The sequence below is a fragment of the Agrococcus sp. TSP3-2-1 genome, from assembly GCF_049897585.1.
GTDB lineage: Bacteria > Actinomycetota > Actinomycetes > Actinomycetales > Microbacteriaceae > Agrococcus.
Genome location: NZ_JAFCWN010000005.1, coordinates 110,660 through 272,743 on the forward strand (window position 1 = coordinate 110,660; position 162,084 = coordinate 272,743).

Below are 162,084 nucleotides of genomic sequence, written 5' to 3' on the forward strand. Positions count from 1 at the left end.
AGGGCGCGAAGGTCGGCACCGGTTCGCCGCGGCGCATGGCGCAGCTGCGGCTCGCGCGCCCCGACCTCGACGTCGTCGACCTGCGCGGCAACGTGCCCACGCGCCTCGCTCGCGCGCAGGGCCCGGATGCCGACCTCGACGCCGTCGTGCTCGCGCTCGCGGGCCTCAAGCGGCTCGGGCTCGAGGATCGCGCGACCGAGGTGCTCGACGTGATCGACTTCCCGACCGCGCCCGCGCAGGGCGCGCTCGCGGTCGAGATCCGCGCGGGCGACGAGGCGGCGCGGAAGGCCGTCGCGCCCACCGACCACGCGTCGACCCGCGCCGCCGCCGACGCCGAGCGGCGCGTGCTCGCCGGCCTCGAGGCCGGCTGCGCGGCTCCGCTCGCGGCGCACGCGGAGGTCGCCGACGGGATGCTCTTCCTCACCGCCTCGGCGTACGCGACCGACGGCTCGAAGAAGCTCAGCGCATCCCACGCCTACACGCTCGACTCGACGAAGCCCGCCGAGCTCGCCGAGGCGGCGCGCGACGTCGCCGAGCGCGCGGTCGTCGAGCTGCTCGAGGGTGGGGCGGCCGACCTCGTGCACGAGGCGCGCTCGGGCAGCTGAACCGGCGATGCGCGTCCTGATCCCGCGCGGCGGCAGCTGGGGCGACGAGGTCGCCCGGCTCGCCGCGGCGGCGGGCTTCGAGCCGCTCGTGCTGCCGCTCGTGCGCATCGAGCCGGCCGAGGATCAGGATGCGCTCGGCCGCGCGCTCGCGCGGCTCGCGGAGGGCGGCTTCGACTGGCTCGTCGTCACGAGCCGCTCGGCGGTGCCGGTGCTGCCGCCGCTGCCGGGCTCGGTGCGCGTCGCGGCGGTCGGTGCCGCGACGGCCGGGGCGCTGCGCGAGCGCGACGTGCCGGTCGACTTCGTGCCGACGCGGCAATCGGCTGTCGGGCTCGTCGCCGAGTGGCCGAGCCGCGAGGGGAGCGCGCTCTGGCCGCGCGCGCTCGACGCGCGGCCGACGGTCGCCGACGGGCTGCGGCAGCACGGCATGCGCGTGACGGACGTCGTCGCCTATCGCACCGTGCCGGAGATCGAGTCGCGCGAGCGGCTCCTCGACGCGGTCGGCGACGCGCCCCTCGACGCCGTGCTCGTCACCTCCGGCTCGATCGCGCGAGAGGTCGCGCGGCTCGAGCTGCCGCACGACGTGCGGGTGATCGCGATCGGCGACCAGACCGCCGAGGACTGCCGGACGCTCGGCCTGCGCGTCGCGCGCATCGCGGCGCAGCCGAGCGCCGCATCGCTCGTCGAGGCGCTCTCGGCGAGCGGCGGCCGCGCCGCGTAGCCTCGGGGCATGCCTGAGTCGAACCCCGCCCTCGACGCGCTCGCCGCCTCGGGGCTCGAGCACGAGATCACGCGGCACGGCAGGGTCGGCTCGCTCGCCGAGGCCGCGGCCGCTCGCGGGGTCGAGCCCGCGGACATCGTGAAGACGATGGTCGTGCGGCGCGGCGAGGGCGACCACTTGCTCGTGCTCGTGCCCGGAGACCGCGCGATCGCGTGGCCGAAGCTGCGCGAGCTGCTCGGCGTCAACCGGCTCTCGATGCCCGACGCCGACGTCGCGTTCGAGGTCACCGGCTTCCGCCGCGGCACCATCACGCCGTTCGGCACGACGACGCCGCTCCCGGTGATCGCCGACGAGCGGATCCTCGGCCGCCGCGTCTCGATCGGCGCGGGCGACCACGGCGTCGCAGCGACGGTCGACGGCGATGCGCTCGTCGCGCACCTGGGCGCCCAGGTCGCCGACGTGACCGATCCCGAGCCGCCGCGCTGACGGATCCGCCCTGCCCGCAGCGGCAGGTCAGCGCTCGTCGCGCTCCGGCAGCGCGCGCAGCACCGCGAGCACCTGCTCGGCCGGCATCTCGCACGGCTTGAGCCGCGTGCCGCCGCTCGTGCGCCACACGTTCGCGCTCATGCGCGCCCGGCCGCCGAGCTCCTCGCCGTCGATCGTGCTCGAGCGGCCGCCCGCGCGGTCGACACGAGTGATGCTCCAGGCGCGGCCGTCGATCTCGAAGCGGCTCTCGCCGAGCGGGACGCGGTCGACGAGGGCGTCGAGCTCCTCGTCTGGCGTCATGGCGACCACGGTAGCCCGGCGAGCCCGACCGTTGCCGATGCGCGGAGGTTCCGGTACCGTCGCCTGCGCAATCGTCGGCGGTGTCAGCGCCGGCGCACTTCGCTCGAGGAGACCAGAGCATGACCGACAGCACGGGAGCCGCGATCCCGCGCTGACCCGACGGCACACGCACCGTCGACGCATCCGTCAGCGCATCCACGCTCTCGGAGGTCTCCCCTTGGCACACACCGCCATCGCGCTCGCGCGCGTCTCCTTCGCCTGGCCCGACGGCACCGTCGCGCTCGACGCCGTGACCGGCGCGCTCGGCCACGGCCGCACGGGCCTCGTCGGCCGCAACGGCTCCGGCAAGTCCACGCTCCTGCGGCTCATCGCCGGCGAGCTCTCGCCCGCTTCGGGCGAGCTCGCCGTGCACGGCACGGTCGCGACCCTGCCGCAGCAGCTCGCGCTCGAGCCCGGCAGCGTCGCCGACGCCCTCGGCATCGCCCCCGTGCTCGAAGCGATCGCCGCGATCGAGCGCGGCGACATCGCCGAGCACCGCTTCGACGCCGTCGGCGACCGGTGGGGGATCGAGGCGGATGCGCTCGGCGAGCTCGCCGCGCTCGGGCTCGCCGGCGACGCAGACCTCCTGCGGCGGCCCGTCGCGTCGCTCTCGGGCGGCGAGGCGGTGCTCGTCGGGCTCGCGGCCATCCGGCTGCAGCGCGCCGACATCGCGCTGCTCGACGAGCCGACGAACAACCTCGACGCGCGCGCTCGCGCGCGGCTGCACGACGCGATCGGTGCCTGGCGGGGCACGCTCGTCGTCGTCAGCCACGACGTCGCGCTGCTCGAGCGCGTCGACCGCATCGTCGAGCTGCACGGTGCGGCGCCGGTCGCCGGCTCGAGCCTGCGCACCTTCGACGGCCCCTACTCGACCTACCGCGCGGCGATCGAGGCCGAGCAGGCTGCGGCTGAGCGCGATGTGCGCGACGCCGAGCAGCAGCTGCGGCGCGAGCGCCGCGAGCGCGTCGAGGCCGAGCTGCAGCTCGCCGGCCGATCGCGCGTCGCGCGGAAGGCCTATGCCGAGAAGCGCGAGCCGCGCGCCGTCATGAAGCTGAAGGCCCGGTCGGCGCAAGTCTCGGCCGCGAAGCACCGCGACCTGCATGACGACCGGCTCCGGCGAGCGGAGTCGGCGCTCGAGGATGCGCAGGCGCAGCTGCGCGCCGACCGCGCGATCCGGATCGAGCTGCCCGGCACGGTCGTGCCCGCCGGCCGCGACGTGCTCGCGCTGCGCGACGCGGGCGAGAAGCTGCTCGTGCGCGGTCCCGAGCGCATCGCCCTCACGGGTGCGAACGGGGCCGGCAAGACGACGCTGCTCGAGGCGATCGCCGCGGCGGGCGAAGCCCCGGGCGGCGCTCCCGAGCCGGCCGACGGCGCGCCCGCGCCCGTCGCCGAGGTGACGCACCGCATCCGGGAGACCGCGATGCTGCCGCAGCGCATCCGCTTCGACGACGAGGACGCGACGCTCGTCGATGCCGTGCGCGAGACGGCGCCCGGCCGCTCGCCGCAGGATGTGCGGGCGCAGCTGGCCCGGTTCCTGTTCCGCGGCGCGCGCGCCGACCAGCGCGTGCGCGAGCTCTCAGGCGGAGAGCGGTTCCGGCTCGCGTTCGCCCGGCTGCTGCTCGCCGACCCGGCGCCGCAGCTGCTGCTGCTCGACGAGCCGACGAACTCGCTCGACCTCGACTCGATCGACCGGCTCGTCGAGGCGCTCGCCGCCCACCGCGGGGCGCTCATCGTCGCGAGCCACGACGAGGCCTTCCTCGAGCGGCTCGGCCTCACGCGCCGCTGGTCGATCGCCGACGGACGGCTGCTCGACCGCCCCGTCGACGCCGCCGGCGCGGCGCGCGGGTAGCGTGGGCGCTCGACGGCAGCAGGAGGCACACGATGCACATCGATCAGGCAGCGCTCGACGAGGCGGTCGCGAAGGGCTCGTTCACGGGTGTCGCGACGATCGACGTCGGCGACGAGCGCGCGCTCGAGCTCGTCGCGGGTCACCTGCACCGCGCGCTCGGGGTGCCGATGCGTGCCGACGCCCGCATCGCGATCGCGAGCGGCGGCAAGGGCTTCACCGCGCTCGCGACCATGCGGCTCGTCGAGCAGGGCGAGCTGCGGCTCGACCAGCCCGTGCGCGGGCTGCTCGGCGACGACCTCCCGCTCATCGACGAGCGCGTGACGATCGAGCAGCTGCTCGGTCATACCTCGGGCATCGGCGACTACCTCGACGAGGACTCCGACTGGGAGCCGGCCGACTACGTGCTCGAGGTGCCGGCGCACCGGCTCACGACCGCCGAGGCGTTCCTCCCGATGCTCGACGGCCAGCCGCAGAAGTTCCCGCCTGGCGAGCGGTTCGCGTACTGCAACGGCGGCTACATGGTGCTCGCGATCGTGCTCGAGCGCGTCACGGGCGAGACCTACCACGACGCCGTGCGCCGGCTCGTGCTCGAGCCGGCGGGACTCGAGCGCACGGGCTTCCTGCCGCTCAACGCGCTGCCCGCCGACGCGGCGCCCGGCTACATCGACGAGGAGGGCGACCTCGTCAACACCCTGCACCTGCCGATCCTCGGCAACGGCGACGGCGGCATCTTCACGACCGCCGACGATCTGCACCGCTTCTGGCTCGCGCTGCTCGACGGGCGGATCGTGTCGCGCCCGATGGTCGACGAGATGATCCGCCCGCGCCACGACGTGCCGGAGGAGGAGAAGCGCTACGGGCTCGGCTTCTGGCTCCACGGCACGCACGACGCGCTCATGCTCGAGGGCTGGGACGCGGGCGCCTCGTTCCGCTCGACGCACCTCGTCGCCACCCGGACGACCGTGAGCGTGCTCGGCAACAGCTCGGAGGGCGGCTGGCGCCTCATCGGCGCGCTCGAGGAGGCGGTCGACGCCGAGCTGGGCGGAGCACTCGGCGACCGCTGACCGGCGTTCTCGACGACGGGCCGTCGCAGCGCTGCTTCCCCCGGCGCGTGCGCTGTCGGCGCAACCGCGCCCCGGTCCGCGGGGAGCGGCGAGAGTACCCTGGAGGGGATGTCCCCCACGATCCGACCCCGCCGGCTGCGGCAGAGCGCTCCCATGCGCCGCCTCATGGCCGAGACCCGCATCCACCCCGCGCAGCTCGTGCTGCCGATGTTCGTCGCCGAGGGGCTGACCGAGCCGCGGCCGATCGGCTCGATGCCCGGCCAGGTGCAGCACACGCTCGACTCGGCCGCGCAGGAGGTCGAGCGCGCGATCGAGGCGGGCGTCGGCGGCATCATGCTCTTCGGCGTGCCGCAGGAGAAGGATGCGGTGGGCTCGGGCGCGACCGACCCCGACGGCATCCTCAACCGCGCGACCGCCTTCCTCGCCGAGCGCTTCGGCGACGCGACGGTCGTGCAGACCGACCTGTGCCTCGATGAGTTCACCGACCACGGGCACTGCGGCGTGCTCGCGACCGACGGCTCCGTCGACAACGACGCGACGCTCGAGCGCTACGCGGCGATGGCCATCGCGCAAGCGGAGGCCGGCTCGCAGATCCTCGGCCTGAGCGGCATGATGGACGGCCAGGTCGAGCACGTGCGCCACGCGCTCGATGCGGCGGGCCACCTCGACACGGCGATCCTCGCCTACTCGGCCAAGTACGCGACCGCCCTCTACGGCCCGTTCCGCGAGGCCGTCGACTCGAGCCTCGGCGCTGATCCCAGGAACGGCGACCGGAAGACCTACCAGCAGGATCCCGCCAACCGCCGCGAGGGCCTCCGGGAGGCGCTGCTCGACATCGCCGAGGGCGCCGACATCGTGATGGTGAAGCCCGCGAGCCTCTACCTCGACGTGCTCGCCGACGTCGCCGCCGCATCCGACGTGCCCGTGTGGGCCTACCAGGTGTCGGGCGAGTACGCGATGGTCGAGGCCGCCGCCGCGAACGGCTGGATCGACCGCGACCGCATGATCGCCGAGAGCCTCACGAGCATCGTGCGCGCGGGCGCCGACGTCGTGCTGACCTACTGGGCGATCGAGCAGGCGCAGCTGCTCGGCACGATGGGGCTGGGCTCGATGGGAGGCCGCGCATGAGCACGAACGCCGAGCTGTTCGAGCGGGCGAAGCTCGCCATCCCCGGCGGCGTCAACAGTCCCGTGCGCGCCTTCGGCTCGGTCGGCGGCACGCCCTCGTTCCTCGTGCGCGCGCACGGCGCCTACGTGACGGATGCCGAGGGTCGCGACCTCGTCGACCTCGTCGCGAGTTGGGGACCCGCGATCCTCGGCCACGCGCACCCCGAGGTCATCGAGGCGGTGCAGGACGCCGCGAGCCACGGTCTCTCGTTCGGCGCGTCGACGCCCGCCGAGGCGCTGCTCGCCGAGGAGGTCGAGCGCCGCGTCAGCCCCGTCGAGCGCCTGCGGCTCGTCTCGACCGGCACCGAGGCGACGATGACGGCGATCCGCGTCGCGCGCGGCGCGACCGGGCGCGACCTGCTCGTGAAGTTCGACGGGCACTACCACGGCCACTCCGACGGCCTGCTCGTCGCGGCGGGCTCTGGCCTCGCGACGCTCGCGATGCCCGGCTCCGCCGGCATCCCCGAGGCGGTCGCCGCGACGACGCTCGTCGTGCCCTACAACGACCGCGACGCGATCGAGGCGGTCTTCGCCGAGCACGGCGAGCGGATCGCCGCGGTGATCGTCGAGGCCGCCGCCGCCAACATGGGCGTCGTCGAGCCAGACGGCGACTTCAACGGCTTCCTCGCCCGCACCGCGCACGCGCACGGCGCGCTGCTGATCAGCGACGAGGTGCTCACGGGCTTCCGCGTCGACGCGGCCGGCATGTGGGGCATCGAGCGCTGGAGCGGCGACGAGGCGCCCGACCTCCTCACGTTCGGCAAGGTCATCGGCGGCGGCATGCCGCTCGCCGCCGTCGGCGGCCGGCGCGACCTCATGGAGCTGCTCGCGCCGCTCGGCCCCGTCTACCAGGCGGGCACGCTCTCGGGGAACCCGGTCGCGGTCGCGGCGGGCCTCACGACCCTGCGGCTCGCGACCGACGACGTCTACCGGCGGCTCGACGCGGCGGCCGACACGATCACGGCCGCGCTCGCCGACGCCCTGCGCGCCGAGGGCGTCGCCCACTCGATCAGCCGGGTCGGCAGCCTCTTCTCGGTCGCGTTCTCCGAGACGGCGCCGCGCAGCTTCGACGAGGTGCGGCAGCAGGAGGCGTTCCGCTACCCGCCGTTCTTCCACGCGATGCGCGACGCGGGTGTGAGCCTGCCGCCGAGCGTGTTCGAGGCGTGGTTCGTCACGGCGGCGCACGGCGACGAGCCGCTCGCGCGCATCGTCGAGGCGCTCCCCGCGGCCGCTCGCGCCGCCGCCGCAGCGACGATCGCCTAGGCACCGCCGCGCTCCGGCGCAGAGTGCCGACACTCTGCGGTTCCGACCCCTGTGGAGCGCAGAGTGCCGGAACTCTGCGCTCGCGAGGGTGGTGTGGGCTCCGGTCGCGGGCTACCGTGTGCGCATGGCGAAGGCGTTGGCGTGCCCGCAGTGCGGCACCGCCATGCGCGAGATCGTCTGGGGTTACGGCACGATCGCCGACGTCGCCGACGCGGGCGACGTGGTGATCGGCGGATGCGTCGTCGACGTCGACGAGGACGGCCGCGTCGCCGCGCTCCAGTGCCCCGCGTGCGGCACGCGCACCGACGCCGCCGGCCTGCGGCTCGAGCGGTCGGAGCCCGCGGGACCGGCCGAGCACGCGCTCGCCGTCAGCTTCAGCAGTCCGCCACCGGAGCCGTGGGAGGTCACCGTGCCGCAGTCCGAGGGAGCGCAGCAGCGCGAGCAGCAGGAGCCGTTCGGCGAGGCGGGGCAGGGCTTCGCCGTGGCGTCGTCGGCCCCGTTCGTCGACGAGGACTTCGGCGGCGCCCCGCCCGGCGCCGGCTGGCGAGAGCGCGTCGAGCCCTACTCGTCGCACGACGCTCCGCTCCCGGCGGGCTCCGTGCCGGCGCCCGAGCAAGTGCGGCCCTACGCGTCGCGCGAGGACGCGCTGCCCGAGCCGGGCGGGTGGATGCCCGACCACGTGCCGCCGTACGCGTCGCGCGAGGATCCCGTGCCCACGGCATCCGCCCCCGCGCCCGATCGCGTCGACCCCTACGCGTCGCGCGAGGACGAGCCGCCGCAGAGCCAGGCGGGCTGGCGCGAGCGCATCGATCCCTACTCCGCCTAGCTCGCGGCGGCCCGACGCCGCCGGCGTCAGAACAGCCGCGCGTGCCCCGAGTCGATCCCGCGCATCTCGTCGTAGTCGAGCACGACGCAGCGGATGCCGCGGTCCTCGGCGAGCGTGCGCGCCTGCGGCTTGATCTCCTGCGCGGCGAACACCCCCGACACCGGCGCGATGCGCGGGTCGCGGTTGAGCAGCTCGAGGTAGCGCGTGAGCTGCTCGACGCCGTCGATCTCGCCGCGCCGCTTGATCTCGACGGCGACCGTCGCGCCCTCCGCGTCGCGCGCGAGGATGTCGACCGGCCCGATCGGCGTCATGTACTCGCGCCGCCACAGCTCGAAGCCGGAACCGAGCCGCTCGATCTGCTCGGCGAGCAGCACCTGCAGGTGCGCCTCGACGCCGTCCTTCACGAGCCCGGGGTCCACGCCCAGCTCGTGCGACGCATCCGAGAGCACCTCGTGCACCGAGACGATGAGCGAGTCGCCGGTCTTCTTGTGCGTCACCGTCCACACCTCGGTGATGCCCGCCGCGCGCTGGTCGTCGTCGGGCTCGGATGCGGTGAACACGGCGGGCGGGCTCATCCAGTTGAGCGGCTTGTACGAGCCGCCGTCGGAGTGCACGAGGATCGAGCCGTCGGCCTTGAGCATGAGCACGCGCGGCGCGAGCGGCAAGTGGGCCGAGAGGCGGCCGGCGTAGTCGACGGAGCAGTGGGCGACGACGATCCTCATCGGGACTCCTCGGGGGTCGGGGTGCGCTCGCGAGCGACGTGGCTCGTGAGCAGCGAGAGCAGCACGAAGACGAGCACGGCGAGCATCGCGAGGCGGAGGCCCACGATGTCGCCGAGCAGGCCGAGCAGCGGCGGCCCGGCGAGGAAGGCGATGTAGCCGATCGCCGAGACGGTGCCGACGCGCGCGGCCGCGAGGCGCGGCTCGTCGGCCGCGGCGCTCATGCCGACGGGGAAGCCGAGGCTCGCGCCGACGCCCCACAGCAGCACGCCCGCGATGACGAGCGCCGGGTGGTCGGCGAAGATGACGAGCAGCAGGCCGATCGCGGCGAGCGCGGCGGTGCCCCGCAGCACCGGCACGCGGCCGAAGCGCTCGAGCAGCATGACGCCGAGGAGGCGCCCGCCCGTCATCGCGGTGAGGAAGAGCGCGAGCATGATGGCGCCGCCCTCGTTCGAGAAGCCGTGGCCGTCGACCATCGTGAGCGCGAGCCAGTCGTTCGCCGAGCCCTCGGTGAGCGACATCCCGAGCACGAGCAGGCCCAGCATGAGCGTGCGCGGGTCCTTCCAGACCGCGAGGCGCTCGCGGAGCGTCACGGGCTCCTCGTGCTCGGCGACGGTGTCGGCGGGCAGGTAGCGGTAGATCGTGATGCCGAGCGCGGCGGTGACGACCGCGACGCCCGTCGCCTGCCAGCCGACGCCGATGCCGAGCGCTTCGCACAGCGCGCCGAGGCCCGCGCCCGCGACGGTGCCGAAGGAGAAGAAGGCGTGGAAGATCGGCATGATCGGCTTGCCGAGCGCGCGCTCGTTCGCGGCGCCCGAGATGTTCATCGCGACGTCGGTCATGCCGGTGAGGCTGCCGCCGAGGATGAAGCCGCCGACGACGAGCCAGGCCGTGCCGGCGTCGGCGGCCCAGCCGGCGGTCGAGAGGCCGACCGAGACCGCGATCATGCCGATCGAGACGACGAGCCGGGTGCCGAGGGCATGGATGACGTGGCTCGCGATGAGCAGGCCGGTCACGGAGCCGACCGAGATGCCCAGCAGCAGCATGCCCATCTCGCCGGTCGAGACGTCGAGCGTGTCGCGCACGTGCGGCACTCGCGCCATCCAGCTCGCGTAGCCGAAGCCCATCGCGAAGAAGGCGGCGAAGACGGCGTTGCGCCAAGCGGTCGCGGAATGCACTCGCCCCATTCTGCCGTGCCGGGCACCCTGGCCGAGGCTCGGTGCGAAAGGTTTGCGCAATTGCGCAATTGTGCAAGGGCTGTGAGGCTGGAGCGATGCGCCGCGCCCTCGCCCACCCCGCCTACCGACGCCTCTTCCTCGCGCAGGTCATCGCCCTCGCGGGCACCGGCCTCGCGACGGTGGCGCTCGGGCTGCTCGCGTACCAGCTCGACCCGACCGACGCGGCGGGCGTGCTCGGCACCGCCTTCGCGATCAAGATGGTCGCCTACGTGGGCGTCGCCCCGCTCGCGGCCGCGGCGCTCGCGAGGCTCCCGCGGCAGGCGGTGCTCGTCGGGGCGGATGTCGTGCGCCTCGTCGTGGCGCTCGCGCTGCCCTTCGTCGGCGAGGCGTGGCAGATCTACGTGCTCATCTTCGTGCTGCAGGCGGCGTCCGCCACCTTCACGCCCACGTTCCAGTCCGTCATCCCGGACGTGCTCGAGGACGAGGACGACTACACGTCGGCGCTGTCGCTCTCCCGGCTCGCCTACGACCTCGAGGCTGTGCTCTCGCCCGTGCTCGCCGCGATGCTGCTGCTCGTGGTGTCGGCGAGCGCGCTGTTCTTCGGCACCGCGATCGGCTTCGCCGGCTCGGCGCTGCTCGTGCTCGCGACCGCGATCCCCGCCCGGCGCGTGGAGCCGGAGGCGCCGGAGGCGCCGTTCGGCGATCGTGCTCGCCACGGCATGCGCCTGTTCGTGCGCACGCCCACGCTGCGACCCATCCTCGCGCTCAACCTCGCGGTCGCCGCCGCGGGCGCGTTCGTGCTCGTGCAGACGGTGGTGATCGCGCGCAGCTCCCTCGGGCTCGGTGACGAGGCGGTCGCGCTGCTGCTCGCGGCGAACGGCGCGGGCTCGATGCTCGCGGCGCTCGCGCTGCCCGCCGTGCTGCGACGCGTCCCCGAGCGACGCGTCATGCTCGGCGCTGCGGCGCTCCTCGCCGTCGCGACCGCGCTCGCGGCCGGCGCGGTCGCGCTGCCCGGGCTGGAGGGCGCGCTGCTCGTCGGTGTGCTGTGGTTCGCGGTCGGCATCGGCTGGAGCGCGGTCGAGACGCCGGTTGGCCGGCTCATCCGCCGCGGCGTGCCGGCCGGCGACCTCGCTCCGGCCTTCGCGGCGCAGTTCTCGCTCTCGCACGCGTGCTGGCTGCTCACGTACCCGCTCGCGGGCTGGCTCGGCTTCATCGGCCTCCCAGGCACCGCGCTCGTGCTCGCCGGAGCCGCGGCGATCGCGACGCTGGTCGCGTGGCGGCTGTGGCCGTCGACCGCCTCGGAGCGCGCGACGTCTGAGAGCATGCTCGAGTGACCGCAGCGCCGCACCGACCGAGCACCGAGGAGGTGACCGCGGCCGCCGCCGTGCTCAAGCTGCTCGCGGACCCCACGCGCCTCGCGGTGCTCGCGATGCTCGAGGGGGAAGAGCTGTCGGTGGGCGCGATCGCCGAGCGCCTCGACCGGCCGCTGCCCGCGGTCTCGCAGCACCTCGCGAAGCTGCGCGCGCACGGCCTCGTCGTCGCCCGTCGCGACGGCAGCTCGATCCGCTACCGGCAGCCCGACGCACACGTCGCGCGGCTCGTGACCAACGCGCTGCACCACGCCGAGCACCTCCTGCACGAGTCGCCTCCGCATCACGCCGCCTGAAGCCTCCGGCCGCGTGGAGGAGTAGCGTCGGCGGCGTGCCGGGGCCGGTGATCGAGACTCGGGGGCTCGAGAAGCGATTCGGGCGCGTGCGCGCGCTCGACGGGCTCGACCTCGTCGTCGAGCAGGGGCAGGTGCACGGCTTCCTCGGCCCCAACGGCGCGGGCAAGTCGACCGCGATCCGCGTGCTGCTCGGCATGCTGCGCGCGACGGGCGGCGACGCGCGTGTCTTCGGCCTCCACCCGTGGCGCGACGCCGTCGCGATCCACCGGCGCATCGCCTACGTGCCCGGCGACGTGACACTGTGGCCCGGGCTCACGGGCGGTGAGGCGATCGACACGCTCACGCGCCTCCGCGGTCACCGAGCCCCCGCATCCGATCGAGCGCGGCTCATCGAGGCCTTCGACCTCGACCCGCGCCGGCGCGCGAAGGCCTACTCGAAGGGCAACCGGCAGAAGGTCGCGCTCATCGCCGCGTTCGCGAGCGAGGCCGACCTCTACATCCTCGACGAGCCGACGAGCGGGCTCGACCCGCTCATGGAGAGCGTCTTCCAGGCCGAGATCCGCCGGGTCGCCGAGCGCGGCGCGACGGTGCTGCTCTCGAGCCACATCCTCAGCGAGGTCGAGCGGCTGTGCGACGTCGTCTCGATCATCCGCGACGGCCGGGTCGTCGAGAGCGGCTCGCTCGACGAGTTGCGGCACCTGCGGCACGCGGTCGTCGCCTACCGCGGCCCGGCACCGGTCGGCGTGCCGATCGTCGACGCCCTGATCGACGGCGACCGCGTGCGCGGCTCTGTCGCGGGCGAGGACGTGCCCGCGGTGCTGCGCTGGCTGGGCGACCAGGAGGCGCACGCCGTCACGCTCACGCCGCCGAGCCTCGAGGAGCTCTTCTTGCGCCACTACGGCGACGCCGAGCGCGTCGATCGCGCGCGCTCGGAGCGCGCGAAGGGCGAGCGGCACGGCGAGCAGCTGCTCGGAGCGGAGGCCGACGCCCGCACCGAGCCGGAGGAGCTGACCGGGCCGATCGCCTCGACCGGCGTGCTGCCGCCGACCGCGCCGGAGCCGCCCGCGCGCCGTCGTGGCCGCCACGCGGAGTGAGCCCGTGGACGGCACCCGCCTGCTGCTCGCCGCGGCCCTCCGCCGCGACCGGCTGAGCGTCGCGCTCTGGGTGCTCGGCGTCGCCGGGCTCTGGGCGGCGGTGGTCGGCGGCGTCGGCGCGGCGTTCGACGAGGAGTCGCGGCGCGGTCTCGTCGCGCTGCTCGCGGCCCAGCCGGCGCTGCTGCTGCTGCGCGGCGCACCGGCGGGCATCGGCCTCGGCGCGGTCATGTTCGTCTCGACCTTCGCCTACCTCGCCGTGATGGTCGGGCTCATGATGACCTCCTTCGCCGTGCGGCACTCGCGCGGCGACGAGGACGCCGGGCGCGCCGAGCTCGTGCGCGGCACCGCGATCGGCCGCTGGGCGCCGCTCGCCGCGACGCTGCTCGCGGTCGCGATCGAGCTCGCGCTCGTGTGCGGGCTCACCGCCGCGGTGTCGATCGCGCTCGGCCTCGATGCGACCGGCTCGACCCTCATGGCGCTCGCGCTCGCGGGCGTCGGGGCGGTCGCGCTGCTCGTGGGCCTGCTCGCCGCGGGGGCGCTCCCGACGTCGCGCGCGGCGAACGGTGCCGCCGCGATCGTCGTGGGCGCGTGGTTCTTCGTGCGCGGGATCGGGGATGCGCTCGGCGACCCGAGCGCGGACCTCACGCGCGTCGAGGCGGCCTGGCCCGTCTGGCTCTCGCCGATCGGCTGGGGCGCGCAGGCGCATCCGTTCGCCGATCCGCCGTGGTCGCCGGACGCGACACCGCTGCTGCTGCTGCCAGCTGCCGCGCTCGTGCTCGGCGCGCTCGTCGTGCTGCTCGAGTCGCGCCGCGAGCTCGGCGGATCGCTCCTGCCGGAGCGCGGCGGTCGCGCCACCGCCGGTGCGCTCCTCGGCGCGACCCCCTCGGGCGCACCGCTCGGGCTCACCGCACGGCTGCTCTCGGGCGCCGCGCTCGCGTGGGTCGTCGCGGCCGCCGCGATCGGCGCGATCGCCGGTCGACTCGCCCCCGTCGTCGCCCGCGCGCTCGCCGACAACCCTGGGCTCTCCCGCATCGTCGCGACGCTCGGTGAGGAGGGCGGCGACACCGAGGGCGTCTTCCTCACCGCGCTCGCCGCCTTCGTCGCCCTGATGGCGAGCGCCGCGGCGATGCAGTCGGCGCTGCGGCTCCGGCACGAGGAGCTCGCGCACGGCGAGCTCGTGCTCGCCGCTCCGGTGCGCCGCTCGGGCTGGCTCGCGAGCCACCTCCTCGTCGGCGTCGTCGCAGGGCTCGCGACCCTCGCGTCCTTCACCGCGGTCGCCGGGGCGTCGCTCAGCGCGGCGGGCGACGAACGCTGGGGCCAGCTCGGCGCGATCGCCGTCGCCCACCTGCCGCTCATCGCGGTCTACCTCGCGGTCGGCGCCGCGATCGTCGCGTTCGTGCCCGCGGCGGTCGCGTGGCTCGGCTGGGTGCTGCTCATCGGCCTCATGCTCGCGGGCGACTTCGCGCCGCTCCTCGGCGAGCCGTGGGAGCGGATCGAGAACCTCAGCCCCTTCCACTGGGTCGCGAACCCCCTCGACGCCGATCCCGACTGGACGGGCTCCTGGTGGCTCACCGCCATCGCCGCGGCGCTGCTGGCGGCCGCCGCCGTGCGCTTCTCGCGCCGCGACGCGGTCGTGTGACGCCGCTCCCGGCCGCCGCCCCGCATCCGCCGCTCCTCCGTGCACAACGCAAGCCGCGCCGCCGCGAGTCGCGGGGAGCGCCGCGAGCCGTGCCGATCCGCCGCCGAACGCCGCCCGCGGGCTTGCGTTGTGCACAGGGCCGGCGGGAGGCGGGCGGATGCGTCAGCGGCGGCCCGTGCGGAGCCACGCGTCCGAGCGGGCCCGGAGGCCGAGCGTCGTCGCGCGCGCGCCGAGGTAGCCGAAGGAGAAGGCGGCCCAGACGACCGCGAGGGCGTCGACGCCGGGCAGGAGCGCGAGGAGCAGCAGGGGCAGGTAGATCGCGAGGTTCAGCACGCCCGTGAGCGCGAGGTAGCGCGCGTCGCCCGCGCCGATGAGCACACCGTCGAGCACGAAGACGAAGCCAGCGATCGGCTGCGCGAGCGCGAGCAGCACGAGCGCGATCGGCAGCGCGTCGAGCACCGCGGGGTCGGAGGTGAAGACCCCGCCGAGCACCCACGCGACCGCGAGCAGCAAGGCGCCGACGACGCATCCGAACCCCACGCCCCACACCTCCAGCCGTCGCGTGAGCGCGCGCGCCTCGGCCACGTCGCCCGCGCCGAGCGCCTTGCCGAGCATCGCCTGCCCGGCGATCGCGAGCGCGTCGAGCGCGAACGCGAGCGTCGAGAAGAGCGTGAAGGCGATCTGCGTCGCGGCGAGCGTCGCGGTGCCGGCCTGCGTCGCGACGACCGTCGTCGCGAGCAGCGCCGCCCGCAGCGAGAGGGTGCGGAGGAACAGCCAGCCGCCCGTCGAGGCCGTGCGCCCGAGGTCGCCCCAGTGGATGCCGAGCGGCACGCCCTCGCGACGCGCCTCCCGCACCGCGAACCACAGGAAGAAGGCCGCCATGCCCCACTGCGCGATGACGGTGCCGAGCGCGGCGCCCGCGACGCCGAGCCCGACGCCGTAGATGAGCAGCGCGTTGAGCACCGCGTTCGCGGCGAAGCCGATCGTCGCGACGACGAGCGGCGTGCGGGTGTCCTGCAGACCGCGCATGAGCCCCGTGGCCGCGAGCACGATGAGCATCGCGGGCAGGCCGAGGATCGAGATGCCGAGGTAGACGGCAGCGTGCTCGGTGACGGCGGATGCGGCTCCGAAGAGCCCGGCGACCGGGCCGGCGAGCGGGGTGGCCGCGACGAGCACCGCCCCGGCGACGATCGCGAGCCAGATGCCGTCGACGCCCGCGCGGATCGCCGCCGGCCGGTCGCCAGCGCCGAGCAGCCGCGCGACGGCGGGCGTCGTGCCGTAGGCGAGGAAGATGAGCAGCCCCACGGCGGTCGAGAGCACGGCGGCGCCGATGCCGACGCCCGCGAGCTGCTCGGCGCCGAGGTGCCCGACGAGCGCCGTGTCGACGAGCAGGAACGCGGGCTCAGCCATGAGCGCGCCGAGCGCGGGGACCGCGAGCCGCAGGATCTCGCGATCGAGCGCATCCGTCCTCACCCGCACGCAGCCACGCTACCGGCGACCAAGAGGCGGCGACCGAGAGGCGGCGACCAAGAGGCGGCGGCCAATAGGCTGGAGCGCATGACGACCCTGCCCTCCGGCCTGCCCGTCGACGACTTCAGCGACGAGATCCGGCCCCAGGACGACCTGTTCCTGCACGTCCACTCCCGCTGGCTCGAGCGCACCGAGATCCCGAGCGACAAGGCGCGCTGGGGATCGTTCGCGGTGCTCGCCGAGGAGGCCGAGGCCGCCGTGCGCGAGATCGTGATCGAGATGCAGGAGGCCGAGCCGGGCACCGACGCCCGCAAGGTCGGCGACCTCTACGCATCCTTCCTCGACGAGCAGGCCGCCGACGCGAAGGGCATCGAGCCCATCCGCCCGCTGCTCGAGCGCGCCGAGGCCGTCTCGACCGTCGACGAGCTGCTCGCGCTGCTCGGCGAGCTCGAGTCGATCGGCGGGCCAGGCTTCACGGGCGTCTGGGTCGACACCGACCCGGGCGACCCGACCCGCTACCTCGTGCACATGAACCAGGGCGGCCTCGGCATGCCGGACGAGTCGTACTACCGCGAGGAGGCGTTCGCCGAGGTGCGCGAGGCCTACCTCGCCCACTTGACGACGATGTTCGGTCACCTCGGCGCCGCCCAGCCCGACGCCGACGCGGCCGCGGTCTTCGCGCTCGAGACCGAGCTCGCATCCCACCACTGGGACCGCGTCGCCTCGCGCGACGACGAGAAGACCTACAACCTGCAGCGCCCGCTCGAGCGGTACGAGCCGCTGCGGCCGTGGCTGCGAGCGATCCACGCGCCCGATGGCACGTTCGACGAGGCCGTCGTGCGGCAGCCGAGCTTCTTCGAGGGGCTCGGCTCGATGCTCGTCGACGAGCGCCTGCCGGAGTGGCGCACGTGGCTGCGGATCGGCATCCTGCGCTCGTTCGCGAGCTACCTGACGACCGACATCTCGAAGGACCAGTTCGACTTCTACGGCCGCGCCCTCACCGGCGCGCCCGAGCAGCGCGAGCGCTGGAAGCGCGGCGTCTCGCTCGTCGAGGGCATGCTCGGCGACGCGATCGGGAAGATCTACGTCGAGCGGCACTACCCGCCGGAGGCCAAGGCCGCGATGGACGTGCTCATCGAGCACCTCGTCGTCGCATACCGCGAGTCGATCGAGGGCCTCGAGTGGATGGGCGCCGAGACGCGCCGCCGCGCGATCGAGAAGCTCGAGAAGTTCACGCCCAAGATCGGCTACCCCGCGAAGTGGCGCGACTACTCCGCGCTCGAGATCGGCGACGACCTGGTCGCGAACGTGCAGGCGGCGACGCGCTTCGAGCACGACCGCGAGCTCGCGAAGATCGGCAAGCCGATCGACCGCGACGAGTGGTTCATGAACCCGCAGACCGTGAACGCCTACTACAACCCGGGCTTCAACGAGATCGTCTTCCCCGCCGCGATCCTGCAGCCGCCGTTCTTCGACGCGGGGCGGGATGCGGCGGCGAACTACGGCGCGATCGGCGCGGTCATCGGGCACGAGATCGGGCACGGCTTCGACGACCAGGGCTCGAAGTACGACGGCGACGGCCGACTGATCGACTGGTGGACGGATGACGACCGGAAGGCGTTCGAGCTGCGCACCGGCTCGCTCATCGCGCAGTACGACGCGCTCGAGCCTGCCGCGGCCCCCGGTCACAAGGTGAACGGCGCGCTGACGATCGGCGAGAACATCGGCGACCTCGGCGGCCTCGGCATCGCGTGGCGCGCCTACCTCCACTCGCTCGGCGGCGAGGAGCCGCCCGTCATCGACGGCCTCACGGGCGCCCAGCGCTTCTTCCTCTCGTGGGCGCACGCGTGGCAGATCAAGATCCGCCCGGAGGAGGCCGTGCGGCTCGTGTCGATCGACCCGCACTCGCCGAACGAGCACCGCACGAACCAGGTCGTGAAGAACCTGGATGCGTTCGTCGAGGCCTTCGGCGTGCAGCCCGGCGACGGCCTGTGGCTCGATCCGGAGGCGCGCGTCACCATCTGGTGATCGCGCGGCTCCGCGCGGCATCCTCCACGATGCCCGAGCGGAACCTGGGAGCGCGGACCCGGCTCTGCTGGGTATCGTGAACACGCACGACGCCAGCACGGCTGGCATCCCCAACGGCAGGAGCGAACATGCGCGGCAGGATCCTTCTCGTCATCGGCTTCGGGGCCGGCTACGTGCTCGGCGCGAAGGCCGGTCGTCAGCGCTACGAGCAGATCGCCAGCGCGGCCGACAAGGTCTGGAACAACCCGACCGTGAAGAAGCAGCGCCACGAGGTGCAGCACATGGTCGAGACGCAGGCGCCGAAGCTCGTCGAGCAGGCGAAGGGCGTCGCGGGCGACGCGATGAGCAAGGTCGGCGGCAAGGGCAAGGGCCGCCGCGGCAACGGCGGCACGACCGAGATCGCGCGCCCCGAGGACGTCTCATGACGCCGCGCAAGTCGCTCGGCGATCTCCTCGCGGAGACGCCGCAGATGATCGTCGACCTCGCCAAGGCGGAGGTGCAGCACCTCAAGGAGGAGCTCTCCGAGAAGGCGAAGGGCGTCGGCATCGGCGGGGCGCTGCTCGCGGCGGCCGCCGTCGTGGCGATCTTCCTCTTCAGCTGGCTGATCTACGCCGGCTACCAGGGCCTCAACGTGGTCTTCGAGCCGTGGCTGTCGGCGCTCATCGTCTCGGCCGTGCTGCTCGTGATCGTCGCGATCCTGGCGCTCGCGGGCATCCAGCTCATCAAGAAGAACAAGGACTTCGGCGACCTCGAGGCCGTCGACAGCATCAAGGACGACGTGAACATGGTGCGCGGCCTCGGGCACGCGGCCGACGGCACCGACCCGCTCGACGACCTGCCGGCGGCGACGGTGGCCGCGCCTCGGACGACGACGGGCGCGGGCGGTGCGACGAGGGTCGAAGGAGACGTGCGATGACCGAGCAGCGCGAGATCGATCGTCAGCGCGAGCAGCTGCGCCAGCACCTGAACGAGATCGAGGATCGGGTCAACCCGAAGAAGGTCGCCGATCGCGTCGTCGGGCGCGCGCAGGACTCCTACAACGACGACCCGACGCCGTGGATCGCCGCGGCGGCCGGTGTCGCCGTGCTCATCGTCGGCGGCATCGCCCTCGCGATCTTCGGCCGCCGCTAGCGCGCTTCGCGATCCGGACCCCGTCCCGGCATCCGGACCCGAGATCTCGGGTCCCCGCGCCGGGATCGGGTCCGCTTCGCGTGCCGCAAGCCGGCGCCGGGTGCGCGCGGTCGCCGCAGGAGCCGCGGGCGGAGTCAGGCGACGTGCGCCGCCGCGACCTCGTGCAGCTCGCGGCGCTCGACGTGCAGCGTCGAGAGGTCGATGCGCACGGCCGTCTCGGGCAGCATGCGGTTCCAGCCGTCGCCCGTGAGACCGCTCGAGGTCACGGCGATCGCGCCGTCCTCCGAGCGCCGCCACGACAGCTGGTAGTAGTGGTCGACGTGGTCGACCGGCAGGTCGTCGCCGAGGCCCGACTCCTCGAACAGCTCGAGCGGGATCGGCGCGCCCTGGTTCGCGTGCACCGCGATGAGCTCGTCGGGGCTCAGCACGAGCAGGTTGAGCGCCGAGGTCGGGAACTCCTCGCGCAGCTGCGAGACCGTCGACGTCACGGCGTCGAACAGCGGCACGCCCGCGTCGTGCTGCCGCAGGATGAGCGCGAAGACGACCGCGGTGTCGGTCTCGCCGCCCACTCGCTCGAGCTCCGCATCCGTCACCTTCGCCCGCAGCGGCGCGAAGGGCGTCACCGAGCCGTTGTGGGCGAGCGCGACGTCGCCGACCCGGAACGGGTGCGTGTTCTGCACCCGGGTGGCGAAGCCCTCGGTCGCGAGGCGCAGGTGGGTGAGCCGAGCGCGCGAGGGCGTGTCGCCGAGCGCGTCGGTGAGGTCGGGGTTGTCGAGCCCGCGGCGCGCGTCGCGGTAGCGGCGCACCTCGTGGCCGTCGAGCCACGCCGTGCCCCAGCCGTCGGTGTGCAGCCGGCCGAGCCGCTGCCACTCGCGGCAGCTCGCGTCGCCGAGCACGCTCTGCGTCGTGACAGGGGTGGGGGAGACGTGCGCGAGCAATCGGCACATGTGCATCCCCCTTCTTCCGTCCGGAACCATGATGGCGCACGCGAGCGCACGGTGTGCGGATGCGGCGTCACACTGGGTAACAGCGCGTCGCGCCGCGCTGTTCCACGGCGTGGCGCATCGACAGCGGCCCGCGCGTGCAGGCCTGGAAGCGTCGCCGGTGCGGGAGGATGGAGGGATGGACGTCGAGCTGACCCCCGAGCAGCTGGCGATCTACCGGCGCATCGAGGACGGCGACGGGCACCTGTTCATCACCGGCCGCGCGGGCACCGGCAAGTCGACCCTGCTGCGCCACCTCACGGAGCACTCGCGCAAGCAGATCATCGTCTGCGCGCCCACGGGCGTCGCGGCCCTCAACGTCGGCGGGCAGACGATCCACTCGCTGCTGAAGCTGCCGCTCGGCGTGATCGCCGACGCCCCGCTGCGGCAGCGCACCGAGCTCAAGCAGATGCTGAACTCGCTCGACCTGCTCGTGATCGATGAGATCTCGATGGTGAACGCCGACCTGATGGATGCGATCGACCGGTCGCTGCGGCAGGCTCGCGGCGTGCGGTCGGTGCCGTTCGGCGGCGTGCAGGTCGTCATGTTCGGCGATCCGTACCAGCTCGCGCCCGTGCCGGGCGATGCCGAGGAGCGCGCCTACTTCGCCGACCACTACGCGTCGATGTGGTTCTTCGACGCGCGCGTGTGGCGCGAGGAGGCCGAGCTCGAGGTCGTCGAGCTCGTGCACATCCACCGCCAGACCGACCTCGAGTTCAAGATGGCGCTCAACGCCGTGCGGCACGGCACGGTCACCGCGGAGATCGCGCAGCTGCTCAACGACGCGGGCGCCCGGAGGCCCGCGGACGACGTGCTGACCCTCGCGAGCCGCAACGACACCGTCACGCGCATCAACGGCCGCGCGCTCGCGCAGCTGCCCGGCAAGTCGAAGACGGCCGTCGCGGAGGTCTCGGGCGACTACGGCGGCCGCCAGTACCCGGCCGACGTCGAGCTGCAGCTCAAGCTCGGTGCGCGGGTGATGTTCCTGCGCAACGACGCCGAGGGGCGCTGGGTCAACGGCTCGCTCGGCAAGGTCGTCGACATCGGCGGCACCGTGTGGGTCGAGGTCGACGGCGAGCAGCACGAGGTCGAGCCGGCGGTGTGGGAGCAGTACCGCTACTCCTACTCGCCGACGACCAAGGAGATCAAGCGCGACGTCGTCGCGGAGTTCACGCAGTTCCCGCTCCGCCTCGCGTGGGCGGTCACGATCCACAAGGCGCAGGGCAAGACCTTCGACGAGGCGGTCGTCGACCTCGGCTCGCGCGCCTTCGCGCCCGGGCAGACCTACGTGGCGCTGTCGCGCCTGACGTCCCTCGAGGGCCTCTACCTCTCGCGGCCGCTGCGGCCGGGCGACATCATCGTCGATCAGCGCGTGCGCCGCTTCATCCACGAGGTGCGCGCTCGCGCTCGCGCTCAAGACGAAGGCCCTTTCGGGCCTTCGTCGCGCGATACGCGCCGAGGCCCGTCTCGGGCCTCGGGATCCGCCGACGTGGCGAGCACCATCCCGCCGGCGGCGACCGCGAGAGAGGAGGATGGCCGCGACCGCACCGTCGCGGCGTTCGCGCCCGACGGGCCGCTGCCGTTCTAGCCCGCCCGCGGCGCCTCGGCGCCCGGGTCGAGCAGCGGGACCTCCGCGAGCCGGCGGAGGAACGCGGTCACGGTGCGGCGATCGGCGCTCGACATCTCGCACGCCACCCGGAAGCGGCGCAGGTGGTAGCGCCCGACGGTCGCGTTCGCCGTCTGCTGCGTGCTCTCGGAGACGACGAGCGAGAGCGCTCGGCGGTCGCTCGGATGCGGCTCCCGCCGGATGTGGCCGCCGCGCTCGAGCCGGTCGAGCATCTTCGTGACCGATGGGCCCGTGATGCGGAGGTGCTCGGCGAGCATCGTCGACGTGACGATCCGCCGCTCGCGGGTCGTCGCCATGATGAAGCGGATCGCGCGCATGTCGTTCTCGCTCAGCTTCATGTAGCGCCGGCTCGCCTCGCTCTGCGCCTCGGAGGCGCTGTGCCAGCCGCGCAGCGCGTCGAACAGGTCGATGACCTCTTCCACCTCGCCGTCGCTCAAGCCATACTCGGAGACCAGCGACGAAGAGACGTCGTAGCGGCGCGGGTCGAGCATCTCGCGCTCGTGCGGACCCTCGTTCGGCGTCAGCGGCATGCCCTCATTCTATTGCCAAAACTCATAGTTGCAACGGCTAAGTGTTTGCTACGCTCGGTTCATGATGAACGCGGCGCTCACCGACGACGAGCTGGTCGTGCTGCTCGATGCCGACGGCACGCCCATCGGCTCGGCCCCGAAGGCGACGGTGCACTCGGACTCCACGCCGCTGCACCTCGCGTTCTCGTGCTACCTGCTCGACGACGAGGGCCGACTGCTCATCACGCGCCGCTCGCTCGAGAAGCAGGCCTGGCCGGGCGTCTGGACGAACAGCTGCTGCGGCCACCCGGCTCCCGGCGAGGCGTTCGAGGACGCCGTGCAGCGCCGGCTGCGGCAGGAGCTCGGCACGAGCGCGACCGAGCTGCGGCTCGTGCTGCCTGACTTCGAGTACCGCGCGGTCGACGCGAGCGGCATCGTCGAGCACGAGCGCTGTCCCGTCTTCGTGGGCCGCATCGCTGAGCCGCTCGAGCCGGAGCCGAGCGAGGTCGTCGAGTGGCACTGGGTCGACCCCGACGACCTCCGCACGGGCGTGCTCGCCACCCCGTGGGCGTTCAGCCCCTGGCTCGTGCTGCAGGCGGAGCAGCTCCACGCGCTCGCGGGTGCGTCGTGACCGCCGTCGACGCGCCGACGCTGCTCGCCGAGGTCGAGCAGCGCATCGCGCAGCTCGCCGCGCCCACGGGCCCGCATCCCGTGCAGGCGGCCGCGGCGCGCGCCGCCATCGGCGGCAAGCTGCTCCGCCCGCGCCTCGTGATGGCGGCGGCCGGCCGGAGCGCTGATCGCGAGGCCGTCGTCGCGGTCGCGGCCGCGATCGAGCTGCTGCACGCCGCGCTCCTCGTGCACGACGACGTCATCGACGGCGACGAGGAGCGCCGCGGCGAGCCGTCGGTCGCGCGCGAGGCGCGCGACCTCGCCGCCGAGGCGGGCCTCGCACCCGCCAGAGCCAAGCGCCTCGGCCTCGCCGCGGCGATCGTCACCGGCGACGCGCTGCTCGTGCGGGCGATCGCCTCGCTCGGCTCGCTCGACGTGTCCACCGCCGTGCGAGCGCGCGTGCTCGGCATCGTCACCCGCGCGATGGTGCGCGCGGCCGAGGGGGAGCACGATGACGTCCTGCTCGCCGGCGCGACGCCCGACCGGGCCGCGATCGACCGCATCCTCGAGGGCAAGACCGCCGACTACTCCTTCCGCGCCCCGCTCGAGCTCGGCGCCGTGCTCGGCGGCCGCGACGAGGCGGCGATCGCGGCGCTCGGCGACATCGGCCTGCGCATGGGGGTCGTCTACCAGCTGCGCGACGACGTGCTCGGGGTCTTCGGCGACGAGGCGACCACCGGCAAGAGCGTGCTGAGCGACATCCGCGCCGGCGCGCCCACGATGCTGTCGGCGCTCGCGAGCCGCGACACCGCCTGGGCGAGCGTCGCGGGTCACTACGGCGACCCGGATGCCGACGAGGGCGCCGCCGCGCGCGTGCGGCACGTCATGCGCGGCAGCGGCGCGCTCGACGAGGTCGAGCGCCGCATCGCCGGCGGCGCCGACGAGGTGCGCACGCTGCTCGCCGCGGCGCCGGTCGAGCAGCCGGTGCGCGACGACCTGCTGCAGATCCTCTCGCGCTGCGTGGAGCGGGGCCGATGACGGGCCTCGACCTCTACACGCGCACCGCCCGGCGCGCGAGCGCGACGGTCATCGAGGCGTACTCGACGTCGTTCGGGCTCGCGAGCCGGCTGCTGCCGCCCGTCATGCGCGGCGACATCGCGAGCGTCTACGCGCTCGTGCGCGTCGCCGACGAGATCGTCGACGGCCCCGGCGCCGAGTCGGGCCTCGACCGCCGATCGTGCCGCGAGGTGCTCGACGCGCTCGAGCGCGAGGTCGAGCGCGCGGTCGCGACCGGCTTCAGCGCCGACCTCGTAGTGCACGCCTTCGCCGAGACCGCTCGCCGCGTCGGCATCACGGCCGACCAGACGGCGCCGTTCTTCGCCGCCATGCGGCGCGACCTCGAGCCGGTCGCGTTCCGCGACGAGCGCGAGCTGCGGAGCTACGTCTACGGCTCGGCCGAGGTCGTCGGCCTCATGTGCGTGCGCTGCTTCCTCGGCGGGCGGCGGCTCCCCGACGCCGAGGCGCGGCGCGTCGACCGCGGCGCCCGCGCGCTCGGCTCGGCGTTCCAGGTCGTGAACTTCCTGCGTGACATCGGCGCCGACGCCGACGGTCTCGGCCGCGCCTACCTGCCCGGCGTCGACCCCGCGCACCCGACGGAGGAGGCCGTCGGCCGCGTGCTCGACCGGCTCGAGGGCGAGCTGCGCATCGCGCGCGACACCGTGCCGCTGCTGCCTCGCGATGCCCGCCCGGCCGTGCTCGCCGCGCACGGTCTCTTCGCGGCACTCGCCCGACGCATCCGCGCGACCCCGGCTGCCGAGCTCCCGCGCCGCCGCATCAGCGTGCCGAGCGCCGAGAAGGCTGCGATCGTGGCGCGCGCGGCCCTCGGCGCGAGCGTCGCCCGCGCGGCGAGCGCCCGTGAGGCGCGCCTGGAGCCGGCCCGATGAGCCGCATCGTCGTCATCGGCGGGGGCATCGCGGGCCTCGCGAGCGCTGGCCTGCTCGCGCGCGACGGGCACGAGGTCGTGCTCGTCGAGCAGGGCGGGTCGCTCGGCGGTCGCGCCGGCACCTGGCGCTCGAAGGGCTTCACGTTCGACACCGGCCCCTCGTGGATGCTCATGCGCGAGCCCTACGAGCACGCGTTCCGGATGCTCGGGTCGAGCCTCGAGGCGGAGGTCGACGTCGAGCGCCTCGACCCGGCGTACAAGGTGCTCTACGAGGGCGTCGACGAGCCGCTCGAGGTCTCCGGCGACCTCGACGCGACGATCGCCGCGTTCGAGCGCATCGAGCCGGGCGCGGGGGAGCAGCTGCGGCGCTACTTGCGCTCGGCGACCGAGACCGCCGAGCTCGCGACCTCCGGGCTGCTCTCGAACCGCTTCGACTCGCTCGGTGCCTTCGCCGGACTCGGCGGCGGCACCCGGGTGCCGACGCTCGCTCGGCTGCTCGTCGAGACGCTGCACGCGCGCGTCGCGCGCTCGTTCCGCGACCTCCGCTTGCGGCAGGCGCTCGGCTACCCCGCCGTGTTCCTCGGCACCGAGCCGAGGTCGGCGCCGTCGATGTACCACCTCATGAGCCACTTCGACCTCGTCGAGGGCGTCTGGTACCCGCAGGGCGGCTTCGGCGTGCTCGTCGAGGCGATGGCCCGGCTCGCGCGCGAGGCGGGCGCCGAGCTGCGCACCGGTGCCCGCGTGCGCCGCATCGTCGTCGAGCAGGGTGCTGCGCGCGGCGTGCTGCTCGAGAGCGGCGAGCGCATCGACGCCGACCTCGTCGTCTCGGCCGCCGACGGGCACGCGACCGATACGAAGCTGCTCGCGCACGTGCCCGGCGTGGCCGAGCGCGGCCACCGCCGCTGGGCGAAGCGCGTCGCCGGGCCCTCCGCCGTGCTCGTCATGCTCGGCGTCGAGGGCGAGCTGCCCGAGCTCGAGCACCACACGCTGCTGTTCACGCGCGACTGGGAGGACGGCTTCGGGCGCATCTTCGGCGCCCCCGCCGCCGACCCGGCCGACGGCGTGACGGACCCCGCCTCGCTCTACGTCAGCCGCACCTCCGCCACCGACCCCTCGGTCGCGCCCGCCGGCCACGAGGCGCTCTTCGTGCTCGTGCCCGTGCCGGCAGATCCGCGGCTCGGGCGCGGCGGCATCGACGGCACCGGCGACGCGGCGGTCGAGGCGATCGCCGATCGCGCGATCGCCCAGATCGCCGCGTGGGCCGGCATCGAGCGGCTCGCCGAGCGCGTCGTCACCCGCCGCACCATCGGGCCGGCCGACTTCGCGGTCGACCTCGACGCGTGGCGCGGCACGGCGCTCGGCCCGGCGCACACGCTCCGGCAGTCGGCGTTCCTGCGCGGCTCGACGAAGCACGGCGCGGTGCGCGACCTGCTGCTCGCGGGCTCGACGACGGTCCCCGGCATCGGCGTGCCGATGTGCCTCATCTCGGCCGAGCTCGTCGTCAAGCACGTGCGAGGCGACCGCTCGACCGGTCCGCTGCAGCCGCTCGAGCCGGAGCGATCGGGGCAGCGCCGGTGAGCTTCGTCTACCTCGGTGCGATCGTGCTGTCGGCGGTGTGCATCGGCGCGATGGATGCGCGCTGGCGGCTCGCGCTCTTCGCCGACCCGCTGCGCGCGCTCGGCGCGATCGCCGGCACCGCCGCGGTGCTGCTCATCACCGACCTCGCGTGCATCGCGACCGGCAACTTCCGCCTCGGCGCCTCGCCCTGGATGACGGGCTTCGAGGTCCTCCCGCACCTGCCGATCGAGGAGCTCTTCTTCATCACGTTCCTCGCCTACGTCTCGCTCGTCGCCTTCGCGGCAGGCGAGCGGCTGCTCGCGCGCCGCCGCGCCAGGGCCGAGGAGCACGCGTGAGCTACATCCTCGTGCTCGCGCCGCTGCTGACCGCCTCGATCGTCGCGGCGGTGCTCGCGCTGCGCCGGGATCGCCGCCGCTGGGGAGCGCTCGCGATCGCCGCGGCCATCGTGCTCGCGCTCACGATCGTGTTCGACTCGCTCATGATCGCGGCCGACCTCTTCCGCTACGACGACGCGAAGCTGCTCGGCCCGCACATCGGCCTCGCGCCGATCGAGGACCTCGGCTACGCGCTCATCGCCGTGCTGCTCGCCGCGGCCATCTGGACGCTGCTGCCGAGCCGTGGCGCTCGCGCGCGCGACGGTGCATCGGCGCGGCGGGCGTCGGAGGACCGGGATGCGTGAGGTCGCCGAGCCGGGCGCGGTCACCGGTCCCGGGCTCGCCCGCCGACTGCTGCTCGCCTCCCGCCCGGTGAGCTGGATCAACACGGCCTTCCCGTTCGCCGCCGCGATGGTGCTCACGACCGGCACGGTCGACGTCCGCACGATCATCGGCACCCTCTTCTTCCTCGTGCCGTACAACCTCGCGATGTACGGCATCAACGACGTCTTCGACTACGCATCCGACGCCAAGAACCCGCGGAAGGGCGGCGTCGAGGGCGCCCTGCTGCCGCCCGAGACGCACCGGGCGACGCTCGCGTGGTCGATCGGGCTCGCCGTGCCGTTCGTCGTCGCGCTCGTCGCGATGGGAGGCCCTGCGTCGTGGGCGGTGCTCGCCGTGAGCCTGTTCGCGGTCGTCGCCTACTCGGCGCGGGGCCTGCGCTTCAAGGAGGTGCCGCTGCTCGACTCGATCACCTCGAGCACCCACTTCGTGAGCCCCGCCGTCTACGGGCTCGTGCTCGCCGGCGCCGACTGGACGCCCGAGCTCGTCGCCATCCTCATCGCGTTCTTCTGCTGGGGCATTGCGAGCCACGCCTTCGGCGCCGTGCAGGACGTCGTGCCCGACCGCGAGGGCGGCATCGCCTCGATCGCGACGGTGCTCGGCGCCCCCGCGACCGTGCGGCTCGCGATCGCGCTGTGGGCCGCCGCTGGCGTGCTCATGCTGCTCGCGCCGTGGCCCGCGTCGCTCGGGGCGCTCGTCGCCGTGCCGTACATCGTGCTCGCCGCGCCGTTCTGGAGGATCACCGACGCGTCGAGCGCGGGGGCGAACCGGGGCTGGCGCCGCTTCCTCTGGGTGAACTACGGCTGCGGGTTCGTCGTCACGATGCTCTGCATCGCGTGGGCGATGCTCGGCCGATGACCGCGCACGCAAGCGTGGCGCGGCTCGCGCCCGAGCCGCCGATCGAGCGGCTGCCCGAGGCGGAGCGCCGCTCGGTGCTCGTCACCGGCGCGACGGGCTACGTCGGCCCGCGGCTCATCCCGCGGCTCGCCCTCGCCGGCCACCGGGTGCGCGCGCTCGCGCGCGATCCCGGCCGGCTCGCCGACGCTCCCTGGGCCGACGAGGTCGAGGTCGTCCGCGGCGACCTCGAGGAGCCCGAGGGCCTCGCCGCGGCGTTCGAGGGCCAGCAGGTCGTCTTCCACCTCGTGCACGCGATGAGCGCGGGCGGCGACTTCATGGCCGCCGAGCTCGCGCAGGCGCGGCACGTCGCCGCCGCGGCCAGGGCGGCGGGCGTCGAGCGCATCGTCTACCTCTCGGGGCTGCACCCGGAGGGCGAGCGGCTCTCGAAGCACCTCGCCTCGCGCGTCGCCGTCGGCGAGACGCTGCTGGCCTCCGGCGTGCCCACGATCGTGCTGCAGGCGGGCATCGTCATCGGCTCCGGATCCGCGTCCTTCGAGATGATCCGCCACCTCACCGAGGTGCTGCCCTACATGCCCGCGCCCCGCTGGGTGCGCAACTTCGTGCAGCCGATCGCGATCCGCGACGTGCTCCACTACCTCGTGCACGCGGCCACGGTGCCGCGCGAGGTGCACGGCGCCTTCGACATCGGCGGCCCGGACGTGCTGCGCTACGGTCAGGTGATGAACGGCTACGCGCTCGAGGCGGGCCTGCCCCAGCGGCCGATCGCCCCGCTCCCGGTGCTCACGCCGTGGCTCGCATCGCAGTGGGTCAACCTCGTCACGCCTGTCCCGCGGGCGATCGCCGTGCCGCTCATCGGCTCGCTGCTGCACGACTGCGTGGTCGCCGAGCGCCGCATCGACGAGATCATCCCGCCGCCCGCGGCCGGGCCCACCGGCTACCGGCAGGCCGTGCGGCTCGCGCTCGCCCGCGAGCGCTCCGGCGACATCGAGTCGAGCTGGCGCTCCGCGAGCCCCGCGGGCGCACCCTCGGACCCGCTGCCGAGCGACCCGACCTGGTCGGGGTCGACGGTGTTCGAGGACGCCCGCGAGCGGGTGACGGATGCGTCGCCCGAGTCGGTCTGGAGGGTCGTCGAGTCGATCGGGGGCGAGCGCGGCTGGTACTCGGTGCCGCTGCTGTGGAGCCTCCGGGGCCTCGCCGACCGCCTCGTCGGCGGCGTCGGGCTGCGTCGCGGTCGCCGCGACCCGGAGGCGCTCCGCGAGGGCGACGTCGTCGACTGGTGGCGCGTCGAGCGCATCGAGCGCGGCCGGCTCCTGCGGCTGCGCGCCGAGATGCGCGTGCCCGGGCGCGCGTGGCTCGAGCTCGAGGTCGCCCCGCACGGCTCGGGCGCGCACTACCGGCAGCGGGCGGTGTTCCTGCCGAGCGGGCTCGGCGGCCGGCTCTACTGGTGGTCGCTCGTGCCCGCCCACCAGGTCATCTTCGACGTGATGGCGAGCCGCATCGTGGCGGCGGCGGAGGCGGCTCGCTCGTGAGGATCTGGTCGCTCCACCCCGGGCTGCTGGATCGACCGGGGCTCACCGCGTGCTGGCGCGAGGCGCTGCTCGCGCAAGCGGTGCTCGCCGGCCGCACGCGCGGCTACACCCGGCACCCGCAGCTGCAGCGGTTCCGCGAGCAGCCCGATCCCGTCGCGGCGATCGGCGCCTACCTCGCGGGCGTCGCCGACGCGGCGGAGGCGCGCGGCTATCGCTTCGACCGCACTCGGATCGACCGGCCGGGCCCCGCACCCCGGATGGTCGTCACCGACGGCCAGCTCGAGTACGAGTGGGGCCACTTGCGGGCGAAGCTCGCCAGGCGCACGCCCGAGCGGCTCCGCTACGCGCGTCGGCCCGTCCCGCATCCGCTCTTCACGGTCGAGCCGGGCCCGGTCGCCGAGTGGGAGCGCCCCCAGCTGGCGCGATCCTCGCGCAGCGGCTCGTGAGCGAGGTGCTCGACGACGGGCAGGTCCGCGAGCAGGCTCAGGAACTTCGTCGCGGCCCGGCGCTCCTCCGGCGAGAGGGCGGCGGCGACGGCGTAGCGCCGCGCGTGATCGGCGCCGACGGACGCCGTCGCCTGCGCGCGCGTCTCGTCGGTGACGACGATCGAGAGCGAGCGGCGGTCGCGCGGGTGCCGTTCGCGACGGATGTGACCGGCGTGCTCGAGCCGGTCGAGCAGCTTCGTCACCGAGGGCCCCGTGATGCCGAGGTGCTCGGCGATCATCGTCGACGTGACGATCGCGCCGTCGCGGCCCGCAGACATGACGTAGCGGATCGCGCGCATGTCGTTCTCGCCGAGCCGCATGTAGCGGCGGCTCGCCTCGCTGTGCGCCGCGGACGTGCGATGCCAGCGGCGCAGCGCGTGGAACAGGTCGGTGATCTCGTCGACGTCCGCGTCGCTGAGCCCCTGCGCGCGCACGAGGTGGGCGGATGCGTCGAGACGGCGGGGATCGACGAGGTCGCGATCGTCGTCGCCCACCGCCTCACTCATGAGCCGATCCTAGGACTTCGGCTCATAGTTCGCCAGGCTCAGCACCGGCGGGGGAGCGCGATCAGCGCCGCTCGAACCGCCACGGCAGCGACCCGACGTGCAGCCGGTGCCTCGGGCCCTCATCGGAGTCGGCGCCGCCGTCGTACGCCTCGTCGCCCTCCCAGATCGCGAGCGCGCGGGCGGGGTCCTGCTTCGTCGCGTAGCGCTGCGGTGCCCGGCCGCCGATCGCCGTGAGCGCCGCGTCGACGGTGGGGTAGGCCAGTAGCGTGTCGAGGGTCACCCACGTGGGCGGGAAGAGCCGCAGGTCGCCCTTCCCGTGCCGCTTGAGCGCATCCGCCGGTCGGATCCACGTCGCGTCGATCGCCTCGGCGTGCTGCAGGCGCAGCTCGCCCTCGGGCGCGCGGGCGACGAAGAACCAGGTGTGGAACTTCGTCGCGAGCTGCTCGGGCGGGATCCACTGCGACAGCGGCACGAGCGCGGCCGGGTCGACGACGAGCGCGCTCTCCTCGGCGGTCTCGCGCACCGCGGCGTTGCGCGCCGTGGTCTCCTCGTCGGCCGCCTCGTCGACGGGCTCCACCCGGCCGCCGGGGAACACCCAGCCGCCCGGGAACGAGCCGCGATCGGGCCGCTGCAGGAGCAGCACCTCGATGGCGCCAGCGTGGCCGTCGCGCACCAGCACGAGGGTCGCGGCGACGGGGATCTCGGTCACGTGCTCACGCTACCGCCGAGGGCCCCGCTTCCTCGGCATCTCGGACCGCCTCGCGCACCATGTCGCGGATCGCCTCGTCGGCGTGCACGTCGGGCTTCTGCGCCGCGACCGCGAGCACCTCGAGCGGCGGGTGCCGCTCGAGCGAGGGCTCGAGGCCCTGCAGGCTCGAGAACCGCCGCGCCTGCGTCACGACGTTGCGGTCGAGGGATGCGTTGAAGGCGTTGTACGCCTCGACCGTGCGGTTGAGGCTGCTCCCGAGCTTCGTCAGGTGGGTGCCCATCGTGCCGAGCCGCTTGTGCAGCTCGCGGCCCACCTCGAGCACCTGCAGCGCCTCGCCGGCGAGCTGCTCCTGGCGCCACGTGTAGCCGACCGTGCGCAGCAGCGCGACGAGCGTCGCGGGCGTCGCGAGCACGACGTTGCGCTCGAAGGCGCGCTCGAACAGGGTCGGGTCGCGCTCGAGCGCCGCGTTGAGGAACGGCTCCGCGGGGATGAACATGACGACGAACTCGGGGCTGCCAGGCACCGCCTCCCAGTAGGCCTTCGAGCCGAGCTGGTCGATGTGCTCGCGCAGGTGGCGCGCGTGCGCGTCGAGCCGCTTGTCGCGCGTCGCGTCGTCGGTCGCCTCCATCGCCTCGAGGTAGCCGGCGAAGGCGACCTTCGCGTCGACGATCACCTGCTTGTCGCCCGGCAGGTGCACGAGCATGTCGGGCCGCAGCGCGCCGTCGTCGGTGGCGTGGTGCGCCTGCTCGGTGAAGTCGACGTGCTGCAGCATGCCGGCGGCCTCGACGACGCGCCGCAGCTGCAGCTCGCCCCAGCGACCCCGCACCTGCGGCGCCCGGAGCGCCGTGACGAGCTGCCGCGTCTCGGTCGTCAGCCGCTCGGAGCTCGAGCGCATGAGCTGCAGCTGCTCGGCGAGCGCGGCGTTCGCCTCGGCGCGCGCCTTCTCGGCGGCGGTGACCTCGGAGCGCACCGACTCGAGCGACTTCGAGAGCGGCTCGACGAGCTGCTGCACCGCCTGCTCGCGCTTCGCGAGCTCGGCGGCGCCCTCGCTCTGGGAGCGGCGCAAGCGCTCCTCGGCCTGCTCGAGGAAGACGGCGGAGTTGCGCTCGAGCGCTGCGCTCGAGAGCTTGGCGAACTCGTCGGCGCGGCGCTGCGCGTCCTGCTGCAGCTCGGCGAGCGCCGCGCGGCCGCGCTCGCGCTCCTCGGCGAGCCTCTGCGCCGCCTCGGCGCGCACTTCCTCGAGCTGCGCGGCGTGCCGCCGATCGGCGACGTCGCGCTCCCGCGCGCGCTCGCCCTCGAGCGCCTCGAGGCGGGCGCGGGCGGCCTGCAGCTCGCCGCGGCTCGCGGCGTGCTCGACGGCGGCGCGGGCACGGCCTGTGCGCGAGCCGAGCAGCGCGCCGAGCGCGCCGGCGAGCAGCATGCCGAGCAGGGCGACGACGACCAGGAGCGGTTCCATGCCGCCATGTCACCAGATGCCGCTGACACCTCGGGACTACCCTCGGTCACATGGTGGAGATCCAGCGCATCGTCGCCCCGAACCCCGGCCCGATGACCCTCGACGGCACCAACACCTACGTGCTCGGCGGCGAGGTCGTCGTCGACCCCGGTCCCGCCGACGTCGAGCACGTCGAGCGGCTCGTCGACCTCGCTCCTCGGCTCATCCTCGTCACCCACAAGCACACCGACCACACGGAGGCGGCGCGCGAGCTCGCCCGCTCGACCGGTGCGGTGCTGCGCGGCCTCGATGCTGATCAGTGCCACGGCGGCGCACCGCTCGTCGACGGCGAGTGGATCCCGGTCGGCGACGCCGAGCTGCAGATCCTCGCGACCCCGGGGCACACGCACGACTCGATCTGCATCGTCGTGCCGGGCCGCGCGGTGCTCACGGGCGACACCATCCTCGGCCGCGGCACGACCGTGATCATGCACCCGGACGGCGCGATCGCTCCCTACCTCGCGAGCCTCGACAAGCTCGAGGGGCTCGGCGACCTCGAGGTGCTGCCCGGCCACGGCGACCCGCTGCCGTCGGTCGCCGCCATCGCGCGGCAGTACCGCGCGCACCGGCTCGAGCGGCTCGAGCAGGTGCGGCAGGCGCTGCGCGATCTCGGCTCGAGCGCGGCCGACGCGACGGTCGGCGACGTCGTCGACCGCGTCTACGCCGACCTCGACGACGACGTGCGCTTCGCCGCCGAGGCGTCGACGGCGGCCCAGCTGAGCTACCTCGCCCAGGTCGGCTGAGCCAGAACGCCCGCTCGTCGCGGAGGACTCGATGAGCTGTGCAGTCCGCACACTCCGAGTCGAAGTATCGACTGATCGCACATGGTGACGCTCCATGCAGCCTCATACCGTTGCGCCATCGACCGCTTCGACCAGGAGGGCGCCGCTATGGAAGCCACTGCCCACGACGACTACTCGCTGCAGCGCGTGCCGAAGGCCGCGCGCAGGCATTGGTTCGGCATCGCTGTGCAGCGCTTCGGCCAGGTGTCGGCCCTCTCGCAGTTCCTGCTGGGTGCCACGCTCGGCTACGCGCTGGGGTTCTGGGATGCGGCGCTCGCGTTCCTGCTCGGCTCCATCATCCTCGAGGTCGTCATCATCCTCGTCGGGATCGTCGGGCAGCGCGAAGGCATGCAGACGTCGCTCCTCACTCGCTGGACGGGGTTCGGCGAGATCGGCTCGTCGCTCGTCGGCCTCGCGATCGCGATGAGCCTCATCGGCTGGTTCGGGATCCAGAGCGCCATCTCCGCCGAGTCGCTCGACTCGCTCATGCCCGACGTCATGCCGATCCCCGCCTGGTCGATCATCTTCGGCCTCGCGGTCACGGGCGTGGTCGCGTTCGGCTTCAAGGGGATGCAGCTGCTCGCGAACATCACGGTGCCGCTCTTCCTCGTGCTCGTCGGCTGGTCGATCGTGAGCGAGCTGAGCCAGCACTCGATCGTCGACCTGATGAACAGCGCTCCGGCAGGCGAGCCGATGTCGGTCTTCGCGGGCGCGGGCGTCGTCGCGGGCGGCTTCATCGTGGGCGCGATCATCACGAGCGACATGACGCGCTTCAACCGGACGCCCGGGGACGTGGTCAAGGTCACGGTCGTCGGCATCACCCTGGGCGAATTCGTGATCGGCCTGGCCGGCGTGCTCCTCGCCCATGCCGCGCAGAGCGGCAACATCGTGGCGATCGTGACGTCCGCAGTCGGCTGGGTCGGCCTGCTCATCATCGTCACGGGCACGCTCAAGATCAACGACTGGAACCTGTACGCGTCGGTGCTCGGCCTCGTGAACTTCGTCTCGACGGCCTTCAACCGCAGGCTGCCGCACCTCGCGACGACCATCGTGATCGGAGTCGTCGGCACGCTGCTCGCCGCGTTCGGCATCCTGCAGGGCTTCATCCCCTTCCTCACCGTGCTCGCCGCCGCCTTCCCGCCGATCGCGGGCATCATCCTCGCGGAGTACTTCGTCGTCCGGCGGTTCCGCCCCGCGCTCGACGCGACGCGCGGGGCCGGCACGCTGCCCGCGACGGCCCCGCGAATCGTCCCGGCGACCCTCGCGGTCTGGCTCGTCGCGAGCCTCGTCGGCTACTTCGTGACGTGGGGCATCCCGTCGATCACCGCACTCGTGCTCTCGTTCGTGCTCTACGTCGTGGCGGGGAAGCTCGGCCTCGTGCGAGGGATCGGCGAGGTCACGACCGACAACGACATCGCCATCGGCGGCGCGGCGAGCCCCGTCGTCGAGGCCACCGAGCGCTGACGCGCCGAACGAGCAAGCACACCGGACCGGAACCAGAGGAGACGCTCGCGATGCACATCGGAATCGACGTCGGCGGCACGAACACCGACGCCGTGCTCATGGAGGGATCGCACGTGCTCGCGAGCGTCAAGCGCTCGACGAGCGCCGACGTGACGAGCGGCATCGTCGCGGCGATCGAGTCGCTGCGCGCCGACCGGCCGTTCGAGGGGGTCGAGATCACGGCTGTCATGATCGGCACGACCCACTTCATCAACGCGCTCGTGCAGGCTCGCGGCCTCGCTCCGACGGCGGCCCTGCGCCTCGGCCTTCCGGCGACGCGCGCTCTTCCGCCGCTCGTCGACTGGCCGGGCGAGCTGCGCGAGGCGATCCAGGCGCGCACCTACCTCGCGCACGGCGGCTACGAGTTCGACGGCCGTCCGATCTCGCCGCTCGACCCCGACGAGCTGCGCCGCCACGCCGCCGACATGGCCGCCAACGGCATCCGCTCGGTGGCGATCTCGAGCGTGTTCAGCCCGGTCAACCACGACCTCGAGCTCGCGGCCGCCGAGGTCGTGCGCGAGGAGCTCGGCGACGACGCCGCGATCTCGCTCAGCCACGAGATCGGTCGCATCGGTCTGCTCGAGCGCGAGAACGCGACCGTCATCAACGCGGCGCTCCGCGAGCTCGCGGTCGAGATCGTCGACGGGCTCAGCGCAGCCGTGCGAGCGCAGGGCATCGCCGCGCCGATCTTCCTGAGTCAGAACGACGGCACGCTCATGGACGAGGAGTTCGTGCGCCGCTATCCCGTCGCGACGTTCGCCTCGGGTCCGACCAACTCGATGCGAGGCGCCGCGGCGACGAGCGGCCTCACCGACTGCGCGGTCATCGACGTGGGCGGCACGACCGCCGACATCGGCCTGCTCGTCAAGGGCTTCCCGCGCGAGACGTCGACCGAGGTCACCGTCGCCGGCGTGCGCACGAACTTCCGGATGCCGGACGTGCTGTCGCTCGGCATCGGCGGCGGCAGCCACGTGCACGAGGAGTCCCGCGAGGTCGGCCCCACCTCCGTCGGGTACCGCCTGACGAGTGAGGCGCTCGTGTTCGGCGGATCCACGCTCACGGCGACCGACATCGCCGTCGCCGCCGGCCGCGTCGAGATCGGGGATGTCGACCGCGTGCGCCACATCGAGCGCTCCTTCGCGCTCGCCGTCATCGACCGCATCGCGGAGCGCGTCACCGAGGCGGTCGACCGGATGCGCACGTCGTCCGAGCCGATCCCCGTGGTCGCCGTCGGCGGCGGCTCAATCCTCCTACCGGACGTGCTGCCGATCTTCGGAGCGGTGCAGCGCCCCGACAACTACGCGGTCGCGAACGCGATCGGCGCGTCGATCGCGCAGGTGGGCGGTGAGATCGACAAGGTGGTCGCCGTCGACCCCGGTCGGCGCGATGCGATCCTCGACGACGTGCGGCAGGAGGCCGTCGACAAGGCGATCGCCGCGGGCGCGACGCCGCAGAGCGTGCAGATCGTCGACTTCGACGAGGTGCCGCTGCCCTACCTCCCCGGCAACGCCACGCGCGTGCGCGCCAAGGCGGTCGGCGACCTGGACATAGGCCGATGAGCTGGCACATCACCGCCGACTCCATCCCGGGACTCGCTCTCGGTGCCGCGGTCCTCGGCACGGGCGGTGGAGGCGACCCCTACGTCGGCGCCCTGCTCGCGCGGCAGGCGATCGGCGACGGGAGCGTCGAGGTCGTGCCGCTCGCGTCGCTGCCCGACGACGCCGTCGTCGTGAACGCGGCGATGATGGGCGCCCCGACCGTCATGGTCGAGAAGCTGCCGAACGTCGACGAGGTCGTCGCGGCGATCGAGGCGCTCGCGGCGCAGCTCGACCGACGGCCGACGCACATCGCATGCGCCGAGGTCGGCGGTGTCAACTCGACGATCCCCGTCGCCGCCGCCGCGATGCTCGGCCTCCCGCTGCTCGACGGCGACGGCATGGGCCGCGCGTTCCCCGAGCTGCAGATGGTGCTGCCGACCCTCTACGGCATCACTGCCTCGCCGCTCGGGATCGCCGACGACAAGGGCAACACGGCCGTGCTCTCGACGGTCGACAACCTGTGGACCGAGCGCATCGCACGCGTCGCGGCGATCGAGATGGGCTGCTCGGTGATGATCTCGGGCTTCGCGATGAGCGGGGCCCAAGCGCGCGAGTCGCTCGTGGCCGGCTCGCTCTCGCTGTGCGTCGAGCTCGGCGACGCGATCGAGCGCGCCCGCAGCGCGAACGTCGACCCGGTCGCGGCCGTCGTCGACCGGCTCGGCGGTCGCGAGCTCTTCGCCGGCAAGGTCGTCGACGTCGCGCGCGCCACCACGACCGGCTTCGCGCGCGGCAGCGCGCGCATCACGGGCGACGCGGGCGCGCTCACGCTCTCCTTCCAGAACGAGCACCTCGTCGCCACGCTCGACGATGAGGTGCTCGTCACGACGCCGGACCTCATCGTCGTGCTCGAGCACGACTCCGGCGCGCCGATCACGACCGAGGGCCTGCGCTACGGCCAGCGCGTGCGCGTCGTGGCCGCGCCGGCCGACGAGCGCTGGCACTCCGAGGGCGGCATCGCGCTCGCGGGTCCCGCGTACTTCGGCTACGACTGCCCGCCGACCCGGTTCGACGGCTCGATCCAGGAGGTGGCCGCATGAGCTTCGAGCTCCGCGCGACCGATCTCAGCGACCTCGCCCGAGGCGCGACCCTGCTCGGCACGGGCGGCGGAGGTGACCCGTACATCGGCCGCCGGCTCGTCGAGCAGGTGCTCGGCGACCGCGCGATCACGGTGCTGGACCCCGAGGACCTCGCCGACGACTGCTTCGTCATCCCGACGGCGCAGATGGGCGCGCCGACCGTCATGGTGGAGAAGATCCCGGCCGGCACCGAGCCGACCCTCGCGCTGCGCATCCTGGAGGAGCACCTCGGCAGGACGGCGGATGCGACGATGCCGATCGAGTGCGGCGGGATCAACTCGATGATCCCGCTCGTCGTGGCCGCCGAGACCGGTCTGCCGGTCGTCGACGCCGACGGCATGGGGCGGGCCTTCCCGGAGCTGTCGATGGAGACGTTCGCCGTCTACGGTGTGCACGGGTCCCCGCTCGCCCTCGCGGGCGAGCGAGGCGAGCGGGTCATCATCGACACCGGCGACGACGATCGGCAGATGGAGTGGCTCGCGCGCGCGATCACGATCCGCCTCGGCGGGGTCGGCCACATCGCCGAATACGCGATGTCGGGGGCCGATGTGCGCCGCACCGCGATCCCGCGCACGCTCTCGATGGCACTCGCCCTCGGGCGCGCGATCCGCGAGGCGCGCGAGGAGCACCGCTCGCCGTTCGATGCGATCGCCGCGTGCCTCGCGACCACGCTCTACAGCCATGTCCGGGAGCTCTTCCACGGCAAGGTCGCCGATGTCGAACGTCGCACGACCGACGGCTTCGCGAAGGGCCGCGCCCGCATCGACCCGATCGACGGCGGTGGCGAGGCGCTCGAGGTGCAGTTCCAGAACGAGAACCTCATCGCCAAGCGCGGCGGTGAGACGGTCGCGATCGTGCCCGACCTCATCTGCGTGCTGGATGCGGACAGCGCCGAGCCCATCACCACGGAGGGACTCCGCTACGGCCAGCGCGTGCGCGTGCTCGGCATCTCGACGCCCGACATGATGCGCACGCCGGGGGCGCTCGCCGCGTTCGGTCCCGCGGCCTTCGGGCTCGACGAGCCGTTCGTGCCCGTGGAGGTGCAGCCCGCCACCCCGGGGGCGTGACTGCTGCGCCGTAGGCTGGACGCATGGGGTGGACGCTGGAGCGCGACGACCTCGCGGCGCTCGGCACCGGCGCATCGCTCCTGGGCGGCGGGGGCGGCGGCACCCCGCGGCTGATGGCGCTCAGCGCCGGCAGCGCGGTGAGCTGGCCGCTCTCGGTGCACGACGTGCACGACCTCGACCCCTCGACGCCGTGCGTCGCCGTCGGCGTCGGGGGCTCGACCATGGTCTTCGGCGAGCGGCTGCCCGGCAGCGACCTGTTCGCCGATGCGATCGAGACGATCGACCGGTGGACGGGCACCCGAGCGGCGGCGGTGTGCGTCACGGAGGCGGGCGGCATGAACGCGCTCGCGCCCCTGCACGTCGCGGGTGACCTCGCGCTCGTCGACGCCGACCTCATGGGGCGGGCGCTCCCCGACCTCGACCAGTTCTCGATCCTCGTCGACGACCTCCCCGGCATCGCGATCGCGATCTCGGCCTGGCGGCGCGGCTCGCTGCTCCTCACCGACGCGCGCCCCGCCGACGTCGAGCACGTGCTGCGCGCCGCATTCCAGGCGGCGGGCGGATGGGCCGGGATCGTCATCGGCGGATTCACCGTCGGGGACCTCGAGGAGCACGCGATCCATGGCACGCTCGCTCGCGCCCGGGCGCTCGGCGAGGCGTGGGGATCGCACGACGCGATCGCTGCGCGCGTCGCCGCGATCGGCGCTCGTGCCCTCGCTCTCGGGCGAGTCGCGCACGTCGGGCCAGACCCCGCGGACGTCCGCGTGCGCGTCATCGACATCGCGGCCGACGACGGCGCCGCGGTGCGGCTCGTCGCCCGTTCAGAGGTCGTGGCGTGCCTCGTCGACGGCGCCGTGGTCGCGCGCTCGCCAGACATCGTCGACGTCGTCGATCCGCAGTCCGGCGCGATCCTGCAGGTCGAGGAGATCGCCGCGGGCCGCAGCGTCGCGGTGCTCGGCCTCGAAGCGCCCGCCTGGTGGTCGACTCGGCCGGAACGGCTCGAGCGCGTGCTGCCCTCGCACTACGGCCTCGACGGGCTCGACGAGGTCGCGGCATGAGTGCCCTGCATCTCGACGCGCTCCTCGAGCAGCCCGGCCACGGCGGCATCGAGGTCCTCGTCCGTGCGGCCGACGCCTGGGACCGCGTCGAGGTGGAGCCGGACGAGTCGACGCTCGAGCGAGCATCCGCGGCGACCTTCGCGATCATCGTGACGGCGAGCGCGACGCGCGCGTGGCAGCTCGACGCGCTCGTGCGGCGCGTGCGCGACCTCGGCATCACCGGTCTCGCGCTGCCGGGCGGCACCGCCGTCTCGGCCGGCACCGCCAGCCTCGCCGCTCGCGTCGGGCTCACCCTCGTCCGCGCAGCGCGGCCCACCTCGCTCGCGAGGACGTGCTGGGAGCTCACGACGAGCGCCGACGCACTGGCGCTCTCGCTCGTGCGACGCGTGGCCCAGACGATCCAGTACGCGGCGCGCGACCTGCCCGACCAGCTCCGGCACCTCGCCGCGGGCATCGGCCACGGCGTCGCGCTCGTCGCTCCGCACGGCATCGTGCAGCAAGCGGGACCGGAGCTCGATCCGAGCGTCCTGGCGCACATCGACTTCGACCGCTGGGTCGATCGGCTCGAGCATCCTGCGGGCACCGTCGCTTCGGTGCGTGTCGACAGCAAGGGCTCCGACCGGCTGCGCCTGGCGTTCCACGGACGCGCGCTGAGCCTGCGGCAGCTCGCGGCGCTCGCCTCTGCCGCCGAGATCGCGATGCCTGCAGTCGCGGCCCGCATCCTCATCGACGAGGTCGAGGAGCGCGACGACGCCTCGCGCTCGTCGTCGCTCCTGAGCGAGCTCCTGGATCCGTCTGCGAGCCACGACCCCGAGCTCGACCGCCGCGTCGCCGAGCGCGGGTGGACGACCGAGGGCTGGCATGTCGGCTTCGCCGTGCAGGGACGTGGTCGTGTCGAGCCGCTCGAGGTGCTGCGCCTCCTCCGCCCGAGCCTCGCGGCGCTGCGGGTGCGCGCGCACTCGACGATCCGCGGCGCTGGAGCCGTCGGGTGGCTGAGCTTCTCGAGCGCGCCTTCGCGCGCTGAGCTCAGCGCCGCCATCGCCGCGCTGCGCGAGCGGCACGGCGCGTGGCTGCTGCAGCTGCCGGTCGCGACGGGCGTCGGCACGCTGCAGCGCGGCGTCGCCGGCTTCGCGCAGACCATCCACGAGGCGATGGACGCAGCGCGACTCGCGGCCGACCGCTCCGCCGCCGACTGGTTCCTGCACGTCGATCGGCTCGGGATCGACCAGCTGCTCCTGGCGTGGACGGGCAGCGACGCCTTCCTCCCGGCGGCGCGAGGACTGCTCGAGCCGCTGCGCGTCGACGACCGCCGCACGCTCGCCGCCTATCTCGACCACGAGTCGTCGCTCGCGGCGACCGCGAGCGCCCTCGGCATCCACCGCAACACCGTCGCGCAGCGGATCGCGCGCGTCGGGCAGGAGCTCGGGATGGATCTGGCCGACCCCGAGGTGCGCCTCGCCCTGCAGCTCGCGGTGCGCGCAGCGCCGGCACGCTGACTCGGCGCCGTCGCCGAGGCCGGTCGTGATACCCCGTGGGGGTATACTGGCGGCAGTCGAAAGGAGACGCCGTGCTGGGAGGACTCGCTCGCATCGCCGCGCCGACTGCGGCCGTCGCCGCGCTCGTGCTCGTCGGGTGCTCGGGGGCGGTGCAGGAACCGACCGGCGGGGCCGGGGCATCGTCCGGAGCCGCCGCCGCGTTCAACGACACGGACGTCGTGTTCGCCCAGGGGATGGTGCCGCACCACGAGCAGGCCGTCGAGATGGCGGAGATCGTGCTCGCGATCGAGGGCGTCGACCCGCGGGTCGTCGAGGTGGCGGAGGAGATCCGGGCGGCGCAGGCTCCTGAGATCGAGCAGCTCGACGCGATGCTCGAAGCGTGGGGTCAGGATCGCGGGCGCGTGGACGGTCACGGTGAGCACGGTGCCCACGGCGGCACGGGCGAGGGGATGATGTCGCCCGCGGACCTCGAGGCGCTCGAGCGCGCGGAGGGGGCCGAGGCCTCCCGGCTGTTCCTCGAGCAGATGATCGAGCACCACGAGGGCGCCGTGATGATGGCGCAGGTGGAGGTCGATGGTGGCGAGAGCGCCGCGGCCGTCCGCCTCGCGGAGGCCATCGTGCGCGAACAGCGGGCGGAGATCGACGCCATGCGCGCGCTGCTGGACCGGCTCTGACGTGCGCACGCGACGATCGCTCCCCGCGCTCACCGCGCTGGCCGCCGTCGGCATCGCCGTGCTCGCCGGTTGCGCAGCGGTGCCCGCTCCGCAGGGCGCGCCGGCGAGCTCGGCGACCGACGACGTCCTGGCCGACCATGGCTTGGCCGGGCTCACCGCGGTCGAGGTCATCGATGTGCTCGACCGCGTGGCGGTCTCGGAGCGCTCGACGAGCCTCATCGCTTCGGTGCGGCCGGATGCGCTCGTGCTGGAGGACGAGCGTGGTGAGACGTCGCTGCCGCTGCCCGACGACCTCGCCTACGTCTCGATCGCGCCCTACGTCGAGCAGACCCACGAGTGCCACTTCCACAGCCTCACGACGTGCCAGGGTGAGCTCTCGCGCAAGCCGGTGCGCGTGACGATCACGCACGCATCCGGCGCGGTGATCGTGGACGAGAGCACCCAGACGTTCGACAACGGCTTCGTGGGCTACTGGCTGCCCCGCGACCTCCGCGGCTCGATCGAGATCGAGCACGCGGGCATGACGGGTGTCGCGACGCTGTCGACGTCCGCAGACGCCCCGACCTGCATCACGACGCTCGCGCTGCGCTGAGGCGCGCAGCTCGGCTCGTCGGCGCTCAGCCGCTCTTGCGGCGGTGGACGCGCTTCTGCACCGCGGGGCCCGAGTGGGCGCCCTGCACCCCGCCCTGCGGCGCCATGCCCTGGCCGTGGTGGCCGAGCTTCTTCTTGTCGAGCGCCTCGCGGAACTTGCGGCGCTGCGCCTCCTCGGCGCTCTCGACGCCCTCCGGGGTGTCCTGGGGCGCGGGTGCCGCTGCCGGTTCGTTCTCGCTCATGACCCCACCTTGCCGCCTGAGGGTGACGATGTCGAGTCCGGCCGCCCGGTCGGGCCTCGGCGCAGCAGGCTCGGCACGCGCGAGGGGCGGGATGCGTCGGGGGCGAGGTCCCCGATCGTGCGCACGAGCGTCGTGAGCCACGCGAACGCGATGCCGACCGCCACGGCCTCGAGGCCGGCGGCGGAGTAGACCTCGAGCGGCCGCCACAGCGCGAGCGCGACGACGATCCCCGCCGCGGCCCCCGCGGTCGTCAGCACGAGAGCCCGCGGCCGGAGCGGCATCACGAGCATGACGGCCGCCGCGGAGGCGGCGAAGAGGCCGAGCGTGCCGAACGCCGCGATGTTGTGCGGCAGCGGTGCCGCCTGCACCGGGAAGAGGCCCACGCACGCGAGCGCGAGGCCCGTGAGCGCGAAGAGCACCACGACGCTCGCGATGCCGCGCAGCGCCCGGTCGCCGAGCCAGCGGTGCAGGTCGCGGCCGATGTACGAGCCGATCGTCGCGACGAGCAGCCCGGCGACGACGACCGTGCCGTTGAACGCCCACGATCCTGCGCCCGAGCCTGCGCCGAGGTCGGAGAAGTGGCGCTCCCACCAGCGGGGATCGGCCGCGGTGAGCATCGCGAAGACGGTGCCGATCGTGAGGAAGCCGAACAGCAGCGTCGCGAGATCGCGCGTGCGCAGCTCGATGCCCGCCCGGTAGGCGAGCCAGCCGCCCGCGGCGCTCGCGATCCCGGTCAGCAGCGCGCCGCCGATCGCCGGTGCCTCGAGCCCCTGCAGGCCGCGAGCGAGGATCTCTGCGCCCGTGAGCGTGCCGAGGTAGGCGACGGCGGCGAAGGCGACGGTGAGCGCGACCGTCGAGACGCGCGAGACGACGCGCTGCCACGGCGGCATCGGGCCCGCCTAGTCGCGCCGGTGCAGGAGCGTGCTGAGTGCGAAGGCCCCTGCGGTGATGAGCGCCACGATGCCCGCCGCGGGCAGCGCGACGGAGCCCTCTCCCGCGATCGGCCTCGGCTCACCCCACACCGCCACGAGCGCGAACAGCCCGCCGACGGCGAACGAGGCCCACGCCGCGGCGATCGCGCGCGCCTCGCGACGCAGCTCGACGCTCGTGACGGCCTCCACGCATCCGATCGAACCATGCCGCGCCCACCGCACGCCGAGCGCGCGTCGGCGCCGCGCCAGGGACGCGGAACGGCCCGCGCGGCGAGTCGCCGGCGGGCCGTTCCCAGGGGTGCGTCAGCGGCGCGTGTCGCCCTCGCGGTCGATGTCGATCTCCTCGCGCGCGACGTCGGCCTGCACGGTCTCGTTGTCGACGACCGTGCGGCGGTCGACGCCGATGCGCTCGGCGTCGACGACCCGCTTGTCGACGACCGGCCGCTCCTCGCTGAGCGTGACCTCGATCTCGTCGTCGCCGAGATCGCCGCGGGTGCCGGTGCTCGTGCCGTCGAGCGGCTCGCGAACGATCTCGACCTCCTCGCGCTCGACCGGGACGGTGACCGTCTCGTGGTCGGTCACGACGTGCTTGCGGATGCGCAGGCGGCCGGACTCGACGCGCTCGGTACCGACGTGCAGCTCCTCCTCGCGACGGACGATCGACTCGTGGTCGCTGTCGACCGCGTCGGTGCCCGTGCCCATCGAGCCGGTGCCCACCGAGCCCGTGCCCACCGAGTCGGTGCCCGTGGTGCCGGTGCCGCCCTGGTAGTCGTAGTAGCGGAAGAGCTCCGCCTCCTCGGCCTCGCTCACGTGCGCGTCTGCGTCGATGTTCGGAGCGTCCTTGATCGTGTCCTTGGTGTGCGGCACGTGGATCTCGTCGTCGCGGACGGTCGCGTCGCGGAGCGGCACGAAGCTCTCGCGCGTGCCGAACCATCCGGTGCTCACGGTCGCGAACGCCGGCTGGCCGGTCGAGTCGTCGAGGTAGACGCTCGAGACCTTGCCGACCTTGTCGCCGGTCGAGTCGTAGACCGTGCCGCCCTGGACCTGGTCGATGGAGAGATTGCCGTTGCTCATGGTCATGCCTCGTTTCCTGTCGGATCTGGTGGTCTGCGTCCAGCCTCTCGACTCCGCCTGGGCGTCCCGTCCTCGTGACCTGCACGTCCGCCGTGTACCCCACACCGATTCGCCGGTGAGCGCCACCATCCGACGACGACATCGACATTCGACCGGTATCTATTGATTCTCAATAGCAAAGCCAGCAAGATGGGTGCATGCTCCGCTCTCGCTGGACCGTCCTACCGCTCCGGGTCGCGCTCATCCTCGCCGCCGCCTGGCTGCTCATCATCATGCTGCTGTCGCTGCCGGGCGAGCTCGCCGACGAGGGGCTGTGGTTCCGTGTCGGCGCGCAGGCCGTGCTGTCGCTCGTGATCCTCGCGGTGCTCGCGGTCATCGCCTGCATCTGGCGGCTGCTGACCCTCGTGCGGCGTGACCGCATCTTCAGCCCTGAGGCGCGCCGCTGGGTCGACGCGATCGTGTGGGCGCTCGCGATCGGCTGGGCGCTCTTCGCCGCCGGCGCGCTCGTCGTCGGGGCGGTCATCTTCCTCACGCCCGAGCTGCGCGATCCGGGCATCCCGATGGCGCTCTTCGGGCCGGTCGTGCTCTCGCTGCTGCCGCTCCTGCTCATGCTCGTCATGCGCGGCCTGCTGCAGCAGGCGAGCGGCTACCGCGCCGAGCTCGACGAGGTGATCTGATGCCGATCGTCGTGCGGATCGACGTCGAGCTCGCCAAGCGCAAGCTGAGCGTGGGCGAGTTCGCCGAGCGCGTCGGGCTGAGCCCCGCGAACGTCGCGGTGCTGAAGAACGGCCGTGCGAAGGCGGTGCGGTTCTCGACGCTCGACGCGATGTGCCGCGTGCTCGGCTGCCAGCCGGGCGACCTGCTCGAGTGGGTCGACGACGACGGGGCGGATGCGTCGGCCTGAGCCGCGCGGGCCGGTCATGATCGCTCCGTCGAACCGGGCCGCTGCCGGCTCACGGCAATCCGCTCGACCACGACTCCGCCCGTGTCGTCCCGGTGGACGAGCGCGGTGGCGCCGAGGGCTCGCGCGAGCCGCCGGGCGCGCCGGGCGGTGCGGTGCAGTGCCGCTGAGCGAGCGGTGAGGCTGCGCCGCCGCAACGCGAGTGGAGCCGGCGCGAGCTCTCGCGCCATCTCGGCGAGGTGCTCGACGAGCGCCTCGCGACGCAGCGCGTGCCGGTCGGCGAGCGCCGCATCGGTCGTGAGGCCGAGGCGGCGCACCGCAGCGACCACGACGAGGCCGTCGAGCGGCTCGGCGAGGGCGCGGGCCATGAGTTCGAGCGGGCGCTCATCCGCTTCGTCGACCAGTACCGCGACGGTGTGAGCGACAGTCACCGGCGGCTCAGCTCGCGCGCGCGGCGGCGACTCAGCAGCGGCTCGAGCTCGGCGAGCTCAGCCGCTGTCGCCACGCGGAAGGAGCCCGCGGGCGCTGTCTCGACGGCGCGGCGCTCCTGCCCTCGCGTCGCCGCGAGCGACACCGCGATCGAGATGCCGATGATGAGCGCGACGACGGTGAGGGAGACGAGCGTGGGGATGTACAGCACGTCCAGCAGCGCCATCTTCGCGCCCACCCAGATCAGCACGAGCGAGAGTCCGACCTTGAGGTAGATGAAGCGGTGGATGAGATCGGCGAGCAGGAAGTACATCGCTCGCAGCCCGAGGATCGCGAACGCGTTCGCGGTGAAGACGAGGAACGGCTCCGAGGTGACCGCGAAGATCGCCGGGATCGAGTCGACCGCGAAGACGATGTCCGTCACCTCGACCAGCACGAGCACCGCGAGCAGCGGCGTCGCCACCACGACTCCCGCCTTCCGCACGAGGAAGCGCTGCCCGTGGTACGCATCCGTCATCGGCACGACGCGCCGGAAGAGCCTGAGCACTCGCGAGCGCTCGGGGTGCACGTGCTCGTTGCGAGTGCGCAGCATCTGGATGCCCGTGACGATGAGGAACGCGGCGAAGACGTAGAGGATCCAGGCGAAGCTCTCGATGAGCGCAGCCCCGACCGCGATGAAGATGCCGCGGAAGACGAGCGCGCCGAGCACACCGAGGAACAGCACTCGGTGCTGGAGCTCGCGCGGCACCGAGAACGCGGCGAAGATGATCGCCCAGACGAAGACGTTGTCGACCGCGAGCGACTTCTCGATCAGGTAGCCGGCGAAGTACTGCTGGCCGAGCTCGGCGCCCCACAGGTTCCAGACGACGATCCCGAAGCTGATGCCCGAGAGCACCCAGACGATCGACCAGGCGAGCGCCTCGCGCACGCCGATGACGTGTGCCCGCCGATGTGCGAAGAGATCGATCGCGAGCATGACGACGATCGCCGCGAGCACGGCGAGCCAGGCATAGAAAGGTACATCCATCGTGTCCTCCAGTTGACGGTGCAACTGGAGGTCTCGTCCGAGACCCGAAGGCCTCCAAGCGCCGGAGCCCGATGGCGAGCACGAAATGACGACGCGTGGCCGGGGGACTACTCCCCTCCGCAAGCATCATACATGCGCAGACGCTGCGGCCGGAACCGATCGGGGCGCTCTCCTTGCGAGGCCACAGCGAATGCCGCGGTTCGCCGCACGGATGGCCCTCAGCCGAGCATCGCTAGCCTCGAGCATGCGCAATCCCATCCCGGAGCTGCTCGACGAGATGCTGCGCGAGTGCGCCGACGACGACGGCGGGGAGCTGCACGACGAGATCCCCGAGCTCGCCGAGGCCGACCCCGACCGCTTCGCCATCGCGCTCTGCACGGCCGACGGCACCGTCTACGCGACGGGCGACGCCGAGCACCGCTTCACGATCCAGTCGATCTCGAAGCCGCTGGTCTACGCGCTCGCGCTCGCCGACCGTGGGCTCGAGAAGGTGCTCGAGCACGTCGGCGTCGAGCCCTCGGGCGACGCCTTCCATGAGATCTCGCTCGAGCCGAGCGGCCGGCCGCGCAACCCCATGATCAACGTCGGCGCCGTCACGACGCACTCCCTCGTCGGCGACCCCGCGTGGAGTCTGGCCGAGCGCGACGAGCGCGTCCGGGCGGGGCTCTCGGCCTTCGCCGGCCGCGAGCTCGAGATCGACGAGGCCGTGTTCGAGTCGGAGCGCTCGGTCGCGAGCCACACGCTCGCGCTCGCCTACCTGTCGCACTCGCAGGGCAAGCTCGACGGCGAGCCGCACGACGCCGTCGACGGCTACATCCGCCAGTGCTCGATGCTCGTCGACGTGCGCGACCTCGCGGTGATGGCGATGACGCTCGCGAACGGCGGCAGGAATCCGATCACCGGCGAGCAGGTCGTGCCCGTCTGGGCGTGCACGCAAGCGCTGAGCGTAATGGCGACGTGCGGCATGTACGACGCCGCGGGGGACTGGATGAGTCGGGTCGGCATCCCGGCGAAGAGCGGCGTCGCGGGCGGTGTGCTCGGGGCGCTCCCCGGCCAGATCGGCGCCGGCGCGTTCTCGCCGCGGCTCGACGACGTCGGCACGAGCGTGCGCGGCGCGCGAGCGTTCGCGCGCATGTCGACCGAGCTCGGCCTCCACCTCATGCACGCGCCCGAGGTCGCGACGCACGTGCTCTACGGCGTGGTCGAGCCCGACACCGACGGCGACGGCGTGCGCGAGGTGCAGCTGCAGGGCACGATGCACTTCGCCGCGGCCGAGGCGGCGCTGCGCGAGCTCGAGGGGCTCCCCGACGATCGCTCGCCCGTCGTGCTGGACCTGACGCGCGTCGTCTCGGCGAGCGCGATCGGCCGTCGCCTGCTGACCGAGGCCGTCGAGCGGATGCGCGCCGACGGCCGGGACGTGCGGGTCGCCGACCCCGACGGCGTGCTCGGCACACGCGCCTGAGGTTATTTCCTTCGCGGAGAGGAGCCCCGTGCTCGCACGAGGCTCCTCTCGGTGCGCTGATCTTGGGACCAGCGGGTCGCGCGTCCCGCGTGGTTCGGTTCGAAGGCTTAGATCATCATCGTGCGCCCGCACTTGCTACAGCGGATCCGCCCATGACGCTTCACAGCGACACCGACGAACGTGTAGTGGCAGTACGGGCAGGTGATCGTCGGGATAGACCCCATGCGATCCTTCTTCCTACTCGAGAAATGGAACTGTTTCCGCAAGCGGTGGTAGGGACCAGGCTGCGGCAGGCGCGAGCTCGCCCGCCACAACCCGTCCTGAAGGGCGTTAGCCCTTCGGCTTCACGGTGATCCGGATGCGCTTCGGCACCCGGATCCGGATGACTCGTGCCATGCCGGTTCCTCCTCTCTCGCCTGAGAGGGGCTCTGGGATCGAACACGCGTGCGGTTGCACCAGTGCTCCATCGCTCGTAGGCTGATGTTGCTTGCAAAGCACATCAGAACCCCAGAGCCCAAGCCCGCGTTTCGCGGGCTCTCATTCGTTCTGAGAGAAGGGGCGCGGACTGCCATCCGCGCCCCTTCTGCTGTCTTGGTCACGACTAGAAGTCCCAGTCCTCGTCCTCGGTCGCCTCGGCTTTGCCGATGACGTAGGATGAGCCGGAACCCGAGAAGAAGTCGTGGTTCTCGTCGGCGTTCGGCGACAGCGACGACAGGATCGCCGGGTTGACGTCCGTGACGGTCGACGGGAACAGCGGCTCGAAGCCCAGGTTCATCAGCGCCTTGTTGGCGTTGTAGTGGAGGAACTTCTTGACGTCCTCGGTGAGGCCCACGGGGTCGTAGAGCTCGGCCGAGTACTTCGACTCGTTCTCGTAGAGCTCGTAGAGCAGCGAGTACGTGTAGTCCTTGATCTCGGCCTGCTGCTCAGGGCTGAGCTTCTCGTAGCCCTTCTGGAACTTGTAGCCGATGTAGTAGCCGTGCACGGCCTCGTCGCGGATGATGAGGCGGATCATGTCGGCCGTGTTCGTGAGCTTCGCGCGGCTCGACCAGTACATCGGCAGGTAGAAGCCCGAGTAGAACATGAACGACTCGAGCAGCGTCGAGGCGACCTTGCGCTTGAGCGGGTCGTCGCCCTCGTAGTAGCCGATGATGATCTCGGCCTTGCGCTGCAGGTACGGGTTCTCCGTCGACCAGCGGAAGGCGTCGTCGATCTCCTTCGTCGACGCGAGCGTCGAGAAGATCGACGAGTACGACTTCGCGTGCACGCTCTCCATGAAGGCGATGTTCGTCAGCACCGCCTCCTCGTGCGGCGTGACCGCATCCGGGATGAGCGAGACCGCGCCGACCGTGCCCTGGATCGTGTCGAGCAGGGTGAGGCCGGTGAAGACGCGCATCGTGAGCAGCTTCTCGTCCTCGGTGAGGGTCGCCCACGACTGGATGTCGTTCGACAGCGGCACCTTCTCGGGCAGCCAGAAGTTGTTCACGAGGCGGTTCCACACCTCGAGGTCCTTGTCGTCCTCGATGCGGTTCCAGTTGATCGCCTGCACGAGGTGGTTGTGGCGGTGCTGGCGCTTCTGAGCCTCGGTCTGGGCCGTGCCGTCGAGCGCCTCCTGGATCTCGGCGTGGTCGGCCTCGATCGCCGCGCCGGCCTCCTCGGCCAGGGTCGGCTCGACGATGGGGTCGTCGAAGACCGATGCCGTCTCTTGGGTGTCCATGTCCTGTTCCTTCTTCGTCTCGTCCGCCGGCGTCACAGCATGCAGCTGACGCAGCCGTCGACTTCCGTGCCCTCGAGCGCCAGCTGGCGCAGTCGCACGTAGTAGATCGTCTTGATGCCCTTGCGCCATGCGGAGATCTGCGCGCGGTTGATGTCGCGGGTCGTCGCCGTGTCCTTGAAGAACAGCGTGAGCGAGAGGCCCTGGTCGACGTGCTGCGTCGCCGCGGCGTAGGTGTCGATGATCTTCTCGGGGCCGATCTCGTACGCGTCCTGGAAGTACTCGAGGTTGTCGTTCGTCATGAACGGCGCCGGGTAGTAGACGCGCCCGAGCTTGCCCTCCTTGCGGATCTCGATCTTCGCCGCGATCGGGTGGATCGACGACGTCGAGTTGTTGATGTACGAGATCGAGCCGGTCGGCGGCACCGCCTGCAGGTTCTGGTTGTAGATGCCGTGCTCCTGCACGAGCGCCTTGAGCTCACGCCAGTCGTCCTGCGTGGGGATGTGGATCTCCGACGTGTCGAAGAGCTCCTGCACGCGGGCGGTCGCCGGCTTCCACTCCTGCTCGGTGTACTTGTCGAAGAACTCGCCGGTCGCGTACTTCGAGCGCTCGAAGCCCTCGAACGTGCGGCCCTTCTCCTGCGCGATGCGGTTGGAGGCCCGCAGCGCGTGGAACAGCACCGTGTAGAAGTAGATGTTCGTGAAGTCGATGCCCTCCTCGGAGCCGTAGAAGATCCGCTCGCGGCCGAGGTAGCCGTGGAGGTTCATCTGGCCGAGGCCGATCGCGTGGCTCATGTCGTTGCCGCGGGCGATCGACGGCACGGAGCCGATGTTCGACTGGTCGGAGACCGCGGTGAGCGCGCGGATGGCCGTCTCGACGGTCTTGCCGAAGTCGGGCGAGTCCATCGACAGCGCGATGTTCATCGAGCCGAGGTTGCAGGAGATGTCCTTGCCGACCGAGACGTAGTCGAGGTCGTCGTCGTAGGTCGACGGGGTGTTGACCTGCAGGATCTCGCTGCAGAGGTTCGACATGTTGATGCGGCCGTCGATCGGGTTCGCCCGGTTCACCGTGTCCTCGAACATGATGTACGGGTAGCCCGACTCGAACTGGATCTCGGCGAGCGTCTGGAAGAACTCGCGCGCGTTGATCTTCGTCTTCGTGATGCGGGCGTCATCGACCATCTCGTGGTACTTCTCGGTCACCGAGATGTCGCTGAAGGGCACGCCGTAGACGCGCTCGACGTCGTACGGCGAGAACAGGTACATGTCCTCGCCCTTCTTCGCGAGCTCGAACGTGATGTCGGGCACCACGACGCCGAGCGAGAGCGTCTTGATGCGGATCTTCTCGTCGGCGTTCTCGCGCTTCGTGTCGAGGAAGCGCATGATGTCGGGGTGGTGCGCCTGGAGGTACACCGCGCCCGCGCCCTGGCGCGCACCGAGCTGGTTCGCGTACGAGAAGCTGTCTTCGAAGAGCTTCATCACGGGGATGACGCCCGAGGACTGGTTCTGGATCTGCTTGATCGGAGCGCCGTACTCGCGGATGTTCGTGAGGTTGAACGCCACGCCGCCGCCGCGCTTCGAGAGCTGCAGAGCGGAGTTGATCGAGCGGCCGATCGACTCCATGTTGTCCTCGATGCGCAGCAGGAAGCACGACACGAGCTCGCCGCGCTGCTTCTTGCCCGCGTTGAGGAAGGTCGGGGTGGCCGGCTGGAAGCGGCCGTTGACGACCTCGTCGACGATGTGCTCCGCGAGCGTCTCGTCGCCCGAGGCGAGCGCGAGCGCGACGTTCACGACGCGGTCCTCGTAGCGCTCGAGGTAGCGCTTCCCGTCGAACGTCTTGAGCGTGTACGACGTGTAGTACTTGAAGGCGCCGAGGAACGTCGGGAAGCGGAACTTGTAGCCGTAGGCCCGCTTCATGAGCGACTTGATGAACTCGAAGGAGTACTGGTCGAGCACGTCCTTCTCGTAGTAGTCGTTCTCGACGAGGTAGTCGAGCTTCTCCTTGAGCGAGTGGAAGAAGACGGTGTTCTGGTTGACGTGCTGCAGGAAGTACTGGTTCGCGGCCTCGCGGTCCTTCTCGAACTGGATCTTGCCGTCCGGTCCGTAGAGGTTGAGCATCGCGTTGAGCGCGTGGTAGTCCATCGCCGACGTCTTGCCCGTCGTCATCTCGGGCGTCACTGTCGCCATAGTCCATCCAATCCGTCGTTGACGACGCGCACGTCGTCGGGGGTTCCGAAGAGTTCGAAGCGGTAGAGGTGCGGCACGTCGCACTTGCGGGCGATGATGTCGCCCGCGAGCCCGTAGCCCGCACCGAAGTTGGTGTTGCCGGCGCTGATGACGCCTCGCAGGTGCTTGCGGTTCTGCTCGTCGTTGAGGAACCGGATCACCTGCTTCGGCACCGCGCCCTTGCCGTCGCCGCCGCCGTAGGTCGGCACGATGAGCACGAACGGCTCTCGCTGCTCGAGCGGCGGGTCGGAGGCGTAGAGGGGGATGCGCGAGGCCGGCCGGCCGAGCTTCTCCACGAAGCGGGCGGTGTTGCCCGACACGCTCGAGAAGTAGACGACCTGGTTCACGGCGCCCTCCTGCCGGCGGCGGCTCAAGCCGCGATGATCGCCTTGATGCGGTCGGGCTGGAAGCCCGACCAGTGCTGCTCGTCGGCGATCACGACGGGAGCCTGCATGTAGCCGAGCTCCTTGACCGTCTGCAGCGCCTTGTCGTCGGCGGTCACGTCGAAGATCTCGTACTCGATGCCCTGGGCGTCGAGCGCGCGGGTGGTCATCGTGCACTGCACGCAGGCGGGCTTCGAATAGACGGTGACAGTCATGGCCGCTCTCCTCGGGATGGTTCCGGTGCTGGGGTCTCGTGGTCCGGCCGTGGCCGGGCTCCCACTATATGTGGGGTCTGACGGCGATCAAGGACACAAGATGGTGTGTTTCTCCACACCTGAGTCAACAAGAACTCCACAGGTGTCATTCCCGCCGCGGAACGACGCGGAAAAGCCTGTGGACAGTGGTCGCTGACGCCTGTGGGGAGTCGGTCGGAAGATCTCGGCGACACGCCGAGCGCGACTTACAACGGTGTCGTTCGGGGTCGTCATCGGTCACCTCCGGGAGCCTTCGAGGAGCACGCTACGCCGGGCCACCCACATGCCCAGGCGGCGCTCACGAGGCGCCCAGCGGCCCCCCGTAGCGTTGCCCGTGTACCGATGGAGAAGGAGGCAGCATGGCTGACATCACCGGCAAGAAGGTCGCGTTCGTGCTCACGGACGGCTTCGAGGACTCCGAGCTCACGAGCCCCTGGGAGGCGGTGCAGAGCGCCGGCGGCGAGCCGACGCTCATCTCGCCGAAGGAGGGCTCGATCGAGGGCAAGAACGGGCACGAGCAGGCGGTGGATGCGTCACCCGGGTCGGTGAGCGCATCCGACTTCGACGCCCTCGTGCTCCCGGGCGGCGTGGTGAACGCCGACCACCTGCGCATGGACGAGGCCTCCGTCGCGCTCGTCAAGGGCTTCGCCGACGCAGGCAAGCCCATCGGCGTCATCTGCCACGGCGCGTGGATCCTCATCGAGGCGGGCGCCGTCGACGGCCGCCGGATCACGAGCTACCCGAGCCTCAAGACCGACCTGCGCAACGCCGGCGCCGACTGGGTCGACGAGGAGGTCGTCACCGACAAGGGCCTCGTCTCGAGCCGCACGCCCGACGACCTGCCCGCGTTCAACGCGAAGATCGTCGAGGAGTTCGCCGAGGGCACGCACGACCGCTGACCCGAGCGGTGAGGAGCCGGCTGCCCGCTGCGGCAGTCGGCTCCTGCCATCGGGGGAAGCTCAGCCCTCCTGCCACCCGAGCTCGCGCGCCACGGCGACGAGCGAGCCGAGCAGGTGGGCGTTGTAGTCGAGGCCGAGCTGGCTCGGGAGCGCGAAGAGCACCGTGTCGGCCGCTTGCACCGCCTCGTCGGCGAGCAGCCGGCGGGCGACGTGCTCCGGCTCGCCCGCATAGGTCGGGCCTCCCCGCACCGCACCGCCCTCGAGCCGCCCGATGCCGTCGCGCTGCTCGTCGGCGAGCCCGAAGTAGCGGCGGTCGTCGTCGGAGAAGAAGGGGAAGGCGCTGCGGGTCACCGCCGTGCGCGGCGGCACCTCGTGCCCCGCCTCGGCGTAGCCCGCGAGGTAGTCGCGCACCTGATCGACCTGCTGCACGTGGAAGGGCCGGCCGTCGTCCTGCGTCAGCAGCGTCGACGAGAGCAGGTGGTAGCCGTGCTCTGCGGCCCACAGCCCGGAGGTGTGGTTGCCGGCGCCCCACCACAGCCGGTCGGCGAGCTCGGGCGAGCGCGGCTCGACGGGCAGGTCGGGGCCCTGGCCGAGCTGCGCCGCGCGCTCCGAGCGAGCCTGCGGCTCGCCGCGCAGCGCCCGGCGGAAGTGCGCGGCGCGCTCACGGGCGACGTCCGACCAGCGCTCGCCGGCCTCGAGGCCGAGCCCGAAGCGCTCCTGCCCGTCGATCGCCGGCTCGGGGGAGCCGCGCGAGATGCCGAGCTGCAGCCGGCCACCCGAGAGCAGGTCCGCGGCGCTCGCGAGCTCGGTCATCGCGAGCGGCTGCTCGTAGCGCAGGTCGACGACGCCCGTGCCGAGCTCGAGCCTCGACGTGCGGGCGGCCATCGCCGCGAGCAGGGGATACGGAGTCGCGAGCGACTTGTCGAAGTGGTGCACCCGCACCCAGGCGCCGTCCATGCCGGCCTCCTCGGCAGCGACGGCCAGCTCGACGTGCATGCGGAGCGAGTCGCCGGCGCTCGGCACGCGCGAGCCGACGACGCTCCGGTAGTGCCCGAACGAGAGGAAGCCGATCCGCTTGCGCATGCCCGGGAGAACCGCAGCGCGGGCAGGCGCATTCCGTGCCCGCGGCCATCGCGCTACCGGCCGGAGCCGCCCTGCCCCGGCCGCTCGGTGCCCGCCGCCTCCGCCGTCTCGCGCAGCCGCGCGACGTAGTCGGCCCACCAGTGCTCGTCGACGTCGGGCAGGTTCGAGACGCCGGGTCGCAGCCCCGCGGCGCCGTCGATCGTCTCGCGGAGGATGTCGGCGTGCCCCGCGTGCCGCGCGACCTCGGCGATCATGTGCACGATGAGCCGGTGCAGCGTCGTGTCCGCCCGGTCGCCCCACCACGGCACGTGCGCGGGGGCGTCGAGCGGCAGCGCCTCGAACGTCGCGCTCGCGTGGGCCCACGCTCGATCCCAGAGCGCCAGGATCGATTCCGCGGTCTCATCCGGGCCGGCCCACATGTCGGCGTTCGGCTCGGCATCGTCGGCGTTCCACGGCAGCGGCTCGGGGAAGGGCCGCCCGACGCACGTCCCGAAGTAGTCGGCCGCGACGCTCGCGACGTGCTTCGCGAGGCCGAGCAGGTTGGTGCCCGTCGGTGTCATCGGCATCCGCAGCTCCCGCTCACCGAGCCCCTCGAGCTTCCAGCGCAGCGCGTCGCGCTGCGCGTCGAGGTACCGCACGAGGGTCGCCTTCGCGTCTTCGCTCATGCAGACACCATGCCAGCACCTGTCCACGCCAGCCCCTGCCCATGCCAGCCCCTGCCCGCGTCGACCTCGCGGACTCGCTCGGGGCTCGAAGTGACAATGGCACGTTATGGGCGCTATAACTGAACCTGCGCTCGCGCTTCGTGCCGCGCATCCCCTCACCGCATCCCTAGGAGCACCGTGCCCACCACTGCCGCGCCTGCGCCCTCACGCGCTCGCCGGATCCTCGGATCCTTCGGCTTCCAGATCTCCGCCGCGCTCGTGCTCGGCGTCCTGCTCGGCCTCGTCGCCCTGCAGCTCGGCCCCGGCGCCGACGGCGCCGACAACCCGCTCGCCGAGACGCTCGCGACGATCGGCTCGAGCTACGTCGCGCTGCTGAAGACCGCCGTCGTCCCGCTCATCCTCACCGCGATCATCGCCTCGATCGCTCGCCTCGGCCGCGTGCAGAACGCCGCGCGCCTCGCGGGTCAGACGCTCGTGTGGTTCGCGATCACCGCCGCGATCGCCGTCACGATCGGCATCGCCCTCGGCGTGACCCTGCAGCCCGGCGCCCGCGTCGACGGCTCGGGCCTCGAGGCGGGCGAGCCGAGCCGCGTCGGCGGCTGGTGGGACTTCCTCACGGGCCTCGTGCCGCAGAACTTCCTCGGGCTCACGGTCTCGACGCGCGAGTCGGCCGAGGGCGTCATCAGCTCGACGGTCGGCTTCAACGTGCTGCAGGTCATCGTCGTCGCGACGGTCGTCGGCATCGCCGCGCTCAAGCTCGGCAAGAAGGCGCAGCCGTTCCTCGACTTCACCGAGTCGACCCTCAAGGTGATCCAGAAGGCGCTGTGGTGGATCATCCGCATCGCCCCGATCGGCACGGTCGGCCTGCTCGGCAACGCCGTCGTGCAGTACGGCTGGGAGAAGCTCGGCACCCTCGCGTGGTTCGTCGGCGCCATCTACCTCGGCCTCGCGCTCGTGCTGTTCGTCGTCTACCCCGTGCTGATCAAGGCGCACGGCCTGTCGATCCGCCAGTACTTCTCGGGCGTCTGGCCCGCGGTGCAGCTCGGGTTCGTGAGCCGCTCGTCGATGGGCACGCTGCCGCTCACGCAGCGCGTCACCGAGCGCAACCTCGGCGTGCCGCGCGAGTACGCATCGTTCGCCGTGCCGTTCGGCTCGACGACGAAGATGGACGGCTGCGCCGCGATCTACCCCGCGATCGCCGCGATCTTCGTCGCCCAGTTCTTCGGCATCGAGCTCTCGCTGATCCAGTACGTGCTCATCGCGGTCGTCTCGATCGTCGGCTCCGCCGCGACCGCCGGCACGACCGGCGCGACCGTCATGCTGACGCTCACCCTCTCGACGCTCGGCCTCCCGCTCGAGGGCGTCGGCCTGCTGCTCGCGGTCGACCCGATCGTCGACATGGGCCGCACCGCGGTCAACGTCGCCGGTCAGGCGCTCGTGCCGACGATCGTCGCCAAGCGCGAGGGCATCCTCGACCGGGCCATCTACGACGGTCCCCGCGGCGACGGCCCGTTCGTCGACGACTCGGACGAGGCGGACGCGTCGGATGCGTCGACGAACGCGGGCGCGGAGCCCGACGAGCGTCGGGAGCCCGTGCCGGCGCGCTGAGCCCGCGCAGGATCCGAGAAGCGAGCCGCGATGCGCGCGGGCATGATGGTGCGCATCGCGGCTCGCGCGATCGACGACGATCGGAGGATCCCCATGGCCAAGACCGACGCGAAGGCCGACGACGGCACCCTTTCGAAGGAGGAGCGCGAGGCGCTCAAGGCGCGCACCGCGGAGCTGCGCCGCCAGTCGAAGGGCGGCAACAAGAAGGAGCGCGACCGGCAGGACGTGCTCGACGCGATCGAGGGGCTCCCCGAGCCCGACAAGTCGCTCGCGCAGATGGTGCACGAGGTCGTCTCCGAGACGGCGCCCGACCTCGACCCGAAGACCTGGTACGGCTTCCCCTCCTACGCGCGCGACGGGAAGGTGCTCGTGTTCTTCCAGCAGGCGTCGAAGTTCGACGAGCGCTACTCGACGCTCGGCTTCCAGACCATCGCCAACCTCGACGACGGCGACATGTGGGCGACGTCCTACGCCGTGGTCGCCGACACCCCCGCGGTGCGGCAGCAGATCGCGGAGCTCGTCGCGAAGGCGGTCAGCTGAGCTGAGCTGCGAGCCCGCCTCTGTCGCCTACTGCGACACGTTTGCTAGCATTCTGCGACATGAGGACGCTCTACTTGCGCAACGTGCCGGACGAGGTCGCGCGCCGCCTGCAGCGGCTCGCGGAGCGCGACGGGATGTCGGTCGGTGCGGTCGCCGTCCGCGAGCTCGCCGAGGTCTCGCGCCGTGCCGACAACGCAGCGCTGCTCGACGCACTGCCCGACCTCGGCGTCGGGGCGACCCCGGTGGTCGCGGCGCTCGACGACGAACGAGAGGCTCGGTGATCGTCCTCGATGCCTCGGCCGCAGTCTCCGCCCTGCTCGACGACGGCGCAGCGAGGTCGTTGCTCGCCACAGAGGCGGCGCACGCTCCCCACCTGATCGATCTCGAGGTCGCGAGCGTCCTGCGGCGCATCGTCGCGTCCGGGCGCATCGCGGCCGACGACGGCTGGGCGGCGATCGAAGCCTGGCGCCGCATCGGCATCACGCGGTACGCGGTGACCGGGCTCCTGCCGCGCATCTGGGAGCTGCGCGACAACCTGTCCGCGTACGACGCCGGCTACGTCGCGCTGGCCGAGGCCCTCGAGTGCCCGCTCGCGACGACGGACTCGCGCATCAGCCGGGCACCGGGGCTCCGATGCCCGATCACGGTCCTGCCCGGGTAGCAGGCAGCAAGGAAGCGATCGCCGCAGGCGGGAATGCGCATCGACGGTGTGCGTTGTCTAAACTTGAGTCGGGCACACTCAAGTCCGACACGACGACTTCAGGGAGATGCACATGGCCGCGATCTACGGGCCGACCTACGGGTTCGGCGGCGACGGGTCCTTCGATGACTTCATCGCGCGGATCCTGCAAGGACAGCGCGTCCCGGCGCAGCGCTCGATCGACCTCTCGCGCCTCGTCTCGCGGCGCATGAGCTCGGTCATGGCGAGCGCCGTCGAGTACGCGCGCGAGCACCGGCACGCCGAGGTCGATGCGCTGCACCTGCTGCACGCGCTCCTCGAGCTGCCGCAGGTCGGCGCGACCGTCGCGGGCGTCGGCGTCGACACGGATGCGCTGCGCACGACGGTCGAGGAGCGGATGCCGGCCGACGGGGATCGTGAGATGCCCACCCCGCCGTCGCTCACCGCATCCGCCCAACGCGCGCTGCGCGACGCCTACCAGATCGCGCGCGCCAACGGCTCGAGCTACATCGACCCCGAGCACCTCTTCTTCGCCTTCATCGTCGCGGGCGACAGCGCCGTCGGCGCGCTCCTGCAGGAGGCGGGCATCACGCCCGATGCGCTGCAGCGCGCGGCCGTGCAGGCGCAGCGCGACGCGATCGAGGCGCAGCAGGCGCGGCCGTCGAAGGCGGTCGACCCGAGCTCGACGACGCCGACGCTCGACGAGTTCGGCACCGACCTCACGGAGCGCGCCCGCGCGGGCGAGCTCGACCCCGTGATCGGTCGCGCCGACGAGATCGAGCAGACGATCGAGATCCTCTCGCGCCGCACGAAGAACAACCCCGTGCTCATCGGCGAGGCGGGCGTCGGCAAGACGGCGATCGTCGAGGGGCTCGCGCGCGCGATCGTCGAGGGCGAGACCGAGGCCGGCACCGTGCCGAAGTCGCTGCTCGGCAAGCGCGTCGTCGCCCTCGACATGACCGCGATGGTCGCCGGCACGCGCTACCGCGGCGACTTCGAGGAGCGCATCACGAAGGCGATGGAGGAGATCAGCGCGCACAAGGACGAGCTCATCGTCTTCATCGACGAGCTGCACTCGATCCTCGGCGCGGGCGGCGGCGGTGAGGGCGGCATGGACGCCGCGAACATCTTGAAGCCCCGCCTCGCGCGCGGCGAGCTGCACATGATCGGCGCGACGACCCTCGCGGAGTTCCGCCGCATCGAGAAGGACGCGGCGCTCACCCGCCGCTTCCAGCCCGTGCTCGTCGCCGAGCCGAGCGTCGAGGACGCCGTGCGGATCCTCGAGGGGCTCGCGCCCGCCTACGCGGAGCACCACCGCGTGACGTACACACCCGAGGCGATCCGCGCCGCGGTCGAGCTCTCGCACCGCTACATCAGCGACCGCTTCCTGCCCGACAAGGCGATCGACCTCATCGACCAGGCGGGCGCGCGCCTGCGGCTGCGGCTCGGCACGAAGGTCGACGTCGACGCGCTCGTCAAGGAGCGCGAGCACCTGGAGGACGAGAAGCGGCAGGCCGTCGAGGCCGAGGAGTTCGAGGAGGCGACCCGCATCCGCGACCGCATCGCGGCGATCCAGGCCGCGATCGACTCCGGCTCGGGCGAGGACGGCACGGTCGACGAGGAGGAGATCGCCGAGGTCGTCGCGCGTGCGACGGGCATCCCCGCGTCGCGGCTCACCGAGGGCGACCGTGAGCGGCTCGCCCGCCTCGAGCAGGAGCTGCACGAGCGGGTCGTCGGGCAGACGGATGCGGTGAGCGCGATCGCGAAGGCCGTCCGCCGGTCGCGCTCGGGGCTCGGCGACGCGTCGCGGCCCATCGGCTCGTTCCTCTTCCTCGGCCCGACGGGCGTCGGCAAGACCGAGCTCGCGAAGGCGCTCGCGTCAAGCCTGTTCGGCTCGGAGGGCGCGCTCGTGCGCTTCGACATGTCGGAGTTCGGCGAGCGGCACACGGTCGCGCGCCTCATCGGCGCCCCTCCCGGGTACGTCGGCTACGACGAGGCGGGCCAGCTCACCGAGAAGGTGCGGCGCCAGCCCTACTCGGTCGTGCTGCTCGACGAGATCGAGAAGGCGCATCCGGATGTCTTCAACCTGCTGCTGCAGGTGCTCGAGGACGGCCGGCTCACCGACGGCCAGGGCCGCACGGTCGACTTCCGCAACACGGTCGTCATCATGACCTCCAACCTCGGCAGCGAGTTCCTCGCGTCGAAGGCCGGCCCGATCGGCTTCCAGGCCGGCGACGGCACGGGTTCGAGCGACGAGCTGCGCGCGAAGGTCATGGGCAAGCTGCGCGAGCAGATGCGGCCGGAGCTCATCAACCGCATCGACGAGATCGTGCTGTTCCAGAAGCTCGAGCCGGAGGAGCTGCGGCAGATCGTGACGCTGCTGCTCGATCGCGTGCGCGAGCGGCTCGCCGCGCAGGAGCTCGAGCTCGAGGTGACGGATGCGGCGCTCGGCTGGCTCGCGGAGCACGGGTACGAGCCCGAGTTCGGTGCGCGGCCGCTGCGCCGGCTCATCCAGCGCGAGGTCGAGGACCGCGTCGCCGACCTCATCGTCGGCGGCCTCGAGCGCGGCACGGTGCGGGTCGACGTCGAGGGCGACAGCCTGGCGGTGACCGCGGCCTGACCCGCACCGCGGGCCGCAGGGGGCTTGCCACCCGGCGTGTCCCCCGCCATGCTCTCCTGACACGAAGGAGGCGCCATGGCCGCTCTCTCCGCTCGGCTCGCCGCGGTGCTCGACGCGCTGCCGCTACGCCCAGGCATGCGCGTGCTCGAGCTCGGCTGCGGCCCCGGCGCGCTCGCGCGCGCGATCGCCGAGCGCGTCGGGCCCGAGGGCTTCGTGCTCGGCGTCGACCGCTCGATGATGGCGGTGCAGGCGGCCGAGCGGCAGTCCGACGCCGGCAACCTGAAGTTCCGGGTCGTGAACGCGGAGGGCTTCCGCCTCAAGGCGGGGGAGGAGCCCTTCGACCTCGTCGTCGCCATCCGCGTCGGCGCGCTCGACGGACGCCATCCCGAGCTCGAAGCCGCGGCGATGGAGCGGCTCCGCGCCGCGACCGTGCCCGGCGCATCCCTCTTCATCGACCGCGGAGACCCGCTCGAGGAGATCGGGCTCCACAGCGAGCCTGCTCCGACCGCGTGAGGCTTCACGGCCGAGGTATCGTCGAGCCGGATCCGTCGGCAGGCCTCGGGGAGCGCAGCATGAGCCATCGCGTCGCGGTGATCGGCGCGGGCGTCATCGGCCTCTCGATCGCCCACGAGCTCGCGGCCGCCGGGCACGACGTGACGGTGCTCGCCGATGCCGACCCGCTCGAGACGACCTCCGCGGTCGCCGGTGCCGTCTGGTTCCCCTACGCGGCGGAGCGTTCGGCCGCGGTCGACGCGATGCTCGCCGCGACCCTCGAGCGCTTCCTCGCGATCGCCGCGGAGCATCCGGAGGCGGGCGTCGACCTCCGCTCCGGCGTCATCGTCGAGCGCTCGCCCGAGCCCGACCGCTCCTGGACCGCCTGGGTCGACGCGGCCGAGGTCGACGCATCCGAGCTTCCCGTGTTCCGGCTGCCCGATGGCGCGACGGGCCTCCGCACCACCGTGCCGCTCGCGACGATGTCGCTCTACCTGCCGTGGCTGCTCGAGCGCTGCGCCGCGCTCGGCGTGCGGTTCGAGCGACGCGCGGTCGACGACGTGGATGCGCTCGCGCCCGCCTTGGACGTCGCCGTCGTCGCCGCGGGGGTGCGGTCGGGCTCGCTGCTCGGCGACGACTCGAGCGTCGTCCCGATCCGCGGGCAGGTCGTGCGGGTCGAGAACCCCGGTGTGACCGAGTTCGTGATCGACGACGAGGATCCCGCGGGCCTCACCTACGTGCTGCCGCGCCGCGACTGCCTCGTGCTCGGCGGCACGCACGAGGCCGGTGCGACGTCGCTCGAGCCCGACCCCGCTACGGAGGCGGCGATCCTCGAGCGCTGCGCGCGGCTCGTGCCCGCCGTCGCGGGGCAGCGGATCGTGTCGCGCGGCGTCGGCCTGAGGCCGGGCCGGGAGCGGCTCCGCATCGAGGAGGTGCCCGGCCGCGCGCTGCGCACCATCGCGGCCTACGGCCATGGCGGCTCGGGCATGACGCTCTCGTGGGGCACGGCCGAGCGCGTCGCGACGCTGCTCGCGTGACCGCGGCCCGGGTCCGGGCTGGGGCGGTCTGATCTATCCCTGCGTCGGCGGCTGGCCGTAGCCCCGGCCCGGCTGCTGCTGCCCGTGCGGCTGCTGCCCGTACGGAGCCTGGCCGTACGGCTGCTGCCCGGGCTGCCAGGGCTGGGCGTAGCCCTGCCCGTACATCGCCCGGTAGGCGGGGTCGTACTGCACGCCCGCCGGGTTGGAGGGGAGGATGCACATGATGAGCGGCACGATGCCGAAGCCGACGACGCTCAGCAGCGCGAACGCGCCGTGGAAGTTCGCGTCCTGCAGTCGCCGCCACATGACCGCGTAGGTCGGCAGCAGCAGCGCGAGCCCGACGACGAGCAGGAGGGCGAGCCAGCCGAGCATCGCGCCGAGCGGCGCGAGCACGTAGCTCGGGTCGACGGTCGAGCCCGCCCCCGCGCGCTCGGCGTCGATGGCGCGCGCGACGAGACCAACGTAGGCGATCCAGAACGGGATCTGCGCGACGAGCGAGATCACGGTCGTGAACAGCATCGCCCACCAGAACTCGCTGCGGCTCGCGCGGCCCGAGAACTGCACGTAGCCCTGGAAGAAGCGCTTGATCGCCTGGCCGAAGGAGGCGCCGTGCAGCGGCTGGCCGACCGGCGGGAGGCCCGCGGTGCTCGTGCTGGTGCTCGTCACGCAGCCATCATGGCGCACGAGGGCTGCCGTCGCGCCTACGGCGTGAGCCCTTGCCCGAGCACGGCCGCGGCGAGCGAGCGGTTGCCGCGCACGCCGATGCCCGGTGCGTCGAGCGGGAGGCGGCCCCACGCGAGCAGCGCGAGCGACTTCGACGACCCGGCGACGATCACCTCCTCGGCGCCCTCGGGCGCTCCCGCGAGCGCGAGGGATGCCCCCGCGCCCTCCGGCTGGAAGGCGATGGCCGCCGAGGGCGGCGCGACGCGCTCGAGGCGCACCTGCCGGGGATGCATGACGGTCACGACCTCGTGCAGGCAGTCGAGCCAGCGCTCCGGCGGCGCCGCGACGTCCTCGCCGATCGCGGCGCGCAGGTCCCAGAGGTGCACGAGCGTCTCGTGCGCCTGCCGACGGTGCCAGAACCGCACGGTGCTGCCGGGCTGCGGCCCGGTGCGCTCGTCGCGCGGCACCCCGTCGTCGAGGAGCGTCCACGCCGGCGCGGCGGGGTCGAGCTCGGCGAGCGTCTCGCGCAGCTCCGCCGCGCACTCGGCGTAGAGCGCGGGCGCGTCGAAGGGGCCGCGGCCGAGCGGGGTCTCCTGCTGTCGCCGCGCTTGGCCCGCGGCCCAGTGGTGGATGCGCGCGAGGTGGACGACGAGCTTCTCCACCGTCCACCGGCCGAGCCACGGCACCGGCGTCGCGGGATCCGCGCGCTGCGCCGTCTCGAGGAACTGCTCCTGCAGGTCGGCGAGGGCGCTCAAGTGGTCCATGGCCGCACGCTACGCCACCCAGCGCGCCCCGAGCGGCGAGAACGCTCAGTCGCGACCGGTGAACGTCGGCGTGCGCTTCTGCTGGAACGCCGCGAAGCCCTCGCGGTAATCGGCCGTCTGCGAGAGCGCCGCCTGCGCCGCGCTCTCGCCGCCCATCGACTGCCACAGACCCAGCCGCTCGTCGCGGAGGCCCCGGATGAGCTCCTTCGAGGCGATGTAGGCGAGCGTCGGTCCCTGTGCCGCGTGCGCGGCCGCCGCGCGCGTCGCCTCGAGCACGGCGTCGTCGGTGAAGACCTGCGAGAAGAGACCCGCGGCGACCGCCTCGGCGCCGGTCATGAGCCGGCCGGAGTAGATGAGGTCGAGCGTGCGGTGCGCGCCGAGCCGCTCGAAGAGCAGCGCGTGGCCGCCGGAGTCGAGCGTCGCGCCGAGCGCCGCGAAGGGGCTGCCGATCTTCGTCGACTCGGCGACGTAGACGACGTCGGTCGCGACGAGGAGGCCGAGGCCGACGCCGAGCGCGGCGCCGTGCGCGGCCGCGAAGGTGGGCGCGGGGAACGCCGACATCCGCTGCAGCAGCGGCTGCACCTGCTGGTGCAGGAACCCGTCGACGTCGTCGGTGCGCGGGTCGACGCCCGAGATGTCGCGGCCGGCGCAGAAGACCTTCCCCTCGCCGCGGAGGACGAGCGCTCGCACGCCCGCGCGCTCGGCCTCGGCGTACGCATCCGAGAGCTCCGCGAGCGCGGATGGGTCGAGGGCGTTGCGCTTCTCAGGCGCGTTCAGCACGACCTCGGCGATGTCGTCGGCGATGGCGAGCTCGATCATGGGTGACTCCTTCGTCGGTACCTCGTTCGTCGAGGAGGCCGCGCAGCGGCCGTATCGAGACATCTCGGATCGGTCTCGATACGCGTCGTTCGGACGCTACTCGACCAGCGGCGGGTGGGGGTCTCGATACGCGTCCTTCGGACGCTACTCGACCAGCGGCGGGGTGGGCGGGGGTTTCGATACGCGTCGTTCGGACGCTACTCGACCAGCGGCGGGTGGGGGTCAGACGTCGTAGTCGACGACCACCTTCGCGGTGTGGGGCTGCGGGTGCGACTGGCACGTGAGCACATAGCCGCGCTCGAGCTCGTCCGGCTCGAGCGCGTAGTTCTCGGTCATGTGCACGCTGCCCGAGACGACCTTCGCTCGGCACGTGCCGCACACGCCGCCCGCGCACGCGAACGGCACGTCGGGTCGCACGCGCAGCGCCGCGTTGAGGATCGATTCGCGCGCCGCGATCGGGCTCTCCACTTGCGTCGACTGCCCGTCGAGCGTGAAGTCGAGCGTCCACGTCTGCTCGCCCGCCTCGACCTGCACGGGCCGGCCGCGGTCGCCGCCGGCGTCGTCGGGCCGACCGGTCGTGAACAGCTCGAAGCGCACGTGCGCCGCATCGACCCCCTTCGCCTCGAGCACGTCGCGGCACAGCTGCACGAGCTCGAACGGCCCGCACAGGAACCACTCGTCGACGCTCTCGGGGCGGATGAGGTCGGTGAGGATGCGCTCGAGCCGCTCCTGGTCGATGCGGCCCGACATGAGCGGCGCCGCGCGCTGCTCGCGCGAGAGCACGTGGTGCAGCGCGAGCCGCGCGGGGTAGCGATCCTTGAGGTCGGCGAGCTCCTCGATGAACATGACGTCGAGCGTCGAGCGGTTCGAGAAGACGAGCGAGAACGTCGACGTCTCGGAGCGCGCGAGCACCTCGTGCGCGAGCGCCATCATCGGCGTGATGCCCGAGCCCGCCGCGATGCCGACGACGTGCGCGCCGTCGACGCGCTCGAGCGCCGAGGTGAACGTGCCCTGCGGCACCATGACGTCGACGCGATCGCCCGGGCGCAGCTCGCTGTTCGCCCAGGTCGAGAAGCGGCCGCCGAGGTCGCGCTTGATCGCGACCGCGATCGAGCCGGGGGTCGGCGGGCGGCAGATCGAGTACGAGCGGCGCAGCTCCTGCCCGTCGATCGTCTTGCGCAGCGCGAGGTGCTGGCCGGCGACGTAGCCGAAGTCGTCGTGCAGTGCGTCGGGCACCGCGAACGTCACCTCGACCGAGTCGGCGGTGAGCGGTCGCACCTCGGCGACCTCGAGCTCGTGGAAGCGGGCGCGCTTGCGCGAGGTCGACGAGCCGAGCCCCGTCGAGCCCAGGTTGATCGCCGCCATCAGTGCACCTTGAAGTGGTCGAAGGGCTCGAGGCACGCGAGGCACTCGAAGTGGCTCTTGCACGCGGTCGAGCCGAAGCGCGACACCTCGCGGGTGCGCAAGCTGCGGCAGCGCGGGCACTGCACGCCGAGCGAGAGCGGGATGGGCCCCGAGCGCTCGCCCGCGCGGTGCGTCGGCGGCGCGATGCCGTACTCCTCGAGCTTCGCCTTGCCGGCCTCGCTCATCCAGTCGGTCGTCCAGGCGGGGGAGAGCGTGAAGTCGACCCGCACGTCGCCGAAGCCCTCCGCGGTGAGCGAGAGCAGCACGTCGTCGCGCATCTGGTCGATCGCGGGGCAGCCGGAGTAGGTGGGCGTGAGGGTCACGACGATCGTGCCGCCCTCGAGCCGGACGTCGCGCAGCACGCCGAGGTCGTCGATCGTGAGCACGGGCACCTCGGGGTCGGCGACCGCAGCGGCGGCACGGCGCGCCTCTTCCACCCGGTGATCGAGTAGCCGGCCGGAGGCCGGCGTATCGAGATCGGGCGCGCGCGTCTCGATACGGCCCTGCGGTCCTACTCGACGAGCGGCGGAGGGGGCCATCGTCACCACGTCGCTCCCGGGTGGCGGCGCGCGAGCACCTGCATCTCGGCGAGGATCGGGCCGAGGTGCGTCGAGTGGTTGCCGAAGCGGCCGCCGCCCGAGGAGTGCCCGATCTTCGGGTTGACGTAGTCGCTCTCGGCGATCTCGGCCTCGGCGAGCACGGCGCTCCACACCTCGTCGAAGCCTGCGCGCAGGCTCGAGGGCAGCGGGGCGACGTCGCCGAGCCGCTCGTGCAGCTCGTCGTCGCGGAAGAGCTCGTCGATGTAGGGCCACGTGTCGGTGAGCGCGACGAGCATCCGCGCGCGCGACTCCTCCGTGCCGCCCGCGAGCCGCAGCGTCCACTGCACGGCGTGGTCGCGGTGGTAGGCGACCTCCTTGACCGACTTCGCCGCGATCGCCGCGAGCGACGCATCCGTCGACGCCGAGAGCGCGGTGTAGAGCTCCTGCATGTAGATCGCGGCGATGAGGCCGCGTGCGATCGTGTGCGCGAAGTCGCCGTTCGGCTGCTCGAAGAGCCACGCGCAGCGGAACTCGTGCTCGTCGCGCCAGTAGGCGAGGTCGTCCTCGGAGCGACCGGATGCCGTGCCGGCGTAGTGCAGGAGGCTGCGGGCGTGCCCGAGCAGGTCGAGCGCGATGTTCCCGAGCGCCATGTCCTCCTCGAGCTCGGGGGCGCGCGAGATCCACCAGCCGAGGCGCTGGGAGAGGATGAGCGCGTCGTCGCCGAGCCGCATCGCGTACTCCGCGACGTCCGGGCTCGCCTGCGTGGACGCATCCGCCCCCGTCAGCTCGGCCGTGAGGTCGACGTCGTCGACCGAGACGTGCACGTCAGCCGCCTCGGCCTCGTGCAGCGCGGCGATCGATGCGGCATCGCGACGCGTCGCCGGTGCGGCCTCGGGCGCCTTCGCGGACTCGGCGAGCTCCGCGTCGTTCAGCTGGGCGTTCACAGGTGCGGCACCTCCGCGCTCTTCTCGTAGTACTTGGCGTGGCGGTAGTTCTTGCCGGCGGGGCTCTCGAAGAACGCGCCCTTCATGTCGGGGTCGCTCGTCGTGATCGCGCTCGAGCGCACGACCCACACCGAGACGCCCTCGTTGCGGCGGGTGTAGAGGTCGCGGGCGTTGCGCAGCGCCATGTCGTCGTCGGGCGCATGCAGCGAGCCGACGTGCACGTGGCTCAGGCCTCGGTTGGCCCGCACGAACACCTCGTACAGCGGCCAGCCCTCGCCTGCCACGTCTCCGGGTGTGGACATCGTCGTCTCCTCTGTCAGTCAGGACGGTCTCGATGCGCCGGCCTGCGGCCGGCTACTCGACCAACGGGAATCCGGTCAGGCGGCCTGGCGCTCGCGCGCGGCCTGCTTCTCGGCGTAGGCCGCCGCGGCCTCCCGCACCCACGCGCCCTCCTCGTGGGCGTCGCGGCGGTGCTGGATGCGCTGCGCGTTCGCCGGGCCGCGGCCCGCGAGCACCTCGTTGAACTCGGTCCAGTCGATCTCGGACATGTCCCACTGGCCGGTCTCCTCGTTCCAGCGCAGGTTCGGGTCGGGCAGCGTGAGCCCGAGCACCTCGGCCTGCGGCACGAGCATGCCGACGAAGCGCTGGCGCAGCTCGTCGTTCGAGAAGCGCTTGATCTTCCACGCCATCGACTGCGCCGAGTTGGGCGACTCGTCGTCGGGCGGGCCGAACATCATGAGCGACGGCCAGTACCAGCGGTTCACGGCGTCCTGCGCCATCTGGTGCTGCTCGGGCGTGCCCTGGCTCAGCTCGAGCAGGATCTCGAAGCCCTGCCGCTGGTGGAACGACTCCTCCTTGCAGATGCGCACCATCGCGCGGCCGTAGGGGCCGTAGGAGGCGCGGCACAGCGGCACCTGGTTGCAGATCGCGGCGCCGTCGACGAGCCAGCCGATCGCGCCCATGTCGGCCCACGTCGGCGTCGGGTAGTTGAAGATCGAGGAGTAGCGGGCGCGCGAGGTGATGAGCTGCTCGGTCATCTCGTCGCGGCTGATGCCGAGCGTCTGCGCGGCGGAGTAGAGGTAGAGCCCGTGGCCGGCCTCGTCCTGCACCTTCGCCATCAGGATGGCCTTGCGCTTGAGGCTCGGCGCGCGCGAGATCCAGTTGCCCTCGGGCTGCATGCCGATGATCTCGGAGTGCGCGTGCTGCGAGATCTGCCGGATGAGCGTCTTGCGGTACGCCTCGGGCATCCAGTCGCGCGGCTCGATGCGCTGATCGGCCTCGATGATCGCGTCGAAGCGGGCCTGCAGCTCGGCGACGTCGTCGCCGTCGGGGTGCAGGGCGGATGCGTCGGGTGCGGTGAGCGTCATCGTCGACTCCGTCTCGTCGGTGCTTGATCCCGGCCGGTTCGATCCGAATTAGTGACCGAACGTTCAGTAAGTATAGACTCGGGTGCGGCGGACCTGCAACGGGTGCGCCCGACAGTGCCGGACGACGCAACGGAGCGCGCATGCTGGAGACGCGGAACCCCGAGATCACGCGGGACGAGACGTGGCTCGCCACGATCATGGCCGAGACCGATCGCGCCAAGGAGGCGTTCGGCATCGAGATCGTCGAGCTCGAGCGCGGCCGCGCAGTGCTGACGATGGAGGTCACCGACGCGATGGTGAACGGCTTCGGGATCACCCACGGCGGCCTCGTCTTCACGCTCGCCGACACCGCCTTCGCGTACGCGTGCAACGAGGACGCGACCGTCACGGTCGCCTCGGGCGCCGACATCACGTTCGCGAAGGCCACGCACGCGGGCCAGACGCTCACCGCGACCGCCGAGCGCCGCTGGCGCTCCGGCCGCAACGGCCTCTACGACGTCTCGATCGTCGACGAGACCGGCGAGACGGTCGCGGAGTTCCGCGGCCGATCGTTCGGCACCTCCCGCCCCGCGCCCTCGACGCCCGCGGGTGCCGGCGGCCCCGCCTGACGACCTCCACCCCCCTATTCCGTTGGTCGAGTAGCCGGCCGCAGGCCGGCGTATCGAGACCAGCACCGCACCACATCTCGATACGGCCCTGACGGGCCTACTCGATGTCCGAGGAACGAACAGGAGCAACGATGCTCAGCCAGACCACCGCATCCGCCGACCTCCGCGACGCGGGCGAGCGCCTCTCGCTCGACGAGCTGCGCGCCCTGCAGCTCGAGCGGCTGCAGCACACCGTGCGCCATGCGTACGCGAACGTGCCGACGTACCGGCGGAAGCTCGATGCGGCCGGCGTGACGCCCGACGACATCCGCTCGCTCGACGACCTCCAGCGGCTGCCCTTCACGACGAAGGAGGACCTGCGCGAGTCCTACCCCTTCGGCATGTTCGCGGTGCCGATGGAGCACGTCGCGCGCATCCACGCATCCTCCGGCACGACCGGTCGGCCGACCGTGGTCGGCTACACCAAGGAGGACCTCGACAACTGGGCCGATGTCGTCGCGCGCTCGCTGCGCGCTGCGGGGGTGCGGCCGGGCATGAAGGTGCACAACGCCTACGGCTACGGCCTGTTCACCGGCGGGCAGGGCGCGCACGCGGGCATCGAGCGGCTCGGCGCGACCGTCATCCCCGTCTCGGGCGGGCAGACGGCGCGGCAAGTGCAGCTCATCCGCGACTTCGAGCCCGACGCGATCATGTGCACGCCGTCGTACCTGCTGACGATCGCCGACGCGTTCGAGGACGCCGGCTTCGACCCGCGCGGCACGTCGCTCAAGGTCGCGATCTGCGGCGCTGAGCCGTGGACGAACGAGATGCGGCACGAGCTCGAGCAGCGCATGGGCATCGATGCGGTCGACATCTATGGGCTCTCGGAGGTCATGGGCCCGGGGGTCGGCAGCGAGTTCGCCTCGACGAAGGACGGGCCCACGATCTGGGAGGACCACTTCCTGCCCGAGATCATCGACGGCGAGACGGGCGAGCCGCTGCCCGACGGCGAGGTGGGCGAGCTGGTCTTCACGTCGCTGACCAAGGCGGCGTTCCCGGTGGTGCGCTACCGCACGCGCGATCTCACGCGGCTGCTGCCGGGCTCGGCGCAGCCGACCATGCGGCGGATCGAGAAGATCACCGGGCGCAACGACGACATGATCATCCTGCGCGGCGTGAACCTCTTCCCCACGCAGATCGAGGAGCTCGTGCTCGCGATCGAGCACCTCACGCCGCACTTCATCCTCGAGCTCACGCGCTCGGGCCGCATGGACGACCTCACGGTCAAGATCGAGCCGACCCCGCACGTGCCGCACGAGGTGTCGGAGGCGGCTGCGCACATCCTGCGGGTGCGCATCAAGGAGCAGATCGGCACCTCAGTGCGCGTGCAGATCGTGCCGTGCGGCTCGCTGCCGCGCTCGGAGGGAAAGTACAAGCGCGTCTACGACTTGCGCGGTGGAGCTTGAGGCGGAGGCCCTTTCGGGCCTCCGCCGCGACCCCAGCGCCGAGGCCCGTCTCGGGCCTCGGGAACCGCTGAAGAGGCTGGAAGACTGGTGAGATGACCACCGCCACCGAGCCCGCCCGCCGCGGCCGCCCCGGCTACGACCGCGACTCCATGCTCGAGGTCGTCGTCGAGGTCTTCAACGAGCGCGGCTACGACGCGGCGTCGCTCGGCTCGATCGCCGAGAAGCTCGGGCTCTCGAAGTCGGCGATCTACCACCACTTCGCGTCGAAGGAGCAGATGCTCGAGGTCGCGCTCGGCCGCGCGCTCGACGCGCTCGAGGCCGTCTTCGAGTCCCCGGGGGCGACGACGGGGCCGGTCGTCAGCCGCATCCGTCACGTCGTCCGCGGCGCGGTGCTCGTGCTGTGCGAGGAGATGCCGTTCGTGACGCTGCTGCTGCGGCTGCGCGGCAACACGCCCATCGAGCTCGAGGCGATGCGCCGCCGGCGCGAGTTCGACCGCAAGCTCCGCGCGCTGTTCGAGCTCTCGCGCGACGAGGGCACCCTGCGCGCCGACATGGATCCGCGGATCGCTGAGCGGCTCACGTTCGGCATGGTCAACTCGATCGTCGAGTGGTACCGCCCTGACGGGACGATCACGCCCGAGCAGCTCGCCGACTCGGTGCTCGAGCTCGTGCGGACGGGCCTGCGCGACCCGGCGTCGCTCTAGCAAGCGCCTCGATAAGTCTATCAAGGCGCTCACCGCTCGGGAAACTTATCGCCCACCGCGCAAGACCCGAGCGCGGCGACGGGAGCTCGAGCCCGGGCGTTCGCGGTCAGCGGAATTCGTTACCAAACCGTGATCTTCGCGTAGTGTCGTCACCCTGAACCGCGAAGGGCAGCCGTCGTGTCCGCCCCGAGAGCCCTCGCGCCATCGAATCCAATTGCACCGGTCGGGCGGTCGCGCGCGCTGAGCGCCGCGAGACGGGACCGCGGAGTTCATCGTGACCAAGCAGCACACCACCACTCGCGCGCGCCGTTCGAAGCGAGCCATCGGCGGGATCGTCGCCACCGGCATCGCGACCGTCGCGGGCGCCGTCCTCGTGCCGACCGCGGCGAACGCGGCATCCGACTCCACGTGGGACGCGCTCGCGCAGTGCGAGTCGGGCGGCAACTGGGCCATCGACACGGGCAACGGCTACTACGGCGGCCTGCAGTTCTCGCTCTCGACCTGGCAGGCCTACGGCGGCACCGGCAACCCTGCCGACGCGTCGCGCGCGGAGCAGATCCGCGTCGCCGAGAACACCCTCGCCGGGCAGGGCTGGGGCGCGTGGCCGACGTGCTCGGCTCGCATCGGCGCGAGCGGCGCGGCCGAGCCGCGCGCGGCCGCCCCGCAGCCCGCGCAGCAGGCCCAGCAGGCGCAGCAGGCCGCTCCCGCCCAGGCGCCCGCCCAGCAGGCGCCGTCCGCGCAGCCCGCACAGGCTGCGCCCGCCGCCCTCCAGCTGCCCGACGTGCAGCCGGGCGACGAGACCTACGAGGTCGTGCCGGGCGACACGCTCTTCGAGATCGCCGAGGCACAGGGCGTCGAGAGCGGCTGGCTCGGCATCTTCGCCGTCAACCAGGACGAGCTCTCGAACCCCGACCTCATCATGGCCGGCCAGCAGCTCGTGCTCCCCGCCGAATAGCAGCGACGCGAGAGCGCCCCAGCACGCGACGTGCTGGGGCGCTCTGCGCGACCGCGACCGATCAGGCCGAGGCGACCGGCGGGTTCGAGGCCTCCTCCTGCGTCTTCGCGACGTAGGTGAGCAGGTCGTACTGCGCGACGACCTCGTCGTCCTGGTTCGTGAGCACCGCATCCCACCGCACCTCGCCGTAGGGGTCGGTCTCGCGGGGCGTGATCTGCTTCGCCGTGAGCGTGACCCGCAGCGAGTCGCCGGGCGAGACCGGCGTCATGAAGCGCAGGTTGTCGAGACCGGTGTTGGCGAGCACCGGGCCCGGCGCCGGCTCGACGAACAGGCCCGCCGCGAACGACAGCAGCAGGTAGCCGTGCGCGACCCGGCCGGGGAAGAACGGGTTCGCCTCGGCGGCGGCCTGATCCATGTGCGCGTAGAACCTGTCGCCCGTGAACTCGGCGAAGTGCTCGATGTCCTCGAGCGAGATCTCACGCCGCTCCGAGACGACCTGGTCACCGATCGCGAGCTCGGCGAGCGACTTCCGGAACGGATGCGGCGCCTCCGTCGACGACGGAGCACCGGGGTGCCAGACGCCCGTGAGCGCAGTGAGCATGGTCGGCGAGCCCTGGATCGCGGTGCGCTGCATGTAGTGGAGCACCGAGCGGATGCCGCCGAGCTCCTCGCCGCCGCCCGCGCGGCCGGGGCCGCCGTGCACGAGCATCGGCAGCGGCGAGCCGTGGCCGGTCGAGGCGCGCATGTCGTCGCGGTCGAGCAGCAGCACGCGGCCGTTGTGCGGCGCGATCCGCCGCGTGAGCTCGGCGACGAAGACCGGGTCGTGCGAGGCGACGGAGGTGACGAGCGAGCCGCCGCCGCGCGCGACGATCTCGGCGGCCTGCTCGGGCGAGCCGTACTCGACGAGCGACGAGACGGGGCCGAACGCCTCGATCTCGTGCAGCGCATCCGCCTCGGCGTCGCGGAACGCGAGCAGCGTCGGCGCGACGAATGCGCCGCCCTCGGCGACGCCCATCGACCCGTCGGCGAGCCGCACCTCGCCCGCGTCGCCGCCGACGACGATCTGCCCGCCGCCCTCGCGCAGCTTCATGACCTGCCCGAGCACCTCGTCGCGCTGCTCGATCGAGGCGAGCGGCCCCATCGTCACGCCCTCGGCGCGCGGGTCGCCGACGACCACCTTCGCGACGATCCGCTCGCGCACCGCCTCGGCCACCGCATCCGTGAGCCCTGAGGGCACGAGCGCGCGGCGGATGGCCGTGCACTTCTGGCCCGCCTTCGACGTCATCTCGCTCACGAGGCCGCGCACGAACGCGTCGAACTCCGGCGTGCCGGGCTCGGCGTCCGGGCCGAGCACGGATGCGTTGATCGAGTCGGTCTCGACCGTGAAGCGCACGCCGCCCGTCTGCACGGCATCGTGGAGCCGCAGGCTCGCGGCCGTCGACGCGGAGCCGGTGAAGCTCACGGTGTCGCCGAGCCGCAAGTGGTCGAGGATGTCGCGCGCCGAGCCGGAGACGAGCTGGAGGCCGCCTGCAGGGAGGAGCCCCGACTCGACGAGGATCCGCACCATGTGCTCGGTCACGTAGCCCGTCGGGGTGGCGGGCTTGATGATCGTCGGCATCCCGGCGAGGAACGCCGGCGCGAGCTTCTCGAGCGCGCCCCAGACGGGGAAGTTGAACGCGTTGATCTGCACCGCGACGCCCGGGAGGGTCGTGCAGATGTGGCGGGCGAGGAAGGAGCCGTCCTTCGAGAGCTGCTCGACCGGCCCGTCGAGGTAGATCGTCGACTGCGGCATCTCGCGGCGGCCCTTCGACGAGTAGGTGAAGAGCACGCCGATGCCGCCGTCGATGTCGACCCACGAGTCCTGCTTCGTCGCGCCCGTGCGGCTCGAGAGCTCGTAGAGCTCGCCCTTCCGCTCGGTGAGCGCGAGCGCCATCTGCTTCAGCAGGATCGCCCGCTGGTGGAAGGTGAGCGGCGCGAGCGAGTGCTGGCCGACGGAGCGAGCGTGCTCGAGCGCGGCGGGCAGGTCGAGGCCGCTCGTCGAGACGCGCGCGACCTCCTCGCCGGTGGAGGCGTCGCGCACGACGGCGGCGCCCTCGTCGCTCGCGGGCTCCCACCAGCCGTCCTGCACGTAGCTCGGCAGCAGTCGGGTGCGGGTCATCGTGTCGGTCATCGTCGTCTCCATCGCTCGATCGTCGTCGCCCCGTGCACAACGCAAGCTCCCTCGGCCGATCCGGCGGCGGATGCGTCGGATCCGCCCGATCGGCCGCGGACCGCGGCGCGCGGGCTTGCGTTGTGCTCGGGCGGGTGGGCCATTCAGGCGTTCCAGTCGTAGAAGCCGCGGCCGCTCTTCTTGCCGAGCCGGCCCTCGGCGACCATGTCGCGCAGCAGCTGCGGCGGCGCGAAGCGGGGTCCCAGCTCGCGGTGCAGCTGCTCGGCGATGCCGAGGCGCACGTCTAGGCCGACGATGTCGGTCGTGCGCAGCGGCCCCACGGGGTGCTTGTAGCCGAGCTCCATCGCGAGGTCGATGTCGCCGGGGCTCGCGACGCCCTCCTCGACCATGCGGATCGCCTCGAGCCCGATCGCGACGCCGAGCCGGCTCGAGGCGAAGCCGGGCGCGTCGTGCACGGTCACGGGCGTCTTGCCGATCGCCTCGACCCACGCGCGGGCGTCGTTCGCGAGCGCGGGGTCGGTGCGCTGGCCGAGCACGATCTCGACGAGGGCGGATGCGGGCACCGGGTTGAAGAAGTGGAGGCCGAGGAAGCGCTCGGGGCGCGAGAGCGCCGCGGCGAGCCGGTCGATCGAGATCGACGACGTGTTGCTCGCGAGCGACGCGGACGGTGACAGGACCGCCTCGACGCGTGCGAGCGCATCCGCCTTGAGCCCCTCGTCCTCGGGCACGGCCTCGATCACGAGGTCGCAGTCGACGAACGCGGTGGCTTCGACCGCGACGCGCAAGCGCCCCTCGAGCTCGGCGAGCGGCTCGGCCCAGCCGCGCTCGACGCTCTTGCGCAGGCTCTGGGCGACGCGGTCCTGCGCGGCGCTCGCGGCGGCGGGGTCGCGCTCGACGACGACGACGTCGCTGCCGGCGAGCACGAAGGCGTGCGCGATGCCCGCTCCCATGCGGCCGCCGCCGAGCACGCCGACGCGCTCGGGGGCGCCGGCGCCGACCTGCGCGTCGGTGTCGTCGGCCTGCGGCCGCTCGTCGGGGGCGACCGCTTCGGTCACGTCGGTCATCGGGACTCCTTCACCGCTCGCTTCGCGCCGCGGCGCTCGAGGAACTCGGTCATGCGCCGCTGCTTCTCGGGGCTCTCGAACAGCACCGCCTGCTCGGCGAGCTCGATCTCGGGGTGCGCGCTCGCGGGCGCGAGCAGCGCGCGCTTCGTCGCCTGCGTCGCGGCGGGGTCGAGCGCCGCGATGCGCTCGGCGAGCGATGCGGCGTGCTCGAGCGCCGCGTGCGACTCGACGACCGTGCTCACGAGCCCGGCGGCGAGCGCCTCGTCGGCGCCGAGGATGCGGCCCGTCAGCAGCATCTCGGCCGCGAGCGCGTCGCCGACGATCTCCTTGAGCCGCCACGTCGCGCCGGCGGCGGCGATGATGCCGAGCCCGGTCTCGGGATTGCCGATCTTGAGGCTCGGGGTGCCGATGCGGATGTCGGCGGCGTAGGCGAGCTCGGCGCCGCCCCCGAGGGCGTAGCCATCGAGCACGGCGATCACGGGCATCGGCAGGGCGCGGATGCGCTGGAAGCAGCGGGTGTTGATGCCCTTGAGCGCGTCGGTCGCACGCCGCTCGCGCAGCTGCGCGATGTCGGCGCCGGCCGCGAACGTGCCCCCGGAGCCGGTGATCACGAGGGTGCGGCGCTCGACCTCGAGCCGCGCGCACAGCGCGTGGAGCGCATCCACCAGGTCCTGGTCGATCGCGTTGCGCTTCTCGGGGCGGTCGAGGGTCGCGAGCACGAAGGCGCCGCGGTCCTCGACGCGCAGGGACTCGCTCATCGCCGCGCCTCCCCGCCCGCGCCACCCGAGGGATCTTCAACCGGATAGCCGGTAGGGCGCGACAGATATCGGCTCGCCGCACCGGTCATCCGGTTGAAGATGGCTCGAGTGACGGGCCCGCTCACGCGCGCTCCAGCAGGATCGAGGTGCCCTGGCCGACCCCGACGCACATCGTCGCGAGGCCGATCTCGGCCTGCTCGCGCTCCATGCGTCCGAGCAGCGTCACGATGAGGCGCGTGCCGGACGAGCCGAGCGCGTGGCCGAGCGCGATCGCGCCGCCGTCGGCGTTCACGACGGCGTCGTCGAGGCCGAGCCGCCGGATGGTGCCGATCGACTGGGTCGCGAACGCCTCGTTGAGCTCGATCGCGCCGATGTCGTCGATCGCGTAGCCCGTGCGCGCGAGCAGCTTCTCGGTCGCGGGCACGGGGCCGAGGCCCATGACCTCGGGGGCGATGCCGGCGCTCGCGCCGGCGACGATGCGCGCGCGGGGCGCGAGCCCGAAGCGCTCGACCGCGGCTTCGCTCGCGACCACGATCGCCGAGCCGCCGTCGTTGAGCGACGAGCTGTTGCCGGCGGTGACGACCGAGCCGCCGCCGACGACGGGCTTGAGCGCCGCGAGCCGCTCGAGGCTCGTGTCGCGACGAGGCTGCTCGTCGACCGTGACCTCGCCGCCGCGGGTCGGCACCGCGACGATCTCGGCCTCGAAGCGGCCCTCGTCGATCGCGGCGATCGCGCGCTGCTGGGAGCGGAGCGCGAACTCGTCGGCCTCCTCGCGCGTGATGCCGTCGACGCGCGCGACCTCCTCGGCCGTCTCGGGCATCGCGAAGGTCGCCTTGTCGCGCGCGACGAGCTTCGGGTTGGGGAACCGCCAGCCGATCGACGTGTCGTACGCCTCGCCCGGCTTCGCCCACGCGCGCTCGGGCTTCGCCTGCACCCACGGCGCGCGCGTCATCGACTCGACGCCGCCCGCGACGACGATGTCGGCGTCGCCGGCCTTCACCATCTGCGAGGCCATGATGACAGCCGACATGCCGGATGCGCACAAGCGGTTGACCGTGATGCCCGGGATGTCGTCGGGGAGACCCGCGAGCAGCACCGACATCCGGGCGACGTTGCGGTTGTCCTCGCCGGCCTGGTTCGCGCCGCCGAGGATGACCTCGTCGACCGCGTGGGCGGGGATGTCGGCTCGCGCGATCGCCTCGGCGACGACGAGCGCCGCGAGGTCGTCGGGCCGCACGCCCGCGAGCGCGCCGCCGTAGCGGCCGACCGGGGTGCGGGCTCCGCCGATGAGGAATGCCTCGGGCAATGGGGGCTCCTGACTCCGTCGTCGTGACACCGGATGCGGTCGTGAATTAGTGACCGATCGTTCAGGAATACCTTACGGGGCCGTACATGGCCCCGCAACACCGGCGCGCTCGCGTCAGTGGCGTCGTGCGCGCCGCACGACCTCGCCGGCGCCCCACGCCGTCACGATGATGGCGCCGCCGACCGCGAGGATCGTGGCGGCGGCGATCGCGAGGGCGGCGAGCGCGAGGTCGGCGGCGACGAACAGCAGGTCGAAGATCTCCATGCTCCGACGCTAGGAATCCTGGCCCCCCGCCGCGTCCGTCCGAGGTCGACGGATCGTCATCCCTCGGGATGATCCCGTTGGGAAGCTGCTCGGCCTGCCGCCGGCGCCGTCGCGTCGTTCTACGACTACTTGAGATGAGGTGACCGACGATGAGCATCCGAACCGACCCCGACCGATCCGGACTGAACGCGCTGGATCCGGACAAGGCGACCGCCCGCGACGCCGTCCACTTCCGGCGCATCCTGGCCGCCCGTGCCAAGCCTGCCGCGGCCGAAGCCGAGCTGCGCGAAGCCGTCAGTGCCGCTCGCGATGCCGGTGGCTCCTGGAGCATCATCGGTGCAGCGCTCGACACGAGTCGACAGGCTGCGCAGCAGCGATTCGGGGGCTGAACGACCGCGAGGTGGCATGCTCGACCCATGCCGATCGAGCCCGACACGAAGGACTGGACCTGGGTGCTGCGCGAGCGGTGCCCCGAGTGCGGCTTCGACCCCGCGCTCGCCGAGCGGGGCGAGCTCGGCCCGCGCATCCGCGATGCCGCAGCCGCGATGCACGCGCGGCTGCACGGCGACGCCGTGACCGAGCGGCCCGACGATTCGACGTGGTCGCCGCTCGAGTACGCGGCGCACGTCCGCGACGTCTGCACCGTGATGCGCTCGCGGCTGGATCAGATGCTCACGGAGGACGACCCGGAGTTCGCGAACTGGGATCAGGATCAGGCCGCGATCGACGGCGACTACGCGAGCCAGGAGCCCGAGCACGTCGCGGTCGAGCTCGACGTGGCGGCAGCGGAGCTCGCGAACGCGGCGGATGCGGTGCCCTCCGACGCGTGGGACCGCGCCGGCTCGCGCTCCAACGGCTCGTCGTTCACCGTCGAGACGCTGCTCGTGTACGCCCTGCACGATCTCGAGCACCACGTGCAGGACGTGCAGCGCTGAGCGGGGAGCGTCCGGGGCACGACGCCTCTGGGGAGAGCGCGGTCGCGCTCGGCATCATCGCGCTCGCGTGCCTCGCGCTGCCGATGGTGGGCGACGTCGTGTCGCTCCTCGTGGCGCTCGCGGCGGTCGGCGTCGGCCTGGCCGGCGTCCGGCGGCACGCGCGCGGACGCGCGAAGCACGTCTGGCCGGCGCTGCTCGGCACGATCGCCGGCGGCCTCGTCGCGCTCGTCGCGGCGGTGCTCCTCCTCGGCTCGGCGACGTCCGCGGGCTGAGCCGCACGGGGCGCAGCCGGCCCCGCCTCAAGCGGTGCCGTGGGACGCCTCAGCGACGAGCAGGGCGACGGCAGATCTGCGCTGTCGCGAGGAGCATCTTGCGAGAGATCTGACTATACGGACGATGTTCTGCTCAGTTCTCTGGGCGATGCTGGTCTCCGTGGCCATCACCGCTTCGGAGCGGGAGCTCCCGACCCTCCCCGCCGGGGTGGTGCCCGGCGTCGTGGCTCGGCGTCGGGCGGGGATCGACCGGCTCCGCAACCCGCGGTCGCTGCTCGCCCTCGCGCTGCTCGTGCTCATCGGCCTCGGTGTCGCCGTCTTCGTCGACGCGGCCGCGAAGAGCGAGCCGATCGCGCCGCTGGGCGCCGCCGCCGACATCCCCGGCGGGGTGGCGCGCATCAACGGCGTCATCCCGCTCGAGCGCGACGGCTGGCTCCCGGCCGATCCCGCTGCCGTGCTCACCGATCCCGTACCGGCAGGCAGCCACCTCGTGCGCGTCGAGCTCGAGCTGACAGCGCTCGATGCCGAGGGCGTGACGTTCTCCGCCGAGGACTACTCGATCCTGGGGCTCCGCTCGGAGCGGCTCCACGTGCTCTGGACCTCGCCGGAAGCCGCTCTGGTGCCGCAGGGCCAGGTGCTCAGCACGACCCTCGTCTTCCAGATCCCCGACAGGGCGATCGCGCTCACGCTCGAGGGTGAGCACGGCGGCCGGCTGTCGCTCGGCGTGGAGCACCACACGCCCGACCCCTGAGCTGCGCTGCAGCGATCCGTGAGCCGCACCGACCCGGGTGCGCTCGAGGTGCGAGGAGGCACCGATGACCATCACACGACGCCAGTTCCTGGTGTACGGCGGGATCGGGGTGCTCGGCGCAGCCGCAGCCGTGACCGTCCCCCTCAGCAGCGTCGACGCGAAGTCCGCGAGTCGGTTGAGCGATCGCGACATGCCGCGGCCGTACCGGACCGCGTTCGCGCAAGCACCGATCCTGCGGCCGGAGTCGACGGGGGTCGACCCGATGGACGGTTCCCCCGTGCACCACTACACCGTGACGCAGATGGCAGCGAGCGCGGCGATCCTGCCCCGGCTCACGACGCCGATCCTGTCGTACAACGGGATCTTCCCCGGCCCGACCATCAGCCTCGAGCGCGGCACGAAGGCGGTGCTGCGAGTGCGGAACCAGCTGCCCGCGAGCCATCCGATCGACGGTCACGTGCTGTCGACCTCGACGCACCTGCACGGCTCGGCTTCGCTCCCGCAGTTCGACGGCTACGCGAATGACGTCACGTACCAGGGGTTCAAGAAGTACTACCGCTACGACAACGCCCAGCCGGCCAGGACGCTCTGGTACCACGACCACGGCGTCCACCGCACGTCGCTCAACGTCTACGCGGGGCTCGCGGCGCAGTACCACGTGCACGACCCGGCCGAGCGGCAGCTGCTGCCCCAGGGCGAGTTCGACGTCGCGCTGACCGTCAGCGACGCGATGTTCGCGGCCAACGGCGCGCTCGCCTACGACGACAACGACCACTCGGGCCTCTGGGGCGACGTGATGCTCGTCAACGGGAGGCCTTGGCCCGTGATGCGGGTGCAGAAGCGCGTCTACCGGTTCCGCATCCTGAACGCGAGCATCGCGCGCTCGCTGCGGCCGGCGCTGAGCACGGGCGACCCGATGACCATCGTGGCGACCGACGGCGGCCTCATGCCCGTTGCGCGCTCGGTCGCGAACTACCGGCACGGCGGCGCCGAGCGCTACGAGGTTCTCATCGACTTCCGGAAGTACGCGACGGGTCAGCGCATCGAGCTGCGCAACCTCTCGAACCGGAACAACGTCGACTACGACCACACGAACAAGATCATGGCGTTCGACGTGATCGACGCGCCGGTCGACACGAGCGACCCGACCTGGAACACGATTCCCACCGCGCTCGCGAGCAGCCACGTGATGTCGCTCAAGGCGTCGCAGTCGCGGAAGACCCGCAGGTTCCGGCTCAAGCACAGCGACACGACGAACCTCTTCACGATCGGCTCCGACTCGTGGCAGGACGTCGTGGCAAGCGGCTTCCGCAAGGTCATCGCTGACCCTGCCCTCGGCGCGACCGAGATCTGGGAGTTCGAGAACAGCTCGGGCGGCTGGTTCCACCCCATGCACATCCACCTGGTCGACTTCCAGGTGCTCAGCCGGAACGGCAGGGCGCCGTTCGCGTACGAGCTGGGGCCGAAGGACACCGTCTACGTCGGCGAGGGCGAGACCGTGCGGCTGCTCATGCAGTTCGGGCCGCACCGCGGGAAGTACATGCTGCACTGCCACAACCTGCCGCACGAGGACCACGACATGATGGTGCAGTTCAGCGTCGGGCTCGCCCAAGGCGACTACGACCTCAACGACCCGATGACGGCGGCACCGGCGGTATGGGACGACGGCAGCTGACGAGGCCGGTGGCGCTCGCGATCGTCGCGGCGCTGCTGCTCGGCGCGGCGGTCGTGGCCGTCCGCACCTGGGTGGTGGAGCCCGTGGTGGTCGCCTCCGACAGCATGGAGCCGACGGTCGCCGAGGGCAGCACCGTGCTCGTGGCCCGGTGGTCGGCAGCGAGCGTCGACCCGGGCCAGCTCGCGGTCATCCGCAGTCCCGACGACGGGCGCGGCGTGCTCAAGCGCGTCGTCGCGGTCGCGGGCCAGCGCGTGGTCATCCGCGACGGCGTCGTGCACGTCGACGAGGTCGCGCTGGACGAGCCGTACGTCGACGCGCGCGGGGTCGACGGCACGTTCTTCCGCCGTGTCGTGGTGCCAGCCGGCCACGTCTACGTGCTCGGCGACAACCGCGTGACCTCCGTCGACTCCCGCGACTTCGGCCCCGTCCCGCTCGACGACGTCATCGGGACGGTCCTCTGGGCGCCCTGAAGCGGCGTCAGCCGCGGAACGCGCTGATCCCCGTGAGCGCCTGCCCGATCACGAGCGCGTGCACCTCGTCGGTGCCCTCGTACGTGCGCACGCTCTCGAGGTTCGCGGCGTGCCGCATCGGCGAGTGCTCGAGCGAGACGCCGTTGCCGCCGAGCAGCGCCCGCGCCTCCCTCGCGACGTCGATCGCCGCCCGCACCGAGGCGAGCTTGCCCATCGAGATCTCGTGCGGGCGCAGCGAGCCGGCCTCCTTGCGCCGTCCGAGGTGCAGCGCGAGCAGCTGCGCCTGCTGCAGCGCGAGGGCCATCTCGGCGAGCCGCGCCTGCGTCAGCTGCATCGCCGCGAGCGGCTTGCCGAACACCTCGCGCTCGGCGGCGTAGGCGAGCGCCTGCTCGAGCGCATCGCGTCCCGCGCCGAGCGCGCCCCACGCGATGCCGAACCGCGCCTCGCTCAAGCACTCGAACGGCGCCCGCAGCCCGCGCGCCTCCGGGAGCCGCATCGACTCCGGCACGCGCACGCCCTCGAGCGCGATGTCGCACTGGATCGACGCGCGCATCGACAGCTTCGGCTCGATGGCGGTCGCGGTGAAGCCGGGGGAGTCCGTCTCGACGAGGAAGCCGCGCACGCCCTCCTCCGTCTGCGCCCAGATGACCGCCACGTCGGCGATCGAGGCGAGCCCGATCCACCGCTTCGCGCCGTCGATGACCCAGTCGTCGCCGTCGCGCCTCGCGAACGTGCGCATCGCACCCGGGTCGCTCCCCGCATCCGGCTCGGTGAGGCCGAAGCAGCCGATCGCCTCCCCGCGCGCCATGCGCGGCAGCCACGCCTCGCGCTGCTCCACCGAGCCGTGCTTCGCGATCGCCGACATCGCGAGCGAGCCCTGCACCGAGACGAACGTGCGGATGCCGCTGTCGCCCGCCTCGAGCTCCTGCATCGCGATGCCGTACTCGACCGCGCCGCGGCCCGCGCAGCCGTAGCCGGTCAGGTGCATGCCGAGCAGGCCCGCCTCGCCGAGCACGGGCACGAGCTCGCGCGGGAAGACGCCGCGCTCGAACCACTCGGCGATGTGCGGGCGCACCTCGCGGTCGACGAGCGCGCGCACCCGCGCGCGGGTCGCGCGCTCCTCGTCGGTCAGCAGCGACTCGATGTCGAGCAGGTCGGTCGTCATGGGGCTCCTTCGTCGGTCGCGGGGTGCGAGAGCCAGGCTCGCACGGATGCGTCGTGCAGGGCGGGAGCGAAGAGCGGTGATCGAGGCGGGTGGCTCAGCCAGCGGACGGGTTCAGGTCGGCGAGCGCCTTGTCCGGCCGCAGTCCCTTCCACACGGGGTGCCGCAGCGCGCCCGACGTCGTCCGCTCCGTGTGCTCGACCTCGGCGACCGCTGCGCGCACCCATCGCACCTTCCGCGCCACGTCGCTCGGGAGCCCCTCGAGCGCCGGCGCCGTGCGCCGCGGCCGCAGCTCGTCGCGCAAGCGGTCGCGCTCCTTGCTCGAGAGGCCCGTGCCCACCCGGCCGGCGTAGCGCATCCGCCCGCCTGCTCCGGGGAGCGCGAGCACGAGCGAGCCGACCGTGCCCGAGAGCCCGCCGTTGCCCTCGAGCCAGCCGACCACGACGACCTCCTGCGACTGCTGGTGCTTGAGCTTGCGCCAGTCGTCGCTGCGCTTGCCGGGCCGGTAGCGGCTGTCGTGCCGCTTCGCCATGACGCCCTCGAGGCCGCGCTCCCGAGTGACCTCGAGGATGCGCGCGAGCGAGCCGCGGAGCGGCTTCGAGACCTTCACTCGCCGGCTCTCGTGCACGAGCTCGTCGAGCCGCGACTGCCGGTCGTCGAGGCGCTCGTCGACGAGCCGCTCGCCGTCCTCCTCGAGCAGGTCGAACAGCACGAGCGTCGCCGGGCTCGCCTTCGCCGCCCGCGCCGCCTGGCGCCCCGAGAGCCCGCCGCGATCCTGCAGCGCCTCGAAGTCTGCGACCCCGCGCTTCAGCATCACCACTTCGCCGTCGAGCACGGCGTCCGCCTCGATCGCCGCCGGCACGGCCTCGACGAGCTCGGGGAACGCGCCCGAGAGGTCGCGGCCGTTGCGGCTCAGCAGCCGCACGGCGTCGCCGCGGCGCTCGACGAGCACGCGCCAGCCGTCCCACTTCACCTCGAACGACCACTCGCGCTCGTCGTCGATGGCGGATGCGTCGCCCTGCGTCGCGAGCATCGGGCGGAGGTCGGTCGGGCGGTCGCCCTTCTCGCGCGCGGCGCCGCCGCCGAGCCGCTTGCCGAGCCGCCGCTTCGGCGCCGCGGCGGGTGACGCCGGCGCCTCGTCATCCCGCTCGCCGCGCGCCGCTCGCGCGACGGCGGCCTTCGAGGGCGCGTAGCCCTTCAGCCGCGCATCGCGCTCGGCGTCCTGCTCCTTCATGCGGTGCACGAGCCACTGCCGCTTCTCGGCGTCGGTGCGGATGAGCGCGAAGCGGTACGGCTCGCCGCCGAGCCCGCCGTCCGGCCGCCCGTGGAGCGTCGCGATCACCTCGTCGTCCCGCCACTTCTCGAGCTCGTACGTGCCCGCATCCCAGATCTCGACGACGCCCGCGCCGTACTCGCCCTTCGGGATCGTGCCCTCGAACGAGCCGTACTCGAGCGGGTGGTCCTCGGTCTGCACGCCGAGCCGGTTCTGCTTCGGCGTCGACGGCAGCCCCTTCGGCACCGCCCATGAGACGAGCACGCCGTCCTGCTCGAGCCGGAAGTCGTAGTGCAGCCGGCTCGCCCGGTGCTTCTGGATGACGAACGAGCGCCCGTCGGTCGACGTCGGCGGCTCGGCCGGCACGGGCTCGGGCGTGCGCGCGGCCGAGCGCATGCCGCGGTACTTCGCGAGCCGGTCGGGCGGCGGGTCGAGCGAGGCGATGAGGTCGCCGTCGCGCTCGAGCCGCTCGAGCACCTCGGTGTACTCGAGCTGCTCGAGCCCGCCCGCCTCGATCTCGTCCCACGTGCGCGGCGCAGCGACGGTCGGCCGCACGCGCCCGCGCAGCGAGTAGGGAGCGACGGTCGTCTTCGAGCCGGAGTTCTGGCTCCAGTCGAGCAGCACCTTGTTCGTGCGCAGCGCCTTCTTCATGTCGCTCACGATGAGCTCCGGGTGCATCTGCTCGAGCGATCGCGCGAGCGTGTGCGCGACCTCGCTCGCCTGCTCGCTCGTGACGGTGCCGTCGAGGCGCGCGTAGAGGTGGATGCCCTTCGAGCCGCTCGTGAGCGGCACGGGGTGCAGGCCGATGTCCTCGAGCAGCTCGCGCACCCACAGCGCGACGCGCGCGCAGTCGTCGAGGTCGGCACCGGGCCCCGGGTCGAGGTCGAGCACGAGCCGGTCCGGGTTCTGGCGGTCGCCGTCGAGCATCCGCCACTGCGGCACGTGCAGCTCGAGCGCCCCCATCTGCGCCGTCCACGCGAGCACCGCGGGCTCGGTCAGCACGGGGTACTGCTTCGGCCCTGTCGAGTGCTGCAGCTCGACGGTCTGCACCCACTCGGGCGCACCCTTCTCGAGCGTCTTCTGGAAGAACACCTGCCCCGGCTTCTTCTCGGTGCCGACGCCCTCGGTCCAGCGCTTGCGCGTGACGGGGCGGCCGCCCGCGTGGGCGATGATGGCCTCGGATGCGCGCAGCACGTACTCGAGCACGTCGCGCTTCGTCGTCCCGGTCGACGGGTACAGCACCTTGTCGGGGTTCGAGAAGCGCAGCGACCGCCCGCCGACGACGATCCGATCGGCCGCCGCCACGTCAGGCGGACTTCCGCTTGCTCGCCGCGGTCGCCGTCGTCTTCGCCTTCGTCCTCGTGCCGGTCGACTTCTTCGCAGCGGGCTTCTTGGCGGCAGGCTTCTTCTCTGCAGGCTTCTTCTCCGCAGGCTTCCGCTCGGCCGGCTTCTTCGCGGCAGCGCCGCTCTTGGCCGTGCGCTTCGCCGTGCTCTTCGCGTCGGAGGCGGCGGCCTTCGAGCTCGTCGCCTTCGACCCCGACGGCTTCCCACCCGAGTCCTCCGACGCATCCGACCCCGACCCCTTCCGCTTCTCGACCGAGCGCTGCAGCGCCTCGAGCAGGTCGATGACCTCGGCGCCCTCGTCGTCGTCGGTCTCGCCGAAGGTCGCGGCCGTGTCGAGCGCGTCGCCCTGCTCGAGCTTCGCCTCGACGAGCTTGTGCAGCTGCTCCTGGTACTCGTCGACGTACTGCTCGGGCTCGAAGTCGGCCTCGAGGTCGCGCACGATCGAGCGCGCGAGGTCCATCTCGCGCTTGCCGATCGTGACGTCGTCGCCGAGCGAGTCGAACTCCGCCGCGCGCACCTCGTCGGCCCAGCGGATCGTCTGCACGAGCAGCACGTCGTCGCGCACGCGCATCGTCGCGAGCCGCGTGCGCTGCCGCAGCGAGATGCGCACGACCGCGGTGCGCTCGGTCTCCTCGAGCACGCGCCGCAGCAGCACGTAGGCCTTCGGGCTCTTCGAATCGGGCTCGAGGTAGTAGGAGCGCTCGAACAGGATCGGGTCGATCTGCTCGTTCGGCACGAACTCGAGCACCTCGATCTCGCGCGAGCGCTCGGCGGGCAGCGACTCGAGGTCCTCGCCCGTGAGCACGACCGTCTGGTCGCCGTCGTCGTAGGCCTTGTCGATGTGCGCGAACTCGACCTTCTTGCCGCACACCTCGCACTTGCGCTGGTAGCGGATGCGGCCGCCGTCGGCGTCGTGCACCTGGTGGAGCTGCAGGTCGTGCTCCTCTGTGGCCGAGTACAGCTTCACCGGGACGTTCACCAGGCCGAAGGTGATCGAGCCCTTCCAGATCGCGCGCATGGCGACACTCTCCACCATGGGTGCGCGCTCCACCATCTGCGACTTCTCAGGGAAAGAGGGATGCGTCAGGTACGACGGGGCCGGAGCGGCGCGTGCGACAATCCGGCCATGACGGCATCGCGGCCGGCAGGACCGCCTCCTCGCACCTTCGGGGTCGAGGAGGAGGTCGTGCTGCTCGACCCCGCGACCCTCGACCCCGTCGACGTCGCCGGCGAGGTCGTCGCCGAGGTGTGCGCGGCCGATCCGGCGGCGCGCGTCGGCCACGAGTTCCTGCAGGCGCAGCTCGAGTTCGCCTCGCCCGTGCTCGAGACGGCCGAGGCCGCCGATCGCGCCGTGCGCGGGTTCCGGCGCGCGGTCGGCGCGGTTGCGCAGCGGCGCGCGCTCATCGCGGCGAGCATCGGCACGCCCGTCGGCACTCGCGTCCCGGCGCTCACGCCCGACGACCGCTACACGCGCTTCGATGCGCTGCTCGGCGCCGCCCGGCCCGGCCACCGCATCCAGGGCCTGCACGTGCACGTCGCGGTCGACTCGCGCGACGAGGGCGTCGCGGTGCTGCGCGCGCTGCGGCCGTGGCTCGCGCCGCTGCTCGCCCTCTCGGCGAACTCGCCGTGCTTCGCCGCGCGCGACACCGGCTTCGCGAGCTGGCGCACGATCGTCGGCCGTCGCTTCACGACCGCGTCGGTGCCGCCCGACTTCGCCGACGCCGCCGACTACGACCGCCGGGTCACGGCGATCGTCGGGCTCGGTGCGACGATCGACCTGCACTCGCTGTTCTGGATGGCGCGGCTCTCCGAGACCTACCCGACCGTCGAGGTGCGGGTGTTCGACGCGCAGCTCTCGGCCGACGACACGGTCGCGCTCGCGCTGCTCACCCGCGCGCTCGTCGCGGCCGCCGCGGCGGGGGAGCTGCCCCACGCGCCGGCCGCCGCGCACCCCGAGCTGCTCGACGCCGCGGTGTGGCACGCGGCGCGGCACGGCACGAGCGCCGAGCTCGTCGACCCCACCACCGCATCCGTCGCCCCCGCGTGGGACGTGATCGGGCGGATGCTCGAGGTCGCCCGGGGCGCGCTCGAGGCCGCGGGGGATCGTGCCCGGGTCGCGTCGTTCGCCGAGCGGGTGCGGGCCTCGGGCACGGGCGCCGAGCGGCAGCGCGCCGCGCTCGAGCGCGGCCTGCCGGCGCTCGCGGCGCTGCTGCGCGAGAGCTTCTCGGCCTGACCCGGAGCGGGCGACCGAGCGCGCCGGCTCGGCTCAGCCCGCTCGAGCCGACCCGCCGGAGAGCGCGAACGCGGCCGCCTCGAGCGAGCCGTACTCGCGGCCGCGCTCCTCGGCGGCCCGCAGCGCCGCGGCGTCGGAGCGCTCGGCGAGCGCGTCGAGGTAGCGGGTGTGGAAGACGAAGGCCGGCACGTCGAAGAAGGCGGCGCGCTTGCGGATCCCGGCGGCGGCCCCGGCGAGCACGCCGGCGCGATCGACCTCGTCGCGCTCGGCCGCGAGGGCCGCGAGCCCCTCGAGCCCGTAGGCGATGCCCTCGTCGTGGTGCAGGGCGATCGAGGTCTCGAGCGCGTCGCGGTAGAGCCGCTCCGCCTCGTCGGTCGCGCCCGCGAACAGCCGCGCGCGGCCGAGGTGGTGGGTCGCGATGCTCGCGGTGAAGCGGTCCCCGCTCGAGACGGCGGCCTCGAGCGCGCCGCGGAAGCGCGCCGTCGCGCCCTCGAGGTCGTCGCCGAGCACCGCGATGCGGCCGAGGGCGACGAGCGAGAGCGCTTCGCCCCAGCCCGCGCCGAGCTCGCGGAAGCGGCGCGCCCCGGCCTCGAGCCGAGCGGCCGCGCGGCGGAGGTCGGGGTCGGGGGTCGAGATCTCGGCGAGCCCCGCGGTCGCGCTCGCCATCGTCGCGCCGAGCGCGTCGCCCTCCTCGTCGAGCACCGAGCTCGCCTCGGCGAGCGCGCGCACGACGTCGTGCGAGGGCGCCGTCCAGAGATCCCGCCAGCCGATGAAGAACGTCGCGATCGCGCGCGAGCGGCGCTCGAGCGCGCCGGGCCGCGCGAGCACCTCCTCCATCCACAGCGCCACCTCCACGAGGAAGCCGCCCATCCACCAGTAGAGGAAGAGCCGCCAGGCGACGTCGGCCGCGGTGTCGCCGTCGCCGAGCACGACGAGCTGCCGCACGGCGGAGCGCAGGTTGTTCCGCTCGAGGTTGAGCCGCGACACGGCGTCGCGCTGGCCGGTGACGCCGAGGCCGCGTCCCTCCCGCCGGGCGAGCTCGACGTAGACGGCCGCGTGCGCGGCGCGCGCCGACTCCTCTTCGCCGTCGACGCGCAGCCGCTCGAGGCCGTGCTCGCGCACGGTCGCGAGCATGCCGAACACCGCCTCCCCGTCGACGTCGGACTGCTCGAGCAGCGAGCTGTCGACGAGCGTCTCGAGCGCGGGGTAGAGATCGACGTCCCAGCCGCGCAGCGCGGCGAACGCCTCGACCGAGGCGAGCGCGCAGCCGGCGGAGAACACCGCGAGGTCGCGCAGCACGCGCCGCTCCGGCTCGGGCAGCAGCCCGGTCGACCAGTCGATCGTCGCGCGGAGCGTGCGCTGCCGCGGCGGCAGGTCGCGGGAGGCGTCGACGAGCAGCGGCAGCTGCCGGTCGAGCCGCTGCAGGATCCCGGCCGGCGTCAGCACCCGCATGCGCGCGGCCGCGAGCTCGATCGCGAGCGGCAGCCCCTCGACCGCGCGGCAGATGCCGACGATCGCGTCGAGGCTCGCGCTCGAGACCTCGAAGTCGGGCTTCACGGCGCGCGCTCGCTCGACGAACAGCTCGACCGCGGGCGCCTCGCGCGCGCGAGCGGTCGACTCGGGCGCGGCCGGGTCGTGCGTGCGCAGCGGCGGCACCTCGAAGACCCGCTCGCCGCGCACCCGCAGCACCGCGCGGCTCGTGACGAGCAGCGTGACGAGCGGGGCGATCGCGAGCAGCCGTACGAGCGTCGGCGCCGCAGCGCCGAGCTGCTCGAAGTTGTCGAGCACGAGCAGCATGCGGCGGCCCTCGAGCGCGATCGCGAGCCGCTCCTCGAGCGGCAGCTCGCCCGCGTCGCGCACGCCGATCGCGTAGCCGATCGTGGGCAGCAGCAGGCCCGGCTCCACCACGTCCTCGAGCGCGACGAACGCGGTGCCGTCGGGGAACAGCGGCGCCGCCGCCTCGGCGACCGCGATGGCGAGCCGGCTCTTGCCGATGCCGCCCGGGCCGGCGAGCGTGACGAGCCGCGTGCCGCGGCCGTCGAGCAGGGCGACGAGCTCGGACACCTCCCGGTCGCGACCCACGAGCCGGGTGGACGGCGCGGGGATGCGCGCGGCGAGCAGGTCGACGCGGTCGCCGCCGGGAGCGCTGGCGCGCGACGCGTCGAAGCGCTCGGCGAGGAGCGTCGCGAGATCCGCCTCGACGAGCTCGGCGAGCTCCTCCGGAGAGGAGTAGCCGCGGTAGGACGCGGCATCGTCCCGCTCGATGCGGCGCACGAGCTCCTCGAGCCGAGGCTCGCGATCGGCGCCCTCGCGCAGGTAGATGAGCCGCGGCATGTCGGGTGGCACGAGCCGGTACTCGTCCTCGAGGCCCGACACGTCCGAGCCCGGCGCGATCCAGCCGTAGCGCTCGCCGTAGATGCCGACGAAGACGTCGCTCTGCTCCAGGTAGGCGCGGTAGAGCTCGCGCGGCGGGTGCGGCCGCGCGCCGAGCTCGAACATCACCGGCGCGAGCCGCAGCCGCTCGATGGCGCCGCGCACCGCGCGCCGCTCCGCCTCGAGCTCGCGCAGCGTCGACGAGACGAACACGCGCAGCCGCTGGTCGGGAGTGCGGATGCCCGCGGCGCCGGCGCTCACCAGCGTGCCAGCTCGGCCGCGATGCGCTCGCGCTCGCCGTCGGGCAGCGCGAGCTCGATCGCCTCGGCGACGCTCAGCTCCGCCCCGCGCCGCTCGCCCGCCGCCATGCCGTCGGGGTCGGCGGCGCGGATGGCGTCGAGCTGCGGCACGTGCACCGTGAACGCCTCCGCGTCGAAGACGCCGATGCGGTGGCGGATGCCGTCGGCCGCCGCCGCGAGCGCCCCCGCCCGCTCGGCGTCGCCGCGCGCCGCCGCGACCGCGCACAGCCCCTCGAGGCCGTAGGCGACCCCCTCCTCGAAGTGCAGCCGCACCGAGACGAGCAGCGTGCGGACGCAGCCGGCCTCCGCCGAGTCGATCTCGCCGCGCACGAGCTGCAGCCGCGCCTGGTGGTTGCCGGCGACCGACACTGTGAAGAGGTCGCCGCCCGCCTCCGCGACCTGCGTCGCGCGGTCGAAGCGCGCCTGCGCCCCGTCGGTGTCGCCCCGCAGCCACGCGAGCCGGCCGCGCGAGACCTCGGTGATCGCCTCCGCCCAGGTGTTGCCGAGCTCCCGCAGCCGCTCGACGGCCTCGGCGAGCTCGCGCTCCGCGGTCGCGAGGTCGGGCATCGGCAGCTGCAGTCGCGCCGTCGCCCGCGCAGCGGTCGCCATCGCCGCGGCGTCGTCGTCGCCGCTCTCGCGGAAGAGCCGCACGCACTCGGCGAGGCCCGCGACGACGCCCTCGTTCGGCCGCTGCCACATCTCGCTCCAGAGGGCGAAGAACCACGCGACCGCCCGCGTGTGCGGCGTGATCGGCTGCTGCTTGCCGAGCAGCTCGAGCATCCACACCCGCACCTCGCCGAAGAAGCCCGCGACCCACCAGTAGATGAGCAGCCGCCACGCGAAGTCGCCCGCGTCGTCGAGCCGGTCGATGTGCACGAGGTGCCGCACCGCCGCTCGCAGGTTCGGGAGCTCCGCGCCGAGCTGCACGACCGCCGTGCCCTGGCCCGCGCCGCGCAGGCCCGGCGCGACCCGCTCGACGAGCGCGCTGTAGTAGTCGGCGTGGGCGGCGCGCATGCGCCCCGCCTCGCCCTTCGCCTTCAGCTGCCCGAGCGAGTGCTCCCGCACGATCGCGAGCAGCGAGAGCACCGAGTCGCCGCCGATCTCGGTCTGCCGCACGAGCGAGCCGTCGATGAGGGCGGCGATGCCGTCCATCGCCTGCCCCTCCCACACGCGTCCAGCGCCGAGCGCCTCGACCGCCTCGAGCGAGAACTGGCGGGCGAAGACGCCGAGGTCCTCGAGCAGCGCCCGCTGCCAGTCGGGCAGCAGGCTCACGCTCCAGTCGATCGTCGCGCGCATCGTGCGGTGCCGATCCGGCAGGTCGCGCTGCGCGCCCGTGAGGAGCGGCAGCGACTGCTCGAGGCGCTCGGCGATGCCCTGCGGCGTCAGCAGGCGCACCTTCGCCGCCGCGAGCTCGATCGCGAGCGGCAGCCCGTCGAGGCGGCGGCAGATGTCGGCGATCGCGGAGGCGTTCGCCTCGGTGAGCTCGAAGCCCGGCTTCACCGCCCCGGCGCGGTCGACGAAGAGCGCGCACGCCGCCGCGCGGCCCACGCGAGCAGCGCCGCTGCGCGACGACTCGTCGGGCACCGGCAGCGCACCGACCTCGAAGACGCGCTCGCCCCGCACGCGCAGCACCACGCGACTCGTGACGAGCAGGCCCGTCGCCGGCGCTCCGGCGTAGAGGCGCGCGAGCATCGGCGCCGCCTCGACGATCTGCTCGAAGTTGTCGAGCACGAGCAGCACGCGGCGATCGGCGAGGGCCCGCGCGATGCGCTCCTCGAGCGCCGCCTCGCCGGTGTCGCGGATGCCGAGCACGTACGCGATCGTCGGCAGCAGCAGCCCCGGCTCGAGCACCCCCTCGAGCGGCACGAAGTAGCGCCCGTCGGGGAAGAGGTGCTCGGCGGCGCGCGCGACCTCGGCCGCGAGCCGGCTCTTGCCGATGCCGCCCGGCCCGATGAGGCTCACGATGGGGTCGCCGCCGCGCTCGAGCAGGGCGAGCACGTCGGCGATCTCGCGCTCGCGGCCGATCGTGGCGGAGTACGGCACGGGGATGCGCGAGGCCGGCGTGGGCGGGATCTCGTCCGGCCCGCCGCCCTCCTGCGCCGGCATGCGCGACTCGTCGAACCGCTCGGCGAGGAGCGTCGCGAGGTCGCTCGCGACCTGCTCCTCGAGCTGCTCGGCGGTGCGGAACGGGAGGTAGGCGACGGTGTCGTCGGCCTGGATGCGCGCGATGAGCTCGCGCAGCCGGGGCTCGCGCGACTCCGACTCGCGGATGTAGATGAGCTTCGGCATCGACGGCGGCGCGAGGCGATACTCGTCCTCGAGCCCGGAGACCTGCTCCTCGGGCGCGACCCAGCCGTAGCTGTCGCCGTAGATGCCGACGAAGACGTCGCTCTGCGCGAGGTAGGAGCGGTAGAGCGCGCGCGGGGGGTGCGGGCGCGCACCGAGCTCGAACATGACGGGCGCGAGCCGGAGCCGCTCGACCGCCGCGCGAACGGCGCGGCGCTCGTCGGCGAGCTCGCGCAGCGTCGAGCTCACGAACACGCGGATCCGCTGGTCTGGTGTGCGGATCGCGGGCCGGTGCCCTGTCATGGGCACATCCTGCCGCGCGCGCGCCGCGACGGCTAGGACATCATGAGCATCGATCAGCGCAAGATCGGCTCAGGCCGGATCAGGGCTCGCGGTTCAAGCGCGAGCGGAGGAACTGCTTGGTCTCCGCCCAGGCCGCCTCCGACGCATCCCGGCTGTACTTCGGCACATCCGCGTTCTGGAAGCCGTGGATCGACGCCGGGTAGGAGCGCACGTGCACGTCGTCGTAGCCCTCGGCCTCGAGCCGCGCGCGGTAGTCCTCGGGCGCCTCGCGGCCGCTCCAGTCGTCGCTCTCGGCGAGCTGGAAGAGCACCGGCACGCGCGGGCCCGACTCGATGCCGGGGAAGGGCGCGCCGTAGTAGGCGACGATCGCGTCGAGCGTCGGCTGCTGCGCGGCGTACATGAGCGCGATCGTCGAGCCCATCGAGAAGCCCACGATGCCCGCGCGGCGGCTGCCGCCCGCGCGCGCCTCGCCGAGCGTCTCGCTCAGCATGTGGAGCGCGCCCTCGAGGTCGGCGTAGCGCTCCTGCAGCAGCTCGCCCGCCTCGGCGTCCTCGCGCGTCGAGCGGCCGGCGTAGAAGTCGGGCACGGCGACGCGGAAGCCCTCGTCGGCCAGGCGCCGGCCGAACGCGTCGATCCACGGCAGTCGGCCGTTCCAGTCGTGCGCGAGCACCACCACGGGGTCGCCCTCCGCGCCGTACCAGCGGGTCGCGGTGTCGTCGGTCGTCTCGATCGCCATGCTGCGCTCCTTCGCTCTCTCCAGCGAAACGTTAGCCCAGCCACGTACGGTGCCCCTATGGCAGACGGAGAGAGCTCGCGCATCCATCCCTCGAGGGCAGCGGATGCGGCGGGTCGCGCCGGCGACAAGGCGCAGGACGCGGCGGGGCGCGCGAAGCGCCACCCGGCCGCGTCGATCGCGCAGGGCGTCGGCCAGGTCGCGAACGGCATCGTGCACCTCATCATCGGCGGCATCGCGCTCGGGATCGCGTTCGGCGCGGGCGGCTCGGCCGACCAGTCGGGCGCGATGCGGGCGCTGCAGGACACCCCGCTCGGCGCGGTCGCCATCTGGTTCGTCGGCATCGCGCTCGCCGCGCTCGCGGTGCACTCGGCGGTGACCGCGATCGCCGAGTCGCGCGAGGGCTGGAAGGAGGCGGTGCGGCCGGGCGGTCGCGCGGTCGCCTACGCGGCGGTGTCGGTCACCGCGCTCGGCTTCGCGCTCGGCAGCGGCAGCGACAGCGAGGAGGGGGCGCAGTCGGTCTCGGCGCAGCTGCTCGCGACCCCCTTCGGGCCGTGGCTCGTGGGCCTGCTCGGCCTCGCGATCGTCGCGATCGGCGTCGCGTTCGTCGTCCGCGGCGCGAAGCGCGAGTTCCGCGAGGACGTGTCGCCGCCCGCCCGGTACCGCAAGGCGGTCGACGTGCTCGGCACCGCCGGCTACATCGCGAAGGGCGGCGCGGTCGCCATCGTCGGCGTGCTGTTCGTCACCGCCGCGTTCCAGCAGGACCCCGAGGAGGCGGGCGGCCTCGACGGAGCGCTGCAGTCGCTCACGACCGTGCCGGGCGGGGTGATCGTGCTCGTGGCGATCGCGCTCGGCCTCATGCTCTATGGCGTCTACTGCTTCGCGCGGGGCGCCTGGTCGCGCTGACCGCCGGCCGACTGCTCGGGGTCGCGTCGCCCGTCAGCGCGAGCCCGGCCGCGTGCGCGGGTGCGGGAGGATCGGGTTCCGCAGCCGCAGCAGCTCCTTCGCGAGCTCCGCGGGGGTCTTGCCGCCGCGCTCGCGCACCGGCAGGTCGTCGAGGGTCGGCTCGGGGTTCCGGCCGGATGCGTCGTCGTCGAGCGCGAAGCCGGGCTTCCCTCGGCGCGCGGGCGACGCATCCGCCTCCTCGCGCTCCGCGCGCCCCGCGTCCTCCGGCGCCTCGGGCACGTGCGGGTGCGGCTCGACGCGGCCGCGCAGCCGCGCGTCGAGCACCGAGAGGTCGGGGCTCGACGCCTGCAGGTCGCGGCCCATCGTGCGCAGCACGCGCACGGTCGTCTCGTAGTCCTCGTCGGAGACGGAGCGCTCGACGCGGCGCGAGACCTCCTCGTCGCCGAGGGAGCGGCGGGCCCGCTCGACGGCTGCGGCGGCGAGCTCGACCCAGTCCTCGAGCCGGCGACCCCGGTGCACGGCCATGGCGACCTCCTTCCCCCCAATCGTGCTCCCTCCGGCTGTGAACCGCACGCCCCGACCCGGCGCGGCGCGGCGCGGGCGATACGCTCGGCCTCGTGCTGCTCAGCGATCGCGACATCCGTGCCCGGCTCGCATCGGGAGAACTCGGCCTCGACCCCCTCGATGCGCAGATGGTGCAGCCCTCGAGCGTCGACGTGCGGCTCGACCGGGCGTTCCGGCTCTTCGACAACCACAAGTACCCGTTCATCGACCCCGCCGAGGACCAGCCCGAGCTCACTCGGCTCGTCGAGGTCGGGCCCGACGAGGCGTTCATCCTGCACCCCGGCGAGTTCGTGCTCGGCGCGACCTACGAGCGCGTCACGCTGCCCGACGACGTCGCCGCGCGGCTCGAGGGCAAGTCGTCGCTCGGTCGCCTCGGCCTCCTCACGCACTCGACGGCGGGCTTCATCGACCCTGGCTTCTCGGGCCACGTGACGCTCGAGCTCTCGAACGTCTCGACGCTGCCCATCAAGCTGTGGCCGGGCATGAAGATCGGCCAGGTCTGCTACTTCCAGCTCTCGTCGCCCGCCGAGACGCCCTACGGCAAGGGCGGCAACCTCAACCGCTACCAGGGCCAGCGCGGCCCGACCGCGTCGCGCTCGGCGCAATCGTTCCACCGCACGCGCATCGAGTCGCCGATCGCCGACGGCGACGTGCCGGCGGTGCCGGCCGAGGTCGAGCAGGCCGAGCCCTGATCCGCTGATGGCAGGTCCCCTGCGGGTCGAGCGCGACGTCTCGGTCGCGGCATGGCTCGCCGACGCGCTCGCGTGGGACAGCACCCTCGCGGTGATCGTGCCGCCGATCTTCGAGGCCTACGCGCGCGTCCTGCACCCCGCGACGCTCCACACCCCGACGGGCGAGACGGATGCGTGGGGAAGCCCCCGGCTCGACGCTCGCGACCTGCGATGGGACGAGGCGTCGACGCTCGTGGGGGAGCGCGAGCTGCCGAGGGAGCCGTCCACGGCCTGGGAGGCGCGCTTCGGCACGGGTGAGCTCGAGCTGCCCGACGGCCGCAGCATCACCGCGCCGCACGGCGGCGACTTCCCCGCGGCCACGCTCGCGCACCTCGCGGCGCTCCTCGTCGAGGAGCACGGCGACGCCGAGGTGCTCGCGGCGGTGTGGGAGGGCAGCGGCCTCGACCAGAGCGGCATCGGCTGGATGTTCTTCCCGGGCCCCGGCGAGCCGCCGCTCACGGCGGCGCACGTGCGCGACCTCGAAGCCGAGCAGCGCGCGGCGTTCGAGTCGTCGATCGACCCCGAGGTGCGCGCGGCGATGGCGGACCGCACGCTCCTGCAGGTCCCCGGCCGCGACCACGTGCTGCTGCGAGGCCGGCTCGAGGTCTTCGCCGACCCGGCCTGGCAGCGCACCGCCGGTCTCGGCTGGCGCCCCGGATCCGGCGGCGAGGGCCGCACGCCGAACGCGCTCTGGCCGGCCGAGCCGCCCGGGGCACCCGCGTGGTTCGTCGCGACCGACGTCGACCTCGACGTGACGCTCGTGGGCGGCAGCGCGCACCTCATCGGCCGCGTGCTCGGGCATCCCGCGCTCGAGGCCGAGCGCATCCGCCCCACCGACCCGCTGCTCTGAACGCCCGCGTCACGGGGCGACGTGCGTGACGACCCGGGTCGACGCATCCCATCGCCGCACCGCGACGCCGCGGCCCTCGATCGCCGGACCGAGCAGCGCGAGCGCCGCCGCGAGGTCGACGAGGCGCAGCCGGCGCGCGAGGGTGACGTGCGGCATCCAGCGGCCGAGCAGCAGGTGCGGCGGGTCGTCGCCCTCGCCCGCCGCGCGCAGCACGGCGGAATGCAGCGCGAGGAGCGCGGCCGAGGGCACGACGGCGCGCGCGAGCACGCGCCGCTCGCCCGAGCCGAACAGCAGCGGCGGCCCGAGCTCGATCGGGATCGGCAGGTCGGCGTCGATCGAGAGCGGATGCGGCACGGGGCTCGAGCGCATCGCGAGCGTCACGTGCGGGCGGTTGCTCGTTGCGGTGTGCCCGGCGAGGCTCGAGAGGCCCGCCGCGGCGAGCGCGTCCCACTCGCGGCGCACGGCCTCCTCGGCGGCCTCGTCGAGCAGCAGCTCGAGGCTCGTGATCGCCTTCGCCCCGTCGCCCGGTCCGCGCGGCTCCATGCCGCCATCCTCGCGCATCCGCTCCCGGCACGGCCGAGGGGCGGCCGGGACGATCGGTCACTCGAGCCAGCGGCTCCGCGGCGGGAGTGCTTCGGCTCAGGCCGTCGCGCGCTCGGGCGCCATCGTGGCGGCGAGCTCGCCGAGCCGCGCGGCGCGGGCGCGGCGCGCCTCGACCGCGTCGATCGCGCCTGCCCGCTCGAGGGTGTCGATCGCCGCGCGGACGTCGAGCGCGATCTCCTCGCGGCGCTCCGGCGGCAGCGCGCCGACGGCGTCGGCGAGCCGAGCCGCGGAGCGCTCGCTGCGCAGCGGCGGCGCGGAGCGGGCGCCGCGGCGAGCGAGCAGCACGAGCGCGACGCTCAGCAGCGCGTCGGCGACCATGGGGATGACCCACGCGCCGGAGACGGGGATGCCCGACCCGACGAGCGAGTCGTCGACCTCGGCGCCGGAGGAGAGCCACGCGATCGCGCCGATCGCGCCGAGCACCGCCGGCACACCGCGCACGAGCCAGACGCCGGCGCCGGCGCGATCGGCGCCGCGCGAGCGCAGCTCCCCGACGAGGCCAGGGATCCCGAGCAGCAGCGAGACGGCCGCGATGATGCCGAAGCTCGCGACCGCGAGGCCGCCGCCGTCGCCGAGGAAGATCCACGCGAAGACCGGCAGCCCCCAGACGAACGTGAGGGCGAGCCCGCCGATGATGAGCGCGACCTTGGGGACGCTGAGGGCGCGCTGCCAGGCGGGCGCGCCGCGCCGCTCGCCGCGCAGCATGAGCGCGAGGTGGCCCGGCGCGGTCATCGCGAGCGCGTCGCGCACGCGATCCTCGCCGCGGAACGCTGCCGCCTCCATCCGCCACCAGTCGTCGGCCGTGAAGCTCGAGCGGTGGGCGGCGTAGCCGGCGGCGCTCACGCGTTCCAGCTCTCGACCGGCGGCACGACCTCCACGAGCCGCGAGCGCTGCTCGAGCCACGGCCTGCCGTCGAGCTCGAGCCCGATGGGGCGGGCGCTCCCGACGACGGCCTCGGCGTAGGGCCGGAACGCCGCGATGCCCTGGGGCGGGAGCGGGCCGAGCGAGACGATCACCGAGCCGCCCTCCCGCACCGCGAACCACTGCACGAGCGAGTACGGCTCGCCGGCGCGCTCGGCGAGCACCTGCATGCGCAGCGCCTCGCCGAGGCCCGCGAGCTCGACGACGTCGAAGCGGGGCGGGAGCGTCGCGGGCGGCTCGAGGATCGTGCGCTGCACCTCGTCCGGCAGCGCTCCCTCGATCACGTCGAAGCGCAGCACCGCGAGCGCGCTCAGCTGCGGCGAGCGCACCGCGAGCGTGTAGGTCGCGGTCGGGGCGACGCCGCCGCGCACGACGTCGAGCCAGCGCGCGACGCCCTCGCGGTCGTCGAGCAGCCCCGGGTCGTGCGCGCCGAGGCGCTCGAGCTCGGCCTGCGCCCAGCCGGGGGAGGGCTGCTCGCGCGGCACCTCGACGGTGAGCGTCGGGTCGAAGTCGACTTCGATGCCGTGCATCAGGGCTCCCAGGCGAAGGTCGCGACGTGCGCGTCGATGAGCGCGATCCACTGCTCGAGCACCTCGTCGTCGGCGGGCAGGTCGGTCGGATGCGTGATGACGGCCGTGAGCTGCAGGGCACGGCGCCGCCCGGTGCCTGGCACGGCGATGAGGTAGACGATCGAGGTCGTCGCGCTCGACTCGCCGTCGAGCTCGACGTCGCGGCGCTCGAGCCAGCGGACGGTGGCGCCCTTGTCGTCGAGCGGCTTCGCACCCTTTCGGCGGATGGCGTCGATGACGACCTCGCGCACCGGCGCGTCGGGCGTGCTGACGCGCTCGACCGCGGTGATCGTCGCGGGGAGGAAGAGCGACTGGGGCGTCCCCTCGCCGGGCATCATGATGAGGATCGCGCGCTGCTCGCGCAGCTGGCTGAAGGCGGTCGCGGCGTGCCGCCGCAGCTGCACGAGCAGGTCCGGTCGGCCGGCCGTCGCGAGCCGCTTCGCGGCCGCGCCGAGGAGCTCCTCCTGCGTCTGCTCGTCGGGCCGGTGCGAGGTCCAGCCCTGCGGCAGCAGCATGCGGAACGCGGGCACCTTGCCGTCGCCGCGCAGCAGCGTGCGCAGATCACTCATCCTGCCACCTCCGCGGCCAGGCTATCGGGGTCAATACGTCGGCCAGCGGAGCTGCTCGTAGGTGCCCGGGATGCCGCTGAAGAGGCCGACCGTGTCGCGCACGACGCCGGGGAGGACGCCGAAGTAGTTGCCCACCGTGTCGCCGATGTGCGCTGCGGTCCACGGCAGGTGGTCGAGGCCGCCGAGCGCATCCCACGTGTCGGAGCCGTGCGTCGAGATGAACTCGCCGATCATCTCGAAGCCCTCGCCGGCGAGGTAGCCGGCTTCGGGGGTGAGCCCGCGCATGTTCGCGACCCAGGTCTTGGGATTGATGCCCGATCCGGTCGCGGAGAGGCCCCAGCGCGCGGCGTCGTCGCCGAACGACATCCCGCCCGACATGCCCACCCAGCTCTTCATGCCGGTCTTGAAGCCGCCCGAGGCGAAGTCGCCGAGCGAGCCGATCGGCAGCACGCCGACGATCGCGAAGCCGAGGTCCCAGCCGCTCGCGTCGCCGCGCGCGAACTGGTAGATCGTCAGGCCGAGCGCGACGACGCCCACGATGAGCGCAAGGAGGCCGACGATCGGACCGCCGACGATGAGCGCGAGCGCGGCGAGCACGAGCCCGGCGACCGAGAGCACGGTCTGCACGAACTCGACGAGCCCGTCGAGGTTGTCGAGCCAGCTGTCCTCGAGGCCCTTGCCGTTCTGCGTCTCGATGCCCTTGTACGCATCCTCGAACTCGCCCCACCACGTGTCGTAGGCGGCGTCGTAGTCCTTCGCCTCGGCCTCCCAGTGCTCGTACGCGGTGTCCTTCGCCCGCCGCGCCGTCTCGACGGCAGTCTCCTTGGCCGACTCCGCCTGCGAACGCGCCGTCGGATCGTCGGCGTCCTCGCCCGTCGGGTAGGCGACCGGCACCGCGAGCGCGTCGTGGTAGGCCTCGAGCTTCGTCTCGTAGATGCCCCAGAGCCGCTCGCACTCGGGCACGATGCGCTTCATGGTCGACTGGGCGGTCGACAGGGCGGTGCCGTAGTCGCGCACGTACGGCCCGACGCGCATGTAGAAGGTGCCCGCCTTGTCGAGCTCCTGGTAGACCTCCTTCGAGACCTCCGTGAGCTTGTCGACCCACTGGCCCTCCTGCTCGGCGCCATCGGTGACGAGCGTCTCCATCGTCGAGGCGGCGAGGGTCATCTTGACGCCGAGGCTCACGATGTCGCTGCCGCGCTGCCAGATGTCGGACGCGTTGCCCTCGAGCACGTGGATGTCGTGGTTCCCGGGGGACTGCTCCATCGCGGCCACTACTGCTCCTCGCTCTGCATGCCGTCGGCGAGCTCCTTGTCGCCGGTCTGCCACCCCTCGCGCAGCTTCGTCGCGCTCTCCAGCACCGCGTCGAGGCCCTCGCGCAGCTGCTTGCGGCGGTCGTCCCACTGACCCTCGAAGTCGTGCACGCGGCTCTGGAGCTCGCCGTGCCCGTCGGGACGGCCGACGGCTGCGACGAGGTCCTCGCGGCGCGCGGAGGCCTGCTCGAACTCCTCGATGATCTCGGCGACGCGCGACTCGAGGCGCTCGAGCATCGCGTAGTTGACCTTGATGTCCATGGCGCTTCCGGGTCGGGGATCGGGGACGCCCCCGACGATAATCACTCAGCTCTGAGCCCGCGATGGGGACTACTCCCCGCCCGGCGCCGCGAGCGCGGTCGGGCTCAGTCGCGGTCGTCGATCGTCGTGGGCTTCGGGTGCACCGGCAGCACGAGCAGCAGGCCCGCGAGCAGCACGAGGATGATGCCGAGGATGCCGAAGCGGGTGTCGCCCGTGAGCGAGACGAAGACGCCGAAGAGGGTCGCGGTGAGGAAGGAGACCGAGCGGCCCGTCGTGGCGTAGAGGCCGAACATCTCGCCCTCGCGCCCCTCGGGCGTGATGCGCGCCATGAAGCTGCGCGACGCCGACTGCACGGGGCCGACGAAGGTCGCGAGCGCGAGCCCGCAGAGCCAGAACATGTGCTTGCCGTCGACGAAGATGACCGCCGATCCCGAGGCCACGAGCACCGCGAGCGAGACGATGATGACGAGCTTCGGCCCGAAGCGGTCGTCGGCCCAGCCGCCCACGAACGTGCCGATGCCCGCCGTCACGTTCGCGGCGATCGCGAAGAGGATGACCTCGGTCGGGGTGAAGCCGAACACCTGCGCCGCGATGATCGCGCCGAAGGTGAAGACGCCCGAGAGCCCGTCGCGGAAGATCGCGGAGGCGAGCAGGAACAGGAGCGTCTTGGGCGCGCGGCGGCCGATGCGGCCGATCGTGCGGAAGAGGATGCGGTACGACTCGAGGATCCCGACGCGCTTCGGTGCGGCGCCGGTCGGCGGCACCTCCGGCACGCGCACGAGCAGCGGGATCGCGAAGCCGAGGAACCACACGGCGCTCGCGAGCACCGCGAGGCGCACGTCGAGGCCGCCGCCGTCGCGGCCCGCGGGCACGTCCAGGATGCCGTTGCCCTCGCGGCCCATGTCGAAGATGAACAGCACGAGCAGCAGGCCGAGCAGCACGATGCCGCCGACGTAGCCCATGCCCCAGCCGAAGCCCGACGTGCGGCCGAGCGCCTCGTTCGTCGACACCTGGTGGAGCATCGCGTTGTAGTTGACGCTCGCGAACTCGAAGAAGAGGTTGCCGGCGGCGAGCAGCGCCGCGCCGAGCCAGATCCCGCCCGGCACCGGGGTGACGAAGAACATCCCGAGCATCGCCAGGATCGTGAGCCCCGTGTTGACCGCGACCCACAGCTTGCGGCGGCCGCCACCGTCGGAGCGCTGCCCGACGATCGGCGCGAGCAGCGCGACGAGCACGCCGGCGATCGCGACGGCCCACGCGACGATCGAGGCGTTGTCGGCGAGCGCGCGCGTGAGCGGGGCGCCGCCGGCCTCGGCGACCTCGGCGTCGACGAAGAGGCTCGAGGCGAGGTAGGTGCTGAAGATGAACGTCGTGACGACCGCGTTGAACGACGCGGAGCCCCAGTCCCACAGCGCCCACGCGCGGGCGCGGCGCTTGAGCTCGCGGCGCGGGACGGGCGCGAGCCCCGCTTGCGACGGCTGCACGAGGTCGTCGGGCGACGGCTTGCGGGGGACGGATGCCTCCACGGGCTCCTGCGAGACGCTCATGGGCTGAGCGTATGGCCGCGAGGCGAACGGCGGGTGCCGCGCCACGGTCGCGGCCGAGGGTGGTACCGAATCGTCGCCTGAAGCCGGTCCCGAGCGACCATTCGGTACCACCCGCCCCCGAGGGTGGTACCGATTGGTCGCCTGGAGCCCTGCCCGAGCGACCATTCGGTACCACCCGCGTCAGGCGGCGCCGAGCCGTCGGGCCCGAGCGGCGCGCACTCGCGTCACGAGGGAGCGCCCGCCGTCGCGCAGGTCCGCCTTCGTCGCCCGGATCACGATCCAGCCGAGTGCCTCGAGCCGCTCCTGGCGCCGGATGTCCTTCGCCCACTGCGCGCTGTCGGTGCGGTGGTGGTCGCCCTCGTACTCGATCGCGATCCGCAGCTCGGGGTAGGCGAGGTCGAGCTCGGCGACGAGCCCGCCTTCGTGCCAGACCTGATGCTGCACGACCGGCTCCGGCAGCCCTGCCGCGACGATCGCCAGGCGCGAGCGCGTCTCACGGGGCGAGTCGACGCCGACCCGCGCAGCCGTGATCGCGGCGAGCAGCGCGGCGGCGCCGGGCGCGCGCCGGTACTGCTCGACCGCCGCCGAGAGCTCGTCGAGCGTCGCGTACGGCCGCTCGAAGCGCAGGTCTCGGTAGCGCTGGGAGGGCGTGACGAGCGCGTCGACGAGCATCACGAGCTGCTCGTGCTCGGCGCTCCGACCCATCGTCACGAAGGCGCCGATCGGCCCGAGCGTCGGCAGCCCGTCGATCTCGCCCACGCTGAGCTTCGAGCTGGCGAACTGCAGAGATCGCACCCCAGCGGCTCGAGTCCGCGCCATGCCGTCGGGCACGCCGACGACGAGCGGCTCGCCGAGCTCCCACGCCGGATCGACCGGCAGCCCCCACAGCCGAGCCGCGGTGATGCCGGCGTAGACGTGCTCGGTGCGCATCCGGGGCGCAAAGGCGCGCGCGAGCGCCACCACCGAGTCGGGCGGGGCGTCGACGCGCACGCCGTGGAAGGGGCGGGCGAGGTCGCCGGCGCGGAGCCGGCGCGGCGAGACGCCGAGCCGCAGCGCCTCTGCGGTCGAGAAGGCGCCGCTCGCGAGCGGCTCGGGCAGCGGTGCGGGGAGCGGCATGCGCGCATGGTGCGCCGTCCCGCGCGCCGACGTGGACGCATCCGCCCAGGGGTGTGGAGAGCGCGTCAGGCGGCGAGCGAGATGAGCAGCGACGCGAAGACGGCGATGATGACCGTGCTGTAGGCGAAGCCGACGATCGACTGCACCGTGACGAGGCGCCGCGCCGGCCAGGTGGTGAGGGCGACGTCGGCCGATGAGAACGTCGCAGAGAGCTGCACCGAGAGGTAGACGAAGTCGGAGAAGTCGCGCTCCTCCTCGCCGGGGAACTCGAGCCCGCCGCGCTCTGCCCAGCCGCGCATGTGCTCGACGGCGAACACCGCGACGAGCAGCACCCACGTGCCCCCGACGCCGAGCACGCACGACGCGATGAGCCAGAGGTCGATCGAGTCGCCGCTCGTCGCGAGCAGCACGACCGAGATGACCCCGACCACCACGATGAGCACCGCCCACGACGTCGGCCCGCCGCCGTAGAGCACGCGCACGATCGCGCTCAGCTCCTCCGAGCGGCGCAGCCGCGCGCGGAGCCGATCGCCCGAGAGCGAGCGGAAGGCGAGGTGCGAGAGCCACAGGAACGCCGGCCCGTAGGCGCCGAACGCGAGCGTCAGCACGCTCGCGAGCGACGACCGCATCGAGAGGTCGACGCCGCCGAGCGCGCTCATGCCGAGCACCGCGAGCGCGGCGAAGGCGCCCGCGATGAGCGACGCCAGGGTGTGCCGGGTGCTCTCGCGGTGGAGCCGCCGATTGCCTCTCGCCACGTCGTCAACGCTACCGGCGAGCGGCGAGACTCTCGGCTGATGCACAGGTGCGAAAGTTGACACCGTTCGACTCAAGGTGAGAAACTTGAGCCATTGCGACTCAAGTCAGCAGCGCCCGCCGGGCGCGGTCGCAGCCGGGGTTCCGGGAGACGGACCCACCGCCAGGCACGTCGGCGGGCTCGTCTGCCGGAATCAGGCAATGAGCGCAGCGCGAGCTGCGAACAGGAGGCAAGCACATGGCACGAGCAGTCGGCATCGACCTCGGCACCACCAACTCCGTCGTCGCGTTCCTCGACGGCGGCGAGCCCACCGTCATCGCGAACGCCGAGGGATTCCGCACGACCCCCTCGGTCGTCGCGTTCGTCAAGGACGGCGAGACCCTCGTCGGCGAGCCGGCGAAGCGCCAGGCGGTCACGAACGTCGATCGCACCATCACGTCGGTCAAGCGCCACATGGGCACCGACTGGAAGCAGGAGATCGACGGCAAGCAGTACACGCCGCAGGAGATCTCGGCGCGCATCCTCGGCAAGCTCAAGCGCGACGCCGAGACCTACCTCGGCGAGAAGGTGACGGATGCGGTCATCACCGTGCCCGCGTACTTCAACGACGCCGAGCGGCAGGCGACGAAGGAGGCCGGCGAGATCGCGGGCCTCAACGTGCTCCGCATCATCAACGAGCCGACGGCCGCTGCGCTCGCGTACGGCCTCGACAAGGGCAAGGAGGACGAGCTCATCCTCGTCTTCGACCTCGGTGGCGGCACGTTCGACGTCTCCCTCCTCGAGGTGGGGAAGGACGACGACTTCTCCACCATCCAGGTGCGCGCGACCGCCGGCGACAACCGCCTCGGCGGCGACGACTGGGACGACCGCGTCGTCGAGTGGCTCAAGCAGCGCTTCAAGGAGCAGTCGGGCGTCGACGTCTCGAACGACAAGATCGCGATGCGCCGCTTGAAGGAGGCCGCCGAGCAGGCGAAGAAGGAGCTCTCGTCGTCGTCGACCACGAGCATCCAGCTGCCCTACTTCTCGCTCACCGAGAACGGCCCCGCCAACCTCGAGGAGACGCTCACCCGCGCGCAGTTCGAGAACATGACGAAGGACCTGCTCGAGCGCACCCGCAAGCCCTTCGAGGACGTCATCCGCGAGGCGGGCATCCAGGTGAGCGACATCGCGCACGTCGTGCTCGTCGGCGGCTCGACCCGCATGCCCGCGGTCACCGAGCTCGTCAAGCAGCTCACCGGCGGCAAGGAGCCCAACAAGGGCGTCAACCCGGATGAGGTCGTCGCCGTCGGCGCCGCCCTGCAGGCCGGCGTGCTGCGCGGCGAGCGCAAGGACGTGCTGCTCATCGACGTCACCCCGCTCTCGCTCGGCATCGAGACCAAGGGCGGCATGATGACGAAGCTCATCGAGCGCAACACCGCCATCCCGACGAAGCGCTCCGAGACCTTCACGACCGCCGAGGACAACCAGCCCTCGGTCGCGATCCAGGTCTTCCAGGGCGAGCGCGACTTCACGCGCGACAACAAGCCGCTCGGCACGTTCGAGCTCACCGGCATCGCGCCGGCGCCGCGCGGCGTGCCGCAGATCGAGGTCACCTTCGACATCGACGCGAACGGCATCGTGCACGTGTCCGCGAAGGACAAGGGCACCGGCAAGGAGCAGTCTATGACGATCACGGGCGGCTCGAGCCTCTCGAAGGAGGACATCGACCGCATGGTGAAGGACGCCGAGGCGAACGCGGCGGCCGACAAGGCGCGCCGCGAGGCCGCCGAGCTGCGCAACACCGGAGAGACGCTCGTCTACTCGGTCGAGAAGGTGCTGACCGACAACGCCGAGCAGCTGCCCGACGACGTGAAGAACGACGTGCAGGCGGATGTCGACGCGGTGAAGTCGGCCCTCGCGGGCGATGACGACGAGGCTGTGAAGACGGCGGTCGAGAAGCTGCAGCAGTCGCAGTCGAAGCTCGGCGAGGCGATCTACCAGCAGTCGCAGGCACAGGGCCAGCCGGATGCGTCGGGTGACGAGCCGCAGGCCGCCCCGGCGGAGGACGACGATGTCGTCGATGCCGAGGTCGTCGACGACGAGGACGAGAAGAAGTAGCCATGACGAGTCACGAGGACGACAAGCGCGACGAGACCGAGGGCCGCGAAGAGCCCAAGGTGCACGACAAGCGCCGCATCGACCCCGTGACGGGGGAGCCCCGCGAGGCGGCAGCCGACGCTGCCGCCTCCGGGGCCGCCCCGTCGGAGGGCACGGCGCCCGAGGGTGCCGCGAGCGACGACCTGAGCGAGGCGGACCGCGCCCTGCTCGAGGGCGAGGCCGCGGCCATCGAGGCGGAGCGCGCGGCGCTGCAGGCGAAGTCCGAGCAGCAGCAGGACGAGCTCGCGCGGCTCAGGGCCGAGTACGTCAACTACCGCAACCGCACCGAGCGGGAGCGCGCGGGTGACCGCGACGCGACCATCGCATCCGTCATCACCTCGATGCTGCCGGCGCTCGACGACCTCGATCTCGCCGACAAGCACGGCGATCTGGTCGAGGGCGCGCTCGCGATCGTGGCGCAGAAGCTGCGCGCCTCGTTCGAGCAGCTCGGCGTCGTGAAGCTCGGCGAGGTCGGCGAGGCGTTCGACATCGACAGGCATGAGGCCGTCGCGCAGCTGCCGAACCCGGAGGTGACCGAGATGGTCGTCGCCGACGTCGTGCAGGCGGGCTACCGCGTGGGCGAGCGCGTGCTGCGCGCGGCCAAGGTCGCGGTGTTCGTCCCGGCGGAGTGATGCCGGCGCGAGAGGGGAGCGGCGTGAGCCGCGAGCATCCGAGGGAGGTGGAGCATGGCTAGCAACGACTGGTTCGACAAGGACTTCTACGCCGTGCTCGGCGTGCCCAAGGACGTCTCGGAGGCCGACCTCAAGAAGACCTACCGGAAGCTCGCGCGGCAGTACCACCCGGACTCCAACCCGGGTGACGCATCCGCCGAGGCGAAGTTCAAGGAGATCTCCGAGGCGCACGCCGTGCTCTCTGACCCGAAGCAGCGGCAGGAGTACGACGCCGTCCGCGCGATGGCGGGCGGCCGGCCGCGCTTCGCGCCCGGCGGCTCCGGCGGCTTCGAGGACATCTTCGGCGGCTTCGGCGGCGGTGGCGGCGGCCCGCGCGTGCAGTACTCGCAAGGCGACTTCGAGGACCTGCTCGGCGGCATGTTCGGCGGCCAGAGCGGGTTCGGCGGGGGCTTCGGCGCCCGTCGGCCCGCCAAGGGCCGCGACGTCACCGCGCGCGCGGCGCTCGACTTCACCTCGGCGGTGCAGGGCGACACGCTCAAGCTCACGGTCGGCGGGAAGACCATGACCGTCAAGATCCCGGCCGGCGTGCACGACGGGCAGAAGATCAAGCTGCGCGGCAAGGGCGACCCCTCGCCCTCCGGCGGCGAGCCCGGCGACCTCATCCTCACGGTGCAGGTGCGCCCGCACCCGGTCTTCACCATGGACGGCCTCAACCTGCGCGTCGACGTGCCGGTGACGTTCGCCGAGGCGGCGCTCGGCGCGACGATCGAGGTGCCGACGCTCGGCGGCAGCCCCGTGCGGCTCAAGGTCGCGCCCGGCACGCCCTCGGGTCGCGTGCTGCGCGTCAAGGGGCGCGGCGTCGCCGGCAAGCAGGGCACGGGCGATCTGCTCGCGACCATCCAGGTCGTGGTGCCGAGCCACCTCACGAAGGCGCAGGTTGAGCACCTCGAGGCCTTCGTCGAGGCGGGCCCGAAGGAGTCGCCGCGCGCCGAGCTGCTCGCGAAGGCGAAGGCGTCGTGATGCGTGCAGCGCCGTCGGGCCTCGACGAGACGTCGCCGATCTTCTCGATCGCGGCGGCCGCCGAGCTCGCCGGCCTGCACGCGCAGACGCTGCGCCAGTACGACCGGCTCGGGCTCGTCGAGCCCGCCCGCACCGCGGGCAACACGCGCCGCTACTCGATGCGCGACGTCGGGCGGCTCAAGCAGGTGCAGCTGCTCTCGAGCGAGGGCGTCTCGCTCGAGGGCATCCGCCGCATCCTCGCGATGAGCGACGAGAACCGCGAGCTGCGCGCGCGGGTGCGGAAGCTCGAGGCGGCACTGGCGGATGCGGTGATGCAGCAGCAGGGACGCCGCGTGTTCGCGGCGGGCTCGGCGGGCATCACGACGCTCCGCGCGGGCGCGCGCCCCTCGAAGCCCGGCTCCGTCGTGCTCTGGGGCCCGCAGCCGCGCCGCTGAGCGGCAGCCCCGCGTCGGTCTCGCGGCCGCAGGCGACGCATCGAGACCCCGATGCGATGATGGTGCCCGTGGACGACCCGGCACGCCGCGACCGCGCAGAGCGCGGCGCTCGCGACGAGCCCGGGGCCGCCCGGCCGGATCCCGCCGCGCCGCCGCTGCCCGGCACCGCGACGCCCGTCCCGGTCGACGCGGCAGCGCGGGCGGCCGCTGCCGGCCGAGCACACGCCGTGCGCGCCGAATCCGCGCCGGCTCGCGATGCGCTCGTCCCGACGACCGCGCTGCAGACCCGCGCGGCCGAGCGGGAGCGCCGACGCCGCGAGCGCGAGCGCGAGCGCGAGCTCCAGCTCGCCGCGATGCCCGCGTATGCGCCGCCGCCCATGCTCCAGCCCCCGCACGCCGCCGCCCCGCCGGCCGCCCCTCCCCTCCCGCCGCAGAGTGTCGGCACTCTGCTGTCCGGCGGCCCCGCAGCAGCAGAGTTCCGGCACTCTGCGCCGGCCGCGGCGGCGCTGCCCGGCTATGCGCCTGCGCCGGGCTACGGCCCGCCCGCGGGCTACGCCGTGCCGATGCACCCGGCGGCGCCGTACGCATCCGCAACCCCGTACCCCTATGCGGCCCACCCGCCACCGCCGCGCCTGCCGTGGTCGCGCCGGCAGACGCGCGCCGCGGTGCTCAGCTCGTGGCTCGGGCAGACCGTCATGGCGCTCGCGACGCACTTCCTCGTCACCTACTTCTCGATCGTCGGGTTCGCGTGGCTGCTGCACGCCACCGGCGAGCCGATCGGCACGATCGAGGCCGACTCGCTCACCTCGACCGTCGCGCTCTGGACGATGCCCGACCGCGTCGTCGCCACCGCGATCATCGGGGCGATCGTCGGCGGCGGCCTGCTCGCGCTCGGCGCGATCCTCAGCCGCCAGTGGGGCAGGGCTGCCGGGCTCGCGAAGCCGCACCGATCCGCGTGGCTCGCGTGGCTGTGCACGACGGGCGCGACGGGGCTCCTGGGCTTCGCCTACTGGCCGGGCGCGATCGTGGTCGCGATCGTCGCAACCGTCGCGAGCTCCTCGGCCTCGCTCACGCTCGGCTCGATGTGGACGACGCTCTTCGGGCTGCTGGGGATGGCGGTCGTGCTCACGGGCGGCGTCGGGCTGCTGTTCGGCTGGCTCTTCCTCTCGACGTCGCGGCCGCGCGTCGACCCGCGCGCGATCGCCGCCGCGCAGGAGGCCGCCGCCGAGGCCGCGGCTCGCGCGCGCGACGAGGCCGAGCTCACTCGGGTGCGGCTGCGCGGAGCGCGCACGTGAGCCGAGCCGCCGCTCGCGCGCCGCGACCCGATGTGCTCGACGAGGCACAGCGCGCGGCGGTGCGGTCGGCAGGCGCCGTGGGGCTCTCGCTCGTCGCCGCGGGCGCCTCGCTCGTGTGGAGCATGCTCGCCGCCGCGCTCGTCGTCATCGTGCTCCGCGCCGCGATCATCGACCTCTTCGACGACGTCGAGTGGGGGCTCGCGGTCGTCGACTGGATCGAGCGGCTCGACGCCTCGTGGCTCGTGCCCGTCGTGCTCGTGCTCGTCGTGCTCGCCGTCGCCGCCGGCGCGCTCGGCTGCTGGCTCTCCACCCGCCGCATGCGGCAGGCCGGCGTCGTCGCGGCGGCGGCCGTGACGTTCCGCGGCGCGGCCCTCGGCACGGCGCTGCAAGCGGCGCTCTCGACGCTCTCGAGCTGGCTGCTCGGGCTGCTGACGCTCCTGACCGGCACGCTCGGCTTCTGGCTCGTCGCCGGCATCTGGGTGCTCGCCTCCATCGCCCTCTCGACGCTCATCGGCTGGCTCGCCGGCCCCCGCACGTGGCTCGCGATCGCGCGCCGCGAGGCGCGGCGCGCGCAGGAGGCCAGCGCGCTCTCCTGACCCTTGCGCGCGCGCACGCTGCCGAGCATGCTCGGAGCCGCGGCGGCGCGCGCGTCGCCAGGGCGAGGAGGCACGGATGCGACTGGTCGCGCACGAGTTCATGACCCTCGACGGCGTCATGCAGGGCCCCGGCGGCCGCGACGAGGACACCGAGGGCGGCTTCCGCTGGGGCGGGTGGGTCGGGTTCGGCTTCGACGAGGCGGTCGGCGAGGTCGTCTCGGGCTGGTTCGAGCGCACCGACGCGCTGCTCTTCGGCCGCCGCACGTACGACATGATGGCCGGCTACTGGCCGCAGGTGACCGACGACGGCGATCCCGTCGCGCAGCGGCTCAACACCGCACCGAAGCACGTCGTCTCCACGACGCTGCGGCTCGACGAGGCGCCCTGGGCCGGCACCGAGTCGGTCATCGCCGACGACGTGCCCGAGCGCATCCGCCGCTTGAGGTCGGCGGGCGACGGCGAGCTGCAGGTGCACGGCTCCTGGCTGCTGCTGCAGACCCTGCTCGCCGAGCACCTCCTCGACGAGCTGCGGCTCATCGTCTTCCCCGTCGTCGTGGGCGCGGGCAAGCGCGTCTTCGACCGCGTCCCGCAGCCGACCGGGTTCGAGGTGGCGGATGCGCGAGTCGCGCCGAGCGGTGCCGTGGCGATGTCGCTCACCCCGGCGCCGTTCCGCACCGCGACCTACGAGGTCGTCGACGGCCGCGAGGTGATGGTCGAGGAGGAGCGCGACGACCTCGACTGACGCGGCTCAGCGGGTCGCGACGGCCTTCGCGAGCATGCGCCTGGCCGCGCGCACGCGCACGGGCCGGCAGCCCGCATCCGTGAGCCTCGCGACGATCTCGGGCTCGCGGCCGGCGAGGATGAGCCCCCGCTTGACGAGGAACGCCGGGCTCTTGCGCCGCTCGCGCAGGTCGCGGGCGAAGCGAAGCGTCATCGTGAGCCATCGCGAGCGGTGCACGCACAGCGCGTCGGCGAGGATGCCTCGCCGCTCGGCCTCGGCGACGACCTCGGCGACGAAGACCCCCTCGGCGACGAACAGGCGCCCGCCGTCGAGCGCGACGGGATGCTCGCCCACGGTCGCGCTCCGGGAGATGTCGTAGACGGGCGCGGTCGTGCAGCCGGTGCGGGCGAGCTGCTCGAGGGCGTCGAGCGCCCGCTCGCGGTGCCACGAGCCGGGGTGGTCCCAGTCGACCTCGCCGGTCTCGAGCCGAGGGAGCGCGGGGTCGTCGCCCTCGCGGTAGAAGTCGTCGAGCCGCAGCACCGGGAGCCCGGAGCGCTCGGCGATGCGCGACTTGCCGGAGCCGGACGCCCCGCCGATGAGCACGACGCGCGCGAGGGGCTCGTCGGCGGCGGGCATGGGCTCCATCTTCTCACGGCGCCCCCGGGCCACGGCCGTGGCGCCGCCGTCGGCGAGCGCGCGTGCCGTTCAGCCGCGCGTCAGTGGCGAGCCGCCATGCTCGAGGCATGCGCGTGCTCGTGGTCGACGACGAGGTGCGCCTCGCCGACGGGATCCGGCGCGGCCTGCTCGCCGAGGGGATGACGGTCGACGTCGCGCACGACGGCGTCGACGGGCTGTGGCGCGCGCGAGAGTTCGCCTACGACGTCGTGCTGCTCGACGTGATGATGCCCGGGATGAGCGGCTATCGCGTGTGCCAGGCGATGCGCGCGGAGGGGATCTGGACGCCGGTGCTCTTCCTCACCGCCAAGGACGGCGAGTGGGATGAGGTCGAGGGGCTCGACACCGGCGGCGACGACTGGCTGACGAAGCCCTTCTCCTTCCCCGTGCTCGTCGCGCGCATCCGCGCCCTCGCGCGTCGCGGGGGCCGTGAGCGGCCGGTCGTGCTGGAAGCGGGCGACCTGCGGCTCGATCCCGCGGCGCGCACGGCGCATCGCGGCGACGAGCGGCTCGAGCTGAGCGCTCGCGAGTTCGCGGTGCTCGAGCTGCTCATGCGGCGGCGCGGCGAGGCGGTGACGAAGCGCGAGCTGCTCGACGACGTGTGGTCGGAGGACTTCGAAGGGGATCCGAACATCGTCGAGGTGTACGTCGGCCGGCTGCGGCGGAAGATCGACCGGCCGTTCGGGCGCGAGGCGATCCAGACCGTGCGCGCCGCGGGCTACCGGCTGGCGGCCGACGGTGGCTGACGACGCGGCCGAGCGGCGACCGCCCCGCCGCCCGTCCATCCGGCTGCGCATCGTCGCCGCCGCCGTCGCGGTCGTCACCGTCGCGCTCGGGGTCGGCGCCGCGACGCTCGTGTGGACGCTCGAGCGCATGCTGCAGGCATCCGTCGCCGAGCAGCTCGCCGACGAGCTCGATGCCCTCGCGCAAGGCATCGACGAGGGCACCATCCAGACCGCGGCGCTCGTGCAGCGCGACGACGACGTTCTCGTCGCGCTGCGCTCGCCGACCGGGGTCGTCGTCAACACCGACGCGGCTGCCGCGCTGCCGGTGCCGGAGGGCCGGGCACCGATGACCGCGACGGTCGACGGGGAGCGCTTCGTCGTGGTCGCGGCGGAGGCGGAGGCCGGCACGATCGTCGTCGCGCGATCGCTCGCGCCGGTCGACGACGCAGCGCGCTCGACGACCGTGCTGCTCGCGGTCGCGGTGCCGCTCGCCGTCATCCTCGTGGCGACGGTGGTGTGGATCGTCGTCGACCGCGCGCTCGCGCACGTCGACCGGATGCGGGCGCAAGTGGACGACATCGACGCGACCGGGCTCGACCGCCGCATCGAGGCGTCGAGCCGCGGCGACGAGCTCGACCGGCTCGCGGCGACCATGAACCGCATGCTCGACCGCATCGAGGCCGACGCGCGGTCGCGCCGCCGCTTCGTCTCGGATGCGTCGCACGAGCTGCGCTCGCCGCTCGCCTCGATGCGGCAGTTCGCCGAGCTCGCGCGCGCCCACCCGGACGCGCTCGCGCCGGGCGAGCTGTCGGAGGTCGTGCTGCACGAGGGCGAGCGCATGCACGGGATCGTCGAGGCGCTGCTGCTGCTCGCGAGGCTCGACGAGCGCGGCCGCGGGAAGCTGCAGCCGGTCGACCTCGACGGCCTTGCGCTCGAGGAGCTCGAGCGCACCCGTGCCCTCGGCCTCGCCGTGGACGGCGCAGCGGTGCGCGCTGCGCCGGTCGAGGGCGACCCGCGGCTGCTCGCCCGGGCGACCCGCAACCTCGTCGACAACGCGCTGCGCCACGCGCACCAGCGGGTCGCGCTCGGCTCGGTCGTGCGCGACGGCCGGGCGATGCTCTGGGTCGACGACGACGGCGCCGGCGTGCCGATCGAGGACCGGGAGCGCGTCTTCGAGCGCTTCGTGCGGCTCGACGAGGGGAGGGCCCGCGACGGCGGCGGATCCGGGCTCGGCCTCGCGATCGTGCGGCAGGTGGCGCGGGCCCACGGCGGTGACGCCTGGGTGACGGGCGCACCGCTCGGCGGGGCGCGGTTCGTGCTCGAGCTGCCGGCAGCGAGCGAGTCGCGCGGCGCCTGACACCCCGTTCAGCATCGTTCAGTCGTGCGTCAGCGCCGGCCGAGGAGGGTGGAGCCATGAACGAGCACCAGCACCCAGAGGACCAGTCGCGCGACGCCATCGGCGCCGACGACCCGACGCCCCGGCACCCCGACGCGCCCGCCGAGGCCGACACTCCCGACATCATCCTGGACGACGCGGCCGAGCCGACGGCGCGCCGTCGGGGCCGCGGCATCCTGCGGCCCCTTCTCATCGGCACCGCCGCCGCCGCGGTCGTCCTCGCGGTCGCGGGCGTCGGCCTCTCGATCGCCGACGCGATGGACGACGACGATCCCGCGCCCGCCGCGTCGTCCTCGGCCTCCGCCGAGCCCGGCGACGACCGCGACGACGACGTCGCCGCAGTCGCGGATGGCACGGTGCCCGCCGAACCCGCCGACCTGGAGGCCGCCATCGAGGCCGCCGTCGTCGCCGCGGGCGGCGGCGACGCGACGAGCGTCGAGGTCGAGCGCGACGGCTGGAAGGTCGATGTGCGCCTCGCCGACGGCAGCGAGGTCGAGGTTCGGGTGCCGCTCTCGGGTGAGCCGGTCGTGCGCGCCGACGACGACGGCGACGACTCGAGCGACCTGCCGCTCGACCCCGCGCGCGTCGCGGAGATCAGCGACGCGGCGATCGCGGCCGCGGGCGGCGGGGTCGTGGTCTCGATCGAGACCGAGGACGACGCCGACGTGCGCTTCGAGGTCGAGGTCCTGCTCGGCGACGAGGACGTCGACGTCGAGCTCGCGGAGGACCTGTCGGTGCTCTCCGTCGAGCACTGACACGTCCGGAGCGCCCGGCGAGCCCCGCTCGCTGGGCGCTCCGGCTGTGCCGCGAGCGCCGGATCACCGGGACGACACGCCGAGGCGCGTGGAATCCGGGGTGCGGGATGCGCGTTCTCGGTGCCGTGCGCGCAGTCCTGGCGCGCGCAGCGGGTGGGGGAGAGCAGGCTGCAGATCGAGCACGAGTCGGCGCCGGAGTGCGCGTCCAGCACGCCCGCGTCGGGCGCACGACGCCGAGGGATGAAGCGGGATCCTCGGATCGCCGTCGCGGCCCTCGCCGCCGCCGTCATCGCGATCGCCGGCGTCGGAGGCACCGCCGTCGCGAGCGCGGCGCCCCCGACCGCGCCGCTGAGCGTCGCTGACGTGCACCCCGAGGTGGGCGCGGCCGAGGTCGACTGGCCGGTGGGCGTCGCCGCAGCGGCTTTCCGGGTCGAGGGCGTCGACGGTGCTGTCGGCAGCGCGGGCGAGGCTGGACCGCTCCCCATGGCGAGCATCGCGAAGCTGCTGTTCGGCCTCGTGCTCCTCGACGCGCAGCCGTTGGCGGCCGGCGAGCAGGGGGCGTCGATCACGCTCGACGACAGCGACGTCGCCCACCTCGTCGATGGCGTGCGCGACGGCGCCTCGGTGCTGCCGGTCGCGGTGGGCGACGTGCTCACGCAGCGCCAGCTGCTCGAGGCCGCGATGCTCATGAGCGCGTCGAACGCCGCGATGACGCTCGCCGACTGGGCCTTCGGCAGCCACGACGGCTACCTCGCAGCCGCCGAGCGCTATCTGGCCGAGCGCGGCATCGAGGGCATCCAGGTCGCCGACGCGAGCGGCTTGAGCGACCGCGGGGTCGCCACCCCCGCCGGCCTCCTGCAGCTCATGGGCGCTGCCGATCGCGAGCCCGCGCTGCTCGAGATCACCGGCACCGCCACGACGACGCTGCCGCGCGTCGGGCAGGTGCGCAACACCAACGAGGCGCTCGGCCGCGCCGGGATCGACAGCGGCAAGACCGGCAACCTCCACGCGCACGGACGCACGGTGCTCGCGGGCGCGACGCGCACCGTCGACGGAGCGCCCGTGCGCATCCACGTCGCCCTGCTCGGCATCCAGCCGGGCGTCGACCGGGGTGCGGCGGCCGCCGCGCTCGTCGACAGCGTGGTCGCGAACGTGCATTGGCTGACAGTGCTGCCCGCTGGCGCCGCGGTGGCGCAGTACGACGTGCCGTGGGACGACCCGGTCGCGCTCACGACGACGTCGCCCATCCGCTTCCTCCATTGGCGCGGAGCGCCGGTGACGGTGACGGTGGATGCGCCGCCCGAGTGGCGACCGGAGGGCGCGGCGGCGCTCCGGGTCGGCTCGAGCGCGACCTCCTGGGCGCTCGAGGCGCCCGGGCAGCTGCGCGAGCCGAGTCCCTCCTGGCGGCTGCAGCAGGCCGCGGGCGCGCTCCTCGCGCTGTAGGCGTCAGTCGGCGTCGACGAAGCGCGCGAGCACCTCGGTGAACACCTTCGGCTGCTCGGAGTGCACCCAGTGGCCCGCGCCCTTGATCGTCACGCGGCGCACGTTCGGGAAGCGCGCCTCCATCGCCGGTGCGAACTCGTCGCGCACGTAGCCGGAGTCGGCGCCCGCGATCCACAGCACCGGGCCGTCGTAGACGGCGTCGGTCTCCGGGAAGCCGCGCAGCACCGCGAGGTCGCGGCGCAGCACCTCGAGGTTCGGCAGCCACCGCCAGCCGTCGCCCTCGCGCTGCAGGCTCTGCAGCAGGAACCCGCGCACGCCGGGATCGGGTGCGGCCTCGGCGAGCGCCTCGCTCGCCTCGGAGCGGGAGCCGAGCGCCGACAGGTCGATCGCGAGCATCGCGTCGATGTAGCGCGCGAACTCGTCGGTCGAGCGGTAGGCGACGGGGGAGACGTCGACGACGCACAGCCGCTCGACCTTCTCGGGGTGGCGCAGCGCGGCGAGCATCGCAGCCTTGCCGCCCATCGAGTGGCCGACGAGCGCTACCGGCTCGTCGATCGCGCTCGCCACCGCATCCGCCATCTCGAGGTAGTCGAGGCGCTCGGTCCAGCCGGAGCGGCCGTGGTTCGGCATGTCGACGAGCGTGACGCGGTGCCGGTCGGCGAGCGCCTTCGCGATCTGCGTCCAGTTCTTGCCCTGCCCGAAGAGCCCGTGGCAGAGCATGACGGGCGAGCCGCGCTCGCCGAGGCGGGTCAGGTGCAGGTCGGTCACGTCGCCACGCTACCGGCGCGACCCGCGAAGGCAGCAGGAAGGCGCGGCGACCGCCGGGTGGCGGTGCCGCGCCTGCGGAGCGGCACGGCTCAGCTCGTCGAGCCCGCGGGCGCCGTCGCCGACTCGCTCTCGCTCGAGCGCGAGCCCTCGCCGGTGCCGATCTGCGTCTGCCCGCCGCCGGCGTGCTGCACCTCGATCTTGCGCGGCTTCGCGCGCTCGGCGACCGGGATGGTGAGCGTGAGCACGCCGTGCTCGTACGACGCCTCGATGCGGTCGAGGTCGACGTCGTTGCCGAGGCTCAGCTGGCGCATGTAGCGGCCGGCGGGTCGCTCCTGCGCGATCCACTGCCGCTGGTCGCCGCCGCCGATCGTGCGCTCGGCCTGGATCGTCAGCGTGCCGGCGTCGATGCCGAGGTCGATCGAACCCGGGTCGATGCCCGGCAGGTCGACGTGCACGACGTAGTGATCGCCGGAGCGGTAGAGATCCATCGGCATCCAGCTCGAGGCCGCCGCGGCGCCACCGGCGCCGCTCAGCAGTCGAGCGGTCATCCTGTCCATCTCGCGGAACGGGTCGAAGGTCAGTGCCATTGACAACCACCTCCTCCACGTGCGGCCGCGCCCTGTGCGACGGCCGTCGGTGTCTTCGGCAGCTCCCGGGAACCGCCCCGAGGAGCGGCTCCATTCTAGCACTCGACCCAAGAGAGTGCTAACGCCTCGCTTCGAGGCTGCTGGGAGTCGGAGGCGGGCTGGCGGCTACCGGCGATCGCCCACGTCGAAGCCCGCGCGATCCACGCGGCGGTGGAAGCGCATGCCCGCGAGGCCGCCGAGCACGGCCCCGATGAGCGCGACGACCGCGACCACGACCGCCGAGATGACGGTCGCGAGCGTCGCTTGGTCCTCCGGGAGCGGCAGGGTCGGCATCGCGCCGGGCGGCAGCGCGAAGTTCTGCCCCGCGACGAGCCCGATGATCGCTGCGACGATCGCGATCACGACCGCCCACACCCAGACGGCGACGCCTTGCTTCGCGCCGTCGAAGCGCGCCATCCGGCCGGCGACGTAGCCGCCGCAGTAGTAGGCGACGAACCAGATGACGAGCAGGATGACCGCGCCCCAGATGCCGGCGGACTGCAGGTCCTGCTGCGCTCCCTCGACGACCTCGTCGACGTCGCGGCCCGAGAGCGATGCGATGAGCGCGCCGATCGCCGCGGCGAGCGCGATGAGGAGCACCACGGCGCCGGTGGCGGTGAGCCAGCCGAAGAACGCCGCGCCCACCTTCACCCCGCCGAAGCGCTCGCGCTCCCGCGCGACGACGGCCTCGCGATCGTGGCGGAGGTCGCCGGTCACGCGGTCGTCGTCGTGCCGACGCTCGCGGGCGTCCGTGGCTCCGGAGCGGTCGTCGTCGTGCCGGCGCGCTCGCGCGTCGGGGGCATCGGCGCGGCCGTCGTCGCGCGTCGAGGCATCCCGGTCCGGATCGAAGGGGCGGCTCCGCGGAGTGGAGTCGTCCGGGCCCTGTGTGGTCATGTCGAGCTCCTCACATCGGTCACGTCGTCGTGGTCGATCGGGGCGCCGGTTGCGGCGACCGTCCCCTCAGTATCCGCGGCCGAGCGCATCCGGCCCGGTTTTCCTAGCCAATGTCCAGCATCCGTAGTAAACTTGAGTCAACAGCACTCAAGTTCGGATCGCCAGGACCAGGAACGATGGAGGAGCCATGGCACGCATGGGCGGCATGATGCCGGGTCAGGAGGAGCAGCAGTCGGCGCTCGAGCAGTTCGGCACCGACCTCACCGAGATCGCCCGCTCGGGGCGGCTCGACCCCGTGATCGGTCGCGACGAGGAGATCCGGCGCATCAGCCAGGTGCTCTCGCGCCGCACGAAGAACAACCCCGTGCTCATCGGCGAGCCCGGCGTCGGCAAGACGGCCGTCGTCGAGGGCCTCGCGCAGCGCATCGTCGCGGGCGACGTGCCCGAGAGCCTCAAGGGCAAGTCGCTCGTCGCGCTCGACGTCAACGCGATGATCGCGGGCAGCAAGTACCGCGGCGACTTCGAGGAGCGCATGAAGAACGTGCTCGCCGAGATCGCGAAGGCCGAGGGCCGCATCGTCACGTTCATCGACGAGCTGCACATCATCATGGGCGCCGGCGCGGCCGAGGGCAGCCAGGGCGCGAGCAACATGCTCAAGCCGATGCTCGCGCGCGGCGAGCTGCGCCTCATCGGCGCGACGACGCTCGACGAGTACCGCGAGTTCATCGAGAAGGACGCCGCGATGGAGCGGCGCTTCCAGCAGGTCTACGTCGGCGAGCCGAGCGTCGAGGACACCGTCGCGATCCTGCGCGGCCTCAAGGAGCGGTACGAGGCGCACCACAAGGTCACGATCGCCGACAGCGCCCTCGTCGCAGCCGCATCCCTCTCGAACCGCTACATCACCGCCCGCCAGCTGCCCGACAAGGCGATCGACCTCATCGACGAGGCCGCGAGCCGGCTGCGCATGGAGATCGACTCGGCCCCGACCGAGATCGACCAGCTGCGCCGCACGGTCGACCGCATGGAGATCGAGCGCCTCGCCCTCAAGCGCGAGCGCGACGACGCGTCGAAGGAGCGGCTCGCCGAGCTCGAGGCGACGCTCGCGGAGCGCCGCACCGAGCTGAAGGCGCTCGACGAGCGCTGGCAGACCGAGCGCGCGAGCCTCAACCGCATCGGCGGGCTGCGCGAGCAGCTCGACGAGCTGCGCGGCCGCGCCGAGCGCGCGCAGCGCGAGGGCGACCTCGAGCGTGCCTCGCGGCTGCTCTACGGCGAGATCCCGCAGGTCGAGCAGCAGCTCAAGGAGGCCGAGGCGCACGCCGCCGAGTCCGGTGCGCGCATGGTCGGCGACCAGGTGACGGAGGACGACATCGCCTCGGTCGTCGCGGCGTGGACGGGCATCCCGGTCGGCCGCCTGCTGCAGGGCGAGACCGAGAAGCTCCTCGCCCTCGAGGACGAGCTCGCGAACCGCGTCGTCGGCCAGCGCGAGGCCGTCTCGGCGGTCTCGGATGCGGTGCGCCGCAGCCGCGCGGGCGTCTCGAACCCGAACCAGCCGACGGGCTCGTTCCTGTTCCTCGGCCCGACCGGCGTCGGCAAGACCGAGCTCGCGAAGGCGCTCGCCGAGCTGCTCTTCGACGACGAGAAGGCGCTCGTGCGCATCGACATGTCGGAGTACGGCGAGAAGCACTCGGTCGCGCGGCTCGTCGGCGCCCCTCCCGGCTACGTCGGCTACGAGCAGGGCGGGCAGCTCACCGAGGCCGTGCGCCGCCGGCCCTACTCGGTCGTGCTCATGGACGAGGTCGAGAAGGCGCACCCGGAGGTCTTCGACCTGCTGCTGCAAGTGCTCGACGACGGCCGCCTGACCGATGGGCAGGGTCGCACGGTCGACTTCCGCAACACGATCCTCATCCTCACCTCCAACCTCGGCTCGGCCTTCCTGACCGATCCGACCATCTCGACCGAGACCGCGCGCGAGCAGGTCATGGGCGCGGTGCGCGCGGCGTTCAAGCCCGAGTTCATCAACCGGCTCGACGACATCGTCATCTTCGACGCGCTCACGCAGGAGGAGCTCGGCGCGATCGTCGGCATCCAGGTGCACGCGCTCGACCGGCGCTTGCGCGAGCGCCGCCTCACGGTCGACGTGACGGATGCGGCGAGGCAGTGGCTCGGGGAGCGCGGCTACGACCCCGTGTACGGCGCGCGGCCGCTGCGCAGGCTCATGCAGCGCGAGATCGACGATCGGCTCGCGCGGGCGCTGCTCGCGGGCGAGGTGCGCGACGGCGACCGGGTGGTCGTCGACGTCGCTCCCGACGGCTCGGGCCTGTGGGTCGGCGCCGAGGGCGCGGAGCGGCCCGCGCAGTGGTCGTTCGACGCCGACGTGGTCGACGACGTCGACGAGGTCATCGACGCGGAGCCGCTCGACGAGCCCTGACTCGGTCGCCCCACGGCGGCGTGCACAACGCAAGCCCGCAGGCGGAACCGTGCGGCGCATCCGCTCACCGAGCCGGATCCGCCGCGATCCGCCCTCGGCGGGCTTGCGTTGTGCACGGGCCGGATGCCGTGGGAGCACGCGCTGCACGGCAGAATCGAGCGGTTGCCCATCGCTCGACGACCGGAGGACCCATCGTGGCCATCGCCCCGCCCAGCTCCGGCAGCGAGGCGGCGCTGCCACCGCTGAGCGGCGGGCCGCATCGCACGCGGCTCGGCGTCATCTCGATCGTCGCGTGCTTCGGCGGTCTGCTGTTCGGCTACGACACGGGCGTCATCAACGGCGCGCTGCAGCCGATGAGCGCAGAGCTCGGTCTCGAGGCGCTCACCGAGGGGATCGTGACGAGCTCGCTCGTCTTCGCGGCGGCCTTCGGCGCGCTGCTCGGCGGTCGCATCTCCGACGGGATCGGCCGCCGCTCGATGCTCATCGCGCTCGCGGTGCTGTTCTTCATCGGCACGTTCGTCGTCGTGCTCGCGCCCGGCTTCCCCGCCGTCGTCGTCGGTCGCGTGCTGCTCGGCCTCGCGGTCGGCGGCGCCTCGACCGTCGTCCCCGTCTACCTCGCCGAGCTCGCGCCGTTCGAGATCCGCGGCTCGCTCTCCGGCCGCAACGAGGTCGCGATCGTCTCGGGGCAGCTCGCCGCCTTCGTCGTCAACGCGGTGCTCGGCAGCACCCTCGGGCACGTCGACGGCGTGTGGCGCATCATGTTCGCGGTCTGCGCGCTCCCCGCGATCGGGCTCTTCGTCGGCATGCTGCGCATGCCCGAGTCGCCGCGCTGGCTCGCCGAGCGAGGGCGGCGGGACGAGGCGCTCGCGGTGCTGCGCTCCGTGCGCGCGAGCGAGCGCGCCGTGGCGGAGCTCGAGCACATCGAGGCCCGGCTCGGCGCCGCCTCGGCGACGCCGCGGGATCGCGCGAGGCTCCGCTCGCTGCTCGCGGACCGCCGGCTGCGCCGCGTGCTGCTCGTGGGCATCGGCGTCGGCGTCGCCCAGCAGCTCACCGGCATCAACGCGATCATGTACTACGGCACGGCCGTGCTCGAGGAATCGGGCTTCGACCGCTCGGCGGCGCTCATCGCGAACATCGCGCCGGGCATCATCGCCGTCGTGGGCGGGCTCGTCGCGCTCCGGCTCATGGACCGCATCGACCGGCGCACGACGCTGCTCACGGGCTTCGCCCTCACGACGCTGTGCCACGCGCTCATCGGGATCGCGTCTGTCGCGCTCGAGCCGGGGCACCCCATCCGCCCCTTCGTGCTGCTCGCGCTCGTCGTCGCCTTCGTCGGCGCGATGCAGACGTTCCTGAACGTCGCGACCTGGGTCTACCTCTCCGAGATCTTCCCGCTGCGCGTGCGCGGCCTCGGCATCGGCATCGCGGTCTTCGCGCACTGGCTCGCGAACGGCGCGCTCGCGCTCGCCTTCCCCTCGCTGCTCGACGCGGTCGGCATCACGGGCGCGTTCTTCCTCTTCGCGGCCGTCGGCGCGCTCGCGCTGTGGTTCATCGCGACCCACGTGTTCGAGACGCGAGGCCGCAGCCTCGAGGGGCTCGAGGCCGACATCGCGAGCGGCGAGCTCTTCGCGCGACCTCGACGGGGCACGGCACGCCGCTGAGCATCAGCGGCCGCTGAAGGTCAGTGGAACGGGCAGCGCCCTCCGCCGCCGCTGCGCGGTCGGCGGTGCGCGCTCCGCACCATGCCGCCCGAGGCGGGCTTCGTCGGCATGCGCCGGCGGCCGACCTCGAGACCCTCGCCGAGGATCGTCACGCGCGGGTCGCTCAGCGCGGCGATCGCGCTCGTGAGCGTCGAGAGCGTGACCTTCTCGCCCGGGCAGCGGTGACCGGTCGAGGGATGCCCGCCGCCTTGCGGCACGAACGCGCCCATCGCCTCGATCTCCGCCCAGTCGTCGATGCCGACGAAGCGCTCCGGGTCGAACTCGCCCGCGCGCTCCCAGCTCGACTCGTCGAGGTCGGTGCCGAGCACGTCGAGCAGCAGCAGCCCGCCCGCGCTCACGCTCTCGCCGTCGAGCTCGACCTCGTCGATCGCGCGGCCCGGGAGCATCGGCACGAACAGCGCCGTGCGCCGCACCTCGTGCGCGAAGGCCGTCGCGAGCGGGCCGCCCGTGAGCTTCCCCCGCTCGGCGGTCTCGGCCGCGATGCGCTCGCGCCACTCGGGCCGCTCGTGGAGCGCCTTCGCGGCGAAGGCGACGAACCGGCACACCGCGATCGCGGGCCGGAAGGAGTTCTGCACCTCGATGCCCGCGAGCCGGGCCGGCAGCAGCTCGCCCTCCTGGTCGCGGTGCCAGGCCCAAGCGTGCAGCGCGGTGCCCGCCGTCGCCTCGAGCTCGCCCGCGCGCACGGCTTCGATGAGCGCGCTCGCGTGCCGGTCGGACCACCAGCGGTTGGCCATCGTCAGCAGGAACTCGGGGGAGTAGGGGACGCCGAAGCCGTCGACGATCTGCGCCTGCCGCCTCGCCCAGCGGGTCTTCGCCTCGGGGGTGCCGGGCAGGCCGGCCCAGCGCTGCATCGCGCGGCCGATCGCGCCGACCGCGGCGTCATACGCGGAGCGCTCGCCGCCCGCGATCCAGTCGGCGAGCTCCTCGCTCCACTCGCGCTCGAGGTGCGGCTCGAGGCGGCGCACCTCGGCGTCGTCGTACGCGAGCCCGAGGAAGGTCTGCTTGCGGTGCCGGTGCGCGGCGGTGTCGAGCGAGTGCACCGAGCCGTGGCCGAAGAGCGACTCCTGGATCGCCATCGGCATCGCGCCGTGCCTGCGCACCTTGGATTCGTCGTAGAAGAGCTCGACCGCCTCCTCACCGCGCATGAAGAGCGCGTCGCCGCCGAGCGCCGTCGTCCGCACCGCGCGGGCTCCCGGGCGAGCCCGCTGCCAGATCGCCTCGCTCGTGTCGTAGCCGCGCGTGAGCAGCAGGAGGGCGTCGTCCTTCAGGGGGTTTGCCATGCCCCGGACCGTATCGAGCGCACCTGAGCGCCCCTGCGGAGCCGCGGCCCCGCGCGCTGTCCGCGACCGAGGTCGTGCTCGTCAGCCGGAGTACGCCTTCCTGGCACTCGGAGGCGCCGGGGCTAGGTGATGTCAGACCGCTGCTGATAGGCTGGGGTCACTGCGCGAGCAGGGCATCGCTGCCGGCTCGCCTGCGTCGTTGAACGCTCCTCTCTCCGCCCGGTTCTCGGGCGTCGATGAACCTTCCACGGCGAACGATCGCGGCCACCGCCGCGCTCGCCGAACTGCGTCGACGCATCCACCCAAGAACCCTGCCCGCACGAGTGTGCGGTCGGCCCGGATGCGCGCGCACGCTCACAGAAAGAGCATCCGTTGACTGACACCATCACCCCCGAGGTCACCACGACCTTCGCCGAGCTCGGCGTGCCCGCCAAGCTCGTCACCGCCCTCAAGGCGATGGACCGCGAGCACCCGTTCCCGATCCAGGCCGACACCCTGCCCGACACGCTCGCCGGGCGCGACGTGCTGGGCCGCGGCAAGACCGGCTCGGGCAAGACCCTCGCGTTCTCGATCCCGCTCATCGCGCGCCTCTCGGGCGAGCTCGCGGGCGGCAACCGCCGCAAGGGGCTGCCGCTCGGCCTCGTGCTCGCCCCGACGCGCGAGCTCGCGACGCAGATCGCGACCGAGATGGCGCCGCTCGCGAAGGCCGCCGGCCTCACCGTCACGACCATCTTCGGCGGCGTCTCGCAGCGCCCGCAGGAGACCGCGCTCCGGAACGGCGTCGACATCGTCGTCGCGTGCCCGGGCCGCCTCGAGGACCTCATGAAGCAAGGCATCGCCTCGCTCTCGGCGATCGAGATGACCGTCATCGACGAGGCCGACCACATGGCTGACCTCGGCTTCCTGCCGGTCGTGACGAAGATCCTCGACAAGACGCCCAGCTCGGGCCAGCGACTGCTGTTCTCGGCGACCCTCGACAACGGGGTCGACAAGCTCGTCAAGCGCTTCCTCACGAACGAGGTCATGCACTCGGTCGACGAGGCGAACTCACCCGTCGCCGCGATGACGCACCACCTCTTCGAGGTCGCGCCCGACGACAAGAACCTGCTCGTCCGCCGCCTCGCGTCGGGGCTCGGCCGCCGCATCCTCTTCACCCGCACGAAGCACCAGGCGAAGAAGCTCGCGAAGCACCTCACCGCTTCCGGCATCCCCGCCGTCGACCTGCACGGCAACCTGTCGCAGAACGCCCGCGACCGCAACCTCGCCGCATTCAGCGACGGCTCGGTGCGCGTGCTCGTCGCGACGGATGTCGCCGCTCGCGGCGTGCACGTCGACGGCGTCGAGCTCGTGGTGCACGTCGACCCGCCCATGGAGCACAAGGCCTACCTGCACCGCTCGGGCCGCACGGCTCGCGCCGGCACCGAGGGCGACGTCGTGACGGTCATGCTGCCCGCGCAGCGCGGCGACACGATGTCGCTGCTGCGCAAGGCGAAGATCGGCGTCCAGCCGCAGCCGGTGACGGCGTCGTCGGATGCGGTGGATGCGCTCGTCGGACCGTACGCGCCGCACGTGGTCCCGGTCCCCGGTGGCCCCGGCTCGGGCAACGAGATCCAGCAGCAGGGCGGCGGCGGCCGCTCGACCGGCGCGAACGCGCGCCGGAAGCGCGCGGCCCGCGACGGCGTCCCCGGCTCGGGCGCGCACGGCGCGACGGCCGGCGCAGCCCGTTCGGACCGCCCGCGCAAGGACCGCTCGGGTCGCCCCGAGGTCAAGCAGGGCGCCGGTGCAGCCGGTGGTCGCGGCGGCCAGGGCGGCGCCCGCTCGGGCGGCCGCGCCGGCGGCCAGCGCTCGGGCGGTCAGCGCTCGGGCGGCCAGGGCGGCGCGCCGCGCGGCGGCTCGGCAGTCGCGTGGTCGTCGAGCGGCGGCGGCTCGCTGCAGTCGGGCGCGCCCGCGGGACGCTCGGGCGGCCAGCAGCGCCGCGGCCCGCGCCGCGCGCAGGGCTGAGCCCAGCACCTGCCTCTCCGCAAGAACGGCCCCCGGCTCGCGCCGGGGGCCGTTCCGCGTCCCGTCGCCCGCGGATGTGCACCCTCTTGCGGCTTGATCGCGCCGCGAGCGACAACAGCGTGCACATCGCTGCGAAGCGGCGGGCCACGCCGCGGGTTGGCGCCGTGTCGACGCTCCGTTCGCGGGTGGTACGGAAGCGTCGCTCGGCGCCGCTCGCAGGCGTCGAATCGGTACCACCCGGCGCCGAGGGTGGTACGGAAGCGTCGCTCGGCGCCGCTCGCAGGCGTCGAATCGGTACCACCGAGCGAGGACGGCGGCCGGGCGTCGATCAGCGCGCGGCGAGCACCGCCGCGCCGATCGCCGCCGCGTGGTCGCCGAGCCGCGCGAGCTCGAGCCGGCGCGGCTGCGGCACGCCCTGCAGCGGCGCGTGCTCCGCGAGCTCCCGCTCGATGACGGGCAGCAGCAGGTCGGCCGTCTGCAGCATCACGCGACCGCCGAGCACGACGACCTCCGGGTCGAACGCCGGCAGCAGGCGCCGCAGCCCCGCCGCGACCGCGCGCCCCGCGCCCTCGAGCACCTCGAGCGCCCGCGCGTCCCCGGCGCGCGCCGCCTGCTCGAGGTGCATCGCGCTCGGCCGCCCGCCGGGCGCGAGCGCGACGGCCGCCGGCACCGCTGCCGCGTCCCGCGCGAGCGCGTTCCCGCCGGCGAACGCCTCGACGCAGCCGCGCGCCGTGCACGAGCACACCGGCCCCGCCTCGTCGACCGTCACGTGGCCGAGCTCGCCCGCGAGCCCGTGCGCGCCGATCAGCGGCCGCCCGTCGGCGACGAACGCGCCGCCCACCCCGGTGCCGAGCGCGAGCAGGAGCGACGACGACGCATCCGCCGCCGCCCCCATCGCCGCCTCGCCCATCAGGTAGCCGTCGGCGTCGTTGTGGATCGTGACGGGCATGCCGAGCCGTTCCGCGAGCGCGGGCCGCAGCGCGAAGTCGCGCACCCCGAGGTGCGCGGCCCACGTGATCGACTCGCGGTCGCGCGGCATCCACGCGGCGATCGCGAGCCCGACGGCCTCGATGGGCGCGTGCCCCGCCTCGGCGAGCTGCTCGTCGAGCTCGCGCACTGCCGCCTCGAGCGCGTCGAGCAGCGCTTCGGGCCCGTGGATGCGGTGGGGCCGGTGGCTGCGCGCGAGCACGTCATCGACGTCCCAGCGGGGCACCGCGGCACCCCTCGGCGCGAGGGCGACCCCCGCGATCTTCGTCCCGCCCACGTCGAGGCCTGCGATCGTCACAGCTCCATGATGCCGCCTCGGCCTGCCGCCTCGAGCCGCCGCGAGCGGCAGGATGGCCGCATGCGGCTCGCGACCTGGAACATCCTCCACGGGCGCACGCCCGCCGACGCCGCCGTCGACGGCGACCGGCTCGCCCGGGCAGTCGAGGCGCTCGGCGCCGACGTGCTCGCGCTGCAGGAGGTCGACCGCGGCCAGCCGCGCTCGGACATGCTCGACCTCACGGCGATCGCGGCCGAGGCGATGGGCGGTGCCTCGTCGCGCTTCGCGCCCGCCCTCATCGGCGATCCGGCGCGGCAGTGGCGGCCAGCGCGCGACGACGACCTCGACGCGACCGCCGACGGCTACGGCGTCGCGCTCGTGAGTCGCCACCCCGTGCTGCGCTGGCACGTGCTGCGGCTCGAGCCCTCGGCGCGCTTCCGCGCCCCGCTCCGCGAGCCCGGCGCGCAGGAGGCCACGTGGATCCGCGACGAGCCGCGCGTCGCGATCGCCGCGACCATCCGCACCCCGGCGGGCGATCGCACGATCGCCGCGACGCACCTCTCGTTCGTGCCGGGCGTCAACATGCGGCAGCTGAAGCGCACCCTCCGCTGGCTCGAGGCGCTCCCCGGCCCGCGCATCCTCATGGGCGACCTCAACCTGCCGGCCGCGGTCGTGCGGCGCATCGACGGCTGGCACTCGCTCGCGCGGCAGCGCACCTTCCCGGCCGATCGACCGATGGTGCAGCTCGACCACGTGCTGAGCGACGAGCGGCTGCCTGCCCGCCGCATCCGGGTGCCCAGACCGCCGCTCTCGGACCACCTGCCGCTCGTCGTCGAGCTCTAGCCGAGGCACACTGGGTGGCATGCGCATCCTGGTGACGGCCTTCGAGCCCTTCGGCGGAGATCCCGAGAACGCGAGCCTCGAAGCGGTGCGGCGCCTCGAGCAGGCATGGCGCGACGATCCGCAGCCCCGCATCGAGCTCGTGACGGGCACGCTCCCGGTCGCGTTCGCCGCCGCGGGGCCGGCGCTCGCGGCGCTCGTCGAGCGACATGCCCCGGATGCGGTGCTCGCGGTCGGCGAGGCGGGCGGACGCTCGGCGATCACCCCGGAGCGCTGGGCCGTCAACGAGGACGACGCGCGCATCCCCGACAACGTCGGCGACCAGCCGCGCGGCACCGCGATCGAGCCGGACGGCCCGGCGCGGCGCCCCTCGGGCCTCGACATCGACGCGCTCGTGAGCGCGATCCTCGCGGTCGGGCTGCCGGCGCACGCGAGCGACGACGCCGGCCGCTTCCTCTGCAACCACGTCGCCTACCTCGTCGCGGGCCTGCCGGTCGCGGGCGGCTTCATCCACGTGCCCGCGGTGCGCTCGAGCGGCACGGCGGGCGTCGGGGACGAGACCGATCCGGGGTCGTCGGCCGACGCATCCGTCGTCACGCACGACGGTCGCGCGCTCTCGTTCGACGACCTCGCGCTCGCGCTCGCCGCGGCGGTGCGGGCGATCGCGCGCGGCGACCGCGAGCCGCACGACGGGCGCGCCGAGGCCGCCGCGCGCGTCGACCGCGCCGACACGATCGTCGCCGCCCCGCCGCAGCGCGTGTACGAGGCGCTGCTCGACGCGAACGCGCTGCGGCAGTGGCTCGCTCCCGAGGGCGCGACCGCGACGATCGAGGAGTTCGACGGCCGCGAGGGCGGCGGGTTCCGCGCCGTGCTGCGCTTCGACGAGCCGGTCGACGCGAAGTCCGGCGACGACGTCGATGCGTCCCGCGTCACGTTCGTCGAGCTCGTGCCGGGCGAGCTCGTCGTGCAGCGGGTCGCGTTCGAGACCGCCGAGGAGCGGTTCGGCGGCGACATGCTCATGACGTGGCGGATGCAGCCGGTCGAGGCGGGCACGCGCGTCACGGTCGCGGCGTCCGACGTGCCGATGGGCATCGCGCCGGCCGACCACGAGCTCGGCCTCGGGCAGTCGCTCGCGAAGCTCGCCGCCTACGTCGAGGGCTGACCGCCCGCCGACGCCGCAGCCGCGGCCGCGCGATCCACCCACTTCGGCGTCTCGCCGTAGCGCTGCGGCGGGATGAGCCTGCCCGCGGCGGAGTCGTCGGCGAGCTGCCTCGCCCGCTGCTCGCGCGTCGCCTCGCGCTTCGCGCCGAGCACCCACGCGATCGCCGCCCGCCGGTAGGTCGCCGTCGCCTCGGCGAGGAACGCTCGGGCGGCGGGGCTCTTGTCGAGGTGCCGCTGCAGCTCGGGCGGCAGCGCGGCCTCGGCACCCTCGTAGGCGTACACCGCGGTGCGCTCGGGCTGCCGCGCCTCGAACGCCGCGACGCCCGCCGGGCGCATGCGCCCCTCGGTCATCAGCCGCTCGACGTGGGCGACGTTGACCGCCGACCAGTTCGAGCCCCGCTTCCTCGGCGTCCACCGCTGGCGGCGCGCATCGTCGTCGATGCGCTGCGAGAGCGAGTCGATCCAGCCGAAGCACAGCGCCTCGGGCACTGCGTCGGCCCACGTGAGGCCCCGCGGCGAGACGTGCTTCGCGTTGAGCCCCATCCACAGCTCGGTGGCGGTCGCGTGGTTCGCCTCGAGCCACGCCCGGAACTCCGCCGCATCGCGGAAGAAGGTGGCCGGGCGCTCTGCCGTGCCGCCCGGCGTGCCCGTTCGCTCGTCGTCGGCGTCCATGCGAACAGCGTGACAGCAGCGACCCACATAGCACGCGACCTTCAGCGAGCGCCCCCGCCGCATGCGGCCCATTCGCCGCCCGTTCCCAGGTTCGGGGTACATCGTCGGGAGCACGGCAACACACCGCAGCGGAGGTACGCCTCCGCCCGAATCAGGATGGACGGACGATGACGAACGTGCAGCAGCCCGGCGGCCCCACGGAGGACCGGACCACGGTCGGCGGAGCAGCGTCGGGAGCCGGCATGCCCGGCCAGGCCACCGCCGGCGGAACCACCAGTACGACGAGCGGCACCACGAGCGGCGCCCACGCAGCGAGCAGCGGCAGCAGCAGCTCCGGCAGCAGCGGCTCGAGCGGCGGCGGCAAGGCCGACGCGGCGAAGGAGGAGGCCTCGAAGCTCGGCGGCTCCGCGAAGGACGCCGGTCGGCGCGTCGCGGACACCGCGAAGGAGGAGGCGCTGGGCGTCGCCTCGGAGGCGAAGACGCAGGGCAAGCGCCTGCTCGACCAGGCGATGCACGAGGCGTCGTCGCAGACGAAGGCGCAGCAGCAGCGCGCAGCAGAGGGCATCACCACCTTCGCCGGCGACCTGCGCGGCATGGTCGACGGCTCCGGCGGGGGCGACGGCTTCGCGGCGCAGCTCGTGACCGAGATCGGCGACCGCGTGGAGTCGGCGGGACGCTGGCTCGAGAACCGCGAGCCGAGCGACCTGCTCGACGAGGTGAAGTCGTTCGCGCGGCGCCGCCCCGGCACCTTCATCGCGATCGCCGGCGTCGCCGGCCTCGTGGTCGGCCGCCTCACGGCCGGCATGATCAGCCAGGCGAAGGCGGAGCGCGAGAGCCAGGGCTCGACCGGCTCCTACGGCGCGGGCTCCTACGGGACGACGCCCTCGGGCGCCTATGGCGCCACCGGCTCGACCGGCACGAGCGGCTATGACACCACCGGCACGACGGGCTACGGCACGACGGGCTACGGCACCACCGGCACCGGCACCACCGGCTACGGCACGACCGGCACCGGCTCGTCGGGCTACAGCACGGCTGACTACACGACCGGCACCGCCGGCGCCGGTGTGCAGGGCTCGGCAGCGACGGGCACCTACGGCTCCGGCCGGGCGGCGACTGCCGCGCAGACGAGCGGCACCGACCCGGCCATCGGCGGCTACGACGCCGACACGGCCTACCCGGGCACCGACGAGTCCGGCAGCCCCGCCGACCGCCAGCCGGGCACGCGGGGGGAGAGCGGGCTGTGACCTCCGAGTTCAACGCCACCGGGCGCCACTCGCCGGAGGATCCCGCGGTGATCGCCGCGGACACCCCCGCCGAGACGCGCGCGGCGAGCCAGTCGGTCGGCGACATCGTCGGCGACCTCATGCGCGACATGTCGCAGCTCATGCGCGACGAGATCGCGCTCGCGAAGGCGGAGGGCACCGAGCAGGCGAAGCGCCTCGGCAAGGGTGCGGGCATGCTCGGCGGCGCCGGGTATGCGGGGCACCTGCTGGTCCTGTTCCTCTCGCTCGCGCTCATGTTCGTGCTCGGTGACCTCCTCGACCACCTCGGCTGGGGAGCCCTCATCGTCGGCGTCCTGTGGGCGATCGTCGCGGCGATCCTCTACTCGATGGGCCGCAAGGCCCTCAAGGAGGTCGAGCCCATGCCCGAGACGGTCGACTCCGTCAAGCACATCCCAGACGCACTGCACACCAAGGAGGAGAACCGATGACCGAGACACCCGAGGAGATCCGCGCGCGGATCGATCGCACGCGCGAGAGCGTGAGCGGCGACGTCGACGCGCTGGCCGAGAAGGTGTCGCCGAGCGGCATCGTCGGTCGCGAGACCGAGCGAGTGAAGGGCAAGGTGAACGACGTGAAGGAGCGACTGTTCGGCTCTGACGACCGCGACGACCACGGCGTCGTCGGCCAGGCTGGCCACGACGTCCGCGGAGCGGTCGGCCACATGGGCGAGAACGTGCGCGGCACGGTCTCGAACGCCGGCGACAGCGTCCGCCACGGTGCCGACATGGCCGTGCGGAAGGCGAAGGGCAACCCGCTCGCGGTCGGCCTTATCGCCTTCGGCGTCGGCGCGCTCATCGCCTCCCTCATCCCGGCGAGCGAGCCCGAGAAGCAGGCCGCCCAGAAGGTGAAGGAGGGCGCCGAGCCGCTCGTGGAGGGCGCGAAGGACGTCGCCAAGGAGGCTGCAGAGAACCTCAAGGAGCCCGCCCAGGAGGCGGCGCAGCACCTGAAGGACACCGCGCAGAGCGCCGGCGAGCACGTCAAGGGCGAGGCGCAGGGCGCCGCGAGCGACGTGAAGTCCGACGCCGAGCAGGCTCGCGACCGCGTGCAGGGGCAGTCCGGCTCCTGATCGTCAGCCACAAGACCGAGGCCCCGGCGGAGTACCGCCGGGGCCTCGATCGTGCAACCTACGAGGCCGCGGCCTCGCGCACGGCGCGAGCGAGCGCATCCACGTCGTCCTCCGTCGTGTCCCACGTGCACATCCAGCGCACCTCGAGGGCGGATGCGTCCCAGTCGTAGAAGAAGAAGCGCTCCCGCACGCGGTCGGCGACGCCCGCGGGCAGCCGCGCGAACACGCCGTTCGACTGCGTCGGGTAGGCGAAGGAGACGCCCGGCACGTCCTCGACCGCAGCGCGCAGCCGCGCCGCCATCGCGTTCGCGTGCTCGGCGTTCCGCCGCCACAGCTCGCCGTCGTAGAGCGCGACGAGCTGCGCCGAGATGAAGCGCATCTTCGACGCGAGCTGCATGTTGAGCTTGCGGAGGTAGACGAGCGCTTCGCCGACGCGCTGCTCGCCCGCCCGGCTGGAGAGCACGACGATCGCCTCGGCGCCCATCGCGCCGTTCTTCGTGCCGCCGAGCGAGAGGATGTCGACGCCCGCGTCGGTCGTGAACGCGCGCAGGGGCGCGTCGAGCGCGACCGCGGCGTTCGCGAGCCGCGCGCCGTCCATGTGCAGGAGCATGCCGCGCTCGTGCACGTGGTCGGCGATCGCGCGGATCTCCTCCGCGGTGTAGAGCGTGCCGAGCTCGGTCGACTGCGTGATCGAGACGGCGAGCGGCTGCGCGCGGTGCTCGTCGCCCCATCCCCACGCCTCGATGTCGATGAGCTCGGGGGTCAGCTTGCCGTCGGGCGTGGGCACGGTGAGCAGCTTGATGCCGCCGACCCGCTCGGGCGCGCCGCCCTCGTCGACGTTGATGTGGGCGGTCTTCGCCGAGACGACCGCGCCCCAGCGCGGCAGCAGCGCCTGCAGCGCGACCACGTTCGCGCCCGTGCCGTTGAAGACGGGGAAGGCCTGCGCGGCGTCGCCGAAGTGCTCGCGCACGACCTCCTGCAGGCGCGCGGTGAAGGCGTCGGCGCCGTAGGCGGTCTGGTGGCCGCCGTTCGCTGCCGCGATCGCGTCCAGCACCTCGGGATGCACGCCGGAGTAGTTGTCGGAGGCGAAGCCGCGGAGGTCAGCGTCGTGGAGCATCTGCACGCGTCCATCCTCGCAGGCGCGGGATGCGCATCCGTCGGCGCGCGAGGACGTCCAGTGCCGTCCCAGGCGCGGCCGCGAGACTGCTCGGCACACGCGGCGCTGCGGCGCCGCTCGACGATCGGAGGACGGATGCCCGACACCACGCAACCCGGAGACGGCGCCGAGGCGGTCGACCCCGCCGCGAGCGACGCGAGCCTCGGCGCCGCCGAGTGGCCGGCCGGCGAGGCCGACGAGCCGCACGGGCGGGCGCAGGTCGCGGATTCCATGCACGGCACGGCGGCGGAGGAGGCCGCCGAGGAGCAAGGTGCGGGCGGCGAGCGCGACGGCACGGAGCGCGAGAGCGACGACGGCGAGCTGACGCCGAGCTGACGCCGAGCGACTCGTAGCCGCTGACGATGGCCGCCCAGGTCGTCTGGTTCCGCCGCGACCTGCGGGTGCGCGACCACCCCGCGCTCGTCGCCGCGGCCGCCGCGGGCGAGGTGCTGCCGGTGTTCGTCGCCGATCCGGCCTTCGCGGGCGCCGGCGCTCCCCGCACCGCGGCGCTCCGCACGGCGCTCCGCGCGCTGCACGAGGCGACCGACGGCACGCTCGTGGTGCGATCCGGGCGGCCCGAGGAGGTCATCCCCGCGCTCGTGCGCGAGGTGGGGGCGGATGCGGTGCACGTCTCTGGCGAGTCGACCCCGTACGGGCGGCGGCGCGACGCGCGCGTCGAGGCGGCGCTCGACGTGCCGCTCGTCGCGACCGGATCGCCCTACGCCGTGACGCCGGGCCGCGTGCGGAAGGGTGATGGCTCGCCGTTCCGCGTGTTCACCCCGTTCTCGAGGGCGTGGCTCGAGCGCGGCTGGCGAGCGCCTGCCGAGCGGCCGAGCCCGCGCTGGGTGCGGCGCGTCGAGGGGGAGCCGCTACCTGAGCCGCCCGCGACGAGCGCCGAGCTCTCGTGGGCGAGCGAGGAGGGCGCGCTCGAGCGCTGGGCGACGTTCCTCGACGGGCCGATCGACGACTACGACGCCGCGCGCGACCGGCCCGACTTCGACGGCACCTCGCGGCTCTCGATCGCACTCAAGCTCGGCACCGTGCACCCGCGCACGCTGCTCGCCGACCTCGACGCCGTCGCGCCGCGACGGGGCCGCGCGGCACAGCGCTCCCTCAAGCGCTTCCAGGCCGAGCTCGCCTGGCGCGAGTTCTACGCCGACGTGCTGCTCCACCACCCGCGCTCCGCCTGGCGCGACCTCGGCGCGCAGCTGCGCGGCATCGCCTACGACGAGCCGGGCCCGCTCTTCGAGACATGGTGCGCGGGGCGCACGGGCTTCCCGTTCGTCGACGCCGGCATGCGGCAGCTGCTCGCCGAGGGATGGATGCACAACCGGGTGCGGATGGTGACCGCGAGCTTCCTGACGAAGGACCTGCACGTGTGGTGGCACTACGGCGCGCGCTTCTTCCTCCACCACCTCGCCGACGGCGACCTCGCCTCGAACAGCCACGGCTGGCAGTGGACGGCCGGCACGGGCACCGACGCGGCGCCCTACTTCCGCGTCTTCAACCCCGTGCTGCAGGGCCAGCGCTACGACCCGGACGGCGACTACGTGCGCCGCTGGGTACCGGAGCTGCGCCACATCCCCGGCGCTGCGGTGCACGAGCCGTGGAAGGTGCCCATCGGCCTCGCGCACGGCTACCCGGAGCGCATCGTCGACCACGCCGCCGAGCGGCGCGAGGCGCTCGACCGGCTCGCGGCCGTCTCGGCGTGACGCGCGAGCGGCAGCGCCGCGCCGCGCCGCCCGCACAGTCGCGGCCCAGGTGCGAGGGCGAGACTCGTGGGAGCGGAGGCAGCGGTGCCGCCCGGCGTCGCCCGCTCGGAGCGAGGGAGATCCCGATGACGGATGCGACGGACGACGGACTGCAGCCCGGCGGCACGACCGGCGCGGAGCACGACGGCGGGGAGCAGCAGGTCGCGGCCGAGTCGCAGGACGCGCTCGACGAGGCGCTCGACGGGAGCTCGCCCACCGGCGCCGAGCGCCCGGTGAGCGGCGGGAGCGACGACCCGCTCGCGGGCTCCGGCGCTCCCGCCGAGGGCGCGACGGGGCCAGAGCTCGGCGGCGCCGGCCAGGTCGTGGAGGACGGCGCGAGCGACGACGGCGCGGACGCGCAGCCCTGACGGACGGAGTCGGCGGAATCTCTGGAGCGCTCCACAGTCGCCCACCAGGTTGGGGTACGAGACTGTCGGACGCGGAACCAGCGGCGCCAGCCGGTGCCGCCCGCGCAGCTGGAAGGAGTTCCAGATGACGGACGCGCCCCAGACGGGCTCGATGACCGCGATCCCGGAGGAGGCCCGCGCCATCCCTCCGGTGGGTGAGGGGATCGAGCCGAAGGGCGACGCCGATGTGCCCGGCACGACGCGGCACCTCGATGCCGGCGAGCAGCCGCCCGGCGGCCTGCCGCAGCAGGCGGACCCGCTCGGCTGAAGTCGCGAGGAGGGCCCGCCCACGAGTCGCAGTCGACTCGCGGGCGGGCCCTCTCGCTGCGCGCGGCTACCGGGCCTGCGCCCGTCGCACGAGGGCGAGCCAGACCGCCCCGCCCATGGCGCCGAGCGCCGCGGCCACGATCATCCACGGCACCCAGCCCATCGCGGCGACGTCGCCGACGAGGCCGCGGAAGCCCTCCGAGAGCAGCGCGCCGGCGAGGATCGCGACGACGATCGTGGCGAGCGCGATCCAGAAGATCCAGAGGAACGGCTGCCCCCAGCGGTGGAAGGCCGTCGTGATCGCCGCGCCGATGAGCGCGACGCCGAGGATGAGCACGAAGGTCTGGATGAGCGTCTGCCACCACTCGCCGACGCCGGTGTAGACGACGTCGAAGAAGCGCACGCCGAGCCCGTAGCCGCCGGTGGCGACCTCGATGACCTTGCCGATCGTGACGATGACGGCGTAGAAGGCGGCGTTGAAGGCGAAGACGAGCACGGTGCCGGCCGCGAACTCGCGTCGCGTGAGGCCGAGACCGAGGGCGAGCGGGAAGTACTGCCCCATCGCGGTGAAGCCGAAGCCGATGAGCGGCCCGAGCAGCGCGAAGATCGCGCCGTTGAACATCATGCCGGTGTTCATGCCCGTGCGCGCGTCGGCGAGCGACTCGGCGCCCTGGGAGCTCGCGACGTTGATGACGATCCCGCCGATGACGAGCACGATCGCGAGCGAGGCGAGCATGATGAGCAGCGGCCAGCCGAAGGCCTGCATGCGGTTGACGGTGTGGAGCTGGATGACGTTGCGGATGCGCACGGTCACTCCTCTCAAGCGGTCGCGACCGGAGTCGCGGGGTCGGTGGCGGATGCGTTGGCGGTCGTGAGGTGCACGAACAGCGCCTGCAGGGAGACGGGCGAGATGTCGAGCCCCGCGTCGCGCGCCGCGCGCTCATCCCCGTGGCGAGCGGAGAGCGTCGCGGTCGCGAGGGTGCCGAGCCGGGTGTGCTCGAGCGGCTCGCGGCCGGCGAGGAACGCATCCACGTCGTCCGCTCGTCCCGAGACGGTGAGCGCCGCGTCGTGCAGCTCGTCGGTGTCGGCGTCGAGCAGCACCTTGCCCTGGTCGAGGATCACGACGTGCTCGAGCAGGTTCGCGACCTCGTCGATGTGGTGCGTCGAGAGCACGATCGTGCGCGGGTGCTCGGCGAAGTCGTGCAGCAGCGCGTCGTAGAACATGCGCCGCGCGACCGCGTCGAGGCCGAGGTAGGGCTCGTCGAAGAACGTCAGCGGCGCCCGGGAGGCGAGCCCGAGCACGATGCCGATCGCCGAGAGCTGGCCGCGCGAGAGCTTCTTGATGAGTCGCTTCGTCGGCAGCTGGAACCGCTCGACGAGCTGCTCGGCGTACGCCTGGTCCCAGTGCGGGTAGGCGCCCGCCGCGATGCGCAGCACGTCGATGGGCCGGAAGGTGTCGGGGTACTTCTGGCTCTCCTGGATGAAGGCCGTCTGCGAGAGCACGTCGACGTTCTCGACCGGGTGGCCGCCGAGCACCTCCATCGAGCCGCGCGAGGCGAAGATCTGACCGGTGAGCAGCTTCATGAGGGTGGTCTTGCCGGCGCCGTTGCGGCCGAGCAGCCCGTGGATGCGGTGCTCCTCGAGCGAGAGCGTCACCCCGTCGAGGGCGTTGACCTCGGCGTAGTGCTTGGCGAGGTCGGTGGTGACGATGGCGGTCATCGGGCGACTTCCTTCGTGATCATGTTCGCGAGCTCCGCCGGGCTGATGCCCAGTGCCGCTGCCTCGCGAAGCAGGGGTGCGATGAACTGGTCTTCGAACGCGAGCTTGCGGCGCTCGCGGAGCGCCGCTCGGGCGCCGGGGGCGACGAACATGCCGATCCCTCTCCTCTTGATGAGCACGCCCGCGTCGACGAGGAGGCCGAGGCCCTTGCCGGCGGTCGCGGGGTTGATGCGGAGGAACGCGGCGAGCTCGTTGGTCGAGGGCACCGCCGCATCCTCCGGGTAGCTGCCGTCGAGGATCCCGTCCTCGATCTGCTCCGCTACCGAGACGAAGAGCGGCTTGCTGTCGTCGAGCATGCCTGCCTCCTAGCGGTCGGGAGATCGTTGCGCATCGAACTCCGTTGGTTCATTACTCGACTAATGAACCACTGAACCTGGACCGTGTCAACCCGTGTCGCGCATCCGCCCCCGAGCACAACGCAAGCCCGTCGCGCGCGGATGGCGGGCCCAGCGCTCGAGGCGAGCGGATGGGCCGCGGAACCGCGCGGACGGGCTTGCGTTGTGCTCGGGACGGCGTGCGCTACCGCTTCAGGGCGTCCCGCCACTTCACCATCGAGCCGGTCTTCAGCAGCGAGCGCTCGTAGATCCGGGCCGCGAGGGCGATCACCAGCACGGTGAAGAGCACGAGCACGCCGAGCGAGAGGAAGGGCTCCCACCACTCGGTCGTCTGCAGGTACACGCGCATCGGCACGGCCACCGGCGCCGAGAACGGCACGTACGACATGATCTGCAGCGCAAGCGGGTTGTTGTTGAAGATGATGACGAGGAAGTACGGGATCATCACGAGGAAGATCAGCGGGCTCGTGGCCGAGCCGAGGTCCTCGGCGCGCGAGACGAGCGCCGCCGCCGCCGCGTAGAGCGCCGCGAGCATGATGAAGCCGACGGTGAAGAGCACCACGAACCAGACGATCGGCATGCCGAGCCCGTCGAGCAGCAGCTGCGATCCCGTGAGCGCGCCGCCGATGAGCACGACGCCGGCGATGAGCGCGATCTGCCCGAACGCGAGCACCGAGTTGCCGATCACCTTGCCGGCGAGGATCGCCCGGGCAGGCACGGTCGCGAGCATGATCTCGACGATGCGCGACTGCTTCTCCTCGACGACCGACTGCGCGATCGTCTGGCCGAACGTCATCGCCGACATGAAGAAGACGAGGCCGAAGGCGAGGCCGATGAAGTAGGTGAGCATCGGGTCGGGCGCGTTCGGGTCGAGCAGCTCGACGTCGGGCGTGACGCTCAGCAGCTGGATGAGCCCGGTGTCCGCCTCGCGGTCGCCGACGACGGTGAGGCCCGAGGGGCCGTCGCCCGCGATGACGCCGGCATCGACCGAGCCGTCGCGCACGGCGTCGCGCACCGCATCCGCATCGTCCGCCGGCACGACCGCGAGGCCGTCGATGGCCTCGAGCGTCGGCGCGATCTCGGCCGTGGTGGCGACCTCGGTGTCCTCGTCGAACAGCGCGGGGCCGAACGACGAGAAGAGCACCGCGCCGAACACGAGCGCGAGCGTGATGAGCGTCGAGATGATGAACGCCTTCGAGCGCAGCTGCATCATGATCTCGCGCTGCGCGACGATGCCGGCCGCTTGCGCGAAGCGCGTGCGACCGCGGTCGTTGCCGACGGATGCGTCGGCACGGCCCGGTCGGTTCGGGCGGCTCGGAGCGGTGGTGGTCATCGGACGACCTCCTGGAAGATCTCGGTCAGCGGGCGGATGGAGGGGGCGAAGCTGCGGACGGTGCCGCGCTCGAGGGCCTCGCGCAGCACGCGGTCGGCGTGTGCGTCGGAGTCGGCGGCGAACCGCACATGGCCGCCGTCGAAGTCGATGACCTCGATGCCCGGGATGCCGCGCACGAAGCCGGCGTCGTCGGTCTCGAGCAGCCACTCGGGGCGCGTGTGGGCGGCGCGGATCTGCTCGCGCGTGCCGGCGGCGCGCACCTGGCCGTGCGCGAGGATGACGAGCGAGTCGCACAGGCGCTCGACGAGGTCGAGCTGATGGCTCGAGAAGAGCACGGGGGCGCCGGTGCGGGCGACGTCGCGCAGCACGCCGAGGGTCGTCTCGACCGCCATCGGGTCGAGGCCCGAGAAGGGCTCGTCGAGCACGAGCGCCGTCGGCTCGTGCACGAGCGCGGCGGCGATCTGGGCGCGCTGCTGGTTGCCGAGGCTGAGCGACTCGAGCTTGTCGTCGCGGCGCTCGGTGAGGCCGAGCTGCTCGAGCAGGTCGTCGGCGCGAGCTGCGGCGCGGGCCGAGGCGAGCCCGTGGAGGCGGCCGAGGTAGACGAGCTGCTCGTGCACCTTCATCTTGGGATAGAGGCCGCGCTCCTCGGGCATGTAGCCGAACTGGGCCCGGTCGTCGGCGGAGACGGGGCGCCCGTCGACGAGCACCTCGCCCGAGTCGGGCGACAGCACGCCGAGGATGATGCGCATGGCGGTCGTCTTGCCGGCGCCGTTCGCGCCGACGAAGCCGGTCATCAGGCCGTCGCGCACGTCGAAGGAGACGTCCTTGAGCGCCTGGTGCCCGTTGAACGAGCGGGAGATGGAGCGGATGGAGAGCATGCTTCGAATCTATGGAGCGGCGGACTCGCGGGCCTCCCTCCGACGGCTGGAATCAGCGCTCCGCCGCTCGGGGGAGCGCTGTCCCCCGCCGCTCCTCCGTCCCCTCCAGCGCTGGTCGAGCAGCCGCCGTCCTCTCCACCGCTGGTCGAGTAGCCGCCGTCCTCTCCACCGCTGGTCGAGTAGCCGCCGGAGGCGGCGTATCGAGACCGATCTGCTCCGTCTCGATACGCGCGCTCCGCGCGCTACTCGACGAGCGGGTGGGAGGGCGCTCCGCGCGCTGCTCGACGAGCGGGTGGGAGGGCGCTCCGCGCGCTGCTCGACGAGCGGGTGGGAGGGCGCTGCGCGCGCTACTCGACGAGCGGAGGGGAGCGCGCTACTCGACGAGCGGTCGCCTCGCGAGCGCCTCGGCCTGCGCGCGGTGAACGTCGGCCATCCAGTCGAGCGGCGCCGACGGCCCGATGCGCGGGTCGTCGGGCTCGCGGCCGTCGCGGAGCGCCGTGACGTACGCGCGATCGAGCGCGACGCGTGCCCGCAGCTCGGCCCCATCGCCGACCGAGCCGTGGCCCGGAACGAACACCTCGGCCGCATCCGCCACGCCCTCGAGCAGATCGAGCCCCGCGAGGTAGTCGCCGATCGGGTCCGGCCCACCCATGTCGAGGAACGGCACGAGGATGTCCGAGACCATGTCGCCGGCGATGAGCACGCCGCGGTCCTCCACGAGCAGCGCCGCGTGGCCCGCGGCGTGCCCGCGGTGCTCGAGGATCCGCACCGCCGGGCCATCCCACGGCACGTGCGTCGACGCATCCGGCACCGCGGTGATGAGGCCGAGCAGCTCCAGCGGGATGTCGTCGACGAACTCGGGCGGCAGCCACGCCGCGAGCTCCTCCTGCCAGTCGGCCCTCGCGAGCAGCTCGGCCATCGCCGCGGCGCACGCCGCCGTGCCGAAGCGCGGCGCCTCGCCGAGGTCGGCGTGCCACAGCACGTGGTCCCAGTCGGGGTGGGTCGCGAAGGCGGCGACGACCGGCTGCTCGAACTCGCGCAGCGCAGCCGCGCTTCCTGCGAGCTCGGCGCGCGTGATCCCCGGGTCGACGACGAGCGCGCCCGAGTGGCCGAGCACGACGGTCGCGCGGCTCTGGACGCACTCGCTCTCGTGCACGAGCACGCCCTCGGCGATCGGCTCGAGCGTCATCGCGGCACCGCTGACCCCGCGGCGCTCGCGAGCGCCTCGTCGAGCTCCTCGAAGGCCTCGGCCCAGCCCTGCGAGACGCTCTCGGAGCTCACGCGGTCCTCGTCGAGGCCCTGCAGGTGGAAGGTCATCTCGCAGCGGCCGCCGTCGCGCTCGACGAGGTCGATCGTGATGAGCATCGCCTCGTCGACGGCGTCGCCGGGGTCGGCCCACGAGAAGCGCAGCCGCGAGGGCTCCTCGACCTCGAGATACTGCCCGCCGGTCGGGTACTCGCTCCCGTCGGGCGCGATCATGAGGTACTCGTACGTGCCGCCGACCCGCAGGTCGATCCGCACCGACTCGGGCGGCGTCGTGACCTCGTGCGGGTGCCACCACTGGGCGGCGATCGCCGGGTCGGTCCACGCGCGCCACACGGCCTCGCGCGGCGCTGCGAACTCGCGGGTGATCGTGAACTGCTTCCTCGTGTCCATCACTGCTCCCTTGCGGTGTGGGTGCGGACGGTCGTCCGCGTCAGGCTTCGGATGCGTCGCGACCGTGAGTCGCGTCGTCACCGGTCGTGGGGAGGGCGCCGCCGGTCAGCCCGGCGAGCGCCTCGTCGAGGCGGTCGAACCGCGACTGCCACGCCGCGCGGTGCTCGGCGACCCACGCCTCGGCGTCGTCGAGCCCCTCGGGGCGCAGTGCGCACGAGCGCCACTGCCCCTGCCGGGTGCGCTCGATGAGCCCGGCCTCTTCGAGCACGCCGAGGTGCTGCGAGATCGCCGGGCGGCTCACGGCGAACGGCGCCGCGAGCTCGCCGACGGTCTGCGGCCCGGCGGCGAGCCGCTCGAGCATCGCCCGCCGCGTCGGGTCGGCGAGCGCGAAGAAGATGCGGCTGAGCGGATCGGTCGCGATCGGCACCCGGCCACCTCCTTCGCGTAAGCAATTGCTTACATAGTGCGCCGACCCATCCGCCATGTCAAGGGCGCTCAGTCCCATTGCACGTCCGGGTGCGAGAGTGACCGCATGACCCCGACCCGCCCGAGCGCACCCGCCGGTCGCGCGCGCATCGGCATCTCGGGCTGGCGCTACGCGAGCTGGCGCGGCGACTTCTACCCGAAGGGCCTCGTGCAGCGGCGCGAGCTCGAGTACGTCGGCGAGCGCATGTCGAGCGTCGAGCTCAACGGCTCGTTCTACTCGCTGCAGCGGCCGGCGAGCTACGAGCGCTGGCGCGACGCGGTGCCCGACGGCTTCGTCTTCGCCGTCAAGGGGCCGCGCTTCATCACGCACATGCTGCGGCTGCGGAACGTCGAGACCGCGATGGCGAACTTCCTCGCCTCCGGCGTGCTCGCGCTCGGCGCGAAGCTCGGGCCGGTGCTCTGGCAGCTGCCCGAGCGGCAGGAGCTCGACGCCGAGGTGCTCGAGGCGTTCCTCGCAACCCTGCCGCGCTCGACGGGCGAGGCGCTCGAGCTCGCGCGGCGCCACGACGACCGGATGGCCGGCCGCGCGTGGCTCGAGACGCACACGGATGCGCCCCTCCGGCACGTGCTCGAACCCCGGGCGCGCTCGTTCGAGACCCCGGAGGCGGCGGAGCTGCTGCGGAAGCACGACGTCGCGCTCGCGATCGCCGACACCGCGGGGCGCTGGCCAGCGTTCGGCGAGGTGACGACCGACTTCGTCTACATCCGCCTGCACGGCTCGCGCGAGCTGTACGCGAGCGGCTACACGCCCGAGGAGCTCGACGGCTGGGCCGAGCGCATCCGCGGCTGGACGAGCGGCGCGGCGACGCCTGACGGCCGCCCGCGCGATGTCTACGCCTACTTCGACAACGACATCCACGGCCACGCGCCGCACGATGCGGTGGCGCTCGCGAGCCGGGTCGAGCGCTGGCCGGAGTCAGGCTGAGGGCGCGAGCTCGGCGAGCAGCGCCTCGACGCGGCGCTTGATCTCGTCGCGGATGGGCCGCACCGCCTCGAGCCCCTGCCCGGCGGGGTCGTCGAGCGCCCAGTCCTCGTAGCGCTTGCCGGGGAAGATCGGGCACGCGTCGCCGCAGCCCATCGTGATGACGACGTCGGACTCGCGCACCGCATCCGTCGTCAGCACCTTCGGCTCGTTGGCGGCGATGTCGATGCCGTCCTCGCGCATGGCCTCGACAGCGACGGGGTTGATCGCATCCTTCGGGGCGGAGCCCGCGGAGCGCACGTCGACGCGGTCGCCGGCGAGGTGCTGCAGGTAGCCGGCGGCCATCTGCGAGCGGCCCGCGTTGTGGACGCAGACGAACAGGACGGTGGGCTTGTGATCGGTCATCGGTATCCATTCTCGAGGAGATGGGCCGCTCCTGGTGCACGCAGGAGCGGCCGGTCGTCGGTCAGCAGCAGTCCTGGTCGAGCTCGGGCGGGCAGCCCAGCTCGCCGCACAGCGTCTCGGAGTCCATCGCGCACCTCCTTCCATCGATCATCGTCGATGCATTGTGATCGCATCCATCGACGATTGTCAATGCATGTGCCACGATGGATGCGTGACCACCGTCCTCCCGATCACCGACCTGCAGGCGTGCTGCTCGCCCGTCACCCGCGAGGTGATGGACGCAGACGCCGCGTCGACGCTCGCGCGCGCGCTCAAGGCGCTCGCCGACCCGGCGCGGCTGCGGCTGCTTTCGATGGTCTCGGCGCACGCCGACGGCGAGGCGTGCGTGTGCGACCTCACCGAGCCGCTCGGGCTCTCGCAGCCGACCGTCTCCCATCACCTCAAGGTGCTCGTCGACGCGGGCTTACTCTCGCGCTCGAAGCGCGGCACGTGGGCCTATTACCGGCTCGTGCCCGGCGCGCTCGACCAGGTCGCGGGCCTGCTCGCGAACCCCTGAGGCGGGCCGGCGGGCGCGTCAGCCACGCGGCGCGATCACCCCGTGCTCGTACGCCCAGATGACGGCATGGATGCGGTCGCGGATGCCGAGCTTCAGCAGCACGTTCGACACGTGGGTCTTCACGGTCGCCTCACCGACGAAGAGCTCCTTCGCGATCTCGGCGTTCGATCGGCCGCGCGCCAGCAGCAGCAGCGTCTCGCGCTCGCGGTCGGTGAGCGGGGCGAGATCGGCGGATGCGTCAGGTGCCGTCGGTGCGGATGTCGCGCCCGCGGGCACGGACCGAGTCGCCGCGAACCGCTCGATCACGCGCCGCGTCACCTCGGGGGAGAGGAGCGCGTCGCCGCGGGCGAGCGCGTGCACGGCGTCGATGAGCTGCTCGGGCTCGGCGGTCTTCAGCAGGAAGCCCGAGGCGCCGGCCGAGAGCGCCTCGAAGAGGAAGTCCTCGCGATCGAAGGTCGTGAGCGTGAGCACGGCCGCGTGCGAGTCGCTCGCGCAGATCGCGCGCGTCGCCTCGAGCCCGTCCAGGACGGGCATCTGCACATCCATGCAGATGACGTCGGGCTGCAGCTGGGTGGCGAGCCGCACGCCCTCGGCGCCGTCCTTCGCCTGGCCGACCACCTCGAAGCCGGGCTCCGACGAGAGGATCGTCTCGAAGCCCGCGCGCACGAGCGCCTGATCGTCCACCAGCAGGATGCGCGTCACCCCTCAACGCTAGCGGGGGCACGGATGCGTCTCAGTCCGGGAGAGGGCGCGTCAACGCGCGAGCCGCATCCCGCAGGGCGGGAGAAGCGAGGTCGAGCGGCTCGACGCTCTCGAGCGCGGCAGGCGGGGTGCGATCGGTTGACCAGAGCATCACGTTCGACCAGCTCGGACGGTGGAACGACCACCAGCCGACCCCTGCCCACCCACCCTCATCGAAGAGCGCGGCCGCCTTGCCCTGGGTGTATGGCGCGTTCCGGATCACGACCTGGCTCGGGCGCATCGCGATGCGAGCGAGGTTGCTCGCGTCATCGAAGTCGAAGATCGGCAGGTCGTCGGGGACTGAGAACGTCGCGAGCGCGCGTCGGAGACCCGCCGGGTGCTCGAGCATCTCGGGGGTCCACGCAGCGAGGTTGCCGAACGTCTCGCCGACGGCGCCCTCCGCAGAGGTCGAGAAGTACCAAGCGTCGTAGAGCTCCGGATTGTCCCAGCGGCTTGCCCCCTGTGGACGATGCACGTACATCGCACTGCCCGACTGGCCGGCCGCTGCATCAGGTGCGTAGGGGATGACGCGATGCAGGAGCATCAGGCGTAGCCGCCGGCGAGCTCCTGATCCAGAGCTTGGATGACTGGCGCGGCCCCTTGCAGCTTCACGACGTCGATCGGGCGTGCGCCGCCGAGGAAGGCGTTCCTCCCGTAGAGCCACGACGTGACGACCGTCGGTTGCCACAGGAGGTTCGCGCGAGCCACGACATGATCCAGATCGATGATCGCGCGAGCGTTCTGGCTGTTCGGGCGTTCCGTTCCCTTGATCCAGCGAGTTGGTTGCGAAGGCGAGATCTCGAGCAGCGCTGCGAGATTGGCGTTGCTTCCGAGCGCGCTTGCGACTTCGCGCACCCGCGCCCCGATCGGAAGGGTCGAGGCGTCATCTCGGGTCAGGGTCATGGCGAGATCCTACGCCCAACTAAAAAGTTGCGCAATGGATTCCTTGAGAAGCGGATCCCCTGTCGAACCCCAACGCCTATGCTGACGACGACCCCGCTGCCCGATGGAGGACGACGGATGCGCGCAAGATCACGGACGATCGTGGCCGGCCTCGTCGCCGCGCTCGTCGGGAGCCTGCTGGCGGTCGTGCCGTCGCCCGGACCCGGAGGCAGCGCGAGCGCCGCCGTCGCCGCCGACTTCGATCCGGGCCTCATCATCTCGGACGAGCGCTTCTACGACGGTCTCGCGATGTCGGCCGCCGAGGTGCAGTCGTTCATCGATGTGAAGCATCGCGGGTGCGATGCCGGCTACACCTGCCTCAACAGGTACGCGCAGCGCACGCCGACGATGCCGGGCGATGCCTACTGCGACGCGATGCCGGGCAGGGCGAGCGAATCCGCGGCGAGCATCATCGCCCGCGTCGGCGAGGCGTGCGACATCTCCCAGCGCTTCCTGCTCGTGCTCATGCAGAAGGAGCAGGCGCTCGTCACGCACCGAGCGCCGAACGCCATCCGGTACGAGAAGGCGACCGGCTTCGGTTGTCCCGATACCGCGCCGTGCGACCCGAGCGTCGGGGGCTTCTTCTATCAGGTCTACTTCGGCGCGCGGCAGTTCAACCTGTACGCAGCGCATCCGACGCGCTACAACCACCGCGCGGGTGTCGTGAACCAGGTGCTCTACAACCCGAACAAGGCGTGCGGCTCGAGCCCCGTGCTCATCCGCAACCAGGCGACCGCTGGCCTCTACAACTACACGCCGTACCAGCCCAACGCCGCTGCGCTCGCGAACCTCTACGGCGAGGGCGACGCCTGCTCCGCCTACGGCAACCGCAACACGTGGACGCTCTGGACCGACTGGTTCGGCGACCCCACTGAGCCGCTGCCGACCGCCCAGCGAATCGCCGGAGCCGACCGCTACTCGACCGCTGTCGAGATCTCCCGTCGATCGTTCCCCTCGGGCGCCGGGGTGGTCTACCTCGCGAGCGGCGAGAGCTTCCCCGACGGGCTGGCCGCCGGTCCCGCCGCGGCCGCCGAGGGCGGTCCGGTCCTGCTGACCACACGTGCAACCGCCCCAGCCGTCGTGCTCGGGGAGATCCAACGGCTGCAGCCGCGAGAGGTCGTGATCGTCGGCGCCGAGCCGTCGGTGTCCGCTGAGGTCGAGGCGGCCGTGCGGGCGCTCGATCCGGCGCGCGAGGTGGTGCGCCTCGGCGGCACCGATCGGTTCCACACCAGCCGGCTCATCGCCGAGCGCGCGTTCGAGTCCGCGGGCTCGGCGCTCGTCGCGACGGGCCTCAAGTTCCCCGACGCGCTCGCGGCGGGGCCCGTCGCGTCGCGGCGCCAAGGCCCGGTGCTGCTCGTGAACGGCGGCAGCGGCACGCTCGACCCCGAGACGGCGGCGACGCTCGAACGCCTGGGCGTCGGATGGGTCGGGGTCGTCGGCGACTCGAGCTCGGTCTCGGCGGGCCTCGCCGACGGCCTCGCGACGGCGGGGCGCTCCGTCGTCCGCTATGCCGGTGCGGACCGCTTCGCGACCGCGGCGCAGCTCGCGCGCGAGTTCGGCGTCGTCGAGACTGCGTACCTCGCGAGCGGCACGGGCTTCCCCGACGCGCTCGCGGGAGCGGCCGCGGCGGGTGCCGACGGCGCGCCCCTCCTGCTCTCTCGGCACGGCTGCATGCCGGCCGCGACGCGGAGCGCGCTGCTCGCAGCGGAGCCCGACGAGGTGCTCGTGCTCGGCGGGCTGCCGACGCTCAGTCAGACGGCCGCGAGCTACACCCGCTGCCCGTAGATCCCAGCAAGTCAGACGGCGCCCGCCTGAGCGGCCGGCGTCTCCTCCGCCACGGGCTCGCCCGCCGTGTCGCCCGGCCGCGCGCCGCCGTGCGCGGGGATCCGCGCCCGCACGAGCCAGCCGCCGCGCGAGCGCGGCCCGACCTCGAGCGAGCCGCCGAGGGCGGCGACGCGCTCGCGCATGCCGAGCACGCCCGCGCCGGCGCCGTGCTCGCCCGCACCGCTGCCGTGTCCGTCGTCGGCGATCTCGACCTCGAGCTCGTCGGGGAGGAAGCGCACGCGCACGTCGGCGTCGGCGACGGGGCCCGCGTGCTTGCGAGCGTTCGTGAGCGCCTCCTGCACGACGCGGAACGCGGTGAGACCCACCATGGGCGTCACTGGCCGCGGCTCGCCGATCGTCGCGAACGTCACGGTCTGGCCGCTCGCGCGCGCCGAGTCGATGAGGGCGGGCATTGCGTCGAGATCGGGCACCGCCGAGGCGCCGTCGTCCTCGGAGCGGAGCGTCACGACGAGCGAGCGCAGCTCGGTGATGGCCTCGCGCGCCGACTGCTCGACGTGCCGCAGCGCATCCGCCGCCTTGTCCTGATCGGTCGCGAGCACCCTGCGCGCGGCGCCGGCCTGCACGCCCATCGCCGAGACGTGGTGGGCCACGACGTCGTGCAGCTCGCGCGCGATGCGCAGGCGCTCGAGCGAGACGGCCTGGTCGGCGAGCTGCTGCTGCTGCGCCTCGATCTCGACGTGCGCGGCGGCGAGCCGCTCCTGCTCGATCGCCGAGCGCCAGGCGCGGTCGCCGAAGATCCAGGCGCCGCCGAAGTAGGCGGCGTTCACGACGACCTGGATCATGAGGAAGGCGAAGAACGCCGAGACCCCGCGCTCGCCCGTCTCGGGATCGGAGAAGCCCCGGATGGCCGAGGAGGCGAGCCAAGCGGCCATGAGCAGCGAGATCACGACGCGCGACCAGAGCGCGCGGCGGCGGTCGGGATCCCAGGCGCCGATCGAGTAGAAGCCCATGAAGAGCGCCACTTGCGACGCGTAGAGCTCGAGCGCGCCCGCCTCGCCCGCGCCGACGTAGATGACGATCTGCGCGATCGCGGCTGGCACGGGGAAGCGCCGCCGCCACAGCAGCGGCACCGGCAGCAGGAGCGCGGCGAGCAGAGGCGCCCAGAGGGGGATGCCGTCGAACTGCAGCCCGGTCATGTCGGTGAGCGCCACCATGAGGCAGCCGACGGCCGCGAGCACACCGGCGAGGATGGCGTCGGCGCGCACGGAGGTCGCATCGGGGGCCTGGCGCACGGGCATGCGTCGAGCCTAGGCGGCCGCCCGCGGATGCGCCTCAGCCGCCAGACGGCCCGGTGCGTCGGTCGCCTCCGTCACTCGACGGAGGTCAGGAGGCGAGAGAACCTGTTGACCGTCTATGTACCCCATTGGGGTACGCTCGATCCATCAGCATCGACTCAGTCAAGAACGTCGTCTATACGGATGCAGACATCGACGAGATCCTCGCCGAGCTCAACGCTTCCGTCAGCGGTCGCAACGATGCGGCCCTCATCTCCTCGAAGCCCAACCTAGACATCGCACTCCTCATCGCAGGCGCCGGCATGACGTCCGTGCGCCTCGCGTGCCCCACCGAGCACGGCGAATCGATCGAGCTGACGCTCGTCGACGGCGCTTGGAAGCGGGCGCGCGATCATGCCGCTCACTGAGCTCCTCCATCCCGCCGTGCTTATGGCGGTCGGCATCGCCGTGGCGTTCCCAATCGTCGTGGTGATCGGGGTCGCCGTGCTGCGCCGCGTCGTCGCGCGCAGGAACCCGGAGCTCGCGCCCGCTTCCGAGGAGGCGGATCCGCCTCCGCCTCCGCGCACGAATCACGAGGCTGGGCTCGCATAGCACCGTTTTCGGGCGTTCTTCTCGACGACAGGCCCGAACATCCTCAGTTTCAGTTGAGTGTCGTCACCGGTAGGCCGTACTGTCGCCCTTGGTGCACCTCGCGCCGCTCGAGGGAGAAGACGGATGCTGCAGGACGACCGGGCCATGATGGTGCCCGAGCCGAGCGTGTGGGCCGGGCGGCAGCGTGCCGACGCCGAGGCCTGGGCGCAGGCGCTGCTCGCCTTCCCTCGACCCGATGGCGCGGCGGTCATCTCGCCGATGCTGCGCCTCGTGCTCTGGCACGACTGGACGCTCCGGCGCGCCCTCCCCGAGCTCGAGTGCTGGGCGACCCTCGCTGCCGACTTCGAGCGCCAGGGTGTGACGGCGGAGGCGTTCACCCGCTTCCATGAGACGGCTGGCGTGACGCCGTGGTCGCCGGCGGACGATGCGCCGCGCGGTCGCGCGGCTGCGGCCGCCGCGGAGTCTGCGGTCGCCGAGGTGCCCGCGGCCTGAACCGCGCAGCGTCGTGCGTCAGTGCGAGCGGCGCGGGAACGCGAGCATGGTGAGCGCGCCGATCACCCAGACGGCGCCCGACGCGGCGAGCAGCAGCAGCGGGTCGAGCCCGGCGAGCAGCCCGGCGACAGCGGTGCCGCCTGCGCTCGCGGTCGTGCGCAGCGCGGAGCCGACCGTGAAGACCTGTGCTACGACGTCGTCTGGGCTCTCGAGGCGCCGCAGCGTCAGCATCGCCGCGGTCGGGGCGGCGCTGAATGCGCCCGAGAGGCCGACGAGCACGATCGTCCACCAGAAGCCGAGGTCGATCGCGGCGGCGATCGTGGCGAGTCCCGTGAGGCCGAAGCCGACGAGCATCGTCGCCTGTGCGGATGCGTTCGTGCGCCGGATGGGCTCGATGAGCGCGCCGATGAGTGCACCGATCGCGAAGGCGGTGACGATGAAGGCGCTCGCGGCGGCGTCGCCCGTCGCGAGCAGCGCGATGCCGATCGCGGCGATGGGCATGATGCCGCGGCCGAACTCGACCAGGGTGCCCGAGACCGTGATCGTCGCGAGCGGCCGGTGCGTCGAGAGCGCGACGAGCCCCGCGCCGATCGAGCGCCACAGGCCCTTGCGCTCTGCCTCGCGCCGCTCGATGCGCAGCAGTGGGTAGGCCGCGAGCGAGACGAGGCCGATCGCCGCCATCGCGGCGAGCGCCCAGCGCGGGCCGAGCGTCGGCGCGAGCAGCGCGACGAGCGCGGGCCCCGCGACGCCCGAGAGGTTGTAGCTGAGCGCATCGAGCGCGTAGGCGCGGCGCGCGTCGGTGCCGGCGGGTGCGACGAAGCTCGAGAGCCCGCCGAAGCCGAAGGGATTGAGCAGGCCGCTGATGACGAGCGCGACGGCGACGAGCCACACGGGCAGCGGGTCGAGGGCCGCCGCGAGGCCGTACGCGACGGCGGTGCCGGCGGCCGCGCCCATCATGAGCGGCCGAGGCCGGTGCACGCGGTCGAGGATCGCGCCGACGAGCGGTGCGGCGATGATGCTCGGCACGAGCGCGAGCGCCGCGAGCGCAGCCCCGAGCGCGAGGTCTCCGGTGATCGAGACGACGAGGATCGGGATCGCGATCTGCGCGCCGCTCGCGGCCGTGCGGATCGGCACCGAGGCGGCGAGCTGCCGCATCCCCGCTGCCTTCCCCTCGTGCGCCGTGGCGGGGGCGGCCGACGATGCGGACGCAGACGGGTGCCGACTGGCGTCACGAGGGGAGTGCATCCCTCAAGCATGCCCCTCAAGCGCTGCGAGGAGACGGATGCGCGGCGCGCGCGCCGTGCGTGGAGCCGTTCGATCAGCGATGTCGATCAGCGGCGGAGCACGATTCCCGGTCTCGGCAGCACGTCGGCGCGTGCGGGGTGCTGGCGAGCACGGCCGTGCCGCTCGAGCAGTGCGCGGAGCCGCGGCTCGATCACGATCCTGGGCCGCCGCCGGCGCCGCCGCGGCGGCCGGATGGATCGGTCGACCGGCCCCACCGAGACTGGGGCGGCAGGCTCGGCGGGGAGCGCGTGGCGCGGCTCGCCGCCGGGCTCGGGGAGCTTCACCGCGCGCGATGCCGGCGCGGCTGCTTCGAGGCTTAGCGGTCCACCGGGCTTCGGCTCCACGTGCGGCTCGGCGGAAGCAGGCACCGTGAAGAAGGCGGTGCGGGTGCGGGCGGGCTGGAGCTCGGGCACGATGCGCCACTGGCCGGGCCTGGGCCCGGCGCTCTCGACTCGCAATCGGCCGGCGTGGATCTCGTGGTGGTGAAAACTGCAGACGAGGATGCCGTTGTCGATGTCGGTCTTGCCGCCGAGCTGCCAGGGCACGATGTGGTGCGCTTCGCACCAGGCGGCCGGCATGCCGCAGCCGGGCACGCGGCAGCCCTTGTCGCGCTTGGCGAGGGCGCGCCGCTGCGCGCGGTTGAAGATGCGCTTGGTGCGGCCGAGCCACAGCGGGTGACCGTGCTCGTCGACGATCAGCTGCTCGATGGCGGCGTGGCAGAGGAGCTGGTCGACGCCCTCGATCGGGACCGGGCAGCCGGTGTGCTCGATCGTGAGGGTCCGCTCGGGGTGGGACAGGCCCCGCACGTGGGCGTCGTACGCGTCGATGGTGCCGACGAAGGTGAGCACGGGCGGCTCGCCGCCGGCGACCGGCGCGTCGCCGGAGCCGGCGTGCGCCGTGACCAGCGCGATGACCGCGTCGTGCCCCTTCTGCTCCGGCGTGCGATCATCGAGCGACGGTTCCCCCTCGACGGTCCCGTCGCAGGCCTTGCCGTCGCAGCCGCCGCGGGCGCACTTGTCGTCGTGGAAGGCGACCTTGACGCGCGGACCGCCCCACGCATCCGCCATCGCCTTGAGCTTGGAGCCCTCCTCGGCGGGCGAGCGCATGGTCGTCAGCCACGACCCGTCGGACTGCTGCCGGATGCGCAGGTACCGCATCGCCCGCTGCCGCTCATCGTTCGGCAGCACCCCGTCGGGGTCGAGCAGCGCCACGCAGCGGCGGGCGAGCACCGTCAGCTGCTCCGGCGGCAGCGGCATGCCCGGGTCGGTCGCGTGACCGACGAGCGACTGCTCCGCGGCGGCGAGCTGCTCGACGTCCGCGCGCGGCGCCGCGGGCTCCAGGCCCGTGACGATCGCCTGCGCTTGCGCGAACGAGATCTCGCCCTCGGCGAGCGCGCCCGCGACCGCGGGGTACTTCGCGGGGATGGTGGCTCCGGTGAGCCCGAGCGACGGCGAGACCGCCCGAGCCATGACGAGCAGGTCGAGCGCGCGGCCCGGCCGGATGCCGAAGGCCCGCCCGATCGCCTCCTTGGGGTGCCGCGCGCCGAGCACCAGCGAGAGCGGCTCGTCGGTCGGGCCCTGCGAGCGCTCCTCGACCTCGTGCGCGAGCCGCACCTGCAGCGTGTCGACGATGCGTGAGAGCTCGGCGACCCTGCCGAGCACCTCGATGACGTCATCGCGCGGCGCGGTGGGGAAGGACGGGGCGTCAGCGAGCAGCGCGCGAGCGGCCTCGACCGCCGCTCCTGCCCGCTCGGTGCTCGACATCGCTGCCTCCCTTTCGAGGAGGGTAGATGGGGCCACCCACATCCACTCCCGACCTCGTTGCGCGAAGACTAGGGGCGGCCACTGACACGCGAACGAGCCCCGAGACGACGACCGCGCCGCGTGCTCAGAGCACGCGGCGCGGTGAGAGGAAGACGGTCGATCAGCCCGCGATCGGCACGATCAGCCCGCCCCACGTCTCGAGCATGTACTCCTGCGTCTCCTCCGAGGTCAGCAGCTCGTAGAGCTTCGCGATGCGCGGGTCGCTCTCGAGCTCGGGCGTCGTCGCGAGGATGTTGAAGTACTCCGAGTCGTCGCCCTCGGTGAGGATCGCCTGGTCCTGCGTGAGGCCGGCAGGCAGCGCGAACGACGCGGTGACGAAGACGGCGTCGTTGTCGGGGATCGCGAGCGGCAGCGTCGCGTTCTCGACCTCGGTGAAGCGGAAGTTCGACGGGTTCGACGTGATGCCGTCGAGGTTCGTCGCGCCCTCGGCGATCTCGATGAGCCCCTCGGCCGCGAGGATCTCGAGCGCGCGCGCCTCGTTCGTCGGGTCGTTCGGGATCGCGATCGTCGCGCCCTCGCCGAGCTCGTCGATCGACGTGAGCGAGTCGGAGTAGAAGGCGGCGGCCGGCAGGTAGACCTCGCCGACCGAGACGAGGTCGCCGCCCGCCTGCGAGTTGTAGGTCTCCATGAACGTCGAGTTCTGGAAGAGGTTCGCCTCGGTCGAGCCGTCGGTGAGCGCGGGGTTCGGAGTGTTGTAGTCGGTGAACTCGACGTACTCGATGTCGAGACCCTCGGCATCCGCGAGGTTCTCGTCGACCCAGTTCAAGATGTCGCCGGCCGGCACGGGGAGCGCGCCGACGCGGACGGTGCCGAGCGAGCCGTCCTCGGGGGCGGCGGTGTCGGCGGCGCCGGAGGAGCAGGCGGTGAGCGCGGCGACGGTCGCGCCGGCGGCGAGGGCGGTGAGCAGGGAGCGGCGGTTGGCCATGGGTGGTTCCTATCGAGTGGGGGAGTCGGCGTCGCCGCGCGTCGGCGCAGAGACGATGGATGCGTCGTCGAGGTCTAGCGCGGCGCGCTCGGCGCGTCGGGCGGTGCGGCCGGCAGCGGGGGTGGCGCCGCTGAGGCGTCGTGCGAGCCGAGTGAGCAGCCACTGCACGACCTGCACGATGACGAACAGGATGATGACGACGAAGACGATGTGGAGCGCGCTGTAGCGCTGCATCCCGTAGGTGAGGGCGACGTTGCCGAGGCCGCCGCCGCCGACCACGCCGACCATCGCCGAGAAGTTGATGATCGAGGTGACGGTCGTGGCGGTGCCGAGCGCGATCGCGGGCCACGCCTGCGGCAGCAGCACGCGCCGCACGACGAGCCAGCGGGAAGCCCCGAGCGACTCGGCGGCCTCGAACAGGCCCGGGTCGACCTCGCGCACGGCGATCTCGACCACGCGCACGAAGAACGGGATCGCGACGAGCGTGAGCGGCACGATCGCGGGGCCGGTGCCGATGAACGAGCCGAGCAGCCAGCGGGTCACGGGGATGAGCGCGATCATCAGCACGATGAACGGCACCGAGCGGCCGAGGTTGACGACGAAGCCGAGCACGGCGTTGATCGCGCGGCCGAGCCAGCGCTGGCCGAGCGGCGCCTCGAGGAAGCGCCCGGGCTCGGTGCCGACGAGCACGATGCCGAGCGGCAGCCCGACGACGAACGTGATCGCCATGGCGATCGCCGTCATGTAGAGCGTCTCCCACGTGCCCTCGAGGAGCACGGCGAAGAGCTGCGGCCAGAACTCCGGCGCGGCGGGGTCGATCATGCCGTCACCTCCCAAGCGGTGATGCCCTGCGCCCGCAGCGACGTGAGCACCTGCGCCGTGGACGCATCCGGCACCGCGAGCCGCGTGCGGCCTGCCTGGATGCCCGCGACGTTCTCGATCGCAGCGCCGAGGATCGACAGGTCGATCTCGAAGTCGCGCGCGAGCTGCGCGATGACGGGGCGGTCGGCAGAGAGGTCGGCGTAGGTGATGTCGACGATCGCGTGACCGGGGATGCGGTGGGGCTCGCCGACGGGGAAGAGCTCGGCGGCGACGCGGCTGCCGGGCGTCGTGATGAGCTCGGCGAGGCGGCCCTGCTCGACGACGCGGCCCTGCTCCATGAGGGCGGCGGAGTCGCAGATGCGCTTGACGACGTCCATCTCGTGGGTGATGAGCAGCACGGTGAGGCCGAGCTCGCCCGAGAGGCGCTTGATCAGGTCGAGGATCTGCCGGGTCGTCTCGGGGTCGAGGGCGCTCGTGGCCTCGTCGCTCAGCAGCACGTCGGGCTCGGAAGCGAGCGCGCGGGCGATGCCGACGCGCTGCCGCTGTCCGCCGGAGAGCTGCGCGGGCCGGTCGTTCGCGCGGTGCGCGAGCCCGACGAGGTCGAGCATCTCGAGCGCGCGGCTGCGGCGCTGCTCGCCCTTGACGCCGACCGCCTCGAGCGCGAACTCGACGTTCTGCGCGACGGTGCGGTTGCCGACGAGGTTGAAGTGCTGGAAGACCATGCCGATCTTGTGGCGGGCCTGCCGCAGGGCAGCGCCCTCGACCCCGGTGATGACGGTGCCGTCGATGGTCACCGTGCCGGAGTCGGGCCGCTCGAGCGCGTTGACCGTGCGCAGCAGCGTCGACTTGCCGGCGCCCGACTGGCCGACGACGCCGAAGATCTCGCCGCGCTGCACCTCGATCGAGACGTCGTCGAGCGCCACGACGGCGTCGGGGCCGTCGCCGAAGCGGCGGCTGACGTGGTCGATCGTGATCATGAGGGAGGCTCCCGGTGCGGATGCGGAGGGTCGCCTTCCATGGTCTCACGCTGTCAGATAGCGCGGCGGGATGTGACGTTCCGTGACGCGCGTAGCAGATGCGCTCGGCTGGCCTTTCCCTCGCCGCTCGGAACCGCTTCACGCGCGGACTGAGTCAGCCGCGCGTCGCCCGCGCATCAAGACCCCGCCGTTGAATTGGACGTGAGTCGCGGGCGATGCTGCGACGGCGACCACAGACGGCGTCCCTACGACGGACGTCGCGGTCTTCCTCGGCGGTCCATCGCCGCAGCGCCGGCCGTCAAGCGTCCTTAAAAGACGGCTCGATCGACTCGTACGACTCGCCCGCGAATGACTTCAGGATAGCTTCGAAGATGATCCGGGCGCCCTCGACTGGCACTGCCATACCGATCTGGCGCCGGACCGATTCCTTGTTCCCTTCGAACACGAAATCGTCGGGGAACGTCTGGAGTCGGGCACGCTCACGGTTGGTCAGCGCTCGGGGCTCGGCCCAGTGGTACCCGTGCGTGCCGCCGCCGCCGCTCCCGGTGATGGTGTAAGAGGGCTTCCTCGGGTCGAGGCGCTTGTAGATCTGGCTGATCTTGGTCGCCGTCTTGATCTGGAGCCGCGGCGGAAGGGTCGCGGTGAACGCGTTCTGGCCCGGCGCGATCAAGTTGAGGCGCTCGACGACATCGCGCGACTGACGGGTGAGTTCTTGGTTGGCTGCGTGCTCCGGGATGTCCGCCAGAGCAGTGCCGGCCGACACGTCGACGTCCTTGAACGGTGCCGGCGAAGGGACGCGGAACTGCACGCCTAGGTCACTCCGAATACCGACGACAATGATCCTGTGGCGGGCCTGGGGGACGCCATACTCCTCGAACTTGTACAGGTGCGTGGTCAGGTCGTACCTAAGGCCAGGCTCCGGGTTCTCCAGGTCGGCGCGAATCTGCGCGAACGCCGCGCCATCGTTGGAGCCGGACAGTCCCGATACGTTCTCCGCGAGGAAGAACTTCGGCCGGAACATCCTCAGCACCTCGACCCCGTAGCTGTAAAGAGGGCCGAACGTCCCGTCAAAGCCCTTACGCTCGCCGACGAGGCTGAAATCGTTGCAGGGGAAGCCGTACGCGAATCCGTCGATCTCACCGAGCGGTTTGAGCTGGCGCTCGAAGTCGAGCGTCCGGACATCGCCGACGACGACGCTCGGCGAGTTGACGTCGCCGGCGATGTTGCGAGCGAACGTCCTCGCCGTATCCTCGTGATACTCATTCGCCCACTGGTGGACGATTCGGTAACGCTTGTCTTTGATCGCTGCGCGATGCGCGCCGAGGCCGAGGCCCCCCGGGCCGGCGAACAGTTCGCCGAGCCGGAACACGGTGGGCGACGCCTCCGGAACGCGGGGTGCTACCGCTTCGACCCTCGAGTCGCCGAGCCGGTCGGGCGTGGCCTGCTGCGTCTGCGTGGCGCGCGTCATCTCTGGTCCTCCGTCTTGTGGGTACCCGAGCAGCCTAGCGCTTGTCGCCGACATGCCCGCGCCGCAGCGCCGTGCCGTCATGAGGTCCGCGGCATGTGAGGTTGCATCGCCTTTTGGGGGGCGGCCGATAGTGTTCGCTAGACATCGTTTGTCGGATCGGGGGGTACATGCGCGCCGAGAACTTCCAGGGTCTCTTGACTTCAGAGCTCTTCAGGCGCGTCCTCGTCGAGCCGTTCGAGCGGGGGGCGAACGAGCTCCAGATCGTATCGGGCTACGGATCTCCTGCCATGCTCACGAGGCATCGGGAAGAGCTCTTCCGCCGGTTCAAACGGTTGCCGGCGATCGAACTTGTCTGCGGGATGACCGGGATCGAGGGCATTCTTGAGGCCTCGCACCTGGGGTTTCTTTCCCTGCAGTCGCGCTACCCGCTCGAGCTCTCGGTCTCGTACCTTCGTCCGCCACGATCGAATCACTCGAAGATTTATGTATGGTCGAGGGACGGAAAGCCGGTCGAGGCGTTCCTCGGGTCTGCTAACTACTCCCAGTTCGGGTTTGGCACCGTTGCTCGAAGCGCGTCGCATTCCGAGTCGATGCTCGCAATGGATCCAGATCTGGCTGCTGCGTATTGGCTGGAAGTGTCGCCGCACGTGATCACCTGCGACGACCCGGACGCGGAACGCGTGGTGGGCATTAAGAAGCGAGCGGCGGAAGCCCGTGTCTTCGAGACCGACGACCCGGCCGAGCCTCGGTGGGGCGAGCCGGCGGTCCGCATCCCACTGTTCATCGAGCGCGAGAATCGTATCCACGACAAGAGCGGCTTGAACTGGGGACAGCGAGAGGGGCGGGATCCCAACCAGGCCTACATTCCCGTACCGAGGTCGTTGCAGAGGTCGGAGGCCCAGGAGGGCTTCTTCCCCGAGCGAGGAAGGCACTTCCAGGTTGTGACTTCAGACGGTCGAGGAATGGTTCTCGTCGTGGCGCAGGACAATGGGAAGGCGCTACAGACGCCAGAGGACAATGCGCAACTGGGTGAGTACTTCCGGGAGAGACTTGGTGTGGCGAGCGGGGCTCCGGTGAACCTCTCGGACCTCGATCGGTTCGGGAGTCGATATGTCACCTTCTACCGTGTGGACGACGAGACCTACTTGATGCACTTCGAGCCCGATGACGGATGATGCGCGTCGGGCACAAGCGGGTGGACCCGCGTGCCGGCTGTAGATCTCGTCGAGGCTGCGCACGACGGCCGCTGTTCGGATCTTCCCCCGATCTACTTGCAGTCGATCGGAGCGTGATCGTTGGGAATTGCTTACGATGAAGCCATGTCAGCCTTGGAGAAGTCTTACGCGGAGCTTGCGACACGGCTAGGCCTTCGGGCCATCAAAGGCGCAGTCGCGGCGCCCATCGACATCTTGGAACGACCTGACTGGCAGCTCGAGGGTTCCGACGGCTTGGACGCCGAGCCGCGGGCGCAGCCGCGAGCCGATCACATCGCGATAGAGGCCGGCGCGTCACGGGGCGGGCCCGTCGTTGGAAGCACTCGGATTAACACGGAAGCGGGTAGCTCGAACGGGTCGTCACGGGAAGTGACTTCGATGTATTTCGACGGGATCCCGCTCCATGAGATCCAGGCGTCCGCTGGCCTGACCGAGGCGGCGCTCGCGCAGCGGTTGCTGCTGGATCTCCTCGATATCGAACTCGCCTCGGTGCACGCCGAGGCTATGCTCCGTGGCTCGGTACGTGATCAAGACACAATTGCCTCGGTCGTGCATGAGTATCAACTAGGCAGATCAGTCGAACAAATCGCGAGAAGTCATTTCATGTCTACGGTGGCGGTCGGTTGGACCCTCGTGAGCGAACCGTCTCGGCCCATCGCGAATCGCCGTGCCTTTGAACTGGACAGTGCTCACCGCAGGAATGCGCCTGCCTCGAGCCCGAGCTCAACGAGTTCGACAGGCGAGGCGCTTTCGGAAGCTGCGCGAAGGACGAAAGGCGTCCGCGCTGAAGTGAGCGCCGATGCGCTCCTGGCATCTTATTTCGCAGGCGAGTCCCTCGATCAGATTGCGGCCCTGCGGGGAATCGGGCGCGCGCGGCTGGCGCGGGAACTGCTTCCCGCATTGACGTCAGTGACAGTGGGTTTCGCATCACGGCTTCCGGACGCGACCGAGATCGATGCGATCGAGCGGAGCGTTGGCCCGCAGATCGTGCGATCGATGAGGGAAGGTGTTTCGTTGCGCCAGGCGGCATCGCAGACCGGTCTCTCAATCGAAGCGGCCGCCTGGTTCCTCATCGCTCGTCAGGAACGACTCCTGGTGCTGCCGATCTCGTCGGAAGGTGACCCGTCGGGTGCCCTACTGCCGCCCAAAGGTTCCGTCGTACCCACCAAGCCGTCGGACAGCCGGCTTGAGCGAAACACGGCTGGCTGGGATGCGAGCTCATGGGGCGACGAAATCGAGCGTCGGGTCGTCAGCGGCTTCCGGGCGGGTCGCGAGCTGCAGGAGGTCGCCGATGAGGTGAGCATGTCGGCGAAGGAAGCGCTTGGCATCCTCATAGAGGTATTGCTTGGTCTGCCCCGCGACGACGTGAGGTTCCTGCGCCCGATTGAGTCGAGGCGATTCGTGAACGCGTCGGGCAACGAGGCGGTCGCGATGTTCGATAATGGGGCCGCTGTCTCGGAGATCGCGACGGCGTTCGATACGCATCCCGTCAATGTCGCGTGGGCGATACTGTCGCATCCGCGCGCACTGTTACGTTTCGAAGATTGATATCGGCAGACTGCGTGTACGCCGCGATCAGCTGGGTCGCGAGATTCGCGATCGCCAGGTCGTCGAGCAGGCCACCGGCGCGCGCGTCGTGGTGACCGTCAGCCTCCAGCAGAAAGTGCAGGATGCCCGCCAGGGCTACACGCCGAAGCTCGTTCTCGAGCTGCCGCCAGCGCGCGAGCAGACGAAGGTGAAGGTCTGCGATCTCGGAGGCCTCTGTCGCACCTAGCTCTGCGGCGCGCTCGCGCAGAGCATCCTCGAGGGCAGGGACCTCGCCCCACGATGGCGCCTCGAATCGCAAAGCAGGCTCGATGTCGACGCCCAGCGTCGCGGCTTGATAGATGAAGTCAACAAGGGGTCCACCGCTGACCGTCTCGCGTGCTGTCGGGCGCGTACCGCGAGCCTCTTCGACAGCCGATGCAACGACATCTGCGAACTGAGCGTCACTGAGCAACGGCGTAGCGATCAGCGCCGCCTTCCGATACAGCCGGAGTGCAACTTCGCGGAGGATGTCAGTCTGCTGCCTCGTTTTATCGCCGGCTTCCCCGGCGCCCGCGAGGTGCTCCAGATAGACGGTCACCGCGCGCGGATCGCCGAAGAGCGAGGGGCGGCCTCGAATGTCCTCCCAGACTCGGGCTCCGACCAGATCGTCGAACCTCGGCTCGATCCACGCGCCTCGTCTGAACGCATCCTTCAGTGCGTGGCGCCGCTCCATGAGCAGCCGCTCCTTGTTGAGCTTGACCATGCCGTCCGACTCATCAGCGGGCCAACGTGCGAGGAGGGGTTCGGGAACGACATACGCCGCGAGAAAGTGGCTCATCGCATTTGAGGGTGTAGCGCCGGTCTGAAGCCGCCGGCTTCGAGCAGGGATCGGGCGATGTAGTTGGCGAGGTTGCGGAAGCCGAGCGCGGAGCCGCGGAGGTGCTCGAGGC

At 72.7% G+C, this 162,084-nt stretch carries 168 protein-coding genes (1 of these 168 running past the window's edge); 89 read left to right on the forward strand and 79 right to left on the reverse strand.

The features are described from left to right. The 3 genes in view from hemC to ACP7BI_RS08805 are tightly spaced (at most 9 nt apart) and all read left to right on the forward strand, a layout consistent with a single transcriptional unit that may run on beyond the window. Window positions 1-605 carry the 3' portion of a hydroxymethylbilane synthase gene (hemC, locus tag ACP7BI_RS08795; protein WP_425845194.1) on the forward strand. It extends 337 nt beyond the left edge of the window, so the window shows 605 of its 942 coding nt (coding positions 338-942); its start codon lies off the left edge, out of view; its stop codon occupies window positions 603-605. Window positions 606-612: 7 nt separating this feature from the next. Beyond that, window positions 613-1,323: a uroporphyrinogen-III synthase gene (locus tag ACP7BI_RS08800; RefSeq protein WP_425845195.1), complete on the forward strand. Its 711-nt coding sequence runs from the start codon at window positions 613-615 to the stop codon at window positions 1,321-1,323. A gap of 9 nt (window positions 1,324-1,332) precedes the next feature. Beyond that, window positions 1,333-1,809: an aminoacyl-tRNA deacylase gene (locus tag ACP7BI_RS08805; protein ID WP_425845197.1), complete on the forward strand. Its 477-nt coding sequence runs from the start codon at window positions 1,333-1,335 to the stop codon at window positions 1,807-1,809. 27 nt (window positions 1,810-1,836) lie between these two features. On the opposite strand, the gene ACP7BI_RS08810 is transcribed toward ACP7BI_RS08805, so the two are convergent. Continuing rightward, window positions 1,837-2,109, reverse strand: a complete 273-nt coding sequence (locus ACP7BI_RS08810; RefSeq protein ID WP_425845199.1) for a hypothetical protein — start codon at window positions 2,107-2,109, stop codon at window positions 1,837-1,839. Between the two features lie 217 nt (window positions 2,110-2,326). Here ACP7BI_RS08810 and ACP7BI_RS08815 point away from each other — a divergent pair, with 217 nt between their 5' ends. The 5 genes from ACP7BI_RS08815 to ACP7BI_RS08835 all read left to right on the forward strand — a co-directional run bounded on the left by ACP7BI_RS08815 (window position 2,327) and on the right by ACP7BI_RS08835 (window position 8,316). Next, window positions 2,327-3,997: an ABC-F family ATP-binding cassette domain-containing protein gene (locus tag ACP7BI_RS08815; protein WP_425845201.1), complete on the forward strand. Its 1,671-nt coding sequence runs from the start codon at window positions 2,327-2,329 to the stop codon at window positions 3,995-3,997. A gap of 32 nt (window positions 3,998-4,029) precedes the next feature. Next, window positions 4,030-5,061: a serine hydrolase domain-containing protein gene (locus ACP7BI_RS08820; protein ID WP_425845203.1), complete on the forward strand. Its 1,032-nt coding sequence runs from the start codon at window positions 4,030-4,032 to the stop codon at window positions 5,059-5,061. Window positions 5,062-5,169: 108 nt separating this feature from the next. After that, window positions 5,170-6,189: a porphobilinogen synthase gene (gene hemB / locus ACP7BI_RS08825; RefSeq protein ID WP_425845205.1), complete on the forward strand. Its 1,020-nt coding sequence runs from the start codon at window positions 5,170-5,172 to the stop codon at window positions 6,187-6,189. Beyond that, on the forward strand, window positions 6,186-7,490 hold the full coding sequence (gene hemL, locus ACP7BI_RS08830; protein ID WP_425845207.1) for a glutamate-1-semialdehyde 2,1-aminomutase: 1,305 nt from the start codon (window positions 6,186-6,188) through the stop codon (window positions 7,488-7,490). The genes hemB and hemL overlap by 4 nt, the downstream gene beginning before the upstream one ends. Window positions 7,491-7,614: 124 nt before the next feature. Next, window positions 7,615-8,316: a hypothetical protein gene (locus tag ACP7BI_RS08835; protein ID WP_425845209.1), complete on the forward strand. Its 702-nt coding sequence runs from the start codon at window positions 7,615-7,617 to the stop codon at window positions 8,314-8,316. Between the two features lie 26 nt (window positions 8,317-8,342). Here ACP7BI_RS08835 and nucS read toward each other — a convergent pair whose 3' ends face one another. Together nucS and ACP7BI_RS08845 are read right to left on the reverse strand one after the other, a co-directional pair. Next, the gene (nucS, locus tag ACP7BI_RS08840) at window positions 8,343-9,038 is read right to left on the reverse strand and encodes an endonuclease NucS (protein ID WP_425845212.1); all 696 of its coding nucleotides are present in this window, start codon (window positions 9,036-9,038) and stop codon (window positions 8,343-8,345) included. Then, window positions 9,035-10,213, reverse strand: a complete 1,179-nt coding sequence (locus ACP7BI_RS08845) for an MFS transporter (RefSeq protein ID WP_425845214.1) — start codon at window positions 10,211-10,213, stop codon at window positions 9,035-9,037. Before ACP7BI_RS08845 ends, nucS begins: the two co-directional genes overlap by 4 nt. A 95-nt stretch (window positions 10,214-10,308) precedes the next feature. Here ACP7BI_RS08845 and ACP7BI_RS08850 point away from each other — a divergent pair, with 95 nt between their 5' ends. From ACP7BI_RS08850 to ACP7BI_RS08865, 4 genes are read left to right on the forward strand one after another with little or no spacing between them, the layout of a single operon-like run. Next, on the forward strand, window positions 10,309-11,547 hold the full coding sequence (locus tag ACP7BI_RS08850) for an MFS transporter (protein ID WP_425845216.1): 1,239 nt from the start codon (window positions 10,309-10,311) through the stop codon (window positions 11,545-11,547). Next, entirely contained in the window at window positions 11,544-11,879 is a 336-nt protein-coding gene (locus tag ACP7BI_RS08855) for an ArsR/SmtB family transcription factor (protein WP_425845218.1), read from the forward strand. The genes ACP7BI_RS08850 and ACP7BI_RS08855 overlap by 4 nt, the downstream gene beginning before the upstream one ends. A 35-nt stretch (window positions 11,880-11,914) precedes the next feature. Then, window positions 11,915-12,973, forward strand: coding sequence for an ABC transporter ATP-binding protein (locus ACP7BI_RS08860; RefSeq protein WP_425845220.1), 1,059 nt, complete (start codon window positions 11,915-11,917; stop codon window positions 12,971-12,973). A gap of 4 nt (window positions 12,974-12,977) precedes the next feature. After that, window positions 12,978-14,612, forward strand: a complete 1,635-nt coding sequence (locus ACP7BI_RS08865; protein WP_425845222.1) for an ABC transporter permease — start codon at window positions 12,978-12,980, stop codon at window positions 14,610-14,612. Between the two features lie 162 nt (window positions 14,613-14,774). Here the strand turns inward: ACP7BI_RS08865 and ACP7BI_RS08870 are convergent, their stop codons facing one another. Beyond that, window positions 14,775-16,091 carry an MATE family efflux transporter gene (locus tag ACP7BI_RS08870; RefSeq protein ID WP_425845225.1) on the reverse strand — a complete coding sequence of 439 codons (1,317 nt, stop codon included), beginning with the start codon at window positions 16,089-16,091 and terminating at the stop codon, window positions 14,775-14,777. Window positions 16,092-16,169: 78 nt separating this feature from the next. On the opposite strand from ACP7BI_RS08870, the gene ACP7BI_RS08875 reads away from it, so the two are divergent. The 4 genes from ACP7BI_RS08875 (at window position 16,170) to ACP7BI_RS08890 (ending at window position 19,241) form a co-directional block, all read left to right on the forward strand. After that, window positions 16,170-18,110 carry a M13 family metallopeptidase gene (locus ACP7BI_RS08875; protein ID WP_425845227.1) on the forward strand — a complete coding sequence of 647 codons (1,941 nt, stop codon included), beginning with the start codon at window positions 16,170-16,172 and terminating at the stop codon, window positions 18,108-18,110. A gap of 128 nt (window positions 18,111-18,238) precedes the next feature. Then, window positions 18,239-18,535 (forward strand): hypothetical protein, encoded by a 297-nt coding sequence (locus ACP7BI_RS08880; protein WP_425845229.1) that lies wholly within the window; start codon window positions 18,239-18,241, stop codon window positions 18,533-18,535. Next, window positions 18,532-19,026 (forward strand): phage holin family protein, encoded by a 495-nt coding sequence (locus ACP7BI_RS08885; RefSeq protein ID WP_425845231.1) that lies wholly within the window; start codon window positions 18,532-18,534, stop codon window positions 19,024-19,026. Before ACP7BI_RS08880 ends, ACP7BI_RS08885 begins: the two co-directional genes overlap by 4 nt. Next, window positions 19,023-19,241 carry a DUF3618 domain-containing protein gene (locus ACP7BI_RS08890; RefSeq protein WP_425845232.1) on the forward strand — a complete coding sequence of 73 codons (219 nt, stop codon included), beginning with the start codon at window positions 19,023-19,025 and terminating at the stop codon, window positions 19,239-19,241. Before ACP7BI_RS08885 ends, ACP7BI_RS08890 begins: the two co-directional genes overlap by 4 nt. A 134-nt stretch (window positions 19,242-19,375) precedes the next feature. Here ACP7BI_RS08890 and ACP7BI_RS08895 read toward each other — a convergent pair whose 3' ends face one another. Continuing rightward, window positions 19,376-20,188: a class II glutamine amidotransferase gene (locus ACP7BI_RS08895; RefSeq protein WP_425845235.1), complete on the reverse strand. Its 813-nt coding sequence runs from the start codon at window positions 20,186-20,188 to the stop codon at window positions 19,376-19,378. A gap of 175 nt (window positions 20,189-20,363) precedes the next feature. Here ACP7BI_RS08895 and ACP7BI_RS08900 point away from each other — a divergent pair, with 175 nt between their 5' ends. Next, window positions 20,364-21,812 carry an ATP-dependent DNA helicase gene (locus tag ACP7BI_RS08900; protein WP_425845237.1) on the forward strand — a complete coding sequence of 483 codons (1,449 nt, stop codon included), beginning with the start codon at window positions 20,364-20,366 and terminating at the stop codon, window positions 21,810-21,812. Here ACP7BI_RS08900 and ACP7BI_RS08905 read toward each other — a convergent pair. Beyond that, window positions 21,809-22,381, reverse strand: a complete 573-nt coding sequence (locus ACP7BI_RS08905) for a MarR family winged helix-turn-helix transcriptional regulator (RefSeq protein WP_425845239.1) — start codon at window positions 22,379-22,381, stop codon at window positions 21,809-21,811. The genes ACP7BI_RS08900 and ACP7BI_RS08905 overlap by 4 nt on opposite strands. Before the next feature lie 61 nt (window positions 22,382-22,442). On the opposite strand from ACP7BI_RS08905, the gene idi reads away from it, so the two are divergent. From idi to ACP7BI_RS08950, 9 genes are read left to right on the forward strand one after another with little or no spacing between them, the layout of a single operon-like run. Next, window positions 22,443-22,991, forward strand: a complete 549-nt coding sequence (idi, locus tag ACP7BI_RS08910; protein WP_425845242.1) for an isopentenyl-diphosphate Delta-isomerase — start codon at window positions 22,443-22,445, stop codon at window positions 22,989-22,991. Next, complete coding sequence (locus ACP7BI_RS08915; protein ID WP_425845244.1) at window positions 22,988-24,007, forward strand: polyprenyl synthetase family protein; 1,020 nt, start codon at window positions 22,988-22,990, stop codon at window positions 24,005-24,007. The genes idi and ACP7BI_RS08915 overlap by 4 nt, the downstream gene beginning before the upstream one ends. Beyond that, window positions 24,004-24,912 (forward strand): phytoene/squalene synthase family protein, encoded by a 909-nt coding sequence (locus ACP7BI_RS08920; RefSeq protein ID WP_425845246.1) that lies wholly within the window; start codon window positions 24,004-24,006, stop codon window positions 24,910-24,912. The genes ACP7BI_RS08915 and ACP7BI_RS08920 overlap by 4 nt, the downstream gene beginning before the upstream one ends. After that, the gene (gene crtI, locus ACP7BI_RS08925) at window positions 24,909-26,489 is read left to right on the forward strand and encodes a phytoene desaturase family protein (RefSeq protein ID WP_425845248.1); all 1,581 of its coding nucleotides are present in this window, start codon (window positions 24,909-24,911) and stop codon (window positions 26,487-26,489) included. Before ACP7BI_RS08920 ends, crtI begins: the two co-directional genes overlap by 4 nt. Further along, entirely contained in the window at window positions 26,486-26,824 is a 339-nt protein-coding gene (locus ACP7BI_RS08930) for a lycopene cyclase domain-containing protein (protein WP_425845250.1), read from the forward strand. Before crtI ends, ACP7BI_RS08930 begins: the two co-directional genes overlap by 4 nt. Beyond that, entirely contained in the window at window positions 26,821-27,168 is a 348-nt protein-coding gene (locus ACP7BI_RS08935; RefSeq protein ID WP_425845252.1) for a lycopene cyclase domain-containing protein, read from the forward strand. The genes ACP7BI_RS08930 and ACP7BI_RS08935 overlap by 4 nt, the downstream gene beginning before the upstream one ends. Further along, complete coding sequence (locus tag ACP7BI_RS08940) at window positions 27,161-28,063, forward strand: prenyltransferase (protein WP_425845254.1); 903 nt, start codon at window positions 27,161-27,163, stop codon at window positions 28,061-28,063. The genes ACP7BI_RS08935 and ACP7BI_RS08940 overlap by 8 nt, the downstream gene beginning before the upstream one ends. Continuing rightward, complete coding sequence (locus ACP7BI_RS08945) at window positions 28,060-29,592, forward strand: SDR family oxidoreductase (protein ID WP_425845256.1); 1,533 nt, start codon at window positions 28,060-28,062, stop codon at window positions 29,590-29,592. The genes ACP7BI_RS08940 and ACP7BI_RS08945 overlap by 4 nt, the downstream gene beginning before the upstream one ends. Continuing rightward, complete coding sequence (locus tag ACP7BI_RS08950; protein ID WP_425845258.1) at window positions 29,589-30,038, forward strand: pyrimidine dimer DNA glycosylase/endonuclease V; 450 nt, start codon at window positions 29,589-29,591, stop codon at window positions 30,036-30,038. The genes ACP7BI_RS08945 and ACP7BI_RS08950 overlap by 4 nt, the downstream gene beginning before the upstream one ends. Here ACP7BI_RS08950 and ACP7BI_RS08955 read toward each other — a convergent pair. The 3 genes from ACP7BI_RS08955 to rmuC form a co-directional block, all read right to left on the reverse strand. After that, on the reverse strand, window positions 29,933-30,583 hold the full coding sequence (locus ACP7BI_RS08955) for a MarR family winged helix-turn-helix transcriptional regulator (protein WP_425845261.1): 651 nt from the start codon (window positions 30,581-30,583) through the stop codon (window positions 29,933-29,935). The genes ACP7BI_RS08950 and ACP7BI_RS08955 overlap by 106 nt on opposite strands. Before the next feature lie 61 nt (window positions 30,584-30,644). Continuing rightward, window positions 30,645-31,292 carry an NUDIX hydrolase gene (locus ACP7BI_RS08960; protein WP_425845263.1) on the reverse strand — a complete coding sequence of 216 codons (648 nt, stop codon included), beginning with the start codon at window positions 31,290-31,292 and terminating at the stop codon, window positions 30,645-30,647. Between the two features lie 4 nt (window positions 31,293-31,296). Next, window positions 31,297-32,526: a DNA recombination protein RmuC gene (rmuC, locus tag ACP7BI_RS08965; RefSeq protein ID WP_425845566.1), complete on the reverse strand. Its 1,230-nt coding sequence runs from the start codon at window positions 32,524-32,526 to the stop codon at window positions 31,297-31,299. Window positions 32,527-32,798: 272 nt separating this feature from the next. Here rmuC and ACP7BI_RS08970 point away from each other — a divergent pair, with 272 nt between their 5' ends. From ACP7BI_RS08970 to ACP7BI_RS09010, 9 genes are all read left to right on the forward strand, one after another. Continuing rightward, window positions 32,799-33,530, forward strand: a complete 732-nt coding sequence (locus ACP7BI_RS08970) for an MBL fold metallo-hydrolase (RefSeq protein WP_425845266.1) — start codon at window positions 32,799-32,801, stop codon at window positions 33,528-33,530. 147 nt (window positions 33,531-33,677) lie between these two features. Then, the gene (locus ACP7BI_RS08975; protein WP_425845268.1) at window positions 33,678-35,033 is read left to right on the forward strand and encodes a purine-cytosine permease family protein; all 1,356 of its coding nucleotides are present in this window, start codon (window positions 33,678-33,680) and stop codon (window positions 35,031-35,033) included. 50 nt (window positions 35,034-35,083) lie between these two features. After that, window positions 35,084-36,631 carry a hydantoinase/oxoprolinase N-terminal domain-containing protein gene (locus tag ACP7BI_RS08980; protein ID WP_425845270.1) on the forward strand — a complete coding sequence of 516 codons (1,548 nt, stop codon included), beginning with the start codon at window positions 35,084-35,086 and terminating at the stop codon, window positions 36,629-36,631. Further along, the gene (locus ACP7BI_RS08985; protein ID WP_425845272.1) at window positions 36,628-37,707 is read left to right on the forward strand and encodes a DUF917 domain-containing protein; all 1,080 of its coding nucleotides are present in this window, start codon (window positions 36,628-36,630) and stop codon (window positions 37,705-37,707) included. The genes ACP7BI_RS08980 and ACP7BI_RS08985 overlap by 4 nt, the downstream gene beginning before the upstream one ends. Beyond that, window positions 37,704-38,813, forward strand: a complete 1,110-nt coding sequence (locus tag ACP7BI_RS08990) for a DUF917 domain-containing protein (protein WP_425845274.1) — start codon at window positions 37,704-37,706, stop codon at window positions 38,811-38,813. The genes ACP7BI_RS08985 and ACP7BI_RS08990 overlap by 4 nt, the downstream gene beginning before the upstream one ends. A gap of 23 nt (window positions 38,814-38,836) precedes the next feature. After that, the gene (locus tag ACP7BI_RS08995; RefSeq protein WP_425845276.1) at window positions 38,837-39,871 is read left to right on the forward strand and encodes a DUF917 domain-containing protein; all 1,035 of its coding nucleotides are present in this window, start codon (window positions 38,837-38,839) and stop codon (window positions 39,869-39,871) included. Further along, window positions 39,868-41,367, forward strand: a complete 1,500-nt coding sequence (locus tag ACP7BI_RS09000) for a PucR family transcriptional regulator (protein WP_425845279.1) — start codon at window positions 39,868-39,870, stop codon at window positions 41,365-41,367. The genes ACP7BI_RS08995 and ACP7BI_RS09000 overlap by 4 nt, the downstream gene beginning before the upstream one ends. Before the next feature lie 71 nt (window positions 41,368-41,438). Further along, window positions 41,439-42,041 (forward strand): DUF305 domain-containing protein, encoded by a 603-nt coding sequence (locus ACP7BI_RS09005; RefSeq protein ID WP_425845280.1) that lies wholly within the window; start codon window positions 41,439-41,441, stop codon window positions 42,039-42,041. Window position 42,042: 1 nt separating this feature from the next. After that, a complete protein-coding gene (locus ACP7BI_RS09010; protein WP_425845282.1) occupies window positions 42,043-42,633 on the forward strand; it encodes a CueP family metal-binding protein in 591 nt (196 codons plus the stop codon). Between the two features lie 25 nt (window positions 42,634-42,658). On the opposite strand, the gene ACP7BI_RS09015 is transcribed toward ACP7BI_RS09010, so the two are convergent. From ACP7BI_RS09015 to ACP7BI_RS09030, 4 genes are all read right to left on the reverse strand, one after another. Further along, the gene (locus tag ACP7BI_RS09015) at window positions 42,659-42,874 is read right to left on the reverse strand and encodes a DUF5302 domain-containing protein (RefSeq protein ID WP_425845283.1); all 216 of its coding nucleotides are present in this window, start codon (window positions 42,872-42,874) and stop codon (window positions 42,659-42,661) included. Further along, window positions 42,871-43,764 carry a DUF998 domain-containing protein gene (locus ACP7BI_RS09020; protein WP_425845286.1) on the reverse strand — a complete coding sequence of 298 codons (894 nt, stop codon included), beginning with the start codon at window positions 43,762-43,764 and terminating at the stop codon, window positions 42,871-42,873. Before ACP7BI_RS09020 ends, ACP7BI_RS09015 begins: the two co-directional genes overlap by 4 nt. 9 nt (window positions 43,765-43,773) lie before the next feature. Next, complete coding sequence (locus ACP7BI_RS09025; protein ID WP_425845288.1) at window positions 43,774-43,995, reverse strand: hypothetical protein; 222 nt, start codon at window positions 43,993-43,995, stop codon at window positions 43,774-43,776. 114 nt (window positions 43,996-44,109) lie between these two features. Then, complete coding sequence (locus ACP7BI_RS09030) at window positions 44,110-44,886, reverse strand: DUF2382 domain-containing protein (protein WP_425845291.1); 777 nt, start codon at window positions 44,884-44,886, stop codon at window positions 44,110-44,112. A gap of 191 nt (window positions 44,887-45,077) precedes the next feature. On the opposite strand from ACP7BI_RS09030, the gene ACP7BI_RS09035 reads away from it, so the two are divergent. Together ACP7BI_RS09035 and ACP7BI_RS09040 are read left to right on the forward strand one after the other, a co-directional pair. Continuing rightward, the gene (locus tag ACP7BI_RS09035; protein WP_425845293.1) at window positions 45,078-45,557 is read left to right on the forward strand and encodes a DUF2975 domain-containing protein; all 480 of its coding nucleotides are present in this window, start codon (window positions 45,078-45,080) and stop codon (window positions 45,555-45,557) included. Then, complete coding sequence (locus tag ACP7BI_RS09040) at window positions 45,557-45,784, forward strand: helix-turn-helix domain-containing protein (protein WP_425845296.1); 228 nt, start codon at window positions 45,557-45,559, stop codon at window positions 45,782-45,784. Before ACP7BI_RS09035 ends, ACP7BI_RS09040 begins: the two co-directional genes overlap by 1 nt. Before the next feature lie 14 nt (window positions 45,785-45,798). On the opposite strand, the gene ACP7BI_RS09045 is transcribed toward ACP7BI_RS09040, so the two are convergent. After that, on the reverse strand, window positions 45,799-46,212 hold the full coding sequence (locus ACP7BI_RS09045) for a hypothetical protein (RefSeq protein WP_425845299.1): 414 nt from the start codon (window positions 46,210-46,212) through the stop codon (window positions 45,799-45,801). Beyond that, entirely contained in the window at window positions 46,209-47,237 is a 1,029-nt protein-coding gene (locus tag ACP7BI_RS09050) for a TerC family protein (protein ID WP_425845301.1), read from the reverse strand. Before ACP7BI_RS09050 ends, ACP7BI_RS09045 begins: the two co-directional genes overlap by 4 nt. Before the next feature lie 244 nt (window positions 47,238-47,481). Between ACP7BI_RS09050 and glsA the strand changes: the two genes are divergently transcribed. Further along, window positions 47,482-48,699 carry a glutaminase A gene (gene glsA, locus ACP7BI_RS09055; protein WP_425845304.1) on the forward strand — a complete coding sequence of 406 codons (1,218 nt, stop codon included), beginning with the start codon at window positions 47,482-47,484 and terminating at the stop codon, window positions 48,697-48,699. A gap of 601 nt (window positions 48,700-49,300) precedes the next feature. Here glsA and nrdF read toward each other — a convergent pair. The 4 genes from nrdF to nrdH are packed head-to-tail and all read right to left on the reverse strand — an operon-like array spanning window position 49,301 to window position 53,233. After that, on the reverse strand, window positions 49,301-50,413 hold the full coding sequence (gene nrdF, locus ACP7BI_RS09060) for a class 1b ribonucleoside-diphosphate reductase subunit beta (RefSeq protein ID WP_425845306.1): 1,113 nt from the start codon (window positions 50,411-50,413) through the stop codon (window positions 49,301-49,303). 32 nt (window positions 50,414-50,445) lie between these two features. Further along, window positions 50,446-52,596 (reverse strand): class 1b ribonucleoside-diphosphate reductase subunit alpha, encoded by a 2,151-nt coding sequence (gene nrdE / locus ACP7BI_RS09065; RefSeq protein WP_425845309.1) that lies wholly within the window; start codon window positions 52,594-52,596, stop codon window positions 50,446-50,448. Further along, window positions 52,584-52,982: a class Ib ribonucleoside-diphosphate reductase assembly flavoprotein NrdI gene (nrdI, locus tag ACP7BI_RS09070; protein ID WP_425845567.1), complete on the reverse strand. Its 399-nt coding sequence runs from the start codon at window positions 52,980-52,982 to the stop codon at window positions 52,584-52,586. The genes nrdE and nrdI overlap by 13 nt, the downstream gene beginning before the upstream one ends. 23 nt (window positions 52,983-53,005) lie before the next feature. Beyond that, window positions 53,006-53,233 (reverse strand): glutaredoxin-like protein NrdH, encoded by a 228-nt coding sequence (gene nrdH, locus ACP7BI_RS09075; protein WP_021009527.1) that lies wholly within the window; start codon window positions 53,231-53,233, stop codon window positions 53,006-53,008. 398 nt (window positions 53,234-53,631) lie between these two features. Here nrdH and ACP7BI_RS09080 point away from each other — a divergent pair, with 398 nt between their 5' ends. After that, a complete protein-coding gene (locus ACP7BI_RS09080; RefSeq protein ID WP_425845311.1) occupies window positions 53,632-54,171 on the forward strand; it encodes a type 1 glutamine amidotransferase domain-containing protein in 540 nt (179 codons plus the stop codon). A gap of 60 nt (window positions 54,172-54,231) precedes the next feature. Here ACP7BI_RS09080 and ACP7BI_RS09085 read toward each other — a convergent pair whose 3' ends face one another. Continuing rightward, window positions 54,232-55,254, reverse strand: a complete 1,023-nt coding sequence (locus ACP7BI_RS09085) for an LLM class flavin-dependent oxidoreductase (RefSeq protein WP_425845314.1) — start codon at window positions 55,252-55,254, stop codon at window positions 54,232-54,234. Window positions 55,255-55,307: 53 nt separating this feature from the next. After that, window positions 55,308-55,919 (reverse strand): DinB family protein, encoded by a 612-nt coding sequence (locus ACP7BI_RS09090; protein WP_425845316.1) that lies wholly within the window; start codon window positions 55,917-55,919, stop codon window positions 55,308-55,310. 177 nt (window positions 55,920-56,096) lie between these two features. On the opposite strand from ACP7BI_RS09090, the gene ACP7BI_RS09095 reads away from it, so the two are divergent. The 7 genes from ACP7BI_RS09095 to ACP7BI_RS09125 all read left to right on the forward strand — a co-directional run bounded on the left by ACP7BI_RS09095 (window position 56,097) and on the right by ACP7BI_RS09125 (window position 62,895). Continuing rightward, window positions 56,097-57,527 (forward strand): dicarboxylate/amino acid:cation symporter, encoded by a 1,431-nt coding sequence (locus tag ACP7BI_RS09095; protein WP_425845319.1) that lies wholly within the window; start codon window positions 56,097-56,099, stop codon window positions 57,525-57,527. 93 nt (window positions 57,528-57,620) lie between these two features. Next, the gene (locus ACP7BI_RS09100) at window positions 57,621-58,067 is read left to right on the forward strand and encodes an iron chaperone (protein WP_425845322.1); all 447 of its coding nucleotides are present in this window, start codon (window positions 57,621-57,623) and stop codon (window positions 58,065-58,067) included. Window positions 58,068-58,126: 59 nt separating this feature from the next. Beyond that, window positions 58,127-58,348 (forward strand): hypothetical protein, encoded by a 222-nt coding sequence (locus ACP7BI_RS09105; RefSeq protein WP_425845325.1) that lies wholly within the window; start codon window positions 58,127-58,129, stop codon window positions 58,346-58,348. Further along, on the forward strand, window positions 58,345-58,728 hold the full coding sequence (locus tag ACP7BI_RS09110) for a type II toxin-antitoxin system VapC family toxin (RefSeq protein ID WP_425845326.1): 384 nt from the start codon (window positions 58,345-58,347) through the stop codon (window positions 58,726-58,728). Before ACP7BI_RS09105 ends, ACP7BI_RS09110 begins: the two co-directional genes overlap by 4 nt. Window positions 58,729-58,840: 112 nt before the next feature. Further along, window positions 58,841-61,366, forward strand: a complete 2,526-nt coding sequence (locus ACP7BI_RS09115) for an ATP-dependent Clp protease ATP-binding subunit (RefSeq protein WP_425845329.1) — start codon at window positions 58,841-58,843, stop codon at window positions 61,364-61,366. 75 nt (window positions 61,367-61,441) lie between these two features. After that, the gene (locus tag ACP7BI_RS09120) at window positions 61,442-61,879 is read left to right on the forward strand and encodes an SAM-dependent methyltransferase (protein ID WP_425845330.1); all 438 of its coding nucleotides are present in this window, start codon (window positions 61,442-61,444) and stop codon (window positions 61,877-61,879) included. A gap of 59 nt (window positions 61,880-61,938) precedes the next feature. After that, a complete protein-coding gene (locus ACP7BI_RS09125) occupies window positions 61,939-62,895 on the forward strand; it encodes an NAD(P)/FAD-dependent oxidoreductase (RefSeq protein WP_425845333.1) in 957 nt (318 codons plus the stop codon). A 33-nt stretch (window positions 62,896-62,928) separates the two neighbouring features. Here ACP7BI_RS09125 and ACP7BI_RS09130 read toward each other — a convergent pair whose 3' ends face one another. The 8 genes from ACP7BI_RS09130 to paaA all read right to left on the reverse strand — a co-directional run bounded on the left by ACP7BI_RS09130 (window position 62,929) and on the right by paaA (window position 69,395). After that, a complete protein-coding gene (locus ACP7BI_RS09130; RefSeq protein ID WP_425845334.1) occupies window positions 62,929-63,561 on the reverse strand; it encodes a DUF805 domain-containing protein in 633 nt (210 codons plus the stop codon). 35 nt (window positions 63,562-63,596) lie between these two features. Further along, window positions 63,597-64,322 carry a maleylpyruvate isomerase family mycothiol-dependent enzyme gene (locus ACP7BI_RS09135; protein WP_425845336.1) on the reverse strand — a complete coding sequence of 242 codons (726 nt, stop codon included), beginning with the start codon at window positions 64,320-64,322 and terminating at the stop codon, window positions 63,597-63,599. 45 nt (window positions 64,323-64,367) lie between these two features. Next, window positions 64,368-65,141, reverse strand: a complete 774-nt coding sequence (locus ACP7BI_RS09140) for an enoyl-CoA hydratase/isomerase family protein (RefSeq protein ID WP_425845339.1) — start codon at window positions 65,139-65,141, stop codon at window positions 64,368-64,370. Window positions 65,142-65,363: 222 nt separating this feature from the next. Next, a complete protein-coding gene (gene paaE, locus ACP7BI_RS09145; protein ID WP_425845342.1) occupies window positions 65,364-66,506 on the reverse strand; it encodes a 1,2-phenylacetyl-CoA epoxidase subunit PaaE in 1,143 nt (380 codons plus the stop codon). Further along, on the reverse strand, window positions 66,506-66,982 hold the full coding sequence (gene paaD / locus ACP7BI_RS09150; RefSeq protein ID WP_425845343.1) for a 1,2-phenylacetyl-CoA epoxidase subunit PaaD: 477 nt from the start codon (window positions 66,980-66,982) through the stop codon (window positions 66,506-66,508). Before paaD ends, paaE begins: the two co-directional genes overlap by 1 nt. Window positions 66,983-67,086: 104 nt before the next feature. Next, window positions 67,087-67,941 (reverse strand): 1,2-phenylacetyl-CoA epoxidase subunit PaaC, encoded by an 855-nt coding sequence (gene paaC / locus ACP7BI_RS09155; protein WP_425845569.1) that lies wholly within the window; start codon window positions 67,939-67,941, stop codon window positions 67,087-67,089. An 83-nt stretch (window positions 67,942-68,024) separates the two neighbouring features. Next, complete coding sequence (gene paaB / locus ACP7BI_RS09160) at window positions 68,025-68,330, reverse strand: 1,2-phenylacetyl-CoA epoxidase subunit PaaB (protein WP_026372880.1); 306 nt, start codon at window positions 68,328-68,330, stop codon at window positions 68,025-68,027. A 75-nt stretch (window positions 68,331-68,405) separates the two neighbouring features. Beyond that, window positions 68,406-69,395, reverse strand: coding sequence for a 1,2-phenylacetyl-CoA epoxidase subunit PaaA (paaA, locus tag ACP7BI_RS09165; RefSeq protein WP_425845346.1), 990 nt, complete (start codon window positions 69,393-69,395; stop codon window positions 68,406-68,408). 140 nt (window positions 69,396-69,535) lie between these two features. Here paaA and paaI point away from each other — a divergent pair, with 140 nt between their 5' ends. The 4 genes from paaI (at window position 69,536) to ACP7BI_RS09185 (ending at window position 73,107) form a co-directional block, all read left to right on the forward strand. Further along, window positions 69,536-70,003 (forward strand): hydroxyphenylacetyl-CoA thioesterase PaaI, encoded by a 468-nt coding sequence (gene paaI / locus ACP7BI_RS09170; RefSeq protein WP_425845348.1) that lies wholly within the window; start codon window positions 69,536-69,538, stop codon window positions 70,001-70,003. 131 nt (window positions 70,004-70,134) lie between these two features. Further along, window positions 70,135-71,448, forward strand: a complete 1,314-nt coding sequence (paaK, locus tag ACP7BI_RS09175; protein ID WP_425845350.1) for a phenylacetate--CoA ligase PaaK — start codon at window positions 70,135-70,137, stop codon at window positions 71,446-71,448. 92 nt (window positions 71,449-71,540) lie between these two features. Then, window positions 71,541-72,152: a TetR/AcrR family transcriptional regulator gene (locus tag ACP7BI_RS09180; protein WP_425845353.1), complete on the forward strand. Its 612-nt coding sequence runs from the start codon at window positions 71,541-71,543 to the stop codon at window positions 72,150-72,152. 274 nt (window positions 72,153-72,426) lie between these two features. Then, the gene (locus ACP7BI_RS09185; RefSeq protein WP_425845356.1) at window positions 72,427-73,107 is read left to right on the forward strand and encodes a transglycosylase family protein; all 681 of its coding nucleotides are present in this window, start codon (window positions 72,427-72,429) and stop codon (window positions 73,105-73,107) included. A 61-nt stretch (window positions 73,108-73,168) separates the two neighbouring features. Here the strand turns inward: ACP7BI_RS09185 and paaZ are convergent, their stop codons facing one another. The 5 genes from paaZ to ACP7BI_RS09210 form a co-directional block, all read right to left on the reverse strand. Then, a complete protein-coding gene (gene paaZ, locus ACP7BI_RS09190; RefSeq protein WP_425845359.1) occupies window positions 73,169-75,289 on the reverse strand; it encodes a phenylacetic acid degradation bifunctional protein PaaZ in 2,121 nt (706 codons plus the stop codon). A gap of 131 nt (window positions 75,290-75,420) precedes the next feature. Then, window positions 75,421-76,341 carry a 3-hydroxyacyl-CoA dehydrogenase family protein gene (locus ACP7BI_RS09195; protein WP_425845361.1) on the reverse strand — a complete coding sequence of 307 codons (921 nt, stop codon included), beginning with the start codon at window positions 76,339-76,341 and terminating at the stop codon, window positions 75,421-75,423. Continuing rightward, window positions 76,338-77,099: an enoyl-CoA hydratase/isomerase family protein gene (locus ACP7BI_RS09200; protein ID WP_425845364.1), complete on the reverse strand. Its 762-nt coding sequence runs from the start codon at window positions 77,097-77,099 to the stop codon at window positions 76,338-76,340. Before ACP7BI_RS09200 ends, ACP7BI_RS09195 begins: the two co-directional genes overlap by 4 nt. A gap of 121 nt (window positions 77,100-77,220) precedes the next feature. Then, window positions 77,221-78,405, reverse strand: a complete 1,185-nt coding sequence (locus ACP7BI_RS09205) for a thiolase family protein (protein ID WP_425845367.1) — start codon at window positions 78,403-78,405, stop codon at window positions 77,221-77,223. A 114-nt stretch (window positions 78,406-78,519) separates the two neighbouring features. Continuing rightward, window positions 78,520-78,669, reverse strand: coding sequence for a hypothetical protein (locus tag ACP7BI_RS09210; RefSeq protein WP_425845370.1), 150 nt, complete (start codon window positions 78,667-78,669; stop codon window positions 78,520-78,522). Between the two features lie 149 nt (window positions 78,670-78,818). Between ACP7BI_RS09210 and ACP7BI_RS09215 the strand changes: the two genes are divergently transcribed. From ACP7BI_RS09215 to lepB, 6 genes are all read left to right on the forward strand, one after another. Continuing rightward, complete coding sequence (locus ACP7BI_RS09215) at window positions 78,819-79,058, forward strand: hypothetical protein (RefSeq protein WP_425845373.1); 240 nt, start codon at window positions 78,819-78,821, stop codon at window positions 79,056-79,058. 27 nt (window positions 79,059-79,085) lie between these two features. After that, window positions 79,086-79,604 (forward strand): DinB family protein, encoded by a 519-nt coding sequence (locus ACP7BI_RS09220; protein WP_425845376.1) that lies wholly within the window; start codon window positions 79,086-79,088, stop codon window positions 79,602-79,604. 83 nt (window positions 79,605-79,687) lie between these two features. Continuing rightward, window positions 79,688-79,876 carry a hypothetical protein gene (locus tag ACP7BI_RS09225; protein WP_425845379.1) on the forward strand — a complete coding sequence of 63 codons (189 nt, stop codon included), beginning with the start codon at window positions 79,688-79,690 and terminating at the stop codon, window positions 79,874-79,876. 160 nt (window positions 79,877-80,036) lie between these two features. Beyond that, complete coding sequence (locus tag ACP7BI_RS09230; RefSeq protein WP_425845381.1) at window positions 80,037-80,627, forward strand: hypothetical protein; 591 nt, start codon at window positions 80,037-80,039, stop codon at window positions 80,625-80,627. Window positions 80,628-80,691: 64 nt separating this feature from the next. After that, window positions 80,692-82,302, forward strand: coding sequence for a multicopper oxidase family protein (locus ACP7BI_RS09235; protein WP_425845383.1), 1,611 nt, complete (start codon window positions 80,692-80,694; stop codon window positions 82,300-82,302). A gap of 8 nt (window positions 82,303-82,310) precedes the next feature. Then, window positions 82,311-82,772: a signal peptidase I gene (gene lepB / locus ACP7BI_RS09240; RefSeq protein WP_425845386.1), complete on the forward strand. Its 462-nt coding sequence runs from the start codon at window positions 82,311-82,313 to the stop codon at window positions 82,770-82,772. Window positions 82,773-82,779: 7 nt separating this feature from the next. Here the strand turns inward: lepB and ACP7BI_RS09245 are convergent, their stop codons facing one another. From ACP7BI_RS09245 to ACP7BI_RS09255, 3 genes are all read right to left on the reverse strand, one after another. Further along, on the reverse strand, window positions 82,780-83,937 hold the full coding sequence (locus ACP7BI_RS09245) for an acyl-CoA dehydrogenase family protein (RefSeq protein ID WP_425845388.1): 1,158 nt from the start codon (window positions 83,935-83,937) through the stop codon (window positions 82,780-82,782). A 94-nt stretch (window positions 83,938-84,031) separates the two neighbouring features. Next, the gene (locus ACP7BI_RS09250; protein WP_425845390.1) at window positions 84,032-86,512 is read right to left on the reverse strand and encodes an ATP-dependent DNA ligase; all 2,481 of its coding nucleotides are present in this window, start codon (window positions 86,510-86,512) and stop codon (window positions 84,032-84,034) included. A 1-nt stretch (window position 86,513) separates the two neighbouring features. Beyond that, window positions 86,514-87,569 carry a Ku protein gene (locus ACP7BI_RS09255; RefSeq protein WP_425845392.1) on the reverse strand — a complete coding sequence of 352 codons (1,056 nt, stop codon included), beginning with the start codon at window positions 87,567-87,569 and terminating at the stop codon, window positions 86,514-86,516. A 108-nt stretch (window positions 87,570-87,677) separates the two neighbouring features. On the opposite strand from ACP7BI_RS09255, the gene ACP7BI_RS09260 reads away from it, so the two are divergent. Then, on the forward strand, window positions 87,678-88,784 hold the full coding sequence (locus ACP7BI_RS09260; protein ID WP_425845395.1) for a carboxylate-amine ligase: 1,107 nt from the start codon (window positions 87,678-87,680) through the stop codon (window positions 88,782-88,784). A 33-nt stretch (window positions 88,785-88,817) separates the two neighbouring features. Here the strand turns inward: ACP7BI_RS09260 and ACP7BI_RS09265 are convergent, their stop codons facing one another. From ACP7BI_RS09265 to ACP7BI_RS09275, 3 genes are all read right to left on the reverse strand, one after another. After that, window positions 88,818-91,418 (reverse strand): ATP-binding protein, encoded by a 2,601-nt coding sequence (locus tag ACP7BI_RS09265; RefSeq protein ID WP_425845396.1) that lies wholly within the window; start codon window positions 91,416-91,418, stop codon window positions 88,818-88,820. Next, window positions 91,415-94,045, reverse strand: a complete 2,631-nt coding sequence (locus ACP7BI_RS09270; protein WP_425845399.1) for an ATP-binding protein — start codon at window positions 94,043-94,045, stop codon at window positions 91,415-91,417. The genes ACP7BI_RS09265 and ACP7BI_RS09270 overlap by 4 nt, the downstream gene beginning before the upstream one ends. Before the next feature lie 79 nt (window positions 94,046-94,124). Beyond that, a complete protein-coding gene (locus tag ACP7BI_RS09275; RefSeq protein WP_425845401.1) occupies window positions 94,125-94,781 on the reverse strand; it encodes a dienelactone hydrolase family protein in 657 nt (218 codons plus the stop codon). A gap of 57 nt (window positions 94,782-94,838) precedes the next feature. On the opposite strand from ACP7BI_RS09275, the gene ACP7BI_RS09280 reads away from it, so the two are divergent. Further along, window positions 94,839-95,684 carry a DUF1206 domain-containing protein gene (locus ACP7BI_RS09280; RefSeq protein WP_425845404.1) on the forward strand — a complete coding sequence of 282 codons (846 nt, stop codon included), beginning with the start codon at window positions 94,839-94,841 and terminating at the stop codon, window positions 95,682-95,684. A 33-nt stretch (window positions 95,685-95,717) separates the two neighbouring features. On the opposite strand, the gene ACP7BI_RS09285 is transcribed toward ACP7BI_RS09280, so the two are convergent. Continuing rightward, window positions 95,718-96,209 (reverse strand): hypothetical protein, encoded by a 492-nt coding sequence (locus ACP7BI_RS09285; protein ID WP_425845406.1) that lies wholly within the window; start codon window positions 96,207-96,209, stop codon window positions 95,718-95,720. Between the two features lie 92 nt (window positions 96,210-96,301). Between ACP7BI_RS09285 and dcd the strand changes: the two genes are divergently transcribed. After that, complete coding sequence (dcd, locus tag ACP7BI_RS09290) at window positions 96,302-96,940, forward strand: dCTP deaminase (protein ID WP_425845409.1); 639 nt, start codon at window positions 96,302-96,304, stop codon at window positions 96,938-96,940. 7 nt (window positions 96,941-96,947) lie between these two features. Further along, window positions 96,948-97,829, forward strand: coding sequence for a hypothetical protein (locus ACP7BI_RS09295; RefSeq protein ID WP_425845412.1), 882 nt, complete (start codon window positions 96,948-96,950; stop codon window positions 97,827-97,829). A 9-nt stretch (window positions 97,830-97,838) separates the two neighbouring features. Here the strand turns inward: ACP7BI_RS09295 and ACP7BI_RS09300 are convergent, their stop codons facing one another. The 9 genes from ACP7BI_RS09300 to ACP7BI_RS09340 form a co-directional block, all read right to left on the reverse strand. Then, window positions 97,839-98,372 carry a 2'-5' RNA ligase family protein gene (locus tag ACP7BI_RS09300; protein ID WP_425845414.1) on the reverse strand — a complete coding sequence of 178 codons (534 nt, stop codon included), beginning with the start codon at window positions 98,370-98,372 and terminating at the stop codon, window positions 97,839-97,841. Between the two features lie 96 nt (window positions 98,373-98,468). Next, entirely contained in the window at window positions 98,469-99,275 is an 807-nt protein-coding gene (locus ACP7BI_RS09305) for a hypothetical protein (RefSeq protein WP_425845417.1), read from the reverse strand. Continuing rightward, window positions 99,272-99,883, reverse strand: coding sequence for a hypothetical protein (locus ACP7BI_RS09310; RefSeq protein WP_425845419.1), 612 nt, complete (start codon window positions 99,881-99,883; stop codon window positions 99,272-99,274). Before ACP7BI_RS09310 ends, ACP7BI_RS09305 begins: the two co-directional genes overlap by 4 nt. Then, entirely contained in the window at window positions 99,883-100,491 is a 609-nt protein-coding gene (locus tag ACP7BI_RS09315; protein WP_425845421.1) for a hypothetical protein, read from the reverse strand. Before ACP7BI_RS09315 ends, ACP7BI_RS09310 begins: the two co-directional genes overlap by 1 nt. 30 nt (window positions 100,492-100,521) lie before the next feature. Then, window positions 100,522-101,766 carry a hypothetical protein gene (locus ACP7BI_RS09320; protein WP_425845423.1) on the reverse strand — a complete coding sequence of 415 codons (1,245 nt, stop codon included), beginning with the start codon at window positions 101,764-101,766 and terminating at the stop codon, window positions 100,522-100,524. After that, the gene (locus tag ACP7BI_RS09325) at window positions 101,766-102,065 is read right to left on the reverse strand and encodes a hypothetical protein (protein ID WP_425845425.1); all 300 of its coding nucleotides are present in this window, start codon (window positions 102,063-102,065) and stop codon (window positions 101,766-101,768) included. The genes ACP7BI_RS09320 and ACP7BI_RS09325 overlap by 1 nt, the downstream gene beginning before the upstream one ends. Window positions 102,066-102,169: 104 nt before the next feature. After that, complete coding sequence (locus tag ACP7BI_RS09330; RefSeq protein ID WP_425845428.1) at window positions 102,170-103,612, reverse strand: MFS transporter; 1,443 nt, start codon at window positions 103,610-103,612, stop codon at window positions 102,170-102,172. A 180-nt stretch (window positions 103,613-103,792) separates the two neighbouring features. Continuing rightward, a complete protein-coding gene (locus tag ACP7BI_RS09335) occupies window positions 103,793-104,728 on the reverse strand; it encodes an endonuclease domain-containing protein (RefSeq protein ID WP_425845430.1) in 936 nt (311 codons plus the stop codon). 65 nt (window positions 104,729-104,793) lie between these two features. Continuing rightward, window positions 104,794-105,483 carry a DUF1345 domain-containing protein gene (locus ACP7BI_RS09340; RefSeq protein WP_425845432.1) on the reverse strand — a complete coding sequence of 230 codons (690 nt, stop codon included), beginning with the start codon at window positions 105,481-105,483 and terminating at the stop codon, window positions 104,794-104,796. A gap of 236 nt (window positions 105,484-105,719) precedes the next feature. Here ACP7BI_RS09340 and dnaK point away from each other — a divergent pair, with 236 nt between their 5' ends. From dnaK to ACP7BI_RS09375, 7 genes are all read left to right on the forward strand, one after another. Continuing rightward, a complete protein-coding gene (gene dnaK / locus ACP7BI_RS09345) occupies window positions 105,720-107,579 on the forward strand; it encodes a molecular chaperone DnaK (protein ID WP_425845434.1) in 1,860 nt (619 codons plus the stop codon). A 2-nt stretch (window positions 107,580-107,581) separates the two neighbouring features. After that, window positions 107,582-108,250 (forward strand): nucleotide exchange factor GrpE, encoded by a 669-nt coding sequence (locus ACP7BI_RS09350; RefSeq protein WP_425845437.1) that lies wholly within the window; start codon window positions 107,582-107,584, stop codon window positions 108,248-108,250. Between the two features lie 54 nt (window positions 108,251-108,304). Further along, window positions 108,305-109,270: a DnaJ C-terminal domain-containing protein gene (locus tag ACP7BI_RS09355; RefSeq protein WP_026372839.1), complete on the forward strand. Its 966-nt coding sequence runs from the start codon at window positions 108,305-108,307 to the stop codon at window positions 109,268-109,270. Beyond that, window positions 109,270-109,704 carry a heat shock protein transcriptional repressor HspR gene (locus ACP7BI_RS09360; RefSeq protein WP_425845439.1) on the forward strand — a complete coding sequence of 145 codons (435 nt, stop codon included), beginning with the start codon at window positions 109,270-109,272 and terminating at the stop codon, window positions 109,702-109,704. Before ACP7BI_RS09355 ends, ACP7BI_RS09360 begins: the two co-directional genes overlap by 1 nt. Before the next feature lie 68 nt (window positions 109,705-109,772). Then, window positions 109,773-110,999: a hypothetical protein gene (locus ACP7BI_RS09365; RefSeq protein ID WP_425845441.1), complete on the forward strand. Its 1,227-nt coding sequence runs from the start codon at window positions 109,773-109,775 to the stop codon at window positions 110,997-110,999. Next, a complete protein-coding gene (locus ACP7BI_RS09370; RefSeq protein ID WP_425845443.1) occupies window positions 110,996-111,595 on the forward strand; it encodes a hypothetical protein in 600 nt (199 codons plus the stop codon). The genes ACP7BI_RS09365 and ACP7BI_RS09370 overlap by 4 nt, the downstream gene beginning before the upstream one ends. 76 nt (window positions 111,596-111,671) lie before the next feature. Then, window positions 111,672-112,337 carry a dihydrofolate reductase family protein gene (locus ACP7BI_RS09375; RefSeq protein WP_425845444.1) on the forward strand — a complete coding sequence of 222 codons (666 nt, stop codon included), beginning with the start codon at window positions 111,672-111,674 and terminating at the stop codon, window positions 112,335-112,337. A gap of 6 nt (window positions 112,338-112,343) precedes the next feature. Here ACP7BI_RS09375 and ACP7BI_RS09380 read toward each other — a convergent pair whose 3' ends face one another. Continuing rightward, window positions 112,344-112,952, reverse strand: a complete 609-nt coding sequence (locus ACP7BI_RS09380) for a uridine kinase family protein (protein WP_425845447.1) — start codon at window positions 112,950-112,952, stop codon at window positions 112,344-112,346. Between the two features lie 107 nt (window positions 112,953-113,059). Between ACP7BI_RS09380 and ACP7BI_RS09385 the strand changes: the two genes are divergently transcribed. The 4 genes from ACP7BI_RS09385 to ACP7BI_RS09400 all read left to right on the forward strand — a co-directional run bounded on the left by ACP7BI_RS09385 (window position 113,060) and on the right by ACP7BI_RS09400 (window position 117,310). Beyond that, the gene (locus ACP7BI_RS09385) at window positions 113,060-113,737 is read left to right on the forward strand and encodes a response regulator transcription factor (RefSeq protein WP_026372835.1); all 678 of its coding nucleotides are present in this window, start codon (window positions 113,060-113,062) and stop codon (window positions 113,735-113,737) included. Beyond that, window positions 113,730-115,073 carry a sensor histidine kinase gene (locus ACP7BI_RS09390; protein ID WP_425845449.1) on the forward strand — a complete coding sequence of 448 codons (1,344 nt, stop codon included), beginning with the start codon at window positions 113,730-113,732 and terminating at the stop codon, window positions 115,071-115,073. Before ACP7BI_RS09385 ends, ACP7BI_RS09390 begins: the two co-directional genes overlap by 8 nt. 56 nt (window positions 115,074-115,129) lie before the next feature. Then, the gene (locus ACP7BI_RS09395) at window positions 115,130-115,867 is read left to right on the forward strand and encodes a hypothetical protein (protein ID WP_425845451.1); all 738 of its coding nucleotides are present in this window, start codon (window positions 115,130-115,132) and stop codon (window positions 115,865-115,867) included. A 240-nt stretch (window positions 115,868-116,107) separates the two neighbouring features. Then, on the forward strand, window positions 116,108-117,310 hold the full coding sequence (locus ACP7BI_RS09400) for a hypothetical protein (RefSeq protein WP_425845454.1): 1,203 nt from the start codon (window positions 116,108-116,110) through the stop codon (window positions 117,308-117,310). A 3-nt stretch (window positions 117,311-117,313) separates the two neighbouring features. Here the strand turns inward: ACP7BI_RS09400 and ACP7BI_RS09405 are convergent, their stop codons facing one another. The 3 genes from ACP7BI_RS09405 to ACP7BI_RS09415 all read right to left on the reverse strand — a co-directional run bounded on the left by ACP7BI_RS09405 (window position 117,314) and on the right by ACP7BI_RS09415 (window position 119,598). Then, window positions 117,314-118,078, reverse strand: a complete 765-nt coding sequence (locus ACP7BI_RS09405) for an alpha/beta fold hydrolase (protein WP_425845456.1) — start codon at window positions 118,076-118,078, stop codon at window positions 117,314-117,316. An 89-nt stretch (window positions 118,079-118,167) separates the two neighbouring features. Then, the gene (locus ACP7BI_RS09410) at window positions 118,168-118,665 is read right to left on the reverse strand and encodes an Hsp20/alpha crystallin family protein (protein ID WP_425845458.1); all 498 of its coding nucleotides are present in this window, start codon (window positions 118,663-118,665) and stop codon (window positions 118,168-118,170) included. A gap of 165 nt (window positions 118,666-118,830) precedes the next feature. Further along, window positions 118,831-119,598 carry a hypothetical protein gene (locus ACP7BI_RS09415; protein WP_425845461.1) on the reverse strand — a complete coding sequence of 256 codons (768 nt, stop codon included), beginning with the start codon at window positions 119,596-119,598 and terminating at the stop codon, window positions 118,831-118,833. Between the two features lie 187 nt (window positions 119,599-119,785). On the opposite strand from ACP7BI_RS09415, the gene ACP7BI_RS09420 reads away from it, so the two are divergent. Both ACP7BI_RS09420 and ACP7BI_RS09425 read left to right on the forward strand, forming a co-directional pair. Beyond that, window positions 119,786-122,026: an ATP-dependent Clp protease ATP-binding subunit gene (locus ACP7BI_RS09420; protein WP_425845463.1), complete on the forward strand. Its 2,241-nt coding sequence runs from the start codon at window positions 119,786-119,788 to the stop codon at window positions 122,024-122,026. Between the two features lie 194 nt (window positions 122,027-122,220). Next, a complete protein-coding gene (locus ACP7BI_RS09425; protein WP_425845465.1) occupies window positions 122,221-123,687 on the forward strand; it encodes a sugar porter family MFS transporter in 1,467 nt (488 codons plus the stop codon). 20 nt (window positions 123,688-123,707) lie between these two features. Here ACP7BI_RS09425 and ACP7BI_RS09430 read toward each other — a convergent pair whose 3' ends face one another. After that, window positions 123,708-125,027 (reverse strand): cytochrome P450, encoded by a 1,320-nt coding sequence (locus ACP7BI_RS09430; protein ID WP_425845468.1) that lies wholly within the window; start codon window positions 125,025-125,027, stop codon window positions 123,708-123,710. Window positions 125,028-125,483: 456 nt separating this feature from the next. Between ACP7BI_RS09430 and ACP7BI_RS09435 the strand changes: the two genes are divergently transcribed. Then, entirely contained in the window at window positions 125,484-127,028 is a 1,545-nt protein-coding gene (locus ACP7BI_RS09435) for a DEAD/DEAH box helicase (protein WP_425845572.1), read from the forward strand. A 328-nt stretch (window positions 127,029-127,356) separates the two neighbouring features. On the opposite strand, the gene ACP7BI_RS09440 is transcribed toward ACP7BI_RS09435, so the two are convergent. Further along, window positions 127,357-128,313 (reverse strand): ROK family protein, encoded by a 957-nt coding sequence (locus tag ACP7BI_RS09440; RefSeq protein WP_425845469.1) that lies wholly within the window; start codon window positions 128,311-128,313, stop codon window positions 127,357-127,359. 60 nt (window positions 128,314-128,373) lie between these two features. Between ACP7BI_RS09440 and ACP7BI_RS09445 the strand changes: the two genes are divergently transcribed. Together ACP7BI_RS09445 and ACP7BI_RS09450 are read left to right on the forward strand one after the other, a co-directional pair. Continuing rightward, window positions 128,374-129,135, forward strand: a complete 762-nt coding sequence (locus tag ACP7BI_RS09445; protein ID WP_425845472.1) for an endonuclease/exonuclease/phosphatase family protein — start codon at window positions 128,374-128,376, stop codon at window positions 129,133-129,135. Between the two features lie 19 nt (window positions 129,136-129,154). Next, window positions 129,155-130,294 carry an SRPBCC domain-containing protein gene (locus ACP7BI_RS09450; RefSeq protein ID WP_425845475.1) on the forward strand — a complete coding sequence of 380 codons (1,140 nt, stop codon included), beginning with the start codon at window positions 129,155-129,157 and terminating at the stop codon, window positions 130,292-130,294. Here the strand turns inward: ACP7BI_RS09450 and ACP7BI_RS09455 are convergent. Continuing rightward, window positions 130,279-130,965 carry a YdeI/OmpD-associated family protein gene (locus tag ACP7BI_RS09455; protein WP_425845477.1) on the reverse strand — a complete coding sequence of 229 codons (687 nt, stop codon included), beginning with the start codon at window positions 130,963-130,965 and terminating at the stop codon, window positions 130,279-130,281. The two genes, ACP7BI_RS09450 and ACP7BI_RS09455, sit on opposite strands and share 16 nt — an antisense overlap. Window positions 130,966-131,132: 167 nt before the next feature. Here ACP7BI_RS09455 and ACP7BI_RS09460 point away from each other — a divergent pair, with 167 nt between their 5' ends. Genes ACP7BI_RS09460 through ACP7BI_RS09470 form a run of 3 tightly spaced genes read left to right on the forward strand, consistent with a single transcriptional unit; the run spans window position 131,133 to window position 133,317 of the window. Next, window positions 131,133-132,212 (forward strand): hypothetical protein, encoded by a 1,080-nt coding sequence (locus ACP7BI_RS09460; RefSeq protein WP_425845479.1) that lies wholly within the window; start codon window positions 131,133-131,135, stop codon window positions 132,210-132,212. Between the two features lie 47 nt (window positions 132,213-132,259). Further along, on the forward strand, window positions 132,260-132,679 hold the full coding sequence (locus ACP7BI_RS09465) for a phage holin family protein (protein ID WP_425845481.1): 420 nt from the start codon (window positions 132,260-132,262) through the stop codon (window positions 132,677-132,679). After that, window positions 132,676-133,317 (forward strand): DUF3618 domain-containing protein, encoded by a 642-nt coding sequence (locus tag ACP7BI_RS09470; protein WP_425845483.1) that lies wholly within the window; start codon window positions 132,676-132,678, stop codon window positions 133,315-133,317. Before ACP7BI_RS09465 ends, ACP7BI_RS09470 begins: the two co-directional genes overlap by 4 nt. 58 nt (window positions 133,318-133,375) lie before the next feature. On the opposite strand, the gene ACP7BI_RS09475 is transcribed toward ACP7BI_RS09470, so the two are convergent. After that, complete coding sequence (locus ACP7BI_RS09475) at window positions 133,376-134,434, reverse strand: threonine aldolase family protein (RefSeq protein WP_425845574.1); 1,059 nt, start codon at window positions 134,432-134,434, stop codon at window positions 133,376-133,378. A 135-nt stretch (window positions 134,435-134,569) separates the two neighbouring features. Here ACP7BI_RS09475 and ACP7BI_RS09480 point away from each other — a divergent pair, with 135 nt between their 5' ends. The 4 genes from ACP7BI_RS09480 (at window position 134,570) to ACP7BI_RS09495 (ending at window position 136,899) form a co-directional block, all read left to right on the forward strand. Next, complete coding sequence (locus ACP7BI_RS09480; RefSeq protein ID WP_425845485.1) at window positions 134,570-134,809, forward strand: hypothetical protein; 240 nt, start codon at window positions 134,570-134,572, stop codon at window positions 134,807-134,809. A gap of 26 nt (window positions 134,810-134,835) precedes the next feature. Beyond that, complete coding sequence (locus ACP7BI_RS09485; protein WP_425845487.1) at window positions 134,836-136,185, forward strand: cryptochrome/photolyase family protein; 1,350 nt, start codon at window positions 134,836-134,838, stop codon at window positions 136,183-136,185. Window positions 136,186-136,310: 125 nt separating this feature from the next. Continuing rightward, window positions 136,311-136,592, forward strand: coding sequence for a hypothetical protein (locus ACP7BI_RS09490; RefSeq protein ID WP_425845490.1), 282 nt, complete (start codon window positions 136,311-136,313; stop codon window positions 136,590-136,592). Between the two features lie 124 nt (window positions 136,593-136,716). Further along, window positions 136,717-136,899, forward strand: a complete 183-nt coding sequence (locus ACP7BI_RS09495) for a hypothetical protein (RefSeq protein WP_425845492.1) — start codon at window positions 136,717-136,719, stop codon at window positions 136,897-136,899. Between the two features lie 66 nt (window positions 136,900-136,965). On the opposite strand, the gene ACP7BI_RS09500 is transcribed toward ACP7BI_RS09495, so the two are convergent. The 8 genes from ACP7BI_RS09500 to ACP7BI_RS09535 all read right to left on the reverse strand — a co-directional run bounded on the left by ACP7BI_RS09500 (window position 136,966) and on the right by ACP7BI_RS09535 (window position 143,306). Then, entirely contained in the window at window positions 136,966-137,706 is a 741-nt protein-coding gene (locus ACP7BI_RS09500) for a hypothetical protein (RefSeq protein ID WP_425845495.1), read from the reverse strand. Window positions 137,707-137,717: 11 nt separating this feature from the next. Continuing rightward, a complete protein-coding gene (locus ACP7BI_RS09505; protein ID WP_425845498.1) occupies window positions 137,718-138,617 on the reverse strand; it encodes an ABC transporter ATP-binding protein in 900 nt (299 codons plus the stop codon). Further along, the gene (locus ACP7BI_RS09510; RefSeq protein ID WP_425845500.1) at window positions 138,614-138,973 is read right to left on the reverse strand and encodes a GntR family transcriptional regulator; all 360 of its coding nucleotides are present in this window, start codon (window positions 138,971-138,973) and stop codon (window positions 138,614-138,616) included. Before ACP7BI_RS09510 ends, ACP7BI_RS09505 begins: the two co-directional genes overlap by 4 nt. 223 nt (window positions 138,974-139,196) lie before the next feature. Then, complete coding sequence (locus ACP7BI_RS09515; protein WP_425845504.1) at window positions 139,197-140,345, reverse strand: ABC transporter permease; 1,149 nt, start codon at window positions 140,343-140,345, stop codon at window positions 139,197-139,199. Beyond that, entirely contained in the window at window positions 140,342-141,223 is an 882-nt protein-coding gene (locus ACP7BI_RS09520) for an ABC transporter ATP-binding protein (protein ID WP_211447376.1), read from the reverse strand. Before ACP7BI_RS09520 ends, ACP7BI_RS09515 begins: the two co-directional genes overlap by 4 nt. Window positions 141,224-141,596: 373 nt before the next feature. Next, window positions 141,597-142,412 (reverse strand): MBL fold metallo-hydrolase, encoded by an 816-nt coding sequence (locus ACP7BI_RS09525; RefSeq protein ID WP_425845506.1) that lies wholly within the window; start codon window positions 142,410-142,412, stop codon window positions 141,597-141,599. Beyond that, a complete protein-coding gene (locus ACP7BI_RS09530; protein WP_425845508.1) occupies window positions 142,409-142,879 on the reverse strand; it encodes an SRPBCC family protein in 471 nt (156 codons plus the stop codon). The genes ACP7BI_RS09525 and ACP7BI_RS09530 overlap by 4 nt, the downstream gene beginning before the upstream one ends. Window positions 142,880-142,919: 40 nt before the next feature. Further along, window positions 142,920-143,306 carry an ArsR/SmtB family transcription factor gene (locus ACP7BI_RS09535; RefSeq protein WP_425845510.1) on the reverse strand — a complete coding sequence of 129 codons (387 nt, stop codon included), beginning with the start codon at window positions 143,304-143,306 and terminating at the stop codon, window positions 142,920-142,922. Between the two features lie 105 nt (window positions 143,307-143,411). Here ACP7BI_RS09535 and ACP7BI_RS09540 point away from each other — a divergent pair, with 105 nt between their 5' ends. Beyond that, window positions 143,412-144,290, forward strand: coding sequence for a DUF72 domain-containing protein (locus ACP7BI_RS09540; RefSeq protein WP_425845512.1), 879 nt, complete (start codon window positions 143,412-143,414; stop codon window positions 144,288-144,290). Here the strand turns inward: ACP7BI_RS09540 and ACP7BI_RS09545 are convergent. Next, window positions 144,282-144,692, reverse strand: coding sequence for an arsenate reductase ArsC (locus ACP7BI_RS09545; RefSeq protein ID WP_425845514.1), 411 nt, complete (start codon window positions 144,690-144,692; stop codon window positions 144,282-144,284). The two genes, ACP7BI_RS09540 and ACP7BI_RS09545, sit on opposite strands and share 9 nt — an antisense overlap. Before the next feature lie 193 nt (window positions 144,693-144,885). Here ACP7BI_RS09545 and ACP7BI_RS09550 point away from each other — a divergent pair, with 193 nt between their 5' ends. Further along, window positions 144,886-145,248, forward strand: coding sequence for an ArsR/SmtB family transcription factor (locus tag ACP7BI_RS09550; protein WP_425845516.1), 363 nt, complete (start codon window positions 144,886-144,888; stop codon window positions 145,246-145,248). 18 nt (window positions 145,249-145,266) lie between these two features. Here the strand turns inward: ACP7BI_RS09550 and ACP7BI_RS09555 are convergent, their stop codons facing one another. The 3 genes from ACP7BI_RS09555 to ACP7BI_RS09565 are packed head-to-tail and all read right to left on the reverse strand — an operon-like array spanning window position 145,267 to window position 146,892. After that, window positions 145,267-145,950: a response regulator gene (locus ACP7BI_RS09555; protein WP_425845518.1), complete on the reverse strand. Its 684-nt coding sequence runs from the start codon at window positions 145,948-145,950 to the stop codon at window positions 145,267-145,269. A gap of 31 nt (window positions 145,951-145,981) precedes the next feature. Further along, complete coding sequence (locus ACP7BI_RS09560) at window positions 145,982-146,533, reverse strand: RES family NAD+ phosphorylase (RefSeq protein WP_425845520.1); 552 nt, start codon at window positions 146,531-146,533, stop codon at window positions 145,982-145,984. Beyond that, a complete protein-coding gene (locus ACP7BI_RS09565; protein WP_425845522.1) occupies window positions 146,533-146,892 on the reverse strand; it encodes a hypothetical protein in 360 nt (119 codons plus the stop codon). The genes ACP7BI_RS09560 and ACP7BI_RS09565 overlap by 1 nt, the downstream gene beginning before the upstream one ends. A 78-nt stretch (window positions 146,893-146,970) precedes the next feature. Here ACP7BI_RS09565 and ACP7BI_RS09570 point away from each other — a divergent pair, with 78 nt between their 5' ends. Next, window positions 146,971-148,716, forward strand: a complete 1,746-nt coding sequence (locus ACP7BI_RS09570; RefSeq protein ID WP_425845524.1) for a cell wall-binding repeat-containing protein — start codon at window positions 146,971-146,973, stop codon at window positions 148,714-148,716. Between the two features lie 11 nt (window positions 148,717-148,727). Here ACP7BI_RS09570 and ACP7BI_RS09575 read toward each other — a convergent pair whose 3' ends face one another. Both ACP7BI_RS09575 and ACP7BI_RS09580 read right to left on the reverse strand, forming a co-directional pair. Continuing rightward, a complete protein-coding gene (locus ACP7BI_RS09575) occupies window positions 148,728-150,014 on the reverse strand; it encodes a sensor histidine kinase (RefSeq protein WP_425845525.1) in 1,287 nt (428 codons plus the stop codon). A gap of 266 nt (window positions 150,015-150,280) precedes the next feature. Further along, window positions 150,281-150,415 (reverse strand): hypothetical protein, encoded by a 135-nt coding sequence (locus ACP7BI_RS09580; RefSeq protein ID WP_425845528.1) that lies wholly within the window; start codon window positions 150,413-150,415, stop codon window positions 150,281-150,283. Window positions 150,416-150,725: 310 nt separating this feature from the next. On the opposite strand from ACP7BI_RS09580, the gene ACP7BI_RS09585 reads away from it, so the two are divergent. Then, window positions 150,726-151,094 carry a hypothetical protein gene (locus ACP7BI_RS09585; protein WP_425845529.1) on the forward strand — a complete coding sequence of 123 codons (369 nt, stop codon included), beginning with the start codon at window positions 150,726-150,728 and terminating at the stop codon, window positions 151,092-151,094. Window positions 151,095-151,112: 18 nt separating this feature from the next. On the opposite strand, the gene ACP7BI_RS09590 is transcribed toward ACP7BI_RS09585, so the two are convergent. The 6 genes from ACP7BI_RS09590 to ACP7BI_RS09615 form a co-directional block, all read right to left on the reverse strand. Then, the gene (locus ACP7BI_RS09590; RefSeq protein WP_425845532.1) at window positions 151,113-152,249 is read right to left on the reverse strand and encodes an MFS transporter; all 1,137 of its coding nucleotides are present in this window, start codon (window positions 152,247-152,249) and stop codon (window positions 151,113-151,115) included. Window positions 152,250-152,425: 176 nt separating this feature from the next. Further along, window positions 152,426-154,141 (reverse strand): DUF222 domain-containing protein, encoded by a 1,716-nt coding sequence (locus tag ACP7BI_RS09595; RefSeq protein ID WP_425845535.1) that lies wholly within the window; start codon window positions 154,139-154,141, stop codon window positions 152,426-152,428. A gap of 160 nt (window positions 154,142-154,301) precedes the next feature. After that, window positions 154,302-155,126, reverse strand: a complete 825-nt coding sequence (locus tag ACP7BI_RS09600) for a MetQ/NlpA family ABC transporter substrate-binding protein (protein ID WP_425845537.1) — start codon at window positions 155,124-155,126, stop codon at window positions 154,302-154,304. Window positions 155,127-155,135: 9 nt separating this feature from the next. Next, the gene (locus tag ACP7BI_RS09605) at window positions 155,136-155,948 is read right to left on the reverse strand and encodes a methionine ABC transporter permease (protein ID WP_425845539.1); all 813 of its coding nucleotides are present in this window, start codon (window positions 155,946-155,948) and stop codon (window positions 155,136-155,138) included. Further along, on the reverse strand, window positions 155,945-156,925 hold the full coding sequence (locus ACP7BI_RS09610) for a methionine ABC transporter ATP-binding protein (RefSeq protein WP_425845542.1): 981 nt from the start codon (window positions 156,923-156,925) through the stop codon (window positions 155,945-155,947). Before ACP7BI_RS09610 ends, ACP7BI_RS09605 begins: the two co-directional genes overlap by 4 nt. Before the next feature lie 298 nt (window positions 156,926-157,223). Next, entirely contained in the window at window positions 157,224-158,393 is a 1,170-nt protein-coding gene (locus tag ACP7BI_RS09615; RefSeq protein WP_425845544.1) for a DNA cytosine methyltransferase, read from the reverse strand. A gap of 167 nt (window positions 158,394-158,560) precedes the next feature. Here ACP7BI_RS09615 and ACP7BI_RS09620 point away from each other — a divergent pair, with 167 nt between their 5' ends. Both ACP7BI_RS09620 and ACP7BI_RS09625 read left to right on the forward strand, forming a co-directional pair. Then, the gene (locus ACP7BI_RS09620; protein WP_425845545.1) at window positions 158,561-159,568 is read left to right on the forward strand and encodes a restriction endonuclease PLD domain-containing protein; all 1,008 of its coding nucleotides are present in this window, start codon (window positions 158,561-158,563) and stop codon (window positions 159,566-159,568) included. Between the two features lie 144 nt (window positions 159,569-159,712). Beyond that, complete coding sequence (locus ACP7BI_RS09625) at window positions 159,713-161,155, forward strand: hypothetical protein (protein ID WP_425845547.1); 1,443 nt, start codon at window positions 159,713-159,715, stop codon at window positions 161,153-161,155. Here ACP7BI_RS09625 and ACP7BI_RS09630 read toward each other — a convergent pair. After that, window positions 161,097-161,972 carry a hypothetical protein gene (locus ACP7BI_RS09630; protein ID WP_425845549.1) on the reverse strand — a complete coding sequence of 292 codons (876 nt, stop codon included), beginning with the start codon at window positions 161,970-161,972 and terminating at the stop codon, window positions 161,097-161,099. The genes ACP7BI_RS09625 and ACP7BI_RS09630 overlap by 59 nt on opposite strands. Window positions 161,973-162,084: the final 112 nt, after the last annotated feature.

Excerpts from the sequence above, each read along its gene's own strand:
- ACP7BI_RS09135 (WP_425845336.1), bottom strand. The coding sequence starts at position 64,322 with ATGGACCACTTGAGCGCCCTCGCCGACCTGCAGGAGCAGTTCCTCGAG.
- ACP7BI_RS09255 (WP_425845392.1), bottom strand. The coding sequence starts at position 87,569 with ATGCGCGCGATCTGGAAGGGCTCGATCACCTTCGGCCTGGTGAACGTC.
- ACP7BI_RS08805 (WP_425845197.1), top strand. The coding sequence starts at position 1,333 with ATGCCTGAGTCGAACCCCGCCCTCGACGCGCTCGCCGCCTCGGGGCTC.
- ACP7BI_RS08890 (WP_425845232.1), top strand. The coding sequence starts at position 19,023 with ATGACCGAGCAGCGCGAGATCGATCGTCAGCGCGAGCAGCTGCGCCAG.
- ACP7BI_RS09600 (WP_425845537.1), bottom strand. The coding sequence starts at position 155,126 with ATGGCCAACCGCCGCTCCCTGCTCACCGCCCTCGCCGCCGGCGCGACC.
- ACP7BI_RS08990 (WP_425845274.1), top strand. The coding sequence starts at position 37,704 with ATGAGCTTCGAGCTCCGCGCGACCGATCTCAGCGACCTCGCCCGAGGC.
- ACP7BI_RS09585 (WP_425845529.1), top strand. The coding sequence starts at position 150,726 with ATGCTGCAGGACGACCGGGCCATGATGGTGCCCGAGCCGAGCGTGTGG.
- ACP7BI_RS09570 (WP_425845524.1), top strand. The coding sequence starts at position 146,971 with ATGCTGACGACGACCCCGCTGCCCGATGGAGGACGACGGATGCGCGCA.
- ACP7BI_RS09480 (WP_425845485.1), top strand. The coding sequence starts at position 134,570 with ATGCCCGACACCACGCAACCCGGAGACGGCGCCGAGGCGGTCGACCCC.
- ACP7BI_RS09235 (WP_425845383.1), top strand. The coding sequence starts at position 80,692 with ATGACCATCACACGACGCCAGTTCCTGGTGTACGGCGGGATCGGGGTG.
- ACP7BI_RS09015 (WP_425845283.1), bottom strand. The coding sequence starts at position 42,874 with ATGAGCGAGAACGAACCGGCAGCGGCACCCGCGCCCCAGGACACCCCG.
- ACP7BI_RS09505 (WP_425845498.1), bottom strand. The coding sequence starts at position 138,617 with ATGACCGCCATCGTCACCACCGACCTCGCCAAGCACTACGCCGAGGTC.
- ACP7BI_RS09260 (WP_425845395.1), top strand. The coding sequence starts at position 87,678 with ATGACGGCATCGCGGCCGGCAGGACCGCCTCCTCGCACCTTCGGGGTC.
- ACP7BI_RS09445 (WP_425845472.1), top strand. The coding sequence starts at position 128,374 with ATGCGGCTCGCGACCTGGAACATCCTCCACGGGCGCACGCCCGCCGAC.
- ACP7BI_RS09115 (WP_425845329.1), top strand. The coding sequence starts at position 58,841 with ATGGCCGCGATCTACGGGCCGACCTACGGGTTCGGCGGCGACGGGTCC.
- ACP7BI_RS08885 (WP_425845231.1), top strand. The coding sequence starts at position 18,532 with ATGACGCCGCGCAAGTCGCTCGGCGATCTCCTCGCGGAGACGCCGCAG.
- ACP7BI_RS09220 (WP_425845376.1), top strand. The coding sequence starts at position 79,086 with ATGCCGATCGAGCCCGACACGAAGGACTGGACCTGGGTGCTGCGCGAG.
- ACP7BI_RS09085 (WP_425845314.1), bottom strand. The coding sequence starts at position 55,254 with ATGCGCAAGCGGATCGGCTTCCTCTCGTTCGGGCACTACCGGAGCGTC.
- ACP7BI_RS09000 (WP_425845279.1), top strand. The coding sequence starts at position 39,868 with ATGAGTGCCCTGCATCTCGACGCGCTCCTCGAGCAGCCCGGCCACGGC.
- ACP7BI_RS09120 (WP_425845330.1), top strand. The coding sequence starts at position 61,442 with ATGGCCGCTCTCTCCGCTCGGCTCGCCGCGGTGCTCGACGCGCTGCCG.
- ACP7BI_RS09125 (WP_425845333.1), top strand. The coding sequence starts at position 61,939 with ATGAGCCATCGCGTCGCGGTGATCGGCGCGGGCGTCATCGGCCTCTCG.
- ACP7BI_RS09560 (WP_425845520.1), bottom strand. The coding sequence starts at position 146,533 with ATGCTCCTGCATCGCGTCATCCCCTACGCACCTGATGCAGCGGCCGGC.
- ACP7BI_RS09400 (WP_425845454.1), top strand. The coding sequence starts at position 116,108 with ATGAAGCGGGATCCTCGGATCGCCGTCGCGGCCCTCGCCGCCGCCGTC.
- ACP7BI_RS09515 (WP_425845504.1), bottom strand. The coding sequence starts at position 140,345 with ATGACCACCACCGCTCCGAGCCGCCCGAACCGACCGGGCCGTGCCGAC.
- hemB (WP_425845205.1), top strand. The coding sequence starts at position 5,170 with ATGTCCCCCACGATCCGACCCCGCCGGCTGCGGCAGAGCGCTCCCATG.
- ACP7BI_RS08975 (WP_425845268.1), top strand. The coding sequence starts at position 33,678 with ATGGAAGCCACTGCCCACGACGACTACTCGCTGCAGCGCGTGCCGAAG.
- ACP7BI_RS09325 (WP_425845425.1), bottom strand. The coding sequence starts at position 102,065 with ATGGACATCAAGGTCAACTACGCGATGCTCGAGCGCCTCGAGTCGCGC.
- ACP7BI_RS09140 (WP_425845339.1), bottom strand. The coding sequence starts at position 65,141 with ATGATCGAGCTCGCCATCGCCGACGACATCGCCGAGGTCGTGCTGAAC.
- ACP7BI_RS09605 (WP_425845539.1), bottom strand. The coding sequence starts at position 155,948 with ATGATCGACCCCGCCGCGCCGGAGTTCTGGCCGCAGCTCTTCGCCGTG.
- ACP7BI_RS09460 (WP_425845479.1), top strand. The coding sequence starts at position 131,133 with ATGACGAACGTGCAGCAGCCCGGCGGCCCCACGGAGGACCGGACCACG.
- ACP7BI_RS09470 (WP_425845483.1), top strand. The coding sequence starts at position 132,676 with ATGACCGAGACACCCGAGGAGATCCGCGCGCGGATCGATCGCACGCGC.
- ACP7BI_RS09575 (WP_425845525.1), bottom strand. The coding sequence starts at position 150,014 with ATGCCCGTGCGCCAGGCCCCCGATGCGACCTCCGTGCGCGCCGACGCC.
- ACP7BI_RS09295 (WP_425845412.1), top strand. The coding sequence starts at position 96,948 with ATGGCAGGTCCCCTGCGGGTCGAGCGCGACGTCTCGGTCGCGGCATGG.
- ACP7BI_RS09625 (WP_425845547.1), top strand. The coding sequence starts at position 159,713 with ATGTCAGCCTTGGAGAAGTCTTACGCGGAGCTTGCGACACGGCTAGGC.
- ACP7BI_RS09105 (WP_425845325.1), top strand. The coding sequence starts at position 58,127 with ATGAGGACGCTCTACTTGCGCAACGTGCCGGACGAGGTCGCGCGCCGC.
- ACP7BI_RS09280 (WP_425845404.1), top strand. The coding sequence starts at position 94,839 with ATGGCAGACGGAGAGAGCTCGCGCATCCATCCCTCGAGGGCAGCGGAT.
- ACP7BI_RS09545 (WP_425845514.1), bottom strand. The coding sequence starts at position 144,692 with ATGACCGATCACAAGCCCACCGTCCTGTTCGTCTGCGTCCACAACGCG.
- hemL (WP_425845207.1), top strand. The coding sequence starts at position 6,186 with ATGAGCACGAACGCCGAGCTGTTCGAGCGGGCGAAGCTCGCCATCCCC.
- ACP7BI_RS09615 (WP_425845544.1), bottom strand. The coding sequence starts at position 158,393 with ATGACGCGCGCCACGCAGACGCAGCAGGCCACGCCCGACCGGCTCGGC.
- ACP7BI_RS09595 (WP_425845535.1), bottom strand. The coding sequence starts at position 154,141 with ATGTCGAGCACCGAGCGGGCAGGAGCGGCGGTCGAGGCCGCTCGCGCG.
- ACP7BI_RS09315 (WP_425845421.1), bottom strand. The coding sequence starts at position 100,491 with ATGAGTGATCTGCGCACGCTGCTGCGCGGCGACGGCAAGGTGCCCGCG.
- ACP7BI_RS09455 (WP_425845477.1), bottom strand. The coding sequence starts at position 130,965 with ATGGACGCCGACGACGAGCGAACGGGCACGCCGGGCGGCACGGCAGAG.
- ACP7BI_RS09195 (WP_425845361.1), bottom strand. The coding sequence starts at position 76,341 with ATGACCGACGTGACCGAAGCGGTCGCCCCCGACGAGCGGCCGCAGGCC.
- paaK (WP_425845350.1), top strand. The coding sequence starts at position 70,135 with ATGCTCAGCCAGACCACCGCATCCGCCGACCTCCGCGACGCGGGCGAG.
- paaA (WP_425845346.1), bottom strand. The coding sequence starts at position 69,395 with ATGACGCTCACCGCACCCGACGCATCCGCCCTGCACCCCGACGGCGAC.
- nucS (WP_425845212.1), bottom strand. The coding sequence starts at position 9,038 with ATGAGGATCGTCGTCGCCCACTGCTCCGTCGACTACGCCGGCCGCCTC.
- ACP7BI_RS09355 (WP_026372839.1), top strand. The coding sequence starts at position 108,305 with ATGGCTAGCAACGACTGGTTCGACAAGGACTTCTACGCCGTGCTCGGC.
- ACP7BI_RS09300 (WP_425845414.1), bottom strand. The coding sequence starts at position 98,372 with ATGGAGCCGCGCGGACCGGGCGACGGGGCGAAGGCGATCACGAGCCTC.
- ACP7BI_RS08895 (WP_425845235.1), bottom strand. The coding sequence starts at position 20,188 with ATGTGCCGATTGCTCGCGCACGTCTCCCCCACCCCTGTCACGACGCAG.
- ACP7BI_RS09525 (WP_425845506.1), bottom strand. The coding sequence starts at position 142,412 with ATGACGCTCGAGCCGATCGCCGAGGGCGTGCTCGTGCACGAGAGCGAG.
- ACP7BI_RS09540 (WP_425845512.1), top strand. The coding sequence starts at position 143,412 with ATGACCCCGACCCGCCCGAGCGCACCCGCCGGTCGCGCGCGCATCGGC.
- ACP7BI_RS09350 (WP_425845437.1), top strand. The coding sequence starts at position 107,582 with ATGACGAGTCACGAGGACGACAAGCGCGACGAGACCGAGGGCCGCGAA.
- ACP7BI_RS09490 (WP_425845490.1), top strand. The coding sequence starts at position 136,311 with ATGACGGATGCGACGGACGACGGACTGCAGCCCGGCGGCACGACCGGC.
- ACP7BI_RS08900 (WP_425845237.1), top strand. The coding sequence starts at position 20,364 with ATGGACGTCGAGCTGACCCCCGAGCAGCTGGCGATCTACCGGCGCATC.
- ACP7BI_RS09395 (WP_425845451.1), top strand. The coding sequence starts at position 115,130 with ATGAACGAGCACCAGCACCCAGAGGACCAGTCGCGCGACGCCATCGGC.
- dnaK (WP_425845434.1), top strand. The coding sequence starts at position 105,720 with ATGGCACGAGCAGTCGGCATCGACCTCGGCACCACCAACTCCGTCGTC.
- ACP7BI_RS08880 (WP_425845229.1), top strand. The coding sequence starts at position 18,239 with ATGCGCGGCAGGATCCTTCTCGTCATCGGCTTCGGGGCCGGCTACGTG.
- ACP7BI_RS09200 (WP_425845364.1), bottom strand. The coding sequence starts at position 77,099 with ATGAGCGAGTCCCTGCGCGTCGAGGACCGCGGCGCCTTCGTGCTCGCG.
- paaE (WP_425845342.1), bottom strand. The coding sequence starts at position 66,506 with ATGGCGGCGATCAACCTGGGCTCGACGGGGCTCGGCTCGTCGACCTCG.
- ACP7BI_RS08985 (WP_425845272.1), top strand. The coding sequence starts at position 36,628 with ATGAGCTGGCACATCACCGCCGACTCCATCCCGGGACTCGCTCTCGGT.
- ACP7BI_RS09380 (WP_425845447.1), bottom strand. The coding sequence starts at position 112,952 with ATGCCCGCCGCCGACGAGCCCCTCGCGCGCGTCGTGCTCATCGGCGGG.
- crtI (WP_425845248.1), top strand. The coding sequence starts at position 24,909 with ATGAGCCGCATCGTCGTCATCGGCGGGGGCATCGCGGGCCTCGCGAGC.
- ACP7BI_RS08995 (WP_425845276.1), top strand. The coding sequence starts at position 38,837 with ATGGGGTGGACGCTGGAGCGCGACGACCTCGCGGCGCTCGGCACCGGC.
- ACP7BI_RS09335 (WP_425845430.1), bottom strand. The coding sequence starts at position 104,728 with ATGCCGCTCCCCGCACCGCTGCCCGAGCCGCTCGCGAGCGGCGCCTTC.
- ACP7BI_RS09310 (WP_425845419.1), bottom strand. The coding sequence starts at position 99,883 with ATGCACGGCATCGAAGTCGACTTCGACCCGACGCTCACCGTCGAGGTG.
- ACP7BI_RS09520 (WP_211447376.1), bottom strand. The coding sequence starts at position 141,223 with ATGCTCTCCATCCGCTCCATCTCCCGCTCGTTCAACGGGCACCAGGCG.
- ACP7BI_RS09485 (WP_425845487.1), top strand. The coding sequence starts at position 134,836 with ATGGCCGCCCAGGTCGTCTGGTTCCGCCGCGACCTGCGGGTGCGCGAC.
- paaB (WP_026372880.1), bottom strand. The coding sequence starts at position 68,330 with ATGTCCACACCCGGAGACGTGGCAGGCGAGGGCTGGCCGCTGTACGAG.
- ACP7BI_RS09620 (WP_425845545.1), top strand. The coding sequence starts at position 158,561 with ATGCGCGCCGAGAACTTCCAGGGTCTCTTGACTTCAGAGCTCTTCAGG.
- ACP7BI_RS09495 (WP_425845492.1), top strand. The coding sequence starts at position 136,717 with ATGACGGACGCGCCCCAGACGGGCTCGATGACCGCGATCCCGGAGGAG.
- ACP7BI_RS09610 (WP_425845542.1), bottom strand. The coding sequence starts at position 156,925 with ATGATCACGATCGACCACGTCAGCCGCCGCTTCGGCGACGGCCCCGAC.
- ACP7BI_RS09035 (WP_425845293.1), top strand. The coding sequence starts at position 45,078 with ATGCTCCGCTCTCGCTGGACCGTCCTACCGCTCCGGGTCGCGCTCATC.
- ACP7BI_RS08905 (WP_425845239.1), bottom strand. The coding sequence starts at position 22,381 with ATGCCGCTGACGCCGAACGAGGGTCCGCACGAGCGCGAGATGCTCGAC.
- ACP7BI_RS08945 (WP_425845256.1), top strand. The coding sequence starts at position 28,060 with ATGACCGCGCACGCAAGCGTGGCGCGGCTCGCGCCCGAGCCGCCGATC.
- ACP7BI_RS09245 (WP_425845388.1), bottom strand. The coding sequence starts at position 83,937 with ATGACGACCGACCTGCTCGACATCGAGTCGCTGCTGACCGACGAGGAG.
- ACP7BI_RS09100 (WP_425845322.1), top strand. The coding sequence starts at position 57,621 with ATGGCCAAGACCGACGCGAAGGCCGACGACGGCACCCTTTCGAAGGAG.
- ACP7BI_RS08875 (WP_425845227.1), top strand. The coding sequence starts at position 16,170 with ATGACGACCCTGCCCTCCGGCCTGCCCGTCGACGACTTCAGCGACGAG.
- ACP7BI_RS08940 (WP_425845254.1), top strand. The coding sequence starts at position 27,161 with ATGCGTGAGGTCGCCGAGCCGGGCGCGGTCACCGGTCCCGGGCTCGCC.
- nrdE (WP_425845309.1), bottom strand. The coding sequence starts at position 52,596 with ATGGCGACAGTGACGCCCGAGATGACGACGGGCAAGACGTCGGCGATG.
- ACP7BI_RS09080 (WP_425845311.1), top strand. The coding sequence starts at position 53,632 with ATGGCTGACATCACCGGCAAGAAGGTCGCGTTCGTGCTCACGGACGGC.
- ACP7BI_RS09285 (WP_425845406.1), bottom strand. The coding sequence starts at position 96,209 with ATGGCCGTGCACCGGGGTCGCCGGCTCGAGGACTGGGTCGAGCTCGCC.
- ACP7BI_RS09420 (WP_425845463.1), top strand. The coding sequence starts at position 119,786 with ATGGCACGCATGGGCGGCATGATGCCGGGTCAGGAGGAGCAGCAGTCG.
- ACP7BI_RS09510 (WP_425845500.1), bottom strand. The coding sequence starts at position 138,973 with ATGCTCGACGACAGCAAGCCGCTCTTCGTCTCGGTAGCGGAGCAGATC.
- ACP7BI_RS09275 (WP_425845401.1), bottom strand. The coding sequence starts at position 94,781 with ATGGCGATCGAGACGACCGACGACACCGCGACCCGCTGGTACGGCGCG.
- ACP7BI_RS08810 (WP_425845199.1), bottom strand. The coding sequence starts at position 2,109 with ATGACGCCAGACGAGGAGCTCGACGCCCTCGTCGACCGCGTCCCGCTC.
- ACP7BI_RS08820 (WP_425845203.1), top strand. The coding sequence starts at position 4,030 with ATGCACATCGATCAGGCAGCGCTCGACGAGGCGGTCGCGAAGGGCTCG.
- paaI (WP_425845348.1), top strand. The coding sequence starts at position 69,536 with ATGCTGGAGACGCGGAACCCCGAGATCACGCGGGACGAGACGTGGCTC.
- ACP7BI_RS09430 (WP_425845468.1), bottom strand. The coding sequence starts at position 125,027 with ATGGCAAACCCCCTGAAGGACGACGCCCTCCTGCTGCTCACGCGCGGC.
- ACP7BI_RS08970 (WP_425845266.1), top strand. The coding sequence starts at position 32,799 with ATGGTGGAGATCCAGCGCATCGTCGCCCCGAACCCCGGCCCGATGACC.
- nrdF (WP_425845306.1), bottom strand. The coding sequence starts at position 50,413 with ATGGACACCCAAGAGACGGCATCGGTCTTCGACGACCCCATCGTCGAG.
- nrdH (WP_021009527.1), bottom strand. The coding sequence starts at position 53,233 with ATGACTGTCACCGTCTATTCGAAGCCCGCCTGCGTGCAGTGCACGATG.
- ACP7BI_RS09530 (WP_425845508.1), bottom strand. The coding sequence starts at position 142,879 with ATGGACACGAGGAAGCAGTTCACGATCACCCGCGAGTTCGCAGCGCCG.
- ACP7BI_RS09330 (WP_425845428.1), bottom strand. The coding sequence starts at position 103,612 with ATGAGCGTCTCGCAGGAGCCCGTGGAGGCATCCGTCCCCCGCAAGCCG.
- ACP7BI_RS08835 (WP_425845209.1), top strand. The coding sequence starts at position 7,615 with ATGGCGAAGGCGTTGGCGTGCCCGCAGTGCGGCACCGCCATGCGCGAG.
- ACP7BI_RS08800 (WP_425845195.1), top strand. The coding sequence starts at position 613 with ATGCGCGTCCTGATCCCGCGCGGCGGCAGCTGGGGCGACGAGGTCGCC.
- ACP7BI_RS09385 (WP_026372835.1), top strand. The coding sequence starts at position 113,060 with ATGCGCGTGCTCGTGGTCGACGACGAGGTGCGCCTCGCCGACGGGATC.
- ACP7BI_RS08850 (WP_425845216.1), top strand. The coding sequence starts at position 10,309 with ATGCGCCGCGCCCTCGCCCACCCCGCCTACCGACGCCTCTTCCTCGCG.
- ACP7BI_RS08920 (WP_425845246.1), top strand. The coding sequence starts at position 24,004 with ATGACGGGCCTCGACCTCTACACGCGCACCGCCCGGCGCGCGAGCGCG.
- ACP7BI_RS09050 (WP_425845301.1), bottom strand. The coding sequence starts at position 47,237 with ATGGATGTACCTTTCTATGCCTGGCTCGCCGTGCTCGCGGCGATCGTC.
- ACP7BI_RS09630 (WP_425845549.1), bottom strand. The coding sequence starts at position 161,972 with ATGAGCCACTTTCTCGCGGCGTATGTCGTTCCCGAACCCCTCCTCGCA.
- ACP7BI_RS09360 (WP_425845439.1), top strand. The coding sequence starts at position 109,270 with ATGCGTGCAGCGCCGTCGGGCCTCGACGAGACGTCGCCGATCTTCTCG.
- glsA (WP_425845304.1), top strand. The coding sequence starts at position 47,482 with ATGCGCAATCCCATCCCGGAGCTGCTCGACGAGATGCTGCGCGAGTGC.
- paaZ (WP_425845359.1), bottom strand. The coding sequence starts at position 75,289 with ATGGAGACGACGATGACCGACACGATGACCCGCACCCGACTGCTGCCG.
- ACP7BI_RS09415 (WP_425845461.1), bottom strand. The coding sequence starts at position 119,598 with ATGACCACACAGGGCCCGGACGACTCCACTCCGCGGAGCCGCCCCTTC.
- ACP7BI_RS09180 (WP_425845353.1), top strand. The coding sequence starts at position 71,541 with ATGACCACCGCCACCGAGCCCGCCCGCCGCGGCCGCCCCGGCTACGAC.
- ACP7BI_RS09020 (WP_425845286.1), bottom strand. The coding sequence starts at position 43,764 with ATGCCGCCGTGGCAGCGCGTCGTCTCGCGCGTCTCGACGGTCGCGCTC.
- ACP7BI_RS09090 (WP_425845316.1), bottom strand. The coding sequence starts at position 55,919 with ATGAGCGAAGACGCGAAGGCGACCCTCGTGCGGTACCTCGACGCGCAG.
- ACP7BI_RS09450 (WP_425845475.1), top strand. The coding sequence starts at position 129,155 with ATGCGCATCCTGGTGACGGCCTTCGAGCCCTTCGGCGGAGATCCCGAG.
- idi (WP_425845242.1), top strand. The coding sequence starts at position 22,443 with ATGATGAACGCGGCGCTCACCGACGACGAGCTGGTCGTGCTGCTCGAT.
- ACP7BI_RS09040 (WP_425845296.1), top strand. The coding sequence starts at position 45,557 with ATGCCGATCGTCGTGCGGATCGACGTCGAGCTCGCCAAGCGCAAGCTG.
- ACP7BI_RS08980 (WP_425845270.1), top strand. The coding sequence starts at position 35,084 with ATGCACATCGGAATCGACGTCGGCGGCACGAACACCGACGCCGTGCTC.
- ACP7BI_RS09410 (WP_425845458.1), bottom strand. The coding sequence starts at position 118,665 with ATGGCACTGACCTTCGACCCGTTCCGCGAGATGGACAGGATGACCGCT.
- ACP7BI_RS09475 (WP_425845574.1), bottom strand. The coding sequence starts at position 134,434 with ATGCTCCACGACGCTGACCTCCGCGGCTTCGCCTCCGACAACTACTCC.
- ACP7BI_RS09210 (WP_425845370.1), bottom strand. The coding sequence starts at position 78,669 with ATGGAGATCTTCGACCTGCTGTTCGTCGCCGCCGACCTCGCGCTCGCC.
- ACP7BI_RS08955 (WP_425845261.1), bottom strand. The coding sequence starts at position 30,583 with ATGAGTGAGGCGGTGGGCGACGACGATCGCGACCTCGTCGATCCCCGC.
- ACP7BI_RS09550 (WP_425845516.1), top strand. The coding sequence starts at position 144,886 with ATGTGCCACGATGGATGCGTGACCACCGTCCTCCCGATCACCGACCTG.
- ACP7BI_RS09225 (WP_425845379.1), top strand. The coding sequence starts at position 79,688 with ATGGTGGGCGACGTCGTGTCGCTCCTCGTGGCGCTCGCGGCGGTCGGC.
- ACP7BI_RS09590 (WP_425845532.1), bottom strand. The coding sequence starts at position 152,249 with ATGCGGCAGCTCGCCGCCTCGGTGCCGATCCGCACGGCCGCGAGCGGC.
- ACP7BI_RS09375 (WP_425845444.1), top strand. The coding sequence starts at position 111,672 with ATGCGACTGGTCGCGCACGAGTTCATGACCCTCGACGGCGTCATGCAG.
- ACP7BI_RS09030 (WP_425845291.1), bottom strand. The coding sequence starts at position 44,886 with ATGACCATGAGCAACGGCAATCTCTCCATCGACCAGGTCCAGGGCGGC.
- ACP7BI_RS09435 (WP_425845572.1), top strand. The coding sequence starts at position 125,484 with ATGGACCGCGAGCACCCGTTCCCGATCCAGGCCGACACCCTGCCCGAC.
- ACP7BI_RS09215 (WP_425845373.1), top strand. The coding sequence starts at position 78,819 with ATGAGCATCCGAACCGACCCCGACCGATCCGGACTGAACGCGCTGGAT.
- ACP7BI_RS09270 (WP_425845399.1), bottom strand. The coding sequence starts at position 94,045 with ATGACAGGGCACCGGCCCGCGATCCGCACACCAGACCAGCGGATCCGC.
- ACP7BI_RS09565 (WP_425845522.1), bottom strand. The coding sequence starts at position 146,892 with ATGACCCTGACCCGAGATGACGCCTCGACCCTTCCGATCGGGGCGCGG.